Origin of the sequence: Ammoniphilus resinae (assembly GCF_017873965.1) — a bacterium.
In the GTDB taxonomy this organism is placed as follows: domain Bacteria; phylum Bacillota; class Bacilli; order Aneurinibacillales; family RAOX-1; genus Ammoniphilus_A; species Ammoniphilus_A resinae.
In genome coordinates this window covers 1-230686 of the sequence record NZ_JAGGKT010000004.1, presented here as the reverse complement: position 1 = coordinate 230686, position 230686 = coordinate 1, and the positions used below count along the sequence as shown (strand labels likewise).

General features: G+C 38.1%; 229 protein-coding genes, 7 pseudogenes and 1 riboswitch. Of the genes and pseudogenes, 114 read left to right on the top strand and 122 right to left on the bottom strand.

Features of this window, described 5'->3' with window-relative positions; all coding sequences use genetic code 11:
- Positions 1–23 precede the first annotated feature (23 nt).
- The 6 genes from J2Z37_RS09715 (at position 24) to J2Z37_RS09690 (ending at position 3891) form a co-directional block, all read left to right on the top strand.
- Positions 24–233: a hypothetical protein gene (locus J2Z37_RS09715; protein ID WP_209810055.1), complete on the top strand. Its 210-nt coding sequence runs from the start codon at positions 24–26 to the stop codon at positions 231–233.
- 37 nt (positions 234–270) lie between these two features.
- Entirely contained in the window at positions 271–792 is a 522-nt protein-coding gene (locus J2Z37_RS09710; protein WP_209810054.1) for a hypothetical protein, read from the top strand.
- A 579-nt stretch (positions 793–1371) separates the two neighbouring features.
- Entirely contained in the window at positions 1372–2031 is a 660-nt protein-coding gene (gene lepB, locus J2Z37_RS09705; protein WP_209810053.1) for a signal peptidase I, read from the top strand.
- A 363-nt stretch (positions 2032–2394) separates the two neighbouring features.
- Positions 2395–2772 (top strand): hypothetical protein, encoded by a 378-nt coding sequence (locus J2Z37_RS09700; protein WP_209810052.1) that lies wholly within the window; start codon positions 2395–2397, stop codon positions 2770–2772.
- A 143-nt stretch (positions 2773–2915) separates the two neighbouring features.
- Entirely contained in the window at positions 2916–3314 is a 399-nt protein-coding gene (locus tag J2Z37_RS09695) for a hypothetical protein (protein WP_245203694.1), read from the top strand.
- Between the two features lie 157 nt (positions 3315–3471).
- Positions 3472–3891, top strand: coding sequence for a hypothetical protein (locus J2Z37_RS09690; protein ID WP_209810051.1), 420 nt, complete (start codon positions 3472–3474; stop codon positions 3889–3891).
- 190 nt (positions 3892–4081) lie between these two features.
- On the opposite strand, the gene J2Z37_RS09685 is transcribed toward J2Z37_RS09690, so the two are convergent.
- The gene (locus tag J2Z37_RS09685; RefSeq protein ID WP_209810050.1) at positions 4082–4585 is read right to left on the bottom strand and encodes a YoqH family protein; all 504 of its coding nucleotides are present in this window, start codon (positions 4583–4585) and stop codon (positions 4082–4084) included.
- 224 nt (positions 4586–4809) lie between these two features.
- Between J2Z37_RS09685 and J2Z37_RS09680 the strand changes: the two genes are divergently transcribed.
- The 10 genes from J2Z37_RS09680 to J2Z37_RS09640 all read left to right on the top strand — a co-directional run bounded on the left by J2Z37_RS09680 (position 4810) and on the right by J2Z37_RS09640 (position 14422).
- Positions 4810–5148, top strand: a complete 339-nt coding sequence (locus J2Z37_RS09680; RefSeq protein WP_245203693.1) for a DUF3888 domain-containing protein — start codon at positions 4810–4812, stop codon at positions 5146–5148.
- A gap of 557 nt (positions 5149–5705) precedes the next feature.
- Entirely contained in the window at positions 5706–6374 is a 669-nt protein-coding gene (locus J2Z37_RS09675) for a TnsA endonuclease N-terminal domain-containing protein (protein WP_209810049.1), read from the top strand.
- Positions 6367–8349, top strand: a complete 1983-nt coding sequence (locus J2Z37_RS09670; RefSeq protein ID WP_209810048.1) for a hypothetical protein — start codon at positions 6367–6369, stop codon at positions 8347–8349. Before J2Z37_RS09675 ends, J2Z37_RS09670 begins: the two co-directional genes overlap by 8 nt.
- A 20-nt stretch (positions 8350–8369) precedes the next feature.
- Complete coding sequence (locus J2Z37_RS09665) at positions 8370–9389, top strand: ATP-binding protein (RefSeq protein ID WP_245203692.1); 1020 nt, start codon at positions 8370–8372, stop codon at positions 9387–9389.
- The gene (locus tag J2Z37_RS09660; protein ID WP_209810047.1) at positions 9386–10927 is read left to right on the top strand and encodes a hypothetical protein; all 1542 of its coding nucleotides are present in this window, start codon (positions 9386–9388) and stop codon (positions 10925–10927) included. Before J2Z37_RS09665 ends, J2Z37_RS09660 begins: the two co-directional genes overlap by 4 nt.
- A gap of 403 nt (positions 10928–11330) precedes the next feature.
- A complete protein-coding gene (locus tag J2Z37_RS09655) occupies positions 11331–12398 on the top strand; it encodes a tyrosine-type recombinase/integrase (protein ID WP_209810046.1) in 1068 nt (355 codons plus the stop codon).
- Between the two features lie 140 nt (positions 12399–12538).
- Positions 12539–12862, top strand: coding sequence for a DUF3895 domain-containing protein (locus J2Z37_RS09650; RefSeq protein ID WP_209810045.1), 324 nt, complete (start codon positions 12539–12541; stop codon positions 12860–12862).
- A gap of 98 nt (positions 12863–12960) precedes the next feature.
- Complete coding sequence (locus J2Z37_RS09645; RefSeq protein WP_209810044.1) at positions 12961–13155, top strand: DUF4083 domain-containing protein; 195 nt, start codon at positions 12961–12963, stop codon at positions 13153–13155.
- A 150-nt stretch (positions 13156–13305) separates the two neighbouring features.
- A complete protein-coding gene (locus tag J2Z37_RS26235; RefSeq protein WP_483413495.1) occupies positions 13306–13563 on the top strand; it encodes a YhjD family protein in 258 nt (85 codons plus the stop codon).
- A 61-nt stretch (positions 13564–13624) separates the two neighbouring features.
- The gene (locus J2Z37_RS09640) at positions 13625–14422 is read left to right on the top strand and encodes a hypothetical protein (protein WP_209810043.1); all 798 of its coding nucleotides are present in this window, start codon (positions 13625–13627) and stop codon (positions 14420–14422) included.
- A 137-nt stretch (positions 14423–14559) separates the two neighbouring features.
- Here J2Z37_RS09640 and J2Z37_RS09635 read toward each other — a convergent pair whose 3' ends face one another.
- Positions 14560–14835: an HU family DNA-binding protein gene (locus J2Z37_RS09635; protein ID WP_209810042.1), complete on the bottom strand. Its 276-nt coding sequence runs from the start codon at positions 14833–14835 to the stop codon at positions 14560–14562.
- Between the two features lie 167 nt (positions 14836–15002).
- On the opposite strand from J2Z37_RS09635, the gene J2Z37_RS09630 reads away from it, so the two are divergent.
- Entirely contained in the window at positions 15003–16178 is a 1176-nt protein-coding gene (locus tag J2Z37_RS09630) for a hypothetical protein (RefSeq protein WP_209810041.1), read from the top strand.
- A 194-nt stretch (positions 16179–16372) separates the two neighbouring features.
- On the opposite strand, the gene J2Z37_RS09625 is transcribed toward J2Z37_RS09630, so the two are convergent.
- A complete protein-coding gene (locus J2Z37_RS09625) occupies positions 16373–16720 on the bottom strand; it encodes an MreC domain-containing protein (protein ID WP_209810040.1) in 348 nt (115 codons plus the stop codon).
- Positions 16721–17083: 363 nt separating this feature from the next.
- On the opposite strand from J2Z37_RS09625, the gene J2Z37_RS09620 reads away from it, so the two are divergent.
- The 9 genes and pseudogenes from J2Z37_RS09620 to J2Z37_RS09585 all read left to right on the top strand — a co-directional run bounded on the left by J2Z37_RS09620 (position 17084) and on the right by J2Z37_RS09585 (position 27371).
- Positions 17084–17641 carry a helix-turn-helix domain-containing protein gene (locus tag J2Z37_RS09620; protein WP_245203691.1) on the top strand — a complete coding sequence of 186 codons (558 nt, stop codon included), beginning with the start codon at positions 17084–17086 and terminating at the stop codon, positions 17639–17641.
- Between the two features lie 28 nt (positions 17642–17669).
- Complete coding sequence (locus J2Z37_RS09615; RefSeq protein ID WP_209810038.1) at positions 17670–19193, top strand: class I SAM-dependent DNA methyltransferase; 1524 nt, start codon at positions 17670–17672, stop codon at positions 19191–19193.
- Positions 19183–20346 (top strand): restriction endonuclease subunit S, encoded by a 1164-nt coding sequence (locus J2Z37_RS09610; protein ID WP_209810037.1) that lies wholly within the window; start codon positions 19183–19185, stop codon positions 20344–20346. The genes J2Z37_RS09615 and J2Z37_RS09610 overlap by 11 nt, the downstream gene beginning before the upstream one ends.
- A gap of 31 nt (positions 20347–20377) precedes the next feature.
- Entirely contained in the window at positions 20378–23590 is a 3213-nt protein-coding gene (locus J2Z37_RS09605; RefSeq protein ID WP_209810036.1) for a type I restriction endonuclease subunit R, read from the top strand.
- Positions 23591–23893: 303 nt separating this feature from the next.
- Positions 23894–24475 (top strand): TIR domain-containing protein, encoded by a 582-nt coding sequence (locus J2Z37_RS09600; protein WP_209810035.1) that lies wholly within the window; start codon positions 23894–23896, stop codon positions 24473–24475.
- A gap of 111 nt (positions 24476–24586) precedes the next feature.
- Positions 24587–25333 carry a hypothetical protein gene (locus J2Z37_RS09595; RefSeq protein ID WP_209810034.1) on the top strand — a complete coding sequence of 249 codons (747 nt, stop codon included), beginning with the start codon at positions 24587–24589 and terminating at the stop codon, positions 25331–25333.
- 168 nt (positions 25334–25501) lie between these two features.
- A pseudogene (locus J2Z37_RS26230) lies at positions 25502–25690 on the top strand (YhjD family protein); the annotation flags it as partial.
- Between the two features lie 89 nt (positions 25691–25779).
- Complete coding sequence (locus J2Z37_RS09590; RefSeq protein WP_209810033.1) at positions 25780–26070, top strand: hypothetical protein; 291 nt, start codon at positions 25780–25782, stop codon at positions 26068–26070.
- The gene (locus J2Z37_RS09585) at positions 26070–27371 is read left to right on the top strand and encodes a hypothetical protein (RefSeq protein ID WP_209810032.1); all 1302 of its coding nucleotides are present in this window, start codon (positions 26070–26072) and stop codon (positions 27369–27371) included. Before J2Z37_RS09590 ends, J2Z37_RS09585 begins: the two co-directional genes overlap by 1 nt.
- A gap of 151 nt (positions 27372–27522) precedes the next feature.
- Here the strand turns inward: J2Z37_RS09585 and J2Z37_RS09580 are convergent, their stop codons facing one another.
- Complete coding sequence (locus J2Z37_RS09580; protein ID WP_209810031.1) at positions 27523–27666, bottom strand: hypothetical protein; 144 nt, start codon at positions 27664–27666, stop codon at positions 27523–27525.
- A gap of 150 nt (positions 27667–27816) precedes the next feature.
- Here J2Z37_RS09580 and J2Z37_RS25500 point away from each other — a divergent pair, with 150 nt between their 5' ends.
- The 5 genes from J2Z37_RS25500 to J2Z37_RS09555 all read left to right on the top strand — a co-directional run bounded on the left by J2Z37_RS25500 (position 27817) and on the right by J2Z37_RS09555 (position 31318).
- Positions 27817–29013 carry a restriction endonuclease gene (locus J2Z37_RS25500; RefSeq protein WP_245203690.1) on the top strand — a complete coding sequence of 399 codons (1197 nt, stop codon included), beginning with the start codon at positions 27817–27819 and terminating at the stop codon, positions 29011–29013.
- A 176-nt stretch (positions 29014–29189) separates the two neighbouring features.
- Positions 29190–29795, top strand: a complete 606-nt coding sequence (locus J2Z37_RS09570) for a hypothetical protein (protein WP_209810030.1) — start codon at positions 29190–29192, stop codon at positions 29793–29795.
- A gap of 14 nt (positions 29796–29809) precedes the next feature.
- Positions 29810–30388: a hypothetical protein gene (locus J2Z37_RS09565; protein WP_209810029.1), complete on the top strand. Its 579-nt coding sequence runs from the start codon at positions 29810–29812 to the stop codon at positions 30386–30388.
- A gap of 1 nt (position 30389) precedes the next feature.
- On the top strand, positions 30390–30695 hold the full coding sequence (locus J2Z37_RS09560; RefSeq protein WP_209810028.1) for a hypothetical protein: 306 nt from the start codon (positions 30390–30392) through the stop codon (positions 30693–30695).
- Complete coding sequence (locus J2Z37_RS09555) at positions 30692–31318, top strand: hypothetical protein (protein ID WP_209810027.1); 627 nt, start codon at positions 30692–30694, stop codon at positions 31316–31318. The genes J2Z37_RS09560 and J2Z37_RS09555 overlap by 4 nt, the downstream gene beginning before the upstream one ends.
- Before the next feature lie 326 nt (positions 31319–31644).
- On the opposite strand, the gene J2Z37_RS09550 is transcribed toward J2Z37_RS09555, so the two are convergent.
- Positions 31645–32241 (bottom strand): hypothetical protein, encoded by a 597-nt coding sequence (locus tag J2Z37_RS09550; RefSeq protein WP_209810026.1) that lies wholly within the window; start codon positions 32239–32241, stop codon positions 31645–31647.
- A 273-nt stretch (positions 32242–32514) separates the two neighbouring features.
- Between J2Z37_RS09550 and J2Z37_RS09545 the strand changes: the two genes are divergently transcribed.
- Entirely contained in the window at positions 32515–34146 is a 1632-nt protein-coding gene (locus J2Z37_RS09545; protein ID WP_209810025.1) for a hypothetical protein, read from the top strand.
- Between the two features lie 143 nt (positions 34147–34289).
- Here J2Z37_RS09545 and J2Z37_RS09540 read toward each other — a convergent pair whose 3' ends face one another.
- On the bottom strand, positions 34290–35144 hold the full coding sequence (locus J2Z37_RS09540) for a hypothetical protein (RefSeq protein ID WP_209810024.1): 855 nt from the start codon (positions 35142–35144) through the stop codon (positions 34290–34292).
- Positions 35145–35553: 409 nt separating this feature from the next.
- Here J2Z37_RS09540 and J2Z37_RS09535 point away from each other — a divergent pair, with 409 nt between their 5' ends.
- The 3 genes and pseudogenes from J2Z37_RS09535 (at position 35554) to J2Z37_RS09525 (ending at position 39394) form a co-directional block, all read left to right on the top strand.
- The gene (locus tag J2Z37_RS09535) at positions 35554–37281 is read left to right on the top strand and encodes a hypothetical protein (RefSeq protein ID WP_209810023.1); all 1728 of its coding nucleotides are present in this window, start codon (positions 35554–35556) and stop codon (positions 37279–37281) included.
- Positions 37278–37643, top strand: a complete 366-nt coding sequence (locus tag J2Z37_RS09530; RefSeq protein ID WP_209810022.1) for a PDDEXK family nuclease — start codon at positions 37278–37280, stop codon at positions 37641–37643. Before J2Z37_RS09535 ends, J2Z37_RS09530 begins: the two co-directional genes overlap by 4 nt.
- Before the next feature lie 187 nt (positions 37644–37830).
- Positions 37831–39394, top strand: a pseudogene (locus J2Z37_RS09525) (IS3 family transposase).
- A 174-nt stretch (positions 39395–39568) separates the two neighbouring features.
- Here J2Z37_RS09525 and J2Z37_RS09520 read toward each other — a convergent pair.
- The 8 genes from J2Z37_RS09520 to J2Z37_RS09485 all read right to left on the bottom strand — a co-directional run bounded on the left by J2Z37_RS09520 (position 39569) and on the right by J2Z37_RS09485 (position 47936).
- Positions 39569–40474, bottom strand: coding sequence for an AbaSI family restriction endonuclease (locus J2Z37_RS09520; RefSeq protein WP_209810021.1), 906 nt, complete (start codon positions 40472–40474; stop codon positions 39569–39571).
- Positions 40475–40570: 96 nt separating this feature from the next.
- Entirely contained in the window at positions 40571–41632 is a 1062-nt protein-coding gene (gene xerS, locus J2Z37_RS09515) for a tyrosine recombinase XerS (RefSeq protein WP_209810020.1), read from the bottom strand.
- A gap of 71 nt (positions 41633–41703) precedes the next feature.
- Entirely contained in the window at positions 41704–42369 is a 666-nt protein-coding gene (locus J2Z37_RS09510) for a M78 family metallopeptidase domain-containing protein (RefSeq protein WP_209810019.1), read from the bottom strand.
- 471 nt (positions 42370–42840) lie between these two features.
- The gene (locus tag J2Z37_RS09505; RefSeq protein WP_209810018.1) at positions 42841–44319 is read right to left on the bottom strand and encodes a TniQ family protein; all 1479 of its coding nucleotides are present in this window, start codon (positions 44317–44319) and stop codon (positions 42841–42843) included.
- Between the two features lies 1 nt (position 44320).
- The gene (locus tag J2Z37_RS09500; protein ID WP_209810017.1) at positions 44321–45301 is read right to left on the bottom strand and encodes an ATP-binding protein; all 981 of its coding nucleotides are present in this window, start codon (positions 45299–45301) and stop codon (positions 44321–44323) included.
- Between the two features lie 6 nt (positions 45302–45307).
- Complete coding sequence (locus J2Z37_RS09495; protein WP_209810016.1) at positions 45308–46693, bottom strand: hypothetical protein; 1386 nt, start codon at positions 46691–46693, stop codon at positions 45308–45310.
- 27 nt (positions 46694–46720) lie between these two features.
- On the bottom strand, positions 46721–47272 hold the full coding sequence (locus tag J2Z37_RS09490; protein ID WP_209810015.1) for a helix-turn-helix domain-containing protein: 552 nt from the start codon (positions 47270–47272) through the stop codon (positions 46721–46723).
- Positions 47244–47936, bottom strand: a complete 693-nt coding sequence (locus J2Z37_RS09485) for a TnsA endonuclease N-terminal domain-containing protein (RefSeq protein ID WP_209810014.1) — start codon at positions 47934–47936, stop codon at positions 47244–47246. The genes J2Z37_RS09490 and J2Z37_RS09485 overlap by 29 nt, the downstream gene beginning before the upstream one ends.
- A gap of 1422 nt (positions 47937–49358) precedes the next feature.
- On the opposite strand from J2Z37_RS09485, the gene J2Z37_RS09480 reads away from it, so the two are divergent.
- Complete coding sequence (locus J2Z37_RS09480; protein ID WP_209810013.1) at positions 49359–49637, top strand: molybdopterin-binding protein; 279 nt, start codon at positions 49359–49361, stop codon at positions 49635–49637.
- Between the two features lie 218 nt (positions 49638–49855).
- On the opposite strand, the gene J2Z37_RS09475 is transcribed toward J2Z37_RS09480, so the two are convergent.
- Together J2Z37_RS09475 and J2Z37_RS09470 are read right to left on the bottom strand one after the other, a co-directional pair.
- Positions 49856–51286 carry a YVTN family beta-propeller repeat protein gene (locus J2Z37_RS09475; protein ID WP_209810012.1) on the bottom strand — a complete coding sequence of 477 codons (1431 nt, stop codon included), beginning with the start codon at positions 51284–51286 and terminating at the stop codon, positions 49856–49858.
- Between the two features lie 307 nt (positions 51287–51593).
- Positions 51594–52478, bottom strand: a complete 885-nt coding sequence (locus J2Z37_RS09470; RefSeq protein ID WP_209810011.1) for a LysR family transcriptional regulator — start codon at positions 52476–52478, stop codon at positions 51594–51596.
- 168 nt (positions 52479–52646) lie between these two features.
- On the opposite strand from J2Z37_RS09470, the gene J2Z37_RS09465 reads away from it, so the two are divergent.
- Positions 52647–53681: a YeiH family protein gene (locus tag J2Z37_RS09465; protein WP_209810010.1), complete on the top strand. Its 1035-nt coding sequence runs from the start codon at positions 52647–52649 to the stop codon at positions 53679–53681.
- A 169-nt stretch (positions 53682–53850) separates the two neighbouring features.
- Here J2Z37_RS09465 and J2Z37_RS09460 read toward each other — a convergent pair whose 3' ends face one another.
- Positions 53851–55257 carry a stalk domain-containing protein gene (locus J2Z37_RS09460; RefSeq protein WP_209810009.1) on the bottom strand — a complete coding sequence of 469 codons (1407 nt, stop codon included), beginning with the start codon at positions 55255–55257 and terminating at the stop codon, positions 53851–53853.
- 165 nt (positions 55258–55422) lie between these two features.
- Here J2Z37_RS09460 and J2Z37_RS09455 point away from each other — a divergent pair, with 165 nt between their 5' ends.
- On the top strand, positions 55423–56685 hold the full coding sequence (locus J2Z37_RS09455) for a molybdopterin-dependent oxidoreductase (RefSeq protein ID WP_209810008.1): 1263 nt from the start codon (positions 55423–55425) through the stop codon (positions 56683–56685).
- Between the two features lie 20 nt (positions 56686–56705).
- Here J2Z37_RS09455 and J2Z37_RS09450 read toward each other — a convergent pair whose 3' ends face one another.
- The 3 genes from J2Z37_RS09450 to J2Z37_RS09440 all read right to left on the bottom strand — a co-directional run bounded on the left by J2Z37_RS09450 (position 56706) and on the right by J2Z37_RS09440 (position 58607).
- Entirely contained in the window at positions 56706–57443 is a 738-nt protein-coding gene (locus tag J2Z37_RS09450) for an anti-sigma factor (protein ID WP_209810007.1), read from the bottom strand.
- 2 nt (positions 57444–57445) lie between these two features.
- Complete coding sequence (locus J2Z37_RS09445; protein WP_209810006.1) at positions 57446–58012, bottom strand: sigma-70 family RNA polymerase sigma factor; 567 nt, start codon at positions 58010–58012, stop codon at positions 57446–57448.
- A gap of 88 nt (positions 58013–58100) precedes the next feature.
- Positions 58101–58607, bottom strand: coding sequence for a transposase (locus tag J2Z37_RS09440; RefSeq protein WP_245203714.1), 507 nt, complete (start codon positions 58605–58607; stop codon positions 58101–58103).
- 32 nt (positions 58608–58639) lie between these two features.
- On the opposite strand from J2Z37_RS09440, the gene J2Z37_RS09435 reads away from it, so the two are divergent.
- The 3 genes from J2Z37_RS09435 to J2Z37_RS09425 all read left to right on the top strand — a co-directional run bounded on the left by J2Z37_RS09435 (position 58640) and on the right by J2Z37_RS09425 (position 60320).
- The gene (locus J2Z37_RS09435; RefSeq protein WP_342453806.1) at positions 58640–59041 is read left to right on the top strand and encodes a molybdopterin cofactor-binding domain-containing protein; all 402 of its coding nucleotides are present in this window, start codon (positions 58640–58642) and stop codon (positions 59039–59041) included.
- A 107-nt stretch (positions 59042–59148) separates the two neighbouring features.
- Complete coding sequence (locus J2Z37_RS09430; RefSeq protein WP_209810005.1) at positions 59149–59571, top strand: transposase; 423 nt, start codon at positions 59149–59151, stop codon at positions 59569–59571.
- Positions 59568–60320 carry a transposase gene (locus tag J2Z37_RS09425; protein WP_209810004.1) on the top strand — a complete coding sequence of 251 codons (753 nt, stop codon included), beginning with the start codon at positions 59568–59570 and terminating at the stop codon, positions 60318–60320. The genes J2Z37_RS09430 and J2Z37_RS09425 overlap by 4 nt, the downstream gene beginning before the upstream one ends.
- Here J2Z37_RS09425 and J2Z37_RS09420 read toward each other — a convergent pair.
- Complete coding sequence (locus tag J2Z37_RS09420) at positions 60296–60667, bottom strand: xanthine dehydrogenase family protein molybdopterin-binding subunit (RefSeq protein ID WP_209810003.1); 372 nt, start codon at positions 60665–60667, stop codon at positions 60296–60298. The two genes, J2Z37_RS09425 and J2Z37_RS09420, sit on opposite strands and share 25 nt — an antisense overlap.
- A 202-nt stretch (positions 60668–60869) precedes the next feature.
- On the opposite strand from J2Z37_RS09420, the gene J2Z37_RS09415 reads away from it, so the two are divergent.
- Together J2Z37_RS09415 and J2Z37_RS09410 are read left to right on the top strand one after the other, a co-directional pair.
- A complete protein-coding gene (locus J2Z37_RS09415) occupies positions 60870–61118 on the top strand; it encodes a toprim domain-containing protein (RefSeq protein WP_209810002.1) in 249 nt (82 codons plus the stop codon).
- Positions 61115–62569: pseudogene (locus J2Z37_RS09410) on the top strand (DNA topoisomerase). The gene J2Z37_RS09415 and the pseudogene J2Z37_RS09410 overlap by 4 nt, the downstream one beginning before the upstream one ends.
- Before the next feature lie 176 nt (positions 62570–62745).
- Here the strand turns inward: J2Z37_RS09410 and J2Z37_RS09400 are convergent.
- The 11 genes from J2Z37_RS09400 to J2Z37_RS09350 form a co-directional block, all read right to left on the bottom strand.
- Positions 62746–63495 carry an RraA family protein gene (locus J2Z37_RS09400; protein ID WP_209809999.1) on the bottom strand — a complete coding sequence of 250 codons (750 nt, stop codon included), beginning with the start codon at positions 63493–63495 and terminating at the stop codon, positions 62746–62748.
- An 85-nt stretch (positions 63496–63580) separates the two neighbouring features.
- Entirely contained in the window at positions 63581–64351 is a 771-nt protein-coding gene (locus tag J2Z37_RS09395) for an HpcH/HpaI aldolase family protein (protein WP_209809998.1), read from the bottom strand.
- A gap of 28 nt (positions 64352–64379) precedes the next feature.
- Entirely contained in the window at positions 64380–65426 is a 1047-nt protein-coding gene (locus tag J2Z37_RS09390; protein WP_209809997.1) for a tripartite tricarboxylate transporter substrate binding protein, read from the bottom strand.
- Positions 65427–65456: 30 nt separating this feature from the next.
- Complete coding sequence (locus J2Z37_RS09385; RefSeq protein WP_209809996.1) at positions 65457–66512, bottom strand: Ldh family oxidoreductase; 1056 nt, start codon at positions 66510–66512, stop codon at positions 65457–65459.
- 30 nt (positions 66513–66542) lie between these two features.
- Positions 66543–68063: a tripartite tricarboxylate transporter permease gene (locus J2Z37_RS09380; RefSeq protein WP_209809995.1), complete on the bottom strand. Its 1521-nt coding sequence runs from the start codon at positions 68061–68063 to the stop codon at positions 66543–66545.
- Positions 68064–68074: 11 nt separating this feature from the next.
- Positions 68075–68563 carry a tripartite tricarboxylate transporter TctB family protein gene (locus J2Z37_RS09375; protein WP_209809994.1) on the bottom strand — a complete coding sequence of 163 codons (489 nt, stop codon included), beginning with the start codon at positions 68561–68563 and terminating at the stop codon, positions 68075–68077.
- 15 nt (positions 68564–68578) lie between these two features.
- Positions 68579–69538, bottom strand: coding sequence for a hydroxyacid dehydrogenase (locus J2Z37_RS09370; protein ID WP_209809993.1), 960 nt, complete (start codon positions 69536–69538; stop codon positions 68579–68581).
- A 77-nt stretch (positions 69539–69615) separates the two neighbouring features.
- The gene (locus tag J2Z37_RS09365; protein WP_209809992.1) at positions 69616–71034 is read right to left on the bottom strand and encodes an aldehyde dehydrogenase family protein; all 1419 of its coding nucleotides are present in this window, start codon (positions 71032–71034) and stop codon (positions 69616–69618) included.
- A 21-nt stretch (positions 71035–71055) separates the two neighbouring features.
- On the bottom strand, positions 71056–72228 hold the full coding sequence (locus J2Z37_RS09360) for an iron-containing alcohol dehydrogenase (RefSeq protein ID WP_209809991.1): 1173 nt from the start codon (positions 72226–72228) through the stop codon (positions 71056–71058).
- Positions 72229–72361: 133 nt separating this feature from the next.
- Complete coding sequence (locus J2Z37_RS09355; protein WP_342453805.1) at positions 72362–73138, bottom strand: SDR family NAD(P)-dependent oxidoreductase; 777 nt, start codon at positions 73136–73138, stop codon at positions 72362–72364.
- A gap of 32 nt (positions 73139–73170) precedes the next feature.
- Positions 73171–74232, bottom strand: a complete 1062-nt coding sequence (locus J2Z37_RS09350; protein WP_209809990.1) for a LacI family DNA-binding transcriptional regulator — start codon at positions 74230–74232, stop codon at positions 73171–73173.
- Between the two features lie 319 nt (positions 74233–74551).
- On the opposite strand from J2Z37_RS09350, the gene J2Z37_RS26125 reads away from it, so the two are divergent.
- Entirely contained in the window at positions 74552–74641 is a 90-nt protein-coding gene (locus J2Z37_RS26125) for a helix-turn-helix domain-containing protein (protein ID WP_209810110.1), read from the top strand.
- Positions 74642–74704: 63 nt separating this feature from the next.
- Here the strand turns inward: J2Z37_RS26125 and J2Z37_RS09340 are convergent, their stop codons facing one another.
- The 4 genes and pseudogenes from J2Z37_RS09340 to J2Z37_RS09325 form a co-directional block, all read right to left on the bottom strand.
- Positions 74705–75211: an enolase C-terminal domain-like protein gene (locus J2Z37_RS09340; RefSeq protein WP_209809989.1), complete on the bottom strand. Its 507-nt coding sequence runs from the start codon at positions 75209–75211 to the stop codon at positions 74705–74707.
- Positions 75212–75219: 8 nt separating this feature from the next.
- Positions 75220–78285, bottom strand: coding sequence for a Tn3 family transposase (locus J2Z37_RS09335; protein ID WP_209809988.1), 3066 nt, complete (start codon positions 78283–78285; stop codon positions 75220–75222).
- Between the two features lie 148 nt (positions 78286–78433).
- Positions 78434–79324, bottom strand: a pseudogene (locus tag J2Z37_RS09330) (transposase); the annotation flags it as partial.
- Between the two features lie 97 nt (positions 79325–79421).
- Complete coding sequence (locus tag J2Z37_RS09325) at positions 79422–82391, bottom strand: Tn3 family transposase (RefSeq protein WP_209809987.1); 2970 nt, start codon at positions 82389–82391, stop codon at positions 79422–79424.
- Between the two features lie 124 nt (positions 82392–82515).
- On the opposite strand from J2Z37_RS09325, the gene J2Z37_RS09320 reads away from it, so the two are divergent.
- From J2Z37_RS09320 to J2Z37_RS09310, 3 genes are all read left to right on the top strand, one after another.
- Positions 82516–83094 (top strand): recombinase family protein, encoded by a 579-nt coding sequence (locus J2Z37_RS09320; RefSeq protein WP_209809986.1) that lies wholly within the window; start codon positions 82516–82518, stop codon positions 83092–83094.
- A gap of 395 nt (positions 83095–83489) precedes the next feature.
- Positions 83490–84575, top strand: coding sequence for a PAS domain S-box protein (locus J2Z37_RS09315; protein WP_209809985.1), 1086 nt, complete (start codon positions 83490–83492; stop codon positions 84573–84575).
- A gap of 2 nt (positions 84576–84577) precedes the next feature.
- Positions 84578–84874, top strand: a complete 297-nt coding sequence (locus J2Z37_RS09310) for an ATP-binding protein (protein ID WP_209809984.1) — start codon at positions 84578–84580, stop codon at positions 84872–84874.
- 188 nt (positions 84875–85062) lie between these two features.
- Here J2Z37_RS09310 and J2Z37_RS09305 read toward each other — a convergent pair whose 3' ends face one another.
- The 3 genes from J2Z37_RS09305 to J2Z37_RS09295 all read right to left on the bottom strand — a co-directional run bounded on the left by J2Z37_RS09305 (position 85063) and on the right by J2Z37_RS09295 (position 89494).
- Complete coding sequence (locus J2Z37_RS09305) at positions 85063–85896, bottom strand: Ger(x)C family spore germination protein (RefSeq protein WP_209809983.1); 834 nt, start codon at positions 85894–85896, stop codon at positions 85063–85065.
- 66 nt (positions 85897–85962) lie between these two features.
- Positions 85963–88929, bottom strand: a complete 2967-nt coding sequence (locus J2Z37_RS09300) for a Tn3 family transposase (protein ID WP_209809982.1) — start codon at positions 88927–88929, stop codon at positions 85963–85965.
- 13 nt (positions 88930–88942) lie between these two features.
- Positions 88943–89494: a recombinase family protein gene (locus tag J2Z37_RS09295; protein ID WP_209809981.1), complete on the bottom strand. Its 552-nt coding sequence runs from the start codon at positions 89492–89494 to the stop codon at positions 88943–88945.
- Positions 89495–90066: 572 nt separating this feature from the next.
- On the opposite strand from J2Z37_RS09295, the gene J2Z37_RS09290 reads away from it, so the two are divergent.
- From J2Z37_RS09290 to J2Z37_RS09270, 6 genes are all read left to right on the top strand, one after another.
- Complete coding sequence (locus J2Z37_RS09290) at positions 90067–90231, top strand: AbrB/MazE/SpoVT family DNA-binding domain-containing protein (RefSeq protein WP_209809980.1); 165 nt, start codon at positions 90067–90069, stop codon at positions 90229–90231.
- Positions 90219–90386 carry a hypothetical protein gene (locus J2Z37_RS09285; protein ID WP_209809979.1) on the top strand — a complete coding sequence of 56 codons (168 nt, stop codon included), beginning with the start codon at positions 90219–90221 and terminating at the stop codon, positions 90384–90386. The genes J2Z37_RS09290 and J2Z37_RS09285 overlap by 13 nt, the downstream gene beginning before the upstream one ends.
- Positions 90386–90910, top strand: a complete 525-nt coding sequence (locus J2Z37_RS09280) for a hypothetical protein (protein WP_209809978.1) — start codon at positions 90386–90388, stop codon at positions 90908–90910. The genes J2Z37_RS09285 and J2Z37_RS09280 overlap by 1 nt, the downstream gene beginning before the upstream one ends.
- 73 nt (positions 90911–90983) lie before the next feature.
- Positions 90984–91148, top strand: a complete 165-nt coding sequence (locus J2Z37_RS26120) for an AbrB/MazE/SpoVT family DNA-binding domain-containing protein (protein WP_209809977.1) — start codon at positions 90984–90986, stop codon at positions 91146–91148.
- Between the two features lie 19 nt (positions 91149–91167).
- Positions 91168–91332, top strand: a complete 165-nt coding sequence (locus J2Z37_RS25495; protein ID WP_245203687.1) for a DUF3231 family protein — start codon at positions 91168–91170, stop codon at positions 91330–91332.
- Positions 91333–91345: 13 nt separating this feature from the next.
- Positions 91346–92218 carry a DUF3231 family protein gene (locus tag J2Z37_RS09270; RefSeq protein ID WP_342453804.1) on the top strand — a complete coding sequence of 291 codons (873 nt, stop codon included), beginning with the start codon at positions 91346–91348 and terminating at the stop codon, positions 92216–92218.
- A 425-nt stretch (positions 92219–92643) separates the two neighbouring features.
- Here the strand turns inward: J2Z37_RS09270 and J2Z37_RS09265 are convergent, their stop codons facing one another.
- The 3 genes from J2Z37_RS09265 to J2Z37_RS09255 all read right to left on the bottom strand — a co-directional run bounded on the left by J2Z37_RS09265 (position 92644) and on the right by J2Z37_RS09255 (position 96574).
- On the bottom strand, positions 92644–93459 hold the full coding sequence (locus tag J2Z37_RS09265; RefSeq protein ID WP_245203686.1) for an AAA family ATPase: 816 nt from the start codon (positions 93457–93459) through the stop codon (positions 92644–92646).
- Positions 93460–93963: 504 nt separating this feature from the next.
- The gene (locus J2Z37_RS09260; protein WP_209809975.1) at positions 93964–94965 is read right to left on the bottom strand and encodes a zinc-dependent alcohol dehydrogenase family protein; all 1002 of its coding nucleotides are present in this window, start codon (positions 94963–94965) and stop codon (positions 93964–93966) included.
- 652 nt (positions 94966–95617) lie between these two features.
- Positions 95618–96574, bottom strand: a complete 957-nt coding sequence (locus tag J2Z37_RS09255; RefSeq protein ID WP_209809974.1) for a proline dehydrogenase family protein — start codon at positions 96572–96574, stop codon at positions 95618–95620.
- 118 nt (positions 96575–96692) lie between these two features.
- Between J2Z37_RS09255 and pdxR the strand changes: the two genes are divergently transcribed.
- Positions 96693–98093 (top strand): MocR-like pyridoxine biosynthesis transcription factor PdxR, encoded by a 1401-nt coding sequence (pdxR, locus tag J2Z37_RS09250; protein WP_209809973.1) that lies wholly within the window; start codon positions 96693–96695, stop codon positions 98091–98093.
- A gap of 114 nt (positions 98094–98207) precedes the next feature.
- On the opposite strand, the gene J2Z37_RS09245 is transcribed toward pdxR, so the two are convergent.
- Positions 98208–99632, bottom strand: a complete 1425-nt coding sequence (locus tag J2Z37_RS09245) for an aminotransferase-like domain-containing protein (RefSeq protein ID WP_209809972.1) — start codon at positions 99630–99632, stop codon at positions 98208–98210.
- A gap of 103 nt (positions 99633–99735) precedes the next feature.
- Here J2Z37_RS09245 and J2Z37_RS09240 point away from each other — a divergent pair, with 103 nt between their 5' ends.
- Together J2Z37_RS09240 and J2Z37_RS09235 are read left to right on the top strand one after the other, a co-directional pair.
- Entirely contained in the window at positions 99736–100338 is a 603-nt protein-coding gene (locus J2Z37_RS09240; RefSeq protein WP_209809971.1) for a LysE/ArgO family amino acid transporter, read from the top strand.
- A 51-nt stretch (positions 100339–100389) separates the two neighbouring features.
- The gene (locus J2Z37_RS09235) at positions 100390–100569 is read left to right on the top strand and encodes a hypothetical protein (RefSeq protein WP_209809970.1); all 180 of its coding nucleotides are present in this window, start codon (positions 100390–100392) and stop codon (positions 100567–100569) included.
- A 64-nt stretch (positions 100570–100633) separates the two neighbouring features.
- On the opposite strand, the gene J2Z37_RS09230 is transcribed toward J2Z37_RS09235, so the two are convergent.
- From J2Z37_RS09230 to J2Z37_RS09215, 4 genes are all read right to left on the bottom strand, one after another.
- Complete coding sequence (locus J2Z37_RS09230) at positions 100634–102223, bottom strand: helix-turn-helix domain-containing protein (RefSeq protein ID WP_209809969.1); 1590 nt, start codon at positions 102221–102223, stop codon at positions 100634–100636.
- 174 nt (positions 102224–102397) lie between these two features.
- Positions 102398–102757, bottom strand: a complete 360-nt coding sequence (locus J2Z37_RS09225; protein WP_209809968.1) for a hypothetical protein — start codon at positions 102755–102757, stop codon at positions 102398–102400.
- 144 nt (positions 102758–102901) lie between these two features.
- Positions 102902–106294 (bottom strand): DNA topoisomerase 3, encoded by a 3393-nt coding sequence (locus tag J2Z37_RS09220; protein WP_209809967.1) that lies wholly within the window; start codon positions 106292–106294, stop codon positions 102902–102904.
- 161 nt (positions 106295–106455) lie between these two features.
- Positions 106456–106986, bottom strand: a complete 531-nt coding sequence (locus tag J2Z37_RS09215) for a hypothetical protein (RefSeq protein ID WP_209809966.1) — start codon at positions 106984–106986, stop codon at positions 106456–106458.
- 530 nt (positions 106987–107516) lie between these two features.
- Between J2Z37_RS09215 and J2Z37_RS09210 the strand changes: the two genes are divergently transcribed.
- Positions 107517–108509, top strand: coding sequence for an S-layer homology domain-containing protein (locus J2Z37_RS09210; RefSeq protein WP_209809965.1), 993 nt, complete (start codon positions 107517–107519; stop codon positions 108507–108509).
- Between the two features lie 26 nt (positions 108510–108535).
- Positions 108536–109288 (top strand): hypothetical protein, encoded by a 753-nt coding sequence (locus J2Z37_RS09205; RefSeq protein ID WP_209809964.1) that lies wholly within the window; start codon positions 108536–108538, stop codon positions 109286–109288.
- Between the two features lie 652 nt (positions 109289–109940).
- Here J2Z37_RS09205 and J2Z37_RS09200 read toward each other — a convergent pair.
- The 14 genes from J2Z37_RS09200 to J2Z37_RS09140 all read right to left on the bottom strand — a co-directional run bounded on the left by J2Z37_RS09200 (position 109941) and on the right by J2Z37_RS09140 (position 122420).
- Entirely contained in the window at positions 109941–110726 is a 786-nt protein-coding gene (locus tag J2Z37_RS09200; RefSeq protein ID WP_209809963.1) for a hypothetical protein, read from the bottom strand.
- A gap of 1134 nt (positions 110727–111860) precedes the next feature.
- On the bottom strand, positions 111861–112472 hold the full coding sequence (locus tag J2Z37_RS09195) for a hypothetical protein (RefSeq protein WP_209809962.1): 612 nt from the start codon (positions 112470–112472) through the stop codon (positions 111861–111863).
- A 261-nt stretch (positions 112473–112733) separates the two neighbouring features.
- On the bottom strand, positions 112734–112919 hold the full coding sequence (locus J2Z37_RS25805; protein WP_280922192.1) for a phospholipase D-like domain-containing protein: 186 nt from the start codon (positions 112917–112919) through the stop codon (positions 112734–112736).
- Positions 112920–112963: 44 nt separating this feature from the next.
- A complete protein-coding gene (locus tag J2Z37_RS25800) occupies positions 112964–113428 on the bottom strand; it encodes a phospholipase D-like domain-containing protein (RefSeq protein ID WP_280922189.1) in 465 nt (154 codons plus the stop codon).
- A 13-nt stretch (positions 113429–113441) separates the two neighbouring features.
- Positions 113442–113585, bottom strand: coding sequence for a hypothetical protein (locus J2Z37_RS09185; protein ID WP_209809961.1), 144 nt, complete (start codon positions 113583–113585; stop codon positions 113442–113444).
- A gap of 69 nt (positions 113586–113654) precedes the next feature.
- On the bottom strand, positions 113655–114047 hold the full coding sequence (locus tag J2Z37_RS09180) for a hypothetical protein (protein WP_209809960.1): 393 nt from the start codon (positions 114045–114047) through the stop codon (positions 113655–113657).
- Positions 114048–114275: 228 nt separating this feature from the next.
- Complete coding sequence (locus J2Z37_RS09175; RefSeq protein ID WP_209809959.1) at positions 114276–114437, bottom strand: hypothetical protein; 162 nt, start codon at positions 114435–114437, stop codon at positions 114276–114278.
- Positions 114438–114451: 14 nt separating this feature from the next.
- Positions 114452–114721, bottom strand: a complete 270-nt coding sequence (locus tag J2Z37_RS09170; RefSeq protein WP_209809958.1) for a hypothetical protein — start codon at positions 114719–114721, stop codon at positions 114452–114454.
- A gap of 205 nt (positions 114722–114926) precedes the next feature.
- A complete protein-coding gene (locus J2Z37_RS09165) occupies positions 114927–116993 on the bottom strand; it encodes an ATP-dependent helicase (RefSeq protein ID WP_209809957.1) in 2067 nt (688 codons plus the stop codon).
- A gap of 518 nt (positions 116994–117511) precedes the next feature.
- A complete protein-coding gene (locus tag J2Z37_RS26115) occupies positions 117512–117721 on the bottom strand; it encodes a glutaredoxin family protein (RefSeq protein ID WP_209809956.1) in 210 nt (69 codons plus the stop codon).
- Between the two features lie 288 nt (positions 117722–118009).
- Positions 118010–119644 (bottom strand): BCCT family transporter, encoded by a 1635-nt coding sequence (locus J2Z37_RS09155; protein ID WP_209809955.1) that lies wholly within the window; start codon positions 119642–119644, stop codon positions 118010–118012.
- Positions 119645–119762: 118 nt separating this feature from the next.
- Positions 119763–120872 carry an aromatic ring-hydroxylating oxygenase subunit alpha gene (locus J2Z37_RS09150; RefSeq protein WP_209809954.1) on the bottom strand — a complete coding sequence of 370 codons (1110 nt, stop codon included), beginning with the start codon at positions 120870–120872 and terminating at the stop codon, positions 119763–119765.
- Positions 120873–120956: 84 nt separating this feature from the next.
- Positions 120957–121487, bottom strand: coding sequence for a type 1 glutamine amidotransferase domain-containing protein (locus J2Z37_RS09145; protein WP_342453803.1), 531 nt, complete (start codon positions 121485–121487; stop codon positions 120957–120959).
- 153 nt (positions 121488–121640) lie between these two features.
- The gene (locus J2Z37_RS09140) at positions 121641–122420 is read right to left on the bottom strand and encodes an IclR family transcriptional regulator (RefSeq protein ID WP_209809953.1); all 780 of its coding nucleotides are present in this window, start codon (positions 122418–122420) and stop codon (positions 121641–121643) included.
- Positions 122421–122750: 330 nt separating this feature from the next.
- Between J2Z37_RS09140 and J2Z37_RS09135 the strand changes: the two genes are divergently transcribed.
- Both J2Z37_RS09135 and J2Z37_RS09130 read left to right on the top strand, forming a co-directional pair.
- Positions 122751–123455, top strand: coding sequence for a hypothetical protein (locus J2Z37_RS09135; RefSeq protein WP_209809952.1), 705 nt, complete (start codon positions 122751–122753; stop codon positions 123453–123455).
- On the top strand, positions 123452–123739 hold the full coding sequence (locus tag J2Z37_RS09130; RefSeq protein WP_209809951.1) for an ankyrin repeat domain-containing protein: 288 nt from the start codon (positions 123452–123454) through the stop codon (positions 123737–123739). Before J2Z37_RS09135 ends, J2Z37_RS09130 begins: the two co-directional genes overlap by 4 nt.
- Before the next feature lie 117 nt (positions 123740–123856).
- Here J2Z37_RS09130 and J2Z37_RS09125 read toward each other — a convergent pair whose 3' ends face one another.
- The 13 genes and pseudogenes from J2Z37_RS09125 to J2Z37_RS26110 all read right to left on the bottom strand — a co-directional run.
- Positions 123857–124291, bottom strand: coding sequence for a hypothetical protein (locus tag J2Z37_RS09125; protein WP_209809950.1), 435 nt, complete (start codon positions 124289–124291; stop codon positions 123857–123859).
- A gap of 33 nt (positions 124292–124324) precedes the next feature.
- Positions 124325–124486, bottom strand: coding sequence for an aspartyl-phosphate phosphatase Spo0E family protein (locus J2Z37_RS09120; protein ID WP_209809949.1), 162 nt, complete (start codon positions 124484–124486; stop codon positions 124325–124327).
- A complete protein-coding gene (locus J2Z37_RS09115; protein WP_209809948.1) occupies positions 124458–124970 on the bottom strand; it encodes a hypothetical protein in 513 nt (170 codons plus the stop codon). Before J2Z37_RS09115 ends, J2Z37_RS09120 begins: the two co-directional genes overlap by 29 nt.
- A gap of 137 nt (positions 124971–125107) precedes the next feature.
- The gene (locus J2Z37_RS09110; protein WP_209809947.1) at positions 125108–126358 is read right to left on the bottom strand and encodes a hypothetical protein; all 1251 of its coding nucleotides are present in this window, start codon (positions 126356–126358) and stop codon (positions 125108–125110) included.
- Positions 126359–126362: 4 nt separating this feature from the next.
- On the bottom strand, positions 126363–126587 hold the full coding sequence (locus J2Z37_RS09105) for a hypothetical protein (RefSeq protein WP_209809946.1): 225 nt from the start codon (positions 126585–126587) through the stop codon (positions 126363–126365).
- Positions 126588–126786: 199 nt separating this feature from the next.
- The gene (locus J2Z37_RS09100; protein WP_209809945.1) at positions 126787–127050 is read right to left on the bottom strand and encodes a hypothetical protein; all 264 of its coding nucleotides are present in this window, start codon (positions 127048–127050) and stop codon (positions 126787–126789) included.
- Positions 127051–127192: 142 nt separating this feature from the next.
- Positions 127193–127441, bottom strand: a complete 249-nt coding sequence (locus tag J2Z37_RS09095; RefSeq protein WP_209809944.1) for a hypothetical protein — start codon at positions 127439–127441, stop codon at positions 127193–127195.
- 120 nt (positions 127442–127561) lie between these two features.
- On the bottom strand, positions 127562–127750 hold the full coding sequence (locus tag J2Z37_RS09090; protein WP_209809943.1) for a hypothetical protein: 189 nt from the start codon (positions 127748–127750) through the stop codon (positions 127562–127564).
- A 131-nt stretch (positions 127751–127881) separates the two neighbouring features.
- Positions 127882–127963, bottom strand: a riboswitch (cyclic di-GMP riboswitch).
- Between the two features lie 203 nt (positions 127964–128166).
- Entirely contained in the window at positions 128167–128907 is a 741-nt protein-coding gene (locus J2Z37_RS09085; RefSeq protein WP_209809942.1) for a PadR family transcriptional regulator, read from the bottom strand.
- Positions 128908–128984: 77 nt separating this feature from the next.
- Positions 128985–129248, bottom strand: coding sequence for a hypothetical protein (locus tag J2Z37_RS09080; RefSeq protein ID WP_209809941.1), 264 nt, complete (start codon positions 129246–129248; stop codon positions 128985–128987).
- 65 nt (positions 129249–129313) lie between these two features.
- A complete protein-coding gene (locus tag J2Z37_RS09075; RefSeq protein WP_209809940.1) occupies positions 129314–129478 on the bottom strand; it encodes a hypothetical protein in 165 nt (54 codons plus the stop codon).
- 231 nt (positions 129479–129709) lie between these two features.
- Entirely contained in the window at positions 129710–130039 is a 330-nt protein-coding gene (locus J2Z37_RS25485) for a topoisomerase DNA-binding C4 zinc finger domain-containing protein (RefSeq protein WP_245203685.1), read from the bottom strand.
- Between the two features lie 72 nt (positions 130040–130111).
- Positions 130112–130210: pseudogene (locus tag J2Z37_RS26110) on the bottom strand (NERD domain-containing protein); the annotation flags it as partial.
- A gap of 561 nt (positions 130211–130771) precedes the next feature.
- Between J2Z37_RS26110 and J2Z37_RS09065 the strand changes: the two are divergent.
- Genes J2Z37_RS09065 through J2Z37_RS09055 form a run of 3 tightly spaced genes read left to right on the top strand, consistent with a single transcriptional unit; the run spans position 130772 to position 134416 of the window.
- Positions 130772–132208 (top strand): spore germination protein, encoded by a 1437-nt coding sequence (locus tag J2Z37_RS09065; protein WP_245203684.1) that lies wholly within the window; start codon positions 130772–130774, stop codon positions 132206–132208.
- The gene (locus J2Z37_RS09060; protein WP_209809938.1) at positions 132198–133292 is read left to right on the top strand and encodes a GerAB/ArcD/ProY family transporter; all 1095 of its coding nucleotides are present in this window, start codon (positions 132198–132200) and stop codon (positions 133290–133292) included. Before J2Z37_RS09065 ends, J2Z37_RS09060 begins: the two co-directional genes overlap by 11 nt.
- Complete coding sequence (locus tag J2Z37_RS09055; protein WP_209809937.1) at positions 133289–134416, top strand: Ger(x)C family spore germination protein; 1128 nt, start codon at positions 133289–133291, stop codon at positions 134414–134416. Before J2Z37_RS09060 ends, J2Z37_RS09055 begins: the two co-directional genes overlap by 4 nt.
- A gap of 219 nt (positions 134417–134635) precedes the next feature.
- Here the strand turns inward: J2Z37_RS09055 and J2Z37_RS09050 are convergent, their stop codons facing one another.
- Both J2Z37_RS09050 and tnpC read right to left on the bottom strand, forming a co-directional pair.
- On the bottom strand, positions 134636–134872 hold the full coding sequence (locus J2Z37_RS09050; RefSeq protein WP_209809936.1) for a hypothetical protein: 237 nt from the start codon (positions 134870–134872) through the stop codon (positions 134636–134638).
- A 515-nt stretch (positions 134873–135387) separates the two neighbouring features.
- A pseudogene (gene tnpC / locus J2Z37_RS09045) lies at positions 135388–136200 on the bottom strand (IS66 family transposase); the annotation flags it as partial.
- Between the two features lie 140 nt (positions 136201–136340).
- Here tnpC and J2Z37_RS09040 point away from each other — a divergent pair.
- The 3 genes from J2Z37_RS09040 to J2Z37_RS09030 are packed head-to-tail and all read left to right on the top strand — an operon-like array spanning position 136341 to position 139250.
- Complete coding sequence (locus J2Z37_RS09040; protein WP_209809935.1) at positions 136341–137273, top strand: site-specific integrase; 933 nt, start codon at positions 136341–136343, stop codon at positions 137271–137273.
- Positions 137260–138237, top strand: coding sequence for a tyrosine-type recombinase/integrase (locus J2Z37_RS09035; RefSeq protein WP_209809934.1), 978 nt, complete (start codon positions 137260–137262; stop codon positions 138235–138237). The genes J2Z37_RS09040 and J2Z37_RS09035 overlap by 14 nt, the downstream gene beginning before the upstream one ends.
- A gap of 2 nt (positions 138238–138239) precedes the next feature.
- Entirely contained in the window at positions 138240–139250 is a 1011-nt protein-coding gene (locus J2Z37_RS09030; protein ID WP_209809933.1) for a tyrosine-type recombinase/integrase, read from the top strand.
- Positions 139251–139341: 91 nt separating this feature from the next.
- Here J2Z37_RS09030 and J2Z37_RS09025 read toward each other — a convergent pair.
- The 12 genes and pseudogenes from J2Z37_RS09025 to J2Z37_RS08970 all read right to left on the bottom strand — a co-directional run.
- Positions 139342–140091: pseudogene (locus J2Z37_RS09025) on the bottom strand (transposase); the annotation flags it as partial.
- Positions 140092–140186: 95 nt separating this feature from the next.
- The gene (tnpB, locus tag J2Z37_RS09020; RefSeq protein WP_209809932.1) at positions 140187–140543 is read right to left on the bottom strand and encodes an IS66 family insertion sequence element accessory protein TnpB; all 357 of its coding nucleotides are present in this window, start codon (positions 140541–140543) and stop codon (positions 140187–140189) included.
- Positions 140533–140898 carry an IS66 family insertion sequence element accessory protein TnpA gene (gene tnpA, locus J2Z37_RS09015; RefSeq protein WP_209809931.1) on the bottom strand — a complete coding sequence of 122 codons (366 nt, stop codon included), beginning with the start codon at positions 140896–140898 and terminating at the stop codon, positions 140533–140535. The genes tnpB and tnpA overlap by 11 nt, the downstream gene beginning before the upstream one ends.
- Positions 140899–140997: 99 nt before the next feature.
- Positions 140998–141171: a hypothetical protein gene (locus tag J2Z37_RS09010; protein ID WP_209809930.1), complete on the bottom strand. Its 174-nt coding sequence runs from the start codon at positions 141169–141171 to the stop codon at positions 140998–141000.
- 159 nt (positions 141172–141330) lie between these two features.
- Positions 141331–141726 carry a hypothetical protein gene (locus tag J2Z37_RS09005; RefSeq protein WP_209809929.1) on the bottom strand — a complete coding sequence of 132 codons (396 nt, stop codon included), beginning with the start codon at positions 141724–141726 and terminating at the stop codon, positions 141331–141333.
- Between the two features lie 30 nt (positions 141727–141756).
- Complete coding sequence (locus J2Z37_RS09000) at positions 141757–142137, bottom strand: DUF6262 family protein (protein ID WP_209809928.1); 381 nt, start codon at positions 142135–142137, stop codon at positions 141757–141759.
- A complete protein-coding gene (locus tag J2Z37_RS08995) occupies positions 142130–144262 on the bottom strand; it encodes a tyrosine-type recombinase/integrase (RefSeq protein WP_209809927.1) in 2133 nt (710 codons plus the stop codon). Before J2Z37_RS08995 ends, J2Z37_RS09000 begins: the two co-directional genes overlap by 8 nt.
- Positions 144259–145383, bottom strand: a complete 1125-nt coding sequence (locus J2Z37_RS08990; protein WP_209809926.1) for a tyrosine-type recombinase/integrase — start codon at positions 145381–145383, stop codon at positions 144259–144261. The genes J2Z37_RS08995 and J2Z37_RS08990 overlap by 4 nt, the downstream gene beginning before the upstream one ends.
- Positions 145384–145920 carry a helix-turn-helix domain-containing protein gene (locus J2Z37_RS08985; protein WP_245203683.1) on the bottom strand — a complete coding sequence of 179 codons (537 nt, stop codon included), beginning with the start codon at positions 145918–145920 and terminating at the stop codon, positions 145384–145386.
- Between the two features lie 232 nt (positions 145921–146152).
- Positions 146153–146506 (bottom strand): nuclease-related domain-containing protein, encoded by a 354-nt coding sequence (locus tag J2Z37_RS08980; RefSeq protein ID WP_245203708.1) that lies wholly within the window; start codon positions 146504–146506, stop codon positions 146153–146155.
- Positions 146507–146622: 116 nt separating this feature from the next.
- Positions 146623–148179: a competence protein CoiA family protein gene (locus J2Z37_RS08975; protein ID WP_209809924.1), complete on the bottom strand. Its 1557-nt coding sequence runs from the start codon at positions 148177–148179 to the stop codon at positions 146623–146625.
- Positions 148180–148370: 191 nt separating this feature from the next.
- Positions 148371–148997 carry a TraX family protein gene (locus J2Z37_RS08970; RefSeq protein ID WP_209809923.1) on the bottom strand — a complete coding sequence of 209 codons (627 nt, stop codon included), beginning with the start codon at positions 148995–148997 and terminating at the stop codon, positions 148371–148373.
- A 361-nt stretch (positions 148998–149358) separates the two neighbouring features.
- Here J2Z37_RS08970 and J2Z37_RS08965 point away from each other — a divergent pair, with 361 nt between their 5' ends.
- Complete coding sequence (locus J2Z37_RS08965; protein WP_209809922.1) at positions 149359–151905, top strand: bifunctional diguanylate cyclase/phosphodiesterase; 2547 nt, start codon at positions 149359–149361, stop codon at positions 151903–151905.
- 427 nt (positions 151906–152332) lie between these two features.
- Here J2Z37_RS08965 and J2Z37_RS08960 read toward each other — a convergent pair whose 3' ends face one another.
- Together J2Z37_RS08960 and J2Z37_RS08955 are read right to left on the bottom strand one after the other, a co-directional pair.
- Entirely contained in the window at positions 152333–152641 is a 309-nt protein-coding gene (locus J2Z37_RS08960) for a hypothetical protein (RefSeq protein ID WP_209809921.1), read from the bottom strand.
- 13 nt (positions 152642–152654) lie between these two features.
- The gene (locus J2Z37_RS08955; RefSeq protein ID WP_245203707.1) at positions 152655–153989 is read right to left on the bottom strand and encodes a 5'-3' exonuclease; all 1335 of its coding nucleotides are present in this window, start codon (positions 153987–153989) and stop codon (positions 152655–152657) included.
- A gap of 716 nt (positions 153990–154705) precedes the next feature.
- On the opposite strand from J2Z37_RS08955, the gene J2Z37_RS08950 reads away from it, so the two are divergent.
- Together J2Z37_RS08950 and J2Z37_RS08945 are read left to right on the top strand one after the other, a co-directional pair.
- Positions 154706–154864 (top strand): hypothetical protein, encoded by a 159-nt coding sequence (locus J2Z37_RS08950; protein WP_209809919.1) that lies wholly within the window; start codon positions 154706–154708, stop codon positions 154862–154864.
- 230 nt (positions 154865–155094) lie between these two features.
- Positions 155095–155607 carry a GIY-YIG nuclease family protein gene (locus J2Z37_RS08945; protein ID WP_209809918.1) on the top strand — a complete coding sequence of 171 codons (513 nt, stop codon included), beginning with the start codon at positions 155095–155097 and terminating at the stop codon, positions 155605–155607.
- Between the two features lie 136 nt (positions 155608–155743).
- Here the strand turns inward: J2Z37_RS08945 and J2Z37_RS08940 are convergent, their stop codons facing one another.
- The 26 genes from J2Z37_RS08940 to J2Z37_RS08815 all read right to left on the bottom strand — a co-directional run bounded on the left by J2Z37_RS08940 (position 155744) and on the right by J2Z37_RS08815 (position 180076).
- Positions 155744–155998 (bottom strand): hypothetical protein, encoded by a 255-nt coding sequence (locus tag J2Z37_RS08940; protein WP_209809917.1) that lies wholly within the window; start codon positions 155996–155998, stop codon positions 155744–155746.
- A gap of 45 nt (positions 155999–156043) precedes the next feature.
- Entirely contained in the window at positions 156044–156292 is a 249-nt protein-coding gene (locus J2Z37_RS08935; protein WP_209809916.1) for a hypothetical protein, read from the bottom strand.
- Positions 156293–156380: 88 nt separating this feature from the next.
- A complete protein-coding gene (locus J2Z37_RS08930) occupies positions 156381–156530 on the bottom strand; it encodes a hypothetical protein (protein ID WP_209809915.1) in 150 nt (49 codons plus the stop codon).
- 497 nt (positions 156531–157027) lie between these two features.
- Entirely contained in the window at positions 157028–157288 is a 261-nt protein-coding gene (locus J2Z37_RS08925) for a hypothetical protein (protein ID WP_209809914.1), read from the bottom strand.
- Positions 157289–157347: 59 nt separating this feature from the next.
- Positions 157348–157560: a hypothetical protein gene (locus tag J2Z37_RS08920; RefSeq protein WP_209809913.1), complete on the bottom strand. Its 213-nt coding sequence runs from the start codon at positions 157558–157560 to the stop codon at positions 157348–157350.
- Complete coding sequence (locus tag J2Z37_RS08915; protein WP_209809912.1) at positions 157560–157856, bottom strand: hypothetical protein; 297 nt, start codon at positions 157854–157856, stop codon at positions 157560–157562. Before J2Z37_RS08915 ends, J2Z37_RS08920 begins: the two co-directional genes overlap by 1 nt.
- A 200-nt stretch (positions 157857–158056) precedes the next feature.
- Positions 158057–158911 (bottom strand): hypothetical protein, encoded by an 855-nt coding sequence (locus J2Z37_RS08910; protein WP_209809911.1) that lies wholly within the window; start codon positions 158909–158911, stop codon positions 158057–158059.
- Between the two features lie 530 nt (positions 158912–159441).
- Positions 159442–159774 (bottom strand): hypothetical protein, encoded by a 333-nt coding sequence (locus J2Z37_RS08905; protein ID WP_209809910.1) that lies wholly within the window; start codon positions 159772–159774, stop codon positions 159442–159444.
- Positions 159775–160026: 252 nt separating this feature from the next.
- Positions 160027–160260: a hypothetical protein gene (locus J2Z37_RS08900; RefSeq protein WP_209809909.1), complete on the bottom strand. Its 234-nt coding sequence runs from the start codon at positions 160258–160260 to the stop codon at positions 160027–160029.
- A gap of 19 nt (positions 160261–160279) precedes the next feature.
- On the bottom strand, positions 160280–161326 hold the full coding sequence (locus J2Z37_RS08895) for a hypothetical protein (protein WP_209809908.1): 1047 nt from the start codon (positions 161324–161326) through the stop codon (positions 160280–160282).
- Positions 161327–161500: 174 nt separating this feature from the next.
- Positions 161501–162190: an ankyrin repeat domain-containing protein gene (locus J2Z37_RS08890; protein ID WP_209809907.1), complete on the bottom strand. Its 690-nt coding sequence runs from the start codon at positions 162188–162190 to the stop codon at positions 161501–161503.
- Positions 162191–162243: 53 nt separating this feature from the next.
- A complete protein-coding gene (locus tag J2Z37_RS08885; RefSeq protein WP_209809906.1) occupies positions 162244–168159 on the bottom strand; it encodes a PKD domain-containing protein in 5916 nt (1971 codons plus the stop codon).
- A gap of 116 nt (positions 168160–168275) precedes the next feature.
- Complete coding sequence (locus J2Z37_RS08880) at positions 168276–169595, bottom strand: S-layer homology domain-containing protein (RefSeq protein ID WP_209809905.1); 1320 nt, start codon at positions 169593–169595, stop codon at positions 168276–168278.
- A gap of 28 nt (positions 169596–169623) precedes the next feature.
- A complete protein-coding gene (gene iscB / locus J2Z37_RS08875) occupies positions 169624–170940 on the bottom strand; it encodes an RNA-guided endonuclease IscB (protein ID WP_209809904.1) in 1317 nt (438 codons plus the stop codon).
- A gap of 392 nt (positions 170941–171332) precedes the next feature.
- On the bottom strand, positions 171333–171875 hold the full coding sequence (locus tag J2Z37_RS08870) for a hypothetical protein (RefSeq protein ID WP_209809903.1): 543 nt from the start codon (positions 171873–171875) through the stop codon (positions 171333–171335).
- Positions 171859–172293 carry a hypothetical protein gene (locus tag J2Z37_RS08865; protein ID WP_209809902.1) on the bottom strand — a complete coding sequence of 145 codons (435 nt, stop codon included), beginning with the start codon at positions 172291–172293 and terminating at the stop codon, positions 171859–171861. Before J2Z37_RS08865 ends, J2Z37_RS08870 begins: the two co-directional genes overlap by 17 nt.
- A gap of 7 nt (positions 172294–172300) precedes the next feature.
- Positions 172301–172726, bottom strand: a complete 426-nt coding sequence (locus J2Z37_RS08860) for an A24 family peptidase (protein WP_209809901.1) — start codon at positions 172724–172726, stop codon at positions 172301–172303.
- 71 nt (positions 172727–172797) lie between these two features.
- Positions 172798–172965, bottom strand: coding sequence for a hypothetical protein (locus J2Z37_RS08855; RefSeq protein ID WP_209809900.1), 168 nt, complete (start codon positions 172963–172965; stop codon positions 172798–172800).
- A 34-nt stretch (positions 172966–172999) separates the two neighbouring features.
- A complete protein-coding gene (locus J2Z37_RS08850; protein ID WP_209809900.1) occupies positions 173000–173167 on the bottom strand; it encodes a hypothetical protein in 168 nt (55 codons plus the stop codon).
- Positions 173168–173293: 126 nt separating this feature from the next.
- On the bottom strand, positions 173294–174142 hold the full coding sequence (locus J2Z37_RS08845; RefSeq protein WP_209809899.1) for a type II secretion system F family protein: 849 nt from the start codon (positions 174140–174142) through the stop codon (positions 173294–173296).
- Positions 174143–174156: 14 nt separating this feature from the next.
- On the bottom strand, positions 174157–175101 hold the full coding sequence (locus J2Z37_RS08840; protein ID WP_209809898.1) for a type II secretion system F family protein: 945 nt from the start codon (positions 175099–175101) through the stop codon (positions 174157–174159).
- Positions 175102–175110: 9 nt separating this feature from the next.
- The gene (locus J2Z37_RS08835) at positions 175111–176415 is read right to left on the bottom strand and encodes an ATPase, T2SS/T4P/T4SS family (protein ID WP_209809897.1); all 1305 of its coding nucleotides are present in this window, start codon (positions 176413–176415) and stop codon (positions 175111–175113) included.
- Positions 176396–177553 carry a CpaE/TadZ family protein gene (locus J2Z37_RS08830; RefSeq protein ID WP_209809896.1) on the bottom strand — a complete coding sequence of 386 codons (1158 nt, stop codon included), beginning with the start codon at positions 177551–177553 and terminating at the stop codon, positions 176396–176398. Before J2Z37_RS08830 ends, J2Z37_RS08835 begins: the two co-directional genes overlap by 20 nt.
- A 14-nt stretch (positions 177554–177567) precedes the next feature.
- A complete protein-coding gene (cpaB, locus tag J2Z37_RS08825) occupies positions 177568–178341 on the bottom strand; it encodes a Flp pilus assembly protein CpaB (protein ID WP_209809895.1) in 774 nt (257 codons plus the stop codon).
- A gap of 11 nt (positions 178342–178352) precedes the next feature.
- The gene (locus tag J2Z37_RS08820) at positions 178353–179876 is read right to left on the bottom strand and encodes a P-loop NTPase family protein (protein WP_209809894.1); all 1524 of its coding nucleotides are present in this window, start codon (positions 179874–179876) and stop codon (positions 178353–178355) included.
- Entirely contained in the window at positions 179864–180076 is a 213-nt protein-coding gene (locus tag J2Z37_RS08815) for a helix-turn-helix transcriptional regulator (protein WP_209809893.1), read from the bottom strand. Before J2Z37_RS08815 ends, J2Z37_RS08820 begins: the two co-directional genes overlap by 13 nt.
- Positions 180077–180813: 737 nt before the next feature.
- Here J2Z37_RS08815 and J2Z37_RS08810 point away from each other — a divergent pair.
- Positions 180814–182088, top strand: coding sequence for a hypothetical protein (locus J2Z37_RS08810; protein WP_209809892.1), 1275 nt, complete (start codon positions 180814–180816; stop codon positions 182086–182088).
- A 52-nt stretch (positions 182089–182140) separates the two neighbouring features.
- Here the strand turns inward: J2Z37_RS08810 and J2Z37_RS08805 are convergent, their stop codons facing one another.
- Both J2Z37_RS08805 and J2Z37_RS08800 read right to left on the bottom strand, forming a co-directional pair.
- Entirely contained in the window at positions 182141–183586 is a 1446-nt protein-coding gene (locus J2Z37_RS08805; RefSeq protein WP_209810106.1) for an FtsZ/tubulin family protein, read from the bottom strand.
- Positions 183561–183986, bottom strand: a complete 426-nt coding sequence (locus tag J2Z37_RS08800) for a hypothetical protein (RefSeq protein ID WP_209809891.1) — start codon at positions 183984–183986, stop codon at positions 183561–183563. Before J2Z37_RS08800 ends, J2Z37_RS08805 begins: the two co-directional genes overlap by 26 nt.
- A 959-nt stretch (positions 183987–184945) precedes the next feature.
- Here J2Z37_RS08800 and J2Z37_RS08795 point away from each other — a divergent pair.
- Positions 184946–186328, top strand: a complete 1383-nt coding sequence (locus J2Z37_RS08795) for a replication-relaxation family protein (protein WP_209809890.1) — start codon at positions 184946–184948, stop codon at positions 186326–186328.
- 109 nt (positions 186329–186437) lie between these two features.
- Here J2Z37_RS08795 and J2Z37_RS08790 read toward each other — a convergent pair whose 3' ends face one another.
- Positions 186438–186968: a hypothetical protein gene (locus tag J2Z37_RS08790; protein ID WP_209809889.1), complete on the bottom strand. Its 531-nt coding sequence runs from the start codon at positions 186966–186968 to the stop codon at positions 186438–186440.
- A 340-nt stretch (positions 186969–187308) separates the two neighbouring features.
- Positions 187309–187596, bottom strand: a complete 288-nt coding sequence (locus J2Z37_RS08785; protein ID WP_209809888.1) for a hypothetical protein — start codon at positions 187594–187596, stop codon at positions 187309–187311.
- Between the two features lie 382 nt (positions 187597–187978).
- On the opposite strand from J2Z37_RS08785, the gene J2Z37_RS08780 reads away from it, so the two are divergent.
- From J2Z37_RS08780 to J2Z37_RS08660, 26 genes are all read left to right on the top strand, one after another.
- Positions 187979–191095 carry a type IV secretory system conjugative DNA transfer family protein gene (locus J2Z37_RS08780; RefSeq protein ID WP_209809887.1) on the top strand — a complete coding sequence of 1039 codons (3117 nt, stop codon included), beginning with the start codon at positions 187979–187981 and terminating at the stop codon, positions 191093–191095.
- 161 nt (positions 191096–191256) lie between these two features.
- Positions 191257–192183 carry a hypothetical protein gene (locus J2Z37_RS08775; protein WP_209809886.1) on the top strand — a complete coding sequence of 309 codons (927 nt, stop codon included), beginning with the start codon at positions 191257–191259 and terminating at the stop codon, positions 192181–192183.
- A complete protein-coding gene (locus J2Z37_RS08770) occupies positions 192180–193349 on the top strand; it encodes a replication-relaxation family protein (protein WP_209809885.1) in 1170 nt (389 codons plus the stop codon). Before J2Z37_RS08775 ends, J2Z37_RS08770 begins: the two co-directional genes overlap by 4 nt.
- Positions 193339–193815 (top strand): hypothetical protein, encoded by a 477-nt coding sequence (locus J2Z37_RS08765; protein ID WP_209809884.1) that lies wholly within the window; start codon positions 193339–193341, stop codon positions 193813–193815. Before J2Z37_RS08770 ends, J2Z37_RS08765 begins: the two co-directional genes overlap by 11 nt.
- Complete coding sequence (locus tag J2Z37_RS08760; RefSeq protein ID WP_209809883.1) at positions 193812–194069, top strand: DUF1292 domain-containing protein; 258 nt, start codon at positions 193812–193814, stop codon at positions 194067–194069. The genes J2Z37_RS08765 and J2Z37_RS08760 overlap by 4 nt, the downstream gene beginning before the upstream one ends.
- Positions 194070–194431: 362 nt before the next feature.
- A complete protein-coding gene (locus tag J2Z37_RS08755; protein ID WP_209809882.1) occupies positions 194432–196873 on the top strand; it encodes a hypothetical protein in 2442 nt (813 codons plus the stop codon).
- 559 nt (positions 196874–197432) lie between these two features.
- A complete protein-coding gene (locus J2Z37_RS08750; protein WP_209809881.1) occupies positions 197433–197927 on the top strand; it encodes a hypothetical protein in 495 nt (164 codons plus the stop codon).
- Positions 197924–198514, top strand: a complete 591-nt coding sequence (locus J2Z37_RS08745) for an NYN domain-containing protein (RefSeq protein WP_209809880.1) — start codon at positions 197924–197926, stop codon at positions 198512–198514. Before J2Z37_RS08750 ends, J2Z37_RS08745 begins: the two co-directional genes overlap by 4 nt.
- The gene (locus J2Z37_RS08740; RefSeq protein WP_209809879.1) at positions 198501–199403 is read left to right on the top strand and encodes a Rad52/Rad22 family DNA repair protein; all 903 of its coding nucleotides are present in this window, start codon (positions 198501–198503) and stop codon (positions 199401–199403) included. Before J2Z37_RS08745 ends, J2Z37_RS08740 begins: the two co-directional genes overlap by 14 nt.
- A gap of 105 nt (positions 199404–199508) precedes the next feature.
- Complete coding sequence (locus J2Z37_RS08735) at positions 199509–200954, top strand: AAA family ATPase (RefSeq protein WP_209809878.1); 1446 nt, start codon at positions 199509–199511, stop codon at positions 200952–200954.
- A 70-nt stretch (positions 200955–201024) separates the two neighbouring features.
- Complete coding sequence (locus J2Z37_RS08730; protein WP_209809877.1) at positions 201025–202953, top strand: hypothetical protein; 1929 nt, start codon at positions 201025–201027, stop codon at positions 202951–202953.
- A gap of 140 nt (positions 202954–203093) precedes the next feature.
- A complete protein-coding gene (locus J2Z37_RS25795; protein WP_280922186.1) occupies positions 203094–203216 on the top strand; it encodes a hypothetical protein in 123 nt (40 codons plus the stop codon).
- 273 nt (positions 203217–203489) lie between these two features.
- Entirely contained in the window at positions 203490–204590 is a 1101-nt protein-coding gene (locus tag J2Z37_RS08725) for an RNA-guided endonuclease InsQ/TnpB family protein (RefSeq protein ID WP_209809876.1), read from the top strand.
- Between the two features lie 89 nt (positions 204591–204679).
- On the top strand, positions 204680–204925 hold the full coding sequence (locus J2Z37_RS08720; protein WP_209809875.1) for a hypothetical protein: 246 nt from the start codon (positions 204680–204682) through the stop codon (positions 204923–204925).
- Between the two features lie 105 nt (positions 204926–205030).
- Positions 205031–206398, top strand: a complete 1368-nt coding sequence (locus J2Z37_RS08715) for a replication initiation protein (RefSeq protein ID WP_209809874.1) — start codon at positions 205031–205033, stop codon at positions 206396–206398.
- Positions 206399–207181: 783 nt separating this feature from the next.
- On the top strand, positions 207182–208345 hold the full coding sequence (locus J2Z37_RS08710; RefSeq protein ID WP_209809873.1) for a hypothetical protein: 1164 nt from the start codon (positions 207182–207184) through the stop codon (positions 208343–208345).
- A 667-nt stretch (positions 208346–209012) separates the two neighbouring features.
- On the top strand, positions 209013–209366 hold the full coding sequence (locus J2Z37_RS08705; RefSeq protein WP_209810105.1) for a VOC family protein: 354 nt from the start codon (positions 209013–209015) through the stop codon (positions 209364–209366).
- Between the two features lie 101 nt (positions 209367–209467).
- Positions 209468–209992 carry an SMI1/KNR4 family protein gene (locus J2Z37_RS08700; RefSeq protein ID WP_209809872.1) on the top strand — a complete coding sequence of 175 codons (525 nt, stop codon included), beginning with the start codon at positions 209468–209470 and terminating at the stop codon, positions 209990–209992.
- 581 nt (positions 209993–210573) lie between these two features.
- Positions 210574–211911: a DUF3854 domain-containing protein gene (locus tag J2Z37_RS08695; protein ID WP_209809871.1), complete on the top strand. Its 1338-nt coding sequence runs from the start codon at positions 210574–210576 to the stop codon at positions 211909–211911.
- 82 nt (positions 211912–211993) lie between these two features.
- Positions 211994–212434, top strand: a complete 441-nt coding sequence (gene ssb, locus J2Z37_RS08690; RefSeq protein ID WP_209809870.1) for a single-stranded DNA-binding protein — start codon at positions 211994–211996, stop codon at positions 212432–212434.
- A gap of 104 nt (positions 212435–212538) precedes the next feature.
- Positions 212539–212901, top strand: coding sequence for a hypothetical protein (locus tag J2Z37_RS08685; protein ID WP_209809869.1), 363 nt, complete (start codon positions 212539–212541; stop codon positions 212899–212901).
- Positions 212867–213988: a PD-(D/E)XK nuclease family protein gene (locus J2Z37_RS08680; protein WP_209809868.1), complete on the top strand. Its 1122-nt coding sequence runs from the start codon at positions 212867–212869 to the stop codon at positions 213986–213988. Before J2Z37_RS08685 ends, J2Z37_RS08680 begins: the two co-directional genes overlap by 35 nt.
- A gap of 333 nt (positions 213989–214321) precedes the next feature.
- Positions 214322–214732, top strand: coding sequence for a hypothetical protein (locus tag J2Z37_RS08675; protein ID WP_209809867.1), 411 nt, complete (start codon positions 214322–214324; stop codon positions 214730–214732).
- Positions 214733–214951: 219 nt separating this feature from the next.
- Positions 214952–215800, top strand: coding sequence for a hypothetical protein (locus J2Z37_RS08670; protein ID WP_209809866.1), 849 nt, complete (start codon positions 214952–214954; stop codon positions 215798–215800).
- Positions 215727–216107, top strand: coding sequence for a hypothetical protein (locus J2Z37_RS08665; RefSeq protein WP_209809865.1), 381 nt, complete (start codon positions 215727–215729; stop codon positions 216105–216107). Before J2Z37_RS08670 ends, J2Z37_RS08665 begins: the two co-directional genes overlap by 74 nt.
- Before the next feature lie 25 nt (positions 216108–216132).
- Positions 216133–216300, top strand: a complete 168-nt coding sequence (locus J2Z37_RS08660; RefSeq protein WP_209809864.1) for a hypothetical protein — start codon at positions 216133–216135, stop codon at positions 216298–216300.
- Positions 216301–216516: 216 nt separating this feature from the next.
- On the opposite strand, the gene J2Z37_RS08655 is transcribed toward J2Z37_RS08660, so the two are convergent.
- A complete protein-coding gene (locus tag J2Z37_RS08655) occupies positions 216517–217575 on the bottom strand; it encodes a hypothetical protein (RefSeq protein ID WP_209809863.1) in 1059 nt (352 codons plus the stop codon).
- 349 nt (positions 217576–217924) lie between these two features.
- On the opposite strand from J2Z37_RS08655, the gene J2Z37_RS08650 reads away from it, so the two are divergent.
- From J2Z37_RS08650 to J2Z37_RS08625, 6 genes are all read left to right on the top strand, one after another.
- Positions 217925–218587: a hypothetical protein gene (locus J2Z37_RS08650; protein ID WP_209809862.1), complete on the top strand. Its 663-nt coding sequence runs from the start codon at positions 217925–217927 to the stop codon at positions 218585–218587.
- Positions 218588–218692: 105 nt separating this feature from the next.
- Positions 218693–218914, top strand: coding sequence for a hypothetical protein (locus J2Z37_RS08645; RefSeq protein ID WP_209809861.1), 222 nt, complete (start codon positions 218693–218695; stop codon positions 218912–218914).
- 24 nt (positions 218915–218938) lie between these two features.
- Positions 218939–219271: a hypothetical protein gene (locus J2Z37_RS08640; RefSeq protein ID WP_209809860.1), complete on the top strand. Its 333-nt coding sequence runs from the start codon at positions 218939–218941 to the stop codon at positions 219269–219271.
- A 13-nt stretch (positions 219272–219284) separates the two neighbouring features.
- Positions 219285–219467, top strand: coding sequence for a hypothetical protein (locus J2Z37_RS08635; protein ID WP_209809859.1), 183 nt, complete (start codon positions 219285–219287; stop codon positions 219465–219467).
- A 75-nt stretch (positions 219468–219542) separates the two neighbouring features.
- Complete coding sequence (locus tag J2Z37_RS08630; protein WP_209809858.1) at positions 219543–220193, top strand: hypothetical protein; 651 nt, start codon at positions 219543–219545, stop codon at positions 220191–220193.
- A 71-nt stretch (positions 220194–220264) separates the two neighbouring features.
- Positions 220265–221182 carry an HsdM family class I SAM-dependent methyltransferase gene (locus J2Z37_RS08625; protein ID WP_209809857.1) on the top strand — a complete coding sequence of 306 codons (918 nt, stop codon included), beginning with the start codon at positions 220265–220267 and terminating at the stop codon, positions 221180–221182.
- 278 nt (positions 221183–221460) lie between these two features.
- On the opposite strand, the gene J2Z37_RS25480 is transcribed toward J2Z37_RS08625, so the two are convergent.
- A complete protein-coding gene (locus J2Z37_RS25480) occupies positions 221461–221562 on the bottom strand; it encodes a putative holin-like toxin (protein ID WP_342453802.1) in 102 nt (33 codons plus the stop codon).
- 409 nt (positions 221563–221971) lie between these two features.
- Between J2Z37_RS25480 and J2Z37_RS08620 the strand changes: the two genes are divergently transcribed.
- The 11 genes from J2Z37_RS08620 (at position 221972) to J2Z37_RS08570 (ending at position 230574) form a co-directional block, all read left to right on the top strand.
- The gene (locus J2Z37_RS08620; RefSeq protein WP_209809856.1) at positions 221972–222115 is read left to right on the top strand and encodes a hypothetical protein; all 144 of its coding nucleotides are present in this window, start codon (positions 221972–221974) and stop codon (positions 222113–222115) included.
- A 76-nt stretch (positions 222116–222191) separates the two neighbouring features.
- A complete protein-coding gene (locus J2Z37_RS08615; protein ID WP_209809855.1) occupies positions 222192–222764 on the top strand; it encodes a hypothetical protein in 573 nt (190 codons plus the stop codon).
- A gap of 80 nt (positions 222765–222844) precedes the next feature.
- Positions 222845–223405, top strand: coding sequence for a hypothetical protein (locus J2Z37_RS08610; RefSeq protein WP_209809854.1), 561 nt, complete (start codon positions 222845–222847; stop codon positions 223403–223405).
- A 365-nt stretch (positions 223406–223770) separates the two neighbouring features.
- Complete coding sequence (locus tag J2Z37_RS08605) at positions 223771–224850, top strand: phosphoadenosine phosphosulfate reductase domain-containing protein (protein ID WP_245203681.1); 1080 nt, start codon at positions 223771–223773, stop codon at positions 224848–224850.
- 83 nt (positions 224851–224933) lie between these two features.
- Positions 224934–226448 carry a DNA cytosine methyltransferase gene (locus tag J2Z37_RS08600; RefSeq protein ID WP_209809853.1) on the top strand — a complete coding sequence of 505 codons (1515 nt, stop codon included), beginning with the start codon at positions 224934–224936 and terminating at the stop codon, positions 226446–226448.
- Between the two features lie 49 nt (positions 226449–226497).
- The gene (locus J2Z37_RS08595; protein ID WP_209809852.1) at positions 226498–226728 is read left to right on the top strand and encodes a hypothetical protein; all 231 of its coding nucleotides are present in this window, start codon (positions 226498–226500) and stop codon (positions 226726–226728) included.
- A 544-nt stretch (positions 226729–227272) separates the two neighbouring features.
- The gene (locus J2Z37_RS08590) at positions 227273–227599 is read left to right on the top strand and encodes a hypothetical protein (protein WP_209809851.1); all 327 of its coding nucleotides are present in this window, start codon (positions 227273–227275) and stop codon (positions 227597–227599) included.
- 10 nt (positions 227600–227609) lie between these two features.
- A complete protein-coding gene (locus J2Z37_RS08585) occupies positions 227610–228185 on the top strand; it encodes a hypothetical protein (protein ID WP_209809850.1) in 576 nt (191 codons plus the stop codon).
- The gene (locus J2Z37_RS08580; RefSeq protein WP_209809849.1) at positions 228121–229236 is read left to right on the top strand and encodes a hypothetical protein; all 1116 of its coding nucleotides are present in this window, start codon (positions 228121–228123) and stop codon (positions 229234–229236) included. Before J2Z37_RS08585 ends, J2Z37_RS08580 begins: the two co-directional genes overlap by 65 nt.
- Before the next feature lie 37 nt (positions 229237–229273).
- The gene (locus J2Z37_RS08575) at positions 229274–229915 is read left to right on the top strand and encodes a hypothetical protein (protein ID WP_209809848.1); all 642 of its coding nucleotides are present in this window, start codon (positions 229274–229276) and stop codon (positions 229913–229915) included.
- Entirely contained in the window at positions 229915–230574 is a 660-nt protein-coding gene (locus tag J2Z37_RS08570) for a Mov34/MPN/PAD-1 family protein (RefSeq protein ID WP_209809847.1), read from the top strand. Before J2Z37_RS08575 ends, J2Z37_RS08570 begins: the two co-directional genes overlap by 1 nt.
- The last annotated feature ends 112 nt before the right edge of the window (positions 230575–230686 follow it).

The window sequence follows — 230686 nt, the reverse complement described above, 5'->3', positions numbered from 1 at the left end:
AAACAATACGTTGGGAGGAAATTATGGAAGAGCAAAAATATAAATTTCAATTTCCAGGGGACAAACTTAGATTCACTTTAACAGGGGCAATAGTGTTTCTTGGTATTGCGATACTGTTAGGGTCTTGTCAAATATCTAATGCAATAAAATACCATGCGAATCATTCATCTAATTATCAACAGCAATTAGACCAACTTAATAATAATCTTGAATCGATAATCTTGAATCAATAATAAAATCAAAATAAAAAAGGTATTGAGGGGATTTTTTATGAGAAGATGGTTTTCTTTATATTTGGTTTTCTCTATAATTCTAATGTTCCCTGCTTGTGATTTTAAACGTGGAACAGGTACCCCACCGCCTAGTCCCCCCACTCCCTTTCCGATTGAACTAGAAACGCAGTTGAAAGAATATATTTTTCAAAACAATAGTGGAATTGTAACCCTACAAATGCGGTTTAAGACCAATGAAAAAACAGACAATAGGGTTGTAATATCTTCTGAGTTGTTTCAGGATGAAAATACCCAATGGATAAAGCAAAATCAGCAAAAATTATTAAATGAAAAGATAGAATTTAATGAAGAACGTTTGATTACCTATACACTTCCACCTTTAAAAGAAGGGCGATATCGATTGCTATTAACTGCGGAATATGGATCCTATGGAAAGCAAAATCATATTATATTTTTGATTTCTAGGCAAGGGAAATTAACTTTGGAGAGAGATTTAGAATATAGGAGAAAAAATGAAAAGGACTATAAAGCAATCATTGATTTTTTCATTTGTAGTTAATGTGCTGTATCTTGTATGTACAATTGGTTATGGATTCATTAAAACTATTTACTATGTTCCAGATGTAGTTGATGGTTATCAAGATGTAGAATATCTTCAAAATGAAATTTCATTTGGAGTAATAAGTTCTCCATTAACACCTATTCAATTTGGCATTGTATCATTTTTGATTATGAGCGTTTTGTTTATCTTGATTAAGATTGTCATAGTTAAAATACGATAGAAAAGCTAGGAACTTATTGAAAGAGCAAATTGATTCAAAATATAAGATACTCAAGGTAATGGTATCATCAACATTAAAATTGATTGGAGAAAGGAGAAATAGCTAGTGGAAAGCAAATTTCATCAATTCACACTTGATGAAGTTACATTTGGCGATTTCTTTATACTTGTTGCTGTGGGTATTTTCATAATTACTTTTAATTTGTACAGAAATAAAAAGAAGTAGATGTAAATAAAACATGGAATTTAAACAGACAATGAGAAGTAAAGCGAACTGAATATATTAACAATATAGCCACATTTAAAACAGGGATTATTTGTAAATTTCTGTATAATGATTGAAAGGGGGTTATATTGATGAAGAATTTCTCACTAATTATTTCGTTCTTATTCGTTTTATTTTTAGTGGGTTGCTCAGAACAATCTGTTGAAACCATCACTGATTCTGATACAAAGGAAGAAGTCCCAATAATCAACACGATAACATCTGACATGATTGTTATTCATCCGATGAATGATGCAATGGATAGAGGAAACCATGATTTTTTCAATAGAGATGTTGTAGTTGATACAATGCATTATAAAAAAAATGAATTGAAACGCGGAGATATTATTCATTTCGAATTGCCGAAAAAGGCAGATCAACAACAATCCAATGAAGGCAAAACAGATTCATTAACTAGAGTGATTGCACTTGCTGGCGAAAAAGTAAAAATTAAAAAAGGTCAATTTTATATCAATGGTAAAAAACTCGATACGTTTTATGGCAAAGCCCACCGATTAGGATTGGACTTGGAAGAACTTAAAAAAATGCTAGATGAAGGTAATTATGGGAACCTTCAACACAGGCGAAATGTTGAAAGTAATGTAAGTAGTTTTGAAAGTGCCAATTATAAAGAAGTAACTGTTCCTGAAAATCATGTGTATGTTATTGGTGATGATTGGTTTAGAACAACTTCCATGGGTCTGCTGCCCAAGGAAAACATTAAAGGGAAAGTATTGGGTTTTAAAAAGTGATTCTGAACAACTTTTTTATTTAACAAATGGTATTCGTCACCCCCATATGGCCGCTCTGGCAGCCATTTCATTTGTTTCACTCGTTGGAGGTAATGTTGGCAAAAAATATATTATAAGGGATTTAACACCAATATTTGTGAAACAAATTTCACTTTTTATAAGTGGAAAAATAGGGTAATAGGCAAAAGTGAGTGTAGTTATTTACCGCATAAAGACTACAGCGAAGAATGTTACGGTATTCATTACCTTCGTATGGCTGCTTCGGAAGCTGTTTTGATTTTTTCGCTCTATGGAAGTATTGTGTAATCACAACTTAGATAATGTTAGAAACCTCCGGAAATAATAAATTAAGGAGGTTTTTTGATGGTAAAAATTCTTATTTCAATCAACTTTTTCTTTATAATTGTTTTGAGTAGCTTTATTAATGTCTTTGTTGTTGATGATGCGTTGGCAGCAAGTCAAATTCTTACTTTTAAAGGAACTTCAGAAAATTGGAATGTCAAGTATATCTTTATTTTGAATGATGAAAAGTTTACCAAAACATATGCAATCACTCCTAATGATGCTGCCAATCTTGATCCTTCATCCTCACCCAAGTTTACATTTTCCTATAATAATGGACTTATGGATAATGATATTTCAAGTTTTGAGCAAGCAAGAAGCCAAATTAAATTTGTTAAGGTGGAAATAGAGTGGATTAGCGGAAATGAAAAGAGAAAAGATGTTATTATTGCCAAGTGACGAATGATAGTTTTATGCAACTAAAGGGATTCCATAGTTCAATAACGGTTGCTTGTACCGCAGCCGTTTTTTGTTACTAAACTATTGGGTAGGATACTGAAAACATATCGGTTTTGAAGGAAAATTACTATGAGGTGATTCCCTTGAAATTAGCAAGTTGTTTGATAGTGATGCTTTGTTTAATATTTGAGCCAGCACAAGCCCAAAAAGTGGAAGATTTACGGGCTAATATTTTAAATGTTTATACCGATTTACCCAACATATCAGGATGGTGGACTGCTCCGAAAGGAGTCCATAAGATGACCATTTATGTTGACGCAGAAAATACAGAAACAGTGATTTTTTGGTTGATTCCGACCGGAACTCAAACATGGGGTCAAAGGGAACTCATTGGCTATGATAAAGATGGAAGTGATGGCTGGTCTTTAACTTGGGACTTTGGCAACCGCTCACTCCATGACCATATTCATGTTCAGGCGTTAGGAAGCGATAGTGCCTCCCAATCAAATGCCAGCATAAATATAGCCACAGAAATACCGTAAAGATTATTGTGATAACGAGTATCTATAGTTCAAAAACAGTTGCCTTATACTCATTTAATAGCCTCCACCAAATTGGCATCACATTATTAAAAACCCTTGATGATTTGTTGAAGGGAAGTATAACGAAATAAGGATATAATTTGAAAGGGGGCTAACATTGAAAAAAACTCAAATTTTTATTTGCTTAGTTCTGTTATTTGGGATGGGATTTTCGGTACACGCTGAGGAAGACGATGGAAGTCGATGGTTTATCTATGAGCTTTTGAAATTCTATATACCCGTTGATGTTGAACAACAATACAAAGCAGAAAATCGAATATATTTCGCTTACATAACAGATGGAAAGGATCCAAAGCAATTCATGAAAGTGAGTGATATTTCGCTAGATGAACAAGGAAGACCTTATTTTCTAGTCAGCTTTAAAATAAAACCAACATGGACAGAAGGAACAGTCATAGACGTTCGTCCTAACTATTACGACCGTGTCACATATCAGGTTTACCCTGCCCTGTTACGACTATATGGAGAAAGTAAAGGTATTAAACGATTTAAATATGAGAAAAAAGTATCAAATTAGTTGCATGTGCAGCAACATTTTGGGGGAGATTACACCATCATATCGTTATCATGTAAAAGGTAAGGGCGGTAAATCAGCAGCGAGCATTCACCCCCAGTAAGTTCAGACCATAATAACAAAAGGGGCTGCCTTGGAGCAGCTTATTCACTATTGAATCCCGGTAGTGAAATATTATAAGATAGCACCTATCTTAATAATGACACCCTTGTAGGGTGTTTTGCAAAATTGCAGGTCCTAACTTATTAGTTTTTGAATTTGAAAGACGAACCTCCACCCGTGTACTAACGGGAAGTCCAAAAGAAATCTCGTCAATTTTCCCTACCCAAGGAGTTCCACCAAACCAGCTTGGATAGTCCTCTTTAACTGGATACATCTTAAATCGCCAACTGATTACACCAGTTACTTGGGCAAATCCTTCATATTGGTCATAGTCTCCAAATGACGAAGGCGCCGGAAGCCAATCAGCATAAACGCCTACAGCCTCCCGTTCCCTTAGAGAACTTGTTGGCGATTCAGTATATGGCTTCTTAACTTTCGTAATTAAAGCAGTACCTTGGGCATTAGGAAAATCCTTCACTGAGATAAGAACCACGCTACATGGATATGACACTTGTGGAGCTTGTACTTGGGCTATTACTGTGTAAGGCAATACAAGCATTAGCAATACTGTGATACTATTCACCATTTTAATCATCAAAACACCCCCATATTTTGAGGATAGTTTAACCATTTATTGCGTCTAGAAAACATATATAAATGCGGAGGATTACCCGATACCAGGGCAACGAAGAAAGGGGCGGGTGCTGATCCCGTCCCTGTACTATCGAATCCCGTCGTATTTAATTAGCTTATACCTTATTCAATAAAGGTTAATAATACTGTTGGATAGATAATCTTAAAAAAGGAGATTAAAAAATATTGAAGAAAACATTATATGCTTTCATACTATCCATTGTTTTCATTATATCACTTCCTATTGAAACAGAAGCAACAATACCAAAGCCAACTAAAGATTCTGAACAACTAAGACTACAAGATATGCTGATGATTATGCTAACCCCTTATATACAGGAAGTGCTAAATAACTATTATAATCCTAAAACATTTTCACCTTATATCGAACTTTGGAAAGTTCAAGTGTTAGAAACTAAAAGAATAAACGGCTTTCGTGGCTTTATATTGGAAATTACATTTGACATAGAACCCACCGAAGGAGGACATCATGTTTCAATAGGCAAAGACCGCTTAACTTATTAGATTTCATACGGACCTTCAGTAAAATTAATAAAACATACTCATTTAATTACATACGATTTGCCTTCTGAGGTTCATAACCCGTAATTATTCGATTAACATTTCCAATTGCGGAAAAGACAAAAAGAGGCTGCACGTAGCAACCGTTCGTGCGGAAATGCCTTCAAGGAAATTATGTAAGAAAACAATTGCTTAGAGCTGTTAATCGAATCCATATTTTTTCCTCCATATATTCGATTTTCGTTTTTTTATCTTTTATCTTAAATCACAAACAAAAAGGTTAAAAAAATCCAAACCAAAAAATAGTATTATAAAACAAGGATAAAAGAGAGTCGCTATATTAGAAAACTGATCCATTACACAGACACAACAAATTGAAGAAATCGCAACCTCCAACCAGAGCTTATTAGGAAATAGGAACAACCCATTTAACTATATTCATCTCGGCAGGGTAATCGTCCGAATGATTTAATGGTTAATAGCCTAAGTTTTAAAAAGGAAATAAATGTAATCATGTCGAAATTATTTTTGTAGTACTATAAATCAATTTGGGAGGTTCTATGTACTCACCAGTAGATATTAAACCCAGCAAATATTTCGGTAATAACTGGTTTGGTGACAGTCCTAAGATGAATCGCCAAGTTTATTTACATAGTGATCTTGAGTATGACCATTGGGTTCTTGTCGAGACCAATCCCAATATTGTAGCATTCTGTGAACAACCTCTACGTATTCAATCAATTGTTAATGAGGACTTGATTGAGTCAGTTTTTGATATGTGGGTTCAATATAAAGATAGCGAAGAACATTTTATAGAAGTAAAGTACTCCCATGAATTAAATCCGAATAATCCCTCCCCTAAGAGTCAGCGAGCTATTCGCCAAACAACAGCCCAAATGCTATGGTGTAAACAACATGGATTTCAATACTCAATTATGACAGAGGATTCAATCAGAGGTAACCCTATTTATCTATCTAATATGAAGGAAATAATTCCTTGCGTAAGAATGATGAAAGCTACTATTGAAACCGATGAATATTTATTGTTGCGCGTACTTAAAGGAAAAAACAGGATGACATTTTCAGAGTTGTTTCACCTACTCCATACAAAAATAACAGCACAACGCTTAAGAAACATTATTTATTGGTGCATTTACCACGGAAAGATTCTATCTAATGCAGATCAAATACCATTTAGCCCTCAAACGGAGGTCTGGACAGATGTCTAAAAGAAGAATTATTGAAACCACCCCACAATTTCAAGACAAGATTAACGTTTCGGAATGGCCCAAAGTTTTAATAGAGAATCTATCCCTTATTGATCAAGAAAAATTTAATCAAAGAAAATTAGCAATAGAAATGTATATCGAGGGAAAAACGCCGATAAATAAAATTACCGAGAAAACTCAGATCAACCGTGTAAACTTGAATAGACTTTTAAAACGATGTTTGGAACATGATGACCAAGGGATCATTTGGGGATACCGTGCTTTGATTCCTCGGAAAAGGATTACCTCATACCAAAGGACAAAAACAGTGCCTTCGCAAATACATGAAACATCCCTACCTGGGGCATTCAGTCAGTTACTCAGAAATTACCCTATTATAAAGGAAAAAATAGATGAAATTTACCTTAAAAGAAATAAAAATGTGATTCACGAACCACGATACAGTACCAAAGTGATTCATAGACAGTTTATTAAATTATGTCGTGAACAGGGTCTCACAATTAATGATTACCCGCTAAACACAAATACTCTTGCTTATAGATCATTATGCAGATATTTGAAAAATCTCCAGGACGAATATCTTTCAGAAGCGGCAAATCAGTATGGTGAAGATGCTAAACGGCTATTAAATACAACCGGTACTGGTAGTCAGAATCATCCAATGATTGTTCGTCCATTGAATCGTGTTCAATTCGACGGACACAGAATAGATGCAAAAATAGCTATTATTTTTCATACTCCTGAAGGAGATGAAATTGTTAGAGTTATGGAGCGGATATGGATACTGACGATTATCGATGTAGCTACCAGGGCTATACTTGGTTATTATATCAGCTTAAACAAAGAGTATTCTGCTGAAGATGTTTTGCAATGTATTAAAAACGCCATTGTCCCTTGGAAACCTAGGACCTTAACAATACCAAGCTTAAACTATCCAGCTTGTGGTGGTTTTCCATCCGGAGTTATTCCCGAAACTCAATGGGGATTATGGGATGAAATCTGGTTTGACAGAGGTAAAGCTAACTTAGCCAATATAGTAAAAGATCGTTTGGAGAAGATCGTTGGATGTAGTGTTAACATAGGACCTGTAAAGACACCCGAACGAAGAGCAATCATTGAACGATTCTTCGGTATATTAGAGGAAAATGGATACCATAGATTAATTAACACAACGGGTAGCAGTCCATTTGATCCACGTAGACAAAATGCAGAAGAAAAGGCTGAAAAGTATAGGATCTCAACTGATCATATTGAAGAAATTACGGAGATATTACTTGCTAACTATAACGGCACTTCACACGAAGGAGTGAATAATTTAACTCCTCTTGAAGTAATGGCTCAAAGAATAGAGAGACAAAAACCTTTACCGATCATTCGCCAGATGCCCGAAGAAGATAAAGTTGAGGTCATGTTTTTTTCTTTACAAGCTTATAGACAAGTGGTAGGCAATGTTAAAAAAGGTAAACGACCTCATATTAACTATGAAGGAGTTCTATATCGAAATGAAGTGCTGGCTCGTACCCCAGAATTAATTGGAACAACACTTACTCTAGTAGTTAACATCGAGGATATACGAACTGTTACAGCTTTTCTTCCTGACGGGAGTGAACTAGGAACACTTACAGCTCATGGAAAATGGGGGATCAGACCCCATTCGCTCAAAACAAGAAAGGAAATTAATAAACTACGAAATAGGAAAATATTACAATTTGCAACGATGGATGATCCTATCGAGGTATATCATCAATATTTATTAACATCAGCAAAAACAAATAAAAATGAACGAAATCGGCTTGCTCAAATGCAAAGAGAGGAAAAAAGGGCCGCCGAACAGAGCCACAATTTTGGGTTTCATGAAGAAAATAAAAGTTCTACACAGTATAAAGAGAATAAGGATAATGAAACCGAAATTTGGAAAAATGTTTCAGATACAAAGCCTTATAATCGAAAATTTAAGAGGACAATAGTATTCTAACCTTGCTGGGGAGGTTAAACATGGACACTAGTACAATACAAAATAATCATATGTCATCTTTAAATGATGTGAGACCCAATGTTCCTAAAGGCACGCACCCAGTTGAAACTGGAGAATACCTATTATCAACGAATGCTATAAATCGGTTGTTCGATGAGATTATAGATTGGCTGGAGAATAGAGTTACTGGTGGAATTGTGTATGGGAGACCCAGGCTTGGGAAAACACGTGCAATTGAATACATCCAAAGGTTTATCCCCGATCATTTTGGACAAGAGATCCCTATTTTTCATATGAGATGTAATGAGTACAAAACGGTTAATGAAAACACTTTTTTTGAAGACTTGTTGAAAGCTACGAAACATGGAATCGTCCATGAAGGTAAGGCGAACGTAAAGCGGGAGCGCTTATTGAAATATTTACATGAACTTGCAGTGGCATCTGGACAAAAAAGATTAGTTATGTTTATAGACGATGCACAACGGTTAACGAAGGTTCAATATAATTGGTTAATGGACATTTATAATGAGCTAGATATAGCAAGAGTTACTATGACTGTAATACTGGTAGGCCAAGAAGAACTGTTACATCAGAGATCGGCTTTTATAACTGCTAAACAAGCTCAAATCATTGGCAGATTTATGGTACATGAATATCCCTTCTCTGGTATAAAGTCGGTAGATGACCTTCAAGCTTGCCTTTCTGGGTATGATATAGATTCTGAATTTCCAATAAATAGTGGCTGGTCTTTTACGCGTTATTATTTTCCGGAAGCTTTTCAAAGAGGATTACGACTTGAGCATTATGCAACGGAACTTTATGAGTTGTATAAAGAAACCAGGCGAGAATATGGGATGAACAAGAATTTTGAGATACCTATGCAATATCTCACCCTAGCAATTGAATATGTTCTACGTAAGTATGGAGTCAATGGTTCTGGAGAAGAAGTGATAACTATGGCCCATTGGAAGCAAGCAATCGTTAAATCTGGTTACTTAACCGCAGAGCGTTATAATGGTCTCTTGGGGGGAGCCCAATGACAAAAATCATCGTTCTTGAACACGAAAGACTTGAAGTTCGTTATACATGGAAAAATCACTGGGTCGCAAAGTATGAGTCTGCGTGGAGTGTTTTGGAGAAGTTCAAGTATGCCAACGAACTTTTAAACAATGTACATTTAAATATACTGTTTGGTAAAGATGAAATTCTTCACAAATACAGTCAAAAGGGTAGACCCCGCAGACTAAAGAATTTAGTCGCATTTCGTGATTTAATTACTCTGGATGGTTTTTCCGATGATAAATTTTTTTCGATACTAGGTGTTCGATTAAAAACAGATTCGCAAAATATTATTAAATATTTCTCCTCCCTAAGTCATGCCAATAAAGGATTCAAAGACTTATTTCGTCCTAACTTAACTTATTGTCCTGAATGCATCAAATTCGGGTACCACAGCATTTTTCATCAGATACATTTAATTCAATGTTGTCCATTTCATGAGTTATCTTTACTTTTCCATTGTCCACTTTGTAATGGTGTTATACCTTATGAATTACCTTCTCGTAGATATATTTCCGCCTCAACGTGTAATTGCTTACATCCCTTTTATGCTAATTTACCAAAATATAATTTCTACAAAGAATGGGGTAACAACTTAGTTGAAATAAAAGACTCTAACCTTCAAAAATTCTTGTCTTTAGATGAACAACAGGTAAATGATTTGAATAAAAACATCGTCTTTTACGACAAAAATGTAACTAACAATTGGCCTAAACTTATTTCATACATCAACAGCCTGTTTTTAGATAATAATGAAAATACGATACATAAAGGACATTATATAATCCGATCAATTCCACATGTCCTAAAACTACAAGATAAGACAATTTCAACTTATCAAAAGCCAGATTGGTTTTATCGCGGAGATATTCCAAATATTGAGATTGAAAAAGCACATCAGCAAATTATGAAAGGAATTTGTTTAAAGGTAACATGGCAGTCATCATTAAAAACGTTTCGATCCATTGCTCGACATATTCGACACAGGATTCTCAGAAAGCATAAGTCCTGTATTAAGAAATTATTTCAATTGGATAAATATCAAGGGAAAGTGTGTCCGTATGCATTTTCCTATATTATGTGGAGAAAAAACATTGAAGGAGTAGATCATTACTCGAAATATCGACAATTGAATGTTCCAAATACGTATTTTTTCAATAAAGTGGCTGTGGCATCAAGTGAAGATTTTGAGCACATACATTCGCTTTTCTTATCACTTGATAAAATGTTTCAACTTTATCCAAATAGACTTGGTACAACACAATGGATTTTAAACCATGTATTTGGTCTGCTATTAATGCATCATTTCAAACAGTGGTTATTATTTTCAGAAGACAGCATAAAGCGAGGAGATTTTGAGAATGTGTCATATTTGAATGACTATCCATTATATATAATAAACCATCCAGAAAACATGAGTAAGCCAATTGAGTTTCATGTGTTTAATGAAAACTACCAAGCTGGTGCCATTTTACATTGCCCATTTAACCATGAAAATTGTAATAACAAAAACACATAGCCATATTTCACATTTAATAGCGCCAATTTATGTTGTACAAGCTTCTATAGGTTTCAGCAGCTAAGTACAATTAAAAGTTACTTATTCAAACCCGTTGATAATCAGTCATCGGGCTATTTAAATTGAGTCAAGCAATTTGTCAGATAATTTCGTACCTTGTTTACAAAAAAATGATTTATGTATTCATTTTGTTGTCACTAATGTATATATTGTGTTGTCCACGGAGTACTTTAAATTATTTTTTCAGAATTCGGCTTCTCATTCTAAAAAAACATGGTACTATTAAATGGTAAGTATATCCGAAAAGAAGAAATTTTCGGATAGATATGTAATAATTATAAATAAGACATCATCAGTTAACATAATGTTTTTTATAGAAATTCCGATGGAAGGGGGAGGAATTTTGGAATTAGAAATCCGAAACAAGAATGATTTATCAAATGTTAATGGAATTGATGAATTTATTTCCTTAGTAAAGAATGGACGTTGGAAAGAAATCGATTTCCTCAGACAAGAGTTATTATCAGAAGGGAAATACCTAACTTTTGAAAACTTGAAAGAGGATATTGTCTTTTTGTCTTTCTTCCTATATAACAACAAACAACGTGAGAAGGATTTAACAAAAGGAAGCGAACGGACCTATTTAAATGATCTGCGTCAATTTCTATCCTTCATTGAAAAGCCCTTGTCTGAAATTGGGTACGTGGAATTGGACGCTTATCAAAGATGGGTAGAGGAGAAGTATGCCAAGTCCACGGCCAAGAAAAAATTAACCCTGGTACGATCCCTACTCAAATTTGGTTTTGAACACCAATTTTTTGACCGCGACATGCGAAACTATATCCGGCTACCTAAAAAGGAACGGGCTCGTGTGGAGCGAAAATTAAACTATGAAGAAGTGCAGCGCATTTTAGATGAGGTAAGAGGTCATCCAGTAAAACATCCCATCATTGCTTTTCTTCTATTAACAGGAGTGCGAGTTTCAGAGCTATGCAAACTCAAGTGGGGAGATGTTCACCCCGGATTAAAGGGGCACTTATATGTTCGGATTATAGGAAAAGGAAACAAGGAACGAAAGGTAAGGCTGAGGCAGGACTTGTACGGAATTATACTGCATCACCGCAATTACTTCCGCTTGTCCTTAACCGTAGGTGATAAACCAGAAGAACCGTTACTCGTAAATTCCCAGGTGAACCCACTAAACGATAGGGTTGTCCGATATATGATTGAGAGAGTGGTTAAAAATGCTGGGATTAAAAAATATAAGGGGAATTTTGAAGAACAGAAGATTTCACCGCACTGGTTTCGGCATTCAGCTGCCACGTTTGCCTTGGATGGGGGAGCCAACATCCACGAAGTCCAGACCATGTTAGGGCATTCGGATATTTCAACCACACAGGTCTATCTTCACGATTTACAGGAAGAGAAGGCGAAGGTTGCTAATGATTATATTGGGGGAATACAAATATAATTGAAATCACTCTCTCCATGATAGCAAAGGGATTTAAATTTCCCTACTAATAAAAATGGCTATTCGCTATATGTGGTGGAGAGACGATAAAAACTCCCTCTTTATGCACGAATAGCAATAAAAATATAGGAGTGATCAATTTGGAGCAATTATCTTTATTTGGCATGAATGAAGAATCAACTAAAAAAGAGGAGAAAGCATTTGCTACAGTTCCTAATAAAATATTATCTTTAAACACTGTTTTTCGTATTGCTGTTGACCGTTATCTTTCAGAAGAAATACAAAGCGCGACCCAAATAGCGGAAAAACTTATAGCAGAAGAAGGGGCTCCTAAAGATCGTTTCATATCCGGTAAGCCTAAAATTTATATAGATGTATGTGAGTATTTAGACAGTCTGAATGATGTACAAATTATTGAAAATAAGATGGATAAGACGGATCGCATCTACCAATTAATTAAATAAGGGTGTTTTCGCAAAGTTTGTTGTTTATTGGTATGAAAGTTTTAAGCCTAATTATAATATGTTAGAATTGTTAAAAAGCAGGAGATAGGTGTTATGATATGGAAGGTTTTACTGTAGCTTCGATAGTTTATTTGGGCATAGTTATTGGTCTTATAGCTTTATTCGTAGTTTCCTTCACGCTTTTTATCCGTAGATTACTTATCAATTCTTCTGTTAAAAGTATTCAAACAGATGAGATTGAAAAGAAACTTGATAAAATCATAAGTTTACTTGAAAGGGATAAAAATTCCTAAAAAACGTAGCAAGACCTTATGGTACATATTACGACTTAACAATTAAGGGAGTGTTATCTCAGAAGCTATGCAATTCCCTCTAATGAAGAACTTGAATTTTTAAAACAATATGCATTACTTCCTTTTGTCATCCAGGTATTTTAACGCGATTTGAAGGTAATTAAGGATTCAACTCTTCCGTATATCCAATTAATAAATCAGGCCGTAAGAGGGATCGAGAAGGACTATATAAATGCCAAAAAATCATTAAAGAGAATTGGTATCAAAATATATGAAGAAACCAGATCCGACACGGGTGTTGAATGGAAATATATTTATCGCAGGTATCATCATACATTTGGCTTTCCGTCTCATGTTCTAAAGACAGAGGTTAAGCGATTGGTAGCTTTTTACCTTGGGTGTTCTTAGCATTTAAGACGCCAGTGACGTTAGAGGACATTCAGAAAATTATTTTGAAAGGTTAAGATTTATGGATAAAAAAGAACAAGTATGCTTAGAAGTATGGAATGACAAAATATCAATAAACATTATTGGGATGGAAAAACTAGCATTTGTAGACTATACTCCTGAAATGTACGATTTAATAAAAAATGCTAGATTTAGAATTCCTGAAACGGAAGAAGCTAAAGAGAAATACAAATATCCGTATTCAAATGAATATAATAAAACATTACATCAGATCTCATTTGATTATTATTTCGGGGAAGAATTTCGGAAAGAAGCATACAAGAAGGATTATATAATTGAGCACCTTGATAATGATGGATTTAATTGCTCAATATCAAACCTTTTTTTATTAAAGAAAATCAAAAACACATATAAAGGTTGGAATTTTGACAAGGTGTCAGAAGAAAGCAAACATATTGCAGCGCTTAAGATATATCACGTTTTGGAGAACAGAACATTTCAAATAACTATTGCGTTCAACGAGGAATACCGAAATGCTCACACCGGAAAGTCACTTGGAGAAGTTCGATTACTTTATCCATATAATTATGAAATTGTTTTACAGGATGCTGAACAGATAATCGAAGCTATATCAAATAGAGAAAACATTAACTTTGAAAGATGGAAAGACATCTACAGGTTTAAAGATATTCGTATTGAGTATGCACTTGAATTAGATTTAACTGAAGAAGAGAAGAAACAACCACCTGGTACTTTGGTTATGAAAGATGGTCGGTTCTATATACTTATTGGACAAACGGACACTTCGATTGGACTCATCACCTCAATTCCATATGATAAGAATTGGAGTATTAAATGAAATTAATATGTTCTGTGTCCTGGAGATCGAATCAAACGTAATGATGCCAGGGATCTCTTCTTAGTTAAGAATCAATAGTTTAAAAAAAATAAAAAGGTGACTACATAATATTTTGGGTAGTCACCTTTTGGATATTTTTACTGATTCACACTTTCCTTTAGGGCTTTTCCTGCTGAAAATGCAGGTAATTTGCTAGCTGCAATCTCAATTTCTTCACCAGTTTGAGGGTTACGGCCTTTACGGGCAGCACGTTCACGAACCTCAAAATTCCCAAATCCGATCAATTGTACTTTTTCCCCTTTTTTGAGCGAACTTTCAATAGCTTCAAAAACGGCATCTACAGCTTTTCCGGAGTCCTTCTTGGTCAATTCTGCTTTTTCAGCCACATATGCAACAAGATCTGTTTTGGTCATTATTAATTCCTCCAAAGATTCAAGTCTACATTAATATACATGAAATCATATACTAAGTTAACTATGTAGTGTATAGGTCTTCTATAGCAATAAAAATTGGCCTAACGTTTATTATATAATTCCTGTAAACTAAGAAGTGAAATCACAACTTTCTATTAGAGGTATTTATGCTAGAAAATGTAGTTAGTACGCTTTTATCTTCTCCTATGTTCAATCTTTCGTTATCTTCAAAGGAATTATTCCATAGTAATTTTTTATCCTGGGTATTTTCCCTTTATAAGGACGAATCGCTACCTTACTTGAGACAATTTATAGCTGATTTTGATCAGCGTTATTCTCTAGTACGTATAAAAAGAGAAAAAAAGAATAAGGACTTGACGCTTTATTTCGAAGACGATAGGGGTCGAAGCAAGGTCCTTTATATTGAGAATAAAGTCAAAAGCATTCCGGTGTTTGCCCAATTGAAGGAATATTCGCAGGGTAGTATGGCTCATGAATACTTTCTTTTGTTAAGTCTTTCTAGGCCCTCATTTTTTAATGAAGGCCAATTAAATATCGGCAATGTAACCTGGAAGTATCTAAGTTACGGAGAGTTAGCTGACAATCTACAGAATTTAAGTTTGGTTATACGAAAAAAAAATCTATACCATGCCAATATTCTAGAGGATTATATTTCTTTTATTGGGTGCCTCCATCAAATTGCTGTTGAAATTGATATCCAAAAGGATACATATAATTTATATACTAAGAATTCGATTCTTCCTCAACTAAAACAGCTAAGGCTGCATGACTTCTATATTAAGCATAAACATGCGATGTTAGCTAATGCATTTTTTCAAGCTATAGGCAATAGGATACCTGATATTAACCTCGTGCCTCCTAAAAAACATTGGGAAGAGGGAAAATACCAAGAAGTATTTGTAGGGACTGGTTACACAAATGGGAAAGGTCTTAGTGAAGTAAAGTATGTTATCGACATGGAAGATAATTATCCAGTAATTTTAGGTATCCAAGTACAAGGGGATCAATTTCGGTTATTTTTAGAAGCGAAAAAAAGAGCCGCTTTTTTAGCCAACGAACTTTTGGACAAAGGATTATGGTTTAATTTTTTGGAGGCAAAGCAAGTTAATACTTTTGGTTCCTTAGAATACCCTACCAATAAGGGGAAAAAGTTCAACACGTATTCAGGAACCTTCATGTATAGAGCTATTAAAATAGGGAATTGTCGATTCGACCATTTAGTTGATTTAATAGTTACGTACATTAGATACATACATAATCACCGAGAGCAGCTAGAAGACTTTATTAAAACTAGGCAGTTGGCCCAGCACTCTTCTTTTTAGAGTCCCAAAAGTTGAACGAAGGAATCCCCTTCAAAGGGATTTATACTTCCTATCAAACGAACCGAAATGATACAATCAAAAGTACATTAACCCCTGCTGTACTTTGCACAAGACGTATCTTTGATCTAGATACGTCTTTTTTATATCCTAGGACTTGCTTCTTTTATCCCCATGATAGGAAATCATCGTTATTGTTATAGGAAGATTTGAACCTCATTATGCACGATAGTCTTACATAAAGGGCACTGAAACCATCCTGCACCGTCACCGTGAAGTCTTACTAATTTAGAATCTGCGTCCCAGCATTTTGAGCAAAAAGGTTCATTAACTCCATTTTTAAAGTACATATTTCCCTTAAAAGTAAGGTTTTCGACAGTTTTCAACTTTTCCTTTAATATTCTGTTTTCTTCTTTAAGTTCATTCAATTGTTCAATAACATTCATAGCTTCATACTGTAAATCGAGAATTTTTCTATAAAGTTCAATGTTATCGGCCTTTTGAACTATTTCTCCAATAGACTTAATATCGCCGATTATACCCATTTATCCCACGTCCTTTTTTTACATTATTATACAATAAATACCCAGGAGTGGTTAAATGGCAATAGTATATTAACCTAATTTTATAAATAGCTCATTTTCCATTTAAAGTATTTGGAAACTTGCAGTTGAAGCAATATGACTCAGATGCAGCCAACCCACAAATTCAATTCGATTAAGTGATCACCGCCTAGAAGTATGGGGGAATATACATATGGTACTCGATGTAATGGAGATATTTTGAAGAAATGGTAATTGACCAAGACAATAAATGGTTTTATAATAGGTTTAATTGACTAAGACAATAAATATGTTTAGGGATGTGATTCGTTGTTTGGGCTGGAATATATTCTTAGCGTATATAACATGCAACATGTTGAACTTGCCGAAAAGCTAGGAATAAAGAAACAGAACATTAATCTTTGGATTAAAGGGAAACAAAACATTCCTAAAAAATATTTACCTATTTTAGAGGAGATTTTTGGTTTAAACCAAGATTATTTTGTTACGGAATTAACTGAGATCGATAAACTAGAAATTCAAAAAGAAAAGCTGAAACGTGATCTTAATCCAGTTATAAAAAAACATGAGATGCAGTTCATGATTGGAGAAATTAACGATCTTGTTGAGGTCCCTGTCTATGATAGAGAAGAAATCAATACATTAGAACGTCAGATTGAAAAGGCAAAGCTCGTTTCTAGATTTAAATCAGCCATAGAAATTGTGGATGCTCATCCATATATAGATACTTTCAAACTTATGGTGGAATTGCTAGAAAAAGCCCAACATGAAGGTATGCTTCATAAAACCATTGAAGCATTAGCCCATTATTTAGAGGTTTTGCCTGACTGGGTATCTTCAGGGCCAGAGCAAGAGGAGTTTGAAAGTGCAATATTTGAGGTCTTCGATGACCATAATTATTGATTTATACAAATAATGGGGGGAAATAAAAATGACAACTACGACAGCTAATGTTGGATTTGAAGAAACGTTATGGAAAGCAGCAGATAAATTGAGAGGCAGTATGGACTCTGCTGAATATAAGCATATTGTACTAGGTCTTATCTTTTTAAAGTACATCTCAGATAAATTTGAAACGAAATATAATGAGCTTTTAGAAGAAGGGGATGGCTTCGAAGAAGACCGTGACGAGTATGAATCTGAAAACATTTTCTGGGTTCCCGCTGAAGCTCGTTGGGAATACATAAAAGACCATGCCAAGGATACAAAGATTGGCCAAATTATTGATGATGCGATGATTTTAATTGAAAAAGAAAACCCTACATTAAAAGGGGTGTTAGACAAACGGTATGCCCGTCCGGAATTAGATAAACGCCGATTAGGAGAGTTAATTGACTTAATCTCTACTATTAAATTACATGCTAACGGTGAAAAAGATTTACTTGGACGAGTTTATGAATATTTCTTGGGCAAATTTGCGAGTGTAGAAGGAAAAGGCGGGGGCGAATTCTATACCCCAACCAGTGTAGTTAAAACTTTAGTAGAAATGATTGAACCCTATGAGGGGCGCATTTATGACCCTTGTTGTGGAAGCGGTGGAATGTTCATTCAAAGTGAAAAATTTGTTGAAGAACATCAAGGGAAAATCGGAAACTTGTCGATCTATGGACAGGAGTTAAACTCAACAACATGGAAACTGTGTCGCATGAACCTAGCCATTCGGGGATTGGATGCCAATTTAGGTACTGAACATGCGGACACTTTTCATAACGATTTACACCGCACATTAAAGGCAGATTATATCTTAGCCAATCCACCATTCAACATTAGTGATTGGGGCGGAAGCCAATTAGCGGATGATGTTCGATGGAAATATGGAACACCTCCAGAAGGGAATGCCAACTATGCCTGGTTACAACACATGGTTTATCATTTATCACCAAATGGCGTAGCAGGGATTGTTCTTGCAAACGGGTCTCTGAGCTCTAATACTTCCAATGAAGGAGAGATCCGGAAAAATTTAATTGAAGCAGATTTAGTGGATTGTATCGTAGCCTTACCTGATAAGTTATTTTACTCCACAGGGATCCCAGTATGTTTATGGATACTCAATCGAAACAAAAAGGAACATGCTACATTCCGCAATCGCGAGCATGAAATCTTATTCATTGATGCTCGGAACTTGGGAACCATGGTGGATCGACGCCACCGAGAATTGAGCAATGAAGAGATTCATAAAATTGCAGACACTTATCACAACTGGCGTAATGTAAATGGAAAATACGAAGATATTCAAGGATTCTGTAAAGCAGCCAAAATTGAACAGGTTCGGGAGCATGAATATGTAATAACTCCCGGCCGTTACGTGGGGATCGAGGAAACTGAGGATGATGGGATTCCATTTGATGAGAAGATGGAGAAATTGACAAGTGAGTTAGGAGAGCTATTTGCTTTGTCACGCCGCCTAGAAGAGGAGATTAGAAAAAATCTAGGGGGGATTGGATATGGGTTTTAAGGATTCATGGAAACAGTTAAAGTGGGGCGATATTGTTACGCTTGAATATGGAAAAGCATTAAGAGGCTATAAAGAGAAGACTAGTGGTTATCCAGTTTATGGAACCAATGGTCAAATAGGATTTCATAATGAGTTTCTTTCTAAGACACCGGGAGTAATAATTGGTAGGAAGGGTGCATATAGAGGAGTTCATTTTTCAAAAAAGCCCTTTTATGTAATTGACACTGCTTTCTATATTAAGCCTAGGAATTTGGACGAGCTAGACTTAAGATGGGCTTATTATGAATTGTTAACAAAGGACATCAATAGTATGGATAGTGGTTCGGCTATCCCATCTACCAGTCGAAATGATTTTTATGCGCTTCCAGTATTCCTCCCACCTCTAGAAGAGCAAAAATCCATAGCAAATATTCTTTCATCCCTCGATGAAAAAATCGAAACCAATAACCAAATTAACATAAAGCTAGAAGAAATTGCACAAGCGATATTCAAACAATGGTTTATTGATTTTGAATTTCCAAATGAAGATGGTAAGCCCTATAAGTCTAGTGGTGGAGAAATGGTCGAAAGTGAACTTGGGATGATACCTAGAGGGTGGAAGGTTGGAAAGTTACTAGAAATCGCTGAAATATTGATGGGACAATCACCTAAATCAGAATTCTACAATACTGAGGAAGATGGGCTACCTTTTCATCAGGGAGTAAGCAATTTTGGTTATCGATATCCAACTCATAGCACATTTTGTACCCAGGCGCTCCGTGTAGCAAAAGAAGGAAGTATCTTAATTAGCGTACGTGCCCCCGTTGGGAGATTAAATATTGCTGATTCTGAATTAATAATAGGTCGCGGTTTGGGAGCAATAAATTCAAAGAACAACTGTAATTCTTATTTATACTATCTATTACAAAAAACCTTTGAAGTGGAAGATAGATTTGGGTCAGGTACTATTTTTAATTCAATTACTAAAAAAGAACTCGAACATATTAAAATTTTAATTCCACGGGCTGAATTAATGGATTCATTTGATAATATCGTAAGAAATCTTGATGAACAAATACTTATTTATACTAAAGAGATTAGAGTTCTATCTAATCTCCGTGACACCCTTCTCCCCAAACTCTTGTCTGGAGAAATCAGAGTACCAGCGGATTAAGAAATTCCAAAACGCGAAAGGAGGCAAGCCAATGAGCCTATACGAAAATTTCACCGAAGACCTTCTAGAAGAGGCTGTTATCGAAATTCTCCAAGAAATGGGCTATGATTATGCGTTTGGCCCAGAAATCGGTCATGATGGAGAGAGACCCGAGCGATTGGATTATCGAGAAGTCATTTTAGAGCAACGGCTTCGTGATGCCCTTTTTAAGCTGAACCGAGAACTGCCCGATGAAGCGATAGAAGAGGCGTACCGAAGAATTATTTCAGCTAATAGTCCATCTTTAATCGAAAACAATCGACAGTTCCAATCCCTTCTGGTTGAAGGGATTGACGTCACTTTTCGCAAGAATGGTGAAATTAAGACGGAAAAGGCAATCATTGTAGATTTTGATCACCCGGAACGAAATGAGTTTCTAGCAGTGAATCAGTTTACGGTAATCGGAAGTGAAGAACGTAGACCCGATGTACTCATCTTTATTAATGGTATTCCATTTGTGGTCATTGAATTGAAATCTGCTTCTGATGAAAATGTCGGGTTAGAGAATGCCTACAATCAGATTCAAACCTATAAAGAGGACATCCCTTCATTATTTCATTACAATGCATTCTGTATATTATCTGATGGGATTAATGCGAAAGCCGGGACAATTACATCCAATGAAGAACGCTACATGAATTGGCGTAGCGTCGACGGGGTAAATATTGAACCACTTGAAATGCCGCAGTATGAAGTAATGATTCGTGGGATGCTAGATCAAAAAAGGTTGTTGGATACCATTCAAAATTTTATCTTATTCCAAGAATCAAATGATCCTGAGGTTGATGAGGAAGGAAAAAAAATCGGAGAAAAGAAAAGCATCATTAAGATTTTAGCAGCCTATCATCAATATTTTGCAGTAAAGAAAGCGGTAGAAAGTACGAAGCAAGCAACCGCTGAACAAGGAGATCGAAAGATCGGGGTGATTTGGCATACCCAAGGATCTGGTAAAAGTTACTCCATGGTCTTTTATACAGCAGCATTAGTAAGAGAATTAAACAATCCGACGATTGTCGTCATTACTGACCGCAACGACTTGGATGATCAACTTTATACCACTTTTGCCAAATCAGAAGATATTTTACGCCAAAAACCAAAACAAGCGCACGTTCGAAAATTAACGGAAGAACAGAAGAAACAACAAACCAAAGATAATGCGAAAGAGTTGAACGGATTGTTCGACCTTTTAAATGATCGTCAATCTGGAGGCATTATTTTCACTACCATCCAGAAGTTTAAACCTGAAGAAGGCGAAATGCCTGTTTTAACAGATCGGAAAAATGTCATTATTATCGCGGATGAAGCTCACCGCAGTCAGTATGGATTAGAAGCGAGAACAGATAGTAAGACAGGCGAGGTGAAGTATGGTTATGCAAAGTACTTACGTGATGCCCTGCCTAATGCTTCCTTTATTGGATTTACTGGGACGCCCATAGAGTTAGAAGACAAATCAACACCTGCTATATTTGGGAATTATATCGATATCTATGATATGACCAGAGCGGTTGAAGATGAAGCCACCGTTAAAATCTATTATGAAAATCGGATTATCAAATTAGAATCGGATGATGAAGAACTTAAGAAAATTGATGATGAATTTGAAGAAATCACAGAAGGTCAAGAAGACAATGATCGTGAAAAGTATAAATCAAAATGGTCTCGCCTAGAAGCCGTCGTAGGTTCCCCAAATCGGGTGAAAATGCTCGCCAAAGATATTGTGGAACACTATGAAGAAAAGTCTAACACTATTTCCGGAAAGGCTATGATTGTTTGTATGAGTCGGAGAATTTGTGTTGATTTGTATGATGAGATCGTTAAGCTTCGACCTGAATGGCATAGCGATGATCTTGATAAAGGCGTAATCAAAGTTGTCATGACGGGAAGTGCTGGTGATACTGACCGGTTACAAAAACATATTGGCGGGAAACAACGACGTGATACATTAGCCAGACGGATGAAAGATAATGGCGATGAACTGAAAATTGTAATCGTTCGAGATATGTGGCTAACAGGATTTGACGTCCCATCCATGCATACCATGTATATCGACAAGCCGATGCAAGGGCATAATTTAATGCAGGCGATTGCCAGGGTAAATCGTGTATTTAAGGATAAAGCGGGCGGTGTAGTTGTTGACTATATTGGTATTTTAGAGAGCTTAAAAAAAGCTTTAAAACAATATACAGATAGCGATAAGAAAAACACGGGGATCGATACCGATTCAGCCATCGCTGTCATGCAAGAAAAATTAGAAGTACTACATGGTATTTTTCATGGATATGACTATTCTGCCTATATGGGAGCTTCACAAGCTGCAAGAATACGAGCCATTACAGGCGGGATGAACTTTGTCCTTGGGTTAAAAGAGAAGCAACAAAAAGAGTTTAAACAATTAACTATTGAATTAGCCAAAGCGCATTCTCTATGTGCTGCAACTAAGGAAGGAAAAGACTCTGCTCTTGAAGTCAGTTATTTCAAAGCAGTGAAAGCGAGTCTTGCTAAACTAGAAAGTAAGAGTCCACAGAAGAAGTCAAAAAAAGAGATCGAAGCTAGAGTTAACCAAATGCTAGAGCGTTCCCTTATCTCTGAAGATGTTATCGATGTTTTCGATACACTCGGATTCAAACAACCTGAAGTCTCTATTCTATCAGAGGAGTTTCTGGAAGAAGTACGTCATCTTCAGCATAAGAACTTAGCAGTAGAAATGTTGAAAAAGCTGCTTGAAGGTAACTTAAAGGTAATGGAGAAAAGAAACCTTGTTAAATCAGAGAAGTTCTCTGAAAAACTAAAAAAGGCATTAAACAAATACCGCAATCAAGCGATTACTAATGCTGAAGTCATTGAAGAACTTATCCGAATGGCTAAAGAAATGAAGAAAATGAAGGATCAAGAAAATGATCTTGGGTTAAACGAAGACGAGATTGCTTTCTATGATGCTTTGACAGCCGATGTTGCCATTAAAGAATTTATGGACGATGAAACTTTAAAGAAAATAGCCCTTGAATTAACCAGTGCCATTAGGGGGAACCTCACCATTGATTGGAGTATTCGAAAGAGTGCTCAAGCAGGGATGAGGAAAATCATTAAGCGGTTGTTAAAGAAATACGACTATCCTCCAAACCAAGCCAAACACGCCCTTGAGGTTGTAATGAGGCAGGCTGAATTAATGTGTGGGAATAATACACCTTTTGATTTAGAATTCTAACATCAAGGTTTGAAGTAATTTGTGCTTTTTAATTCAATATTTACCAGCGTCTTGATTGTTCTGAATTAAATTAATATTGGTAAGGTAGTCTAGGTTCTTTTATCCAGACTTTGTTTTTTGCTAATGAAATGTAGGTGGAAGTGAATGAAAAAAGAATCCTTGATGATGAAAATCAGAATTGTGCTAGTTGGAGTTATTTTCATTAGCCTATTATGGTTGATCATCCAGATATTCATATTGGTTCTTGGGATATTTAATTAATAATTAATATTTTGTCAAAAATTAAGAGGGGAGGAAAGCGAATTGACTAAACGCGAAATTTCAATTCCAAATGTATTTATTTCATACAGTTGGACTACACCAGAACATGAAGAATGGGTTCTAGAATTGGCTTCAAGGCTTATGGAGGAAAATGGTGTATCGGTTACACTGGATAAATGGGATTTGGTAGAGGGACATGACACCTATAAATTCATGGAAAGCATGGTTAACTCTCCAGACATCGATAAGGTATTAATCATTTGCGATCGAGGGTACATGGAGAAGGCCAATGCTGGACGTGGAGGAGTTGGTACAGAGGCCGCTATTATTTCACCAGAAGTATACACTCATAACCAACAAGAAAAGTTTATTCCAATTGTATCGGAGCGGGATTCACAAGGAGGTACTTATATACCGACTTTTATCAAAACGAGGAAGTACATTGATCTTTCCTCTGAAGAAACGTATGAGAAAGGATTTGAGGAACTACTTCGTAATCTTTATAATCGACCGTTGTATCGTAAACCTTCATTAGGTTCAGCGCCTGCGTTCTTATTTGAAGATGCTCCGATTCGTTATAAAACTACCAATGTAATTAAACAATTGCGCGATGCTATCGTTTGAAATAATCCAGCGCGATTTCGCAGTTTAACAAGTGAGTTTATTCATGCGTATTTTGATAGTATGGATCAGCTCCAAATTGATACAATGGAAGACCCATATGATCAACTGATCATGGATAGAATTAATGATACCCTTCCGTTGAGGGATGATTATGTTGAATTTTTGGAGCTTCTTTGTTCAGCCCATGAGTACGTTGATATTGAACCATTGATTAACTTTTTTGAAGATATTCAAAGGTTTACCTATAGTTCTGAAAACCAACAAAACACCCACAGCTATCAATGGGATCACTATAAATTTCTAATTCAAGAGTTATTAATTTATACAATTGCAGTCTTAATCGAAAATGGTCGTTATAAAGAAGCTGGAGAATTCCTTGATACCGAATTTTATATTAAGGACCGGCATGGTCATGCAGAATACAGCAACCTTAAGGTGTTCTATGACTATTTATACTCCCTTGATGAATACAGAAAACGTCGTCTTGACTCTAATTTGTACAGTATTACGGCAGATACTATGGCACATAGATCAACGTTGAGAAAGTATCCGAAACAAAAAATAGTGGATGCTGACTTACTTTTGTATTATACAGCTGTCCTTAAGGGACATGATTGGCCCTGGTTTCCACGTTTATATGTCTATGGTGGAACCAGCAATAGAATCCAAGTGTTGCACAGATTAAAGTCATTACGACATTTCGAAAAGGTCAAATACCTATTCGGTGTAAATTCTGTAGAGGAATTAAAAGCCTTGTTTAAAAACTTCAAACATGAACGACAAGGATACAGTGGTTTGCACTCAATACCTAATTTGCCATGGCAAATAAATCCAGATGAAGTTGGTACATTAAGTTAAAACCCAGCCGAAAAGCTGGGTTTTCTTGTGCTTTTATTTTCTCTATAAGCTGCTTGTCTACAAATTTCATCCGGGTCTTTCAACGTGATTTAAAATAGAGGATTCTGATTTGCATTTTCAAGAACCGTATATCCAATAAATAAATCAGGCTTTTAGAGGGTCGAGAAGGACTATATAAATACCAAAAAATCACTAAAGAAAATTGGTATTAAAATATATGAAGAAACCAGATCCGACACGGGTGTTGAATGGAATTACATTTATTGCGGGTATCATCATACTTTTGCCTATTTGACCCATGTACTAAAAACAGAGGTTAAGCGATTGGTGACTTTTTACCTCGGATGTTCGCTTTAAGTGTCACCAACCCTAATTAGAGGCAAACTCTTACAAACGAAACTTTATTATAATTAGCAGAATATCCTTTCGAAAATTAGGAGGAAGAAGTGAAAACAGTAAACGACATAGAGTCCATTATAGATAGTGGGATGGAGAATTTAGAAATTTTCAAGCTAGACAGAGATACGGCTTTACTAAACTTATTCGAGTATCATGAAAAAACGTGTAAACAATTTGCTAGTGAATTAGCATCGGACGATATAAGAAAGAGACATTCCGCTAGAAAATCTTTACAGAACTTGCCGGCTGTTTTGGAAATTATAACGGAGAAAATACTGCAAAAAAACACATCTAATAAAAAAATAATGAAGATAAATCTATTAATCTTGAAGATTTAATGAGTGATGCCTACATAAAAGCCAGCCAGTATCGGATAGCGGTGGAACTTTTTAAACCGTATCGGCAAGGAATATTTAACGCCCAAGTATTGAATGAAAAACCTAATAAAGAACGCATTAAATTCCAGTATAAAACTGAAAAAATTGCGGTCTTTGAGGCAATTAACGAGTATTTATTGCACGATTATAATAGTATAAAAGAGAAGTTATTTAGCGAAGCTGAAGGTGAATTAGCAAGAAAGTTAAATAAAAATAACGGATCTATTGAAGATCTCTCTAGTGGAATGGCAGAAATAAATATTAATACTTATTTTGATTTACCTAACGAATTGAAAATAGGGAAGTACACTATAGAACAAATAGAAAAATTTTGGATTCAAGTTATGACCGCAGTCTACCGGTGTCGTTTATATAATGATTTTCTGAAGGAAGAATCAGAACCACTTCTTTCAATTGTAGTAATAGATGAACTGCCCTGGAGTAATTCCAATTTAGAAGATGATACTATCCAAGGTTTAATTAATGATTTAACGTATGTTCCCAATGCAAAAGGTAGATTTACAACGTTAAGGACAGAACCATTTGTTCAGTTACAAGACGGGAGAAGAGTTCTCAGCCCTAGCCTAGCTTATACATATAATGCCTGTAGAAATGTTGTATCAGCATTATACAGGAAATACGGTAATCAAAAAGGCGAAGAGGATAATTCATCATTAAAAGAAGACTTTTTTATTTTAGAGTTACAATCCAAAATCAAAAAATATACCAATTTACTTACTTCAGCAAAGGTTCCTTTAAAAGAACCTTTGCCCGATGTTGATTTTGTAATATATGATAAAAAAACAAAATCTCTGGTTGCTCTTGAACTAAAATGGTTTACCGAACCAGCAACCTATATCGAGGTAAAAAATAAGGACTTAGAAATAGAAAAAGGACTAAATCAAATTATTGGATACAAGTCAGGAATACTCTGCAATCAGCAAGAGTTTATGTTGAATGCATTCGGAGAAAAACTGCCGGTTAAAAACTTAAAATGCTTTGTATTAACACGAATTACAGTGGGGAGTGGGCTGATTGATTCGATTTCTCAGGAAGATGAAAGGGTTATAAGTATTAGGATATTTTTAAAAGCCTTAGCCAATGCCCATGGTAACTTAGAATCCGCTGTGAATGCTGTATGTAAATATTTCCCCAAAGAAGGTACTCATTTTAAAATCACAAATGAAAAAAAATCAATCGGAAATTCAACTGTTTATTATCCGGCAATTTCTTTAGGTAAGAGGAAATTTAGTTTAGAATAATTCAGTAATTTATTGGCGACATTGTATCGATAGAGGGGCAATCTTTAAGCCTTCCCCTCTATCCTGATGTCTACAATATCCCCACGCCTAGCCAACAATGATTCTACTATTCCTTTAGAATGATCTACATAATGTACCCTGCCAACTTGATCTATTGGCGCATAATTGCGGCCACATCGCTTCTAAACTTTCTTTCTCTTTCAATCTTCTGCAAATCTAGTTCCAGATAGGCATGATCCAAGTCCCGTAAGTTAAGTTCATGATTGTTGTTATGTTCTGAGGGTTGATCCTGCATCCTGATCTCCACCTTCCTTTCAAATACAAGACACTCAATTTATATTCCACTTTCCATGTGCGATAACCTTCCAATACAGTAGTTCTTAGGTCACATAATTAGTAATTAATGGTAAGATAAAAATACAGAAATTGAAGGAGGGTATTTTTTATGAGCGAGTATAGATTGATAATGATTAAGTGCCCTCAATGTACGCAAAAAAATCGAATGGATATGACGAGAATATCCAAAGCTAAGTGCGGGGAATGCGGATCTTCATTAGTAGGTGGATTCAGTATCGTGACACTTAATTGTAGTAAATGCTCTCGTGAAAACCATCTGTATACGGTGGAAGTCAACCAGAATAGACGCTGCCGCTACTGTAAAGAGCCATTAATATATGATTCAGTACATACTTCCTCTCCGCAGGTTCCTGTAAACAATCCGTCTACCTTCTATGACCAAGGATGTAATTTCTGTGGCAAATCAGTAAATGAAAAATACAGAATAACAAATGATAGTTTGTTTGATTTTCAGTACGAAAAATATAAACCTGATTTTTGCGATGACTGCTTTCTTGAAGGTACTGCCAACAAGTGGATAGAGGAAAGGATATTGCAAGAAAGGAAACCTTTAAACCTACTTGAGAATGCGTTGGGATCTTTGTTCGGTGGGGTTTGGGTTGTAGGTGGAATTGGATTCGCCACTTATCATTTAGGCTTTAAAGATTCTCACCCGGAATACTACCCAATGATTCTAACCACGACTATTTTTCTAATCATCGTCTATTCCGTTATCAGCTTTTTAAAGGAGTTTCGAGTTAAGCCTAATAACGAACCAGCCAAAAACTTCGCGGCTAATGAACTTCGAGCTGCGAATGAAGAGAATTCGAGAGTGATTAAATGGATTCAAGACACGGAAAGAAAGCGGAAGTATCGAGAAAAGGTGGAACGGAGCGGAATAGACAGCATTGACCAAATGAGTGGTTTGGAGTTCGAAGAACGTCTGTATCACCTCTTTATTAGTTTAGGTTACCGCGTAGAAAAGACCCCTGCTTCCGGTGATCAAGGGGCTGACCTCATTATTTCGAAAGGAAATAAAAAAGCCGCTGTCCAAGCCAAGTGTTACTCTTTAAAAAGAAAGGTTTCGAACAAAGCTGTTCAAGAAGCTATTGCAGGTAAACAGTTTTATAAGTGTACAGATGCGTGGGTTGTTACAAACACTTATTTTACAGATCCAGCGATAGATTTAGCCAAAAAAACAGACGTGACTCTAGTAGATCGAAGTAAATTAATTAATTTACTCGATAAACAAGCGATTAAGAGCAGCGACATTCAGGATGAGCAACAAGAAATGGACTTTTCTTAAAAAAATAGAGAAGGGCCAAGATCCAGTAAAAATATAAAAATATATATATGTTGGGTTTAACATCGCGAGCTACTCACGGTAGATAATAAGGTTCTACCATTTTTTTATTTCTCATATTGTATTTTTTGGTAACATAGTATAGAATAATTACAAAATTAGAAACTGAGGTGATGAAGATGTTATCGCCTGAAGATATGCAAAAGATTTATCGTGAGATACATAAAAAACTAACGGAACCGTTTCCTGAAGGAACATTGGAAGCCCAGGAAAGAGATCCCAATAGTAAATATATTCCTGTTCAACCCTACATCCATCGTTTAGAAGAGGCTGCAGGCGTTCATTGGTCTTGGCACCTTACTGGTCCACCGGTGATATATGAAACAGAAGACCTTGTTCAAGTGACGGGAGTGCTGAAGATCCTTGATGCGGAGCGGGAGGGGGTAGGGTTTTCTAACCTCCAAAGATACTCAGATACAAAAAAGATTCGCAATCTAAAAGAAGCGATCCGTTCTGCAGGTTCAGATGCCCTGCGCGATGCAGCTGATAAATTTGAAATGGGTTGGAAAGATCTAGCTCCATTTCGGAAATGGGCAAAAAATCCTGGGGCCGGATTGGTTTCAGCTACACAAAGATCGTCAAGAGAGGAAAAAACTCAACAATGTATGCGATGTAAAGTACCTTTAAATCAAGAGGATATCAGGATGTTGGAAGAATTAAGTATTACCATGTTGTATTGTCAGGAACATATTCCAGCCCATTTAATACGAAATGCAAGAAAATAAGGAGTGAAACGATTATGAAAAGAAGGTTGATATATACTTGTTCGATGTGTTCTCACTACGATTCTAACCGCTCAATTTGCGTCTTAAACAAGCAAAATCGAATCGCGTACTCAACTAACTACGCGAAAAAATGCGTTGAAGAAGGACAGTTCGTTCGGTATATGCATGTATTACCAGATTCATATAATTATTACTCGCTTGACGAGGAAATACCAACAAACTGGGACTATGATTACTCAAAAATCCCCAAAGACAGCGATGGTAATCCTTTAGTTGTTCAAACCAAAAGAGGAATGGAGAAAGCTCTTCCGGCAAACGAATCCGTCCGTTTAGATAAAGGAAATGCAATCTTTGGTGTGCCTCGAATTCTTACTTATCAGGGACAACGTGAGGCGATCTATGAATTGGGAGTTGAGTTAGCACGCCTGGAGGCCGAGAAACAAGGAGTTGAACTAACGGTTCTTCAAGAAGAGGGAGGATCGATAGGGGTGATGGAGGATATTCGGGAATATTATTTAGATAATCCCGACATGAGGCACCATCATAAAGAAGATCGGTCATTCTTAAGTGACAAGCCGATAGGAGGTTGGTAGGATGGACTCTCCATTGCAATACACACGAAAAGAGGAAATTAATGATATCCGATCCAACATTATTGATGTCCTGGTCCGTTTATTCAAAAATTTAGATGACGTTGGTGCAGAAGTTCATATCCCGTATGAGAGGTATTACTTGCATTATGTCCCAAGAAAAGGGATGTGGGTTGATGGTTGTTTAGATCGGGTATTTGTAAAAGATTATAGATATGCTTCTGTTTCGTTAGGGGATAAGATTACAGCCTATGGTCATGTACCCTTCACGTGGTTAAAAAGCTTAGTTAATGGACAGGGCACACCATGAATGGTGGTTTAAAAGCAGCGATCCCGTTTACTATACTTCGATCTTTATGGGAAAGTGTCGAATCCTTTGCTAAAGGTAATGAGCTATCGGTATCCGAGCTGTTTGAGAGGATGGCCGAAGAACTTATTATTGAACCCAAACCTCTGCCCCTGAGACCCGGCCGGAGGGTTACAAGATATGGGAAGGCAGAGGTATATAAGGAAGAATTCCCTCTCATTCGCACATCTTTATGGTTGGACCCTGTGCTGCTGTCACAATTAAGATCGGTGTATGATCCTCTGTGTAAGAATCAATTTGGCGATGAGGCCGTCTTAGATTACACGACTCTGGTCCATACTGTTTGTTATCATATTTGTCAGAAACATGGTATATCGTATAATCAGGATTTTTTTGATGACAGTTACTTCCTTATGAAGTACACCTATCAAGATACGTATGGAGAGACTTTAGAAGCAATTAAAAAATTAGCAGAACTACTTGGGAAATCACCTACGGCAAGAGAATGGAATAAACACCGTCATCTTGTTAGGGGACCGTCTATGACCATTATTTTAAATTTATTTGATTCTTTCAAAGAGGCAAAATCGCTGGCTATGAGGGATTTAGAGGAGAAAAACAAATAATTATAAAAAAATAATTCCTTTTTTTATGCGTTGTTTGGCATAAACATAAAATTCTTATATACTTTAGTCAATGGCATATTTTAAAAAAATCGGGAGTACCGTTATCTAAGTCTTTGTATGGCTTATTAACTGTGCTCCCTTTTTGATAACAAGGAGGCTTTTTATGTTTGAAATTAAGCGTTTTATGGCTGATGAACCTTCTCAATATAGAATTGTTGGATTATTAATGGTTAAGCCGGAAATTGACTCCTTTACCGGTTCTCCAAGTATCTCGATGTTTTGTAAACTAGGCGACTTTACGAATCCAGTTAAATTTATGGATTATTTTATAGAAGCTCAACCAAGTCTGACAACTTCATGTCTAAGAACCAATTGATGTCCTCTGTCATTTTTACCATTGGGATATCTTTTAAGCTAATCGTTTCTTTCTCATAGTGGATGGTTACGTCAAAAACAACTTTGTTATCGGATATTTGCTTTGGCTCAGATAAAGACACTTCGCGTATTGTATTATTTTTAGAAATTAAAAGGGCGTATTCTTCAAGTTTCTTATCAATATCTTCAATTTCGAAGGATGTAAAATCTTCATGTGCAATCATTGGATTGATAAACCCACTTATGTGTTGTGCATTCCCTAGCTGCGCCTGTGCAAAGAAGGACATTAATCTTTCGTTAGGTATAGTGGCTTCCACTTTTTCGAATCGATGTGATTTTTCATCTACATATGGAATCAGGTTGGGATCGGTTAACCAATGAGGAGGTTTGTAATTTCCTTGTTTTGTATCTCCTACGACCCATCTTAGGGGTTCTTCAGCTTCAATATTAAGTACTTCTGGGTTGTTAGATTGGGGTGATTGTTTTAATAATAGATAACCACCAATCATTAACCAGCATCCTATAAAAATGATCAATGTTTTTTTCATATGTTCCTCCTTCCGAAAATAAAAAACACCGAAATAAGCCAAGAAAGGCTCCTTCGGTGCTCCCATTTTGATTGTTATAAAATTATATTTCTATTATATCACGTCTAGCATAACTGATTCTACTGTTTGAAGACTCCCTTTTAAGGGGGTTTTTATTTTTAACAAAAGTTTTTCTGCAGGGTATTTATTCTAACTATTAGAATAAATATGTGTATTACACTCATAACTTGTCTATAATTAAAGTAACGATAAAGTAATGATTGGGATGAACATATGGAAACCTTATTAAATACGAGCCAAGTATTAAAACTTTTATCGAAAGCAGGGATTACATCGAGCCGACAACAAGTTCTTAAGTGGGTTCGAGCAGAGCTAATCAGAGTAGAAAAGCCGTCATCAAAGAAGGAAGGATATTTATTTAAAGCCTCAGAAGTACGCCGTTTTATTATGGAACGAAAACCCCTCATTCCTGATGACTTAATAGAATTAGCAGAAAAGGCCGGAACTGAATACCTTGAAGGAATAGATGAAAGTAAAGATAAGGTAAAGTTAAAGAACAAAGAAATCCGTGATTTAAAAGAGAAGATCCACCAACTAGAACTGGACCTTTCCTCTTTAAGAGAAATAGATGGTAATAGTAAAGCAAGGTTAAAAGAACTTGAAAGCATGATTATAGTACTGAGAGAACAGCTAAACAATAAAGAAGTAGGGAATTTAAAGGAAGTAGAAGACAACTATGAGGAAATGATAAAACAAAAGATAGGTGAAATTGAATCCTTAAATAAGCAGATCGACACATTAATGAAAAATGAAAATAACAATAGGGGAATTATAAAACAAAAACAAGATGAAATTATTTGTCTAAAAAGGGAATTAGAAAGTAAAGATAAAGAAAATAAAAGGTTAATTGAACAAAAAGTTGTTAGCAAAGTTCCTCCTGAATGGGAGAAAAATTTAAGATTGAAAATAGAAGCTGAATATAAAGATCTGATTAAGAATTTGGAAGATGATCTTAAGTACTATAAAGAAGATAATAAAAAGATGCTCCAGCAGCTGTGGTATAAGCCTTTGCCATCTCCAGAAGAATCAGGCGAAATTACTTTTGTCCAATTCCAGCATCTCTGGAACAACCGGATTAAGAAGCGAATAGAAAAAGGTTGGCATGAAAGAAGAGTATTTTGGGATTTCGTGAGCCTTTATAAGAAGCAAGATGATATTCTTTCTTTTGATACCCACCGTTCGAAATTTGTATGCCCTTTTTGCGAAAAGCCATTTGTAAAATTGGTCACGATGCTTACTCATGCTGCCAATGAATATGCGGAATTGAAGGATGATGAGTGGAGTTCGTTAGGGGGGCGACAGGAGGCCAGGTTATTACACCGTGATAAATCAATTGAGGAGTTAACAGAGAAGTACCAACAAGAAATGGCGAAATTGATGGCAAACCCGGAGATAAATTGGAATACTTTTTTATTGCCGGTTATTTGGGCGTTGCGAATGAAAGGTGTGAACCACGCAGTCATTCCGGTCCCTGTGGAATTGATAAAAGAAGCAGAAGAAAAACGCCCCATTAGAATAGATTGGGAACAAGATGGAACGATTGTAGTTACTCCTTGTGTGATCACTGAAATCGTTAGAGACATTTCTTATGAAGATGAAAGGAAAAATGAGCTCGATTTTTTAAAAAGATATCTTTTTTTTGAGTTCTATGATCGGAAAAAAGATACTTACAAACCCCATCCATTCAAGAAAATTAAATTTACGGATTTCCATTATGAATATAACGGGGAAAAAATCCCCTTTGGAAAAGGCCAAGAAGTTCCAGACCCATATGATTTTGTGGAGCGGCTGCGGTTTAGTGAAGGGTATAACGAATATAAGAAAAGGCAGAGGAACAGATCCTGAAGGTATGAGAGGAGGGCAAACGGCACACGGATAGTTGTGGTGGTTTTTAAATTCTTTTGCCATCCAAACACTCCTCGATCGTCGAAATTTGTCGATAAAATGCTATAAAACGGACATTATGAAATTTATTTACATAATTAAAATTATGTTTTTCTCCATAAGAGAAGAGTTTGAATATAACATTGACCCCAAGCGTTATCATAACTACAGTGACCAGTAAAAGAAGGGGGGTCTCCATTAATGAATCCTTCATTGGATAATTCAGGATAATGCTCCAAAATATAATTTGCTGTCCAAATTCTGCAATCAAGTGGTCCCTTGTTTGTTTCACTTCCCGGGAGAAACTCAATAATATTTTTAGAAGGTATTACTTTATAAATCTCATAAAGTCCTTTATCAATTCTCCTAAATTCGAAATGGGGATCTTTAGGTTTTTTAAAATTTGAGAAAGTCCCGTCACCTTTTCTAGACTTGTTAGTTACTTTATGAAGCCCCTCTAAAGTAAGATATTTTATGAATTCATCTACTAAAAAACTAACTAATAGTGAGTGACCTGGTTTAATTGTTTCTAGTAATTTCAGTATTTCTTTCCAAGTGATGATTATCTCATCTGTTATCACATCAAATTTATTGCGGTGATTTTGTATTTGGGATGGCTCAAGTGCACCAGCAATCTTAATTTCAATAAGTACGGTGAAATTATCACCATAAATCCATAAATCTGGACGTGACGTATCCGTTCCTTGGAATGGTTGTTGAGGTATTATGTTTTCCTCGGAAGGGGTAATCCCTATGATAAAATTAAGAGGAACATGTTTATTAGGATTTTTAGCTTGGTCCATTTTAATATTGATTTCTTTATATAAGAGATCTTTTGAAAAATTTCCTATGATACCAGGAAGAAATTTTTCCAGAAGAGATTTATCTAGTGATAAAATGTTCATTAAAATATTAGTTACATGATCTTCCTTTTTGTTTTTGTATAGAAAGAGGTTCATTTCTCTTAACATCCTTATTTTTCTGTCTAGTAGCGCAAATATATAACATTAAGATAGCATAAAATCAATATATTTAGCCACTCTTGTAAGCATGTTTGTGTCATGATAGAAAGATCTAAGGAGTTTTTACCAAGCTTTAGGTGAAACAAATATGTTACTTAAAAAGAATATAGAATTCATAGGTATATAGTTGATGTATTTCTAATGCGATTATTTTAAAATATAATTGATTAAAAATGTATGTTATTTGAGGAGCAGTGTGCAGTCGCTGTTCCTTTTTTATTGAAGTAAGGACAGAACACAATAAAACAACGGACGGGTTTAACTATTCTTTCTTTTTTCTTTAAATATATAGTTTACGATCAGATGTTTGCGTTTTAAACTACAATTAAGAGGAGTTGAAAAATAAATGGGAAGTGTTAAGAAGACTACTGATCAATTCAAGGATGAAGTAAAGTCCCTGGTAGGATCCGAATATACTGTTCTAGGTGAGTATACCTATGCCTTATCAAAAATAAAAATGAAGCACAATCTGTGCGGATTTGAATACTCGGTAACACCTGCTCATTTTCTAACAGGCAACCGCTGTCCAAAATGTGCAGGGAAAATGACACGCACAACTAACCAATATAAAAAGGAAATCTTTGACTTAGTGGGAAACGATTATGCGGTTCTAGGAGAATATGAAAAGGCAGCGAAAAAAATTCTTATATGCCATAATTCCTGCGGGCACATGTTTGATGTGTCACCTAACAGTTTCTTGCGTGGGTCTAGATGTCCAAAGTGCTGGAGACTGCCTAAAAAAACAACTGAAGAATTTAAAAAAGAGATTTTCTCTATTGTTGGTGACGAGTACTCCGTTTTAGGAGAGTATAAAGGAGAATCTAAAAAAGTAAAGATTCAGCACAATGTATGTGGAAGCGTTTATGAAAAAGAACCTTCTGCGTTTATTAACCGCGGGGAACGGTGCAGAAAATGCTTTAGAGCCAGTTCATTAGAGGATTTTAAAAATAAGGTCCGAGAATTGGTTCAAAATGAATATATCGTGCTTTTGGAAGACACTCCATATATCTTTTTAACCAAAAAGGTTGATATGTTTCATACAACCTGTGGACATCACTACAAGGTGACCCCGGCCAATTTTTTAAAAGGTAGCCGTTGCCCTAGATGTGTGTTTAAACCAGATAAAACAACTGAACAATTTAAACAAGAGGTGTTTGACCTTGTTGGAGTTGAATACCAAGTTCTTAGTGATTATGAGGGAGCAGGTAAGAAAATAAAAATTACACATTTCTGTGGATATGAATATGAAATACGTCCTATTGATTTTCTAAAGGGGAGAAGATGTTCGAAATGTCAAAGAAAAGTTGCTGCCGATAAGGCAAGACGAACTCACGAACAATTTTTAGAGGAAGTAAAACAATTAGTTGGAGATGAATATACCGTTATAGGTAAATATTCTTCAGTGAAAGAAAAGGTTTTCATGCAACACAATCAATGCGGGTATAAATATTCTGTAACTCCATCTCACTTTTTAGGGGGGACTCGTTGCCCTAATTGTTTTGGGAAGATCAAAAAATCAACTGAAACTTTTATTGAAGAAGTTTTTAATCTAGTAGGTGATGAATATTCCGTTCTGGGTGAGTATAAGACAGCTCGGAAGAAGATTGAAGTAATGCATAATGATTGTGGCTATAATTACAATGTGGTACCCGATGCTTTTTTAAGAGGCAGTCGTTGTCCCTCTTGTTCTGGAAGAATTTCTAAAACAGATGAAGAATTTAGAAAAGAATTTTATGAAATAGCTGGAGTTGAATACGATCTTCTTAGTACATATGTAAATACTAATACATCCATAAAAATTAAGCACAATGTTTGTGGATATGAGTATGAGGTGAAACCATATAATTTCCTAAATGGATACGGATGTGGTGCTTGTGCTGGTGTTCTAAAAAAAGATACAGATACATTTAAAAAAGAAGTATTTAAGCTTGTTGGTGATGAGTATCAGGTGATAGGCGAATATGTTGGAGCAAGATCAGTCGTAAAAATGAAGCACATGCCATGTGGTTTTGAATATGACGTTATACCTACAAATTTTCTAAGGGGTAAAAGATGCTTTTATGTTCAAGGATGAGTAAACCAGAGAAAGAAATTTACCACCTTTTACTACAAAACAATATCGATTTTGAGATGCAAAAACGGTTTGATGATTTGAAACATGAGGATTATCTAAGATTTGATTTTTGTATTTATTTAGATAAAAAAATGTATCTTATTGAATATGATGGTCAGAATCATTTTAAGCCTGTTTTCTCTGAGGAAAGTTTCCAGATCACACAATTAAGAGATCAACTAAAGAATGAGTATTGCTTAAAAAACAATATTCCATTACTACGGATTCCGTATTATAAAAACCATGTGAAAGCCTTAATAAATTATTTCAATAAACAAGGATATCAACTAAATGATGTTGGAGAAGCCGAATTAATATTTTAGAAAATCGCCAAATTTAACGTAGCTATGGTATATATGGAATTCCGGGTTTCTTATAAAATGTGGAGTTTCTCCCGGTCTAAATGCTGCATAAAATGCTATAAAAAATGGTTGCGAATAAGTGATATGCTCCCAATAAGGTAGACAGATGAAATAATTAAAATCTGTTTGCTTTATTGGGGGTTTTTTCATGGCTAAGAAGAAGGGCTTTTCTGCTGAGGAAAAATATGAACTTATTTTAGCTTTTGATTCTAGAGAGTTTCCTGAACGGGAATTTAAATCTTATTATGGTGTAACTGCTTATGCTGTTCGAAAATGGAAATATCTTTTTGCAAAGTATGGGATGGAAGGTCTTCGAAAATCCAAAGGATGGAAATATTACTCGGAAGAACTTAAGTTAGACGCTGTTCAAGATTATCGATCTGGTAATTACTCGATGATGGAGGTTATCCTTAAATATAAGATTTCGAGTACTCCCTGTTGGAACAATGGTTAAAGATTTATAATGGTCATAGAGAATTAAAAGGAACAAAGAAAAGGACGGAAAACTCTATGACACATCGTAGATCCACCAACCTAGAAGAAAGAATTGAGATCGTTAAGTACTGTCTTAAACATGGAAAAGACTATAATCAGACTGCCCAAGAGTTTGACGTGTCCTACCAACAAGTGTACCAGTGGGTAAAGAAGTATATGGAACATGGACAAGAAGGGCTTGAAGATAAACGTGGTCGTCGCAAGGAAGAAAAAGAACTTACTTCAGAAGAAAAAATCCAACGAGGCATGAGACAGTTAGAACAAGAGAATGAGCGTTAACGTGCGGAGATTGCGTTCTTAAAAAAGTTAGAGTATCTCGAAAGGAGGCGTCAACGCTAAATCAAGTACGATTAACAGAAACTTATACTGCTATTCAAGAACTTCATCAAAAAGAGAATTTCCCCATTTTATTATTATGTGAGATTGCTAGAGTTTCACGATCTGCATACTATAAATGGCTTCACCGCCTTTCTTCTGAAAACGAAAAGTTAAATGAAAAGATTTTGACAGAGATGAAACGACTACATGAGGAATTAAAAGGGATTCTTGGATACCGTCGTATGGCTATGCATATGAGACGGTTATTTGATATGCCCATCAACAGAAAACGTATATATCGACTGATGAAAATGGCCGGTATCGAATCGGTTATTCGACGTAAACGCAAAAAGTATGTACGCTCTTCCCCTCAGCATATAGCTGAAAACCTATTAAATCGTGAATTTAAAGCTGAAAATCCTAACGAGAAATGGGTTACCGATGTTACAGAAATGAAATACGGCACATCTCAGAAGGCTTATTTAAGTGCAATCTTAGATTTATATGATGGTTCCATTATAAGTTATGTGTTAGGAACATCAAACGATAATCCTTTGGTAATGAAAACATTAGATCAAGCAATAGAAAAAGCACATGGGGCAACCCCGTTAATTCATAGTGATCGAGGTTTTCAATATACATCACATGAATTTAGAAGGAAAACGAAGAAAGCGAAGTTGAAACAAAGCATGTCCAGAGTAGGAAAATGCATTGATAATGGTCCAATGGAGTCTTTCTGGGGAACGCTGAAGTGTGAGAAATATTATTTAGACAAGTACGAAACATTTGAGGAACTAAAAAAAGCCATAGAGGATTACATACATTTTTATAATCATGATCGATTACAACTACGACTAAACGGCCTTAGCCCCTTAGAATACAGGGCTGAAGCCGCTTAGATAGTTTTATTTATTTCCACTGTCTACTTGACAGGGGGCAGTTCAAAGTGCGCAACCATTTTGTCTTGTTGAACTACCGATTCCCTTTAATTTAATAAGTTTGTTGGCCGTTCATAAACGGGAATCTCCCAACGATCTGGATCCTCTTCTTCCTCCTATTTAATGGATCCCTGTTTAAAGCCCCTTCGGTTTCGGCATATAGGTTTGAACCCGGTCAGCAATACGTTTCCAAACTAAACAATTCTCTGTCCAGGATTGCTCCACATCTAATTGGAACTCTCCTTTAAACCGATACATTTTCTTCCCCAAATTATCTTTGACACTCGCAAAGACAATACGCTTATGTATGGGACCAAAAATATGCTGTTCCATATGCTTTTTCACTTCAAGAGGGTTCATGCTCTTCTCACGAATAATTAATTCATCTGTCGAAATGGAGTTATCCCAACCATCATTAGGATATAGTTTTGGAAACCATAGGGTAACATCTTCTCTATAAGGATGTTTTGTTCCAGCCTGTTGAAATCCTTTGTATTGGTGACCAAAACAATTACAGGCATCTGCCGTTGTTCGAAAAGCCACATTGTCATTTACCTGTATATAGCCTTTTTGGATATAAGTATTTGGAGACATCTCCTTTTCGATATCCCAAGGGATAAAAGTAGAACCCATCTGCTGAATTTTTTCATGAATACTCAAAACTATTCGATCGATTTGCTGATGAATATGCTGAATGCCTTTCGTGACATCTATGACGATGATTTCGTGATTAGTTACAGAAACAATATCACTTTCTCGTATTTTGTCCTCTTTTTGTTGTTTTTGATGATGAGCCTCATTAATTTCAATATGTAGACCCAATTGGGGGAAATACATATCGGTTAAGGCATATCCATGTTCTCTCCGGATATATTGTTGAGTGACGAACTTCACATTAAGATTATCAATCTTGTTCCAAATACGGGTAACGACGTAGTTCTCATCATTTTTTTTATTGGTTTTAGCAAGTTGAGACTTAATATATTGATACTTGTCCATGATTCCTCCCTGTGTTTCCCGTTTAATTTCATCCGTATCCAAAAAGTGGAGAATTTTTTAGTGGTACTATCTAAGGTAAATGGAAGTATTAATCATTTAGAAAGAAATATCTCTCAATAGTTAGTAGGAGGATTTATGTTAACGGTCCATCTTTCTCAGATTCTCCAGCATCTCCTCATCCGAAATAATATTGTAGATCTCTGTTGTAGAAGATGACTTGTGTCCAAGCTGCCTTTGAAGTGCAAGCACGTTTTGATTCTTTTGATGATAAACGGAAGCAAAAGAATGTCTTAGTTTATGCACAGACATCCGAGGCATATTAAAAGCTTTTGCGTATCGATCAACCATTTTTTGAATGGTGCTTTTATTCATTGGAGTACCAAAGTTTTCTAAATGTAGAGTCAAAAATAAGTGCTTTTCTTTCCCAGCATTATATCGATCAAGGCGTATTTCAAGATATTGTTCCAATGCTATCTTTGCCATATCGCTAAATCGAACAGGAACCTTTTGCTTACGTCCTTTACGAATTACAAGAACTATATTCTCTTTTAGAATAATATCATCGAGAGTTAGGGAGGCAACTTCAGATACTCGAAGACCAGATCCTAAAATAAGGCTAATAATAGCAAGATCCCGTTCCTTGTTCTTTTCATAAGCATTGCGCTGCTTGGTAGTAAGTTTAAGATTACCGTAGTCACTGGCAATGAAATCACGAAATTGATCGTGTTTTTCTTCATCCAACATTACTTTTCCTAAGAGGTCAGCTGCTCTTTCTTCTGGTCCTTTTTTGGTAGACTTAATCCTAACCATAGTAAATACATTGCGGGAGAGTAGAGTAGAACCATTATCTGATTCTTGGTGGTAAAGGTACTTAAATAGGGATTTTAAAGCACTTAATTTCCGGTTCACTGTGACTTCGGAGTTACTTTTAGCTATGATTAAATATTTCCGGTAATTTGAAATGTCCTCAGTCTTCAAATTTTCTAGTACGGATAGAGAGAGTTTTTTAAAACCTGGCCCATCATGAAATCCTTCCATTAGAAGCCATTGGAAAAACGCTTCAAAATCATTTACGTACCCTAAAAGAGAAGCAGGGGACCGATCTAATTCAAATTCATCTATATATTTGAGTACGTACCATGGGTGATAAGGGAGTTTTTCTTGTAATTTCTGTTTCTCATAAGATTGCAATTCAACCATTGTTTATACTCCTTAATTTGATTCTATTAAAAACTTTTTTAGAAGAATAGTTTACATAATATTTTTTTATACTACTTATTATGAACAATCCTAAATAGAGTAGGGGGATAACCTAATTCGGCCAATAAGTTATGAATTGCAATTTTCTGTTTGTCATAAGATGTTGTACTAACTCTGTAGGTTAGATGGGTCTTTGCTGCTTCGTAAGCACTCTTAATGCTCTTATCGCACCTTTGTAGGACAACTTGAACCTCGGGAGTAGAGTTAGGATATGTACGTTCATAATCAAATAAAGCAATCCCCATGCCATGCAACTGAAATGAGTCTAATCCTTCTATATCTTGTACATGCTGAATGATAGCTTTCCTTTGATTTAAGTGATAATCACTGGAGATTCCAAACCGATCTCGGAGAAGTTCAATTACCCATATATGGGAAATTGTATTATTGATCTCTAAAGCAAGATACTGTTCAGGTGTCCTAAATTCATAACTGAATGGATATCGAACTTCAATCAAACCCGAGTATTTCAGCCACATATGTCCCAGTTCATGAGCGATACATTGTTCCTTGACATCATCAAGCAAAGAATTTAAAACAATAATGTTATCATCGCTGTCAATAGCTGCAGGTTGAGTAGGATTAAGGCCGTAATCATTTTCATCACCAACAAATATGATGGACGCTGGTTCGCCACGTAATTGTTCAACCTCATAATGCAAATCATCTAGACTCATACCATACACCTCCATACCAACGCTTTTTCTATATCTTACCAAACATTTGTTTTCATTACAATCATTCCATAAAATCAGTATTTAGTGGAATGATATCACTCAAAAGTATTCCGATTGGCAACTAGAATTTATCCGTTCTTGTCCAATGACAAAATACTGTTATCATTAGTGACAAAAAACAATCATCATTAACTTACTTGACAAGAAAGTGTTATCATAAGTGAGATTATATGATAACACTTTTTTGCCAAATTAACTTTCTTTAGCTGCTTTCATGTTAAATGTTGGATCTAAACATCATGATACGAATGGTCATGCTTTGACTTCACCGATACGACTGATTTTGTTTGGTCTTTAATTCTAGATCTCACCCGTATCACCCTCCAAAATAGCCATACAAAACTATCTATATCATTCAAATCAAATTGAAAAATCCCTCCTGAATTGGAAAATTATCTCCGTTTTCAATCATCACTTGTGCTTCCTCCACCGAGATGAATAAGGACATATCAATTTCACTTTGTTTTTCAGGCTCTCATTCCACCAATGAAATTCAAGCGGTTTGTTTTTATTTTCAGGAATGATCAGGATGTAAAGCGGCAAGTCCTTCAAACCAAATGGTACCACTTTGTATTCTATTCTGTTTTCGGCAGCATCTTGAGAAATGGATAGCCAGTTGTTAAAATGATTCCATATTAAATGTCCTAAAACTCGGTTTAAAATCCAACTTAGTGCTGTGCGGCTTTCTTCAGTAAATTCATCCAATTCAAATTGCCAAGTTTTAAATAAATTTAATAAATATAAATGATCCTGTTTAGATCCAAATTCAATATTATTGGCATCATCCCTATAAGGGTAGGCTCTTCTAACCAACCATATGCTTTCATACCCCAAAATAAATTTCATCCAATGTGCATAAGCGAGTGCATACGGACATATCGGTTCATTGGTCCTGCTTGATTTCAATAGTCTGTTTATGCAAGACTTGTGATCCTTAAGGAGGGTTCCTCTTAAATGGGCTGCAATACTTTGAACCGTTTGTACAGAGGAATGATAAATGGCGTTATAAAATTTATTGACTTTTAAGGGATAGTATAGTTTTCTTTCTTCTTTTTCCTTATCACCAATCAATCGACGAATATAGGGTGATGACTTGACTACACGATGGTTTTCTATATTTGGGGTCGAGTATCTCGGCTGTAACACGGACAGAATGTAGTCCAAAGTGTCATATTCCTCTATTTTAATGTTTAAAGGAAAATAAAAACTTTTTAATCTTGAAATTTGATTTTCATCTAAGTTTAACCACGTAAGAATATTTTTTGATTTGATATCACCTATAGGAATTTGTTTCCATTTAAGGAAATAAGGTCTTTCTTTCTTCATCTCTAAAAATAAATGGCCACACAAACACCGAAAAGGTTCATTTGTAAATTCGTCCGTTAGTGCAAATGGGTGTGGTTTGTCGCAGTTTGGACACCCTTTATGTAGAGGGATTTGATGGTAAGGGCATTTATGTAGCAATTTAAATTGATGAAATAAACTGTGAAAACCAGATTTTATACATTCCGGGCAAAAGAAGAGTTCATTCCTGATAAAAGAATCACGTTTAAAAGGATGATTGGGCATTATACCAAATAGCTGGTCGATATTCTGTGAATTAATTTCAAGTAAGGGACAGCTAAATGCGGATTCCACTAAGTCGTTGTCTAATCCGGATAAACGGACACAATCTCGGTGGGGTCTGCCGATCGTCGATGATTTCAGATTTCTAACATATTCGGTACCAAATAAGTGATAAATGTCTTTTACTGTAGCTCGGTTGGCAAATTTAAATTTCTCGAATATTCCCCATAGGGACTCATAGGGTGAAATCCAAGCATGATTCCAAGTAATATTTCTCTCCTTCTCATTCGAAGGGTAGCTAACGCGTGGCCAATTTCCAGTCATATTAAACCACATCCTGATATGCCTCTGCTTTGATATAGCCGGAATTAATCAACGCCTGTTTCCAATGAGCCCGGTTTAGCCACTCGACATCCTCCCCATTTACTCCAAATCGTCTCATAGCATACTCAACCGTTAACGTAAAATATTGCATAGGGATTTCTGTCGACTTAGTTAGGCCAGCCTCAGCTTTAAGATTAGTTATGACGCTGAAAAGATCCTCCGCACAGCTTTCAATCCTTTGACCCTGTTTGAATGCCTCTGGGAAAAAATAGCGCGTAAAGGACCATCCACTTCCTTCTGGATATTCTGATATATTGTCGTAACCGGATAGGCAAGTTGCCATATCCGAAATGTTTTTAATCCCTATAAATTTGTATTCGTGAACCATGAAACGACCGATGATCTGTGCATTCTTCGACTGGATAAAAGAACTCCGCTGGTGTATAAGTTGTTCCTGCCCGACTAGAATAACCGTCATGCTCACGCCGTCATTGTCGAGCTCATTGTAAATGTCCATTAACCAGTCATAATGAATTTCATGTAATCGTTGGGCATCATCAATGAATAGAATAATTCTTTTTTGAGCAGCCCGCTCTGCTCTTTCCAAGAAAAAATTAAACAGCCGATCCCTCTTTAAATTCGCCTTTCCACTATAAGGAAGGGCGTGCCCCACATCATTCAATAAGTCTTCAAAAAAACTGTTTTCGCTCGGTTGCTTATATTTTCGGCAAGACATCTTATATATGGGTAAGTTTTCACCAAATTCAGAAGGAAGATCTAACATTAGATAATTGATTGCTCTTGATTTTCCAATCCGCGGTCTGCCATAGATCATTCCTCCTGGTGTACGGTTGTCAATCCATTGTGTAACCGTATCATGCATTCGAACGATTTCATTAGTTGGGAGCAAATATCTCCCTGTTTCGATCGGATGACTTCCTTTCGGGACGAATGGCCTTTCATCCGTATTCAATGATTTCACCCCCGATTAATATGTAAGTGTTTTGAACCGTTTTCGATTAACCATATTATTACGATCTTTTTCTGTCTCGAAATGTTTAAAATTTGAAATGGTTTCTTGTTGTGCTGTCATATCTCCTTCCTTTGATGGCAAAGTTTCCTTTTTAACAACTGATTTGCGGTTCATCGCTGCTAATCGATTACGGGCGGTTCGATTTGTCTTGGCTTGCTCCTGCAAATATCGGTGATAACATTCTATTGGATCATCCTGGGCTGTAAAATAAAGCAGTTTTAGTTTTCTTAATTTATTAATTTGCTTTCTTACTTGAAGTGAATGCGGAGTCACCCCCCACTGTCCATTTGCAGTCAATGTGCCAAATTCACTGCCGTCAGGTAGGAAAGCACGAATAATCCGAAGGTCATCAATATTTATGAGCAAGTCTAATTGTGTTCCAATTAGCCCTGGACTACGTGCTAGAACTTCATTGCGATATTCCACTCCTTCGTAATAAATATAGGGCCTTCTTCCCTTTTTAATATTTCCTTGGATCACTCTTCGAGCCGACAGGGAAAGGAAGACAACTTCCTGCCTGTTTTCTTCGGGCATTACTCGTGGAAACATACCGCGAGTAATGCGCTGTTCCAAGCACTGAAGGGGAGTCAAATTATTGATCCCTTCATGAGGAGTGCCATTATAATTTGAAATAAGTACATCCGTTATTTGCTCCAAATGCTCTGCACTAATCCTAAACTTCACGGCCGTTTCCTCCGGATTTTTCCGCCGTGGATCTTTGGGGTGGCTCCCGGTTGTATTTGTCATTCGATGATAACCATTCTCCTCAAGAGTTCCAAAAAAACGTTCAATATAACTTCTCCTTGTTGGTAAAGCCACAGGGCCGGCATTAACCGAACACCCCACAATTCGGTTCAAACGATCTTTAACCTGTTTTGCCAAGTTGGCCTTACCATTATCAAATAGGCACTCATCCCACAATGCCCATTCTAAATCTGAAAAACGCTCGGATGGAAAACCTCCATGAGGGTCATATTGTAAACTCGGAATGGTTAAATCCTTCGGTTCTTTCGGCATGATTGCATTCTTTATGCAATGTAATACGTCGCTGGCGGAGTATTCTTTGTTATAGCTAATGTAGTATCCAAGAACTACCCTAGTTGCTACATCAATTAGGGCTAATAACCATAGACGATCCATGATCACCACAATTTCGTCACCCTCAAGGGTTTTAAAAATAATTGCAATTGAGCAATCAATTCGATGTCCATCAAACTGTACTCGTTTCAAAGGTCTAATAATCGTCGGTTCGTTTTGCTCCCCTTTCCCCGTATGCCTTGCTTTTTGAGCAGCTTCCTCGCCATATCGTTTTGATGCTTCACCAAAGTGCTTCTGTTCCAATTCTTTTACATACCGGTATAGAGATCTTCATCCAAGATCATCCGTAATAAAGGGATATTGATGAGGTTTTATTCCTTCGGCAGTACATAATTCCAAGAATTTTTTATGAAGCTCTTTCACCTTTATGATTGGGCTTCTAACCTCTTTTTTGTTCCTGCCTAAAAAGATGTTATCGATGGCCTCTTGGATTGATGGATAATTCTTGAGAAGAAATGAAAAAGAACCAACAAAACTTGGGGAATCGTCGTGCTGTGAAAGTTCTGGAAGGGATTTTCGGTCGTATGCTTTTAAACGTTTTCTTGGGATGAGTGCACGGAACCCCCAAATCCCCCCTTGATTATCTGAAGATAAACATCGTTTCACAAGTTTACGTATAACATTTCGATCCAGGCCAGTAACTTCACTAATAGTATCGATGGACTGGTTATTTTTCATATAAAGCACAACTGCTTTTTTTCTTGTTAAATATACCTCCTTATCCTTCGAATTTAACTTATCCTCATGTACTATTGGCCATGTTGCAATATCCAAATAAATTGGGTCGATATTTTCATTTTCTATCCATCTCTGTTTGGTCATTAAACCACACCTCCGTGGTAGAATTGAACGGATCCTTATCAATATTTGAGCGAATTACACCAGTATAAATCATCCTGCAAATGGTTTCTCGAATCCTTTGCTTCGGGATTTCAGGAAATTGTTGTTCAACATGAAAGATCGTATTTGAGCGATTTTTTATGGCAGCCAGGATCCTATGCCAGTCAGTTTCTATGGGTGTTGCCCTTTGGCGTACATATGGTAATATCAGTTTCAAATTATCTAAATACACAAGATTTCCACGAATTTCTTTGTCCGTTCTTATTTCATATTTGAATCCATTTTGTTCGCACCACTTCCGTTGAGCACTTGTTTGTCTCAATGATCTTGGAGAGAAATTACTGTTTTTAGGGTCGAGTTCAGCAGCATATTTAATTTCGACGAAAATCTCTGCACCGTCTTTTCTTTGAATCCACATATCTAAAATCGATTCAACCATTTCCCCTTCCAGAAGGACATTAATTTTTATGGGTTGCTCGCAAAAGCACAAAATATCTGGATCACCCTCGATAAGCACCCAATGGTCGTACTCCAAATCACTAAACATGCGTATCGTTCGATTCATTTTCACACTCATGGCTTCCCAGTAGTTGTTACCATATCGGCTGCTTCCTTTTATTGAAAGAGGCGTATAGATACAAATCACCCCGCTTATGACAAATATCGATAAATCACCTTATAAAGCTTCTCTTTTCCTCTTGTCGAATCCTTTAGTGAAAAAACTCTAGTTTTGCCGAATTGTTCTTGTTGAGTTTTCAATTCAACAATGTAGAAATACCCAAAATTCTGCAAAAACTGCATAGCCTACTATTACTGGTGAAGATGAATTAATATTTTAGAAAATCGCCAATTTTTACCAATGCTGTTGGGATATAAGTGTTTCCAGGTCTCTAATGTATAAACGAAAATTTTCTGTCGGTCAAAATCCTGCATAAATTGTGCATACAAAATGGTTGCGCAACCATTTCCTTGTTAAACTATAGAATCCCGTCCCTCGGTATTATGGGTGTTTCTCACGTATGCTCGATCATTCGCAGGATTTCATCACTTTAAAATCAGATGAGAGATGGAAAGTAAGTCGGATCAATACGGTGGTGTTGAATATGGGCATATTTAAGCATATTTAAATAGAAGAAACGATGCCAATTCTCCTTTGGAAATCTTTTACTGCACGCATCCTCCACAAATATAACCTTGGAGGTTCACCCTCCCACGGCTCAACGGGTCATTGCCTTTACATTCCTTCGTTACACCTGTCCAAGGTGTGGAGACCGATTAAGGTTTAGCGAACGGGTCTGTGCCCTTCTGGGATTCGAACTCGGTCCTCCGTACTTTTTATGTAAAATCCTGCGAACGAGCCAATCTACGTAAGGTAAAATATCTTGAGATTAGAGGATGTAGCTCCGTAGAGCGAACCTGACCGAAGGGAAGGCGAGCTAGGAGAACATCTTTATTCTAAGCGGACTGATCATAGACAGGAGCAGCTCATTCAAACCTAAGTTTGCATTTTCCTATAATGATGGATTTGAAGAAAATGATATTTCAACTTTCGAGCAAGCAAAAAGTCATATTAAATTTGTTAAAATGGAAGCCGAATGGATTAGCGGAAATGAAACGAAAAAAGACATGATTATTGCTAAGTGATTACTGATACATTTTGTTAATCTATAGGAGATCGTTAGTGAAATAAATAACCCCCAATCTTCTTGAATTAGACCAAGAGATTTGAGTTTTTAGTGGTGTATTTGCTTAGCGTTGTAATTAACGTTTCCTGACGCTACCCCTTCTAGGATGGGCTGTATCTGGGGTTGTTCTCTGGCAAGAACACCACCTCCCAAAGGGGTGGAGTCAAACCGCGCTGATTTGGCATGATCTGTTCACATGGGTGGGAATACCCTATGTTCTATTCCATTCTATTAGCCGCAGCCGATTGACATATAGGAAGAAAAAGTCCGATAAGGGATTAACGACTCAGAACCAGGGAATAGAGAAGAGACTAGCCGTATTACCAGCATTCTTCCTTCCCTAAAACAACCGCTCCTTTCTAGACGATTAGTGATGCAGGATATTGGGATTACTATTTGTATTCTCACTGGGACCCGTTTTTTATCGATGGCTGAAAGGAGCGTTGGATGATGGCGGCTCAGCTGCCGAGGAAATCAGTAAGGATGATGAGAACCGCATGATACCAAATCCTATGCCTCAAACGGCTTCGAATCCTCCCATAGGCGGTGGGGCCCAAGGAAATTTCAGGGTGTATTCAGTGACGCCGATCCCATCGTTTACCTCCGAGGATTGGCAGTTTGAGATCGGTGGTCTCGTAGATGAATCGCGTCAATGGTCTTAGGAGCATTTTTTAAGCATTATCACTCTTGTTTCGCATGATATAGGAACTCCTCGTTTTTCCCTATACTTTTATTAACGCAATAAACGATTAATCGGTTTGATTCTATCCTACCTGAAATAGTTTTTCTATCCCAAATGATAGTCTGAAAAGAATGGACTTGAATTTTGTTGAAGAATAATGAAGACCCTCATCTGATGAGGGCCTTCTTCTCAGGATCATTACTTTTCAATTACAGCATTATGCTGGACCGTATCTTTATTGATCCACTTTACTGCTGTACCAGGTGTAATTTCAAGGGTCTCTGGCGTATAACTGTAGTCTTTTATTTCAACGGTTTGTTCCTCCATCTTTTTACCCTCTTTAACAATGACTGTCATTGTCATATAGGGGTGAGGATCGCAATGAATAGCATATTCCCCAGATTCATCAAATGTATACGCAAAGGTTTCATCCGTTTTTAAAAAAGGGGGATTCACGATAACTGTTTTTGAAGCTCCCTGTTGTGAATCATTTGAAGTTCCATTTGATTCGGAACCCTTTTCTGCTGAATGATGCTTTTCCGTCATCGATGCTTCAGTAAAGTATGCTGTACCACGGCTTCCTACTGTCGCCGTAAAAAATGGAAAGGCATCTGTTTCAATCGTTTGGCTTACTTCATTTGTTGTTGTATCAAGGACAACAAGTTTATTTTCCTCTGTAACGGGTATATAGACTTCTTTATTGTCAGGTGTAATGGCAATACCATGAGGACCTTTCCCCACTTTGATGGATTTCACTACTTCTTTTGATGCTATATCTACGACCGTAACGATATGATCCCCAATGTTTGCAACGTAGGCAAATTTACCATCATTTGTTAAATCTATGACATGATGCCCTTTTCCAACGGGGATGGTTTCAACCATTTTCTCTTTTTCCAAGTCAATAATTCCAATGGCATTCGATTTGGTTAGCGTCACCCACAGTGTTTTTCCATCTGGTGTAATCGTTAAATTATGTGGGAGATCTTTTACGCCTTCAATGGTGTTGATCACAGATTGACTTTCTGTATCAATAACGGATATCGAATTTGATGCTGTATTTGTAACATAAAATTTGCTGCTGTCTGGACTTGAGATTCCGTTATGGGGGAACTTACCAATTTTAACCACATGGCTTTCTTGCATTTTTGCTACATCAATGACCGTTACAGTGCCTTCACCTTCATTGATAACATAGGCCCATTTCCCGTCTGTTGTAAAGTTTACACCTTTTGGTGTTTTGCCAACTGGAACGGTTTTTAACACTTTATTTGATTTTGTGTCAATAATGGAAACATCCTCTGATTTGCTGTTAACCACGTACGCATATTTTCCATCAGGGGTTACTTGAACATATGTAGGTTTTTCTCCTACCTCTACAGTACTGATAACGCTGTAAGTTGTAGGATCAATGACTTGGACTGTATTGGCTTCTCGGTTGTTTACATAAAGCATCGGTTTTTTTACATTTTCTGCATTTGTATTCTCTTTCGTTGAGCCTGTAGTCTTTTCCTTGTTTTCACTTACAGGTTGAGCGTTCTGTTCACTACTGCATGCACTTACAACTAACAGTAGTAATGAAACAATAAGCAGCTTGAAATAAGATGATTTCAAAGAGTGTTGTATCATGAAAAGGTACCTCCTTTTTATTCTTTATCTAAGTAAACGAATAAAAGAAGATATCGGTTTGCTAAATAAATTAAATGAGGCAAAAGTCATGGTAAAGCCCTGATTGGTGAATAGGGAAACTATTTAATGAAGTTTTGAACATACAAAAAAACCAGTGAACTGAGTGTATCTGTGTTCTTTTTTATTGCCAGTAACGCTTATTCCGGTTTTATGTTCCATTGCTACATAGACCCCCATACTGCGAATCTCTTCTCCACCTAATCCACACATGTGATTCAGTGCGCTTGTCCCAATTAAAAACTCGCAATTAGGGACTACTATCCATTACTCTCTGTAAAAAGATTTCTGTTGCCTTCGTAATATACGGATCTTTCCTTAGAATGATTGAAAACTCCCTAGTGAAGGGAACACCCCCAACTTTTAGGCGTACTAATGAGTTATCTTTCAACTCTTTTTGGACCACCCATTTGGATAGACATCCAATTCCCAAACCAGCAGCGACCGCTTCCTTAACACCTTGACTGCTACTAAATACATAGGATTTTTTTACCCTTAATTGGTACTGATCGATGACGTGATTATTATAAGCTCTTGTTCCGGATCCATTTTCTCTTAATATCCATATTTGGTCATGTAAATCATCCATCCGAATCTTTTTTTTAAAAGCTAATGGATGATTAGGTGGTGCTATAAATATCATTTCGTCCTGTAAATAAGATTCCATAACGAATTCATTACTATCTATTTCTCCTTCTACAAAACCGGCGTCCAATTGTCTTAAGCGTACGAAATTGGCAACCTCTTCGGTGTTGTCTATCATCACCTCAATATCAACTTGAGGATATTGAAAAGAGAATTCTGCTAAAATGTTAGGTAAGATGTATTCTCCAATCGTATAGCTAGCCCCTATCTTTAGACTCCCTGAAACAGTGTTTTGTAGCAAATGTATCTCTTGTTTCGCATTTTCGTATAAATCCAAAATTTTTAAAGCGCGATCATACAGAATATGACCTGCTTGTGTCGGTTCGACTTGTTTTGAAGATCGATTTATTAATTTCATCCCGAATTCATTTTCAAGATTCTGGATATGCAGGCTTACTGCAGGTTGTGAAAGATGCAGAATTTCTGCAGCTTTTGTAAAACCTTTCTTCTGTATAACCGTGACAAATATTTTTAACAAATCGACAATCATAAAAACCCTCCACTACCCTTTTTAAATTTAAAGACCGCCTTCAGAAAAAGAGATCTATTAGTTTTTTTTATGCATTCTATTATGAATCGGTATTTCTCCTTTTTATTACCTCTACCGTATAGTAAAGCTAACTTATGATACAAATTCTAGCGAAAGGTGGAATGAAGCATGCAACTTCAGAAGACATACCCTAAGGCTATACATTCGCAAAATAATCATGGACAATGCGACAGATGGTGGAGAGGATTATCTGGTATTCTTTTTACTTTTGTAATGGCTTTGTTAGGTATTGGCTTAGCAAAAATCCCTCTAATTATTCATCTGGGCTCGATGATTACTGCAATCCTTCTGGCCATTATTTATCGACAGGTGTTTGGGTACCCTGAAGCGATTCGAGAAGGGGTTCAATATTCCGGAAAAAAACTATTAAGATATGCAATTATTCTTTTTGGATTTAGATTAAATGTTGACGTTATTCTTCAACAGGGACTAGGCCTTATTATTCAGGATGTGTTGAGTATCACCCTTGCAATTACCGCCACTATGTTAATAGCCAAATGGCTAAAAGCAAGTCAGTCATTGTCCTTATTACTCGCCGTTGGAACTGGTATCTGTGGTGCTGCAGCGATTGCAGCCGTTTCTCCGATCATAAAGGCTAAAGAAGAAGATACGGCAATAGGTGTAGGAATTATTGCTTTAATAGGGACAGTGTTTACCGTTATTTATACCTTATTGTATCCTATTATGCCTTTAACGGATATCCAATACGGAGTTTGGTCAGGTGCCAGTCTTCATGAGATCGCGCACGTGGCTGCTGCTTCCGCACCAGCTGGAGAAGATGCACTAGCCTTCGCACTCTTAGCAAAGTTAGGCAGGGTTTTGCTTCTTATTCCACTCTGTTTTCTTTTGGCTTACTGGATGGGGAAGGATAAAAATAAGGCGGCAAAAGTGGACTTCCCTTGGTTTCTTGTAGGGTTTGTTTTGGCTAGTTTAATTGGAACCTACGCAGCCATTCCAAAAGTATTACTGGACTACATCGCTACATTTAGTTCCTTTTTATTAACAGCGGCAATGGTTGGGCTAGGGCTCAACGTGAGCTCTCAAGCATTAAGAACTAGGGGTTTAAAACCATTGATCTCTATGTTTGTTTCTTCCATTATTCTTTCGATTATCTCTTTTATTTATACTATTGTCTTTTTATAATCCTAATCTATTAAAAAAGATTTCCTTAAATAAACCCTTAAGTAGGCAGTGTATTGTTGGTTTGGTTTAATTTTCCTATCTCCTAAATTCAAACGCCGGTCCATCCTTGTTTTAAGTCAGAATATAAGAGACGTTGAATGTCCCTCATATTCTAACCTACTATTCATATTTATTTCACTATTATCGTTCCAACCATGAAGTTATGCGGTTTGCAATAGATATTATATTCTCCTTCATTTTTGAAGATCATGGAATATGTTTTACCTTTGCCAATGTTGCCGCTGTCAAAAGATCCATCTTTGGCTGTCACCGTATGATCGACATCATCCAAGTTTTTAAAAGTGACTGTGGACCCGACTTCTACCGTCAATGAACCTGGCTTGAATGCGAACGATTCAATGTTAACCGTGTAGGTTTTCTCTGAATTGGTTTGCTTTGCAGTTGTTTTGCCAGTTGATTTCTGAGGTGGTTTGGCTGCTGTTTTAAAATGAACCACCTTCTTGACTACAGGAATAATAGGCTTATGATTGGCCCCCACCAGTTGAACAGTCAAGGTATGATCTCCAGGCTCTACATTTTCGAATGTTACAGGGTCCCCAGTGATTTGCTTATAGGCGAGCTTAGGGTTAGTCACATCCGTATCGAGCCAAAGGTGTAAATGGCCTTCTTCAGCGGTTACGTTACCCTTCTTGCGGAAATCAGAGAGTTTGAACCCGGTCAGTTCGGAGCTTACGGTTACCTTGTCTCCGTAAATGACTTCTCCCTCCTTAGGTCCATTGACTATTAAGGATGGAGTTGCTGCGGTAGTAAATGTGATAACTTGTTTGGCTTCAGGAGAAATTGCCTGATGATTGTTTCCAACCAATTGGACCGTCAAGGTATGTTGGCCGGGTTCAATATTATCAAACACGGCGGGTTCCCCATCGATCATTTTGTAGGCTAGCTTAGGGTTAGATGGATCCGTATCTAGCCAGAGATGGATGTGTCCTTGCCCATCTTTTGGCAACATTTGCTGTCGGAAGTCTGTTAATTCATGATTAAAAGCGGCAACTGACACCTTGACTTGATTGGTATATAGGATCTCGTTTTGGTTAGGAAACAGTACATTAAAAGAAGGAGAATCATTGGTTTTTAGAGCTACTGTGCGCGTTTCTTGGTTATGCTCAACTTCAACACCCATGTTTTCAGAAATAAAACGAATAGGCAAGTAGGGTACTTGGTTGATCAGTGCTGCAGGCGTTTCTAAATGAACAGTGGCTCCGTTAATCGTAACAGCTTTACTGCCGATGGGTAGTATATAAGTATTATGTTCTTTTGTTATCTTTATTGTCTTGCTTACATTATCATAGGTGATCGTTGCCCCCAGTACTTTTGAAAGTGATTCAGAAGGGACCAATAAATGGTTTTGAATAAGAACAGGTTTTTTGACAAAATCGATCAATTTCCCATCAAGAACTACTTCCAAATTAGCGGTGGGAGCACCAACAGATGTAGCGATTTGTGCATTGGAAACCCCTACTCCAATCATTCCATATAATAACAGGCCGGTTACAAAGGTAGACATCGTTTTCTTCATTTACTATTCCTCCTCAAATTGGTTTTGGGAATTCTTGCTTTTACTAAGGCAACGATGGAAAGATACAGTCGGTTTGATAAAAAGAAAAATATTTTTAGATCGAACCGAAAGCGGATTTGCTTCGTTCCTTTTTAAAAGGATGAATATTCCTAAAGGGGGAATCGGATGGAATGGCGTAAATGGCTAACAAAAGGGTTTGGAAAGAAACTGAAGCTGCTCCATGCGTGGAATGCTTGGACAATACTGCTCCTAGCAGTGACAGGGATCGTTTTGTATATCCCGTCCTTGCGCGGAACGATTGCGTTCGCGCGGGTAGTGTTAAAGGAGGTTCATATTGTCCTTGGTATAGGATCTATTCTTTTATTACTCCTGTACTTACCCATGATGGGGAAACATCTTAACCAATTGGCAGGAAAAAAGGCGCAGCATATGAACTTGTGGCTGGTTTTGTTTTTCATTGTCGGATGGACCATTTCCGGGTTGGTTCTTTGGCTTGAGCGACAGCTTCCAAAGGGTTGGAGTCAAACGGCACTATTTTGGCATGATCTGCTGACATGGGTCGGAATTCCCTATGTCTTATTTCATACGATTACCCGAAGTCGGTGGATTTCCAAGGAAAAAATGAGGTTTGAAAAAGAAAAGGACCCATTAGAGGATAATTCAAACAATCCTAGTATCCTATCTTCCTTAAAAAAGCCACTTGTTTCTAGGCGAACGGTGATGCAATGGGTAACCGGATTGATTTTGGTTTTCGCACTAGGTCCGACTTTTCATCGATGGTTAAAAAGAGCTTTGGATGGTGGCGGCTCAACAATCCAAGAAGTGATGAAAACCGATGGGAATCATATGTTCCCTCACCCCATCCCCCAAGCCAATTCGAATCCGCCTATTGGTGGAGGGGCACAAGGGAATTTTCGGGTATACACAGTAACCCCACCTCCATCGTTTACGTCGAATGATTGGAAGTTTGAAATCGGCGGATTAGTAGCCAAGCCACAGCACTGGTCATGGGAGCAATTCTCAAGCTTGCCGAGAAAAGTGCAAGTCAGTGATTTTCATTGTGTTACAGGCTGGTCGGTCTACAAAGTTACCTGGGAAGGGATTCCGCTGTCAGAACTTCTTGAAATGGCGAAAGAGGGTCCGAGTGCGAAATATGTAAAGTTTTACTCAGGTGACAAAGTGTACACAGATTCCCTCAGCCTGGAGCAATCCCGAATGGAGGATGTCATGGTTGCAGTCCTGATGGATGGAAAGCCTATCCCCCAGAAACTTGGCGGGCCTGTGAGATTAATCATTCCGAAGATGTATGCCTATAAGTCAGTGAAATGGCTGCAGGCGATAGAATTAATCGAAGAGGAGCATATCGGGTATTGGGAGGTCCGTGGCTATGATACGAATGCCTGGGTAAACGAAAAGAGGCTGTCTTAATCATTAAGACAGCCCTTTGATTACGTGCCTAACACCTTTTTTCCCCTTGGTTGAGTTCCCTCAGAATCTGGCTCCAAAGTTATACCAATAGCATCAAAGGGCAACTGTTCTTCCTTCATATCGTAGGTTAATATACCGGTTCCATTCTGATCTACGAGGAATACACCAGCACTTCTCCTCTTCCCCTCCTGAATCAGCCATACTTGATAAGCCTCACTTCCTTTAGTAGCTTCTAACCCCTGCAGATGAAAAACGAGTTTTTTTGCATTTCCTTTCTCAAAAAGCCAAACGTTCCCGTTAGCTGATCCCGGGTTTGCTGATTTTAAGGAATATACCTGAAGAATCTGGGCGGGATGCTCGGATTTCGATTCTAAGGCCACTAACTGTTGGCGGACGATCAGGTTGTTCCATACAGATGCAACCAGAGCAACAATCAAAATGGCTGTTACCCAGCCATGAGGTGAGAGTCCCGAGAATGAGAACCGCTTCAGCCATGTCCATTTCCTAACAGACTTAGGCACCTCTTCAGGAGGGAAAATTGCCAGCATAACTTCTTCTTTGAGATCAACGGGTACCTCTGTTTCCTCCAAATCATACGGAATCATATTCCAAGCCTCCCGTAATTCATTCACTTCCCGATGGCAAATGGAACACCTTAAAAGGTGTTTTTCAATGAAGTGTTTTTCTTCCTCTGTTGTGTCTCCAATAACATATGCAACCAATTCATTAGATAGTGAACAATTTCCGTAAGTTCCCATTTTCACTCCTCCATCTCTAATACCAAGTGGTTTCGTAGAATCTTAAGTGTTTGATGAAGACGGCTCTTGATAGTACCGATGGGTTCCTCTCTCATTTGGGCAATTTCACTCAGTGAATATCCTTCCCAATATAAGGATTGAATGAGTTCTACTTGGCTCCTTGACAAATACCGATAAGCCTTCTCAATCTGTTCACGGAGCAACTTCCGTGATACTACGTTCGCAGGATTATTTTCTGGATGGTCCGCAATCTGGTCCCAACGCTCAGGTTCAATGGGAACGAAGGAATGATTCCGTTTTTCTGCCCGGAGATGATCGATCGCCATATTGCGGGTGATGGTCAGGAGCCAATTCACAAACTGGCCCCTCTCCGGATCATAGCCTTTCTCGGTCGTCCATAAGCGGGTAAAGACAGCTTGAACGATGACCCTTGCCTTCTGTTCATCTTTAGTTGATTTTATAGCGAAAGAATAGACCAATTTAATATAGCGATCATATAATTCTTCTAATGCTGGGCGATTCTTTTCCATGACCAGTTGCATTAATTCTGTATCACTCTTGTTTCGCATGATAAAGGCACTCCTCGTATTTTCCTTACTTTATATTAACGCAAAATACTATCCATCGGTTTGATTCTATTCTAACTAAATAAGTTTTTTATTTTGTATTCTTTGGATTTTTCTCTGAAGTTAGCTGGCGGATACCTGCTACCTTCAGGATGTTGTGGGCTAATGCCACAATTCCAAATTCGACATGCACCTTGTCGAGTCCGCGAAGAGAAAATCTGCGGAACGACCGATTGCCCTTGATGTGTCCGAACACACTTTCTACCTCCACTTTGCGCAGAGCGTAGATCGTGGCTTTTTCTTCACATTCAAGGGCTGTTTTTGCCTTCGCTTTCATTTCTTCAAAGACGGTATTCCAGTGAACTTGACGATTTCCTTTTGCCTTCGTGCATTTTGCCCTCAATGGGCAATCTGTACAATCTTCACATTCGTATATTTTAAAGCTTTGCTCATAACCGGACGGATTCTTTTTGTTTTGGTATTTTTTAAACGTCACTTTTCTTCCATTCGGGCAAATAAAATAATCATCCTGCTCATGGTAGGTCCATTTTTTTGCGTTTTTGATGTCCTTTTTGTATTTTCGGGTCTGTTCTTGCAGATAGGATCCATAAGGAATGAGAAAATCAAATCGTGGTTCTTTCCTTAGAAGAAGCGATCAAACAAAAAGATCAAACCGGAGTATTTGCCCATCATGAATTTGGTGAAAGTCTGGACGTGATCCGATCTATCGAAACGAATGCCCATCAAGTGATTGAAGAAGAGTACGAGACCGGGTATCAAGAACATGTCTATTTGGAGCCCCAAGGCATGCTTGGGATTTATAAGGAAGATGAAATCCTTGTAGTAGGTTCGATGCAATGTCTTTATTATGTGAAGGATGCCTTGATTACCGCTTTGGCATGTGCTGATGACGGGGTCAGGGTGATCCAAAGTGCTACAGGCAGAGGATTTGGCGGGAAGGAAGATTTCCCTTCCATGATGGCTTGTCATGTGGCGGATACGGTCCAGCATAATGCTGTAATTGAAAAGTAATGATCATGAGAAGAAGTAGGGGCTGTCCAAAAAGTCAGGGTAACTGACTTTTTTTTCTAGTAAAATGAAAGTTACCACACCACCATTTTAAGAAAGGACGATTTTTTATGTGCAATCCGAAGATTACTACTGAAAATTATAACATGCAAATGGCTCTTCTTCCAGATGTAGATGAAAAGAAGCCCCTAAAAAGACAATTAGCCCCTACTTTCAAGCCGTATGATAACCGCCAAATCCAAGTTATTTTTGACATTGAAGCACTCATTCCAGAACATCACGTCGCACGTGTAGTTGACGAAATGGTGGAGGCAGTACCGGATGAACAATTGTTTTTTCATTATAAAGGTGGAGGACGAAGTTCCTTTCACCCTAAAATGATGCTTAAAATTATTCTGTTTGGTTATTCCCAAAAGGTCTATTCCTGCCGGGGCATCGAAAAACTAATAAGAGAAAACATCCCAGCCATGTGGTTGGCAGCCATGGAACAACCAGATTTTCGTACCAAAACGAGTTCCGTGGGGAACGAATGAAAGTATTGATGGATAAGTTGTTTGAAGCCATGATACTGAAATTGATGGAAGAAAAATACATAACGATGGAAAACTACTTTTTGGATGGCACCAAGATTGAAGCCAATGCCAATAAGTATTCTTTCGTATGGAAAAAGTCAACGGAGAAATTTGAGGCCAAATTAAAAGAAAAAATTCAAGAAACCCTACAGCACATCCATGAATTAACCCAATTGGAAGGAACGGGAGAAATGGAACTCGAGCAGAATGCAGAAATTGCTGAACAGGATCTAGAAACAGTCGCTAGGGAAATCGAAGAAAAGGTAGAAACGCTAACAGAGGAAATTGAAAAAGAAACGGATACAACCCTTCGTAAGGAGAAGCGCCGGGAACGTAGTCAATGGAAGAAACCTTTAAAGCTGATTCGAGAAAATTATATACCCCGACTAGCAAAATACAAGGAACAGAACGAAATCTTTGGAGACCGTAACAGCTATTCGAAAACGGACAAAGATGCAACCTTTATGCGTATGAAGGAAGATCATATGAAAAATGGTCAACTTAAGCCAGGGTATAACGTGCAAATGGGGACAGAGAACCAGTTTATCTTGTTTTATACGATCCATCAACGTCCAACAGATACACGTTGTTTTATACCGCACATGGAAAAACTAGCTTCCACTTCCCTACCCATGCCTGAAACAATCATTTCGGATGCGGGATATGGTAGTGAAGAAAACTATGTCTATGCGGTGGGTGATGATGTATAGATCGCTGGATGTTCTTCGATATCCACTTTCACTTCATCTATTAATTGATAAAGAATGGCTAACTCTGGCCCTACCAACATAAACATCGGTTCACCAATATACTGAACCCACTCATCGGCAAAAATGGGCTGATCCTTATGTAATAACTTTACAAAATTATTCCCAGGGATATGTTCTGCTCCAATCTTTTCATACCCTGCAGGTAATGCCGGCAACTGGATAGACCTTACTTTTCCGTACGCGACAGGCGAACGATACAAGACACCATAAAGCATCGAATTGACCTTCACATCGCTAATATACGCAAGTTGACCCGACACTTTCTCGTCGTGATCTTTTTTCTTCACACAGAGGTACTAATATCCTCAGCAGACACGTGAGCAACACCCCCTTATTTTAATAAAATATATGCTCCTAAATTTTATGTATAACTGAAAGGAGGTGTTTCTAGTATTTAGGGTCTACCGCAAAAAATTAGGACTAACCCTTGACATTAAAAGTGTGATTAAATAATGGAAACAAGGATTCTAGGTTAAGGAGGCTAGCATATTGGCCATTTTGATTATTGGAGAAAAACCCTCCGCCTCAAAAGCCATTGCACAAGCAATTTTAAAACAGACCACTTTCACCCCCACAAAGGAACATCCCAGGGTCGAGGGCAAAGGAATCGACGGAAAGGATTATGTTATTACCTGGTGTTTCGGACATCTGGTTGCTTTAGCCCACCCCGAACATTATGATCCCAAGTACAAGTCATGGAAGCTTGAACATCTCTCCCTATCTTGCCATCCAGAATGAAATTACTTCCCATCCCAGGAAAGCAGGCACAGCTTTCCTATATTAAAAAACTGGCTAAATCTAGCGAATGGATTATTAACGGATGTGATAGCGGAAGAGAAGGAGAAGCCATTTTTCAATTCGTTCTCGAATTTCTTCAGATTCAAAAGCCCGTGAAAAGACTTTGGACATCTAGTTTAACGGTGGAAGCGATTCGTAAGGCCTTCGCTGAAATGAAAGACGGGAGGGATTATTCCTCTCTGTATCAAGCAGCACGCTCTCGAGCTGAAGCAGATTGGATCATTGGCCTGAACGGAACCCGCGTTTTCACTTGCAAGCACCATGACAAGTTTACGGTCGGGAGGGTGCAAACGCCAACACTAGCCATCCTCGCTGATCGCCAACAAGAGATTGATCATTTTGTGGAAGAGGATTTCTATGAAGTAGAGGTTCTTTTCAGCCAGGTTGGACAAGACTTTAAAGGGATTTGGCAAGGCCCACAGATGAAGGATCGTTCCAAGGCAGAGACCATTGTTCAAATGGTATCCGGACAAATAGGTACAATAACTTCCTATGAAAAAAAGGAGGAAAAGAACAATCCGCCTAAACTCTATGATTTGAATTTACTGCAAAAAGAAGCCAATGCTAAATTCGGATTTACTGCGGATAAAACCCTAAAAACAGCCCAAAAATTGTATGAAAGAAAAAACATCAGTTATCCAAGAACCAATAGCAATTATGTGGATCAGACAAACATCCCTTTTATGTACCAGGCCTTCGATCTGCTCAAAAAGACGACCTATGCCCCGCTTACAGCAAAAGGAGATAAAAAATATGTTCATATCAACAATAAACACATCTGTCGTCCAGACAAAATTGAAGATCACCATGCCATCCTGCCAACGGAAAATATCCCCCGAACCTTCGGAACGAAAGACGATGAAAAATTATATGACCTTATCGTCAAACGATTTCTCGCTCACTTTTTTCCTCCAGCGGTGTATAGGGTTCATATTATTCTCGTAGATGTAAAAGGAGAACCCTTTAAGACGACGGTTAAAGCGTTGCTCCAATCGGGCTGGAAGGTGGTTAATGCCGAGGAATCTGATGAAGATCCCCTCGTCGAGAATTTTTCACTTGGTCCAAGCCAGTTTGTCGGGTTACTAAAATTCTAGAAAAAAACGACACCTCCCAAACTGTTTACTGAGGGGACATTGGTGGCAGCCATGCAACTGGCAGGACGGGAAGTCGAGGATGAAGAAGCCCGCGAAGCGATGAAAGAACATGGCATTGGCACGCCTGCGACAAGGGCTGGAATGATTGAAAAACTAAAAGCTACTGAGTACATAACCACGAAAGGGAAATATCTATATGTAACTCCGAAAGGGATGGCTTTAATTGCTCTCATCCGCAAATCAGGCATTGGATATTTAGCAAGTCCTACCCTTACGGACAATGGGAAAAACGGCTGAACGACATTACCAAAGGGGCTACTGTCGAGGGATTCATGAAAAATATCCATAAGTTTGTGATGGCGCTGATTGACTAGACAAAAAACATGGAGGTTCTCCAAAAGCAGGCCATCACGAGGAGGCTTGCGTCTTCGAATGGAAAAAAGGGTGACCTTGATTAGGTCGCCCCCTCCTAACTACCATTCTCCATCCTTTTGGAATTTACTACGCATAGCGGACCTGAATTTTTCACCGCCGCGTTCTATTTCTGCAAGGATCTCTTCTGTTGACTTGCCCGCTGTATTCCAAGCGGATGGGATGACTGTATTCATTTCGTTTTGATCCATAAACTCTGCTGCCTCGAGCAGTCTGCCCTCATCTTCCTGTGGAATGGTGAGAAAGCCATGCTGGTCTGCATGAATCAGCTCCCCGGGTTTAATCTTACAGCCAAACACCTCGACTTCACAATTCCAATCGATTGGCGTGACGTGAGCATGACCAACACATAGTCTTTTTGCAAGTGCCTTCAAACCCGCCTGAGCCATTTCATCTACATCCCGGACGGCCCCATCAACAATAGTGCCCACACATCCTAACGACCGGTGAATGGTCGCATTGACTTCTCCCCAGAAGGAACCCACATGAACTTTGTCCAGGTCTTTCACTACGACAATCTTTGGACCTGGGACACTTGCTATATATTTGCGATATTCTCTCAATCTTTCCACTTTATGCTTTTTATGTTCGATATTGCTAGGTTCAATCACGAGCGTGACCGCATAACCGACCATGGGACCTAACTGGGGCATAAAGTCTTTGACTTCATCAAGATTAAAGTTCCCTTTGGTCACATCTTGTTTCGTAATTTGCTCCCAACCATTGTAGATGGTCGGGCTATTGTATCGTCTTAGCTTTAGCAAAGTGTCTTTTGATAATCTTTCTGTCATGACATTTCACCCTCCTATGTAGTCCTAAAAAAGTACCCCAAGAACATAAGAAGTCCTGGGGTCGCCTTTTTATAGCTTCATCAGATTAGATTTTATGTTTTTCCCATTCCCCAACATAATTATCAAAGGTAGATAAGAAGATGGAGCTCCCTACCCCTACAACATAGCTGTTCCCTTGTTCGATCGCCCGGTTAATGTCTTTTTGAATAGGTGCGATGGTTCCTACAGGGAAATTCATCTTTTTGGCCTGATCGTAAATTTCTTGTATTGTTTTCTGAACATCCGGATGTTTTGAACCTTCCTTTTTATATCCCATATTGACAGATAAATCAGTCGGGCCGATGAATGCGACATCAATTCCAGGGACTTGAATAATTTCCTCGAAATTCCTTGCGGCCTCCGGTGTTTCAATATGAACGATGATCATCGTGTTTTCATCTTCATGATCTAAGAATTGTTCACCTGATATTCTTCCATATTTCGCGGGTCGAATGGAAAATGCCGCACCACGTGTACCGAAAGGCGGATACTTCGCCAATTTAACAATTCTCTCCGCGTCTTCCTTCGTATTGACCATCGGAACTTGAATTCCACGTGCACCGCGGTCCAAGGCTTTCTGAATACTGGAAGGATCATAAGCAATTCGAATAATGGGAACAATGTCCACACATTCAGCTGCACGGATTAGATTTTCCAGCTCACTATCTGAAAATCCGCCATGCTCGTTATCAATAACAATAAAATCAAATCCCGCATACCCCATCAGTTCCACCAAAGCAGGTGAATAAATATTAAGGAAGCACCCTAGAACCTTCTCTCCCTGCTTGATCTTCTCTTTTACCCTATTTTTAACCATCTGTAGAATTCTCCTTTTGTCTTCAATTTTAAGGATTTACTTTTTCTACTGGTTTTTCCATATCTGTTTTAAACTTTTCATATTCTTTCTGTACATTCTCTAAGTAGGTAACAGCATCGGCGGGAGGCATATACTTTGGTGTCACATATAGTTTTTTAAGATCATCTTGATATTCCTTGCTATTGCTTACCTTTTCCATGGCCTGGCTAAACTTCCCTATGATCTCCTTTGGTGTATCCTTTGGGAAGGAAAGGAAGAAGAACTTATCGTAAACTAAATTTACTCCCTGCTCTTTAAAGGTTGGAATATCAGGCAACTCAGGATTTCTCTCCTCACTCATGAAGCCTAATACTCTGAATTCACCTGAATCTACATGTGGTTTAACTAAAGAATAGGTTCCATAGATCAAATCGACACGGTCTGCAAGTAAAGCTGTTTTTTGGTCATTTCCTCCCCCGACATCGATAATATTAAATTCCGTCCCCGTTTCTTTTTGGAATGCCAAAAATGTTAATTGGCTAAAGTTGGCAATCGCTGAGGCTACATTCAGTTCATTCGGTCTTTTCTTAGCTTCGTCGATAAAATCTTGTAAGGTGTGATACTTGGATTTACTGCTCACCGTATAGGTGTTGGTTAGGTCCATCATTGCAATACCGGCACTTTCGAAATCTTTAAAGCTAAGCGGGCTTACCCCTAGGACATTATTCAAAAGCATGGTGTTATGATGGAACAAAACGGTATAGCCATCTGCTTTAGAGTCCTTTACCTTTTGTGTAGCTACAGATCCCCCTGCACCTGTTACATTGGAAACTACAACAGGCTGTCCTAACTCCTTCTCAAGATGTTTGGCCAACACCCGTGCATTCAAGTCAGTATCCCCGCCAGGAGCAAAAGGAATGACTAATTGAATAGGCTTTTTCGGATAATCGACTGGCTTGTCTACTGGTGTTTCCTTTTGCTGATTCTCACCATTCCCGCTAGGGGTTGCAGTTGGCTGTGGTTGTTGGGAACAACCGGTAGCGATTAAGGACACTGCTAATAAAGAACTAAACAACATGGACGTAAATTTTTTCATAGATTGACCCTCCCATTTTTATTTTTATGTTTAAAGGCCATATTGACCTTTATCCAACCCAAGTTCACTGCTTAATTCTAGTAACTCTGCATGTAATTTATCGGGAAGCGGTACACCTTGCTCAAGACGCTCCCTAATAATCTTTTCTTCCATTTGCCCGGGAAGATAAATTCGCTCAACATCCATCGCCTTTTTCGAATTCTCCACCATATGCAATAAATCTTCTAATCGATCTTCGAATATATCCATAGGAAGGAAGCTTTCAATATTTAAGACCATCATGGAATACCCGATTCCAGTCACTTTACTTGTGTCATACAATCGGTTGACATTTTTCCCGTAGTTCGAGCCTGAAAGCACACCTGTCAAGATATCCATGATTAGCGATAGACCATAGCCTTTGTGCCCCCCAATCGGCAACAACACCCCGCCATTTTCAAATCCCTCAAATGGATCTGTGGTCGGTCTGCCTTCCCGATCTAACGCCCATCCAAGAGGAATCGACTCGCCTTTCTTACTTGCCAACACTAATTTTCCGCCCGCAACATTACTGCAGGCCATATCCAAGACAACAGGTGGTTCATTTTTTCTTGGAACAGCAAAGGAAAGCGGGTTATTGCCAAGAACACGCTCCGCACCACCTGTAGGTGCCATTAATGGAGCTGTATTTGTTGTGATGAAACCAATCATCTTTTGTTTTGCCGCCATTTTGGTATAGGAAGCTAAGGCCCCAAAGTGATTTCCATTTTTAACCGTAATAAAACTAATCGTATGCTGCTTGGCTTTCTCTATCGCTTTTTGCATGGCCAAATGTGTAATATAATGTCCCATCCCGTTATCCGCATCAAGGACGGCAGAACTATTTGTTTCATTTGACCACTCCAGGTTCGGGGTTTTATTGATTAAACCTTCTTGAATACGCTTAATATAGATGGGAAGCCGCAAAATCCCATGGGTGTCTACCCCGTGTTGATCAGCAAAAATCAAATGTTGTCCCGTAATTTCGGCTTGTTCTTGGTCCAAACCGGCCGCCATAAAAGAATCAATGATCAATTGCTTTAACTTTTCCGCGTTATATCTTTTCATTTTTTCCTATCACCTTTCCGATCATAGTTTTTATCCAGCCATTGTCTCTTCGGTCATGTTTTTTTGTGCTTTTTTCTTCTTCCTATTTTTGCGAATGGTAAACACAACGGAAAGCACCGTGGCTAATAAGAAAGCTGCCGCGATGGGCTCTGTAACGAAAGGCATGAAACTTCCTTTGGAATACATTAACCCTCTTAATAAATTGGTTTCAGCGATCGGGCAAAGAATAAAACCTAAAATAATCGGAGTAAGCGGGAATTTATACTTTTGGAGGATATAGCCCATCACCCCGAAAAACAACATAGCTACAATATCAAAAACACGATTATTTAGACCGTAAGCCCCTACCGCACAAAGGACGACGATAATAGGAAGCAAAATATATTTGGGGACACTTAGAACACGAACAAACCATCGAATGCCCATATAGTAAAAGACCATCATAAACACATTAGCGATCAGCAATGAAGCAAAGATGGCATACACCACATCCCCACTTTGAGTGAATAAGGTAGGGCCGGGTGTTAATCCATGAAGGATCAATCCCCCGATCAGCAGCGCAGTCACCGTGTCTCCCGGAATCCCAAGGGTAACAAGGGGCACCAATGCACCACCAATGGATGCATTATTGGATGTTTCCGATGCAACGACCCCTGAAGGATCCCCTTTCCCGTAATTTTCTGGATTCTTGGATTGGTTTTTTGCCACAATATACGATATCAGATTGGAAGTCCCTCCACCGATTCCGGGAAGAATACCAATTCCTGTTCCTATCAGACTAGAACGAAGCAGGTTCCATTTTTGTGCGAGTAATTCTTTTAGAGAAAAACCGAAGCCTTTGATTTTAGGACCATCCACGTTTTGACTGTTGATTTGATTCTTTTCTTTTGTTGCGCTAATAATTTCGGATACGGCGAATAATCCGATCAGAAGCGCAAGGAGATTGAAGCCCCCGTCAAGGGATGTTATTCCAAAGGTAAACCGTGTATTGCCATCAATTGGTGATGCCCCGATTACCGCTAATGCCATGCCGAGTAACCCACTAAGTACACCTTTTGGCATGGAATCTCCAGAAAGACTGGAAATCATCGTTAAAGAAAAGATCGCAATGGCAAAGTATTCATAGGGTCCGAACTTCAAGGCAATAGATGCCAAAGGGGGTGAAATAAAGATCAATACCAAAATACTGAATAACCCACCTAGAAAAGAACTGACAATTCCTAGCCCTAAAGCCTTTCCCGCCTCACCCTTCTTGGTCATCGGATATCCATCAAAAGTGGTTGCGATAGAGGCCGGTGTTCCTGGTAAATTCATTAAGATGGCAGGCACCAACCCGCCGGATACCCCACCAATGTATAGACCCATTAACAATGCCATCCCATCAATCGGGGTCATCCCAAATGTCACTGGTAAGCAAAGGGCAATAGCCATCGTTGCCGAAAGACCGGGAATAGCCCCAAAAATCAAGCCCACACCCACACCCAAAGAAATTAATATAATGGATTTAATGTTTAAAATCTCCATAAATCCAGTTAACATCATATCTGTCATAAAAAACCCTCCTATCCTAAAATCCCTTCAGGCAGCATTAAATATAAGATATTTTTAAATAGATAATAGACTAGTAGGGTACATATTATGGATAAACCGGCAATAAGGAACTGGTTCTTCTTAGACGAACTTTTCAAAAGGTTCATTTGAATAAATAAATACAACATCGTCATGGGAACAAAACCTATTTTCTCTAGCAATGTCACATAAATAGTGAGAAGTCCAATCGTTCCATAAAAAGATACTTTCATGCCCTTATCTTCTTGTTGCTTCTCAGTTGCTTGAGCCTGTTTGGCTAATCCTTTTTTCCTTGCATTTTGAATCAGAAGTATAAGACTCATTCCCATAATACCGATCGCAATCAATTTGGGGACAAAATCGGATCCAATCTCAATCCCAAACGAAAGCTGTTTAATTTTATAAGATTCCGTAAACATAAGAACACCGAGTACAAGGAATATTAATGCAGCAAAAAAGTCTTTCGTGAATTTTGTAGTCATTTCGTTCACTCCCTTCTACCGGTTTAAAGGATGATTTACTGGCCATTCCGGTTGTTCCCCGGATAACACCCGATCGATCTCCATGGCGGCGTGGAAGGCCATTTTTCTTCTGCCTTGTTCTGTTAAAGCCGCATTATGGGGGGTTACTAGCACATTTTCTAAAGCAAACAATGGATTGTCATCTAACGGAGGTTCCACTTCAAATACATCAAGGCCGGCCCCTTTGATTTGTCCGCTTCTTAACGCCTCTACCAAATCTTCCTCACGAACGACTTCACCTCGGGAGGCATTAATAAACAAAGCGGACGGTTTCATCCAGGAGAATTCTTGCCATCCCACAATTCCTTTGGTTTCTTTGGAAAGAGGGAGGTGAAGACTGACAATATCAGAGGCCCTAAATAACTGCTCCCAATGGTCCACTTTTTCTACTTCAGATGGAAAGGATGATTTCATATAAGGATCATATCCTATCACCTTCATCCCGAATCCTGCAGAGGCTTTCTTTGCCACCAAGCGGCCAATTCGGCCAAGACCCGCTATACCGAGGATCTTCCCTTCAAGATCCATCCCTATTAATTGATTACGAATTTCAAAGTTTCCTTTTCTCAATTCTTGGTCCGTGGCTCGAAGATTTTTAGAAAGTCCTAGGATTAGCGCCATGACATGCTCTGCTACGGAATTGGCGTTGGCCAAGGGGGCATTTGTAACCGTGATCCCCCTTGCAGTGGCCGCTTGGACATCAATATTGTCCAAACCCACACCATGCTTGGCAATAATCTTCAATTGTTTTGCAGCTGTTATGACTTGTTCACTAATTTCTGCCGTTCTTACCAATATCGCGTCACATTCTTCGGCTTCTGCTATTAATGTAGCCTGATCCATCCCTGTCCCAAATTTCAATAGATAGCCACGTTGGATTAGAAAATCTTTTGCATCATCTATGATATCTTGGGGAATATAAATAACCTTTTTCACGTTACACCTTCTTTCATCCATTCAATCTTGTAAAATGAGCTTTCCATAATATAGATAATCCTTTAGACCGACTTCCTTTACAGTTTAAAAGACACCAATTTTAATTCTGTCATTTCCTCTACGGAATATTTCACACCCTCACGGCCGGTTCCGGAATTTTTCACCCCCCCATATGGCATCTGATCCACTCTAAATGACGGAATATCATTGATAATGACTCCGCCGACCTCAATTTTTCGAATGGCGTCAAAGGCTTGACCGATGGAAGTGGTGTATACCCCCGCTTGAAGGCCATAGTCTGAATCATTCACATATTCAATAGCCTGGTCAAAGGAATCATAAGGAACAATCGACACAATCGGGGCAAAAGCCTCTTTGCAGCTAATAGCCATGGTAGGCTTCACTTCCGTGATAACTGTCGGATGAAGAATTCCACCTTCTCTATTTCCCCCGTAGACAATGTTCGCGGTGGAATTTCGGGCTTCGTTCAACCAATTTTCTACACGCTCCGCTTCGGCAGGCGAGATCATTGCCGATAAATTCGTGCCTTCGTCTTGGGGATCACCGATGACAAGGGATTTTGTCTTCTCTATAAAATGTTCTAAGAAAGAATCATACAATTGGCGATTGACATAGATTCGCTGGACAGAGATACAGACTTGGCCAGAGAAGGCGAAGGATCCCTCCACACAACGCGCGGCTACCTCATCCAAATCATTCACACTGTCAACAATGACGGCTGAATTCGACCCTAACTCCAATGTCACCTTTTTCAGGCCCGCCTTTTCCCTAATCCCCAGTCCAACTTCAACACTTCCGGTGAAAGTAATCATCTTCACACGAGAGTCCCCAATTAATACATCGCCAATTTCGCTGCCTCTTCCGGTGACCACATTTAGTCCCCCTGCAGGAAGGCCTGCTTCCGCAAAAATCTCTGCCGTCATCAAAGCACTTAGCGGAGTTTGATTCGCTGGCTTTAGCACTACGGAATTCCCAACCGCAATGGCAGGCCCCAGTTTATGTGCAACCAGATTAAATGGGAAATTAAACGGGGTTATCGCTGCAATAATACCCAGAGGCTCACGAATCGTGAAGGCAAATCGGTCTTTTCCGTTGATCGCGGCATCCATCGGAATGGTTTCCCCATGAATTCGTTTCGCTTCTTCCGCTGCAAACTTGTAAGTTTCAATGGTTCGACTAATTTCCGTTCGAGCTGTTTTAATTGGCTTGGCATTTTCCTTTGCCAAAATTTGGGCACATTCCTCTAAACGGTCTTGAAAAAGTTGGGAAGCCTTCTCCAAAATCGTCGCCCGCTCGAGGGACGTCATCTGGCGAATCACTTGGAATGCTTTTTCCGCCTGGTCTAGGGCTGCTTTCACCTCACTTGTTGTAGCTAAAGGAATTTGTGCAAGAAGTTCTCCGTTATACGGTGATTTTAAATCATAGTAAGAACTACCCTCTACCCACTCACCGCCAATGAATAATCTCTTTTTCATCGTTACTCTCCTCCTACGTAATTAAAGTTCTCCCCGAAACGCCTTTTGATAAATCTGTAAAATCTTTCTTTCGTTTAAATAATAGGGGGTATTGTTTAAAAGCCGATCAATCTTGGATGCCTGATTTGCAAGAACCGGCAGTGATTGTTCATCTACTTCCAATTGAGCCAAGGAAGAAGGAAGATCTAATTGTTTAAGTAATTGGTAGAAATAGTCAACTACGGCATTTAGCGCTTCACTTGGTTTTTGGTGATAGTCTCCTAATTGCAAGAAAGCAGCTACATCGACCATCTCCTGGATGCAGGTCGTTCCAATAACCTGAAACACATAAGGCATCAAGAGTGCATTGGCGATCCCATGTTCAATATGAAACTTTCCACCCAACGGATAGGCAAGAGCATGTACAGCACCGACACCGGCATTTGCCAGGGTAACCCCAGCTAGCGTACTTACCCAACACATCCCCGTCCTCGCCTCTAGATTCGCGCCATGGTGAACAGCTTTAGTAATATGATGGGGAAACTGCTTCATGGCTTTCTCAGCATAAATTTTGGTTAATGGTGTGGCCCGGACTGAAATATAAGATTCGATCGCATGTGTAAAGGCATCGATCCCGGATGAAGCGGTCACCCGCGGCGGGCAGGATAACGTAAGTTCAGGATCAATAATCGCTAGATCAGGCAAAAGAACAGGACTCACAATCCCGCGCTTCAATTCTTGTTCTTCATCTCCAAAGATAGCATTCATCGTAACTTCAGACCCCGTCCCCGATGTGGTCGGGAGAAGTATACATGGGATCTTTCTGATTTCAATTTTCTCATTTCTTCTTAAATAGGGATCCAAGTCACTCTTATCTAATAAAGAGGCTGTCGTTTTGGCCACATCTAACGCACTGCCCCCGCCAATTCCAATAACCAAATCGCACTGCTCTCTTTTAAAGTGGTTTACAGCCTGCTCGACTAAACGGAAGGTCGGTTCACCTGCTATTTCTGTAAAGGTCACAATGGGGATGGAAAGCGACCCAAGCAATTCCACAACCCGGCCAACAAGCCCCGCCTTCTCCAAGCCCCGATCACTGACCAACCCAATTTTTGTAGCACCCCATTGTTTCACTTCTTCCGGTAATGTGGCCAACGCACCTACACCAAACCGAAGGTTACTGGGCATTCTAAAATCTTGAAATAAAGTCTGCATCCTCTTCTTCTCCCCTAATCTGTGACAGCTTTTGTCTGAAATCGTATTCCGTTGGTGTAATACGTATTCTGCTTTCTTCAAAAAAATATAGTTTAGAAATTCTTCAGTGATAGAACTCTACTAATCTACTAAATTACCAAACCGTCCAACCACCGTCTACGACAATGGTTTGTCCCGTTACCATATCCGATGTGCCAGAGGCAAGGAACAGAATCGCCCCAAATAAATCCTCAGGCTTGGCAAGCCTTCCCATCGGGATTCTGCTTAACACATCTCTTCGAAATTCTTCTTTTTCAAACATATTTTTTGTCATCTGTGTTTCGATGAATGTGGGAGCAATGGCGTTCACATTCACTTGATAGGGTGCCCACTCAATCGCTAAGGCCTTCATCATTTGAGTGAGCCCTCCTTTACTTGAACAGTAAGCAGCCCGATCATAATACCCCACAAAAGCCATCTGTGATGAAATATGGATGATTTTCCCCCGTTTTTGTTTGATCATTTGCCGGCCAACCGCTTGGCTGACGAAGAAAGCGCTTCTTAAATTAAGATCCATCACTCGATCCCAGTCAGATTCCGTTACCTCAACAGCTGGTTTGGGAATGTTAATACCGGCGTTATTGACAAGAATATCGATAGCACCATAATATTGAATTATTTGTTCGACGGCCAATTCAACATCTTCCGTTCGTGTAATGTCTAAGGGGATGATCAACACTCTTCGCCCTTTTTCCTTAATTTCTGCCGCGACCTCCTCAAGCTCTGTCCGATTTCTAGCAATGATCACTACGTCTACTCCAGCATCAGCCAGTAATAAGGAAATTTCTCTTCCGATCCCTTTACTAGCTCCAGTTATGACCGCGACCTTATCGCTAAGATTAAACATAGAATGAATATCCCTGGTGTTCACCGCAAGAACCTCCGATTTACATAATTTGATTACTATCCTTCAGAAAGACTGATTTCACCCCGAGGCGTTTCATAGTGAAACTGCTCATAATTGACCCCCACTGTTTTTCGGATAATCAATTTTGGTTCCAGCGTGATATGGATGGGCTGTTCAGGTATTTCACCTTCATCAATCAGAGCCAGAAGTTTCTCCAAGGCTAATTTAGCCATCTCTTTTTTATTTTGGGAAACCGTCGTTAAATTAATATGTGGGTTTGAAGAGATGTCAATATTATCAAACCCGATCACTGAAAAATCTAACGGAACATTAAAGCCCATTCTAGCTAACGCATCCATGACGTGAATGGCAAGTTGGTCGGTCGCAGCAAAGAATGCCGTTGGTTTCTCATCCTTATTTAATAATTCCTTCAAGTAATCGTTTATACTTTCATAGGAAGGATCCCCATCAAAGACAAACTCCTCAATGTACGGAATGTTGTGTTCCTGTATCGCGTTTTTATAACCCAAATACCTGTGATGAAAAGTCGAAAATTGTAACGGTCCCGAAATGAAGGATATTCTTCGATGACCTAACTGGACCAAGTGATTTACAGCCAATCTTGAGCCTTTCCCGTTATCCAATACAATGTAATTCACTAAGTCGCTATCTGGATGGCGGTTAAATAGTACAAGGGGATACCCTTTCTTATATAAATCAGTTGTAAATGTATCCTTTCGATCGACTGCAGAAATCAAAATTCCGTCCACTCTTCTCGCTAACATATTTTTTACAGCCATTTCCATCAGCTCAGACCGATAATCTGTGTCGCTTAGGATCACATCGATTCCGCTTTTTCTCGCTTCGGCAATAATGACCTTTGCTGTTTCAGAGAAGAATGGATTGGCAATATCACCGACGATAAGACCTATTGTCCCTGTTCTATTCATCACTAGGCTTCTTGCTACAAGATCCGGGACAAACCCAAGTTCTTCCACAGCCTTCAGCACTTTCTTTCTTGTTGATTCCTTTACTTGTGCATAATTATTGAGCACCTTGGAAACAGTTGACTGGGAAACTCCAGCCGTGCGAGCAATATCCTTAACAGTAACCTTCATACTTAACGATTCCTTTCTCACTAAAGTCAGTTGTACGACGCAATAGAAGCCAGATCTTACTCCAATTGATTATATAAAGAAATCTTGAAGATAGCACGTTTATCACTCGCACAGAATATGTTTTCCAGAATACGTTTTCATTTTATTTAATTTTTGAATTACTGTCAATTAATTTTTAGAAAAAATTTAAATGAATTTCTTTTCCTATTGTTCGGTAAAAACAGATGAAAAAGAGTCTCCTTTTCGGGTTCATAGTAATTACAGCGTCTCGAATAAGTTTTTTTTGTCGGAAGAACAAAAAATAGCAGTTGTTTAAAAAATCTGTAAATACAACTGCAGTGAAACAGCGAAATATCTAAATATGAACCGTTCTACTCTGTGTAGGAAAATGAAAGAATATGGACTATAAATTAGCCCTTTTCTAACCCTATTCGTCAAAGCGCAAAAGCGCTATGACGGTTCGATTAGTGCCCTAGTCTACCACAAGATGCGCGAGTGCCTGCTCCATCGCCTCATCAGTCAACTCCTGTCCGAGTCCGGGAAGATCAGGAACGGTTAAATACCCATTTTCAGGAAGATAGCGATATTTACAATAGGTCAGGTTATCCTCATAGGGTTGCATGTAATAAGATTCATGAATGAAGAAGTTCGGAATGGCGGCTTCGAGCTGCATCGCTGCAGCTTCAGCGATCGGTGTCCCAGCAACATGCGCCTGAACTCGGACATCATAGATCATCGCCAGATCACTGATTTTCTTCGCCTCCGAAAGGCCTCCACAATTGCATATATCAGGTTGAATAATAGACACGGCATCAAGCTTGAGCAGCTGCTCAAAGTCCCATCTCGTATGAAGCCTCTCCCCCGCCGATAGCGGTGTCTTGGTGCGTCCCGCTATTACGCGGAACAGATCGAGATTGGGTGTTTTTGCACATCCCCCGAAAAAGGGGAATAAGGAGTGCTTCCCTAAAATTTCTAACAAAGTACTCCTTATATATTGTTTATCCCTATTTCAGATATAAATTTTGAATGAGCCAATTCTTGAATGAGTGCATCCATGTCAACAGACTCTTGTTGTATATTAAACTCGTATCTTCCATAGAAGTTAATATGTTGCCATGCGACTGAAGATATTTGTTTCATAACGTCGGAATCCAGTCCCTTTGTTTCTTGGTAAGCCAACATATTAGATAAAATACTGGCATTGTAAAAAATAATGCAATTGGAGAGTAAGCGACTGCATTCACCCCAGATTTGTTGATCATTTTCATTTTTGAAACGTAATTTTCCAAAATTAGCAAAGGATACTGCTTTGCGTAATTTATGATAACTTTCCCCCCGATTTAATGCCCTTTGCACATTTCGGCGTAAAGGTGGAGAATCAATATAATCCAAAAAATATAGACTCCTTATGATGTTATCGTACTCCCATAAAGCACGTTTGGTTTTGTTCTTCCGTGCATAAGCACTTAGCTTACCAATTATAATGCTTTGTGTGGTTGTTTTAACTGCAAGGGATAGCATAATTCGTTGAATATTTTCCCATTCTTCTATAATGAGATTCGTATTAATCTTTCGAACTGGCTTGATCAGTATATCTCCATATTGGCTTGGATGTTTGAATCCGTAAAGAGATTTGCTAACTTTGTCGTGAATAACCTTGTAGCGAGGCGCAAACTGATAACCAAAAAATTTAAGGATAGCAAAATTCACTTCATTGGTTCCGTGTGTGTCCGTGGAATGCACATCAGGCTGAATATCAGATGTGTTGTTGAATAGAATATCAAACACATAATGACTTTCATGCTCATTAGCCCCAATAATTCGAGCATTAACAGGGATATGGTTGGCTACCATTGTATAGGAAACAATCCCTTTACCAAGACCGAAGTATTTAGGTGAATGACGAGAATTAATGGTATTGATTCGGGTCTCAATTTTCTGCCCGTCACTACTAGAATGAATCGTCTCACCAATGTCATAATGTTTAAAAATTGGGAGTTTGGCTATGGCATTACTGATACAATCATTCGCTTCTTTTAAAGTCTCCAGACGAATAAAATTATCAGATGTGGCAGCCAGTAACGGATAGCTAATATCTGAAATTTCCCCCATCCTACCTAACCCCATGTTGGTTCCCCAAGCGATTAGACAGGCAACAAGAATTCGATTGTCTTTATTCTGTTTGGCATAACGCCCCAGAATGTGCTCAAATGAGTCAAGAAATTGACAGTGTTGTTGAACAAAATGCAAGACACTTCTAATGTCTATTTGCCTTAATGTATCATAGAATGAGTGATTAATGGACTCTGTATCCCGAGTATAAGGTAATGTCCATCGGGTATGTGAACCCCGTTTTTTTATTTGAAGATGTTCATTTTCGCCAGATGCAATGCTTTGGTTAACCTCCGTAATTCGATCTTCTAATCTTCTCTCAAGTTCCACTAAATGACTATGAATGGGTTGGTTAAAAATTGTCAGACCAGTATCGGCTATCAATGTTTCTTTTTGTTGCCATTGATGATCATTGATCAGGTCATCCTCAAAACTGCGAAATCGGATACTATCACGACAAAATATATCCCCTGCTTCCAAACGGTTGCGCAGGATGCGATAGACCAAAAATTCATAACGATCAGCTAAGATTGTTTTTTGTTCATAGATATAACGCTTCGCACCATCGGGTATGAAACCATTTGGCAAATGATCCGAGTGATACTGTCCTAACGCTTTATTCTTATTAAAGGCGGTCTTCATAAAATCGATTGCTTTAATTAATGGATCATTCGGTGAAGGAGCAACGAAATCAACCTGCAAAAATATGGGTCTTAAATAACGTTTAAATCGACGTGTCTGCTGATCAATCTGTTCCCATTGGAAGGCAGTTTCATCATATTTTATATTTGTAGTGATCTGAGTCGCTATGGATTCCAGTTTCTGACGTTCTAGAATCGTAAATGCACGACTTTGAATATCCTTAAAGGGAGTATCGGCAGGGATATGATCATCAGTAAATATTTTGAGTAGTTCCCCTGCTTTTTTCATGTCTTGATTGCTCTCTGTATAGCACTCGTAAACACGTTCTTTTGCTGTTAATTTTGAATCATCGATATAACCTCTCACGCTATATATGAAAGTGTTAATCAGATTGTCATGCATCCGTTGATAACGATGAAACACGAAACATAATAAATATATATAAACAATCCATTCATTCAGTCGTTTCAGTCTAAAGACTGAGTAATAGCTTATTAAGGAAGCGTAATACTTGATGCTTTCGTTCGAAATATTTAGCTTTGGCAACAATTCTTGGGCCAAATGATACAACTGTTGTATTTGTTTACCCCGTTCCATCTCTCGCTTTATCTCAGTAGCACTGAAATCTTTCGGCTCATGCTTCAGTAATGTAATTTCATACAATCCAGACGAGTCTTCCAGTAACCGATCTAAAGCTTCGATATCCATTTGTTTAAGATGGTTTTGTATCAGTGTGATCAATCGATTTTGTTCATGGGTTATTACCTGTCCTATCATATCTTGCATAAGACTATAAACAGGAACAACAATACGATGCTCAGACAAATAATTCATGATTTCGCGGAAGATATAAATGGGTTTACCGCAAAATGTTGCAGCCTTACGAGCCTTTTCCTCCATGGTATGCCGTTCTGCAATGCCACAACTGCGGTAGTTAAATAAATTAAGAATCAATTGCTGTTGTTTTAAACGAGTAGATTTATCAACGGGACCCCAATCATTAAGGTCACTATTGTTGAAATACTCCTTTAAAACATACTGTAGATCCTCTCCTACCTCATGGAGGTCAAATGTAAAAAATAGTTGTTTGGCTTTGAAGTAACCCAATTGTAGAATGAAATAAGCTTTAGATTTGATGGAACGCAATGTATGTAGCAACTCTTTCTCAGACTGTGAGAGAGAAAAGTAAGAACAACGATCTTCATATGTGAAATTTGGTTTTTCATAAATAGTCTTTATTTCCTCCTCATTAAGAATCCTTAAACGGTTTTGGTTACTTTTGTTCTTTTCAATATCCATATTTATCCCTTCCGAATAGACCATTCAATTCCCACTTTTTTTAACTTTCTTTCTCCCTTTGCATCTTTCTATACAGGGGTTCAGCCGAGATACGTGTAAAAATGGGTCATAGCGTGGATATTATTTCCAGTTTGTGACCCTGTTTGATTTATACCGGAATTTCTCCTTCTATCGGTGGGGGCATATTATCTAAATCAAGTACATATTCACCAAATCGTTTAATATGTCTGGTAAGATAGGGACTGAGCATGAATAGATCTTCTCGTGAGAACGTATATCCTTCGTTTATCAATCCCCACAAGATCATCGTCATATCAACCACATTTTGGAAAATTACCGCGTTAGCTACGAGATCATTGTATTTAATACGCTTTTCCTGTTCTTCCGGGTCATTTTCGGAAATAACGCCATCTCCACCAAAGAAAAACCATTTAGAGAACCCGTTATATGCCTCCACTTTGTTTGTACTTGCGTTTATTTGTTTTCTTAATTTTATGTCAGAGATATATCTGAGCAAAAACACAGTTCTTACCACTCGACCAAGCTCTCTAAATGCTTGATATAAGCGATTTTTCTTACTGTCATTACTCAGTTTCCTAAGTAGAGTGGAAGGGAGGACTTTACCGGCTTTAATCGACAAGACCACCTGCATGAGATCCTGCCAGTGTGTCTCAAGCAGATCCCAGTCAATCACGTCACTAAATAGCGGATCAATATGTTCATAACGAGCATCTTTATGAGGACGAAAGAACTTCAGATCCTTCCAGTTGCGAATCCTAGGCATCAGATTGATTCCAAGGAGATGAGTTAGAGCGAAAACGGGTGTGGATTGACCTTGTGTATCGGCATGTAAGGTGTCTGGTTGTATATCAGATTGATTTTTGAGTAGTCCATCAATAATGTACACGGCTTCCCAAACCCCACAGGGTATGAAGTGGCTAAATAATGCAATGTAATTATCCGAAACATGGTGATATGCAATGCCGCCATAACCACCATAACGAATATGGTATTCAGATAATAAATTTTCTTCGTATAAGGGGTCCCGCCGACAAAACGCGAAAATCGTACGCTAAGACAGTTTTTGGAAGTGTAAAACCCGAAATTCCAACGCTAAGGAAAATCGGGTCTTATTTCTATATTCTAAGAGGACGTAATGAGTCTAACGAATTTAAATGGTTAACTTTAAAAGAGTATTCACCCAAGAAATTAACATGCCCCCATCCAAGCGGTGATAAATGTCCAAGAAATTCTTCTTTATAATCTCCCTCTTCCTTCTTGTATTTTAATGCTTTGGAGAGATAAACCGTGTTCCAAATACTGATGGCATTAATAAGGATATTTAATGCACTCGCTCTTTGTAATTGATCTTGAAGTGCACGTTCCCGAAATTCACCGTGTTTGCCAAAAAAGATAGCTCTAGCTAGAGCGTTCATATGCTCTCCTTTATTCAAACCACGTTGGATTCTCCTTCTTAATGATTCATTCGAAATATAATCTAACAGGAAAATAGTCTTTTCAATACGTCCCATCTCTCGTAGAGCTGTTGCCAAGCTATTTTGTCTAGAATAGGAACCTAATTTCTCCATGATTAAAGATGCCGATACCGTTCCTTCCCGGATAGAATGAGCAAGGCGCAGTACATCATCATAATTTTCTCGAATAACCTTTGAATTGATTTTCCCTCGAAATAACTTTTCGATGTTTGGAAACTCCTTTGCTTTATCAAATACGTACAGTTTAGAATCCGCTAACTCCCTTAATCTCGGTGCAAACCGAAATCCTAGTAAGTGAGTTAGCCCAAAGACTTGATCCGTATAACCAGCCGTGTCCGTGTAATGTTCCTCTATTTTTAAATCTGTCTCGTGATGCAGTAATCCATCTATGACATGAACGGCATCTCTTGCATTGGTGTTTATCACTTTGGTGTAGAAACTTGAGAACTGATCACTAACAAAGCGATAGATGGTAGCTCCTTTTCCCGTTCCGTAATGAGGGTTAGCATCTGCGTGTAAAGATGATACACCGATTTGAACACGCATCCCATCAGAGGATGAGGTAGTTCCATTCCCCCAATAAGACGAGAGTGCTAATTGATGATGGAAGTTAACTAGCACGGCTTGAGCTTTATTCATGGCATCCTCATAAAGTCTCCATTCAACGGCATTCGCCATCTGTCGGTAAGAAATACCCGGAGTTGCATCCGCCATTTTCGTCAGACCAATGTTGGTCCCCATTGCCATAATACTTGCCATAAGAATCGGCTTTTCTTCTTCATTTGGTGGTTTATTAGTAGATGCGTGAATCAATTCTTGATCAAATCCAGTCCAACTAGCTACTTCCATTAAAAGATCGTTTAATTTAATACGAGGTAATAACTGATAGAGCGATAAACTGTACTCTTTGGCATCCTCTGGAACATCCTTCTCTAAGCGACTAACATGAATTTTCCCGTCTTCAAGATCTACACCTTCTAGTTGAGTGATGTTATCAGAAACCCAATGGAGGCGTGTTGACAACGCATCCATTCTTTCCCTTAAATAATCCTCGGCAGATAAACCCACAGAAAGTTTTATTCTGGATTTATCTTGCTTCCATTTCTCTGTAGGTACTAAATATTCTTCAAAATCCTTAAATTGTCTGCTTCCGACAATCGATACATTACCTGAGCGTACTAAATTCCGTAATTCTGTTAAAACTGCCATTTCATAATAATGGCGGTTAATACTACCATCTTCATCATATACATGCTTCTGCCAACGATTAGGAACAAAATCTAATGGAGCACCTTCAGGTACTTTTCTCTTTCCGTTATCATTCATGTCTTTAATGGTATGAATGGCTTTCAATAAGGGGTCGGCTGATCTGGTTGATTTAAATTCCAATGCATTCAATAGGGTCGGAGTATATTTACGTAAATGCGTAAAGCGATTTTCAAGTAAATCCAGATAGTCATAATCAATGGGTCGAGATAACTGTTTGGCTTCTTCAATCGAACTCACTAATTTCTCCCATGACATGACAGACTCTAATGCTTCAAAGGGGTCAATACCTTCTTGCTTTGCCCGGATGAGAGCAGCACCCAAATCTGCAAAATGAACCACTTTTTCATTGAGTGCTTTTCCATTCATTTTTTGCATTTCCTCTTGCGCTTTTCTTCCCTTGGATAACAATAAAAGGATTTGTCGATCATGAATTTCAAAGGCTTGATCAATTAAATCCTGACTTAAATTTAAAAGGTAAAGGGATAGAATGGCATACTTCTTGTCCTGATTAAATCTGCGGAATGATCGTGGTTCGTACTTCGATCCTAAACGAGACAATTGTAAAAGTCGGTTTGGATGAATCCTCTCAAAATCAATTTGTAATTTCATGTCCCGTATATATTCTAGACGTTGAACGACCTTTAAAAATGCCTCTGGGGAAGATTGACCGGGGACTTCCCTCAACCAAGCCAGTGGCGTTTTTTTATATTCATCACTTACATCTAACGTTTCGTCTAACTGCTGACTTTGCACTTCAGAGATGGAAGAAGTAATGCTTTTAAAGATCCTTTCTTCTGCTCTACGACGAGATTCCCATACGAACCTTTCAATGGTTGTCATGGCTGGCAATATAATCTTTTGCTTACGTAGCTCGTTGATAGCTAGATGAATAAGGTAATCAGTTTTTCCATTCTCCATAGCCGCTTCAAGTATAAATTGAGATAAAGCCCGGTATCCGCGAATGCTAAAGTTGCGATACCCATACAACTGGCGGATCTCCTCTAAATGCTCTTTACGAGTTGCCTCACGTTGCGCATAAAGAGTAAATTCTTCCGGGCGCACCTGAATTTGTTTTGCGATGTAGCCAAGCACTTGTTTTGGTACTTCTCTGATGTTAGATAACGACCATCCCGGATAACGAAGGACAGACAGTTGTACGGCTACTCCTAATCGATTATGACCTCGGCGATGTTGCTTTATAAAATCCACATCCGTATCTGTTAGCGTATAGTAGATTCCAATTTCTTTGTCACTAATGTCCGAATGAATAGACATAAGTGCTATCCTTTCTTCTTCTGTAAGCAGTTCTTTTCCCCTCAAGTTGAGTTCCCCCAGATGCATCCAAAATTAAAAACTACCATAATCATATCAATAGAGTATACTCTATTGGAATAACTATTAAATACTGGTAGAATGCTACTTAAGAGTGTCCCATAAGACTTGTTTCAAAAATAGAGGTGAGAATATGCGGAAAATCGGTTATATTCGGGTCAGTTCGTTGGATCAGAACCCAGCTAGACAGCTTCAGCAGCTAAATGAAGTTGGAATGGATGTTATTTTTGAAGAAAAAGAATCTGGAGCAACACAGGATAGACCTGAATTGCAGAAAATGTTAAAGGAGTTACGAGAAGATGACATCATCTATGTATCTGACCTTACTCGCATTACCAGAAGTACAAGAGATTTATTCGAACTGGTCGATTACATAAAGCAGAAAAAAGCCAATCTAAAATCTTTAAAAGACTCGTGGCTTGATCTATCCGAAGAGAATCCTTATAGTCAATTTCTTATGACCGTAATGGGTGGAGTAAATCAACTGGAACGAGATCTCATTCGTATGCGTCAACGTGAGGGAATTGACCTTGCTAAGAAGGAAGGGAAATATCGAGGAAGAGTCAAGAAGTATCACCATAAACATGCCGGGATTAACTATGCAGTAAAGCTTTATCGTGAAGGCAAAATGACTGTAAAGCAAATTTGTGAAATAACGAATGTCTCAAGATCAGCTTTGTATAGGCGATTATCAGAACTGGAAAATAATTAAATTTTATTAAGCTAAATGGCAGTTATCCTCAATAAATGGTGCTTATGATGGGACATAAAATTGGTATTATTTGATACATATCGGAATCATATGATAAATTGTCTTATTTAGTGTACATTCTTTTTAAAATTATTATACTATTAGTATTGTTTGGTCACTATCTTACAAAGAGGTTATTATAAATGATTCGCGAACTATTCATCAATATCACCATTCTTGTTTGTGCGTATTTTGTTATCCATCAACTTTTTAAGGATATAAACCTCTCGATTTATTCCAGCATAAAGGAACGTATCTATTATGGTATTGCAAACGGTATTGTAGGTCTGTTATTACTATAATTTCATTTTCCAATTTCTACTGGGATCTACATAGATTTACGTTATTTACCCATTGTGTTTGCAGTCTTATATGGTGGTTGGGCTTCTGCGTTAATTGCTACTATTATCGTATATCTCGGAAGATTGCTGATATATGATGAATTTCATATACAATTATTACTTGTTCAGTTGACCCTTTTTGTTACTGCTGGATTTTGTGCTTTTATTACAATATTTAAACTCAGAAATTGGATTAAGATGTTGTTGATGTTAACAGTAGTAAGCATAACAAATCTCTATATTGCTTATGTCATCACTATTCAGGACAAGTCCGTCAACATTTTATCCCTGTATAGAGATTATATCCTAGCTATTTGGATAGGCGGAGGAATAGGTTTTTATCTACTATCATATCTTCGTCGAGTAAGCTTATTTGAATCAAAGTATCGTATGATTGCAGAAAACACTTCGGATTTCATACTTGTCCTAAATGAACAAATGAGGGTTACTTATTGTTCACCATCCTGCGAAAAGTACTTAGGATATAGGTTAAATGACCTAAATGGTGAGGGCCAACTAATCAAAACGGTTCATCCGGATAACCAATTAATGGTGGTTGATGCGTTGGAAAGAAAACAAGCTGCCAAAGTCGAATGTCGAGTTCGGAACAAAATAGGAGATTGGGTATATGTAGAGGCAAACATTATGCCAATATATAAAAGAAATTCTTCTATTGAAGGTTTAGTAATTATTAGTCGTGATATTTCAGAACGAAAACAAGAAGAGAAACTTTTGATCAAATCGGAAAAACTATCAATAGTGGGGGAACTTGCGTCAGGAGTTGCCCACGAAATAAGGAATCCATTAACCACGCTAAAAGGTTTCTTGCAGTTTTTGAAGGCTGATTTTCCAAATCCCATGTATGCGGACCTCATGTATTCGGAACTGGAGCGAATCGAGTTGATCACAAACGAGTTTCTTATGTTGGCCAAGCCTCATTTGGTGCATTTTCAACACAATGACCTGAAGTCGCTGCTGGAACAAGTTTTACCACTTATTAATTCTCAAGCTATTATGAACGATATTGAAATCATCACGGAAATCGAGCCTGATTTGCCCTATTGTTTTGTGAAGCAAATCAAATTAAACAAGTATTTATAAACTTGTTAAAAAACGCGATAGAGGCTATGCCGAACGGGGGCATAGTTAGAATTAGTATTTACCGTCAAAATTCTAATGAAATAAATATCTCTATCACGGATCAAGGGGAAGGAATAGAGCCAGAAAGAATTCCTTATCTAGGTCAACCGTTCTATTCTCTAAAAGAAAAGGGTACCGGTTTAGGATTAATGGTTTGTTCTAAAATTGTCAAGGAACATAGGGGAGAAATGGAATTTCATAGTGAGTTAGGAAAGGGGACTAGCGTCGATATCACTTTCCCATTAACTACAGCAGAGTGAAGAAAAGGGCACCCATTTACTCCTATTTAGTTATCTTCAGCCTATACTCATTTCTAGTGTCATTCAAAGGCTTCGTTATTGAAATATATCAGGTCAAATAAAAAGTTGTTCTACGACGGTGAACGATAGTTAAGGAGCCACATGCTTATGACTCCTTTTGGGCAGTTATGCGCAATTAGTGGACTAACTCATCCTATTACTTTTGTCAATGGTTGGATGTCAAGCTCATAAACTACTTTAATCTGCATTTTTTCCCAATGTTGAAACCATTCTTGTTCACTCATTGGTCTTGAAAAAGGGGTAAGGGTTAGTGTCCCAATTTGTAAGGGATCCACTTTCGATTTCTGAAGATTCTTTAACAAGTCCCTCGACTGAGCTTCTAAGTACGATATGATATCTTTCTTGAGATCAGCTAATTGATTGTAATCCAGTATATTTTTTTCTCCGATATATTCCTCAATCCTGCCTTCTAGTTTGACTGTCATCGTAAGGGTGGAATAGTCATGATTCATTGCCATTTCAACCTTTGACCGGACTTTACCCAGAGATACGGATAAGGATGGAATCTCCAGGGTTTTAAGATAGTAGTTGTTACTGATTAACTGGAATATCTCGTCTTTCCTTTTCTGAATGGAACTGATGAGTCGATCATCTTTAAATAATGCTGTACCTTCATAGGAAAAATTATCATGGTTTGCTTTAAATATGGGCAAGACGGGATCAGCGTAGGGAGAGTATAGCTTTTTCATAAATTGATGGAGATTTACGATATTGATATCACCTTGCTTTTCATAGTGCTTGAACATGAGATAAAGAAAGTAATCCAAATCTGGTTGCTTCGTTAGCTGATTATTGATGTAATCATTAACATCTCCAGTCACGATAACCAGATAAAGACGTTGAGAAATAGCAGGGTCTGTCAGCAAGGTGTTGACGAGTTGACGGATGCCTTTTTTGGAAATTTTCTCGTCCAAGAGCAGCATTCGAAGTTGTCCATTTTTCAACTCACGAAAATAATTCAAATTAAATTCCTTACCGCCCTGCTTTAGCAGATGTAGGGGTTCAGCCGAGATACGTGTAAAAATGGGTCACAGCGTGGATATTATTTCCAACCTGTGACCCTCTTCTATTGGTGGGGGTACATTTTCCAAATCAAGTACATATTCACCAAATCGCTTAATATGTCTGGTAAGATAGGGACTGAGCATGACTAGATCTTCTCGTGAGAAGTTATATCCTTCGTTTATCAATTCCCACAAGATCATCGTCATATCAACTACGTTTTGGAAAATCACAGCGTTAGCTACGAGATCATTGTATTTAATACGCTTTTCCTGTTCTTCCGGATCATTTTCAGAAATAACGCCATCTCCACCAAAGAAAAACCATTTGGAGAACCCGTTATAGGCTTCCACTTTGTTTGTACTTGCGGTTATTTGCTCTCTTAATTTAATGTCAGAGATATATCTTAGCAAAAACACGGTTCTGACCACTCGACCCAGCTCTCTAAATGCTTGATATAAGCGATTTTTTTTACTTTCATTACTCAACTTCCTGAGTAGAGTTGAAGGGAGGACTTTACCGGCTTTGATCGATAAGACGACCTGCATCAGATCCTGCCAGTGTGTCTCAAGTAGATCCCAGTCAATCACGTCACTAAATAGCGGATCAATATGTTTATAACGAGCATTTTTATAAGGACGAAAGAACTTCAGGTCCTTCCAGTTGCGAATCCGAGGCATCAGGTTGATTCCAAGGAGATAAGATAGAGCGAAAACAGGTGTTGATTGACCTTGTGTATCGGCATGTAAGGTATCTGGCTGTATATCAGATTGATTTTTGAGTAGTCCATCAATAATGTACACGGCTTCCCAAACCCCACAGGGTATGAAATGACTAAATAATGCAATATAATTATCCGAAACATGGTGATAAGCAATTCCGCCATAACCACCATAACGAATATGGTATTCAGATATTAAATTTTCCTCATATAAGTCATACTTTGTACCGTCAGCGGCAGCAGTGGTACCATCTCCCCAAAGTTTGGGCAGACTGAATTGGTTGTAATGATTTAAAATATCCCGAATAGCTTGATCGATCTTTTGGGCGGAAATATGGCGACGATTAACAAAAGAAATCATATGCGGCGTTACGGCATTCTTCATATGTTTAGAGGTCTGTGCGGGACCCAGGTTGCACCCATATCCAAAAGAAGTAATGACATATCGTTCTGTTGCCTGTTCGAGTTTAGGATCTGATCCCGATAACGGACCAAAGTGCCTTGTCCATCGAGTCCAGTGTTCCACATTACCTAATACGTCGATAATGTTTCGTTCCGGTAACCGTTGAACAATAGTAGACTCTAACTCCTTACTTGATGAAGAAGAATCCCTCCGTACTAGTCGCTTTAGAACTGGTTCCCCAGCTTCGTTAATCAATACCTGTCCGTTATCTGGGTAATTCAAATTCACCGTTTCTGCCGTCTCAGTTAACCAGTGTTTTAGTTGGTGAACAAAATCTGTAGATGATGATGGAAAACCCAGCTCTTCGCAATAATCAATCACCATCGGTTCGCATTCTTTCCATGAAAGTAGTTGATCCCGATAATCTGCATAGTTCTCTGAGCCTTTTACACAAAGATCACCTGTTTTAAATTCGGAAGCAAGATAGGAAAAGATACAGATTTCGAGATGTTTTCGATGGATCAAACCCGTGTCTTTCCCTACATAAACGGTATTTCTCCATTGTTCGTTAACAAAAGAAAGATCCAAATCTGATTGAAAATACTCGATCTTACGGTTTTCATGATCCTGAAGAAACTGTAAAGCAAGGACAAGAGAACGATCTTGAGTGGTAGAATCGATTTCAATCATTTTTACTAAGCGGTACAGAGATTTTCTATGGCTCTTATAAAACTTCCATAATAACGGAAAATAATTATTCCCGTTATAAGTGGAAACAGATTCACAATCGCTCTTCAATGCATCAATACCGCCCTTGGCCATAATTAATTCCTTTACCTTTTTACCAGCTGAAGCATCATCATCATGGATGTTTGTTGCTTCTAGGACTTCGGTTAAAATGGAAATAAGATTTTCAGTCTTTGATCGGTGCTGTTCCCTAATCAGCTCCAATTCTTCTTTACCTTTCTTGTGGATGGTTCTGATCCTTTTAATAAACATCTCTACCAAATTGTCTATGGTAGTGACCTGTGATCGGTGAATCATGCATAATAACAACATGTAACGCTTTGGAGGAGAAAAATCCTTTATTTCTGAAGCATCTAATGCCTTAGCTTCTGAAGAAAAATGTTTGATCTTTGAATTTGGGATATCTTCCAATAAACGCTGCAGGTCTACGATGAAGGACGTTAACCAAGATAATCTGGTTTGAAGGTCTTTCATATGAGAAAGAGATGGGCTTTTGGGCAAATCTTTAAGGTAATGATAATCAGATTTTCGTTTTTGATCAGAGGTTTCCAATAATTCATCCAGTTTATGTTTTTCCTCATTAGATAAACGAGCGAGAACCGTGTGAAATAATTGATAGTTGACGAGTGTTCTCACCCGGCGGGCCAGTCGATCCAGTGTACTAAAGGCCGGCAGTTCATATTGTTCTTTGATCAATTCAGCAATAGCAACGTTAATAAGGTCAGCAGGATTGTCCATTACTTGTGCAGCTTTATAGATCGCGGATGTCGCTATATGCAAAGCCTCTTTGCCGTACGGAGTAACATTTAAATACTCACGTATGGCCTTTTGATGACGATATAGTGTTTTACTCTGAAAATTCGGCTCTATTTCCAAAGGCAAATTTAAGCAGCTACGTATATGGTTAATAACTGCTACCGGAATATCTTTTGGACGAGGAAAGTATCCTAGACGTTGGAAAGACTTCAACAAGACCAAAAGACTAAGTACGGGCACAGATCCACGAGCTACACGATGCGCGAATTGATTCTCACCCGGAGTTACCGAGTAAATATCACGAAGTTCTTTGACGGTTGGATTTCTCTTAAATCTTGGATAGGCTGTTCGTTCAATGGATGCCAATTCAACTGTCTCCTTAGTTTCCTTTCTTTAGGTACTTATAAAGTGTCGACGGTGAAATTCCGGTCATATCCTTAATTTCACGCAGTGTAACTGTTTTCGACTCGTATAGTTTCACAGCCTTTTCAATTTGTTTCGAACCAACTGTGGGACGGCCGCCCTTTCTTCCCCTTGCACGTGCCGAAGCCAATCCAGCTAACGTTCTTTCCCGTATAATATCCGCCTCTAACTCTGCGATAACAGCCAACATTTTAAACATGGCCTTTCCAATTGCCGTACTTGTATCAATGTGGTCCTGTAAGCTGCCCAGCTCTACCTTTCGTTGTTCTAAGGTCTCAGAAATCTCGATTAATTTTTTAGTAGATCTAGCAATTCGATCTAATTTGTAACAAACAAATAGATCACCAGACCTTAAGGTCTTCAGTGCTATTCCCAATTGTGGCCGATCGTCCTTTGTACCGGACACCTTTTCTGTAAAAATCTCCTCACACCCGAATTGTTTCAAAGCGTCAATCTGCATTTCCAAATTCTGTTCATGGGTAGAAACCCGAGCATAACCAATTTTCAAAATCTATCATCCTTACTTACTCGTTTTTATATCAATATCATACTAAAAACGGATGTTTTTTGAATATAGATTTTCATATAAGTTTTCGCATTGAAATTCAACAAAAAAAGACCACAAAATATGTTTGGGATTAGCAATGCGAAAAACGGTTGTTTTTCGTATAATGATTATTTAATTCTCCGGAAGTAATGTGCTATCTTTTAATGATTGCGTTTAGAATCTGATGACGCATATAATAGATACTAGGTGTTCAAAATTTCCTTTTAGTAGGGATATAGTATAGTGGTGGATCATGAAGCTATTAAGTATGTCGTGAACTTAATGTTAAAAGCAGGAGTGGAACAGGAGAAGATTCTAGAAATTACTCGTCAATTGAGTAAATCTATTCGTTCGAGTTCTGAACAACTAGCAAAAGAAATAATTAGAAAATATAAATAAAAGGATTACAATTCATGATTAAATCAACACAGCTTCGTAACTGAAGCTGTTTTTTTAATTTATAAAAATGTCAGGGGAAGTAAAGAATAAAAAAGACTAGGAAAGAAAATTAAAGATTTATTGGGGTGAAACCATTGCAAGTTTCCAAAATCAGCTCTAAAGGACAAATTACCGTACCTAAGCTCATTCGTGATATTTTGAACCTTCAAGAAGGGGACAGTGTAGCGTTTAAAATTGAAAATGGTCATATCCAAGTCTATAAGGTGGATTTAGAAAAGGTGAAACAATGTATCATCTAGATTGGTCTCCATGGGAAAATGTTGATGATGAGTTGTTGATGAAGGTGTATCAAAAGGCAAAAGGGATGGAAGAAAAACATTTAATTAAAATCGTCTTAGCAGAGACAAGAAGAAGACGTTTAATATGGAACAGTGAGGATGAGGAGGTTACCTAGTGTTCAATAAAATTATCATGTGGTCATCCCTCATCCTTCCTTGGCTATCGTTGTTTTTTATGAAAAAGGAATCCATCAAACGGTATATGCCAGTTGCCATTTTTGTTTCTTTGTTACTGACGATTCTTTTCGAAATGGCTTATACGTTCCAATGGTGGATCATGTTAGATAAGATTGCTCCTTGGGGATATATCACCAATGTTGCCTTTGCCTATGGAGCATTTTTAGTTGGAACGATGTGGATTTTCTATTTCACATACCAAAAATTTTGGGTGTATATGGTTACCAATATCGTAATTGACGGGTTATTCATGTTTGGTTTAAGTCATTTCTTCGAAGGAAGGCTTTATAACTTAGTGAATATGGGGAGGTTTGGAGTTTTCTTACTGATGCTTTTCCTCGCGGTAATCATCTATGGGTATCAGGTATGGCAAGAAGGAGTAATTAAAAATCCAGAACGGCAACCCACAGAAAAGGAAAATACTCAACGTCAATGGATACGCAAAAGGGAAAAAGCTAAATAAACCGTAAAAAACTATTCAACTCGGAATTCTATAGTTTAATGTAAAGAATAATAAAGAAAATCAAGGATATGGAGTGAATTCATCTGTATGTAGGGTTTCAAAAATCAGCTCAAAAGGGCAAATCATCATTCCAAAGGTAGTTCGAGAAGTCATAAATCTTCATAAAGGTGACCGAATAGCTTTTAACTTTGAAAATGTCAAATTCGAATCAATAAGGCTGATCTTGAAAAATTTATAAGCTCATAAGAGGTGTTAAAGTGACCATTGATCATCTAGATACAACCAAACAAAAGGAACACGATATAGAACACAATCCGAAACTCACTGCAGCCGAAATGGGAAGTCTTTGGGCTCAATACATGAGCGATAGTATGGGGATATGGCGTTTTAAGCTACTTTCTGGAAAAAACAGAGGACCATGAAACTAAAAATATTGTGGCATATGCGTTGCATTTATGCCAAAAACACATCCAAACCTTAACAGAAATTTTAAATAAAGGGAATTTTCCTATTCCGTATGACTTCACACAAGAGGATGTAAAATTAGATGCTCCTCGTTTATATTCCGATTCCTTCATCCTTCAGTATATAAAGAACATGGCGATCCTTGGGATTGCGGCGACCGGTGTAGCCACAGGACTTACAACACGATCCGATGTAAATGAATTTTTTACAGAATGCATTGCATCTGCTACCGAATTAAACAATCGAGCAAAAAACCTTTTATTGTCGCAAGGGTTATATGTTCGACCTCCCTACATTCCTAATCCGGACCATGTTGATTTTGTGGAAAAACAAAATTTTCTAACCGGTTTTTTTGGCGACCGAAGACCACTAAATGCCGTTGAAATTACCCATCTGTTCAACAATACGCAAACCAACATTATTGGAAGAGCATTATTGATTGGATTTACTCAAGTCGCCCAATCTAAAGAGGTTCGTGAAATCTTGATGAGGGGCGTGGAAATGGCAAAAAAGCATGTAAATATATTCAGTTCCGTTCTGATTGATGAAAATATCCCTGCCGCTATGACTTGGGATTATGGGGCAACGGATACAACGGTTCCTCCTTTTTCCGATAAGCTTATGATGTTTCATACCACCGCTTTAATTGCCGCAGGCATTGGAAATTATGGAACTGCCGTAGCTGCAAGTCCCAGGCGTGATTTAGGAAGCTATTATTATCGACTTTTTATGGAAGTAGCTCAATATGCTGAAGATTGTGCTAATCTTATGATCAAAAATGGGTGGCTAGAACAACCTCCATTGGCTCCCAATTATAAGGCATTGGCAAATCGGGGGCAGTGATACGATGTGCCAAAGTCCAATGCAGTATGTAACGGTCTTTTTATCTCGCAAACAATCATAAACTAAACTCCTTCTTTAAAAGGATGGTTTATGAAACTATCGGGATTCGAGAGTTGAAAAGAAAATTCATCTACACCTATAAACACGGGTCATAACTGGAAGTGAATTCCAGACTATGACCCATTTTTACACGTATCTCGGCTGAACCCCCTTTACTTGTCCAAGGAGTGTTTTGTTATTAAAACCTTTACTATTTCATATCAATCGATAGCGGTGGTTGTTTCATCCCTACTTTTTTTGGGGGTTTCCTATTATTAAATACGCATGTGCAGATCACTTTCAAATTCTTAACCATGCCGAGGGCCGGTTTTTTACGAGGTAACTACTATTTTTCTAGAAGTATTATTCAAAGTTCTTCAACATCCTTAAAACTTGTTTTCATGTCTTTTGAAAAATTCATAGTATGTACGGACATTTTCTAATTCCGTCCAGCGTCTAACCTTAACAGGGTTTTCATCAAGATTATAAATTTTTGCCTCCCCCATGGATAGTAGAAATGGAGAATGTGTTGATATGATAAATTGACAGCCAAAAAACCGGGTAGAGTCTTCAATAAATTTTACCAATTCCAGCTGGCGTTTTGGGGAAAGACTGTTTTCCGGCTCATCCAAAATATAAAGTCCATTTTCACCAATTTTTTCAGTGAAATACAGGAATGCACTTTCCCCATTCGAATATTCCCTCACATTATCCATTAATTCATTTCTCACAAAACGGGACTGTGTTCTACTTCTAGCTGTGTTAACTTTTTTTAACTGCTCGTAATCTACCATAGATTTCATCTGAAAGTGGGAATACTTCGCATCCAAATATTCTTCAAAAAGTTTTTCCCGTTTTTGGTCTATTCCCTCATTGAGATTTCGGATATTCAACATATAATCAAATACATCATCACTAGTAATAATCCTGCTATTTTCAGGAATGTCCGCCTTAAGCTGCATCTCACACATATTGACAAAATTAGGATAGAAATTAGATTTATTATAGATGGAATCACGTTTGATTCCTGTTTTTTCTGCTATCACATTTAATGCTGTAGATTTTCCTGAACCATTTCCGCCATATAAAATCGTCACTGGCTCGAAAACAATCGTTTCAAAGCCATTTCTTGATAAAATTTTAAATGGATAAAACGAGTCATAGCACGTTCTTTTTATGTTCATGAAAAAATCAAATTCCATATCCTCATTTGGAAATGAAAAAGTATGTAAATAAACCATAATTTTCTCCCCTAAACAATATGCTTATCGCCGTAAATGCGGTTTCCCAACGGTACCCCATACATAATATATTTTTTTGATGAATTCTAAAGTTATCTCCGTATACTTGATTTCCATCTCGTTTAGCTTTACTTCGACTTCTCCATTACCTTTGCTGTTCCCTTGAGTACATCCTCCCCTGTTCCCCCACGAACAAACTGCTATTGCTTTTCCAATTTTTATCAAAGATTGCACCGTATCATCTGAACTATGTGTTCGTTATACCTTCCCTTAGAACCGCAGCTAAGCACGAACTTACCAAGATCGTAATTTCAACACAACCTGTTTCTTGGCTCTTTTAACATTAACAATAGCCGATTATTTGATAAAGCTTTGTTAAGATTTCCCGACAAAATTTGACTGCACTGTTTCCTTAAGTCTGAGGGAAAGGATTCAATTCTACTGTTTAAAATCACCTTACTGTGTTTACACCGGGTAGCTTGTTAAAAGAACTTTGCCTTTGTTTTCTTTAGAAGATTCAACAACATCAACAGCCTTTTTTACATCCGATAAGTCATATGTAGAATCGACCTTCATCAAACTTAATTCTTTATCTTCTATTAGTCTTATCAACCGATGAAAGGTTTCTTGCCATTTATTAGCGGTGACATTTTGATTCCAATTCCGTAAATGAAACAGATTAGCATTCACTTTTGCACGGTTTACAATATCCGTCCAATTTACTTGCACCCCAGATAAAAGGCCGATGGTTAAGAAATTTCCTCCAGGATGCACACAAAAAGCCAAGTCGTTCCCAGCTGAACCTCCAACGAGGTCAATAGCAGCATCCGCCCCCATTCCATTTGTTAATTCCATAACCGTTTCATTTAAGGGAGTTTTAGAGGTATCTATAACATAAGAAGCACCAACTTTAAGCAAATCCTCTGTATATTTATTATTTCTAGTTACTGCAATTAACTTAAAACCTAAAATCTTTGATAATTGAGCATAAATATGTCCGATTGAAGAACCGCAGGCATTTACCAACAGTACATCATTCGCTCTTATCTTTAAGATTTCCGTACAAGTCACCCAGGCAGTAATAGGGTTTATATACATTTGAGATGCCGTAAAGTCGTCAATAGTATCCGGAATAGAAACGGCTAATTCCGCTGTTGTTTTAACAAGTTCCTGCCAAGTACCTTCCCCACGCAAGGGTAAGACACGTTTTCCGATAAGATTTTGAGAAACAAAAGGTCCTACATCTTCAACAATTCCAACTCCTTCATAACCAGGAATATGAGGTAGGGAAATACGGTGAGAATAAGAACCTTTTATTGGTATTATGTCAGAAGGATTGATAGGGCGCGCTAACACTCGAACAAGGATTTCATTATCCTTTGGTGGTTCGATGGTTTTAAATTCAACATTTAATACATCCTTCGGGCTACCGAATTGGTAGAGCTTTATACTCTTTTGAATCCACATTTAAGGCTCCTTAATATAAATTAACCTGTGAGACAGATAAAAAGGTTTATTACTAAATGATTAGTCTTACGAAATGGTCTGATTATTCCAAAACCTAAAAGAGATGCTAAATTAACTTACACATGTATACTGATCTAGAGGATCGTCTACCTACGTTCTACAAGTGCAATAAATTCCTATAATCTTCTGTTGTTGTATGTGCTTTATCAAGTGTTAAGTAATATGTTAAGCGATTTTCCTCTATTATATTTACTGGAGGAACCCATCTTAGAAAGGTCTGCGCAGTTCTTTACTCTACATCATCAATTATATCACTTTCTTCGGTACTCTATTTGTATCCTGCAAAATCCTGACCTTTTTTAAATCCTCTTTGCCTACAAAGATTTCAAACAATTATAAGAAATTTAATGTAAGAGATGATGGTGCATTATGTAATCACTATTTTCGCAAGGTTAAAATATAGCGCCTGCGGTAGGGTTCAATGAGCAAACGAATAATCTTTCGGTGAAAGAGGAATGGGGGTGAGGGAATTCCAAAAGATGAAGGTGGAGGTGGGACGCGGTATAGTTGACCCCCACCCCACCCATAACTGGAACTTATATTCAAATGGGTATCTTCACCCAACCACACAAGAAATTACAGAGCAGAATTTTTAATAAGAACTGCTTCCCTCTAATAAGGGTGGATCTATCATATTAGCTACCGCAATATACAGGTTTTCTGGATATTCAGCGATTCGGTGGCATAAATACAAGAACCACTCTTGTCCATAGGTTAAGTAAACTTTACAATTATACCCTTTACCTCTTAAATCCTTCAATAAATCCGGACGTATTCCGTAGAGCATTTCGATCTCTGCATTATGTGTCAAATATTGGCGCTGCCTCATTTCCTGAATAAGAATTTCATCATGCGTCGCAATAGATGTCGGATGGTTCACTTCTATTAGCTGTTCTATAAAATCAAGGTAACGGTTATTTAATTCCTTTGATCTGGACATGGCAATGTCAGAGGATTCCTGGTAAGCACCTTTGACCATCCGTATTTTACCCGGATAATGAATGAGTTCCTGAATATCATGACTGGATCGGTGCAAGTTTGCCTGGATTGTAATCCCAACATTAGGGTAATGCTTGGATGTTTTTTTATAGACATCCAAAATATCATCCGTTTTTGCCGATTCCTCCATACTGATCATCAGAGTTATTCCGTGCTGGTATGCTTTTTGTGCCAATTCAAGCAGATGACTGGAGGCTGTGCCTGGATTGACAGATAATCCAATATGTGAAAGGTCAAGTGATACAGTCTGGTTCATAGATAGCGAACCCATCTTTTCTATAAGACCTAAAAACTGGTCTTTGGCCTTTATACATTCCTTGAGATCGGTTGTGTTTTCCCAAATGTATTCCAGTGAAATAAAATAGCCTTTGGAAATCAATTCATTGGCTATCTTGATCCCATCTATTCTGCTCTCCCCTGTAATAAACCGTTTGGCAGCTTTTAATAATAGTGGATAGAGCTCATTTGATTGCTGAATATAGGATTTTATATGCTGATTTCGTGCAATGGATTTAAGTGCTTCAGAGACCTGGGCTTCAGGTTTTTTCATGATTATTACCTCTCCTCTTCATTATTTAAATCCACTTTATCATGGTAAAATGGTTTATATCAGTACCACCTTTTATGATTTTTGATGGTACCACTTTTATGAAGGAGAAAATGTAACGATGCTTTGGATCCCCATTGATCGCTCGCTAGATGTGCCTTTAAATAGGCAGGTTTATCAGCAAATAAGAGAAAAGATATTAAACGGACAACTAAAAGCAGATGTTAAACTTCCATCCACTCGCGAATTATCTTCTCAATTAAACGTATCCAGAAATGTGATCTTGGATGCCTATGATCAACTGCTAGCTGAGGGTTTTGTTGTGTCACGAGGAGGGTCAGGGACCTACGTTGCCCCCGGGGCTTTCTTGGAACCACATAAAAAGGTGGGTTTATTACGTGCTTTCGATTCAGATGAAAAAAGAAAAAAGGATGATGCCATCATTAACTTTCGTTCAGGGATCCCCGCATTGGATCTATTCCCACGTAAAACTTGGGCCCGGCTGACTTCTACCATTTGGAACGATACGCCGCCTTCTACATTCGGATATGATATTCCTGAAGGGCGCCCAGAGTTAAGGCGGGTTTTATCGCAGTATTTACTAAAAACGAGAGGCGTTGACTGCCATCCAGATCAAATTGTGATTACCTCGGGTGCAACACAGGCGATGACGCTTGTTTCCAAATTACTTTTATCACCGAATGACACAGTGATTATGGAAGATCCGATCACCATTGATATTCAAATAATATTTGAATCGACCGGTGCACAGCTTTATCCTGTACCCGCGGATAAATATGGACTGGATACATCCTTGCTTCCGTTGGAGAAAAGCCCCAAATTCGTCTATGTGACTCCCTCCCACCAGTTTCCGTTGGGAGGGACGCTGCCAATTCAACGGCGTATTCAATTGATTCAGTACTCGAGAAAAACAAATTGTTATCTTATTGAGGATGATTACGACAGTGAATTTCGCTATGAAGGACCGCCTGTCAGTTCATTACAAGGGTTAGAGCCGGAGCGTGTGTTGTATATTGGTTCCTTCAGCAAAATTCTGTCACCAGCTATTAGAATGGGCTATTTAATCCTCCCTACACAACTGATTGAACAAAGCCGGAAGTTAAAATGGTTTACGGATCTCCACACCCCTTCTATAGATCAGCTTGTCCTTGCACAATTTATAGAGGAAGGCCATTTGGAAAGGCATATTGTTAAGATGAGGAAAATTTATAGAAACCGAAGAGATTTCCTGATCTGTTGTTTAAAAAGCACTTTTTCAAATCAAGTTGATATTTTCGGTCATTCCACTGGCTTGCATCTTATAGCAGAATTTAAAGAACAGGAGTTTTCAAAAGAATTACTTGAGAAAACTGATCGGCTTGGAGTTAAAATCTACCCAGTGGAAGACCATACCATGCAAAAAGGAAAACATCCTAACCAAATAATTTTGGGTTATGGACATCTAAACAAGAAGGAAATAGAAGAAGGTATGGCTAGACTACGGCAAGCCATTCTTTCATAAGAAAAAAGTCGATTGGTTCCTAGGGTTAGGGGAATCGACTTTTTTATTTGAGCCGTAGCATATATCTTATTTTTGCCCTAACCTACATGTCAGCAAAGTTCTTTCTTTAAAAGTTTAGGTTATCTCTGTGAGCAGATCCAGTAAAACATTTAATCCTCTGTTTAATTCCTCTATGGAAGCATAGGCATAGGAAAGGCGGATATGATGTAAATCGTTTGTATCATAAATATAACCCGGATTGATCAAGACATTTTGTTTTAATAAATTTAAAAATAACGCCTTATTTACAATAGGTTCATGGAACCTTAGCCAAATATAAAAACCACCCTCAGATTTCTTCCATGAAGCAATTTCCTTAAACTGTCGTTCTAATATATCTTCTACAAATGCAGCCCTTCTTTTTAATTGTTCTCGGAGCTGAATTAAATGCTTCTCATATAGTCCAGAAGAAAACCAATAGGCCACGATCTCTTGAGAAAAAGCGCTTGAACCATAATCTGTTTGCATCTTAATATCGGCCAATCGCTCAATAACAGGTGTAGGCGCTACAACCCAACCAATCCGCAACCCCGGGCTTAACGTTTTGGATACACTGCCGATATAAAGCACTTGCCCGGATTTTTCAAACGTTTTGATGGCAGGTAAAGGGGATTCAAATAACAATTCATGGTACACGTCATCCTCAATGATCGGAATTTGAAGTTCTTTGCAGACATTATACAAGCCAATCCTTTCGTCCAATGACCAATTATCCCCTGTTGGATTGTGCAAGGTTGGCACACAGTAAAACAAGGATTGTCTTTTTCCTTTGAGTTTTCGCAGCTTGTCTGTTAATTCTGCATCCCTTGATACGGAAATCATACGCATTCCTGCAGATTGAAAAGGATGAACAGAGTTTAGATAAGAGGGATACTCTTGAAAGATGATGGATCCCTCTTCTAATAGTCCCATTGCAATTAATTGGAGTGCCTGCAGTGCCCCTGAAACAATTAAAATGTTTTCCGGTGTGGTTTCAATCCCCCGCTTTTTTAAATACTGACATAAAATTTGACGAAGCTTCTCGCTTCCTTGTGGTGATGAATAGCCTATCGCCTTTGATTCAAGCGAAATGGATCTTAACGACAGTTCAATTTGTTTTGTTGGAAGCAATTCCGGTGATAATTCACCTGTTCCAAGTCGTATGATATCATCCAATTGCTCATATTTATTAATCAGTTTAATTGTATGGTAATTTGGTTTATGAATACTTGATTCAATGTGTTGATGCCAATTCGGTTGGGCCCTGTCCAAAAGCATATTCCACGAATTATTGGCTACAAATACCCCTGAACCGACTTTGGATTCAAGCAAACCATCTGCCTTTAATTCATCCAGAGCGAGTTGTATGGTACTCCGGTTCACATCAAATTGTACTGCAAGTTGGCGTTGTGTCGGGAGCTTCGTGCCAACAGACCAATCCCCCTGTCCAATTCGAGTTTTAATCCAGTCTACAATCTGCTCATGAATGGTCAAATGAGAATATCGGTATGGCTTCCACATCTTTCAACCCCTCCTAAAATTGGGTGGATAAAAAATCAACCAATTGGCTGTTTTCTTTTAGTTTTAACATAGTATCATAGGATTGAAAAAGGGGTTGATTTATTTGGAAAGCATTTTACATGGTATTATCCTGGCCTTTGGCCTTATTTTGCCTTTAGGGGTGCAAAATGTATTTGTATTTTCCCAAGGGGCCACGCAGCCCCATTTGTTTCAAGCCCTTCCAGCAACCATAACAGCTTCGCTGTGCGATACGTTGTTGATCCTTCTAGCTGTCTTTGGGGTATCCGCGATCGTTTTACAATTTGAATGGCTGCGGCTTATCCTAATGACGATAGGTATTTTCTTTTTACTTTTTATGGGATACACAATTTGGAAGGCTGAACCAACAAAATCGGAAACGAATAAAGCATTAACCATCCGTCAACAAATTCTTTTTGCTTTATCCGTTTCCTTATTAAATCCTCATGCTATTTTAGATACAGTTGGCGTTATTGGGACAAGTGCATTGAAATATGCAGGAACAGAACAAGTTTTTTTCACAATTGCTTGTATTACGGTATCCTGGATTTGGTTTTTTGGATTAACGCTGGCTGGTATGGGTATGAAAAAGCTGGATGGTAAAGGTGGGGTAATAAACATATTCAACAAATGCTCTGCCCTTTTTATTTGGGGAACTGCTATTCACCTGATGGACGGGTTATTGTAAAAACCGATTTTTAAAGAAAAATCTTCAAAAACACAGTAAATGGTATAACGAATGAAAAATACAAATATGATAGGAGATATAGTAATTAGACCTGCCAAAGTGTATCAATCTTCTAGAAGTATTAAAGAGGCGCTTGAACAATTAAAGATGGGCTGCAATACTCATTTTTCTGCTGAGGTTGTTAATGCATTTCAAAGAGTTCTCCTAAAAGATGAGATACTTTCATCTTGACCGAAGAAAAAATAAAAAGCCCTGTCTATTAAATTTAAGTAATTGATCAGGGTTTTTACTTTTTCTAATATCTTGGCTTAGGAATGATGTGTTTAATCATTTCTAAATCACCGAAATCCATAGCATAATGTTGAAAGATTAAATTACTAGCTTCAACTAATAATGGGTTGTTATTATACTCATCAATTGATAATAAAGCCAATTCGTACATAATCAAGGCTTTCGCAGTGCTTTTGTCATCGCCCAATAATTTATTTGCTTTTTCTAAAAACTCCCTTTGTTTTGGTGCATTTTGATCTCTTTTCTTTTCAAATTGGGCGGCTAAGTAATAAGTTTTATAATTAGTCTTCAAACCGGGATCTTGCCCTTCTAACTCGAAACACTTTTCTAAGAATTTCTCTGCTAAAGAATTATCATTCTCAGAAATAGCGATTTGGATAATTAATTGATACAACTCCAGCTGATCGTTAAGGTTTCTGGCATTTTGGATGTGAATATCATTAGGTATCTCTTTTTCAATGTGATGAATAGCCTTAATATGCTCGGGATGTGAAAAATTTTTAAGGAGATAATATTGAAATTGAAGCGCTTTTATAAAGCCGTTTATATCATGTGCCTTCCTAAAAAGCTCCAGACATTCTATTGTTAAGTCAAGTGCCGCTTCATACTCATTTTTTAATGCAAAAATAATAGACTTCAGCAATACGATTTGATGTTTTAGAATCCCTTCTGATAAACTCAATGCTGTTTGGGCATATTGTAAGCTAGAATCAAAATGACCAAGGCAACAAGAAGATACCGCTAGATTGAAATAAGCAAAAGATTTATCATCGTTATCTAACTTAAATGGTGATTTATTAATAAATTGGATGGCTTTTTCTCCAATTTCCTTAGCTTTATTCATCTTACCTTGTTCAAATGATATATACATTAAAGTGTTTTGAATCTGAAGTTTTACACCATCAATGTCTTTATCCGATTGGTTGTCGTAATTTAAGGCCTGAATTAAACAGCTCTCGGCATCGTTATATTGTTCAATTCCAACATAGTATAATCCCCATACAAAATTAAGATGAAATTCCAGTTCTAAAAACTTCTCTTCTTTTATTTCATTAGTAGTTTCGTCTAAAATCTTTTTAGCTGAGTCAAATAGTTGTAAAAAGATATACGTTTTAGCTCGATAGATATCAAGCCTAAGACTATTCATCTTTTGAACTCTATTCGGGTCCACTACATGTTCAATTGGAATACCAAGAAAATCACATATTGTTTTAATGTCGTTTAAATTAACGGGAACAAGACCATTCTCAATATTACTCAATTTCCCTAGAGAAAAGATATCTTGATTAGCAAGATCTCGTAAGCTTAATTTTTTCTTATTTCGATAATAGCGAATTCGTTCTCCAATTTCTTTTGGATTAAGTTTGCTTTCAAAAAGAATTAAATCAAAGTTTTGCTCCATTACTGAATCTAATGATACATTAAAATAATCGCATATCTTTTCAATGTCATCCACACTAACCGGGTGCTTCCCTTTCTCGATGTTTCTTAGCATTCCAATAGGAATCTTTAGATCGTGGGCTACCTGTCGAGGGGAGGTATTTTTCTCTTTTCGTAACTTTTTTACAAATTGACCAAATTGAGCCCGTTCCACTTTAACCCTCCCACTACTTTAATATTTTTAATTTTACCATATCCTACATGTCCACGCATGGGAATATCAAGTGGCAAAAAAAGGAACCACTCCATATGGTTCCTTTTCAGATTAAGTTTCGCAGGGGAAGGATTCAATTATTGCTAAAATACTGCTGCTTTGGTTAGGGATCCTTTACGGATTTTCGATTTGAAGCTGTTCATATTTGGCTCTCCCAAAAATAGATTTGTGTCTGAAGAGAATCTCTGTTTCGTCATTTGAAAGACCAAGTTCTGTCCAGGCTTGAATTTTAGCAAAGACATGTAAAGATTTTGCGATTTCGTAATAGCAATTAGCTGCAATCTTAGAACGGTTCCTAAGCGAGATGCTATCAGATAATCCAGCCTTAGCCATTAGATGCATTTCCGCCAAAAATTCAGCAACCTCCTCCTTGGAATATCGCAACCAAATAATGCGATCCTCCTTTCCTTTCAATCCGCTATCCTCTACCAACCCCTTAGATATTTGAAATTTACTTAAATCGATGCCAGACATTATTTTTTCCCCTTTCTATTTCAAGTTCCAATAAAGTGGTTCGTGGTAAGTTTATACACTTAGTATGGTGGGTATTGAACTTATTTGCAAAAATTGCACGACTCTTATTGAATCTGATTCAAGTAGAAAGGGATACGGGCTCTTTTACTGTTGACTGTATTTATCCTTCAGATATCTAACTACTCGTTCAATCTCTTGGTCAGAAACATAAGCACTTTGAAGTCTGATTTTCCCGCTGTCTTTTGGCTGGTAAAACATATCTCCTTTACCCAACAATTCTTCAGCTCCCGGCTCATCGAGAATGGTCATGGAGTCCGCGGTGGATGCTACGGAGAATGCTACACGCACAGGAAGATTAGATTTAATGGTTGGTGATAACACCTTCTTTGTAGGTCTTTGCGTTGCAATAACCATATGGATCCCGGCAGCGCGGGCCAATTGAGCTAAACGAAGGATTAGATCTTCTACAATATCACTAGTTGTCATTAACAAATCGGCCAATTCATCAATGACAAGAACAATGTATGGCATTTTTTTATCAGGATGCTTTTGATTATATGAAATGATATTTCGCACCCCACTTTTTTGAAAAATATAGTATCGATTATTCATTTCTTTAACCAGATGTTCTAGTGCCGGCCCCGCTTTCTGCACCTGGGTTACAATCGGACTAAACAAATGAGGTAGGTCTGCATAGACACTTAGTTCTACCTGCTTGGGGTCTATAAACATAAATTTAAGTCGATCTGGAGAAGACCCATATAACAAACTAATGATGAGTGAGTTTAGAAAAACACTCTTTCCGCTACCTGTAGTACCGGCAACTAGTAAGTGAGGCATATCAGCTAGATCCCCGAAGATAGGTACGCCCTGTAAATTCATTCCCAACGGGAAGGAAAGATCTTTTTTCTTTACTAAGTATTCTTGGTTCTCTAATAAACCTCGAATTTGGACCGGATAAGGATTTTTGTTTGGTACCTCGATCCCAATAAGATTCGTACCTGGAATAGGAATGTACATGGACAATTTTTTCGCTTTAAGGGCAGCCATAAAGTTCGCTTTAAAGCGTTTATATCCTGTGATATTAATCCCCCGATTGGGTAGGAGTTCATAGCGTGAAACTCTTGGACCATGCGTAACCCCGATGACACGGGCAGGGTGTTTGAGTGCCTCTGCTTCCTTTTGGATTGAATAAAATTCTCTTTTTGTATCTTCCTCTGAAGGGGAGATGATTTCTAAGGGTTCTAGAAGGTAAAGTGGAACCACTAACCTATTGGTATTTGGGAAACGAAAAGTAAGTTTACCATTCTCCAATCCCAATACTGCACTAAAGGTTTTTTGATCACTTTTTCTAGTAAAACCTTCAATCAGGTTGGTTTCTCCCTTCTCAAGAAGTAATTTGATCTGATCTGGTGGAATCTGGACTCCAAGTATCTGCTTACTAATTGTGAATCCGCACCCATGTACTGAATAGGAGCTGCACCCGTAGAATTTCCCTCGATCAACCATTTCTTTCCCACAGATCTTGCAGGGCCCACCCCCCTCCTTCTGTTCCTTCCTCTCTTCAAAATCGTTATTCTTTATCCTGGTCTGTTCATCAGCATGGGTTTCCGTTCCAATATTATTAGGATCAACATTTCCCTTATCCGATGCATCATGCTCTACACCGGTCTGAGTTGAATCACCCTTGTGAGTCACAATTTTTCGAGTTGATTCCGTGGCTTCTTGTACTAATTTTTGCGTTAGTCGTTTTGCTTGTTCTATGAAACTTCGATGATCCGCTTTTCCTTGACCAATTTCCTGTAACTTTTGCTCCCATTTTCCCGTCAGAACTGCACTTTTTAAAACAGATGTGTCCCCTATTGACTGTATTAAGACTTTTCCTTTGTCAGAAGGATAAACCAAGTTCTTTTTTATGGTAATGTATTCTCTTGTTTTTAAAGTTTCAATAATCGATGCTCGTGTTGCCTCTGTACCAAGCCCTTCAGTAGCTTCGAGAATTTTTTCTATTTCTGCATCTTTATCATCTATCGATTTTCCGGCCCCTTTCATGAGGGCAATAAGATCCCCTTCTGTATACCGTTTCGGTGGAGATGTTTTTCCTTCTCTCATTTCAGTGTTAGTGACTAGGCCGGATTCCCCTATTTTAACGTTGGGGAGGATTGTATTTTCTTCATCGTCTTCTTCCCCGGCAGAAAATAAAACTTTTCTCCAACCTTCAGCCATCATTTGTTTACCTTTGCTTATGAAGGAGAATTTTTCGTCCACGAGTGTAACGATTTTAGTGTAATTAAATATCGCTTCTGGGTAATGTGCAGCAATTAAGGACTTCGCGATAAGATCGTATATGTTCCACTCATCTTGTGTCAGTTCTTCCAGCTTAGGAATTTTCTCCGTTGGAATAATAGCATAGTGATCAGAAACTTTATCCGAGTTAACATATCTCTTATTTCCAATTAGGTTCGAAATGGGAACAGGAATGAATTCACGATAGGGATCCAGAGCACCTAATTGGCCCAAAATTATTGGAAAATCCTTTGCTTCTTCTTCTGTTACATGCTGCGAGTCAGATCGCGGATAGGAGATATGCTCTTTCAAGTATAATTCTTGGCATATCTTCAGGACTGTATCTGGTGACATTTTGTATAAACGATTGGCTGCTAACTGTAACGTAGAAAGGCTATGAAGCTGAGGCGGATGGTATTCTTTCCGGTCGGTTGAAATGTCCGTAATGACGGCCCCCTTACCCTTACAATACTCCTCTAAGGCCCTTGCTTGTTCCTCATTAACCAATCGGTCCATGTCATTCTTAAACCATTTACCTTGAAGAACAGTGCTATTTAAATGGAAATCAGCAAATACCTTCCAAAATGGGCTCGATATAAAAGATTCTATTTCTTCTTCCCGTTTTAGAATTAAAGCAAGCAAAGGTGTTTGGACCCTTCCAGTAGAAAACGTTTCTTTCTCTCCTTTTTGTCGCAATAGAATGGTGTATGCCCTCGATGTATTCATACCCACTAACCAATCAGCATAGGCTCGCGCTTGAGCTTCATAAAATAATGGGCGTTTATCTTTTTCAGGGAGAAGATTTTCAAATGCCTTGGTCACGGCATTGGGTGTCAAAGAGGTTGTCCATAACCTTTTCATCGGCTTTTTTACACCACTCATTTGAATGATGATACGGGCTATTACCTCTCCCTCACGCCCAGGATCAGACCCTATAACGATCTCAGTAATCTGATCTTTTTTCGCTAAATCCCTGATGATGTTAAATTGTTTACCCTTGGTTTTAATTAAAGTATATTTGAATTCTTCCGGCATGATCGGTAGATCTTCAAGTACCCATTTTTTGAATTTAGGATCGTATTCTTCTGGATCAGCCAATGAGAAAAGATGCCCCATCGCCCAGGTAATATATGCCCCTTTTGGGAAAATTGTATTGGGATGGATTTCGATGAAGCCGTTCCCTGGTTTATTCTCAAATGGAGCAGCCAATTTCTCTGCCTGTTGTTTTTTCTCTGCCAAGATGAGTTTCATAACGAACCTCCGTGTGAAGTTATAAAAAAAAGAGAGCACAATAAACCTAAGGTTAGGTTTAAGGTACTCCCTTGTCTGACATTGCATTAAGTTACTTTAATTATACCCTATCTATGATAAGCGGAAAACACTTCTTTTATAATGAATGACCGGGTGGTCGTTTATAAAAAGTTTAAGTAATCATTATTGAATGCTAAAGCAGATACATCGTGAATAGGTAGTACAAAGCCTGCATGTTTTGAGATAAAGTTTGAGAATGAATGTAGATCGTCCAATACGATCATGCCTGTTGTAAGGGGATTGATTAATAGAACGGACTTATTTCTGACAATCCAATCTAAAAGCGGTTTATTTTCCTTGCAAATCTTGATTTTGAATGATCCCTGAAAATTTGTTTTCTGAAATTCATCGAATGAATAATTATATCTGCAGCAAAAATGTGAACCAGTTTCCCCGCTTAATACGAAGATGTCTACCTTGTAATCAACCTCTAATTGGTTCCTCTTTTTCGGTTTGACTAAACGTTTCTGCGGTACTAAATAAAGCATACTAAACGGATCACTATCAAATGGATCCCCTAAAAAGCCCCAAGTTTGGAATTCCTCAAATGCAGATAATAAATGCTCCATTTCTTCATGCCCTACTTCATATTGACTATTACCTCGTTTGGCTGTCGCTTCATTCTTGACCATGATATCCTCTGACCTCCCATTTAAGTGTTTGTACGAGATTCATTTCTTGTATATAGGGTATTAAATGTAGAAGTATCGGTCAAAAAATGAGAGGTTAAAATGATAGCTTCAAACCAGAATAGGTATGTGATTTTCACTTGAAATATGCTCTAGACACAAAATATAGTATTAGATTTTGAAAATATAGTTGAATACTAGAAAATAAAGATTTAGACTTACCTGAGTTTTAAGCAGGATTGTGAGTTAGGGAGCAAATCCTTCATAGATCAAATTTTGATCCGTATGTTGTGGTCGTTCAAAGTGGTAGCCGGAAAAACTTCTCTATAAACGCGCCATTTCCACAATCATTCTATCCATACTTTGCTATCTTTAAATAAATATTAATAGGATTTGAAATTTGGATCGTAGTATTAATTTGAAGGTTGGTTGTATGGACAAAAATATAGAATATTAATTAACTAAGAATAGGATAATGTGCTATGATTTCCATTAGAATAAATCTTATGATAACTATACTTAGGAGGATTCATATGGATAAACTTAAAAAGCCTATAGCTATTGCCTTAATTGCGGTAAGCTTATGGAGTGTAAATGCTATGGACCAACGAGCAGACGCCCATTGGGCTGACGACAACCTTGAATGGGCCAAACAAATGAAAATCATTAAAGGTTACCCTGATGGAACCATCCGCCCTGATAATGAAGTAACTGAAGCCGAGTTTCTTACCATGTATACCAATGCTTTCAATCCTAAAGCTTTAATTTCTGTGGAATACCCAGAACATTGGTCAGATGCTGTTTACAACTACGCTGCACAACAAAATTACCCTACCGTTGGATTTAGGGACATCGATAAACGTAATGTACCTATTAACCGTACTAAAGTAGCAGAAATTGTTGCAGGTTCTACTGGTGTAAACTACACAGGAAATAATGCTATTCATTACTTGTTGGCTCAAGGATTGGCTAATGGTAAAGTTCCAGGCGAAGTAAGTGTTGCTGCTTACAAAGGAAATGACCTTCTTACTCGAGCTGAAGCTGTAACTTTCATTAGGAATGTTATGTCAAAAGGACTACGTGAACTGAAAGATCGTCCTTTTACACCTAGTGATGTTTCCCAATTGCCACCTTTGCCAAAGGCTGAAACACCAAACGCAAATGATAATGACCCTGTTGAAAAAGATGGTCGAATCAAAGTAGACTACTCCAAAGCAATTAATAAACAAGTAGTTGATTCTTTTGACTTTTCTAACGGCAAATTTGCATTTTCATTGCCTGAATTGCCTGAAGGATTCACTTACCGCTTGGCACTTGGCTTAGACTACAAAGATGGTACTTGGGAATATTTAAACTACAACCGAGAATTTGTACCAGGTAAATCTTACAGCATTCCTGTAGATTGGTCCAAAGTGAAGAAAGGTAGCTTTTCAGTGGGTGTAGATAATATCAAAACTAATTCTACACGGGTTATTACTGTAGTAAGCTACCCATCTATGGAAGTAAGAACCGATGTAGGGTATTAATTTTCAATCTAATTATAAAACTGGGCGTGGGAAAAGTAGATTTTAAATATTTAAAACATAGAATAGCTACTATTAGATTTGAACTAAAACTGTTATTTATAATATCTGTTGCTTCAATCCTAGTAATCGATTTATGGCTAATTAATATTCCTGAAAGATTTTCAGGTGGAGCAGCATTAGGGGGAATCTATTATCAATTTTGTTTAGCCTATATAACATCTTTTCTTTTTTATTTCATAAATGTTCACCTGGAATCCGAGAGACAAAAGGTAAAATTGATTAAGTACATAAATAACAAATCCGCAAAAATAAATCGTCTTTGTGATACAGTTATTACCTCTATAAGAGAAGCTGCTGGGATCCCATCTACTATTAAAATAAATAAAGAATATGAAATAAATATAATATGTGATTATGTTGATCCTCGTCGCCCTTTTACTATTGGAGGGTGGTATGGTAGAACATTTCATCATTGGCAAGCCGCTGCTGAATTTATAGCATTTGAAACCAAGGATTATATCAGGGATCTTTTATTTGTTAGAGATTCTCTTGATTCAGATGTTGTTGAAATTCTCTTGGACATAGATGATATATTACATATCATAAATATTAGTCATGGTAGTCCTAGTAGAAATTCGGATATGGAATTTTATTCCCATTCATTAATCGAATATCAGAAACTATGCCAAGATTTAATAAAAATGATTAGAGTAAAATACAAGTTTCATCAAGATGAGTATCGCGAGCTATTTAGGAAAAATAACGGGAATAGATATTAATTCGGTAATTAAAATGTGGTAAGAAAAAAAGCGGCAGACTAGGCCCCTTCCTAGTCCGTCGCTATTCGCAATTTGTGGTGGAATAGAAGATCCCCAACTGTTTTTTAAAAGAAACTTCTAAGTTAACGTTGCGTGAATTGTCGAAAAAATGGTACAATCTGTATGGAAAATACGTTGAAAGGGGATAATTCAATGTCAAACAAGATTAATGCTATTGATAAGATGTGTGATTCCTACAGAATACTCTACGAACTGGAGACGAAACTGCGAACCATGATAGACGATACTCTAACACGAGAGTTTGGATATACATGGCACCTTAGTCAAAAATATATCTCCTTCGATTTCCACACAGCCCATTACTACCAATTGCTTCAAATCATTCGCAAATTCCCCACACTTAAAGAAAAATTCACCCAAAAGCAAATAGAGAAGTTAACCAATTTGAATGCAATTAGAAATAAAATATGCCACATGAGGGATATATCTATTCCAGAGTATAAGAAATTAGTAACTTGCCATAAAATTGTAATTTCAAAAATAGAAAAGCGAAAAGTCTCATAGACCAGTGAAAAAGCATACGAGGACAATTTTAAAGGCGGAGTTTTACCACCACCTGATTTTGGAAATCATAAGTTTTTACTCTATTGTATCAACGAAAAAATGCATCGTAGGCTCTTGCTGCTGATTTCAGAATCTCCGATAAACCTTCTACTTGCTGCTTCGTTAAGGGAGGCGCTTCGGTATCATTGCTTGGTCTATCAATCTGTAACCAAACGGGATAGTCAGGAGGATAGTCCGCGAACTCGCTACCTGAAATAATAAAAGCTAAGTCTTCGGCAAAAACTTCCTCGATATTCTGATTCCATTTGTCCGAGTTCTCAAAGGTACTTCCTAGGTTACGAAAAGTATAGTACTCTTCCTCGAATTTTGTACCTTTAAAATACTTGTACCAGATAAGATGCGAGATCTCATGGTATGTAGTCCCTGAGTAGTAGGAGTCCCTGGAAACGAAAATGTTGCTTAGGCTTAATTTAGGGGCAACGTATGCACTTGCCTTAATACCTTGCACGGGGTCTTCCTTGAATTCGGCAGGAATAAGGAAAACCTTTAATTTTTCGAGTGATAAACCAAAGTTGTCAAGGGAAGTAGCGAGGTCGTCAAAATATTTTTGATGATAGGTTTTTACGTAATCCTTAACTTGATAATCGGAGACGATCGTATCAGGGTCGACAAGATAAAACTTCGGGACGAGTTCGAGGTTGGTAATTTGATAGAGATCCGCTAATTCGTGACTTGCCAATAAAGTAGAATTAGCCTTTAGTTTATCATCATTACCCTCTAGCGGACGAAGAAAGAAGTATGCAATCAATATCGCGACGATTACCCCGAAAAGGCAAGAAACGATAGCTGGTAATACCTTTTTAAGTTGTTTCATCCTACCTATCTCCTTAGCTTAGCTTAATCTTAATTACCGGTTTTTAGTTCGTTGCAAGGTTAGCGAGTACGCAAAAAAAACTTAAAATCTGTAGTTAACGTGTAGATAGACTACGCTTAAATCGCCTTTTGTACGTGTTTTTGTATGTTTTAGTGAACGGGAGAGTCTAAAAATATTACCTTTTGTATTAGGTTTGTATAAGCTAAAACCTACTTTAGGAAATACTAGGACAGGATATTTTTATTGGATAAACCTATAAATTAGTTCGTAGTTGAAAGAAAATAAGGTAGGGTATAACCTACCTTATTTAACTCATTATAAGTGATACTATCTTATGCGTTGATTCACTCGGAAACAGTGATACTATGGTACGTAATGATTCACTCAAATAAAGTGATACTATCATAAGGCTTGATTCACTCACCTTAAGTGTTACTTACATGTATATTGATTCACTCACCTTAAGTGTTACTTACATGTATATTGATTCACTCATTTCAACTGTTACATTCATTGTACTTGATTCACTCGTTTCAACTGTTACTATCCTTGAACGTGATTCACTCGTAGGTTGAACCCATAGGTTCTATGATTTACTTCTCCGCATCAGGAATTTCTAGCATATGAGCGTGGTTTAAGATCGCAATAGCAAATGGCTTAGGTGGGTCGCGATCATAATGATAACGATAATAAACCTCGAAAAAGTGTGATAAAAAATCTTAACGGCATAACGTTTCGATCTTTCGTTAATATGAGCGGGTGGTAGTTTCCCCACGCTATACCATTGATAGGCTTCGGTAGTCTTTCTGATTTTATACTTTTCAAGCTTTTGTCGAGCTTGTTCCGCAAATAAACCTTCCTCGTTTTTTCGGGTTTCAAGTTCCTTTCGTTCTCTGTTTTACGATAAGTTAGTTTTTTACATAAAAAAAGCCAGGGCTCCAGCACGCTTAGAAAGGAATATCCGGCTTTGCTTAATTGCACTCTCGATCCCCGTCAATATCACGACCCTAATGAGGTGTACGTATTTGGATTACAAAAACTTGGCGTAACTCGAACTTTGTTTTCTTTATGCACGCCTATCCCTGCGTTCGGTACTACATGACGGTGATCAATCACATTATTCGACTAAACAAACTAAAAATAAACGACTTCACTTGATGTTTCATCTACAATCCTTTTTATAGCATGTGTTGCTCCACAACCCCAAAATTTAGTAGACGGTATTATTTCATTATATCCTATTTTTCGATAATAATTCATCCATAATTCTTTGGCTTCAGAAGCGCTATATGCCTTTACTACCATGCTATGTTCGTATACATCCGATCCGCATTCTCTATCAAAGTCAGTAGACTCAGTATAATAGATTCTGAAGGTACGTAATTGGAACGCTTCCTGATAAAGCATAAGACCTTTCTTCTTTTCTTCTAATGCTATTTCCATTCGTGCAATCTCTATTCGCATTAGTTCCAGTATTTTTGTGAAATAATCCGTTTCATCATCCTTTATGTACCAAACCCTAAAAACTATTTCCTTTTCATATATACTATGCATTAGCATTGGTCTAGAAATTAAGGGCAAGATGATTCCTAAATTTTTTTTCATAACTTTATTTATTGATGTTTTCACTTCAACACTCTTCACTTCATAGTACTCGGTGGTTTCCCCAGAAATTACATAGGTTATGTAATTTCTTACAATTCCTCGTCCCAACGTTGCCGTGAAGCAAATTAGTTTTTTATCCATTTGTGTTCTCTGCCTTTCCGTTTTGTGAAATTACCCTTACTTATTACGAAAAATTCGTTTCTTTAATTTAAATTATATATCTTATTTCGCACTACCGTTAGATGAATTCAACTGTCTAATGACCGTTTGTGAGTTGATTTTGTTTCACTTGTTCTGGATAGTCGGATTGGTATATTTAGGTTCAAGAATCATTGCAAAAATAAAGTCTCAAACTATTCTTAGATTAAGACTTTTGTGACAAAATTCCCATCCATAATACCCTCAATAATTAATAAATTGTTTCGTATTTCCCCACATGTTTTCGAATTCACTTGTAAATGACTTGGCAACTTCAGGATCACGAATAACCATAATGACTTCATCATTTTTTTGACTGGTCGCTTTCGAGTAGTTAAAGGAACCGTTGGTCACAATCTTTTTATCTACGATGGTCATTTTTAAGTGCATCAGTCCAGAATGACTATTTATCTTAATGGGGATTCCTGCATTCTTTAACATTTTAACGCTTGTTTCTGAGCAACCCCACCCGATTGCTGTTTATCGGATATGATCCGTATGTCCACATTTCGTTTTTTTGCATTTAGGATCGCTTTGACAATATCGGGATGGGTTATACTATAGATCGCGATATCTAAGGTGGATTTCGCTTCTCCAATGGTACCTATGAGGAGTTGCTCGGGTTTTTGACCCGACTTTGTAAACGCCCATTCGAGTTTGGCTGGTGAAGAACTAGAAGAAGGTTCTTTTGATGTCATAGATTCTTTGGCTTTATCAACAACGGTAGTTACTGCTTTGTCTAATGCATTGTCAACGATATCCTTTGCTACATTAGCTGCTGCTACATTACTTCCTACTTCAATAGCCTTATTTAGTAGGTTGGCTGTGTTATCTGTATTTTGGCTTGAACAACCAAGTAATAACAAAAGAGTAAGACAAGAAACGATTGTTATTTTCATTCGAACCTCCTCATTAATTTTTGTTTGTACAGATCACCTTTTCGTTTATTCTTCTTTTTTCATACCAATCTATGATTTTTCTCTCAGCCCTAGTGAGATAACGATCACTAATCGATCTTCCTTTTGTACGGCGTTTTTTTGTTTTTTGTGCAAACATAAGGTCCCTCCACTATGTATTTTGATCTTTTAACTTAAATCATGACGATATATCTGAGAATTTTTATCTTTATAGTATCGAACGAGATAGTAAGTCTCTCTTAATAGGTAAAACGAACATAGGATGGCACTTGGCACCTCTTACTAAGAAAAGGATAAGGAGGAAAAAGAGGATCCCTAAAAAAAATGGAGAAGCATATTCCGCGTTTCTTTGACCTGTGAAGTAATCCCATAAAGAGAGTGCTAAAAAACCAGATGCAACCGTTCCGGCCATACCTAAAGGTTTAAAGGCACTGTAACGAATGGATAAAATTATGATCATCCAAACAATAAATTCACCAATTTTATCTGTATGTGGACCGTATTTTACTAACCAATTAAGTAGATTAAATAGAATTACGCCCCAGCCAAAAACAACTGAAAGGTGTAATTTGGCAATTGGAGTTGAGAGTTTTTCAAACATAAAGCACCAACCTCCTGCATAGAATATTTAATAGTAGTTTAGTATAATGACTACATTTCGGCCAAAAACGAAGGGGTTATTTTTTTAGGAACCACTTAAACAAGCTTTTTTTCTTTTTTGAGGCACGTGGATGTAAGATATCAATATCAAGTAGATCTGTATAAAAAAACTCACAACCTTTAGGACAAGTTATATCGTCTGTAAAAAAGGATAATTTATCATTGATAATTAGGGTTTTCTGGGTGACCTTAAACCATTCTCCTTACATTTCGGACATTGATCTTTAAAATAGATAGTTTGGTAGGATTCAGGTACTATATTTTGATCTTTATTAGGTATTACCAGCTCAGCTTTTAATCTTTTCATGGCGACAATGGTTTGTTGACTCATATTTTTACTCTCCCTTATCTTTTCTTTCGATTTCGCGCATATTTTTGTTTGTTTTCCCTTCGGACCTCGATCCTACAACGCGGACAGAGATGTGAGTATCCTTGGCTCGATCGCATACGATGATCTTGAGTATTAGAAAAAAATACTTCCTTACATTTGTCATTTTGACAAGTGATAGAAAAGATAATAGGTTTATGTGGATCTCTTCCACCGGCTTGATTAACGATATCAGCTAGTTGATCTGCTGTGAGATGATGCATCTGCAATATCTTTTTAACGTCCAAGTGTCCCCCTCCAGCTAAACATGGTTTCATTTGACTTTCTAATAGTAACTTTTGTTGACAAAAGAAAAAGCACGCTAAACCTAATGTTTAGGGTGCTTCCCATTTTTGGCGGAACTTCAATTAACACTATTATACAAAAGTGGTTCATAATTTCAAGGGATGCTTCCCAGATGCAGGGTTAGTCCCCATTATTTTCAGGTCTTTACTAGGAAAAAGGTGAATTAAATACGTCCATAAGAAATCTGGAAACCTCCACGGTTTTATTACGATAAATGGAAGGTGAACTAATATATAATTCTTCTTTTGCTCTTGTTACAGCAACATACATTAATCTGCATTCTTCCTCAATGGCAGCAAAGACTTTCTCAGTACCCTTTTTGTCTGATATCATGTCATTCAGTTGATCGGCCTCTAAAGCAGCTGCATGTGGTAAGATCCTCTCGGATGCTCCAATAAGATAGACAACTTCGAATTCCAATCCCTTCGATTTATGAATTGTCATTAAGGATACCGCATCGGCATTTGGATTCTTACGAAGCTCCTCCATTGTTTTGTTTTTCTCGATAATCTCCTCAATAAAAGATAAATAATTTTGTATCGTTGTAAAACGCTTTGCGGAGGATTCCAATTCATCTAATGTTTCGGCCATCATCTCTTTATGAAGAGTGAGATTCTTACGGTTGTCCATCTGAAGATATTTATCATAAAAGTCTATTCTCATCTTTTGGATAGCCTCTTCTGGTGACATCTTGTTCATATTGAGAATAAAGCGGATCCTTTCAACCATCTGTTGTCTTTGATAAGGCTTAATCCCCGGCATGTTTAAAAGATGCAATACCAAATGATCTTTCGGGTTAATGAGGTTTTGATTTTGAATATAATCCAGCGTTTGATCACGATTTAGGTAGAGAGTAGGCAAAATCCCAGCTAGAGCATGAATATCTTTCGGATTTACCGAGAATCGTAAATGATCCAATAACGGCTTAACCAATGATTGTTCATAGAAAGTATCTCCGTTATTGAAACAAACAAAAGGGATGTCTTGTAAGACCAGTTGATCGTAAATACTCCGACTACTATTTCCTGTGCGATGAAGAATGGCAAAATCCCGAAAGTTCCGAACCCCATTTTTAACATCACTCACAATATTTCTAATGACATATTCAGCTTCATCATCCGTCGTATTGGGGCGAATATACAATGGAACTTTATTTCCTGTCACAGTGGCACTGAGTTTTTTGGGATACCGATTCTGATTATGCTTAATGATTTCATTTCCGAGTCCTAGAATAGATGTATTTGAACGGTAATTGGTATCAAGTGTAATATGTTTGGCATTGAACTCTTTTTGAAATCCAAGGATGATGTTTTGATCTGCACCATTGAATGAGTAAATGGTCTGGTCATCATCCCCGACCACTACTAGGTTATTCCGTGGTTGAGCAACCATTTTTATAAGTGCATACTGAAGCAAATTCGTATCTTGGAACTCATCCACCATAATATATTTAAATCGTTCCTGGATCGTTTTTAGCACGGATTCATTCCGTTTAAAAAGTTGATAGGTTTCCATTAGAATGTCATCAAAATCAAGATAATGATTTTGCATTTTCCATTCCTCAAATCGTTGAAATACTCGTTTCAGCTCTTTCTCATTAGGTGTTTTAGCTACCATCTCTTCCAATGGAATAATTTGATTTTTATAAGAAGATAGAAGGGAAAGGATGGTTTCCGGTTCATAGGAATCCTGAAGATCCATATTCTTTAAAATGATTTTGATGACCATTTCTTTTTGTTTATCATTACTTAAAATTTTCTGTTGGTATCCTTGGTCTCTTAAAACTCTTAAAAAAATGGAATGAAATGTACCAGCAGTAATATCTTTTGCCATTCGATTGGACAAACCGGGCAATTGTGCAATTCTTTCTTTCATTTCATCGGCAGCTTTTCTGGTAAATGTAATAAGCAGGATTTCTTTGGGGTCCACTTCTTTTACGGTTACTAGATATCCGGTGCGGGAAACGAGCACTCTTGTCTTCCCGCTTCCAGCCCCTGCAAGGATTAGTAATGAATGATCGACATGTTTAACTGCTTCGATTTGGGGTTCATTTAAAAAAGTTCCTTGTTCCTCCAAGGAACGAAAATAGAAGGCATCATGAAGGTTATCTGGGATTAACTCAGCGCTTGTCTTTGAATCTGCTAGAAAAGATTCAGGAATATGACTGGTTTTGGCACCAACAGGCGTTGGATAAAAAGCTTGATTTCTGGCCATTAATATCAACTCCGATTAATTTCACTCGTTATTTTAAGTTTATTTCATGTTAAAAACCTTTTCAAATTTCATTTACTAGATTATTGTGGGTTTACAATTTATAGATTAAGATGAAAATAAGGATCGACTTTTCGGAAACCTATTATAATTCATCTTATCAATAGTAAGAATAATGCTAGTTTTTACTTAATGACAGGGAAAAGTGATGTTAGGGGTTTGTGTAGCAATGGAACAAAAAACAGGAATAAGCGTTACTGGCAATATGAGTTAAAGTAGCGTAGGGTTGAATGATGAGGAAAACTACCTCATTGGAGAAAACTACATCAGATCGTTTCAAGATTATTATTGATAGTAAAAATAGGGTAGTACAAAAAAATTATGTGATTGTCCATATATCGTTTGTATTACCCCTCTTTTGTAAGTAACAGCACTCTTTTATAACCATTATTTATTTCAAAATTCAAATTCAGTTGTTGGGTAAATTAACGTTTTTAACTGATTAAGATTGAATCCCGATACTACATGTTGTTCTTTATCCTTATGAACAATTGTAAAAGGAGTTCCACGCCCTCCGAGTAATTTAGCTCTTTTAGGTAACTTTCATTCTTACTAATGTCTTTTTCTTTGAAGGGAATTGAATGATTTTCCATCCAATCAATTTGTCTATGACAATGGACACAGTGAGGGTTCGTATAAACAGTTATCTCTAAATTAGGTTCTATTTGCACCTTCTCTCATTTAGAAAAATAGTTTTTCTCCTGGGGAATATTATTTTCATGTGTTCTGATAACATTAAAAAAGAAGTAGTTCCCCTGCGAAAGGTACTACTTCTTTTCTTTGAAGTAAATCCCGATTACTGTCATGATTGATATTATTTTATCTCACCTTTTACCAGTTGGGGGAAAGCCTTAAGACATAAAGGGACTATATAGATATATCCAAATCTCATATCGTTTTATGTTGTCAACTGTCTTCTCAAATTACCAAGGCTCTACGCGTTATCCGAGCTAAAAAAATTAAAAATCCTTTGTAACGACTTGTTCTAGTGTGGGCGAACTTTGCGGACTGCTCGCCGTAAGGATGGGTTCTGCTGTTGTTCTATCTACAGAAAATCCGGGTTGTATGCTTGGTAATCGTTCTTCCCGTAAGGCTTTGCTTAAACTGATGCACATAAAAACCAACACTATAACGAATGGGAAGCCAGAAGCGACGGCAGCCGGTTGTAGTGCACTGAGAGGGTCACTTCCGATAATGGAACCAACGCCCACCAGTACTGCGGCCACGATGCCTATGAGCAGTGCCCAGCTCGTTCTCTGTACCCATCCTGAACTTGGATTGCCACCAGTCATGAGTGTATCGATCACTAGAGACGCTGAGTCCGCAGAAGTGATGAAAAAGATTACCACTACTAAGATCCCAATCCCAGAAGCGAATGCGCTTACAAAAGAAGGTGCTGGTAATTGATGGAGTAGCATGAAGAGAGCTGTGCTGGTATCTCCATTGGCAAGTTCTCCACCGTTACCGTTTAAGATGTAGTAGATTGCTGATCCACCGAAGATGACAAACCACGCCCCTGAGAACCCAACTGGAGCCAACAGTACGCCTGCAATAAACTGACGTAACGTACGCCCATATGATATCCTAGCTATGAACATCCCTACGAATGATGCCCATGAGACCCACCAAGCCCAATAGAACAGTGTCCATCCTGCCTGCCAATCGGCTGCGGCTTTATCCATGGTGAATGTGTTGAAACTGGTTCCTATCAGGTTCTGAAAATAGTATCCGAAGCTACTTATTATCGAATTAAGGATAAAGAGCGTCGGTCCGAATATGATTACGAACAAAGCCAGAGCAACCGCAAGATACATATTGATCAAGGAAGTGTTACGGATTCCTTTGTATAGACCCAGCCGCACAGACACTGTGGTTATCAGAGTGATTGATACTATTAGGAGTATCTGTATGCCCACCGTGCTCGGAATTCCAAAAAGATAGTTGAGCCCAGAGTTGATTTGTTTCGAGCCAAAGCCCAAAGAGGTCGCTAGCCCGAACACAGTGCCGAATATCGCTATAATATCAATTGTGTTTCCTATCCAGCCGTAAATCCTGTCCCCAATCAGAGGATAAAAAGTTGAGGCGGGTCTTAACGGCAATCCTTTCCTAAATGAGAAGTATGCCAACGAGAGTGCAAACACGATGTAGGGAGCCCACCCATGGAGCAACCAGTGGTAGAAAGTATAGTTTATTGCTTCTTGTGCAGCCGCAGGAGTACCACCTTCACCCACTGGTGGGTTAATGAAATGTTGTACTGGCTCGGCCACTCCGAAGTATACGAGCCCAATTCCCATACCTGCTGTAAAGAGCATAGCGAACCACGCTGGTGTGCTGAACTCTGGTTTGGAATCGTCAGGTCCCATCTTGATTAGTCCGTATCGTGTCAATGAGAGCCCCACTACAAAGATTAAAAAAAGGTTAAAAGACAAGATTAAGAACCAGCCAAAATACTTATAAATAAAATTCAATGTTCCTTGTGCAATGATGGCAAAAGATTCAGCAAATACAATGCCGACTATTACAAAGAGCGTGATCACAACCGTGGATCCAATGAATACTGGCGGGTTAGTATTTTCTCTTATATATCGCCACATAAAAAGCTCTCCTTTTTAGCTGATTAAATTTTAATATTATAAATCTTCCAAAAATTTTTAATTTATCCATACCTTTTTTTTATTAATGAGTCTATTATCCAACCTAAGACAGCAATTTTTACTTTTCCAAAGTATTAACAATTAGGCGCTGGAAATGACGCAACAACTGCTCATTGTCTGGCATCAGAAGCCCGTGAGCCAGCATCCCAGAACGTAATCCGACTTGTACTTTCTCGAATACATCCCAGTCCTCACGCATAATTTGCTCAATATGACCAATCGCTTCTTCAACCTCACTGTCGCTGTAGGATTCAGGGAAGAAAAAGTCATTATACTGGATTGTAGTATGGGCATCCACGGGTACATAAGAGTATGTGTAAAAATAGTCATTCCCCCTAGCCGAGAGCATGAAGTTTGGCCACAAGTAATAGAGGTGAAAGTCATTCCAGGGTCCATCATAGTTCTTATCTTTTAAGGGCGATAAATGTGAGAATGATCGATCAAAAGCGAAAACACTATAATTGTCAGCATCGACATGATAGTTTTTGCTGAAGCCTGGATGGACGGTATTGCAATGATAACATTCAGTGTTGTTGTCGAGCGTAACCTTCCAGTTACATTTGATTTCATGCTGGCGAGATGCACGTAAATGGTGACGATACAGATCAAATCCGCGTTCCTTTATTAGCGTGGCAATTCCGCCAAGAGTGTTCGATAACGGAGCAGCATTCAAATCAGGGTTGACAAAGATCAATGGTCCCCAAGTATCCAGCCGCATCGGTCTTAAGCTAATATCACTTGTGTCAAACTTACTTTCACGATCTGACCGTGGTGCTACTCGAAGACTACCATCCAAGTTAAAGGTCCAGCCATGGTAGCGACACTGTAGAACACTGCGGCAACCTGATCCTGTAGCAACTAGGCTTCCCCGATGCGGGCAAACGTTTACATAAGCAGCCAGCTCTCCATCCTGCTGGCGGATTACAACGATTGGTAACTGGCCGACCATCGCCGTAAAATAGGATCCTGGTTTGTCGGACAGCTGCGAGGTATGCCCAACATACTGCCACTCACGTTTGAAGATTCTCTCCTGCTCAAGTTCAAAGATCCGCGCATCCGTATACCATTCCGTCGGAAACGTCCATGCACGCTCCATAGCCTCAGCTGGCTCAACACTCGTGAATTGTTCTGGTAGATTTTTAAGTTTTTTCGGAGACAAATTGCTCATTTACTTCCCCTCCTATTTTAATCCTTCTATAATTGTGATTTCCGAAACTATTTAGTTTCGGAAATCACTCATTTCTATCTCACTCTATCTTTCAATAAAAGCTTTGATAATAGCTTTCATCCAAGGTCCCATATCTGCTGGAACGCGTGATGTGATGAGATTAGAATCAACGACAACTGGTTCATCAAGGAAGTTGACACCAGCGTTCACCATGTCATCACGAATTGCCGATACACTGGTAGCTTTTCGTCCATTGACAATTCCAGCTGAAATTAGTACCCATCCTCCGTGGCAGACTGCTGCAATCGGCTTCTCCTGCTCATTGAACTCACGCACAAGATCGAGAACTCTCCCAGATCTACGCAACAGATCAGGAGCAAATCCGCCAGGGATTACGACACCGTCGAAGGATTCAGAACTAATGTTGTCGACGCTGGCGTCGACTGGAAATGGGTGCATATGATTCTTCCCTGTAAGGGGGCTTTTCCCTGGTGCAGCTACGACAACCTCGGCTTCCTCCTCGCGTAATCGGTAGATAGTGTAGATTACTTCAGACTCTTCAAAGTAGTTATCGGTCAAGACCAGAATTCGCTTGCCATTTAGGTTCATGTTCATATTACTATCTCTTCTCCTTTCATCGTCCAAGCTTTATCCTTATTTTTTGACTTTCAGGAAACTCTTATATTCCCTATAGTAACTTTAGCGTGTGTATTAACCCAAACGTCGTGAAATTGTGAAATGTAATCCGCACGACAAACGATGACTTTTTCAATCGGTATTTTCCTTCTCTAGATATTTGATGTAAGCGATGCCATTTTCGGCCGTTTTTCTCACCATATCAATCAATTCTTTTTTCCTTTTCATATATCGTTCTTTAGGCATTACAATTGAAAAGGATGCTATTGCTTTTTTATTGAAATTGAAAACAGGGGCTGCTATACAACATACTCCATGGCTTTTTTCTTCTTCATCAAGGCAATAGCCTTGATTTCGAATAACCTCAAAATTCAGCTTTAATTCTTCCAAATTCTTGGGCGTTTTTTCAGTAAATTGTTCAAACGAATAATCTTTGAAATGGTCATTAACTTCCTCATCTGTCCAATAAGCCATTATTACTTGGCAGGATGCGCGAGCATGTTCATTGCCAGAGTATCCTTCATGAAGAGCACTAACATGCAAATCATGTCTACTCTCTAAAATTGAATGAACTAAAAGTTTTCTATGGTTTAAACGGACAAATACAGTAGTTTCACCAGATTCCTCATTTAGTTTGTTCATGTGTTTAAGTATGATGTTTTCTAGTGCACTAGACTTTTGAAAAGTGTGATTTAAATAGGGTATTTTAGGGCCTAAAATATAAACTCCTTCACTATTTTTCAACACATATTCCTCATCAAGCAATGTGTTCAGAATGTGATAGCAGGTGCTTATATTCATATTTTTACTGTAGGCAATTTCTTTTACACCATATCCCTTTGGACTTGTAGCTAAAAAGTCAAGAATACTAAGTGCGCGCTGTAGAGATGAAATTCTAGTTAAGGTTGTCAAATAAATAGAATACCCCCCATATTCATTATGTGAAATGCATTTCATTGATTTTATAATAATCTGTTTTTAATTTTCATTCAATAAAAAATATTTCATATTGTGAATTAGGTAATATAGGGTAAACCTTGGCTATCCATTTGATTAGCTGTTGATACCTATTGTCGATAGCACTATGGTAAATGTACGACATCTTCGGTTGTAAGCAGGTTCTAATTCTTTTAATAGATTGCTTTTCCCTTTCTCTTATTGCTTTAAAGATTGTTAATGTATGATGTTTACATTTGTAAATATAAATAGAACAGTGATATTAGCTCATTACTGTTCTTTTTTTTGCCAGTAACACTTATTCCGGTTTTTTGTTCCATTGCTACACAAACCCCTGTTATGTTACTAGGAAATCGAATGGCCCGGGAGTTTATAAAAGATTTAAGCCGGAAGGAACGGGATTTATTACTTGAAATGATGCTTGATCGCATTGATCCGTGTCCTGTTATTCATTATCAGATTGACCATGCTCATTTACTCCATAGGGGGATGTTTAAGAGCTATCCCCAAAATTCTCCTCAAATCCGTGAATGGGGCCAACACTTTCATGAAATAGTGAGTTCATTGACTACAATTCACCTGAAGTATAACGATTCTGAACTTGAAGCTTACCATGAAGAAGAAGAGGAAGACGATGAATTCTTTGATGATGACGAAGAGGATTATGTTGAAGATGACTACGAACTCTTTGGCGATGAGGAAGAGGTAAACGAGATTGCTATGGAAGTGTATCATAAGCTTGTTGAGAAGCACGGGATAGACTTGTTTCCTACAGAAGCACAGCCCCATGGTAATGTTATCGACTTTTCTCAAAAGAAAAAAGAACAACCGAAGAATAAGGTTTTCGAGAAATTGCCGACGACCCTACAAGATAATCCTATACCTTTAAATTTGGTAACAGCTGCGGCAATTGGAGACTTAAGTGCATTGAAGGCTCTCCTCCCAATTGAGGACAAAAACATGCAAGATGAGGATGGAAGACCCCCTTGATCGCCGCTGTTGCAGCCGGTCAATTCGAAACTGCCTTATACCTTATTGAGCAAGAAGTGGATGTCAATGTGACAAGTAAGACTGGCGTAACTGCCCTCCTCTATGCCGTGGGTCACGATAATCAGGAATGCATTGAAAAGTTATTGGAAGCTGGGGCTGATCCCAATATTCACTCCGGCCAAAATGATTCTGCCCTCATGGTTGCGACTCGGAGGGTAACGTACAGGTCGTCCGTTTGCTTCTTGATTATGGAGCTGAACCTTCACCAAAGTATAAGCGAATGACCTCCTTGAAAATCGCACGGGAAAAGAAATACAATGAGATTGAAGAGATTCTTCTTAAAGCCGGTGCCACTCGGTGATCAAGGTTTTCATGGATTAAAATGCCTCTAACCCGCTTTTTTAAAGTGGAGCTAGAGGCTTTATTTTTACAATTAATTTACTATGTTTTAAATACTCTACACTTATAGGAATTCCCCTTTTAAAGTGAAACTGTTTTTTCGAAACAAATACTTCTTTTCTACCAATACTCGGTTCAATAACCACATAGTATAGGGTAACAAATAAGTAGTTGTTTTTGGGTGCTTTATAGCTATCGATAAAAACTCCATTCTTCGTTTTTATTCGTTTTTTTGTAATATCTAAAAGCAATAAAACGAGCTTTTGAGGAACCTTTATAAAAAGATAGCAATATAAAATGGTTAATATAATTAAAAAAAGGAAAGGTAAATTGAACTGAAAATCTGATGCGACTAAATTAAGGGTGATACATGCGATCCCTAAAATGATTATCAAGAAATACTCAGAAATTAATTTAAGCATTTCACTTTTTTTCAATCCACCTTTCTAAGATTTGGGGTCCATCCTATTTTAACTTCGTTCGGAAAACCGCTTTTGGAATGTATTGATCAGTTTATCTAACTCAACCGATTTTCTGATTAAGGCCGGATCTTGAAAATCTCTTTTTACGTGGTACAAATTCAATAGATCTGTTCTCAACTTTTCAATTCTTTGCTTTATATTCCGATCCATGATTCACCTCCACTGACATCTGACTTGGCACTAATGCGATGGCAGCTGAAATTGGGTTTAATCCAGGGATTGCTATTCCACTGTTATTGGTTCGATATAACCCTTTAATTTCTAAAGACAAAAGGGTCCCTTCAGCCCTTGGAAACTTAATTGTTGTTGTTAAGGCCTCATCAGGTTTGAGTATTTTACGAGGGAATAATGCCTGGTAACTGCCAATGTCTGTAGTCAAAATCGCAATTGTGCTATCCATTGTATTTAAGCCGATTGAATCCCCCATGGTATTTTCTAACTTTAAATAAAGGTGTAATCCATCTTCTTTTTTATCCGCAAAAATATCACTGATTTTAATTTCATCCGTTTCATATGGGGGAATCACATTTTTGTCAAAAACGGTTTCTTCTACCAATCCTGTTGTTGGTTTTTGACCCTGCGAACAGCCAACAAGCAAGAAGATTCCTAAACATAGCACCATAACCTTCAGCAACGTAAATCACTCCTTCTCCATTTGATTCCGTAATAGAACTCGAATAGATAATCCTCCAAATACGCTTAGCAATAATAAACACAATAATATGGTGGTGGAGATAATAATGGGGTTTTGAGGATCCATAAAACCACTCCTTAGCTATCTATTTGCTGCACAATCAGTTCAACCTCGATATTCATAGTGTTTAATTTTAAGGTAGGGTCTATTTCGAGTAACTTGTTTTTCAGACCTTGGAAATTATCAACGATATCACTTTTTTCAAGTGAGATAAATTTATAATGAGGTAGTGATGAATAGTATTGTATTTTCCTTAGTTTTTTCTCCAAGTATTCTTCAGTGTAAAAGCCAAAGTATTCCACGATAATGATTGTACCCGTATAAAGAATCCAGTCCGGCACATAAAAATGGTCTTCCCCAGCACAAACAGAGAATAGGTCTTTACCATTATTTATCGTAGGAATATAATGGCGTATCCCTTGATGGTTGAAGTAATTATCAATATGCATCTCTTCGAGAGAGTCCACAAAGTCCCCGTCAATCGCAGATATCTTACCAAACTCGAAGTCTTCCGGTTTATTCACGAAGGCAATAATTTCACGTTTTTCATTAATGGATGGTTTTCCATAAAACATAATGAATCGATTCTTTCGAAAATCCGTTTCATCCAGGGCTAATTTTTGGATCACATCCTTTTTAATAATGATTTTAGGGTTGACGAAGGAACCAGACATTTTTTCACCCTTTAACGTGACTTGGATGGTTCCTGTACCAAATATGCGAACATCAAGAATTCTCCCTACTAAAAACCGGTTCATTTCATGGAGTTTATTGTTAGCATGTAAATCTAAGATGTCGGAGAACTTCGGAAGTAGTTCCTCCCCTTTGATTTTTTTCCCTTTGACAATAAACGTACAATTCAATACTTGATCCCGTTCGTTTGCACGGATGAAATCATAAATGTCGTGGATAAATTTAAAATTAGTTTTTAGCTTAGTTGTTGAAATACTGGATTGCTTCAATCCTTGAATCACGGATGGCAGCACCTCTTGGCCATCCAACTTTGTCTTTACATCGCGTTCCCCTTTAGAATTTTTCTTTATTTTGGTTTCTCCCTCAAATTCTAAATTGAAAATAGGAGAACCATCGCTTCCTCTTCTAAGATCAACGGTATTGCGCGGAAATTGATAGCATAGGCGATTGAGATAATTTGAGAAGTATTGGCAGGTGTGAGTTTTTCTTTCGGCAACCATAAAATGAGGAGTCTTGCCTCTTCTCCACGTCATTTTTCCATCACAAAAGGGACAAATAGCATCGCCATGAACTTCTTTTGAATAATCCGTAGATTTAACTTTGAGCTTGTTTTCTCCATATCTTGCATAAAGCATCATCTCACCTCACCTTTTTATCAGTATTTTTTTGACGAAGAGTTGCCTCTGCAATGGTAGATCTTGCTTTCATGATGGCTTTGAAACGTTTTGGACCGATCCCGGGAACTTCACGTAGAGCTTGAATCCATCCTTTGTGGGCATCATCAGAACCTTTGATGTATCCGAGCTCCTCACCTTCCTGAAGGCCCTTTTGATACATCCTTTCCAACTTTTTTTCCAAACTCATGGTTTACTCTCCCCACTATTTGGTAATTTAGTAATTGGTAATTTAGTAATCTAGCAAAAAAAAGAGCACCACGAATGATGCCATAAGGCATATCGCGGTACTCCCGACAAATAGATGCAAACCTATAAAGTTTCATGCAAAGTAACACTTTATAAACCATTATAATTTGGAATAAGCACCAAGTAAAGACTGATTATTGTTATTGCTCCGCGCATTCCCACACTTCTTTTAAATCATGTTGAGAAAGCTTTTTAAATGGCCTCGGATCGAGACCCTGTTTTAGTATGATTTCATCTTGGATAAAAAATCGATTAAACTTCTTATAAATGACGGAACGATTTGTTTTCACCAGTCGAAATAACTGATTTTTAACAGGCGCCGTTTTGACCAAATGATGATATCCAGCTAAAAGGTAAGAGGCTGCAAAAAAGGAGAAAATACTGGCTATACAATATACTTTCATAAGCTTGCTAGGCAGCAGCTCGCTAGTAAATAGGTTCAAACCGGTATAAATCAAGGAAGCAAAGGATATCCCGAAAAAAGAATAAAGGAAAATCATCCATTTACTAGAGGGTCGTACAAACAGATCCGAAGGATATCTTTCATTATACTTTTTGGATGAATTCAAGGTCTTCTTCCGATAAATTGAGTTTTCTTTCTGCAGATCCAAACGCAACTCCGTCTACATGCTGGTGAATGATTGTATCTAATTGGACCAATTCTTTTCTAGCTATAGTCTTTTGCTCAGGGGTTCCATAATTGATCATCCCTAAGATCATTACGTACTTTTCCATAAGAACAGCAGCTTCCAATTGGTTCAGGCCTGTAAGAGCAGGAGAAAAATTGTTTTCCATCTAAAAACCCTCCTTAAAATATAGAATACATAATCAGTGATTTAAGGATACTCTGAGAGAAGGGCATTGGCAAATTATTCAATAGTGAAAATTAAAAAGACAAGGGTTATGGATATTCAATTATCGAGCAGTGTAACCGTTTTCTATACAGTCTTTTAAGATACTTGGTTCAATTTCACTTGCCGCGACCTCTTTTTCAAATTGATATGTGTAAGTTACGGTATTGTCATCCTTAAGTTGTTGAATTGCATTAAAAATATGCACAGTATTATCATCGTGAAGTACATATGTCTTATAATTGGTTTCCATGTTTATCCCTCCGATTAATGCATCTTCAAAATTTCCTTACTAGGTTCTATTCGCTAAAATATTCATGAGAATGAGTAATTATAGATAGGTGGACATAAAAAAACGACCACGATTTGTAAAAGGTATCCCCTTTTATTTGCGGCCGGTTGCACTACTCGCTCCAAATCACCCAAGTGCCCATATATAGATGATTATTCATAGCATCCTATTAATCTATTTATTATTTTACATGTATTTGAAGATAATTCAAGAGATTTTTTCCTGTTTTTGTAAAACTTTTACTCCCTTTAGAAACCTTTATAATGTAATCCTTAATTAAAGAAGGAACACCAGGACAAATGCCTATGAAGGCAATAGAGGTGTTCCTATCGAATCAAACTTAATATATTATTACATAGAAATGTTAAGTAAAATACTTAGGACAATAGATTAATGACGGATAGGACAAATGACCGAACAGTTCGAGTAGAATGGAGAACGGCAGCCTCGATTTCTGAAAAGATCTCCTGGCCCTTTGGCTCTAACCGGTATAGTCGGTTTGTTCTCCGCTCCCCTTCCCATTCGCCAGATACCCAAAGCTTTTTCTCCATATCCCAAAGAACCTCATAAAAATAAGTTTTGGCCGGTTGCCATCCATATTGGTATAAACTTTGGTCCAAGATTTTGGAAGGAATGATGACATCTTGTCGGATTAACTTTTTTAGCAATATGTACTCAACCAATCTTCGCACATAAATGATTTTACTAAAGAACTTTTGATGTTCAAGGGTCAGCTCAATCACCTTCGGCTTCGTTCCGGTCCGAGTAATATCATGGAGAAAAATATCTGCTAGATGTGCTATGGCAGAAAATTGTTCGAGAAAGCTGTCCCGATACCATTCCCTTTTTTTACGACCTTCTTCCGTAATGGCAAAAACTTTTTTCCGTTTGTCTGCAGAAGGGGCTTCCTGGATCAGCCCTTGCTTGATCATTTCTTCCAGGGTCGCATAAAAGTGCGATCGACTGACACGCTTCCCGTCTAACCCTTCTTGAATCTTCCTGAAGATATTGATCCCATATTCAACTTGTTGATCAAGTATTTGAAGAACAGACAACGTGAAAATTTCTTTATGGCTTAAACCAAGGTGAATGATCTTCGATTCTTTTTCTTCTATCAAAATGAATCCCTCCCATTCAGAATCAATCGAAAAACCCTGGATTTACACTGATCCTAGTTTGTACCCGGTGCCTCTTTTTAACGAACACCGGATAGATGACTAAACCCGCAGCTCCCACAAGATCCCTGCATGGTCATGGAATAGGTTGGATGATTCGGCGTCAATAAGCGTCTTGATATTGCTTCTCCCCCACAAATTGGACAGGAGAAGGAAACTTTCCCAAAAGCGATCCCTGCTTTATCAAATGCATTGAGCTCTGCTTCATAAAAATAGGCAAGCTGCCGCTTCTTATTATGTTCATTGGCCATAACATTGAATTTCTTCACTTCTTGTACGTTCATAAGAATCCCTCTCAATGGATCGATGGGTCAGTGGGTGTAGGGTCCATTTGTCCATTTATAGTATACTACGGACAGTTCGCCAACGGAATACCCTTCCCTTCCCCCATCGGAATCGTTTTCGTTTCTTTTCCTTCTACCCACCTCTGAGATCCGTTTGGTGAAATTAAGTACGGACTTACCTCATCCGGTGCACCGGAATCGTTTAATACGTACCAATATTGACGACGCACGATGGGGTGCTCGTCGCGCGCGTGTGCAGCGGAGGGGGGAGGCGCAGCCGGATAAAACTTTTCCGATGGACCAGATTAGATAAGTACGGTTAGTAAGCAGACGAACGACAAACGCACGGGCGAAAAAAATGAGGATGTCGGCCAGGTATAGGGAGAGAAGGAGAAGCGAGTCCGATGTGATAACAAAAGGGTATTCCGTTAGCGAACTGTACGGGGTTTTGATTATACGGACTATCTAGGTGTTTCTCCCTTGATCTTAAACCTGCACGTTGGAAAATTGCTGCACCCTTTAAAATTCCCATACTTTCCTTTTCGGTCTACTAATAGACTCGAACATTTCGGGCATATGCCGTTAAGAACGGATTGATTTCGTTCTGCAATGCCCTTCTTGATTTGGTGTATATGTAGTTTCCTTGCTTCCGGGTCAAGTATATTGTTATTTTGGATTTGCTCAAAACTCATTCTCATTTGTTGATTAGTCAATTGGATATCTCTGTGAGATTGAATAACCGAAACCAACTTTGTAAAATCTGTTACGAGTGATTGAACCTCAATTTTCAAACTGGAACGGGGGTGAAAGGCGACAATTGAAATGAAGGATGAACTCGGAAGATCCAAATGTTCCTGTAGAGCCTTTATATGCCCTTTATTTTGCAGGATCGGGTTCAGAAATTTCTCTTTTCTTTTGTAGAGCGTTTGGCTCCAATATGGACTTTTCTCTTCCCCAAAGATCCATCCTCTATCATTATCAAGACCTAATTCAAAATAAATTTAGAAAGTTAAAGGTGATCACATGTTAGACATATCTAATATGTGGTTACCTTGTTTTTTATTGTTTTATTCAACTATAGATCTCCGTTAGTGAAATAACTTGTATCAGTATGATAACGTTCAACCTTCTACAATATTTTTGATACGCAGGTTATTGATGGAACAAGCGTTCTCGGGACATTATAAGGGTTAACCAACATTTATTGATGCCCACCAGTTCCTACGCCTTACTAAATTATAAGAGTTTTTGGGAAATGACTGAGAATTCATCGCTTTTTCTCCATAAGTAACGGGAAAAATACTTCCACTAAACATCCTTCTAGTCTTTGCTTTATTTTCTCTAAATGCTATTGGGTACACTTAAGTATAACAAGTAAAATATTAAGGGAGAATATCCAATTATAGGTATCTTTAACAAAGTAGAGGTAAATAACCATGTGGGGTTTATTTAGCAAAAAAAATCAAAATAACAGACCATCGTATCAAGTACAATCCTTACCCGCGATTGAGGTTTCAAATAACATGAATCAAAATATATCGTTGATTCAAGAGTTGTTACATCATACGGAAGATCTTAAAGTGAAAGTATTTCAGTCTGGTCAAAAAGAGTGCAGCTTACTCTACTTAGACTCCATGGTAGATCATGAAACCATGGAATCGAAAGTGATCAATCCATTACTTCAGTCACCAGATGGAAACCCTTTAACTGTCATTAACGTAACTGAATTAGAAATCGTTCACTTATTGAATAAAGCAGTTCTTGGCCTTATTGAAGGAAACGCAATACTTCTACGGGAGCATGATTCCCTCATATATCTCATCATGTGTCCTTTCTCTTCCCCCAGGTCCATCAAAGAACCGATCAGTGAGCAAGTCATACGTGGTTCTCATGAAGGATTCATTGAGGATCTAAATACTAACATTTTCCTTGTTCGAAAACAAATTAAGAATCCAAACCTCACCGTTCAATATATGACAATTGGAGAATCAACCAAAACAAAAGTAGCCATTTTGCATATTGAAAATTTGGCTAACGAGGAGATAGTGAAAGAAGTAAAAAAAAGAATCTCATACATACATAGTGACTATATTCAGGCACCGGGTCATCTTGAAGAATTCATTGAGGATAATCCGTTCTCTCCGTTTCCTCAATTACTTAATACAGAAAGACCTGACCGCGTTGCATCTCAGTTGATGGATGGAAGAGTAGCAGTCCTTGTAGATGGAAGTCCGTCCGTATTAGTCATGCCGGTTAGTTTCTTCTCTTTTTATCAGACACCCGATGACTATAATACCCGTTGGTATATTGGTTCATTTTTTCGTTTTCTTCGATTCATAAGCTTCATCATTACGATCAGTTTACCAGCCGTGTACATTGCAGTGGTTTCATTTCATTACGAGATCATACCGATTGACCTCCTTTTTTCGCTCAAAAGTTCATTGGAGTATGTTCCTTTTCCACCCATCATTGAAGCCATGATGATGCAAGTAACACTGGAATTGTTAAGAGAAGCATCAATCAGATTGCCTAGTCCTATTGCACAGACAATCGGTGTGGTTGGGGGTTTAGTTATCGGCACGGCAGTGGTGGAGGCCAATCTAGTTTCGAATACCATGATTATTGTCGTTGCTGTTACGGCCATTTCTTCCTTTGTCGTGCCGGTTAGTGAGATGGGAACATCGGTGAGGCTGTTGGGTTTTCCCTTGATGATTGCCTCAGCCACATTTGGCTTTATCGGTATTTCTTTCGTCTTTATGGTAATCCTCATCCATCTCTGTAAGTTAGAAACTTTCGGATCACCTTATTTTGCTCCTTTTGCCCCATTGCGGATCAGAGATCTTCAGGATACGATAGTTCGTCTGCCTTTATGGTTAATGAATAAACGATCAAGGGAACCTAAGCCAAAGAAATTACAAAAAGAATATGATTCTAGAGGATGGAAAAAGGATGAAGAGTGAATTTCGATCCATTACACAAAGACAATTTGTATTTCTCATTTTGCAGAGTCAGATTGGAGTTGGAATTCTATCCTTACCTCACGACGTGCAAGCTTATGCAAAAGGGGATGGATGGATATCTACCTTGTTAGCGGGAATCGCTGTTCAACTTCTCTTCTGGGTAATGTGGTTATTAGGTCGGAAATATCCTGATCTAACCTTGTTTGAAATAACAAAAAAGGTGCTTGGAAATTGGGTAGGGTGGACTGTCAATCTCCTATATACTGCTTATTTCCTTCTAGTAGCTGGATTGTCGGCCGTTCTATTCAGTGAATTAATCAATAGCTGGATTTTAACGAATACTCCAAGGTGGGCCATCTTATGTCTCTTTATTGGCACTGCCTATCTACTTGCTCGTGAGAACATACGAATCATGGCTCGATTTTATGTGTTAACTTCTATTTTCATCATTCTTTTAGTGCTTCTGGTGTTGATGGCTTATACAAATGTGGAAATTCGTTATGTTTTTCCGATCGGGCAATCTGGAATCAAGAATATTTTCCTAGGATCTCAGCATGCGATCATAGCCATGATTGGATTTGAAATGATACTCGTCATCTATCCTTTTGTTCAGAATAATACAAAGGGAATGTTACAAAAAACCATCATAGTGAATACATTGGTCACCCTCCTTTATACTTTTTTTGTGTTTACCAGTCTCATTGTATTCAGCCCTGAAGAAATCCCTCTGGTTTCAGAACCAATATTATATATGCTGAAATCATTTAGAGTCACAATTGCAGGAAGACTTGATTTATTATTCATTTCCATTTGGTTAATTCCAATGACAACTTTCTTAGTTAGCTATCTATATTTAGCTAGCAAAGGTGCTGCTTCTTTAACAAACAAGAAACATCAGTCCGTTATCCCTTTTATCGTGATATTGACTTTCATCATTGCCATGATTCCTCAAGATGAGCTCAGTGTTCAGATGTTTAGTGAATGGGTATCAAAAGGAAGTTACTTGTTTATTGCTGTATTTCCCTGTTTATTACTACTTTTTGCGGTGATTTTTAAGGAAAAGGAAGAAATAGTAAAGAGATGAAAAAAAGATCTAGTTTCTCTTGCCTACTTTTATCTTTGATATTAACGGGTTGTTGGGATCAGCAGTTATTAAAAGATAGTCGACTAGTTTATGGTTCGTCTTTCGATGTGACCAAAGAGGGAGAGATTGAAACAACCTCAGCGATACGAGTCATTCAATTGGGCAGTAAGGGTGGGGGGCAACCTGTAGCCGTAAATGAGATTATATCAGGAACGGGTAATACCTTACGTGAGTCCAGACTCGAAATTGATCGGATCCTTTCTGGAGAATATTCACCCAACAAGACTAGGGTTTTTGTGTTAGGAGAGGAATTAGCAAAGAAAGACATTTATCCGATCTTTGATATTCTTTATCGTGACCCGAGAAGTTCATTAGGATCCAAAGTGGTTGTTGTAAAAGGAAAGGGATCTGAGATCATTAAAATGAACCAGATTGGGCAAACCCTTATATCAGAAGATATCGTAGAATTGGTTAAAGATGCTGAAAAGTATACTTTGGTTCCAAATGAAACGGTCCAATCCATATGTACCCTCATGTTCGATCCCGGGAAGGATTTTTATCTTCCTTATATTGAGAAAACGGGAGAAAAGAGTATTAAAGTCATGGGAGTTGCCCTATTTAATGAACAACAATATACTGGAAAAACTTTATCTGTAAAAGATTCACCGATGTTGTTACTCCTCCATGATCGAAAAGCGAAGTTAACTCGGCTCACTCTAATGGTTAACCCAGAAGAAGAGAATCGAATCAAGAAATACATAACCATTGATATTGCTGGTAATAAAAGAGATTTGAAAGTCAGCGTGGATAATAAGAATAAGATTCATGTAAACATTGATCTTCATTTAAAAGTAAATATTCTGGAGTATGCAAAGAATGAACTTAGCCAACCAAAGGAGATTGAGAAATTAACTAAGAAGCTCGCTGAGATCCTGACTAGCAAGTCAACCTATGTTATTGATCAATTACAAGATGCAAATTGCGATGCCTTAGGAATTGGAAGAGAGTTAATGGCCTATTACCCTGAGAGCATCAAGGGAGAAAATTGGGAAAAGATGTATCCAATGATTGATTTTCAAACGAATGTTTATGTAGACATCATTGGAACAGGAATTATTAAATGAGAGGTATTCTATAGATGATACTATGTTTAATAAAGGGAGATTTTTTATCTTATATGGCAATTATAGAAAGCATACCCAAAGGGCGCGATATTTATCTGCGCCCAATTATATTTAATTGCCAATATTGAGCATAACTGCCCAATAGTCAAGTAAAGAAAAAACGGATGCCGAAATATCCGTAAATCGTACTATCGATCCCCATTAGCGGAACAATAACTTTCACTTTTTCTTTAGTAATGTGTGTGTTTTCCGCTTATCTTCCGCAAAATGTTCTGAAAACCAATCATCCGTATGCCATAAACCACCCTTAGAACCTGCAATATAATGCTTGTCATTTTTTTCATCGATAGCAAATAGGGAATTTTCTTCGACTTGACCAGTATAATAATTATCTTTTAGAAAATACTTCTCTCCTGTATCTTCGTTGATAACATCCTTAATACACAGTAAAACCAATTCAATCTTTTTTAAAAGTGATTACCCTCCAGAAACTCAATGAACTAAAGTATATCAAATAGTTACCGCAGCAACGAAGCAAGGGATGGATGCCGTGATCCCGCTCCCCCCCGCTATCGATCTCCTCTACTTCAATAAAGGAACAGAAATCATACATACTGTTCCTTAACAATAGAAATCCATTATTAGTTTAGTAAATACTAATCTTTTTTCTTCTCCTTTAAATAACTCTCCAAAATACTCTTAAACAGCATAATCAAGAACTGGGGTATTAACCAAAGAATTGATTCAATAACTATTAACATATTTGATGAAAATGGTTTGAAATAATAATTGGTACCTTGTAAATATAATAAGTTGAATGTATAGGAACTGAGACAGGAGATGAGATTGAGAAAAAGCATTTGTTTAAATGAGCTATGGAATAATGAAACAATTAAAAGAGTAAGCGTCTAATAAGTCGGTGGATAGAAAAAGAGCAAAATCTCAAGTAAACTGAGGTTTTGCTCTTTTCTCTATTTGCAGGCCTCTTGGACTTCTGGGCTCCATGGAAGGTAATCTTCAAGAAATTCCGGGTACTGGCCAAACTGTACTCCTGGCAATTCACTAAAAATGAAATGAAGATATTTATATGGATTAAGACCATTTACCTTAGCACTTTCGATGATGCTGTAAACGGCAGCACTCGCCGAAGCTCCTTTCGGACTTCCACTAAAAAGCCAGTTTTTGCGTCCGATGGTAAAAGGACGAATGCTATTTTCTGCAAGGTTGTTGGAAATGGAGCAGTTGCCATCCTTAAGATAATTCATAAACTCTTCCTTATGGTTCAATGCATAATTCAAAGCTTCACTTAGTTTGGATTTGGGTAGTATCTTACCTTTGGTAGAATCGATCCATGCCCAAAAGGCCTCTAAAACAGGTTTTTCTTGTTTCAGACGCTCCGATTTACGCTGTTCGCTCGAGAGGTTCTCCAGCGTCTTTTCTATTTCGAAGAGTTTATTGCAGAATGTAATGCCTTGGCTAGGAAGGGTGGCTTCCGGACTATGGATATCTTTCGGAAGAGCATCTACGAATTTTCTTCGAAGATGCGTCCAACATAGACACCTTGTGATCGCTGGAATCTTTTTGTACCCTGCGTAGGCATCTGAATGAAGGTATCCTTTGAACCCTTTTAGGAATTCCTGAGGGTATTTTCCGCTTCTGCCAGGCTGATACTCAAAGATTCGGATGGGGTGTTTGCTATGCTGACCGCTGCTATAAACCCACATGTAGGAATCAGTGGTATTTTTCCGTCCCTCTTCATTCATCACTTGAATGGTCGTTTCGTCTTATGCAGAGTCATATATTATGTAGAGACAATCTTATCAGGATGTAAGTGTTACTATATTCCTGGTAATAGTGTACCTTTTATGGAAATACAACTTTACATAATGTTTTGGTGTTATCCTTATAAGAGGGGTGCATCAAAATGCATAACAAAACTTCAAGGATTCTCCTTAAGTATGAAATCTATTCAAATATTTTGGAAGAATATTTGAATCTAGAAGAATTCAAAAACCTGTCACCATTAACTATTGCATCTAAAAGAGTGACGATTACTTCATTTTTCAATTATCTTGGTGACAACAAAGTGAAAGATTTTCATCACTGCAAGCAAAGTCATGTTACTGGCTATTTATCCTCTCTCGATTTATCTAATTCTACCATTAGTGGGCGTAGATTCATTTTACGCCACTTCTTCAATTACCTAAACAGTAGAAATCTAACACTGTTTTCAGGTAATGAGCTTTTCCCAGTCATCTTCTCTAACAAACGGGAACGAATCCTTTCTTTTTATTCTATCGAGGAGATCAAACGAATCGTCTCCGTTATAGACCGTAGAAATTCTTATGGAATAAGAGACTTCGTCATAGTACTACTAGCTGCAGAACTTGGTATCCGTTCTGGTGATATCATCCGACTCAAAATATCGGACATACATTGGGAACGCAATACTATTGAGTTTGTTCAATACAAGACTAAAATTTTTAATCAATTACCTTTGCTAGAAAATATCAAATATGCAATCATTGACTATCTAAAGAATGCACGTCCGGCAAGTAACTCCGAGTACCTCTTTATAGGTATAAAAAATGGCGGAAAGCCGTTAACAAATACTTCTATACACTACACAATTTCCAAATACTTTAAAAAGGCAGGCATCGACATTTCGGAACGAAAACATGGTCCGCATGCGATGCGTCATTCTCTAGCAAGCAACATGCTCCATAACAACACCCCTATGCATGTGATTAAGGAGGTATTGGGGCATTCGAATATCAATACCACCAGAATGTATCTTAACATTGATGTTGATGCCCTTAGAGAATTGGCTTTGGAGGTGCCGTATGAAACAGTATGACACCTTTAACTTTCCTGAGACTTACCGTGGCATTGCTATGGAGTACGTTGATTATAAACATTCCCTCGGATTTAAGTTTCCCTATGCCGAACAATCAAAAGTAAACAGTATGCTCAATTTTATATACACTAATTCGAAATCAGCTCCAGTACTGGAGCTACAGCCAGAACTGGTTAATGCGTATGCATCTAAAAGGGACAATGAAAGTGCTCGAAGCCTTCATACAAAACAATCTCACATAAGACAGTTTGCTCTTTTCCTAAATTTAAGAGGCATTTCAGCTTATGTTTACCCAGAGGAACTTGTTAAAACTACGGAAGACTTCGTTCCGTATATCTTTACCAAAGATGAGATCAAACGGATTCTTCGAGAAGCTGATGCTATCGGGCCTAACAAGAATAAGTTCGTAAACACCCCTTATATATATCCTGCTATAATCCGTGTTCTGTTTGGGTGCGGATTACGGATAAGCGAAGCTCTTGCCCTTAAATGTGAACATGTCGATCTAGAAAATGGGATCCTTGTCATTATGAATGGTAAAAATAATGTATCTCGTTTGGTTCCAGTATCCGAATCCCTACGCCAGTATTTATCTAACTATGATTCAAAAGTTGAAAGAGCCGAAAATCTATACTTTTTCCCGGCGCTACGCAATGAAAGATATTCCCCAACAACCATCCGGAATCAGTTTATAAAGCTAGAGGAGAAAGCAGGCATATCACGATTAAGTAATGGACGGTATCCGCGTGTGCATGACCTAAGGCATACCTTTAGTGTCCATGCATTGGAGCAAATGATCAGTAAAGGAATGGATCCTTATTGCTCGCTTCCCATCCTTAGTACCTACCTTGGTCACAAAGGTATTGAATCGACTGAAAAATATCTCCGTCTAACAAAACAATACTTCATCGACATTCTGAATTTCAGCCATGAAGATGCTGAAAAGATTTTTCCGGAGGTGTAACCATGCGTAGTAAGGAAATATCTTATTATGTAACCAGCTTCTTTACGCAGTACCTTAATAATGAGGCAGGTTTGTCAATCAACACTATAAAGTCATATCGGGATGCATTCATACTGTTTTATAAATACCTTGAGGAATCAGGTATTTGCAAGATTAGCAAACTTAAAATGGATACGTTGAATATCGACAACGTAACTGGATTTCTAGACTGGCTGGAACAGGTTAGAGACTGTAGCATAAGTTCAAGAAATCAGCGTCTGGCGGCATTAAAAGCATTCTGTGTTTATGTGATTCGTAAAAACCCGGAGGAAAGTGCTCTGTGTCAGGGCATCTTAAAAATCCGTATTAAGAAGGCCCCACAGAAATCGGTTGAATATCTAACTGTAAACGCCATTGAATACCTACACAAAATGCCTGATAAGCATTCTATGCAAGGTATCCGTGAACTTGCAATGATCGCACTAATGTATGAATCTGGTTGTAGGGTTCAGGAACTTATTTATTTGAGGGTGGGTGACATTGCCTTCAGTAGTCCAAACACGCTTACCCTTACCGGAAAAGGGAACAAGGCCAGAGTAATCCCTATAAGCAGCAACGCTGCAGATATTATAAAAGCGTATCTAAACTCTAATGGCATATGTGACATGGCCCATCCAGTATTTGTAAACCGATATGATAAGCCCTTGTCAAGGTCGGGAGTGTCTTATGTTCTTAATAAATATGGGCAATTGGCTCGTAAAGCTAGACCGGATTTATTTCCAACTAAACTACATCCTCATATATTAAGACATTCAAAAGCTATGCATCTGCTTGAAAACGGAGTGAACTTAATATATATCAGGGATTTCCTTGGACATTCATCTGTCACCACAACAGAGATCTACGCAAGGTGCAACCCTGAACTGAAAAGGAAGTATATTGAACAGGCAGGCAGTCTGATTACCGAAACCGTTGAGGAATATAGTGAAGGAGAAAAAGAGGCTTTGATTGATTGGCTCAGAAAAAACATCTAATAATTATGTAGAGTAGTTATGCCGCAAATCTTAAGTCTATGCGGCATAATTGCCCACGATTAAACATAATAATTGACTCTGCATAAGACGAATTATGTACAGCTCCACATAATTCATCCGCATGCAAGTGGTTTTCTTGCAAGAGCTTCTGGTGCATGAGTTTTACCAATGGCATCAACCAGTCCCGGGACGCGGCTAGAATCCAGTTAGCCATGGTCGCACGACTAAGGGTTACGCCCAGTGTCTGCCACTCCTTTTCCTGACGGTAAAGGGGAAGGGAGTTGACGAATTTCTGATGCATGACCCATGCCACGGTGGAAGGAGATGCCATGGAGTGCTGAATCACCGGATCAGGCATGGGTGATTTCTCCATATAGGGTTTCCCATTCTTCCGACAGGTGCGGCACTCATAGGTTCTGCGGTAATAATCGATGGCTCTTACTCTGGCAGGAATGAACTCGATTTCGGTTCGGACGAATTCTTCCCCTACCGATACAAGAGTCGTGTTGCATGCTTCGCAAAAGCAGTCTTGTTCATCAAGCGTGCAAAGGCGTTTGTCGTGAGGGATGTCCTTCAAGAGTTCCATCCGTTGACCTTTAAATTTCTTTCGACGGTAACTTTGTACCTCCTTGAGGTCAGGCTCTGGCGCCTTGGGGTCCGCTTCCGTTTCTGCTTCATCAAAAAGAGACATCTGCCCCAAAGAAAGGGACGATGTCTTCTCGGTACTTCTACCGAAGAGCTTGCGCGTCAGATACTCAACCGATTCATGGAGCCGTTTGTTTTCCAACTCCAGTTCACCTATGCGTTTTTCAAGTGCTTTTACCTGATCTGCAGCGCCCATACATACCGTTCCTTTTCGTTTTATACTATGATTTAGTATAGCATAAAAATGTTGAAAAGCCCAGTATTTATGCGGGTTTAAGGGGCTTTTTGCTATTAAATACAGGCGGTAATATTGACCTTTTTGACAGCCTTTGGTTGATCGATGGAGAGACCTTCTAAGAGCCACCTAAATTCTTGATATGTAATGGAGCGAACGGCTTCAGCATTCATGGGCCATTGAAATTTTCCATTTTCCAATCGCTTATAAAGAAGAACAAACCCATCTCCTTCCCAACAAAGTGCTTTCATCCGATCGCGCCGTCGACCACAAAAGAGAAACAGACTATTTTGGAAAGGGTTCAACTGAAAGTTCTGCTGGACTATGGCTACAAGTCCATCAATGGACTTGCGCATGTCAGTATAACCACAGGCGATATAGATTTTTTCTGTTTTCGAAATATCACCGAACATGTTGTAATGCCCTCAGGGTGTTTTCGATCAACGTTGCGGATGCAGTGTTTCGAATTTCCAGATTTACATCCCCAAAACGCAGCACAATATCCGATGATGATTCTCGATCTGAAGAATCCATATTAATCGTATCGTCCGGAATGTTTAGCGGAACAATGGGATTGTTTCCACTAAGTGATGGAAGTGCTTCGCAAGCAGCTTTACGGATCCTTCTTAACCAATAGTAATAACTTGTTTTTTTGATGTTATTCTCGGCACACCACACATCGACAGTCTGACCACTGCTGCGGCATTGACGGACGATCTCAGTCCACTGGTTAAAACGATATTGGCTAGTAATTTCCCTCGTATCCAAAACTCTAAACCCCCTTTAAAGTTTTTCAACTTTACTGTAAAAACTTTAAATACTTTAATTTAGAGGATTGTCCCACAGTTCTAGGGAAGTTTCTATACACTATCTTATTGGACGCTTACTTAAAAGACATACAAATATGTATTTGTAACCAAGTAAACCTTCTCTTCCTTTTAAAGAAAAGTCTACATACATACCTAAAAATGTAAATGGCACTAAAAATAAAAATAATAACAGTAACCATTTAAAGTATGATAAACCTTCACGTCTTCTCATCAACTCCACTCCTTAAATACAATTTCACAGGATATAGCCTTTAATGACAGTTTAACGTTTTAGATAAATTGAAAAAAGTACCAATCAAACTTGGTACTTTACTCAAGAGTTATTACGCATAACTGCCCGTTCGTAACAGAGAAGCGAACTAAAGTCAAACTACCCCGCTAACCCTTTCATTGCTTCTCTAATCTGTGCAAATGCCTGTTCCATAATTTCATCTAGATAGGACTTTGGAAAGTACCAATCACCCGAAAACTTCTTGGCTGTTATGTAATAACCTGTTTCACAACGCTGTAAGATTTCAGCCAGTTCCACACCTTCGATATTGGCGACATACTGAATCGTAATAGCTTGACTTCGTTGCATCAAATCCGACCTGTTCCGCCAAAAGCTACCACTTGAATACTCAATATAGAGTGAGTCAAAATATTTAGCCCATTCCAGCTCCATAACATCGATCTTTAACTCACTGCCTTGGTCAACCAACATATAGAAACCTTCTCTTGATTCCATGTAAGCTTCAAAAGCATCATATTTTTCTAATAGGGACATCCCGATCCCTCCAGAGGACTCTTTTCAAGATTATATCTTTTTATATACATCTGCATAGGCTACTTTTAGTTGCTCACGTAATTGCTTATTTTCATCCTCCAACTTCTTGATTCGACGCTTTAACGATGCAATCACAGCATCCTTGTTGTTTTCATCCATCTCTCGTTTAAGTTGTTTAGGAGTAGGGACTTGTGCTTGCTGCTGACGGAGGGTATCAATTCTTTCTCGAATCTCTGCATTGTTATACAGCGTTGCCTTGCTTACCCCAGATTCACTAGACACACTGTTGAAATTAATGCTCATACGAGCCTTTAGAAGTCGTTTAATGGCCTCATCCACCTTATGGTTCGTAGTAGCTTTTCTTGCTTCATGAAGTTGCCGTAGTTGTTCCCGGCGATCCATTTTACCCATGTAAGACACCCTGCTTTCGCTTTAAACGATCCAGACGACCAAAAATGATGTTCCCTTCACGGATCGTGGTTAGAATATGTTCATATCGCTCTAAATTCTTTTTATTCTTCTCAGCGATATCTACTCGACCACGCTGTTCTAAGGATTCAATGGTTCTTGTTGTAGTTCTCACTAAGAGTTCATACTTTTGGGTGTCCAACTCAGAAAAACCAATGGCTAAGTCCTTACATGGGCTTCCTCCGTTACACGTAAGGCATGGCGGTTCTTCCGCATGAGGACAATTCCCATTGATTCGAGCATGGCAAGTTCCATATGGATTGTCGATGGCATTTAATTTGTGATCTTGCCATAGTGTTTCTAAAATGTCAGGAGGAATATCCTCATTCGGTTTAATTTCTTGGATTTCGCCATTCAGATCAAAGCTGAAAACCCCCTGTTTTATGGCTTCCTCGAATGCTTTGCGTTTCGTATTGTCTAATAATTTCGCATATCGCATCGTCATTTCAGGAGAGGCGTGAGCTAACAATTCTTGAACCGTTAAGATATCAGCTCCTCCGTTTAGCATTTTGACAGCATATGTATGACGGAACTGATGAGTCTTAAAGTGAAATAGTTCTCCATTTTCGTCTTTAATCTTTTTTTCCTTTGATAATTTATTTAAAGTCCTTTGGACCCAACCTTGTACAAATGGATTCCCTTTCCTTGATCCGCGGTATCGAACAAATATATACTTTTCAGGATTATTATCATTGTTACTATTATTTTCAGAATTGTTGATTAAAACAGCAACTATATCTGCTAATTGCTCATCAATAGGAATACGATGACCTTCAACATAAGTTTTTTCTATATCAGTCTCAATATAATACTTACCATTCAGTTTCACTAAGCAGTTTTGTGTTAAACCTAATACATCAGAAATTCGTAAACCCGTTTTAAAAGCTACCCATAAGACTGGTTGCACTTCTTTATGAAGATCATTAATATGAGAAAATAACTGCTCTAATACGTAATCAGGAATGTAATCGATTTGATCAATGGATTTCTTCTTTTCTTTCGGTTTATCTTCCGGAAGAATTAACCGTCTTACAGGGGTTTCGGGAGCAGTATCATAGTCATATCGTTGTATGTCTTCTAAAAATTTACTAACACATTTCAACGAGGTAGAAATATATAGTTCAGGATGTGCATCTTTACGTTTAATATTATTGTGTGCATACTCATGTAACCATTCGATGTATCGTTCTATATGGGAACGTCTTAAAGCCTTTAAATCTCTCCATGTTGGTTCGATTGATAGAATAAAAGAAATAAACATTGGAATATAGAGAATGTAGTGTTTAGCTGCTCCCCATGAAAAGTTATTCCTACTTAGTAGGCGCTGCTTTATATACTTTTTTAATATTTCTCTCATATTTAAGAGGTCAATCTTTCCAAAATCAAGATGGAACTGATCATGACTTTTATTGTATTTTATCCCATATTTCTTATTGAGGATTCGAACATCCCATCGATCTTTGTCCCATTCTTCTCTACTATCAGTTATATTATATAAATAGGAATAGATAGAACGTAAAAAAGTAGCATTGGCTGAGTTTACATTATATGACCTACCATCAGTATTATACTTTCTAGAAGACTTCGTTTTAAACCCATTTTCCTCCAACCATATAATCCATTCTTGATGAACCTTTTCAATATCTAAATCAAGTAAAGAGAAGAGGTCAGTATACTCTTCATTTAGAAATCTAGTTAATTTATTAAGGCTATCATTATAACTGTTAAAAGCAGTGTTAATAGTCCATTTATCTCCAAACAATTTATGATACCAAATATATTTGATTTCTAATTTTATTGATGGGCTTTTCACCCGAAAATTCAACTTGTTATGATCCCCCCTGTGGTTTGAAAATTGTTTTTGAAATTGAAGAATGTTACCAACCTCTTCAAAGTTCCATACATCGTTAACTAAGAAGTAAGGATTCTCTACAATCTTTGTAGTTACAGTCCCATCATCATTAAACATTTTTTCTTGATAACTGGATAACTCTTGCTGTAACCGTTCATGAAAACTCATTTCTTTTGCCTGTATTCGAAGACTATTCAAACCATTCACCCCTCTCATACATGTTTCTTACTCATATCGAAAGCATGTTGAGCTTTCTCCCAATTCTCACGGATTTCTTCATCGGATGGATGAAGGTAAAGATTCATCGTAGTTTGAATTTGGGAATGTCCTAATCGTTCTTGCACTTGTTTTATATCCTTCGTTTGTTTGTAGAACATGGTAGCATGGGTATGTCGTAGGAGGTGAGGATGTACATCAATGTTGGTTTTCTTTCTTAGACGCTTAAATAGGGCTTCAACATCTTGGTAATTCATGGCTTTCCCTATGTTTTCACCACGGAGTTTGACAAACACGAAATTTGAATCCAACTCCAATTCATCAAGTACCTCATATAAGTAGTCATCAAAAAGGTCTATTAAGGTTTGAGAAACGTAGATAGAGCGTTCCCCGGTTTTTAACTTGGCTCCATTCTCTAATTCTCCACGATCCACAAGTTGAATCCGATGTCCATTCCTATGATCCAATTTGAAATCTACAATGTAGAGGGATAGCACTTCACCAATACGCAATCCTGTTTCAAAGAGGGTTTGAATAAGTAGCCGGTCTCGGATATTCGTAGTAGCTTCAAACAACTTCTGAACCTCTTCCTTACTTAACACTTGGATTTTTTTTCGAGGCTCTTTGACCTTTAGGATGTTGCGGTTCGTAGGCTTTCCCTTGTTTACGTGATACAAAAAATCTTTATATCTTCTTCGACCACCCATAAACACTTGCTTCATCAACTTATCGACCATATCATTTTGTAGCTCTTCATTGCGGTATAGGAAATCATAAAAATTCGTTACGGCGGTAATGGTCAGATTTACTGTTGTTTCTCTTTTCTTGGATTTGACAGGATGCAAGGGGGTAACCTTTACGTTCTCAAAGGGGTTTTGTAACCATGCCACAAAATCTACTAATTCTTCTAAACGAATGGTCTCGTAATCTAGTTTTCTCTCTACTAGATAGATAAAGAATTGTTTCAAGGCATAACAATAAGTCTTTTGTGTATTCGGGCTTTTGTTGGTCGTATCAAGAAATTTTAAGTATTTCATAACAGGTATAACGGGTATCCCGTTTTCATCCAGTAAGATATAACGCTTTTGATTTTTCTCAAACAGGACTTCTTGGACTCTCATCTAGTTTGAATCCCCCTCTAGCCAGTTGTAGAATGGGAAAGGTTGTGATTGGTTATTGGATTGGTATCCAAGACGTTCTTCAAGGTTTTGCCTATGTCGATTCACACGCTCTGGTAATGTGCTTGGAGTCCAATTTTCTTTAATAGCTCTCTTGAAGAATCCAAGGGGGTTCTTCACCTTTGTAGGTGATTGCTGCATGACCAAAAGTAATTCTAGTGTGCGTTTTATCCCTATGGAAGTGAATAGTTCTAGAAGTTCATCTGTGGGGGTAGTAAGGGTCACTGCTTGATAGGCAAGTATGATTAGGTCATTATCATCGGAGTGAGATCGTTGCTGAGGGGTGAATAGTGAGGTTTGTTCTGGTTGTGGTGGACTGATGGCTTGTCCATTCAAAAAATCTGATTCAGGAATACGCCATCCTTCCTTATCGCTAACCTTATATGCGTTCGGAAACTTCCCGGATCGCAGCCATCGTTTAATAGTTTCTTCACTTTTAGACATCCGTTCGGCTACATCACGAACCGAAAGATACATCATGTTTCGCCTCCTTATTTACTACGACAACAACACGGAAATTTTTTGGGAGCCCATGTTGTTGTAATAGAGGTCTATGTAGTGGTCTTATATAAGAACGTATGATCTTATATATTTCCATTATATACTAATTATACTTATTTGTGTATCTCTTTTTAATAAATCCTTTATGTTATAAAGAAGAGGATAAATAGGTACATAACGAACTATCTATCCTCTAATAATTATAGTCTATTTAACCATAATTTTTAGTTTCAATTACAAAAATGCCGTACATTGATACAACCACATGATCTATTTGACTGGTCTTTTCGTCGGTTAAACGAAGCATTACATCATGAACAACCATATACTCTGTAGGGTCTAATTGCTCAAGGCGTTTTCTTACCTGTTTTTCTCCAACGTAACCAATGATCTTTGGAAGTTGGCGTTTTAAATAAACTAGAAATGCAAGCGGAATAAGAAAATACCAAATGGATAAGAAGACACCTAACATTGTTTTAAACGATTCAAGAAAAATATCAATGTTCATTCCAGATCCCTTTCCTCTCTGTAAAATATAAAAAGAGGGGAGCACCCTAGTACGCATCACAGCGTTAGGGTGCTCCCCTCTTTTGCAAAGTATATTGGATTTAGTTTATCATGTTTCTAAGAAAAAGGGTATACAGTTCACTTATTACTTCACAACCCAAAACCATATAAAATCTATTTAAGCACCAACTCATGTTTTAACATTTTAGCTATAACCTGCAACAATTCAGTTACAGGATAGCTCATTAATTTCTTATTTTGGTTTATTTCAATCCCTTCGCTTAACATGAGGTCACATAGCTGATCTACTGTTATTTCCTTTTTGTGAACCTTATTGTAGTGCCGAATGACAGCATTTCTCCATTCCTCTCTGGAAGAAATAAAGAAACTCTCGCCATTGATTCGTTTCTTCATAACCTCTTCGCGCATTTCCTTCTTTGTTTTTTCTTCTTTAATTTGTTCTGCCTGAGCCTGGTTGCGTTCTCTTCTGGCTTTCTCTACAACCCATTTCGGTTGGTGTCTATCAGGATTAAGCCCTAGATCGATTAATTCCATTCTATATTTCAAATCACTATCCTGTTCAAATTTTGATCTGATATCTTCAGGGGAGTCCTTTTCTTTTGAGTAGTCAATTACCTCTGCTCTACCCCGATACGGATTAGGGTCCTGATATTGACTTCTGCGTTCATCCTCTTGCTTTCTTCTATCCTCCTCTTGTTTCCTTAGTTCTTCTCGCCTAATTCTTTCTTGTTCAATCTCTACCTTCCTAGTTTTGATAAAATTAAGGAAGTTTCTGTGCATATCCATGATCATTTGTTCTTCGTTAGGGTGTTCAAATACAAAATCGGATTGATCCTCGTTTAATGTAAACATTTTTTCCATTGATAAATGAAGCGTCTCTCCGAGCTGATACCCCCAGGTATCCGTGCCGGTAGTTGTAAACGGGATTACTCTTGTAATTAAAGCTTGGGTATTAGGAACATCTAAATACATAATGCTTCTTACATCGTAAGGTTCTAAGTTACCCCTTAAAAACTCAGGCAAGAAGTGACCGTCCTCTTTAGACCTCCAACTATTTAAATGAGCTTTCCAAACCTCATCAAAAGCTGTCTTCCTCACCATCTTCAACTCACTTTTACAGAGAGATAAAGAGGTCTTTTCTTTCTTAAGCCAGTCTTTACTTATAAAGAAATAAGGCTTGAATCCCTGAGCAACGTAATCGCCTACTCTGGAGTTAACAGAATTCAGGTATGACTCGTTGGCTTTTAATCCAGTAATATAATCGATGCACCATTCCTCACCGTTTGGAAAAGTAAGAATGAAATCAGGTATTTTATTCAGCACCTTTGTGTAGGCGAACCCCTCTTTGACTATTACACCAAAAGGTTTCAACTGACCCTCTAAGTAGGTTCTAATTATTCGTTTCCCCACTATATGATTAGGGAGATCCTCTTTTCCCTCGCCTTTTTGTACCTTATAGCGTTTATAATTCTCGGTACCAGCACAATCCTCGATGTCCTCATGACGGAAATGACAAGTACGATCCTCAGCAAGAACCATGATGACTGGACTATTACAACACTGGCAAATAAAATTTTTCTTATCTGAATTAACACGATACCTATCGTTAAGGTACTTTTTTACGGAATTCCAATTATATCCTGATTCAACAAGTTGTTGACGTTCCTCTTCTAAGTTGACTACTTGATCTAGTAACTTGGCAGAATACATTCAAATCACCAACCTATCATTCTTTATGTATATTGTATCAAATAGCCCATATTATCTGACGATTTATTTGATCCAAAAGTAAAAGCCGACATACCTCGCTGGATATCGGCTTTTAACTATTTACACACTCCGGATTTATTGAAAGACTTCCATATATATTTAGGACAAGGTTTTTGGCCACAACCTCCCTATTACTTCACAAACAAAACCATATAAAACAATAACCCCACCAAGTGAGCTGGATAAAATGACCGATATAGCCAATTGGGTATCCTGAAATCCCTCGGATCTCTGTAATAAACAAGAAAAACGGTAAAAACGATACTATACAGCTGCAACACCCATTGATGACTGATTAAGAAGATAATATTTAAAGCCAGATGATAAAGGAAAAGCTGTTTTCCTTTCGCGTATCTATAAATCAGAATGAGAAGGATCCCGTATATCCCATAGTCCATTGGAATGAAAAATGCTGATAAAATACTAAATAAAATAATAAAGACAGGATAATTTCTTTGCCCTTCCCCCATTCGGTCCATTCCATAGAGAACAAGAAGGCCCAACAACAGGGTGAAAACCACATTGAGGTCAAGAGTTAAAAATAAAATACTATACGGCAGCTGGGAGATCACAGCGATTCCCAATAAACGAGTCATATATCGTTTCACATTTTTTGTCCGATTGTACCCTTCTACCAGCAAAAAACAATAAGTTGGGAAAGCGATTCGGCCAATGACGCGAAAGATTTCATGGTCCTGGTAAAATAATAGCCCTATATGGTCGATGAGCATGGTGATCATTGCAAGAAGTTGTAACATAAATCCCCCGATAAAAAGAAAAAGCACTCTAAAAAAACAATGTTAGGTACTCTGCGTTCATTAATTTATCCTATTATACCATAGCAGAAATGAGTAACTTACAATTTTCTTCCAATCAGCTCATATTGAGATTTAATTCCCTCGACAACGGAATGATAATTTTAAGACAGCATTCCACCGTAACTTTCTAAAAATTGCTCACCCTCAATTGTATCTAAATAATTTTAATAATACGCCAATAAGTTTTTGGCTTTTACAGTATGGTAAAATTTTCATAGGTAAATTAGTCATTTTTTACTAAAACTATTGTTCCAACATAGTAAAATAGTTTTAGAAAATTTAGTTAAGATGGTGAAAAGTTATGAGTTTAATTGATAGGATTTTAAATAAAAATAAAAAGTCAATGATTATTGAATCTGTTCAAGGAAAAATGGTTACTTCTGATTTATTTTATCGGTCATTGTTCCATCATCATCCAGATATTGTATTTTCTCTGGATTTACGTGGAAACCTCCTTGAAGCGAATCATGCTTTTTCTAATATCCTTGGATATTCAAAAGATGAAATATATGGTTCGTTTCACCGATTCTTTCCAACTGAAGAGATCCCTCATGTTGAGAACTTATACAACAAAGCGACCCATGGCGAGGCTCAAAACTATGAAACGTTGTTAATTCACAAAGATGGACATATCATTGAATTTAATATCACGATCATCCCAATGGCTGTGAATGAGCAAATTACAGGGATCTATGGAATCGCGAAGGAAATCGGTGAAGAAAAAAGGTTGAAAAGATTGCTTCAAGAAAGAAAACAACTATATGAGTCTCTTTTTGAACACCATCCAGATGGTGTCAGTTATTTTGATGTCAATGGAATTTTCATTGATTGTAATACGTCCTTTGAAAAGCTATTTGGCTATTCAAAAACCAGGTTAATCCAATCCTCCTTTGACTTTTTAGTACATAAGGATTACTTAAAAGACACATGGAATGGTTTTTTCAAAGCACTTAGAGGGAATCCTCAAAGGTATGAAATCGTTTGTGTTCACTCTCAAGGGCATGAAGTTTGTTTGGATGTAACGAATTTACCCATTATGATTGATGGGCAAATTGCGGGTGTTTTTGCCATTGTAAAAGAAAAAATGAAGGATTTAAATAAACACTTAGCCTACCACGATGCATTAACCAACCTGCCAAACAGACGTCTATTCGAGGAAAGACTAGAACAAGCAATTGTTATAGGGAACACCTTACAACAGAAAATGGCAGTCATGTACTTAGATATGGACCGCTTTAAATATATTAATGATACCCTAGGACATTCCATTGGGGATAAGTTGTTAACCGAGATTGCAAAAAGATTGCAGGAATGTATCAAGGATCATGATGTTCTTGCCCGCATGGGTGGAGATGAATTTACCGTGATCTTGTCAAACATCAAGGATACCAACCAAGTGGTTACGATTGCTAAATCCATGATTACCTCGTTAGAAAAGCCATTCTTGATCGAGGATTATGAGCTATATATTACAACAAGTATCGGAATGAGCCTGTATCCCAATGATGGGGAAGATTCACAAACCTTGATGAAAAATGCAGACTCTGCCCTTCATCGAGCAAAAGAACAGGGTAAGAACACGTATCACATCTATACTCCATCTTTAAATGTGCAAACGTACAAGATCTTTACCTTGGAAAGGGACCTGCGTAAAGCAATTGAAAATAAGGAGTTAGAATTATACTATCAACCTATGGTCCATGCCATATCAGGTGACATTGTTGGTGTGGAGGCTTTGATTCGTTGGAACCATCCCGAATGGGGAATGGTATCCCCTGACGAATTTATCCCGTTAGCGGAAGAAACAGGATTAATTCTTAAACTGAGCAGATGGGTCAAAGAAGCAACTTTTTACCAAAACAAAGCATGGCAAAAGGCAGGATTACCAGCCATTCCTATTTCCATTAATCTTTCTGCCCATCGATTCTTGCATAAAGATATCCTAAAAAACGTGAGTGACTTTCTCAATGAATCGAATCTAGACCCACAATATTTGCAGTTTGAAATTACAGAAACCATTCTGATGGAAAATCAAGAGACTGTTTTGTCTATTTTATCCGAATTAAAAAAGATGGGCGTGAAGATTGCCTTGGATGATTTTGGTACGGGTTATTCCTCTCTCGCTTACTTAAAGCAATTTAAAGAAATAATAGACACCATAAAAATTGATCGTTCCTTTATACATGATCTGCAGGATGAGGATACGCAATATATTCTCAGTTCGATCGTCGATTTAGCCCATCATTTAAACATGTCTGTTGTGGCAGAGGGTGTGGAAAATCAGGAGCAGTTGAATATATCAAGAAAATTCAAATGTGATATCATCCAAGGATTTATTTTTTCCGAAGCGGTCCCAGCCGACCGTTTTGAAACGCTCTTAAAAATGGAAAGATTAGAGCCCATCGAAACTATGAGCGAAAAAACGGATAAGACCTTCGAAAATCAGAGGGAATTTTTCAGAGTTCAGCTTGATTTTCCATTGAGTGCATCCATGACTGTAACCCATGTAAAAGGAAAAAAAGTTGAGCTTGGCAGCACAGAAGTCTTAATTGAAGATATTGGAATAGGCGGGTTGCGTTTTCTCTCCCAAATTAAGCTGGCCGTTCATAAAGACATCATTCTCGAATTTGAAACCAGAATTCTTGATAAATGGATTCAGATGCACGGTGCGATTGTTTGGCAAAGGCAAGCCCAAAGCGATATCTATCAGTACGGACTAGAATTTATGATCTCCGAAAATGAGCGGACAAGTTTAACCCGAACACTAAATGACTTTCCTTGCAACTACGAAAAAGTCCACTTGTCCCGAACTGCAATTTTATTACGGTTGATAAATATAATTACCTAAGGCATAAAGAAGAAATGAATGAGAATAGAATTACAGACTAACGTATTCCCTCATTATTCATATTTGAACCAATTTAAAGTACCAACCTTAATCCTTGTATCTTTGTTCCAAGGTTTAGTTGGTGTTTTTTATTTGAATTCCTACACTCTTTCTTGGCAACCAAGGTAGTTTCCTTTACCACAACTCCTAAAAAAGTGGCATCATACAGACTTAATAATAATAATTTAACAGGATCTAATTGAAGTTCAAGAAAACAATCGGATGAGCCACAGTTAGTCATATCTAATATGTGGCATCTGAAGGTTTTTTAATATTTATTATGTTTGATTCAGGAGGTTTTGTTCCCTACTGCACTGGAATGATTTTACCAGTGCAGCGGGTTACTAGTACTCCTTCTATTACTTCTTTACTCTAGCAAATGAAGACATCAGAACAATTGCCCTTGGCCATTCATATCAAAGAAAATGTCCCTTTGTTCCTCCGATTGTAGTTCATCAAGGGATGTTGGCTGTATCTCCGTTTGTACCTTCACAGGATCCTTATGGACGTTTTCTTCCAGCTCATTTTTCAAGTACCGACGGTAACAGGCGCATAACTTCGAATAATCAGGGTCATTTTCTTGATAAACACAAGGTTTTTTCCCCATCTCACAAATCGCCCAATGCGAGCAGCAATCAAAAGGTTCGGTTGATATGGTCGATAATTTCACACTTGGTTTCCTTACTAACCCATTCATATCTACTACCTCCCTATGCAATTAAAGATCTTTTCTCTAAAAGTGACTGGAATTCAAGTTTTTCAAACCCTTGACGCATGCCTTTTTCGTTAATCGATACCCTAAAATCATCAAGTTCTATATTCTCTAGGTCCAAGACATCTACAATGATGGCTAACTCTTTAGTCAGCAATGCATCTTCTTTACCTTCTTGGAGCTTTTTTACATATCTCTTAAAGTTTGTACTCCCTAGATGTTCCAAGTTCTCAAAAACCCTCTCAAGGGAGCCGAATTGTCGGATAAGAGGTGCTGCAGCTACCTTCCCTACACCTTTACACCCAGGAAGATTATCCCCCTCATCCCCCAGTAATCCTTTCACACACGGCCATTGAGAGGGAAGGATTCCAAAATCCTTTTGAAAATCCATAAGCGAGTATTCCCTTTCACCGGATTTACCCTTGATGAGCTGAACCGTTTGCTCATCTAACAATTGAAGCAGATCCCGATCATTACTGGCTAGCAAACACTTCCCTTTCTTTTCCTTTGACCATTTTCGAGATAGGGTGCCAATAATATCATCTGCTTCATACCCCTCCACTTGAATCTGGGACACATTCATCAATTCCAAAAGTTCCTTCATCGTGGAAAACTGTTCTTTTAAAACCGGATCAGTTTCGGAACGTGTGTTCTTGTATTCTGGGAATATACTGCGGCGGAATGTCGTATCACGGCTTACATCCCAAGCTATCGCTAAATGAGTGGGTCTGTACTGCTTTAGAAAGCGAGATAGCATTTCTACAAACCCATAGACAGCATTGGTGTAAAGTCCTTCACTCGTTTTCATGAGATTCTCTGTCCCATGGTAAGCTGTGGCATAAAAAGCACGATTCAGGATATTACTTCCATCCAAGATTAAGAATCTTTCTTCCTGGTCCTGAGTAACGGTTGGTAAAGTCCTTAATGGTGCCTCTTCCTTTACTCGAATAGTAAACGTCCCTTGTTCTACTTGAACACTTTCAACGGTAGCTTCCTGCTGCCGTTTTTTAATTTGCATCAGGAGCGATTCCACCTCTTTAAAAGTACAAATGGCTTCCGAAATTCCCAATCCATGTTCCATTGTGAACTGGATCGACCTTTTGTTATGGGATACTGAGTGTTTTTCAACTTGACTTAAGGATTGATCTAACAATTTCACTTTGATCCACCCTTTATCAGTCAACTCTACAGTCTCGACACCAAAGGATTCACTTTTCTTTTTTAGTTGATTAATTAAGCTTTTAATACTAATTGCCAAAGGATAAATCCCCTTGCTTTTAGAAAGTAAGACTTTACAGGCCCCTTCTTCTAAATAGGTTCTTTGTGACTCCATTTTCAAAAATCTCCTCCTTCAAAGTTAATTTGGTTATGGGTTTTTAAAGGCAAATAAAAAAACGCCCATAAGGAGTTTGAGTCTAAAAATCAAGACTTCAATCACCTTATCGGCGTTTTTGAGCATAGCAAAAAAACTCATCAATATAGCATGTAACACTTTCGTGCCATTAATCTCATCGTCCGCATGGACAATGATTGGTCTTAGAAATCACTAAATAATAGTCTTATTATACTATATATATTTACTATTTTCACCATACCTTTCCGCGTTTTTGTCAGACGAATGAACACTTTGTATGGCTCTCCATCGAACGGAACAAACACTGGTTGGTTACAGAAAAAAAACGGAAATCCTCTTACCGCATCTGATCATCCTATTCATCATTTTAAAATATGGTCTTCACTACATACATACCTTATCATTATCATTGCACTTATTATAGCGGGATTAATTTCATCTTCACTTAATCTTGTCACCAATTCTCCAGGTTTTTTCATCACTCTAAGAACAAACATTTTTATCGGTTGCCTGTATTTAATACTTGGTTGAACACACGATAAATAAATTTCTTGTAAAATTTTTTCAAAGTTCCGTAATAAAATTCACACTATTTCGTATAGTAGTATTAGAAAAGATAAGAAAAGGAATTAAAAAGAGCGAGAAACCATTAACCTCCGCGGTAATTAAATAAAAAATCAAATGGAGGTTTAATGATGTTAAGATTGGATGAACTGAAATTGGAATTAAAGTCAGCTGATCGGGATTTTAGTGGAAGTTGTAAAGAGCCTGAACACATGGGGGAGTACCTTGATTTACATGAGCGTTCGGTTTTAAACAGGCGGAGGAAATTTAAGTCGGTAAAAATGATGTAATGTAGAAAGGGAAAGTTTCGGTGGAATCGACCTTGATGGTCCGACCACCAATACATAATGCAATCTTTTAATCGGCATCAGAAATTTTGAATCTGGAATCGATTAAAAGATTGGATAAATATAATGATTGAATAATTAAATCCACTTGGTCAAAAAAAGATGGGACAAAATGGGAAAGGAGAGAGGAGCCGTCACCGCTAAAAAAGGACGGAGAAAAGGGGTCCCAAATGATGAACACAAACAATCTAAAGAAACTTATCGAAGATTTCACAACACAATTTGTTTTGGAGATTACAAACTCTATTGGAGCTAATCAAGTTAATTTAAGTCCTCAAGTACAAGATGTGTTAATCGATAAAAACGAAAAGGACTGGAAGGAATTCTTGAACGCAGTTAAAGACCGATACGGCGTCTATGCTGCAGTAAACACTGTGAACCATAAAGCTTATGTTGGAAAAGGATGTATTTACTCTCGGGCAAGTACACACAGGAGTTTACTCAGATATGGAAAGCATCAGAATACGCAATGGCAGAACGATTGGACTCAGTTTGGTGAGGATAAATTCATTTGGATTCCCTTGTTTTTTGCTCGCTATAAAGGGGACTCTACAATGGATATTGTCGAGAATCTCTTCATTGATATTATGCGGCTAACTGATGAGCGTTATGGCTATAACCAAAACCAACAACCTAAAAAACATCGGTTGGGTGATTTTGTTCTAAGAATTACACCTAGCAATTAATCTGAACCCCCTGTTTACTTCAGGGGGTTTTCTCTGTCTTTGTATGGCCCCATCCTTCGGAGCGGAATTTCCATAAAACCCCTCCATTAATGAAATAATTTCCTTCCGAAAAGGTACTCCTATTTATTCAGTACTTTTAATCAATTATTTCTTTAAGGTCATTGCAAACAGATTTTAGCGCTTTTACCCCACTTTCCTTTTCAATGATTATTAATTTGTTTGCCACTCGATCCAAATCGGGATATGTTAGATATGCTTCACTTTCAAGGGCGATATCAGAATATTTTTTGTGAAGTGTTTTTATCTGGTTCCTTATCATCCATACTCTAATTTGGCCTAGTAAATAAGCAACAAAAAATCCAATACCGATATAAATTATTCTTTCTACCATAAACACCAAACCTCTCTAAGATCACTCGGTTTAATAGTAACTATTTTAATGACGATTACCTTTTACTTCCTTAATCATTTTATGTATCAACCACCACATTAAAGGAAAATTGATAAAAAAAGTCATCGCAACAAATGCAGCCATAGCAATAATTTGATTATTAGATTCATTCCCATCTTGGTAGGAACAAAAAACAAAAAATAAGGTGTACAGGGATAAAGTAACTAAAAAAGATAATAACCCGTCAGGCATTGATTCTTTCCCTTCATTAAGTTTAAATTCGAATAGAATCATAAGTAGTATAAAGAAAATGCAAACTAATACTGTAGCAACCAAATTGATGGTTGATTTCATATATAAGACGCGCCCTCATTATGGTTGATTATTTAAACAAACGATTCATCCATTTTGACGTTACTTTCCCGGCTGCTCTCCTGGCGATCCGCTTGCCGATCTTTCCTTTTTGAACCGCGTTTATATCTCCTAAAATCTTTGCAACAAAGTACAGCAGGATTCTAATTTTGTTTATCATCGGACACCCCATCTTCCTTTGTAATTCATTAATTTTTGTAAAACAAACGTACATTTAAGGGCGTACCATCCTATGATAACGGCTAAAACTAAACCGATAAATTCCATGTGTACCCCTTCATTATGGTTGATTTAATCTTTAAACATTCTCGCGACACTTTCTAAGGCTTTCTTCCCTTCAATCAAAGCCATAAAAGATAAGGGTATTAGTAAAATCCAAATTATATTTTCTAGCATAAGACACCCCAACGTTATGTTTGATAGATATTTAAAACCTTTCAGAAAGGTTTGCCGTAACAATAAATAAAGCAATTAACACAAAAAAATTCTACTAAGCGTTCCTTTTTACTCATTCGACACCCCAACAATTAGTTTGATTTGTTTTTCTCTACCTTCTCACACAACCAAATATAGGGTAACAGCATGTGACAAATATGAAAGAAGCACAGACAAAAGCCATCCATTGAATTTGATTACAATTCTTTCCATAGATTGATCTTACTTTTTAGGCTGATCCAAAATCATCCCTATGATAAAGGCTACCCCTGTAAAAGGAATATAGAGAAACGCCATGCCCGTACCGTATTCCGTCACGTCGGATGTCTGGGATAGATAATAAAGATAAGCAAAAAAAAGGACATTGGCACACAATACGATAGTTAAACATACCCAACGTTTCAATAGGATAGGTACCCATATTGGCGAGGCAAAAAAGAGAAAGGCTCCTAAATACCCTGGCAAAACCATTAAAAAATCCATAAAACCCCCAATATAATAAAAACTTAAGGCTTTCTGATATACCAGATAAAACCAATTGGTTAATGTTTTCTTTTAAACATCTCAAAATAATGTATCTGTTCGTATACTAGTAAATCCGTAGAACCACATACTAGACATTGGTTTGGTGGTTCACTTCGCTCAACGGCTCCATCATCCTGCTCATCTTCTATACAATTATTACAAAATATATACCACAGCGCCATTTTTGCACCGTCCGCCTTTCCGTTTTGGATTTCATCTATTCTGATCATTATTTAAAGATCATTTTAGAAAGCCTTAATTTATAGCGTTGGTAAGTGGGTAGGATATTATTGTTATAAGATCCCTTTCTTTCTTTTCGAAGATAAATTAACATGGGTAACCAAATAATAGCGCCTAATACATGAAGGTAAATAAACCCACCAAACGAATTTATAACAATATCCCATTCTTCGTAAACATCATCTAAACCCGTTACCTTCCCCCACATAAACAATAGAAAATTAAATAGGATTCCAGAAAAGAGATAAGTCACGATGATAATAAAAGGTATTTTCCACCAAAACACTATTTTCCTCCCACATAATAATTTTACGCGAAATCCTTCATCTAACTAAAGCGCAAAAAAAGCACACGTCTCCCGTAATTAGGAACGTGTACTTCACGATTTTAATGATAATATAATTAAGTTAAATTAATGCTATCACAGCTTTACCGAGTGAACAAGAATAAGATTTCTCAAGGTCCAGCATCAAAGATGCCTAAATTTTACATTGGATTGAATACAGCAGATATTTTTATTAAGGTTTTTTTAAACTCCTTATAATCTGTAGATACGTTTAATTTTAATGCATTACCCAGATCTTTTATTAATTTTCCATTAATACCGAAGTCATTCGATAATTCTACTTCCATTTCGATGGATTCCATACCGTACCGAAGACGACCCTCTGCGATATTTTTCCACTGTAATTCGTTATGATACCAAACTAACCCTTCCGGTATAGAAGGTTTATGCCTTGGATTATGCCTAGTATGGTAATAGGTACGACTTTGGTGATCACTATGAACCTCCCCATTTCCGGCAGTAAAATCAACCGCACCCCTTGTTCCGTAATTCTCCACCTTTATAGCTGTAATTTCTGTTGCCCCCAATGCTTGTAATAGATTAATAGCTTCAGAAAATTTATGGTCTTCCATTTCCTCGTGAAAAGTAGGGGCTTTGTGGTAAAAAGTGGGATCCATTGGATTAATGACATATATCATATTTTCTATAGGCTTTACGTCTTTAAATTTTATATTTCTTGCTTCTTCAAACGTAATAAGTTTTAACCTTTCATTTAATTTCAAGCTACTTAATATCATATCTAACCCAATACCAGTAGTTGCCGTAGCCAAAGATGCTAATCCAAACCTTTTCATTCCCGAAAAGCCTTTATTTCTAGTGAATAATAACGATGCGCCACCCAATAGACTAGCGCTGATTAAAGCAAGTATACCTTTCCCAGACTGAATATCGTTATCTTGTTTTACTATACGTTCTCTTTCTTCGGCGTTCTTTACAATATATAAATACTGTCTTTCTTCGTATGGGCTATCTAGAATATCTTTGTACTCAGCCATGTCTGCCTCCAGCTTATTTCAAAATTTATCAAAATAATAGCGAATTGATTACGAAATTAATTTTATTTTACCAATTTTTCCAGATTCGGTATAGGAATATACTAGTGACACCTTCAACGGGTGCGGAAAATAGAAAGGGAGCTGCCTATCAAGTTACAAGAGTGGCTTCGAATTACACAAAATGGAATGGTTCAAGGATTTAACAGTCTTGAATTAATAAGAAAAATGAACCAGTCCTTTTTAAGAAACAAAAATTACAAAGTGAGTTAAAAAAATAGGCCCGCAGGGTTAGAGATTCGGCTCAATTTGAGTTCGAACCTTCACCCAGCGGGCTTTTTTATTTTTTCCAATGCGAGGTGAGTTATCTTTATGCCAGGGAGATAATAAAATCGGAGATCGGTGGCAATATTGCTGTTGACTTCGAAGAGATCAAAAAGGTCTTTCAAGATAAAAAATCTTGAGGACGAACTGTTTAAATAGAAATACAGTCCAAGTCTAGGGTTTACGACTTGGGCTGTATTTTTTTTATTCTAGTGTACGATAGCGTGTTTATTTCCCACTAGATCGCTTACTCTTATTTCTAAGGGAAAAGGTTGCGGCGCTGAACTCAATTGAATATTAACCACGTAAACTTCCTCCGTAAGGTTAACAATTTTTTTAATCTCTCCCCAATGATTGCCGGTTATTTTTTTTAGATTTCCGGTAGTGATTAATCGATTGAGAAGCATCTCTACGATACAGAATACACGGAAATTAAATACGTCACTAACTAACGGGGGCAGCGAGAGGCTAACTGAACATCTAGCCTCGTCCATCCCCATACTATCGGCAATATCTTTAAATGTAATCGGTTGTACTTGCATACTCCATCTCTCCTTTATTGGTATGGGTTACACGTCCTTTGAAAAAGACCCACAAAACAACAAAACCCCTAAAAGAGTGGGGAATGAGTCCATAGCAAAATAAGGACTTCAAAACCACCTTTTAGGGGTGTAACGTTCATTCTGCGAATCAATCTTCTCGTCCGCCTGGACAAGAATAGTCTAAAAAATCACATCAAATATATATTCCCATTATATCAGAATTATATATTTCATGCACACACTTCTCTCACTTTATGCAATTTTACTTTTCTTCGTTCCATATTCAAATTGATACTCTGGGTGAATATTATAAAGCAAGTCAATCTTCAAAAATGCCTCCTTCCAATCACGTTGGTCTTGCCCTTTCACCACAAGATATCGATCATAAATTTCTGTTACAATGACCTGAATACGGATATTTTGCTTTTTATTAAAACACGTTATGATGTCGCCTATTTCCAGTTGTAATTTACTCCATTCTCTCAACTCTAAATTACTCCTATCTTTACTCTTGATCCTGTCTGATACCATCCTCATAATCATCCCAAAACGAAACATCCTCACCTGAAAAACTCAATACAAATCTTTCACCGGTATGATTATCCTCCCATAATCCCTTATCATCATTTCCCATCTCCCAGGCATTATAGAGAGAAGGCATTTGAATCGCTTTTTTATTTTCAGGAGTGGACAAATCAATGTCAGAGTCTTTCGTCTGAAAAATTACCCGATACCGATAGTTATGGAAAGGAATAGGATTAAATGTTTCGGACGATAAAATGACTGTAGTCGTGGTGGTAACGGATAGATTGTTCAAGATCCTTAATGCTTCAACTATAATCTCTTGGATCATAGGGTCTGTATGAGCCATTAAAAATTCCTTAGGCGGTTCAATAATCAGTAGCATCTGTTGAGCCTCTTCTAATTCGCAAGTATAAGCCCAGAATGACCAAGCAGCTACAAGGAAAGACAGTGCTTTTTGATACTCTCCTTCACTGTTTAAATAAAACTTTCTTCCGCCATCTTTCGTTTTGTACCAGTAAACATTTTCTAGATCCATGATTTCGTTCATTAACCATGTCTTTTTGTCTTCATCCTCTAGGGTCTGAATAGCTCTTATATAACCACCCATTGGACCTTCTATATGCCCCTGATAGGAGGTTGGTGGGAACAAATCCTTTCTTAAAATCCCCTTCTTTTGTGCGAGAAGGGAAAAAAATGAGGATGAAAAAAATTTTCTATTGGCAATAAAAATATCCCTATCCACGATCTCCTTCGGTGGATCGGGGAATTGTTCAACCCATGGAATTGATTGAATTGGATAAACCTCAGATAGTGATGACTTCGGATCGTCGGTTATCCAAAAAACGGCATTTGAATCGCGCCCGTGAATTAACCCTGCTATCGACTTTATCATCTCTTTTCTTGGAGAAAGTTGGCTATCACCCACTATGGCCAAACGAGCATGATGCTCATGCCACCAAGCCCATGCCATTTCAGCTTGATTATGATTCTTGCCAATAATAATTGGTTTTTCAATGGATAGTTTCAATTGGTCATCTCCTTTTCGAAACGCAAAAAAGGAACAACAATACACAATCAAGACATAGCTGTCCTGTTTGTATCGGTGCTCCCGAAATTTTGAATATTAAACTTCTTTTATTATAAGTTAAGTAGTAATCTTTAACAACAAAGATACACTATTCCATTTTAAAACTTATCACCTTTATTTTTTTATTGGATTATGAACAAGCTTAATCTTTGAATCTTTTGGGACAACCGCGCCATGTTCTTTTAACAATTCGATCATTTCGGTATTCTTATCTTCCATGGCGTGAAGCAAAGGTGTCTGCCCATAATTATTCGCTCGGTTTACGTCTGCTCCCAATTCGATTAATTTTTGAACAATTTCAGGTGAAGGAAAACCATGTAAATATCTCGACACGGCATGCTGGAGAGCGTCGTTCGCATCGTTATCTTGAATATGAATGTTTGCCCCTCCGTTTAACAGGAGGTTAGCAATATCCGCTTTGTTCTCTAAAATAGCAATCATTAATGGAGTAAAGCCATCATGTCTTACAATATCCGGGTTCGCTCCTGCTTCCAATAATGTTTTAACTACCTCAGGCTGATTCCATGATACAGCGTGCGACAACGCAGTTTGATTATACTTATCTGTTGCATGAGGATTCGCATCTCTCTTTAAAGCTTCTTTAACCCTTACCAAATCCCCTTCTTGGGCCATTTTCATGAGATAGGTCGTACCATGAATGTCCAGTGAGTGATTTAACTCCATTTGATCTTCTATCACTTCCTCGCTTTTATTCTGGTCATAGGAAAAATAGGCAATGACAATGAATACAACAATAAAAATTAAAGAAATTATCGTTGAATAACGTTTGGTCAATAAAGACATAACCTCATCTCCTTTCTTAAAACAAAACCATGGGTGAAACACCCATGGCATGACTATTTATAGTACTCCATAAAGTAATCTTGGAAAATATCCCCAACAATGGTGATAGTCTTGTAATCCGTTACACTCTTGGGTGGTCCACTCGGAGATGGCTTAATCGCTTCATACTCAATTGAATAAACCCCATCTGCTGTCGGCAAAGGAATAATTACCCATTCCTCCCACTCATTCGCTTTACTTGTTGTTGGGTATTTTTCTTTTAACGATATGGTTTCGCCTTCATCGTTAAAGTCGCCATCGCGATTCCAGTCTATTCTAGTAACTACCTGTTGTGCTTTACCCTCTGTATTAGCGGTTAATTTAATAGCTTGTCCACTTCGAGCTACCGGAGGTTCAACACCACCAATAATCCTTAATGCATCCTCCACCACGAATGTTTGGACTTGCCAATCCGACCACAATTGAGGCGATCCCAGATTGTTAGGTGCTTGATCTCGGACTCGGTATTCAATTCGATAGGTTCCCACACCATCATTAGGAAAGCTCGACGTTTCAAATATTTGTATAAAACGACTACTCATATCCATCGCTGCACCTGATGGTTTAGAGTAATTATTAGAGAAGAATTGAGAAACTCCACTATCTAGCTGAGTAATTCTCATTTCATAAGCATCCAGATTTTTTCCTTCTGGATCCGTCGATCTATCAATCCAAGTTACCTGTTCATCTGCAGGCGATGGATTAGGTGAAACACTGAGATTGGCCACTGGCTTTTGGTTTTTAGGTGAAATCGTAACGATTCTCTCGAACCAGTTAGACCATAGTGGTGTTAATTGACTTAATGCCGGTTGATCCTTCACCCTTAGTTGAATTTGATAGCTGCCAGGCGCGTAGCCAGACAAATCACTTGGCGGTTCTGAAATGGTTGTCCAATTCGTATCCGTTGTTTTTTTCATGCGCCACTCCCAGGCAACAAGCGGATCAGGTGGAGTATCCTGATCATATGAACGGTCTCTATAAGACATTGGCACATCTTGTGGGATCGAATAGCCCGGCAATAAATCAAATAATGCAATCGGCGGCTTATTCTCTGCAATTACCTTTATTACCTGATAATATGGCTCAGACCATGCCCCTTTGTTATCTTGGACAGTCAATTCAATTCGATATTCGCCTATCTTTCCAAACTTCTTAGGAGCTGTATTAGCAAAGGAAGTGCCTCCTGGACTAATTCCATGATCAGTCCACGCCCCGCCTGCTGCAGGCTGTGATCTCCATCGATATCCCACGATCGGATCACCGTTCGGATCATAACTTAAATCCTCATACGATAAGGATTGGGAAAGCGGCAATGGGTTTGGTTTCGGAGTAAATACCGCAACAGGCGGAATATTACCGCTAGTTGTCACAACCTTTACGTCCGGATCAGACCATACCCCCTCGGGGTCTTTGACCCGAAGATAAATAAGGATCGTTTTTCCCGCATTAAGTGTTGAAGGTGGCATGCCCGCTGTCCAAGTTGTTGCGGTATCTTCTTTCCATTTCCATTCCCTTTGTACAATCCCCTTATTCGCTTCGTATTCATGGTCAATATCATACGAATAATCACGAATGGATAGGCCGTAAGATAGGGGATCAACCCCTTCATAATAAACGCTTAAGTTATCTATATACCCAGCATCGTCCCCAACACTTCCCGACCCATCTTTACGATACGTAAATTGTAAGTTGTAGGTAGTTCCAGGAATTAACGCCTGTTTATAATTCACCCATCCCTGATTACCTGATACGTTTACGATGTTATTTCCATTTAAAGAGATTGTTAAGTAGTCGTAGTTTGTTTCTGAACTAACATACCAATCAAATGAAAGTCTCGCATTTTTTGCTTGGGCCGGAATAGTAAATGTTGTCGATCCTGTTGACGATGAACTATGTCCAGTGCTACCACTTTTATAGGAATAATTACCACCTGATTTTCTTGTTGTATTTCTTCCCCAAGAACCACTGAAGCTGAAATTATAGTTCGTGTCTTCGAAATCTTCCAATATGCTAGTTGGCTTCGTTGATGAACTTGGGCTTAAAACAGGTGAAAAGTTAGCGATTGATTTCCGATGCACAAATAGTTTCAGTGTTTTTTCAGGTTCCCAAGACCACAAACGATAGTTATCGAATCGGTTATCAAATGTTCCATTGTTATATCGAGGTTCATCTTTCGCCTGAAAGGTGATATCAAATTCCCCTACATGAGAAAATTTATTTACCGAATTAGGCAGCCATTGATCATGATAAGGGGCTCTTCCTAAACTGTTCTGAAAGTAATTTGGATTTGTATGGTCGAATTTCCATCTCCTAGCGATTTCTGGATCCCTTTCGACATCTTCATAGAACGTCTCAAAATTAATTTCTTGATCTAACAAAATGTAATTAGATAAACCACTGTTCGCATTAATCTTAGCTATAATATAATCTGCATAGTTGCTTATGGCTTGGTCCATTCTCGTATTATTAATGAATGTACCGTTCCCGTTATTAATACCAATGATCCTTCTAATTTGCGATTGATTAGCATTTGTCCCTAAACCCGAAAAATCAAGCACATTATTTAACATACGGGAATAGATAACAGACTGCTTCTGAGGATCGTTAAACTCAGGAATCTCCACATCACTAATATTCGCAACAAATCGGAAGGCACCGTCTCTCCAAGTTGGCTCCTTTAATACTTCATCGAATGATCTACCAGATATGGTTTCCATCTCAATATTTTTAAACGTAATATAAGACAGTGAGCTACAACCATGTGAAACATAGCTAGCCATAGGTCCGAATCCATTTCCATATTGTTCCGGTAGAGCTTTACCATCGATCAGTTTAACACCGTTATCCCATAGATCTATTTTGTCTGGAGTAACCTCAATTACGAAATCGTGCTGATTGCTTGTCTTGGGATAACTTCCGATTTCCATTCCAGCAGATGCTACCGAATAAACAACACCTTCATGAAACTGGTTAACATTGACAGCAGGTATTTGATAAAGTTTAATCCCTGTTTGCGCAAGAAGGATCGCATAACCACTTAATGTATCCCCTACGATTTGAGTATTAAAGAGATACCCGGCCCCTTCCAATGTATGCCAGTCCGTTTGATTCTCATTAACTTGAAATCGAAACGTCTTTTTAGATTTAACGTTATTCGGCATAAATAAAAAGTCCTTGTATCCAGGCGCATCATACCCATAAAACGTTAGGTCTTTTCCGTTCTTTACAATATGATTTGTCGTTGGAACACCGTTAGATGTGGAACCGCTATAAGCAGAATCCGTATAAGAATGACTGTACTCTACCCATGCAAAATTATTTTCAACAGCCAATTGCGTTGTTTCAATTGAAGTGATCTCTGCATCAATGCCAGTAGATGCAAATTTCGACTTCATGTAAGTCGCGATCATTCCATTCAAATCGGCTACTTTAGATTGTTCTACTTGTCCCACAGTAAAAACAATATCCGCTTTTTTCTTGAAAATGGGGGCAAAAGATACCATTGGGCGAAGATTAATCACTTCCGATTTCTTTTCGCTCATTGGTTTTGCCGTTGTATCCCCTTTTCGTTTGTCCTCTGCGGTTATAAATTGGGGAATAGTCGGCTGGCCGAACTCCTCTTCGACTTCAAGCTCGAATAAATAATTCCCAACTTTGTCCGTATATAGGATTGGGTTCGGATTGTTACCGTTATCAAGTATAATCCAATTTTCATCAAGAAAATCCCCGTCATTATCGGAATCAAATTTATACTTCCATACCCGCTTGGATATGATATCCTGATCATCTGACTGTGTTAGATCAGTTAAGCTGATCGCAGCTTTACGAGTATCCGAATCCCTTATAATTGCCGAGGCAACGTAGAAATCTACATGAGGAGGCGTATCTCTCATAATCTCAATGGACCGTTCATACCAAGGAGATGTGTTGCCTGCCGTATTCGTTACCCTTAGTCGTATTTTATAAATACCAGCTTTTTTAAATAAGGTTTGATGTATACTTAAATCGCCATCATCGACCCATTTTACTTGATCTAAAGATACCCCTGTCGGTGGAACGAATTCCCACTCTGTTTTTGACCAAACAATGGGATAACGCTTAGATGTAGTACTCTGTGTTGCATCTAACTCCATTTTCCGATTTTCTTTCGGGTAACTTCCTGGTGCTATTACATAATAGGCCGTAGGAATAGCAGGTTTTACGGTTATTTTTTCAGTAACTTCATCCGGCTTTCCCCATTCATCTTCCACATATAACTTAAATTCATATTCGCCGGGAGTATCAAAATACACCTTGGTCTTGTCATCATTTAAAGTGGTGACCGGCTGATCCGTAATAGGGTCTTTCATATTTGCATCAGGCGGGATTGTCCACTTAATCACAGTTATTTGATCACCATTAGGGTCATAGGAGCGATTCTCAATGGTAATCTCATCCCCTTGAATAACTGTACTTGGCATATCAATGATCGCCCTTGGAGGTTTATTTTCAACCTCTATTTCTCGTTCGTCAGTATCCGAGTCCTCCCCATCGTCTACTGTTAATTTAATGACATAGGTCCCTTCTTCATTAAAAGTAAGTGTTCCACCTGTATATTCTAAATCCCCATCAAAGCCATTTTTCGGGCTTATTTTCCACGAATAATCTAAAGGACTTGGACCAAAATCCGGGTCATAAGATCCCGAGCCATCAATAGTTACAGGTTTCCCAATATTGACCGAGGATGGCGCTCTGACTTTAGCCACCGGTGGAATGTTTTCGGGTTGTGGTGGAGGTGGAGGGTCCACTGGTGTAGAGCCGATGGTGATTGTCTTAGTTTTTGTCCCTTCATTTCCACAATTATCCTTCGCCCAAAGAGTAACGGTATAGGTTCCGGCACTATAAAAAGACACTTTGTTATTCCATCCGGGCCATGAGCCTGTCGATGGCATAAAACCACTGGATGGAGATACGGTCCACTTGTATTCCTTTATAAGTCCGTTACTATAACCGCACTTGGCAGGTACAGATATTTGCGTAATCGGAATGGTTGTATTTGTTTCTCCGCTAGGTGGCATATCAAAATCTACATATATGTTCCCTGAAGGTACCGGTGGTTTCGTTGGTTCTGGTGCTGGTGGTGGTGGACCATCTTTATACTCAGCTACTATATATGTTCCGCCAATACCTACCGTAAAGTTTCTTGTTTGTACGTTGGGGTCTGTTTTTTCTAGAATAAACTTTTTGTCTTTTGTAAAAGGGTTCTCAATGTAGGTTCGTTGCAACTGCATTCCACTGTATGTTTGTTCAAATGTATGAGAGACTGCCGTGGCTGACTTATATTGCCCTTTGACGAAGCTACTAAGTGTTATAGGCGATGATCCGTTTTCTTTTTTATAAACAACTCTAACGGGATATTGACCACTATTCCAGGATACTGGAATATCGTAAAACTGATCGAAATCACTAGGATTTGCCCAACTTCTAGCACCTACGATGGCAGATTTACTATAATATTTTTGAGGGAGTAATTTCCCATTTTCAATAATTTGAAATATGGAACTAAGATAGATTGTATCCCTATCTTTCGTACTTTCCATTCCAGCATCATTCATGGCTTTTGAAACGACATCTATTAGAATAAGGAAGTCTGTTATAACAGTTCCGCTAGGCCCATCACTTTCCGATACTTGCTGCATGTTTTCCATTTTCCCATGAGCTGTGGATGTGGGGTTGCCATTTGCCCTGGCTTTATGGACTATCCAGCCAGTTGTCCGGTATCTGATCCCAGATGAAGCTTTTTTGGATTGTGTTGAGAAGAAAATTTGACCATTATTTACCTGCACATTAACAGAGGCTGATATAGGTAAAGGGATTATAATCTGTCCCATAAGAAAAATTGCTGTCATGAAAACAGCAATTACTTTTCTTATTTTTATGATTCCTGGCATTTTTTCTACCTCCCCCCCTTTTTATATTAAAAATTAACCCCAACATATTAAACGATCCTCATTTAACGTGATTTTTACCACTAAATGAGAGATCGATAATAACAATTTACAGCCTATTATTTCGGTAAATTACTTTTATTGTTAAGAAACACACTTGCGAGATTACTGATCCTTAATGATTGTCCCCAATCTCCCATCATATGAGCTGATATTTCAATATCTGCATACCCTTTATAAGTAACACCTTTGTTTAGAGTCATCCCGTCAGCAAATGGATCATACAACAGATTTTTATTTTGTTTAAAGGAAACGATTTTAAATTCGAACTCGGATCGAACGTTATAACCACCAAAACTGGAATAAACCATTGTTGGTTCTGGTTTCAGCCATCCTTCAATAACAATTTGGTTTTTCTGTACCCATTCTCTGTACTCTTTCAATTGTTTTTTCAGGTAATCCTCATTAGCTCCTTTATGGATGTACTCATAAGCTTTCTTTTCCCAATTCCCATCAATCGTCCGATAGTCTACATTAAATATGAGATCATAGTATTTTGAGATCCTTTCCATCCAAACATCTACATTCTCATCCGTAAACTCCGGAACATTTTTATATAGTTGTGCTGATGTCATTCGACTAGGAAGACCTCTTTTTGAATAGGGCATCTCATACATTTCATTTGGAATAGAAGCAACAATATAGGGATAATCTTTATAATTTTTTGGTAGATTGGTTGTTCGAATGGTTCTACCAAAGCGATCTTTATCAACGCTTGGTTGCTCCGGTTTAATAGTCCGAACAGGTGGATTCGGTAACTTCTCCAGTGTTCGGATAACCATTACAACAGCTTCTGCACGGGTTGCTGTTTTATTTGGACCAAAAGATCCGTCTGCATACCCTTTTACGATCCCTAAATCATTTGCGATCTTCACGTACCCTCTAAATTGTTCATCTACATTGGTCAAATCCGTCAACTTGGAGAGAATAGAATTCCAAAATCCTTGATCCTCAGCATCTTTCGCCTTATCCAAAGCCCGCACCGTCATTACAGCAATTTCTTGCCTTGTGATTTTTCTTGATGGATCAAACCTCAAATCCTTATACTCATTTGCATGAATCAGTTTGTTTTCGATAGCTGTTTGAATATAGGTTTCAGCCCAATTGTTATCGTCAACAAAGACTGACGGATTGGTAGATAGTTTCAAATTAAGTGCCTGAACAAGTGCAGTAGTAAATTCAGCCCTCGTAATGGGATTGTCGGGTTTGAATGTTCCATCCCCGTAACCTTTAATAAATCCCCATTCTACCGACTGTCTCACATCTGTTTTAGCCCAATGCGTTGAAATATCCGTTATCTGTGAGTTCGCGAACGCTTGATCATTGAATAAAGAAATCAGTAATGCCGACGCTATTAAAAGACTTAATTGTTTTTTCATAAAAATACGTAGTCCTTTCGTAGGTTGTTTAAGATACAAAACAAAATCCTTTCCCCGATTTAATCAGTTTTACCTTCGATACGGCTGGTACTTTTCGACAATCTCGTAAAACTACGGTTTTCCCTTTGTTATTGGTTCCCGAAACGGTATAAAGGTTTCCATCAAACCACACTAAATCCATCGGTTGCAGAGAATACCGTTGTTTTCGTACCACCCGTTTTCCCTTTGATACCTTCTCTCCACGGTAAACTCGTAAATTTTCCAACGTCAATTCTCGATTCCGTACCCTCCTTCCACAAAACACTTCTTGACCTTTGACAACCCGACCAGTACGAATATCTGTAACTTTAGCATCGTAAAATTTCTCCAAACTCCGGTTGTTTCTCCGCACTTGTCGGATAAGAAAGGATTGGATCCGGGATTGGTTGGAACCCCCAGCAATCACAAAGGCATCTGTTGCATGGGATTTTTCTAGACCCTGCAAGATCCGTTTTGACTTCGTAAGAAACCCATAGGTCGGCTTGGCATTTAGTAAAGCGATCAGTTTCCAGCGCACCATTGACATGAAGGTTTCGGGTCGAAATGACTTTTCCTTAGGTTCCCATCCGTATAGAAACCCGGTGGATAAATGATTTTGAGGCGTATGGCACCAATCACACAAAGCAATAAGATTTCTTGGTCGATTCGACCGATCCCCTTTCCAAAAACCTACATGATGAACTTGCAAGATGGGATGAGGATTCTTGTTCCGACATTTAGGATACTGGCATTGGTGGTGATCTCGATGCAAGATGTACTCCCTAAGGTTGAAAAATCCAAATTGCTCACCCATCTGATAAATTATTCCTTCAATTTCGGGGTTTCGGATTGCCTGAATATCAAAATTCGCCACTTCCAAGATGGTTTGATTGATTGGGAGAATTCGTTTTACTTTTTCAACTAAACGTAAATGGGAATCGAGCTTATGTTGAATACTAGGAGCCAACCATCCTCCGGAACGTCTTCGATTGTCAAAACGAGGTTTACGGTATCGCAATCGACTTCTTCGCTGACGACGATACATAGCACGCCCCTTCAATCGTTCACTCATTCCTGTCAGAAGTTTGCACTCCGCGGCAAACACCTCCGTTTTCTCCGACACTACAGAGACCCCCACATTCTCATAGCCACTATCTATACCTAAAGTTAAGGATTGGGTATAGGATGTGGTCGGATAAAGCAATTGAATGGTGAAAGGCTTTCGCCCTTTCACTTTGGCCTTTCCTGATTGGATTAATCGGCGGACCTTTCCATACCGAGTGGTTGGCATCAAAGGTCGTCCATGTTCATTAAGTACATACACCATTTCAAAAACATCTCCTATGCGAAGATAAGCCTGCCAGATGGCAGTTGGTCCACATCGCCCAGTTCGATGGGGTTTTTAACCGCAGCACGTCGCCTACCCATTAGCAATTGTTAACCACGATCCGCAGAGTCCGGAACTTGTGGAGCATCCCGGAGTGCCTATTTCCTCTCCAACATGAGAGATTCCCGTCGAACGTCTCCTAATACAGGGAGCTAATCAATAGGGCCTGAACGATTCTTCCCAGGCCCACCTTTTTTAAAGGCGGGTATTGACTTTCCTACCTCCTGAACTTATTACTTTTATAATAGATTAGTAGAAAGAGATAGGCAAAAATTGACATACTAATCTTTTTATGTATAAATCTTTGGGTGGTTATTTAATTAGTTAAACGGTTAAAATGCATCTTCCAAATTAGTTACTCGTATTATCGGTAAATTATAAGTATCTCCGAACATTTTAAATAGTAATTTAACAGGAACAGTTATTTTCGAATAGACACTTACCTTGTCAATATAAATTCCTTCGGAATTGGTTAAAGGCAAATAAGGTTGTAAGTATACCTCAAATCTTTCTAGTGTAACCGGCCCCGCAATAACGCCATCTGGATTATTCGGTTGGAATGAAGGGGATAAATTCATATTCTCGCAAAGGTATTCACTAAATTTATTTTGGGCCCTTACTACTCCATCTGCTTCCGTTTCACTAGATTTATGAAATTGAATCTCTCGATAAGCCAACCGTTCCTGATCGACAACCGCCCAAACAGAGGCATTGGCAAAGTCTAAATCATTTTTAAATGATTCCGCAATTACATAAAGCCGACCTATCTCAATTAATAGCATAATAAACAACATACTAAGGAAGAGAATGACGACTCCAATAATTGCATTTGCTCCGCCTTTCTTATCTCGAAAAAACCTATTTAAAATACTCACGGCTGACGGAGCTCCTTGTTATACTTATGGTCTCATCTTCGGTATCTTCGTCTAATGAAAACCTATCAAAGTAGTATTGCGTATAGGGAGTAACGTATTCAATTGTTAATTCGAGATTATCCCCCCATTGAATAGGATACCGTGTTGGACTATAAATACTAATTTTACTTTCATCAAAACCAAACACCTTTAAACGATCAACTATATTGGTTTCAATATTTGAAGTTAAGCCGCCTTCTTGTTCCATTTCCATCAAGGCTACTCGATGAACATTTTCCATTATGAATGTTTCAAATACATACTTAATTGGCGCACTTAAATTTATTAACACTAACATTAGCAAAAGGATGGTAGCCGCAAACCCAATATACTCCGCTCCTCCATGTTCATCCCGCAAAAATCGTTTAAGGAGCTTCATTTCTTTATCACCCCTTTATCATTGGATCAATGTGCTGCCAAATGATGCCAACGAATATCGCAACCGCATAAGGAACACTTGGCTTCCACATTCTTTCTTTGATGATATAAATTAAAAACAATGGCAACGCAGCTATTAAACTATAAAAAAACACTCCAAAACTCCAGCCTAATCCGCTAAATACAGCTAGGGCAATAAAAAATTTAAGATCCCCACCACCATAAATACCCAACTTATATAAAAAGAGTGCCGGAATAAAGGAAATACTGAAAGATATGAACAAACCTGACCATGTACCGTAAATCAAATTTACTCCGATGCCAGTTATAAGGAACGAACCAGTTAATCTATTGCTAATGTTTCGTGTTTTAATGTCCGTGATGGCAGCCCACGTTACAAAGAAGTAAACGACACACATCTGCCATATCTCCACGTAGATTCCTCCATTTCAGGAGGCTACTCTTTTATGAAGTGAAAGTGTAGCCTCTTAAACTATATAACCCACTACTTAATTTTTTCTGTTAACGAGGTATTTACCTTATCAAACACGCCACCAATTGCTGATCCCATATTTCCGAGATTTAAGAATATTGCCAATGCTACGAAAGCAATTATGGCGACCGTTTCTATTGAGGGCGAACCTTTGGTATCTTTAAAAAGTCTTTTTAACATTTCTATTCCTCCATAAATTAATATTAAAAAACCGTTACTTAATTTTTTCTGTTAGCGAGGTATTCACCTTATCAAATACGCCACCAATTGCTGATCCCATATTTCCGAGATTTAAGAATATTGCCAATGCTACGAAAGCAATTATGGCGACCGTTTCTATTGAGGGCGAACCCTTGGTATCTTTAAAAAGTCTTTTTAACATTTCTATTCCTCCCTATTCTTTAATCAGATAATGATTTTTTTGTTGATCATTTCATGTGCTTTGAAAGTGTCATCCCCCCTTTGATCCTCAAAAACTCATAGGATCAAAAAAGATGTAAAAATTATCTTATCTAAACAACCCATCAGTTGCGATAAGCAAGAACATGGGAACCGCCACGAGAAGAAAAATACATATGACCATTCCGACAGTTGTTAGCGGTAAGAAGTTGGAGCGATTCTTAGTGCTTTTAAATGCCTTGAAACTCTCTCTTCTTTTTAAAATTTCAGCCTGTTTTTCTAAAATCGCTCTCATTTTTCCTGATTGTTCGGCTTGAATAATGGCCATTGCCATATTATCAACATCTTCCATGCCAATACGCTTACTAAATACAGGTAGGCATCGCGAGAGATTCCCATCGATATTGTAGTGAGCTGATAACCTGCTTACTTCTTCACCCAATGGACCTTGTAACCTTGAGGATAAAACCATCAGAACTTCACGAATAGGCACCCCATTTGCTGTAGATCTTGCAATTTTTGTTATCATATAGGGCAACTCTTTTAAAATTTCTTCTTCTCTTTTTTTCGCTTTCGACCAAATTAAGATGTCTATCGCAAAAAAGCCAAATAGGCTGCTTATGGTCTGCATTAAGGGTGAACTGTTACGTGCCAACCAAATTGTGAAAATAGTAAGTCCTATCTTTACGACTACATATCTTTTAAAAGTTAAGTCATATGGACTCCCTCCCCGGATAATAAAAGATTCAATCTTATCCTTCCTAGGAATTTTTTTGATAATGGGCATTAACAAATCGCCTAAACGATCTAAGATATGTTCATTCTTTCTCAATTCCTTTTGAAATGACTTGAGCCTTTGATACTCGGGGCTTTTTTTTCTTTGGTAAAACGTTACTATCTCATAAATAAGGAAATAGCAACTGCCCCAAAGCATGATTGTTCCGATGGCTAAACTCAATCCGATCCCCCCTTCTAATCATCCTCACTTGCTGTCATTTCCTTCGTGACATATAAAACGAACAAAATAATCGCAATCATAGCGACGACCACAATTTTTCCGACGAAATGGGTAACAAGTAAATGCATGGCTTCGGGCTGCGTCTTGTTCAACATAATCACAAGGAAAATATAAATTCCTAATAGGAAATAGGTAACTAGGGATGCACCAGCAGTTTCACTTTCTCGTTCCAATATTCGTACTTCTTTCTCTGTTGAGTCATTTATATAATTTTGGAGAGTCTGTGAAAAGTTACCACCAAATCGAATTTGCAATTCCAAATCATCAAGAAAATCTCGGAGTAACTTGTTGTCCAATTTTTCTTTGGCTTCTACGATCGTTTCTCGTAAGGTAATATCCCCATTTTGTAGTTGAACGACTAGATATTGCATATCTGTCTTAATCGGTTTTTTTATTCTATCGCCAGTGTCCTTTAAGGCCAAAAGAATATCTTGATGTACTTCATAAAAATTAAGCAAAGTTAAGAAGAAGTTGGGCGTTTGTTTCCGCATTGTTCTCTTACGATGCTTCGCATCCCAGGCTAACAGATGAAAATATAAATATCCCACAATTCCACCTATTAAAATCCCTGCTACTGGATTGTTAAGTTTATTCGATGAAAAAACGAATGCAACAATAGAAGTAACCAACATTACAATAAGAAAAATATATTTATTTAATGGGCGACCACCGATACGAATCCTTGATTTTTTAAGCAGATCATCTGCGTTTTGAATAATGTTATAAGCTTTCTTGTTTTTAGCTGCTACCCATTCGTCCAAATGTTTTTCAACATTTTTTCTCTCAATCCATTTCAGTGCTCTTTGAGTATCTTGTGTATTGGATGTTTGTAATAATTCGTAAATAAACAAAGCTAGGCTACCCGTTAAAGCAAATCCCCATATCATGCTATATCCCATGAGACCGCCTCACTTCCTTAAGGCTCGTCTTAACGCCATTTTCTTCAGCAATTCTGGACTTTCCTCATCTTTCCGATAAAATCCCTCATCTGTTTTCGGATCCACATCGTAATACCAAATCGGCTTAACCATTACCACCTGTTTTTCCGCATCATATCCGGTTACTTCTGCTATCTCTACTACTTTATGACGGACAACGTGTACGACTATATCGACGGTATCTGCTATCATGCTAAGAAGATGCTCATACTTTAAGGGAGTATCCGCATAAAGCATTAAGAACGCCAATTGTTTTAATGCTTCTTTAACCCCGTTTGCATGAATGCTTGTCATTCCACCATCATGTCCTGTTCCAAAAGCACGAACTAATTCCAGGGCTTCTTTATGACGGAGTTCCCCAAGAATAATTCTTCTTGCAGACATCCTCATCCCATTCTTGACCAACAAATCCATCTCGATGGGTTTATCATCCTCCCCCTTCTTTTTCTTGGTCTCCATCGCAACGATATTATTATGATCAATAGATAATTCTTCTTCCTCTTCCAGAACAGCCAGACGTTCCAGATCATCAATAAAGGTGGTAGCTAAGCACCGCATGAATGTTGTTTTACCTGAACCCGTTGGCCCTGAAACAAGGATGTTCATCCACGACCCGACATATTTTCCTAAATCATCGGCCATCTCCTGAGTTAATGTACCCCCGCTAATTAAAGCATTGATATGATTAAACGAGTCAGCTTGATGCTTTCGTATGGTAAAATAGGGAACTTTAACAACTGGTGGTACTGCACCATTTAATCGCAAATGCCTTTCTTGATCCCGTGTATCTACAATTGGGTCCAATTTATCAGCCCTGGCACCGAGCCTACTCAAAATTTTCCTGAAGTATTCTTCCAGATGACCGACACTTTCAAATGATAGATTAAGGGGAATGTCCTTTCCTTTTTGACGAATTAGGATGTCTTTGTGGCTATTGACAAAGATATCTGTTACTGTTGGATCTTCAATATAAGGGTGTAGGAACCCGTACCCAAATAATTCATCCATCGTCAATTTCTTAATCTGCTTTTTTGGAATATCACTATGCACAATTCCCATTGCCAATCGCTCATCAATCTTTTCTTCCAGGACCGATCGAGGGACTTTCCCTTGATATACAGCGTTAATCAATTCAGTTTCGTTCGTATTCAAATCCCTAATCACTTCATTGACAACCTGCTGCTGATTATTGATAAGTTGTTTTTCTTCCAATGAGATCGAGAGTGTGTTCTTTCTTCTTAAAAGATCTAATTGATCATATTGAACTACTGCCAAGGTCTGTTTCACCTCGCTTATCCTTTTTGAAAATCCTGTTTAATAAACTTATTTCACCTTTTGTCGCCTCTTCTTCTTTTGAACGGAAGCCAATATTTTCGACAAAAGAATTAAGTGCTGATACTTTTTCAATCAGGGATTTAGGCAACCTCTCTTGCATTAATTCACCCGATAGAAACAAACCTAATGCGTTAGGAATTTCCGGAATAATATTTATCATTTTTTGGTCCAGGGTTTTTTCAATTTGACTGATTCCCATGGCTATTTCCTCTTTGTAACGATTTATAACAAAGTGAACATTAGGCATATCCGATTCACGATGAGTCTTAATCCAATTTATAAGTTGTATCGAATTGAAGATGGAATTTTGCTCCGGTAGCAGAGTGATCACAATGTCTGTTGCCCTCATTAATGCTACAGAAGCTGTAACTGAAAATGGATAATTGGGCACTTCATAAATCACCACATCATATTTACCCTGTTCGTATTGATCCCAAAGATAAGCAAACTCCTCTACTCCCCATTTCGTTGATTCTAAATAATCGAGATACATTGGAGTTACTGTTAAGTTTTTATCAACTGAAAAATCGTAATCTGTTAAATTAATTGGTAGATCGTTGCGTAACAACTTAATCCCTTTCACGATAGATTCTAACGGTGGTACATTAAAAAAATGGTGAAGAGACGGTGTTTCAAAATTCCAATCCACTAACCGAACCCTATTGTTTCTTGATGCCTTTTTCGCAGCAAAAGAACTTAGAAAGGATTTTCCTGAGCCACCCGCTGGACCAATGAAAACAAAAGATTTTTTTAGTTTTGTCGGTTTCCCAACAAAATGGTATAATCTTTCGTTCGGATCAACTCCATTTATGATAAATGGAATACCCTGCTTCTTTAAAACTTCACAAAACCTTGTTTCATTTGGTGGATGAATGACTGCAAGAATCTCTTTCTGCTGCTTCTTTAAGGTTTGTATCATGGAGTGTATATCGTCTTCGGGAAAGGAATAAAGGATAAATAGGATTTTTTTCTCCTCTATATCGGAATCGTCATTGTAAGTTTTCAATGATAGCCCTGGTAGAACCACTTGTACTAAACTACCGATTGTATCGTTTGCACATAAGATTGCGACGTCCACTTTAATCCTCCTTTCTAATTGGATGAAACCGCGACTTGTCCATCAGAAATCTTGATGTCTTTTCTTAGGAATTCGACGTTTGGCGATTGAACAGATAAATTTTTACTTTTATCATTTCTTAGTACAGCACGTAATTTTACTGTTTCGTTGGATTGGAACGTGTTGAGGATCAATGAATCCTCAACAGTTGCCTTAATCGTCACAGTCGCTGGAACGAAGGCCCCTTTTTGATTTTGTTCCTTTTCTTTTGCCAGTTCTTCCTCATTCATAATTGGTTTTATTTTTTCCCAGTCCTTTGTATTGATTTGCGTGATTAGAGCATTTTGCAATACAAGCTCAGAATGCCCTAACCCCATCCCTTTTTCAGGCGGAGGAAAATAAGCTAAAATATCAACGTAGTTCCCAGCAACCGGCAATCCACCAACTTGACTTAACTCAAGGGCAAGATTTATTTCACGATCTTGAGCAGAGAACTCTACCTGTTTAACCTCAGCTAGACGGTCCTCGCTTAGTTTTTCACCTGCTAACAAATCAACTTTCGATATCTTTCCATTGACTTTCTCTAGGCTATTAACCATCCATGGTTTTACTTCCGTTTTCGGTATTTTTGTCAAAACGATTTTGTCCGTGGTTATCTGACTATTTTTAGGAATGTTAGCTTTGACCTCTACAACGGAAGCTAAATCTTCTTCTGTTATCTCCTTAGGGCTCAAACCTTTATAAATCATTGAAGTAGATAATCCTGCTACAACAAGAGCCAATAGGATTCTTTTGTTTTTTTTATTCAACCTTAGTCCTCCTATCGTTTAAATAAGTGAAATAATCCCTGTTTAGGTTTAAATCCCTTTGTGACCTCGCTGGGTAATAACCGTTCAGCTAAAGTAAAAAATGGTTTTTCTATTAACTCTCCCCCTTTCATCTCCATCAGCCTTTTCCCTGACCACATAGCTGGTATTGTGATTTCTGTTAAATCAGGAATCGTTGTAAACAAATTTAGTCCTGTTCTTTCGTGGATGATTTCAGGCGATAAATACTCGTTTAGTTGATTGCTCCATTTGTTTCCGATAACAATAAGATTTTTATCCGCACCAATTAATTTCAGGAAATTCATTAGCCTTTCCAACCTTAAATTAATCTGTATTGGATCCCCGGATATAACTACCCAAATTTCATCTGACTGCTGCAAGGCTACTTCTGACATTGGATTTCCCAAGTTATCCGAGATATCGACGAACAAAATTGGGATTTGCTTGGTTAAATACAGAAGTTTTAGTGCCTCATCTTTGGAGAACTCATCCACCTCTTCTCCACCAAATGGAATGTAATAAACATTGTTTTCCACCCATTCCGAACCCTTGGAAACAAATCCTTTATCCTTAATTTGCTTTATCCAAGAAACCCATCCTTCAGGTCTTTTGTTATCACCATCCAGTAATTCGTACCAAACAGATTGATGAGAAGGAGGCTCAATTACTCCCACAGGGATTTTTTTTTCAGCCAGATAGAATGTAAAATTGTCTATCAAGAAAGTGGACCCTACCTGCGGGTATAGGCTTACTACTGAAATCGTTTTGGACGGAATAGCTAAATATTTAGAAATAGTGATTTCCACTACTTTTTCTTTCCACTTTTCCTTTTCGATTACAACCGTTTCAATTTTTCTGGATTCCTTGACGACCTCTTTTCCAGATTCATTAACAGCAGTGCCTTTACCATCAATAACGCGGGCTACCGGCGGAACATCTTTCAATTGAGATTCCGCCTGCATGTCTCCCGGTTCTTGATCCTCTCCCCCTCTATGAAGATATACATTTATAGCTGATCCACCTTTATAAAATCTCCTCCACGGAATGGTTGAATCAACATCTCTAAAAATAGAAACCTCAGAGAATGGAATTGGATTTTCCAAAGCGTTTAAAATAGCTGGGAGATCGAGGGTGTTTTTTCCTTGTTCTTTAATAAAAATGTTGTAAATCCCTATATTCAATAATTCTGCTAAAAAAGGATGTCCGGGCCGCTGATTAGATAGAATAGCAAAATGAATATGGCTATATCTTTCACGAATCGTTAAAAGAGTGTCGGATAGAAGCTCTAATCTCTTATCATCGAGCTTTTTCGAAATATCTGTTGAGAGGAAAATGGCATCTATTCTTTTTCCTTCTTCATTTAACATTTCAAGCTGCTCAACTAAGTGTTCGAGAACGACTACCATCTCAACTACTTTGTATTGACCCAGCCTCTCAATATGCTTCTTCACCCCTTCTGCAAACGAAGCATTAGGGATGGCAATAATCATATTTTTCTTGGGAGTTACATCCGACATTGATCCTCCCTCCTTATCCCCCAAATTTCTACCCCAAACAGATTTTCAATCTTCTTTTTAACATCTTCCGCGGGTTCCGTTCCTCGCTCATAGCGACTAACTTGCATTTGGCTGCACTCTAATAACAGCGCCATACCATCTTGTGTTAGGCCTTTCCTTAGACGAAGGATTCTAATAAGTTCATGAGGTTTAAAATGCACCCTCTCACCCCCTTGTAAACAGAAAAAAAAGGAGCACTTCCGAATCTTTTGGACATAGTAATCCTAAAGATTTGGAGGTGCTCCCTCTACTAAAGCGTATTTATTTGGATAATTTAGTAAACGTCTGATCGATTAAGAAAAGCATAAATCATTTACATTTCCATGTCAACGTTCAATTCTAAACAAAATCCCTACTGATGTACCTGAAATTTCCTTCAAATTGCCTTTTAATTCAGACCCAATTTCAAATTAACAACATAAATCAGAAATTAATTCTTATAAATCTAAAACAGTAATTTAAATTAAAAATTAATTCAAATTACATCTGGATTATTCATTATGTATAAATTATTGATTCTCATTAATTTTATCCACTATAAATAATAGTAATTTATTTTCATTCATTGTAAAAATTAAGTTTTGATTCATCTGTAATCTCTTTTTTACAGCTAATCTTAGATTTTAATACATGTTGGTTTTAAATAATTTTAATAAATTTACATGTAATTTATACACGGATCAACATTCGGTTTGAATTGAAATTTGATTTAGCATCTATTTTAATATACTCATGTAAATAAACGAATGATTTTCAATTCTAAAGGAAAAATCTACTTGAATTGTGTTAAAATAGGTTTAAATAAACATAAATAAAAATAACTTTATAATTTAATTCAGAAATGCCAAATCCATGGTGAATTAATTTTTTATTTTCTTATGAAATTAGGTGGTAGAAAATGTCTGATGACATCAAAACATTGAGCGACCAAGTGTTTACGCCATCTCTGCTAAACAAAAGAGAACGGATGAAGGAACTGCTTGTCAGCGAATTTGAAGGGAAATCCATCTTGTATCAAATTATTCAGGATAGGGGAGAACTCCATAATATTTTTACGGAGCCCATCCTCGATATGGATCCCCGAATCTTGTATTCCACACAGGAAGTTGCTGAAATATGCGAAACACCTACGTATAACATCAATAATAAGCGGAAAGAGTTTACTGAATATGTAAACCCACAAATAATCGGTGGCCCAAATTCGCGTAACTGGAAGCATGATTATATAGCTGTCTTTAAGCTGAAAATGATCGACTATTTAACAGGTCAAGACGGTTTATATACACTAAAGCAGATAAAACAATTACTCTACGGGCACTATCAAGATGACACCGAAGCAGCCCCATTAGAAACCATGTACCAAATGATTAATCAACTTGGACAAGCCTTTAATGGATTGTCACCTGAGGAAATACAAAGAGTATTTAAAGTCATGGCAAGTGATCAATTTCAAAACCTTATATCAAATGATAAGGCTAAAAACCCCATCCTGATCCAAAATTATAAGCTTGAAGAATTAGAACAAAGACTCGCCTTAATACCGGGGGAAACAGAATTTGAGAATCGAGTCAAAGCAATCGAAAATCAGTTAAGTGATTTTCAATCAAGGCAAATGGAAGAAATCGATCAAAAATTATCTAGTATTCAGTCTGGAGGAGATTTTAAGGAACGTCTTTTAAAAATTGAAGAGCAAATGGCAAAGACGCAAGTCGATCAGGAACTTGTAATTCAAAAATGTACCAAACTCCTGGATCAGATTAAATCATCGGATCTAACCTTCGATGAGAAAGAAAGACTATTGTCTCAGTTTGATGAAATTGAAACAAATCATAATGATTTTCTGGATATAGTCCGTATTTATAAGGATTCAGCTAACGAACGGTTACGTTTTTTGGCACAGGAGAAACGTGAATTAGACGTGATTGCCATTAAAGAGAAAGCCTTCTCACTTTATGAAAAGACACTTGATGATGAACTTTCTGCTGAGGAACGCGAAACAGCTCTTTCAGAACTAACCCGTCTTAAAGATGAACATCGCGATATTCGAGCGGATATCATGATTTATGTTATGCAAGCAAGAAAGATTAGAAAAATAGAAGATCAAGCTAAAAATCAAAGTGAGAAAAAAGAAGGGTTCTTTGCAAGAATCTTTTCAGGGTTAAAAAGCAAATAAACATAAGAAAAGACCAATAGGGTAGGATAACACCTTATTGGTCTTTTGTATATTATTCTATGTCTATATCAGATAAATCAAGATTATCAATATCGATGTCATCAATTTCCATATCATCTAGATTTTTATCTTCCTCTAATTGAATACCCAAATCTTCCAAGTCAATATCAATGTCCAGGTCGTCATTAGAAGTCGCTGCTATTTGCTGAATGGTTTCAGATTTGTATGAAATAGATCGTTGTTTGGCCTTGAATTCCTCATATTCTTCTACTAATCCCTTTGAAAGCCGGGTAGGGAGAGCTTGGGTTTTAAAGAACGTATAAACAGTGCAATTAAACTTGTTTTTCTCCTCTAAATACCCAGAAAACACTGTACCTTCCAAGGGGAGATTCTCTATGATTTCATCTTTTGCCTGATCCAGGAAAGCACTACCCAATGAGGACAATTTAGGGTCAATTACAGAAAGTAATCCAACATGATGGACCCGAGAATAGGTTACTTCACCTGTTTCATTATCCTTTTCTTCGATTGCAATAGGGTCATGAACTCGACTTGTGGCGATAGATTGCTTAAACATGCTAACCAAGTCGCGATTGTTGGTTATCTGGTTAACATCACGTTCAACCTTTCCAATAACTAAACTTCCAGTTCCCTCCATAATAATTCTTCTAAAGTCACGTGGGTCAAAAGTGACTGATGTTCCACCACCGTTTGTACCAGTGTTTATCTCGTGAAGGATACTACAAATCTCAGCATTTGCAAAATCACGATAGTTCTCAGATCCAGAGTTTGAACCAAGCTTTTTCCACTGATCATAGAAGTATTGGTTATCCGCGAAAATGACAAAGGCAATTCCTTTTGCAGGATTTTTGGCCGTTTCCCAAATTCGTGAAGCGAAGTCGTTCACTTGTCTTAAAACGTCCGGCCCGTCAGAACGAACGGGGAGAGTAACTACTACACCAATTTTAACGAAGCTTTCCTGAGCCTTTTTGAAGGCAGCCACTTTGTATTTCTGCAAATTACTTTTAAAATCTTCAGGAGTAGTATTAGACTGGATTTTCTTTAACTCTTTAGCAATTTTAGGTTTATTATAATGGTCATAGAACTCTTCAATAGATTTAACCAAGGTAGATGTTCCCGTCCCGCCACCTAAGCCAGCAAAAAAGAGCACCAACTCATCTTCTGGTCTTATTCTCTGGGTTATAAATTCCTTTAGTGTTTCTTTTGCCCCTTCATTTTCTTCTAATACAGAAATAGCCTTTTCTGGGTTCTTTCCCAATCCGCCAAGTTTCAAAGATACTTGATTTTCAATAGGGACATACTTTAATTCTCTTAAGTCACCATCATTCGAATTCAAAGCCAGGGTATTATAGACTGCTTTACCTTCTTTATTTGTAATGGCAGCAAAGCGATCTACCATTCTTGTTCCTGCTTGTCCGAAGCCAACCAGCGTCATATTTATTGAAGGGGGGTTATTCGTGAACAACGTTTTGTTCATCTCCTTTGTTTTTGGTTTCTTCAATCCGTTTTTTAATTTCTGCAGTGACTTCTTTCCCACGTGTAGTTAAATTAATAACCTTAGAAGGGGGGATCGAACGATAATAACAAATACTCATCGCTAGTAATTTATCAACAATACGTTCAACATGCTTTCGGTCGATGTTTGTATGTACAGTATTGAATGTGCCGTCTCTATTTTGGACTTTTCGATTGATCTTAACCGTGTCAGCAATTTGTTTGATGGTAATACCAAAACTATCCGTATTTAATGTGTTTTTGCCAATTGTTAAGAACGTTTTTCTAGTTGCTTCATCTGCCATAATCAAATCAGCAAATAAAATTCGTAAATCTACCGGAAGCGAAACTTCCTCATATTTTTTGTGAAGGTCATAATCCATAAGATCACCCCCTTTTAAAAATACATATAGTTACCATAATAGATTCCAGTCCTTGCATTTATTAAGTATCTATATCTATAGTATAATCAAAGGAAAATTTATGCAACAAGAAAAAACGTTATTAAATCAATACTTTTTATAGTTACCACATCGAACACTAAACTTGTGTAAATAGCGGATACTATTGGTTTAAGATCGAGCAATAATCACTATGGATGAGTTTAATAATGAAATAAAAGAATCATTCCCTTACAAAATTACCCAATTCAAGAAGGCTAGACCTAATTGATAAAAAGAATTGATCCGAAAACGATCATTCACTCTGTAATCAACCTTAATGGTTACCCTAATCCTAACCGTATTCGTTTCTAATATAGTAACTATATTTAACCCTTATTTTTCCGATTATTTTTAGTATGTTATTTTATTTTTGATTTATAGTAACTATTCTTGTGAACAGTATAGTTTCTATAAGATTAACCAGAACCGTAGCTTTGGTCGTTCTGACTTTAAGCACAATCGTTTGAATCTGAGACAAGGAAATGTAATGAAATAAATTCAGATTGCTCATATAAGTTGATCTCTAACTTAATCAACTTCACCCCGATTGAAAAGAACATCCTTTCTTCCTCAAATATCAATAATTTCCAATTCCGAACGCAATTTCATCTAACAAAATACTGCTGTTCCAGACACATTAGTTATTACAGATTAATACAGTTTGACTCACGCAATTCATATACGCTTTTTTATACGTCTGTGGTATACGTCTGTAGTATACGCTTAGACGTACATCACAGACGTATACTACAGACGTATAATGAGACGTATACATCAAACGATTCAAACCCTTAAAAATATTGGTTTTATTTTCCTCATGGAGATATAATGAAAATACTAAATTAGTAACCCCGATTTATTTACTCCTTGTTCGGGTTACATTGTAGGAGGTTTCAACAATGTTTAAAAGTGATATTGAAAAAGATTTATCCCCCTTCAAAAAAATGATTTTAGAAGCACTCTACAAATACCGTGGTGTAACAGCTATCCAACTTTTAGAAATCCTATACAAGGATCGATTTAAAGTTAAGCCCGATCCCAAATTTAACAAAAGGTCCATAAATCTAGAAGTCAAAACCGGTGAACGATCTACTGCTCAAAAAAACCTTGCTAAATATCTTAGTGAACTATTTCGTGAAGGGTTTATTTCTAGTGATTTAATAGACCAAAAAAGAAAAGTTTACTACTTAAGCCGTGAAGGGTTCATTTATATTAAAGGCCAGCTACAAATTAAATGGAATCACATCGGAACAGGCTACAATGGTGATATAGGGGATTTCCCATATGAAATTGTAAAACCCCCTCTAAAAAATATTTTCCACCATCTCTTACTAGTAGACTTTTTCGTTAAAGTAATTGATTTCTCCCAACGGTTTTTGCAGCAGAATAATTTTACGATCGATTTCAGAGACAATCGATATTGTGCCGAAGATTTTAAAGTTAATTCTAGGTCTCATAAACATCGTCCTGATGCCGAAATGAGAGTGACTAACACTGACTCTAACTCCCAATTTTTTTATTGGATAGAATTCGATAGATCTACAGAGTATTCAGGTACCATCTTTCAAAAGTTCGAAAAGTATAATCTGTATCTTGACTATCTTGCAAAAACGAACCGCAAATTACCAGAGGCCATTCTCTTTATTACCGATGAAAAAGATCACGATAGAGGAACGAGAATGAGATGGGAAACCATTACCGAAGCTTTTTTTAGTTGTATGTCTAAATGGGCTTCCAAAGTTAATCTCATTTATGGGACACTGACGGAAGTGGAAGATATTCTTAGTAATGAGATTGCACACACGCAAATCTACGAAAAATTCGTAAAGGGAAAACTAAGGTATTATTTTCAAAACCCTGCTTATAAGGGGACTGAGTTTTTCGAATTAGGGGAAAATGAGAATCTAGATTGGGAACTAGCCCTTCTTAGTGTCAGTCACCACGAAAACTACCACCAAGTTTTCTTATACGAAAGAAACCATAGGTTTGAGACAAGGGGATATGCCCGGGCCATTTCATTCGCCAATTTCTTGAAGGAAGCCAAAAAACATATTAAATCACTACAGTATTGTAGAGATGTTATCCCTGTTTTTTATCATTTTGATCCCGATAATAAGATCATACCCGTCCCTTATAAATCGATTGCAGAACCGAAAAAATTTGCAAATCTCCAGCAACCGATTTGGGTTAATGTTCTAAAAGACCCTATTTGGACCGATGCTGAGGGCATTGTAATTAAGAGGAACCCCCTAATCCCAGATCCAACTCTCCATACCAAATAACTTGCCCTGTCCTAACGGGCAGTCTTTTTCTAGACACCTTAACGTGTCTACATCACACATCAGTTAGAGCCCGCCCTCACATCTTTGAATTACAGACACCTTAAGCTGTCTAATCATCTATAAAATCACGAATTTTTTGTTTTAATGTTTTTCCTTGCTCAAAACATTGTTTCAAAATATAAGTAAGAAGCATAGGAAGAGTAACATATTCACCGGGAGTATTGGAATCAACATATCTGCATAACAGGCGTAATTGTTTTAATCGTTGATCATCAAGATCTTTTCGAATGTGATGAGAGAGAAAAGGGAACAGAATTTCTTTAGATGATATTATTGTCTTTATTAGTAGGCCTGTGGCAGGCGCTACATCCATGTCAAGAGCAAAGGCTAAAGAAGAAAGTTTCTCATGTTCTTCAAACCTAAAACGCATATACACCCTCTTTTTTTCACCATCTATTTTTACCCGATAAGGTTTCAATTCTGCGTTTCCCATATATAGGGTATACTCACTCCTAAATTCCCTCTTAAAGTACTGAGAAATTTTATCAATAGTTTCTTTTGATTGGACCCCCTCTAAGACAAGCAGCTCCCCAATTTCCTTTAACGGTACATCTAGGATGTATGCAAGTCTAACAATCATTTCATAGGATTCTAGGTCCAGCCATGTAGCCACCGTTCTTTTTTTATCACTTCTCTCCTTCCTTCTAACCGTCATCTCTATACCTCTTTTCTACTAAAATCTTTGCAACTCAGTTGTTGAGTTGCAGACTTAATTTATCCTATGCAGGTGAGGGGAGAGGTATAACTGCGAATTTTTATGGTAATGATGTGGCTAGGAGGCGATATTATGAAGGTAAAAATTTCACCTAAAGAAGCCCAAGAATTGGGTAGGAAATGTGTTGAAACTGCGAAGGAATATGGAATGAAAGTAAGGAAAAAACCAAACAAATAAAAATAGGCCGTGTTATACACGACCAGGATTAATAGATAACTTGTCCATTTTCTATTTTAGGCTGAACATATAACGGGTCATCGGGGTCCACCAGGTGTTTCCTTTGTATATATTTTACCCACTCAGGATGATTTAAAAAGACTTCCGCAATTTCTAGCAAAGTTTCAGGTGGACTTTTATCGATAGCCTTAGATATACGTTTAAGTTTCTTTAACAATGGTTTTTCAAAATAGGGGCAAACTCTTGTTTTCCTATTATCTCCTAAAGGTTTTTTGTCATGTTTGGTTACCTTCATTCCGTGACCTTCAATTTTCAACTCTTCCACCCCTTCTCATTGATTTATCACTAGATCAACAAATCACTAGATCAACTTATCACTAACATTATGTGCGGTAGCACAATAATATTCTTAAATACTAGTTATCTTTCCTCATAAAACGGCGGAGCTATTTTTTCTTAACCTTGCGGACCATTTTCATCCTAATGTATAATAAAAACCAATTATATATTGGTCCAAAAAGCTGGGAGTACCAGATAAATCCTGTGGGATTCGTCTGTCTGCTCCCAGTTTTTTTTGTTGAAGGGGGATGTTATGAAGAAAAACTCTAATCAAGCCGTTTCATTTCCACTGTTTATCATTGTCATCACTTTACTGACTATCATTTTTATTACGAAAGGACTTTATTAGGAGGGATTTAATGTCTAAACCGAATATAGCGGGATCACCACCTCCAATCAAGGCATTCTACCAAAAGTGGAAGGTAGATAACCGAGAACGAATAGCAGAGTGGTATCGAAGGTATTTCCATACTGGTGCAGTCAGCATATTGATGATTTTCAACTTGATGTTCGCCTATTCTGCTGTAATCATCTACTTTTCCCGATGGAAACATCAGGCAGGGGATCCCAGGGTTTTTCTATCTTTTTTTATGGATGATCCATCATTCTGGCTCATTTTTGTAACAGATCTATTTTTCTTTAGAATAGATACTTACCATCCCTTTTGGATGTTGGTTATCTTTTTCTTACCCCTTTTCAATTGGTTTTATTCCACAATCACGCAGCCAATAAAAAAAGGCTATAAGACCATAATTAGCTGGACCTCCGAAAAGGGAAGAAAATGGGCGTGTATCTTATCAGCAATCCCATGGATGTTTCTTTTTTGTGCAATTAACGCATGGTACACAGATGTATATCTTTTCTCCTATTTTGATGGCGTAAGGGTTGATAAAGATTTTCTAGTGGTTAAGTCTATGACTAGCCTTGGTTACATTTTGATGTTACTGCCCGTCTTTTTATGCCTCATTGGAGTCTATCAGGTACTACGACAATTCTATATATTTGAGGATCTTCGGAAGCAATTTTACACATGGGAGTTTTCATTACTCGCCAAACAGTCCTTTTCGTTAAAAGATGATAAGTGTGATGTCATCTTAGGTTGGGATAAGAAAACCAATAAACCAATGATTCTTAACGAAAGTTCACGTATGTTGCACGAACTAGTCACTGGCCCGACAGGTTCTGGAAAGACTTCAACAACGATCCTCATTCGTATAGTTCAAGACCTTGTTCGGATTGCTCGCGGGGTAAGAACAGGTGTTTGTCTTTTAGAACCGAAAGGTGATGCTGTAAGGGATGTACTGAAACTAGCTAAAAAATTAGGGATACCCGATGAGAAAATTATCGTTATCGATCCTACTGACTTGGTAAAGTCAACAAAGTTCAATCCATTTGCGGGTCCATTAGAAGCTGCAGCGGAAACCTTTAGAGGCGTTCTGGATGCTTTGACAGGTGACCAAGATGAATTTTTCAAAGGTCAGCAAAATGAAACAGCTGCCGCTTATACCATGCTAGGGAAGTTAAGATATGGAAACCTGTTTAATATCACACACATGCAAAGGATGTATACCGATCCCCGATATTTGGCAACGATGACTGAGGAAGTCCGGAATTGGATTGACACCAACTTGAATAATCCAAATTTAACGCCGGAAGATCGCCAAAATATTGATCGTTACGACAGAGTATGTAAGTATTTTGAAGATGAGGTTCTTGAATACAAAACCTATAAAAATAAAGAAGGAGATACCGTACCCGCCACTTATAGTGAAAATCACCGTTATGCAGGGCAGCAAATTGTAGAGAACAAGAAAGATAAATTCATTACTGGTGCTAAGAAATATTTGAATGATATTGCCATGAATGCCATGCTATCCAATTTGATGGTTGCTAATGATGGTGAAAAAACTCTCAATATTGATCAGTTTCTTGAAGAGGGCGGTCTCCTTCTCGTCAATAGCGCTTTAGGAGAGCTTGAGGAACTCTCGCTCATGCTAGGCCAATTCTTTATTCGTCAATTCCAATCCAGTGTATTTCGTCGTCCTCCGGAGGAAGGTGAATACAAACGGATTCCCATCTTCTTTTACGTAGATGAATATCCGTTATACGGAAATGAATCCTTTGAACGGATGCTTACTCTAGGTCGTTCATACAAGGTTGGCACCTTGATTGCTATTCAATCCCTCGGTCAGCTTACCAAAGTTATGCCAGGTCACGATCAAGTTATCATGTCCAACGCTAGAAATCGGACCGTGTTTGGTGGCGGCGTATATGAGGACAATAAGGCCTTCTCGGACCAATTTGGCGAAGAGTATGAAATTGAGGAAAGTATGAATGAATCAACAACACCTGTCACGATGCCAAATCAGACATGGGGTTATCGTTACAATACTGCTCGCACACTTATGGCCAGATTTTCACCTACCGACATCATGGAACTGCCATTCAAGCATTTTATTGTTCAGCTCGTTAATGAAGATGGAAGTATTAATCCGCCTGTTCTTTGTTATGGTAAATTTGTCAATGAAACCAAGTTCTTAAAAAATTTCTTAAACATTGGGAAGATCACCTTGGAAACTAGAGAATATAAACCCCTAGGAATCCAATCCTACTTAAACTTTTATAAGACCTTGATTAGCAAGTCCTTAGAGGAAAAGGGTATTGAAGCCAAGGTTGAGGACATCAATAAAGCGATTCCAACAAACAATCAAGAAGTAGAAATTCTCCCGCCGGCAAATCCTAACATTGATGCCAATTTGGAACGAACCGATGGTAGTGGGGCCGAAACCTTGGATAACCAGAAAAGATCCCAAAACAACAAGGCATCTTCTACTAAAGAAGATACGATAGTTGACGAGGGTGACTCTCAAGAACCAACCATAAACCCTACCACCAACACAGTTGAGCCTAAGGTTAACAACGGTCTAGAAGAGAAGGAGGATGACCCACTTAATTTTGATGACGCTTTTCTTGGTGATAACGAACCTTCTGATGTCGAAATAGTTGATCCTGTAGAGGTACAGCCAAATCCACATGCGGCAACCAGCACAAAACATGACAAATTACATCTTCTCATGGATTTAGTTGCTACAAACCCAACTATAACGAATATAGAAAATCCATCAGAACCAATTCACCAAATAAAAGAGAATGTTGAGAGCGAGAAGGAAGAGATTCAGGAATCGACGAATGATGAAAAATATACAACTCCAACTAATACTCATTCAATCCCGAACCCTGAAATCGTGGCAAGTGTAGATGAATTAATCAAAACGATTGAGACTGACCAATCCTTAATCTCAACATTGCCAGAAAGGGCTAAAGAAGAATCATCGTCGGATCCCGATCTTCATACTGCGGTGGATGCGAACCCTCTAGAAAATTCATCATTGGACCGGAGTAAAGAAAGTAGCCATAAGCGATATGCGGCGGAAGCGATTAAGAAGTTCAATGAGATCGAAGAGGAAGATATTTAGCTTTATAAGTATGGGGAAAAACGTTGACATTGTTTCCCAATCGTTTTAAGATAATAGTAATTTAAAAGTACGGACACGGGAGCACCGTTAGTTTTAGGGATATCTATGCCTAACTAACGGTGCTTCTTTTATTGTCCGCCAAAAAAATGGGGGTAGTGATTATGGTATTTGATCCAAACCACGACGACAAAGTTGAAGTTTCTCGCGAAATGATTGCTTGGGCTGAGATAAAAGATTCTCAAAAAACCAAAAAGGTATTATATGCTCAGGCTATTGGTGTCGAGACCATTCCTGTAAACGGAAATCCCCAGGAGTGCCTCAAATTGAATTATGACGGTATTTACGGTTATTTACCGAAAAAGCTGATTGATGATTATGATTTCAAAGGAATTCAGCATTTTTTAGGGAAAGTTTTCGAATTTGTTGTTGAACATGTGGATCTTGAAACCCATTTGTTTGTTGCAAACCGAATCCAAGCCCTTGAGATTCTTGCCAAAAAGTTTTGGAAAACTGCGAAAACAGGGCAGGTGTACAACGCTTTTGTCCGTGGTGTTAGCCCATTCAATTTATATCTGATTATCGAAGGTGTGGAAACCACCTTATTCCGGGATGAATTTAGCTACTCGTATATCGATGATCTGAGAGAGGAAATTGAGATTGGGGATGTTCTTGATGTACAAATTACAAAACTAGTGAAACCTGGTCAAAGCTATAAAAAGAAAACCGACAATGGTGAGATCGATGCCATTGCTGGAGAAAACGGCTATTTGGAAGTAAGCCATCGAATTCTTAAAGAAGATCCGTGGAAAAACATTACTAATTACCGGGAAAAGGCAACCTATCTCGGCACTATTCGTAAGGTCCATCTTGATCACGGTCTATTTATTGATCTTGAACCCGGTCTAACCGTTCGTACCAATTTCCCTCCCAATTCGAATGGGATTATGTTCAAAAAGGGTGAACAGGTTAGTGTGAAACTCATCACAATTGACGTACAAAACCGTCGAATCAAAGCCTTGGTGTTCACACCAAAGCAAACGAAAAGAAGCAATCAAAGGCCCGTCCATATGAGAGGATTGGTACGATGAGTCAGAGCAGCTCCATATTGAGCTTTGATCAAGTTGCAAAGGAGATAAAAAGTACTCCAGCTCCACCAACCCATTTTTTAGATGAGTTGGTGGGGCCGGTATCTGCGGAATTGAATCCATATAAGCAAGCTCATCTACCGCCTGATCTTTTGGATCTGCTCCCGCCAGACGGAAGTACCTTTGGACTCTTTTCCGATCCTTATGCCACACTACGTTACATAAACCCTTTTGACACAGGGGCCAGGAATGGAAAGTACTGGTTGGAAGCGCGACTAGAGGACCATAGTTTCTCAACACGAGAAATTAAATTATTGGAGTTTTTATCTCAACATCGGTTAGCCACGCGGTATCAAATTCAACGGATTATTTTTTCCGATGATGCGAGGAAAGATACCATTTCCAAGTTTCTAAAAGTATGCATTCAGCGGGGGATTATCTGTAATTTTAGTTGGGTTAGCCCTTTGGATGACGGAAGAAAGAAGCCACGAGTTTATGCCCTTACCAAGCATGGTGCTAAGGCTGCAGAATCCCTTTTCCATCGAGTGGTACCCGATGAATTCCGCTTTCATCCGGTTGATTTTAGTATTGCGGTTCCACCAAATATGTATAATTTTTTTATTGATCTGTCTGCAAACGAATTGTATACGGAATTACACCGGATCGATCGAGTGATTTCATGGAAACGATCTTCACCTATTCGCTGCGAGGATGGGTCCATGTTTTTCCCAGGTGCAGAATTCACTGTAATTAAGGATGCGAATGAGTTTCGTAATTTCTGGTTAGAAGTTTGCCGTACTGGAAGGGATTGGATCAATAAAACAAAGTCTAGATTTCGTCGTACTCAAGATGCTTATACGAAAATCCCGTTTCATATGCGACCGGTGCGATTAATCATCATAGCAGATGCAGATAGTCGGATTCCGTTATTGGGAGAAATGGCGAACCACTATATGCCAGATATCAACGTTCTTTTCACTACGGATGAACGATTACTTAAAGGTATAGACGATGACACATTTTTAAGTTGGCGTCACGATACCCAATCGATCAAGGTTTCAAGAATTTCCTTTTTGAAAGAAGATTACGAGGGAATGAAGGCATCAGAATATTTTGCTAGTCAGCAGCTTTTAATTGAGGATGATGATGACTTTTATGATGAAGAATAGCGTAGAGGACCCCCACCTATTGTTAGGTAAAGAGTTTTGGGGAATTCTTTTCTTTGAAATGAATCTTCCCTCCTTACACGAGTTTTTACAAGTAAATAAAAAGGGCATAGGACTCAAACGTTTTGGTGATTGGGTTCTATTCCCAGATAAAATCCCGGTAGAGTTTCAAAAGCAGTTTCTCCACCAATTAGAGAATCGGTATCAAAGTTCAGATTATCCATCCATTTATGACCGAAAAATGATTGAAAACGAGGAAAAATTTCATCTTTTAATTCAAGAATTACTCCAAATTAAATACGCCGGTTCCAGCATTTGCCCCCAATCTCTGCCATCAGTTTTGGGGTTATCAACCGATGCCTTCATGGCTATTTTTTTTCAATTTGTTGAAAGGGGTTACCTTACCGCAAATGATGTATTACACCAATGGTACCCGCACTTTAAAAGAGATAGGGAGGTGCCATATTGAATCATGCCGTAAAAGTGGAAGTTAAATTTGATGATAAAAAAATGGATGAAGAGGTTAAGCCGAGTATCGGGGCCACGTTTTACCAAATGTTCCAGGTTGGGCCATCACGCTATGCTGCATTTGAAAGAGAGAATACCATCTATTTACTTAAAATCGTCGAAGTGAACGGAACCGATGAATTTCATGATATTGAGTCCCAACACGAATTTGATTCGATACTTGAGGTATTTAAGGATTTAAATAAAAAGATTTAATTGGCTATCCCTATGTCTTTTGGGCGATTGGTACTTTCCAAAATCCTACCTTGATGAAATTACTGAGCAAACCTTTGCACAGATCAGAGAAGCTATGAAAATGTCCGGCGATTTGATTAACAATAACCAAATCACCATTTATTTCCTAGACAATTAGAGCCCTTGCCTAACTTGAAAAAGGTTATCAAGGGCTTTTCTTATACGTCACTTCATTCTTCATTCGCGGCGTTCCCGCTCACTTCCCTTCTCCCCTCATTTTCAGTTTTTAAAACAAAGAAATATTTAATCCTTTTGATTTGGTGGAGGGAAATTCTTCCTGATATGGAATAAGTAGATTGAACTATATTAGGAGGTGACTATATTTGCAAGTAGATAATATGTACCAGCAGGATTTGCTATATCCCCTTGTTCGTGAGGATGTGGATCAGGAGTTTTACCGTTATATCCAATTACATTCTCAACCCAAAATTAATATCAGCCAAGAACATATCGAAAAGATTGGCCACTTATGGAGCCAAAGCGAAATCGAAGCCGTTGTCCAAGAGATTTATATTTACCTAAAAAAGTACTATGAGAGGAATAAAGAGAACCCTCTCCTTTGGACTTCTTACTACCATGATGTTCTAATAAAATTCCCTGAACTGTATGGAGTAGATGAAGCTAATTCCATAAACCTTTCAAGAAGAGAGTTCAAGCCTAGACATTTGAAAAAGATTCTTTTGTTATGCGAGTCTCTTCATAGAAAAGGAATAGATCGCTCTGCCGATTCCATAACACATTGGTTATCCCTTGACCCGATGTTAGGAATAAACAAGTTTGAAGCATACCTTAGCCATATAACTCAAGAACAAATCTTCAAAGAAAAAGCTCTCCCCGGCCAAGATGAGGAAAAAAAGACGATGTTTAACGAGCTTGAGCTACTATTTTATGAAGTTTTGGAATCCCTTGACCAAGTGACGATCACCCATCGAGAAGAACATAAAAATTGGATACTTGGGTTAGTTGAAAAAATGAAGCACGTATTTTTCAACTCTCCTGACCATGTTCATACTCTATCGGGTTGGTTAAATCGGCTTATCTCACACTTAATAGATAATGGATTCTTTCACGAGGCCTATGATCTGCTCAATAATAACAGTTATGGCTTTCAAACTATGCCGGATGTTTTCCAAAACCTCCTTGCAATTGCCCGACATCCGAATAGCGATTATAAAATGGTGATTGCTGCCCTCAGCAAATATGAAAGCTACGCCTACGGCCAGCGAGATGTTATCAAGTATGCCAAGCCGGACATTATCCTCTTTCTGATGGCAGTAAAAGATTTGATCATCAGAGAAAGAAAAACACTTGTTTCGAGGTTGGGAATTACCTGCATTGATTATTACGAAGAACGACTTCGAGACGAATTTAATATTCCATCAAACCAAGACGTTGCTGAGTTCCTTCACAAAAAGAATCCCCTTTCCAACCAAGATCGAGATCGAGAGCAGCTTGAGTTCTACTTAGAGCAAATTGGAAAGATTACCATAAATGACCAAAATATCTGGTCCAAGATTATTATGGATCATATTAACCTGAAGAACGGAAATCGGTTTTACAACTCACCTGAATATATAGCCAATTATGATGAATTAATCTCTTGGTTGTCTGAAGAACACCAGACGCTGCTCGCCCAATATCGCGATTTTGAAGAGACTATACGCAACAAGCACAATGTCCCATACACAAGCAATCTTAGTGATTTTATTAACGAAAAGGCTGGATTTACCAAAGTTCAGTCCACCATGGCTTTCATGTACCTGTCAGAACGGAAGAAGAATGAAAAAGACCCTCTAAACCCAAAATATCTTTACCTTAAAGGTTTTATAAAATGGCTGGACCATCTGGAGGAAAAAACGACAAAAGAACTGATTCGATCTATCCAATATTTTATACAAATTCAAAAAGCCGCTTCTAAACAAGAGTGGGATCCCATTACTAAAAAAGCCTTGGTATTAGTCCATATGAACGAGAGGAAGGTATGGTTTGATGCTGAAGAAGTGGAAGAATTGAAAAAGGAAATAGAAAAAGACTTAATGGAGAAGATTCTTGTTGAGGGACAGAATCGGGAACATTTGATGGTATTAGATGATAAGAATACAAAAACTAAAGCCATAGCGGAAATGGAAAAACAACTCACATCATCTATTTATAGGGACTTATTAAACTTTGACTCAGCCACTGACGATCATCTTAAACGCACCTATTCTTCCGATAAAATAAAGAAAATCGGAACAATCAATCACTATCTCTATACTGCTGAATACCTATACCAAAAATACTCCAGTATTCTAGGGTATATGGTCGATATCGATTTCACTTTTGTAGTAGCCTGCTATATTAAATCCATAGAATTGTTGTTATGCAAGAAGCTTGGGGTTATCCACACCAATTTCCCAGTTATGAAGGGCAATAGTAAACCAATCTGTACGGGAGATGAAGAATATTACCTGAATACGGATTTTGGTAGCTATACAGACTATCTTTCCTTGTATGGTAAAAATCGGGAAAAACGAATAAATTACCAAGATAAATATGTCACTGATGATTTCCAAATTAATAAAGCCAACCCCTTCTCCCATCATGATCAAGACAGGATTACTAAATTCATTTCTGATTTAAATAAGTACAGAAGAGAAAATAGGAATGGACTATTTCATAAAAGTATGCTGAAAGAATCCAGCCATGTAGAGAACATTAGAAACAAAACCTATAAAATCATAAAAGAAACAGTAATAAATTTAAAGGATACGATTCCTAAGTAAGGAAATCAACCTTCAACCAAAAACGGCATAAAAGTCTTTTATACCAATTGTATTTCTTATGGTTTTAAAAAAGTATTAAGGGTCAGACTTAACTAATCAAAGAATCAACATAAAATTATTCCGCGAGGATCGATAGTTCAACAAAACGATAAAAACAGGGTGACTACATATTAGATATGATTAGGTAGTCACCTTTAATTTAACGAATTTCTTTAAATTAGGTCTTGAAAAGGGTAAGTATTTTCTATTTATCACGGGTGAATTTGTTTTAAATGTCTTTTATCTTATCTTTATTTATGGTATATTTTAACTAACCTTTATTTTGATTTTTTTGTTTCCACCTAGCCATGCGGCCTATGGTGCATTGAGAGATTACTCCATTTCCAACAATGTTTATTTGTTGTTGAATTTATATTGAATACAAACGTCCTTTCGAGGATGCCAAATAATCGGTTACATATTCATCCGATTACATGACCCATTGGCATCTTGGAAAGGGCGTTTTTTTTATGCCCTTTTAACCCAAACCAAAATTAAGCCAAAAGGAGAGATGATTACCATGTTTAAGTTACACCGCTTTGAATCTGTCTGGGATCGTGTTCCGAGTGTTTCGAAACTAGATCTTCCATCACTTCATGAAGGTGTGGAAAAAGCCTTTGTACGTCCCAATCGTTTTGAACCAAGTATTGTCCATACAGATTTCATCGGATTAGAAATGGATGTGTTATCACGGAAATTTCATCAACTGATGATGATGTTAAAGGGTCGATGCAAATCTCTGAAGTTATTCTTCGATACGGACGAAAAAGAGATGGTAGCACACGCTAGACTTAAATCCATAGGATTTAATCAAGAAAATCCAAATGTTTGGGTTTATGATCACCCAGATTTTAATGTATCCGCTCTTTGGTTACAGTCCTATTTCGGTAATGAATGGGTTTTGTTAATCGAAAAGAGAAAAGGAGCTGGACTTCCTTTAACTGCTTGTGATTTGGCCAAGCTTTTTGATACACAACTAAGCCTATCGTTGGATCACGAGGTGATTGCTTCGTGAGAGCCGCGATTCTGGTTGATGAAATTAATGCGATGTCACAATTTCATGGTTTAGGGATTGAAGGAATTCGCCCGTGGAAGGTGTTCTTTCAAGCTCTTCATTCTGTCCTCACAGGCCACTATGGAAATTGTGAAGTATCCTATCACTTCTACGGGGCTATACCACCCAAACACGTAGATAAGGAGAGATTTTATAATCGAACACGATTCTTTTCCGCTTTACAGAAAGATGACATTGCCGTTCATACCGGTTACTGTCATGTTTCGGAAAATGGAGAGATGTTTGAGAAAGGAGTAGACATGGCACTAGGTCTGGATCTTTATGATTTGAGCCTGGATAAACATGATCTACTTTTTATTTTTTCAGGGGACGCTGATCTTGGTCCAGCGATTGAAAGAGCTCAAAAGAGGGGTTCTAAGGTCGTTGCGATTCTAAGTGAAAGGCAGCCTGCAAAACTGATCAAAAAGCTTGTAGATGGTGTCGTGCCATTGGAAGCTGTAATCGATTTGATTGATGCCAACTATATTGTGCATCGTTCAAATACCCAATTTACCAAAAAGGGAGAGATGAGTTATGTCAAATCTTAATGTAGACTTGTTCGATCAACTAAACCTGCCATTCCGTTATGAGGAATATGGTGTGAACTATGAAGGTCAGGTTTATATCGGACAGCAGAGTGTGGCCGATCGCCTCAATCAAATTCTTGGGATTTTCAATTGGGAATTGGATTTATTGGAGATCAACGTCAATATGGAACACTACAGTGTAAGTGTCCTGGGTTGTTTGAGAGTTTTCAACCCCGAAACACAACAATGGATCACAAGGAAGCAGTATGGGAACGACACTATGACTATTCATAGGGATGAGACAGTACCACGTCCACAAGCCATCGAGGATGCCAAGAAAAGTGCGGTCTCCGATGCCTTGAAAAAAACAGCAAGCTGGATTGGTGTGGCAGCGGATGTTTATCAAGGGAAATTAAAGGCGGTCAATGCGAAGGATCGTCGTTACCATTCCATTTTAGCGAAATTCGGGCTTAACGGTCATGAATTTCAATATAAGAACGGAGTGGTCTTTCTTCCTGACTCTTATAGGAGTTATTTTGACGAAAAAGGTTGGAATGGTCTTTTCGAATCTGATTTAGCCAACCTTGATGATAGACAGGGAGGTTCCACAGATCAACCTAACACTACTAGCCAAGGCGGAGGTAACAAAAAACCCCAGGAGTTTAGAGTAAAAACGTTGAGTGCAACCGAAACCAATCAGGATGGCACCAGTCGATTTAAAGCCATGCTTGAATCACGAGTGGAAGTAACCATCCTTGTACCAAGTGAATTGACTCCAGCTGCTTCGAACACTGTTGCACCTAACCTTATTCTAAAAATTAAGGGATGGTACAACGAAAACAAGCATACGGTTACCCTTGCGAAGAACAGCCAAGTCAAAGTTGAATCGTCGCAATCTAAAGCTTCATAATTTGGATATTTTGCGAATGTAAGGTTGCCAAAGAGGATCCCTAAGGGGTCTCTTTGGCTTTTTTAATTTCATGGACCCAATACCAAATCAAGGGAGAGATAATCAATGAGCCAAAAAATTACGTTTAAAAGTCTAAATGTACCGATGATGACCGTAGAAGCATGGAAGGAAAAGATTCCTGCTTACGTCCAACAGGTAGAGAAAAATCCCTCCGGTAATTATAAGATTACATTCCGTAAAACGGATCATCCCGGATATATCATCGCCAAAGATGATAAAGTACGGTTTATTCATTATTGTGAAGCCAATTCCAAGGGACAAAGCTGTGCTCATACAGCTATAGCCCTTGCGACAGCAAGTATTCTTGAATTTAAAATTGACCTAAACGGGTTCCCGACCGCACCAATCACCCTTCCAGAAATGGAAAAGGATCTGGAAGACGTAAGTGAATTAGTTGGTGTCGTTCCACCTGTAAAACCATCCAAGCCTGCTGCTACTTCGTCTGTATCTGGGACTTCAACGACTGCTGCGGCCCCAGCCAAAACATCCACGGCGGTAAGCAAAAGAGATTGGAAAGATGGTTGGAACGAGATTCAAGATTATTTACAGGATCAGGGAGTCACTCCAAGGATGATCTTGGAAATTCGTCAACGTCGCGAACAAATTTGCGATACCGTTGAAATGACAACCATGGCCGTTTTCCCTAAGAAACCGAAAACTCCTTACATAGGTGAAATGTTAGGACGTTCTTTAAGGCACATCTTAATGGGAAAAGATCTATTATTGGTGGGAGACAAAGGTTCTGGTAAGGATACATTAATCGCTACCCTCTCATGGATTTTTTCTTTACCCTTGTATCTGCAAATTGGGAACGGGGATGAAACCAAAGAGAGTGTTGTTGGTGAGAATACATTAGTTCAAGGCGCGCGTGGCATGGAGGTCCAATTTAAGAAATCTCCCTTTGCCACCAGCGTCGAGAAAGGCGGTATTTCAAGTTATCCTGAATTAAACATGCTAAGCGGAGATGTGACTTCTATCTTCCATAGTGTTCTGGATGAAAATCGCCAACTGTCTACGCCTGAAGGTGTCATCGAGCGACATGCAGACCACATCTTTATTGGATCCATTAATGTCGGGGACCAGTATTCGGGGGTGAAAAAATTGAATGGGGCTTTCAAAGACCGTTTATCGATCTTGAAATTGCCTTATGTTCAAGATTTCCGAACCATGTTGATTGAAAAAACCGGCTTAAAGGATGCCCATGCCTTGGACTTTTTGGAAAAGACCAAGAAAGCCATTGATGATCTGGTTGCAACCGAACAGCAAGGGGAGGAAAGCAAAACGATTCGTGGCTATATTGATGCTGCTGTTTATCTCCAAGCCTACGGGATCACCATGGAAACCAAAACGGAGGCACTCGAAGATTTTATCATTCACAAGAGTGAGGATTTCGAGGAGCAAATGGCCCTTCGGGACATGATCAGGCAGAAGGTCTGGTCTGATTTCCCGATGACGATAGAAGAAGAGCAATACATCAACGGGATGAAGTAAGAGGTAGAGAAGGTTGAATAACCTTCTCTTTTTTATTTACCTAATACCAACAATTTGGGAGGAATTTTATATGTCGATCGCAACAGCCTTACAAACGAAAGAGGAGATTATTAAGAACCGTGAAGGAGAGCGTCTAGCGCGGTATCTACGTATTCTTTTTGGTAATCAGAAATTCGGGTTCAAGTGGTCTTATCGGGAAACATCTTACACGGATGGAAAAGATGTGTATATCCTGTATGAGCTCCAGCGTCCGGATTGTCGTACTTTTACCCCCTCTGAACTTCGTGCCTTAAGAAAATGGCATTCGCTCCATGAAAGAGGACACATTGAATACGATATTATCTCGGATTATGCCAATTGGCAAAGAGAATGGGTGTCTAATCATCGAGCGGATTGGGTAGCTAATGAAAAATATCCGCTGCCCTGGCTCCAGTTCTTTGGAAATGTCATGATGGACGGCCGGATGGAAAATTTTACAGCCATTGATCATCCAACTACTAAAGAATACATTGAATTCGGGAATTACGAATGGAGATTTGGGATCCGGGGGGACCATGCTGGCGTAGATCCAATCTATGATTTTCGCGAGTGTTTTATGTCCCGGGCCCTTGCCATGACCGATATCGATTTATGGACCCCCGAAGCTGTAGACCTCGTTGATTCGGTCCAAGATTTAATTGAAAAGGGACGTTTTGATGATTCAACGCAGGCAGTTTTAGAAACCACTACAGAGATCATCAAAAAGGTATGGCCTACTTTAGTGGAATGGATGGATCTCCAGAGTAAAGAACCAGATGATTTTGACTATAGTGACGACCATTCCGATTCTCAATGGGGTGATCCACAGGAGGTAGAAGAGAATATCAAGCGGGTTCTACGTGCACTTCTCAAAGCATCTGCTGCCTCTCAAAGTGGAGGCGATCAGGAAGCGGATGAAAGTTCCACTGGATCTTTTTCCGATCAGCCTAATGAGGAAAGTGAAGCCATTGAACCAAACCAAACTGAGGATCCTGCATCTGATAATCAGCCCTCTAAACCTGATTTTTCTTCGATGCTACGGTTGGAAGAAAAACAGTTAGAAAAAGATGAGGAAGAAGCGGAGAGAGAGTTGGCTCCTTATCGTACAAAGACGGAAGAAGTCACGGTCCATGAGCATAGGAAAGATCGAGCAGCCTATTCAAGCTCGATAACAATAAAACCTTATCCTCAAATGGATAAAGGAGTATACGATCATCTTTATGGTGAGATTAAGAGGCATGTCCTTCCGACCGCTAAGGCTTTATCGGGACTTTTGGAAGGAATACCTGATGAGTCCCGAAAGAATCAGCGCTCAGGGCGTATCCTAGCCAGCAGAGCTTGGAGAGCAGATAAATTAGGAGATGCCAACGTTTTCGAAAAGCGAGCGAAAGGCACCCCAGGTAAGAACGCACGGGTTTTAATTCTCAATGACTGTTCAGGGAGTACGGGAAGCCGTTTTCAAGGTTCCTCTTCTCGCATAATTGATGAAATGAAAAAGGCACAAGTTCTTATGGTCGAGGCCTGTGATAAAGCGAATCTTCCCGTTGCCTCTTACGGATTTACAGAGGACTACCGAGAGGAAAGCATTATCTATCCGCTTAAACCTTACGGCCGATTTTCTTCAACCGAAAAGGGGTTTATCGGGGGAGTGGATGCTATGTACGGGAATCGAGATACCCTTGCACTCCAATGGGCAGTTGATGAACTTGCGAGATATCCTGAAGATGTCCGCGTTTTAATTATGCTATCCGATGGGGAACCGTGTTTTGCTGATCATGAAGATTATGACACGATGAGAAGTATTGTTCTTCAGGCAGAAAAACGAGGGATTGAAGTTCTTTGCCTGTATGTGGGACCTCAAGAACCACGCATCCTTGAAGTAGTCAGGCAAATGTATCCAGGTCGTTCGATTATTGTTTCGAATAACCTTGCCAAATCCCTTACAACCCATGTGAAACGCATTATTCGAAAGAGGAGATAAAAATACGTTTGTCCTAAAAATTTATTATATACATTGGTGAGCGAAGTCTAATTAAGGGCATCGTCTAAACCGTGAAGTTAGAAGAAGGGGAGGTTGGCACATTATGCCGCCTTCTCTTTTTCATTTAAAGGAGGATGTCTATGGACCCCTTTCAAGAAAAAATGATATGCCAGGTTTGTCCTGATAAAAGGAAAACCGTATTGGCAACTGACATTACAGGGATTCTCGAATGGCTAACCGTTCGCAGTCCATTTCTGTTTTGAACAGCCTTCAAGATTGGGCTGTGCCATTAGCCCTCCCATGACAGATCATATAGATTCATGGGCTACGGTACTCTTCGGGGGCATTATTCACAGACCTTTGAGACAAGGAAGCCAATTGCCTTTAGGCATGGGAGGAATTGTCGCCAAAACAAGCCTATCCTTAGATAGGTTATTTGTTTTGGATTCGTTTAAATTTAGGCTTTCTCCCTTCTAAGTTTAATTGAACAAATCATTCAATGCGTTTTAAAATACAGATGAAGGAGGTGATACTAAATGCTGCTAACATCCAAAATTAAATTAATGCCAAATCATGAACAATATCAATCATTAAAAGAAACCATGCATTTGTTTAACATAGCTTGTAACGAAATTAGCGAGGTCGCTTTTCGTGAAAAGTGCTTCGCAAAAGTGAAGCTTCAAAAGGTTTGCTATTATGACATCCGAGAAAAATATGAAAGACTATCTTCTCAATTAGTCATTCGTGCGATTGCGAAAGTCTGTGAAGCATATAAAGTAAACAGGAAGGTTCAATGTCAATTCCGTTTAGATGGCGCGATCATCTACGACCAACGAATTCTTTCTTTCAAAGGTTTAGAGTGTGCTTCAATCTCAACAATTAACGGAAGAATGGATATTCCCATGGTGATTAGTTCCTACCATCAAGCTGTACTGGAAGGCAAACGTGTTCGTGGTCAAGCTGACCTTGTTTTTGTTGACGGAGTGTTCTACCTACTGTTAGTGGTTGAATTCCCAGAAGGTACGCCCATCGAAACAACGGAATGCATTGGCATTGATTTAGGTATCGTCAATATTGCCACGGATAGTACCGGGCAAATCTATAGCGGTGGAAAAATCAATGGCCTACGAAAACGATACGCCCGGATTCGTGCAAAACTGCAAGCTAAGAAAACCAAATCTGCCAAACGTTTACTAAAGAAACGTAGACGAAAAGAACAACGCATGGCAAAAGACATCAATCATTGTATTTCCAAACAAATCGCTGAAAAGGCTTCAAGGCACTGTTCTTCTCTTGTTTTAGAAAATCTATATGGAATGTCTAAAACAAGAGAGAAAAAGAACAGCAAAACGGTCAGTAAGTCGCAACGAGGGAAAATATCCCGATGGGCCTTTTATCAATTGCAACAATTCATTATCTATAAGGCACAACAGTCAGGTATTGAGGTCTTATTTGTTGACCCTAAATATACAAGCCAAACATGTTCTTGTTGTGGTCATGTTGCAAAAGAAAATCGGAAATCCCAATCCAAATTTCAATGTATGTCGTGTGGATACGTTGCCCATGCCGACTACAACGCTTCTCTTAATATTAAAGAGAAGGGCTATCGTCAATTAGCCGAACGTAGGAGTGCGTAAGCACTACTTACAAGCCCATCGGCTTTAGCCGTGGGTAATTGACGTTTATACAGCAAGACGGAATTTTAGTACCGAGGGAGCGGGACGTATTGAGTTGGATCCTGCGGGACAATGAGGCGATCTGCTTTTGTGCTATTATCCAATCAGATGAAGGAGGGCGCGAGATCGATCTAGTTGAAGATTATGACCAGGACAGTACCCATATGGCTGAATGTGGTGTGATGGTACATCGATACATATCGAACGATCATTTTATTTCCATATATGAAGATACTAACACTGGTGGGATCGAGATGTCTTATGAATTAATCAATTGCATCCGCAGGGAATATTAACATTTTCCGCCGGTAATAGTTTAATTGAGTTGGTCGCACAGTCAGTATGACGGCGGCCCTCTTTTCTAAACATTCCCACAAAAGATTCCGATAGAAGTAATATAAATGCAGAAAAATCTATTTGGATTGACAAATTTTTCAATTTTGATCATAATTAAAGATAATAAAATACAATTAGACGCGGGAGAACCGGATAAATCCTTAGGGGAAAGTATGCCTTTTGGATCGTATCCGGTTCTTTTTTTTAAGGAGTTTATAAAAATGGTCACAATCTATAATCCTTCTTTAAAGAAACATGATAAAATAGAATCTAAAGAGGTATTGAAAGATAGGTGGTCCACATTGTCTAAGAAGGTAATAGGGATACTTGAAGGTTCCACAATGGAATCTGAAGAACTTCTTAGTGAAGAAACGTCCAAAAAAAAATTTAACGAGTTACAATTTATAAAAAGAAAGATAGCAAATCAATTAAAAAATGAGAACTCTGCAAATCTAAAGGAGACGCTTCTCTACATAAATGAAGAGCTACTAAAAATGAGCGAGAACATTATGTCTGAGCTCGATTCATCCACTATGCATTCAAGGAAGAAATTATTTCAATTCCGTAAAGAAATAGTCGAGGAAGCTCTAAAGAAAAGACAGGAATCATCTAAAAAAAGAACGGATCCGATTGAGAAAAACTATGGTTTAGCTCCTATTTTCTCCAGTACATCCCCAAATGAGAAAACACTGGTCTCTTTGAGGAACGAACATGGACATATTGTTGAAACTAGGTCAGGTTACCGAACTGTTGAATATTCGGCTAATCACGGGGGTTATCTAACTACATTTGATTTTAAGGTCTTTGTTGGTTTACAAAAGCTCTGGGAGATAAAAGGCAATAAAAAGGAATTTGAATTCCATATTGGTGAACTAAGTGATATTATTGAAGGCCAAAAAGATGGTGGAACCTATGAAATTATTACTACAAGTCTAAACAAATTAGCAACAACATCTATTATTATGCATGATTATAGGTCCGGAGACGTTTCAAAACCTTATCGGACAAGAATCCATAATGTTATTCAATTTGCCGATTTTGATTTGGACGAAAAACGGGTATTTATTACATTTAATGAGTATCTTCACAATGGATTAACAGCTGGAAACATCGCAAGAATTAGTCTCTCAGCCTATCAGGATTTAAGTTCCAAAACATCAAAGTTACTTTATCCCCTCATTGCTAGTATAATTGACGATACAAATCAGCTCAAAATAGATGAACTTATAGCTACATTAAACCTAACAGAATTGCCAAGGCATAAGTCTCTTGATCGAATAAAAAAATCTCTCAACGAACTAGTCGATAATGAAATTATTTCTGGATATGAACTTGTTCGGGAAGGGAGATCATACAAATATATTTTTATTACACCTTCAGATGATATTCTAGAAAATCTAGATGAAAGCAGACAAGAGTATATTCTTAGTTGATAATAGATATTAAAAATAGGAGCGATAGCTCCTATTTTTAATATCCCTCTGTACTCCGTTCAAATATCCCTCTGTACTGCGTTCAAATATCCCTCTGTACTCCGTTCAAATATCCCTCTGTACTCCGTTTAAATATCCTTCTGTACTCCGTTCAAATATCCCTCTGTACTCCGTTCAAATATCCCTCTGTACTCCGTTTAAATATCCTTCTGTACTCCGTTTAAATATCCTTCTGTACTCCGTTTAAATATCCTTCTGTACTCCGTTTAAATATCCTTCTGTACTCCGTTTAAATATCCTTCTGTACTCCGTAGACACCATTATGAATTTTTTGTCGAAAAATATTTATTTTCCAGTTTTAAGTTTTATTAACCCTGTTTTATCCTTCTGTACTCCGTTTAAATATCCCTCTGTACTCCGTTTTTTTCTAAATATCCTTCTGTACTCCGTTAAATATCCTTCTGTACTCCGTTATTTATTGAGTTTTCTGTTTATGCCAACTACTAAAACTTGGAAATTGATTTTATCCCTCTGTACTCCGTCGCTTTTCAAAATATCCTTCTGTACTCCCTTAAATATCCTTCTGTACTCCGTTAAATATCCCTCTGTACTCCGTTTTTTTCTAAATATCCCTCTGTACTCCGTTAAATATCCTTCTGTACTCCGTTTAAATATCCCTCTGTACTCTGTTTGGCGGAATTGGTAAGGTTTGCTATATTATTTCTATCATATTTCGACAAGATGTTTTTAGTAGAGTACAGGCAAAAAAAGGAGGTGAGTGGAATGATCCATCGTGACCTATGTGATCCGAACTATACAAAAAATTATAGTCCCCTTCGTATGCAATTTCATTTTGTTTTATCTCGATTTGTGTGCGTAAATGGACTTGTTCCACTCACCAAAGAAGAACTGGCTCAAGAAATGAAGTGCGATATTCAAACAATCTATAAGTTTATAGACGCAGCTGAAAAAGAAAACATTATTCGTTTGGAATGTAATCAAATTTATTTATTAAAGCATGTGCCATCAAACGATTTTAAAGAAGGTTATGTTCGTCATTATCCTTTCCTAGAATCTAAAAAATTCAGGGATCTAAGCGTGCAAACACAACGCTTTATTCTGTATGCTCTTTGGAGAGGGGTTTATAACCCCGGTATGAAAATGGAAATGGCTATTTCCAGTCTATATCACAAATCCGCCAATGAACGCGATGGAAGATTGAACCTTTATAGTAAAAAGCCTGCTTTAGATGTTCTTGAAGAAGCAAAGGCATTCTTAAAGTTTGAGACTGCAAAGAATGGCCTTGAATGGTTTAAAGTAACCGGTCTGAACGAGGAGTTTGATGTAGACCCACTCCATAATCAAGGAGAAATGAAATGGTTAGATAACCATTTAGTTACTGCCACTTGTGATTTACTTTCCGATGTAACCAAGGGGAAGATTATTGAACTTAAAAAGCGTTATTTCGATAACCTCGGGTCCATTGGACTGGAGTTAGTTCAGTCTGCCTTGGACAAGGTATTGCTTTCCTTCAAACTCTATCAACTGGAGACGAAAAACGAAGTCATTCCCTATCTTCGTGCCGTTTTAAAAGATTTGGAAGAAAAGATCCTTCCTACCATACAAAAAACGATTATAAATACAAAACAAGCCTTACGTACCACCAAAGATTTACTAATTTCTGGTGTTCAAACTTTGGTGGACCGTTTTAGCAACCAATTAGAACAACTGGAAAAGGTTCGAGATTGCTTAATTTTAACCTTAAAAAGAGAAGAAAAATCTCAGGAAGAAAAACAACAGAAAATTACAGAGCCCTTTCCTTTTTATAACTGGTTAGAAGATGACGATAACATCCATTCCCCTAACCAGCAACAAGATCCTTCACTTGAGGGAATTTCTAATGAAGAATCCTATAGAAGACTCCTTTCGAGTTATTCCTTTTCATGATATACCGGCGATCCTATTTTTTTAAAATGAATGGGTGGCCGGCTATTGTCGTGCCCTTTCTTTCTTATTAAGTAGAAGCTACCTAAAAAAGCGAAGTGAAATGAGAGATGCGTCCCATTTCCTTCGCTTTTTTTTATTTTGTATTTACCTTTTATTTACTTTTATTTACATTTATTTGCATACAGCATCTTTATTTTCTGTGGATTTTAGATTTTAAATTGAGGATTTTTAAGTGAAAACTGTTGATATTTATAACTGTATTGTGAAATTTATTTTATTCATTGTGGGATTTATTTTTTCCTTTCTTAATTCTATTTGTTCAACTCTCGAAACCCTTGGTATTCCTGCAATAGGGAAGGATTAGAAAGGACCGTAATGGGTATTTAAAAAGAGGTATTTAAAAAGGGGTATTTAAAAAAGTATATTATTGACGTGACTTTATTATTCTAATCATTCTCCATTAATCTAACGCTATTATTATACTATGTTATTGGTTAAATATGAGGGATACTAGGATATAATGAAAAGTAATTTTTTGTTTACTTCGCTAAAGGGCAGAATAACGGAATAAACGGGGATTTGTGTTAATATCAAAGAAGAATTAACTGTTATATGTCGAATGTATTTTATATTGAAGGACAATCTGCTTATGTCTGGGAGGTTTGAAATGAAGGTCAAACGAATCGTCGCCAATATAAATACGAAGGATATCACGGCAGCTAAATGCTTCTACCAGGATGTGCTCGGCCTTGATTTAATGATGGATCATGGTTGGATTAGAACTTATGGTTTAAACGAGGAGATGAACATTCAAATTAGTTTCGCCTCACAGGGTGGCTCAGAAACGCCTACGCCTGATCTATCGATTGAAGTTGATGATGTCGATGCTACATTAGAAGGCATGAAGAGAGCTGGATTTCCGATAGAATATGGGCCTGTTAATGAGCCTTGGGGTGTTCGACGATTCTATGTCCGTGACCCGTTTGGTAAGCTTATCAATATTCTTGCTCATAAACATTGATACACTAACGGCCAATCGTAAAGGGACGCTAGTTTGTTCAACTAACGATGATCGATAGTTTAATAACACATAGGTTAAGGATATATGAATGAGGTGATAACTTGGAGTTCTATAAAGGTAAATGTGAATTTTGGGATGAAGGCGAAAAACCTATATCGGATTTAGAGATTAGTATTGCTGAAGAAAAATTAGGTGTTAAACTTCCTCAATCATATATAGAATTACTGAAAGAACATAACGGTGGTATTTTAAAATATCCAAACATTTTTCTTGAGGAAAACGCTAAGGAACGATTTACAATTCCAGAGATATACGGAATTGATTTTGAAGGCGAACAAAATGGTGTAGGTATCCTTGCTTCGAAGTATTGGATTAATGAGGTTGGTTTACCTGAATCTATAATAATTCTATGGGGTGATTATCATAGTTGGATTACTTTAAACTATGAGGAAAACACTGAAAATCCCTCAGTAGTTTACTTTTACGAGGATTACTTATCAGATAATGAAAAATGGAAACAAATAAAAATAGCAAATGATTTTGATGCTTTTTTAAGAAAACTATCTCGTGGCTCTATTTTAGACCCTAAAAAATTAAAACCAAGTTACGGGAGAAAGAAACAGTGAATGAATTTCATTCAACGAGGAGAGTCGATAGCGGGGGAACAGTATCGAGATCCATCCCCTGCTTGGTTGCTGCGGTAACGGGCAGTTTTGAATAAGAAATTTCATTTGAAAAGGGAGTTAATATGAGATTTTTATATTGGTTGGTTAAATTAAGTTGGTATTTCGTGATGACCGTTATAGCAACAACTTACTGGAAAGGTTTGGGTTGGTGGTTTTTAATCATTTGCTCAATCGTACTGCTTTTAGGTGATGAATTTATAAGAAAATCACTTAAAAAATGACATTCTTATTGAGCTAACGGGATCTTTAGTTCAGTAACTTAATCTGTGCACGAAGTTATAAGAAAAGATTTTGGTTATTAACAAATCTCTTCTTCTTTGCTATAATTACCATAATTATTATGTTGATTTCTTTTTCTGCTCCTGTTCACGCGAACGGAGAGTTTTAAACGGCTTTTGCCTAAGAATACCCATCTATGGGGATTGATCTGTCTATTTTTCAAGACAACATCGATTCCATAGATGGGTATTTTTTTATATCAAAATACTCACATACCAAATAATCTTAAAGGGAGGTACTTCATGCGTATTATTCAACATACCATTGACAGCGTAAAAAGTGTGAGCACATTGGAGTTAGCAACTAGGATGGGCGATAATCCGAAACAGATCGGTTCGTCTTTTCAAGTCTATTGCCCGAATCCAGCACACCACGAAAAAACACCGGATACATACATTCAATCGAACATGAATGGATGGAAGTGTTTTGGCGGAGGAGGGTGCGGAGCTCAAGGTTCTGATGCGATCAAGTATTATGCTTGGAGAGTATTTGGAAGCTGGGATCCAAAACAGCATTTTGTTGATTCGGTGGTAGGAATTGCGAACCTGATGGGTATTTCTATCACAGAAGAAGGGTCAAAACGTAATTCCAGACGAGCTGCAGCTCAATCTCAGAGGGTTCAAACTTCCTTTAAAGCTCACAAATTTGAGGAAGTAGAGGCCAGGGATGCGGATACCTGTGATCGAATTTACCGGAAGTTTTTACAGATGTGTCCAATTTATCGTGACCATGCAGAAGAGTGGCTCGGCCCAAAGCGGCAATACACAAAGGAACATGTGTTAAAACTCGGTTTGCGGTCGGTTCCTGCCACCTCCGATGAAATTTCATCCATCATCCAAAAGTTACAGGAGGATGGTGAATCATTAGAAAGAATCCCTGGGTTTACGCAGCGTCTAAAACAAGATGGCGATCCATCCAATGAAAAAGATTGGTACTGGACCCTAAGTGTAAATAGAGGGTATTTTATCCCAGTCCGAGATGAATTGGGGCGAATTGTTCGTATGCGAGTAGCCACAAATGGAAAACCCAAGTATATTTGGTTTAGCTCTGCGCCGAACATCCAAATGGAAACGGACCCGGAAAGAATGAGAAAAGGTGGAGCTCCATCTGGTGCACCTCTGAATATCGTAGTGCCAGCCCAACAACTAGCTTTATGGACACCCGGCACTGATATTACGGATATTTTCCGTATGGATGTAGTCATCGGCACAGAAGGAGAGCATAAAAGCGCCATTGCAAGCAATCGTCTTCAAATGCCTGTCATTGGTGTTCCAGGGGTTGGTAATTTCAAGGAAGTCATTCCAACCATCCAAAGATGGGGAACTAAAAAATTCATTATTGCCTATGATACCGATAGCCTTTACAAGGAAGAGGAGATAAATGGCAGGAATGAAGAGGTCTTTAAACAGTTAGTTCGCTTTTCCCAAGAACTACTGAAGCTAGGAATCGAGGTAGTCATTTGGACATGGAATGCATCCGATGGTAAGGGTCTTGATGATCTCTTGATACACTCCTCAAAATTACCTGTGGAGATTGATCTTCGGACAGGCCAAAGGCAGCCCGTTGTGCTAAGTGCATAGAATCCTTTTTTAATTGTACCAACGATTTAAATGCTGGTACACCAATACCAAATTATTATATAATTTTAGGGAGAGATGAAAAATGATTAATCGAGTTGTCTTAGTTGGAAGATTAGTAAAAGATCCCGAATTACGGTACACACCGTCTGGGGTGGCTGTTGCAACTTTTACGCTTGCAGTAAATCGTACATTTACCAATGGAGAAGGTGAGCGCGAGGCTGACTTTATAAATATTGTCGCCTGGCGGCAGTTAGCAGAGTTATGCGCTAATTACCTGAAGAAAGGCTCACAGGCCGGTTTGGAAGGACGTTTACAAACTCGCTCTTACGACAATAAAGAGGGAAAACGTGTGTATGTGACTGAAGTCGTGGCAGATAATGTTCAATTTCTTTCACCTACAGGAGAGAGAAGGGAAAATTCATCAGCATCTTCAAATGACCGAGGATATGATTTTGGTTACAATAATCCTCCTCAAAACGATAGAAGAGCAATAGACATCCAAGATGATGATTTACCATTTTAAAGTAGATCTGTAATAATTTTAAGTCAAATAGTGTGAAAAATAAAGTCATTTTCCCCTTTGGGGAGATGACTTTTTTAATTTTAATGTGAGAGGGAGAAATCATTGTGGGGATTCAAAAGAGAAATAAGAACGGTCTTTCTGAATATCGTTTTTTTCATAACAAGAATATGGAAGGAAGCCTTCTAATTGGTTTCAGCAATTACTTTGATATTGATCCTAGCTCTGAATGGGGATTGATCCCTACCATTTATCGTATTGAGGGAACGGTTGTCGCTCAAGAAGAGCTGCTTCGGTATTTGTTTTGGCATGTAAAATCTCCTGTTCTAGCCAAAGTGAAACCATTTGAATGCCAGCAGTTAGAAAAGTTCGGCTTCTCTCCTATTGATCCATCTCATTATGTTTGGGATCCGACTAGAAAGGAGGATGTTGAAAGTGAGTCTTTTAACCATGACAAAACCGGTATATAGTTACAGCCGATTATCCATGTTTAGCGAAACATGTGAACGTCAGTTTTACCATAAGTACATCGAGGGTAGACCTTATCCACCAAATGGACCCATGACTATCGGGAAAATCTTTCATGCAGCAATGGAAATGGTGATTGGACAAGGTTACAGCCCCGAAGAAGCAGCGTTTTTTGCCATCCATGAAGCAAATGGGCTTCCGGAAGGCGAACGAGATTTTTATATTACTTCGATGGTGAAAAAGGCGTATGCTCGGTTAAAAGCGTTTGAGAATGATTACTCTGATATGGTTTCGGAACTTCATCTTACGGTGGAAACAGATGCCGGATTGATTCAACTCTATTTAGATATCGTTATAGATAACCCGATTGAGGATGAAGTGTTAATCTGTGATTTTAAGACCAGCTGGTATCCCTATGAAGCAAAAGATTCTAAACAACTAGCTCTTTACGCCTATCTATTTAAGAAAATGCGTGGAGAGATGGTTGGTAGCCATTTTAAGGGAAGGCTGATATTCCCCCGATGCCCGGAGGATTCTGATACCGAGGTCATCTTCACAGATCATGTTCTAAAGGAAGCAAAGGATTGGGCTTGCAACACCATCCAGGAAATCGAAAGACGAGATCCCTTTAATATAAACGATTGGGCCATGACAACGGATCGAGGAAAATGTGAGCATTGTCCTTATTCAACGTTATGTGCGGGTGGGATGGTGAATGGTTTACCAGGTGATGGTATCGCGAAGAATGACGAAGAAGCTGCCAAAATCGGTGAATTTATTCTCATTCAGGAAAAGGCACTAAAACGAATGAAAGAGGGATTGAAAAAACATGTGAAGAATCATAAAAATCCTATTTCTATTAAGGGTGGTAAATGGGATTTCGTTGCAGGGGATCCTAGTCCCAAAATTTCAATTCCAATTTTAAAGCAATTTGCGGAGGATCACGGGCTTGATGTCAACGATGTTCTTACTCAAGATGGCAAGGCATTGAAAAAGTGGATTGAAGGCGATGAGAGTGGTTTCTTAAAGGCACAAGCCACATGGACGAACCCACGAAACACTTTTAAATTCATAGAGGACCAAAAATGATGATAATAACATTAAAACGATGGACTGCCAGGAAAAACAAAAATTAAGATAGTCGAATGATGAGTTAAAGGATACCCTTAGTAGGGTATCTTTCAACTTAATAACCATTATGTTATAATTAACCATATATTAATTTTGACTTTCTTTTACTCTTAGCCATGCGGCAAATGGAGCATTGATCCTTACGGACATACACCTAAACAAGGGTGCATCAATTCTATCTAATTAAGATAGAACATTCCTTATGATGAGGAACGATTGGTGAACGCTTGTGTGGGTGTATTTTTTTGCCCTCAATACCAAATAACTACCATTTTTTAGAGGAGAGATGACATGAAAAATCAAGACCAAATGCAATTGGAAGTTGAAAGAGAAACCATTAATGGGATTCAAGATGTACATGAAGAGGAAGAGATGAGGATGCAACCTTTAGAGGTGAAACGGCTCCTAGAGAGAGGAATGAAGGATCCTTGCCTCGTCTTAATGGTAATTGATGATGGCCTTCTTCGAAGGGGTGTTGCACGTAAAAATAACCAAGAACTTATGCAAGAATTCCAAACGGTTATTGAAAATTACCTTCAGGAAAATGGAGATGATCACGGTATAACGGAGGATGGTTATGCTGTTGTTTGTCAGGTTGATCCCTTTGGTGACGAAGAAGAGTTTATTTGGACATATCCTTTTGATGGGGATGAGAGTATTAGCGAAGCAATACAGCGTTTGCAGAAGAATTTGTTTCAATAAAAAATCGTTAATTACACAGAAAAAAGGAGAAGGTAATTCGTTACTTTCTCCCTTTTCATTTCCCTCAATTTATAGAAAAAAGGGTTTTTGATTCGCATTAAACATTCCAAATCGGTAATGAGTAAATAAAAATCATTCATTAAACCGTGAAGATCAAAGATTGACTCTCCACGGCTTTTGTCCTAATTGACTAATTTTCCTACTGGAGAGTGTGAGAACATGGACCATTTTGATATTCAGGCTCAGAAAAAAGAACGCTGGTTTTTTAACCGCTTGAAAAAGAGTGTACATGCTGGCAGCCGTTACGAATTTCCCACTGGTAAGGGATGCTTAAATGACATTATTGAAGTGAAATCCGATGCACTTTTCTTCCGGTCCAAAAAAGGAAAGAAAATAAATCCGATTAGTCGGAAGAAGTTAAGGGAAGCGATTCGATTTATCTACCACAAGCGTACTACCACACGGAAGGAATTGGAGCCATATAGCCGTTTTAATAGTGCTTTGATGGGTCTTTTAAGGATCATCTTCTTTGATATCGCTAAGCTCGTAAAAACGGCTTCTGGCCTGCTTAGAATTAGCCTAAAAGGTACGAGATACTTTCCCTCATCGGCAGAGAGGAGTCCTCGGGATTTAGAACTAGCCAAAGAACAGGGATTTAATGTTGTTCTGATGAGTTATTTTTCCATGAGAGACGATCCGAATGAAAATTGGAAGTATCATTGTAGAAGGTTAGGTTTACAAGTACTGGTAGATAGTGGCGCCTTTAGTGCATGGAGAGCAGCTGAAGAAGGAAAAGACGTGGAGCCGATTGAAGTAGAGGCTTATGCACAATTCCTTCTTAAGCATCAAGACGACATCTTATTCGGGTATTTCACCTTAGATGTGGTGGGGGATCCCGATGCTACAAAGGAAAATACAGACTATCTAAAATCCATGGGGTTAAAACCCATCGAAATTTGGCATGTTCAAAGTCCTTGGGAGTTGCTCGATCTAGATGATAACGGAACAAGATCATCCAGTCATCGGGATCGGCGGCAGCGTCAACCTTTCCGAAGAAAAAAGGTATGAGATCTTTAAAGAACTCTTTTCCCGTCATTCACTAACAAACTTCCACTTCTTAGGGGGGAGTTCGAGACTGCTTTATCAGTTTCCTTGGTTTTCGAGTGATTCTAAAGCCTGGGCTTTTTGTGGAAGGATGGGGGAACTTATTACACCGGCTGGCCACATGAAAGCACCAGATCACTGGTCTGCAGAAGAGTGTATTTCATTTAACGCTAGGGGACTAAGGGATCTTGAAGAAAACTATGATCGAGTATTTCAAATCCCTATGTTGATCCCTCCGTTAATAACCAAACAGCAATTGGCGTTATTTTAAATTATTCTGAAAGGGAGAGGAAAAGATGGATTTTTCGAATCTTGATTTCACATATATCTTTATCGCAATCGGATTGATTGGAGTATGGTTTTTGGTTAAGAAGGTCAAGAAGATCATTCGTAAAATAGTAGCTTTGGCATTTGGGTTATTATCATTGTATAAGATGGTTACCTGGTTTTCTTTGCTAAATTAACCTAAATCACCTTTATCAAAAGGGAGAGATTACATTAGAACAGAAAAAAGTCCTGATAGGAGGTGCGTTCCATCCTTCAGGACTTTTTCTTGTTGCTGGTTTACCAGGCCAGCAACGTCTTAACCCAATACCAAATAATACTTTAAAGGAGAGATGTGAAGGGTCACATCCCTTATTGTTATAGTAAATCCATTTAAATATCGTGTCAAATGCTATCTACTTTGTTTTCCTCTTCTTTTCAAAGGGGACAATTCTTCCTTTGGATTTATAGATCGCTTTTTGTGCTAGATCATGCTTTTCTTCTCGCCAACGATCAATCTCTTGATAAATATATTCCTCCATTTCCCCGGCCCATTCTGGAATAGACTGCGATGGAAACGGATAAGGAGCTAAAGATGGACAATCCATAATTAATTCATTGTTGGCTGGAAGAGGGCGACACTGGAATTCATAGTAATTTCTTTGTTGTCTTTCACTCGCGGCGCTCCATGCCTTCAGTATAATTTCCCCATAATGTCGATCAGGAAAAGCATCTCTCCATGAAATTCGTGGCTCTACTTGCTGAAAGCATTCAAACAAGGCTTGTTCTACCAACTTTCCTTTTCCAATTACCATGATGGCATAAAGCTGTTGGCCGATCCATGAACCAAGCAGAACAAGTAGCGGGATCGCGAATCGTTCCCACCCTAAAAACCATTCATTCATAGGTTTTGTTTGAAAGAGTTGGTAGAAAAAAGTCAAAATGAGAAGCCCACCTAAGAGTGGAGGTATCCATTTGGATAGTCCTACGACCTTCAACCAATGGGATTTATGTTGAGGATCTGCATCTGTAAATCCTAAATCCATATAAGCACGATTTCGGAAACTATTCACTACAGTTTTATAAAAGGTATTGGTTACTGAATCACGAAGATATGGTGAATACGAAACAGGCGGAGCCATCAGATAATACAACATAAGAGGAGGGATATACGGAGTACGTTCCCACCGTTGTACCTCTTGAATGAAACGACGCATTCGGATTTCTTCTGCTACCTTATAGTAGGTGGATAAGGAAGTTGCAAACTTATAGGACAACAAGACGATAATAAACCAATCTCCCCATACCAATATGTAATTCTCCCATAAGAAACCTAGAAACTCCATATATGTACTAAACGGTTTTATATGATCTGGAGTTAACCATTGGACGATAGCGAGTATAGGTACAGCAAGTATAGATAATCCAATCAATTTAATAAGGGACGAAAATAGAGGCTGGAACACATTTTTCATCTGATCACCTCAACCATACGTATTATACTTATTTTAAACTATGTCACCAAAATAAACAAAAATCAGAAGGTTCAAAAACGTAGAAGGATCTTCCAGGTTATGCTATAATTAGCATATATTTTTATTGATGATTTTTCTATCCTATTTCGAACCATGCGGATCGAAAGTTTAAGTTGTCTCTATCAGACACCATTTCATATTGACTCAAAGAATCGCGTTCTACTGGAACGACCAGAATCTATCCTTTTTAAACGGGATAGTCATGTCTTTTTGGTCTTTGCAGTAGGAGGCGATTTTTTTGCGTTTCCAATACCAAATACCAATTTAAGAAAAGAAGGAGAGATGTATGATGTTAGACCTAATGCAGCAAAGGACTGAAGTGGAAACGATTATGGAGAAAGTGGAGTCTTATCTCCGCGAGCATTACCTGGATGAGGATGTCGATTCCTCTAACGGAGTGTGGGGGGAATTTAATTCGGTGCATGTTACCCATCTGTCTACCTTTTTTGATGATTTGAAAGGGGAAGGGATTTTGCCGAATAATTCTTTATTCGTCCATTACACGGCAAGTGACGATGAAAATACTTTTGACTGTATGGCTACACGTTTCGTTTTATTTGACGGGACCCTTCCTCTTTTCTCTATTGCCTTTGATGAGGTCATCGGAAGTCGTGGAAGACGTTTAGAAGGATTATTAAAAGAAGGGTTCCAACAAATCATTGAAGCTGTAGTCGGGTATACCTATCAACCAGCGAAGAGTTTGGTTGTTGACTACACGATTATTGCTGGAGAAACCCAAGTCACCAAAACTCATCTCTTAGAGTCCGATGATAACTGTATCGATCCTAAAGAGTTAATTCAAGCATATTTTAGTGATTTTTGGGGAGAGAACACGGACTGTAAGGTTCATGCTAGCTCCTTTAACCGTAAGGACGGATGCGAGGCAGTTAAGATTAACAGCTATCGTGAGGTATCTGCAATGGAAGCAAATGTGCTGAGAAAGTATATCTAAAACTGTTAAACAGCTTTTGGAAAATAACCTAAAAATATGAGGGAGAGAAGTTCGATAATGATTCATTATTGAACTTCTCTTTTTTTATTAAGGAGAGTGTAAACCATGGAAAATTTACAAAATAGCGGGTTTGAGAAAGCAGTTCATATCGGGACGATAGAACTTGATTTTCCGCAAGAGATTTTTGAATTTGGAAATGAACTAGAGAGAAAACGTATGGCGAAAAGATGGGGTGAGATTGACATCATTCTTTTCGAAAATGAAAAGGTAGTAAATATCAATCAACTACGTCAACTTCACTCAAAAAATCGTCAACGTAGTGTGTAAGGTCCATTAAGGGAGGATAAAAAATTGAAAGATGCCATTGAGTTACGTATACGTGGAATTAAATGTGACAGCTGTGATTACAACAATATGAAATATACCGCTGAAATAGCTCCATTATACCGTTATCAATTTGTCTACGATCTATGTGAAAAGATCGATAAGACGGCTGAAACGAATGTGTCTGACTGCGAAATGTTTAAAATTACTTTGCTTTCGGCAATGTGTAATATATACGGAGGTAACACAGGAGATCAAGGTTCGAAGGTATATCTGGATGCGATCCAAAGCGTCAGAGAAGATACTATTGCCAAATCCCCAAATCCGGAGTTGTTAATCGGTTATTATCCTTTCGTATAAAGGAGGACCCAAAATGGGAATCCATGCGGTTGATTTTATGCCATATCATGAAAAAATGATGTGCATAATGGAAAATGAGATCCTTTCCTTGGATCGAGAGGAAAGAACATTATTAGAGCGATTAGCCCAAGTTCGGGAAGAAAAATATGTAAAGCAACAAACACTTCAGGATATGAAAATTTTTTTCACGAAATGAAGCGTTTCTGAGTGGAATAGAGGGACTCCGAGTCTCTCTATTTGTTTATCACATTACTTGAGAAAAGGTGATTTGATGAGTAAATTGTTGGGATCCGTTTATATCGATACTGCGAGAGTGGCAATTCTAAGAGAATCCAGCCAAAAATTATGGACAGCTGGAAGTGGTAAACCTTTGGGTTTAAAAATATGGGGACGCAATGCAAAAAAAGCAATGCAGATGGTAGCTGAAGCCTATAAACTAAAATTTCGCCCCTCCCATCATCAATTCTCAGCCTTCGTTAAACAGGATGTGGTGGAAATCGATGCTTTTTTGGAAAGTATCCGAAATGAGAATTGTTGGTTTATGTGGTCTATAATCCAGGATAACTCTTATGATCGCTTAGGGTGGACAAATGAGAGAAAGTTTCAGATCGATACCAAAGAACCGGATGTTGCTTATATCGTCTCCACTTGGGGCGCCGATGGCATGTACCCCGTTTTTCGGTTAAATGACGGTGGGATCATGATTTTTTTTGGAGAAAAAATCAATCTAACCGATCTGAAAATGGAAGTGTTGGATACCTTTACCTTGGTTGAGAAGACGGATTGGATAGCAGCAGATCCTTGCTATATACAGGATGATACGTTAGGTGTCCATTTCACATTGAAACCGGGTAATTATCGAGTGGAGCATATGTTAGTAGATAACGAATCCCTTGGGATACGTATAGTCATTGATAAATAAAAATCAATTTGAGTGATTCGGAGGCAGCTAGCTGCCTCTTTTTTACTTCATACAGAATGGGAGAGAATGACATGGGAAGAAAAGAGCGGAAGAGGATTACACAAAACGAACAGGTAAGAGAATTACTTGAGAAAGAATCGTTAACGGATGAAGAAATCCAATTTATTAAACAATCTTACAGTGGTATTGGAGGCCTGGTGAGAACCGGCTGGGACAATGGACAGTTCTTTACCCCGGAAAATGTAACCGAGTTTGTTATCAAAATGTTAGGCATTGAGGGAGGACGTATTTTAGAACCCAGTTGCGGGTCTGGTGGATTTTTTGAACATCTCCCTTCAACGTGTGATGTTGTTGGAATTGAAATTATGTCTGAGGCTTCAAAAGTCGCCCAGATCTGTTATCCTAAGGCTAACATCCTGCAGGAGGATGCATTACAGGTTACCTTTGACGAACCATTTGATTACTGCATTGGCAATCCTCCGTTCGGATTAAAAGTTGATTTTGACTTTGCTAGTGGAGGGAAATTTAAGAGTGAAGTGGCCTTTGTTGAATACGGGTTACGTAATCTCAAGGATGGCGGGATTCTTGGCATGGTGGTCCCTGACAGCATGTTAGCCAATAAAAAGGAAACCCCCTTCCGCAAATGGGCTATAGAAAACAATCGTTTATTAGGAGTCATAGGATTTCCTACTCAGACTTTTTTTCATAGTGGAACGTCGGTGAAAACGTCGCTTCTCATGATTCAGAAAGGGAGAGAAAATCCGAATGAAGATTATGATGTTTTTTTCGCGGTAGCCGAAAAAATTGGGTGGTGTACACGTGGAAATCCAACGGATAGTGACTTGGATGCGATTTATCACGAATATGCATCCTGGCCACAAAGTCATCTAAATCGAAGGAAAAGAGGAGTTGATCCTATTGTTGTTCCGTTCCAAAATCCTCTCGATATCATAGAAATGCCAGAAGGTCAGTACGCTTTGGCTTTATAATATTTCTAGGGAGTGATATTGTAGGGAAAAATCCTTGTACTATATGGACCTCTGTCTATATTACCAAAAATACAAGGTCCATAGATAGGAGAATAAACAATGAGAATTGGATTTTCTCTTTTTTTGGTGTATAATGGGAGATAATAAATAGCAAAATAAAAGCCGGAAGATGCTGCTAACATCTACCGGCAGGCATAATAGTTCACCTCACGGTGATCAGCTCAAAATAGTCTAAAATGAAATAGACCTTCCACCTAGCTTGCGGCTCAAGGGGAGGTCTATTTTCTTTTGTCTCGGTTATTGTTTGCGATCGCTAATGTAATCATTGCCACTAGTGAGCCAAAACTAATCATCAAACTTATTCCTTCGTAAACCGACACTATATCTCACCCCCTTTCATATCGGGGTGAGCTGACCTTCCCTTGAGGAGCTGCTATTATCCTTGTTTATATTATACCATGATTTGCTAGATTTGCTGAAATTACCAGGTATTTTGTTTTCATTTCAAAGATGCCATGGTAAAATAATAATATATTTCAGATGATTTCCTTCATTCCCCACTCCCAATCACGCGATTAGGAGGCTTAATCCTTTAAGGACATACGCTCTTGCAGAGTGACTGACGCTACTTTATTTGTAGTGCATTCCGTATGGAATTGAATCGGTTGCTGTGCAAGGGCGTTTTTTTCTTTTCGCCCCATACCAAATACCAATCAAACTTAAAAGGAGAGATGTACAAATGGCTGATACTTCAGAGGAGAGAATTGAAAAGTAGAGGAGGCATTTACGATGAGCGTATCGTCTTATCTAGAGTTAAAAGAACATGTAGGCCATCAGATTGAATGTGTGATGTACGGTGGAGTTAATGTATCTGTCGTATGTGATACCTGCCATGTTGTTCTTTTGGACTTTGATGATGAATCAGAGCAGTAAGTTGGAGATGAAGAGATCCCGGATTATTATCGGATCTCTTCTTTTCTTTTTAAGAACCAGATAAGGGGAGAGAAAGATGAGTTATAGCATTGAGTATAATCGTGCCATCTATAAAGATGATGAGGGTTTCATGATGTTGTTTATTAAGCAAGGCGATAACAACGTATGGGAATCAGATAATAAGCAGCGGGCAAGGGATTGGTCCCTCGTGGAACATGGCTCTGAAAAAGAACTATGGAAGTACTTGGGTTCACGCGCCGGTTATACCATGGGTGGTGGCTTACAACGAGCAGCTGGTTGGACGGATACTAAATCCATGGAAATTGAAGAGTATATCAAAATTTACCGTTCGAAGATTAAAAATGCGAAACCACTAGAACGAGTGTTAGAGGATTTTTCCATAAGCCTGGTTATTTATAAGAGGGATGTAATCGCTGACTCGGAGTTAGAGACCAAGATCCTGACTGTTATAGATCATTACGGTCTAACCAGCTATGGGAGTCATTATTACGACCGGGAGAAAAAGAAGTACAGATACAGTATTTCTTCAGTGGGAGAATTACGTAACCTTTTACAGCAACTTCCACCCTCCTGGACCGATGATGCAACGGTGAGATATGAAATATCCGCACGGAAATCAAGGATTTAACGGAGAGAGGGGAACAGAGATGGTGAATGGATTCATGAGCACTCATTTACAACTTATCCAATGGGAAGGGGTGCAGTAATTTGATGATAGGAATGCCGATCATTGAACATAACCGCCGGATTTATGCTTTTGATAAGAATCAATACGGGAGTCAGGATCTTCTTCTCTTAGTTCAGCAAGGGGTGGAAGGGCATCCTGATCCGAACTGGACTCCTCTCAGCTTAGGTTGGGAGTATCAACTCTGGTCCATAATTGGTGAGCGTGGTGGCCTGGCAGAAGCCCAAGAACTTCAATTATTAAACGGAGAACTAACGATAGAAGAGTATGTCCAGCTTTATCGAGAGGAATTAAAAAACATTCATCCCATACAGGAAATTTTTGATGCTTTCGAGTTGCTAATTCGGTTTTCCTTAAATGAAAAGGAAACATGTGAGTATTCGCTTCAAAAGTATCAAACCCTCATTAAGGAAAATGACTTTGTATTGGTGGATGCCGATCAAAGGATCTATGAGAAGGTCTTAATGTCTGGAGAGGTGGAAATTTTGAAAAGGGTTGGTTATGAAGAGATGATTTTCTTGCCTAGAAAAACGATCGTCGTACCTAATCCTGGTAAAGAACTGGAGCAATTAAGCCTTTTCTGATGGAAGGAAAAACAGCCATAGGTGAGTGTGAAGGCATCTTAGACTGCCTTTTTTTATTTTCCTTTTAAAAAGGAGTGAAACGAAATGGTCAATGAACCCCCTAGAAAAGGGCTTGTAATACTTGCGGAAGAGAGTGTTCCTACCAAAATGACTTTGCGTTGATTTCCGTTAAAGGTGATGCAGTATGGTATTGCCTTTGCCGATATTGTAGAGCAGCTGACACCAAACGGCGCAAAAGATATCGTTGGGTAAAATCAGCTGTCTCATTTTAAGTTCTGATAGAGGATATATCAATGTGGCTTAAAGCCAAAGTGATGAGAAGGGGATACTCCTTCTCTTTTTTACTTTTAAAGGAGAGATGAATCATGAGTCAATTGATGTTTACTTTTGAAGAGGCGGCCGAGGAGGTCATTGTTGAACAAAAGGAGCATAAGGGAACACCCGTAGATCTTTTGCCTTTAGAGGATTACGACCACATTTTAATTAGTGAAAGTGCGGGAAAGGACAGTATGGCTTGCCTTTTTCACCTACAAGACATAGGAGTGGATATGAGGAAAGTGGAACTTTATCACCAGTCTGTCGATGGTGGACCTGACGACCCCATTTTTATGGATTGGCCGTGTACGGAGAGTTATTTAGAAGCTGTCGGTCAATTTTTTGGCATCCCTGTACGCTATCAATGGAGAGATCGAGGATTTAAAGGGGAGCTCTTGAGGAAAGATTCAATCACAGGTGACGTTTATTATTATGATGACAGTGGGAATAAAATATGGTTACCAAGCCAAGACAAAGAGAAATATCGAAATACAAGATTAAAATGGCCAGCTTTAAGTTCGGACTTACGTACCCGATGGTGTTCGGCTGCTATCAAGATTGATGTATTTCGTCGTGTATTAAGTAATCATCCCAAATTCAAAGGGACGAAAGAAAATCCGAAGAAGGTTCTAGTTGTTACAGGGGAAAGGCGCGAGGAGAGTTTTCAAAGATCACGCTACCTAGAATGTGAACTGCACTCATCTAATTGCCAAACCCGTCTCGTACACGCATGGAGACCGGTCATCGATTGGAAGGAAAGGGATGTTTGGGATGCCTACGAGAAACGAAGATTCCTACCTCTTGTCAGTTACCAATTAGGTTGGAATCGAACCTCATGTTTCTCATGTATCTTTTCTACCCCTGATTTATGGGCCATGCTTAGAGAAATTGCTCCTGAACGATTTCAGATGTTAGTGGAGGTAGAAAAAGAAATAGGTCATACCATTGATCCTAAAATGTCTCTTACAGAAAAGGCCAATTTAGGCTCGATCGATCGATTGCCTAAAGGTGAAGAATTCAATCTATATATCGAAAGGGCATTTCATCGATCTTATAGAGTAGAAGACTTGATCATGGAGAAATGGCATTTACCTGCGGGGGCTTTTAGGCGTGGTGGAGGACCAAATTAGAATATCGAAATGGAGTGTAGAGGAAAGGTGCGTACTGCCCTTTTCTCTTTTTTTACTTTCTTATAAGAAAAGGAGATCATGTTATGTTAAAAAAACGTCCTGCTAAAGTATCCCACCGAGGAATCTATCTGAAGGATAAGGAGTTAGTCGATACGGATTTTAAAATAGGATCTCATTTCAAATATATATGGGATGTAAAAGAAAAGCGGTTGGTTATTGTACCCACTGAAGAAAAGACGCGTAATACGGTTTCTCATCTTGCTGATGGTGTTACGCCGGTCATTGATATTCGTACCAAGGAGGCAAGAGAGGCATTCCAAGGGTGTGACCTACTGGAAGTGGAGATTTATCAGAACCAAATCGTGGTGATAGGGTCAGTCAAATCTTCTGATTTCGCGGAAGGAGCATCCTTAACGTCCCTTTTGTCTTCCAAACAAAAAAAGGGACAGCTAATTGAGCTTACCAGCTACCTCAAAGCCAAGCCTAAAGCAGTAGCTATTCTTTCTCAGGAGGAATTGAAGCAAGCTGTAGGTGGATATCCCACTCATATTACCATCGAGGAAGAATCGACCACTTCTAGCAACTCGCTCTTCGACCTATTATCCTGGCTCAAGATCCCATTAGCGGCAGCATCAATTTTTTCAGGTGCTGGCCTAATGGACATAGGGTTTATACAGGCTAAATTCGATGTAATCTTTGCTTTGGAAATGGACCCACAAGCCGTGAAAACCTATCGGCATAACATCGGGGATCATATTGTGGAGGCGAATATTTGTGATTACATGAAATCGCTAATCCCGAAAGTTCCTTTGCTCTTTGGTGGCAGCCCTTGTAAGGGGTTTAGTAATGCGAATCGTCACTCGAATTTTTTGGATAATCCCAATAATTTACTTGTTCGGGAGTATATAGATACCGTCCAGACGGTTCAACCTCTTGTTTTTTGTCTGGAGAATGTTCCTCAGCTTCTTTCTTGCGGAGGAGGAAAGTTTAAAAAGGAAATTGAACACGCCCTATCCGATTACGAAATTACATCGGGGGTGGTTTCCGCTACATCGGTGGGTGGAGCACCTCAAGTTCGGGATCGCGCCATTTTTATTGGCTCAAAAATTGGGAGGATCTCTTTACCAGAGCCCACGTTAAAATCGGAGGAATATCCAACAGTTCGAGATGCCTTTGAAGGACTGCATGATGGAATCGCTAATCAAAAAGATATTAGTGTTTCTTCTTCTCTTACGAAAGAACGGATACACGCCGTACCTCCTGGAGGAAATGTTCATGATATTCCTACTGAAATTCGTCCCAAGGGCGTTCATTCCAACCAATATAAACGGTTGAAGTGGGATGAACCAAGTGTGACCGTAGTGAATCCACGGAAGGCCATGCTGCTGCATCCCTCGGAAGATCGTATTTTAAGTGTTCGAGAGTGTGCTAGATTGCAACAAGTCCCAGATGACTTTGAATTTTTGGGAACGCTCGATGCTCTTCAGCAACAAGTCGCCAATGCAGTTCCAGTCGGGCTTGCTTATCGAGTAGCGATGAAGATTAAGGAGGCTTTTTTGCAATTTGGACTGAGAAATCGACCAGCAACAGCTTGGTAGGTGAGATTTTTAAAATTCCCATTTTATTCAAATTAAAGGAGGAAAAATAATGTATATTGGTATCGATGGATACAAGGTATCACTAATCAAGAAGGTCAATGAGGATTTGTATTACAATCTTAGTGAAAAAGCATTTACTAACGACAAAAACAATTGCTCACATATAAGTGGTGATGAATGTGCAGAAATGATAATTGAACAATTAGGATTATTAGACTGTATTCCTTGTGAAATTGAATTATCTTTTGATAAATACACAGGAAAATATTCTGCAAAATAATCCTTTAAAAAGGAAAAATAAAGCCGCCTAGACCACCTGGTATTAGGAAGTGAGTTTTACATTTGATTAAATGAAGAGGAACCTTTTCTGCGATTAGAAGAAGGGTTCCTTTTCTCGTTAATTTACTACTATCTCTTTCCAATTATTTTTGATAATGGTAGAATAATATTATATTTATATTGATTTCTCGATTCCACTCTTGTTCAAGCGAACTTGAGGCTAAATCCAAAACGGACATGTCTTTTTAATCATGCGATTAAAGAATAATCTTTTTATGAAACACTGATTTCAGTGACCAATCTCTGTCATGTAGGCAGAACATTCTTCCTAGGGAGTAGTGTGTATTGGTCCATGAAATGAGTGTTTTTTTTTGCATAAAAACATCTCAACCCAATACCATTTCAATTTAAAGGAGTGATCGTGTATGAATTTTTATCATTGATGGAAAATCGAAGTAAATAAAAACAGCGATACAAGCTGGAGAGTGAAGGAATAGGCTAAGAATTGCCTATTCCTTTTTTATTTTCTTGAAGGAGACATGGAGATGAGACTAAACCTTCATACTTTTATGGAAAAAGTAGATCAATCATGCGTGTCTGGACACGATGTTGAGGAATGTGAAATGACTATGCAGCTAATCGAATTAGTCTGCTATAGCCCGAAAACTCATTTTGGAGAAGTGAATTTTAATTCCTTCCCTCTTGAAGCTGCAAAAAGAGCCTTCGAAGAGTTAGTGGCTTATTGCCCTGATGATTGCGGGGGAGAGGAAAACGAAAATAGCGGAAATCTTCTGTTGGAAGTTAATCGAATTGCCCATTTCAAGCAAAGTGTTCTTAAATTGAGACCACCGAGAAAAAGGCGATTTTTTTGAGGAGGAATCCATGAGCAAAAGTCTTTTTGTCCCTCATCAAACGTTATCGGAATATCAGATGACGATGGACAATATGGTGATGGCTAAGTTATTACACGACAATCAAATCCCTGTCCCAGACATTCCTTTTGCATGCAATTACAGGGAAGATAGCTTTTTTTATCAGGCGATGTCTTTGTTATTTCAGACAGTGCTCTGTCATGAAGAAGAGCATGATTATGGTCAAACGGTGGTTTTTAGCCTCCGTTCATCCCTTATTGAGGAATGGATGGATTTGGCGCACACGTTTCCTGACGAAGAATGGAAACAAAGGTTGGAGAGTGTCTTCGATCCGGTTCAGGAATATTTGGATGACTATTTTGAACTGTGTACCAGGACCGAAATTACCTCTTTCGGGTTGCGTATTACGATATCAGGTTCTTTTGGTTTTTTTCATCCGATCCTTGAATCGTTTATTGAGTGTAAACAATGCCTAGAGCAGGAGCTAGAGGAAATGAAGGCCCAAAAAGGAGAGGACAAAGATGATCGAAACATTGATCACGATGCGAGAGGAAACGGAATTCGTCCATATCGCACAGCGGTCTAATGGACTTATTGTACAAGAGAGAAAAATTCAAGTCGATCAATTACTGGCTGCCATGATGGAAACCATGGAACCAATTGATCTGTTAAACCTTTTGCTGGATAACGATGAAATGATCAACGAAGCATTGGGTGAATGGATGGAAGAACAAGAAGCGGAAAAGTTGAATAAGTTCTTCACGTTACTTTTGAGCCGAGTCGAGGTTGATTATGAATTCAAGCAACTGGTGGAACTATTCCAAGAGATTTCCAAACGCTTTGATTTGTCTCAACTAGATGAAGGAAGCCTTAACAACCTATTAAAACTTCTATTGGACCGGACAAAAAAGTTAGAGAATGCAGAGGTGTTTAATGCGTTATTTATTACCCTTTTGCAAAAACTTTCTATTTCTGATCCAACATCCCAAGGAAGATTTATTACCAAGATTTTAGAGGAAACACTCTCTCGGGTAAAAAAGGAAGAGGATATTCCTTTAATCGAAGCGATGTTTTTTGAATTAGCCAAGAAATCTCGCAAAGATTGGGTTCGAAAAGTATTAGCCCCTTATACCCGAAAGAAAAAAGTGTATCAAACACCGATTCTTCCCAAAAATTGTGTTCTCTTTCAAGAGGAATTGGACGAAAAAAAAATCGTGGTGATTGAGGTAGAAAGACAGCAAATTAACGTGGATTATCATCGTTCGTCCTTTGAAAACGTTGGACATCCCAAATTGTGGTTTGAATTTGAAGTCATGTCAGACAGGATTGTTAGCTGTCGAGTGTTTGCTTTGAAAGATCCAGTGGTCAAGCCAACATCTAAGATTTATCATTATCCTTTTTCGAATGTTTTTCAGGATTTTAGAACCTGTTGGCCTGAGTTAGGGAGTTTAGAGATTCAAGATATCTATCAATTAAGTACGTTGCCTATGCTATTTCTTCGTAGTCCCTCTAATGATCATCTGTTCCGAGGGAAGAATTTGCGCGAGCTTTTTGCAAGTCTTCAAAATCGGGATTTTGATGATTCATTATTAGAAGACTCAGGGAAAACGGTAGCTACTATTTTTGGATTGAAATAATCAAAAACCAAATTAGTTGGTGAGAGGAGAAAGTAAGATGGGAAATAATTCAAAAGAGAATGTTATTCATATGTTTTTTGGTGAAGAAGAAACCAAGGATCAAGTCATGGAAAACAAGAGCACTGCTTGTGATAAATGCGGCGAAGAAAAGGTTACGACGAATGGACGTTGCGACGACTGTTTCGAGAAGTATGGGGATTCTCTTGAGGAGAAGGAAGTAGAATCCTCCGCAACTGTACCGACAGCCGCGGAACCTGTGATGCAAAATGATGGTCAATTTTCCCTATTTGATTTCGGTGCAGTAGTGGAGGAATCCAAAAAAGAGGAAACGACCAAGCCTTCAAGCTGCGATGAAGATAAACCATCCAAAAAGGCAACGAGTGCAAAGGAATCAAAAAAGACAGCTCCTCAGCCAAAATCTAGTCCAACATCATCCGTTAAAAAGCAGGATATAGAGGTGGAAGGGGATTTTACCATACATTACGCTACTCAGCATTTTCTTGTCAGCGACTTTTTTGAAGAAATGCCTGAGTCTGGAAAAGTGACTCTGGAAGAACTTCGTTCTGCTATGGCGCAAGAGTTTTTCGAAATGACGAAGCAAAGGGTTAAATGGGATTACGATCTAGAACAGAAAAGATTATACCCAGATGTCATCGGAACCTCTAAGGGGGGATTCTAATGGCAATAAAAGGGTTCTTTTGGAGGGTTAAGGAGTTTTTACAAACTCCTAACCCAAAATCCATCAACATTATAGCCGGCCAGGATGGACGGTTATACGAGATCCGTGATCATTTGTTAGGACGATTGGTGGTCCAAAAGGATTTTGTGCGTGAACTAGATCCGATTCAACCAGGATTTCAGTTTCAATTATCAAAAATTCCTGGGACGTTGCTCCAAACGGCTCTCTCTTTTTTTCGTGCCTATTGTAACGAGTGGGTCCAGAATGAAGTAATGGTTCAAATCTATTATGACCGGCTAACTAAGGAGTATTTTATGGAATGTCCTTATCAAACGGTGAGTAAAGCTCGAATTGATGCGAAAATTGATCATGTACTGCTGCATAACCAACAATATGTTCAAGTTATGCACTTACACTCCCATAATACCATGTCTGCGTTTTTCTCCGAGACGGATAATAACGATGAGAAAGGGTTTATGCTTTATGGAGTTATAGGAAGGCTCGATTTTCATGAACCCGATATGCGATTAAGGGTTGGATGTAACGGTCATTTTTTTAAATTGCCGATCGATTATATTTTCGATCATCCAGTCCTTACACCCACTTCTATTGGTTATCCTAAAGAATGGGATGAACGGGTTCTTATCCAGGGTTCATAAAAAGGGAAGGAGTTTTCTAAACTGGCACCTATGTCAAGGACACTATAAAAAAAGAGATTAAGCCACTAAAAGATGATTCCTGTATTGAATAGGGGTCATCTTTTTTAAGTTC

What these genes read in the sequence shown, in the direction of transcription:
- J2Z37_RS09715 (WP_209810055.1), top strand. Translation starts at nt 24, where the DNA reads ATGGAAGAGCAAAAATATAAATTTCAATTTCCAGGGGACAAACTTAGA.
- J2Z37_RS09710 (WP_209810054.1), top strand. Translation starts at nt 271, where the DNA reads ATGAGAAGATGGTTTTCTTTATATTTGGTTTTCTCTATAATTCTAATG.
- lepB (WP_209810053.1), top strand. Translation starts at nt 1,372, where the DNA reads ATGAAGAATTTCTCACTAATTATTTCGTTCTTATTCGTTTTATTTTTA.
- J2Z37_RS09700 (WP_209810052.1), top strand. Translation starts at nt 2,395, where the DNA reads ATGGTAAAAATTCTTATTTCAATCAACTTTTTCTTTATAATTGTTTTG.
- J2Z37_RS09685 (WP_209810050.1), bottom strand. Translation starts at nt 4,585, where the DNA reads ATGATTAAAATGGTGAATAGTATCACAGTATTGCTAATGCTTGTATTG.
- J2Z37_RS09675 (WP_209810049.1), top strand. Translation starts at nt 5,706, where the DNA reads ATGTACTCACCAGTAGATATTAAACCCAGCAAATATTTCGGTAATAAC.
- J2Z37_RS09670 (WP_209810048.1), top strand. Translation starts at nt 6,367, where the DNA reads ATGTCTAAAAGAAGAATTATTGAAACCACCCCACAATTTCAAGACAAG.
- J2Z37_RS09665 (WP_245203692.1), top strand. Translation starts at nt 8,370, where the DNA reads ATGGACACTAGTACAATACAAAATAATCATATGTCATCTTTAAATGAT.
- J2Z37_RS09660 (WP_209810047.1), top strand. Translation starts at nt 9,386, where the DNA reads ATGACAAAAATCATCGTTCTTGAACACGAAAGACTTGAAGTTCGTTAT.
- J2Z37_RS09645 (WP_209810044.1), top strand. Translation starts at nt 12,961, where the DNA reads ATGGAAGGTTTTACTGTAGCTTCGATAGTTTATTTGGGCATAGTTATT.
- J2Z37_RS09640 (WP_209810043.1), top strand. Translation starts at nt 13,625, where the DNA reads ATGGATAAAAAAGAACAAGTATGCTTAGAAGTATGGAATGACAAAATA.
- J2Z37_RS09635 (WP_209810042.1), bottom strand. Translation starts at nt 14,835, where the DNA reads ATGACCAAAACAGATCTTGTTGCATATGTGGCTGAAAAAGCAGAATTG.
- J2Z37_RS09630 (WP_209810041.1), top strand. Translation starts at nt 15,003, where the DNA reads ATGCTAGAAAATGTAGTTAGTACGCTTTTATCTTCTCCTATGTTCAAT.
- J2Z37_RS09625 (WP_209810040.1), bottom strand. Translation starts at nt 16,720, where the DNA reads ATGGGTATAATCGGCGATATTAAGTCTATTGGAGAAATAGTTCAAAAG.
- J2Z37_RS09620 (WP_245203691.1), top strand. Translation starts at nt 17,084, where the DNA reads ATGCAACATGTTGAACTTGCCGAAAAGCTAGGAATAAAGAAACAGAAC.
- J2Z37_RS09615 (WP_209810038.1), top strand. Translation starts at nt 17,670, where the DNA reads ATGACAACTACGACAGCTAATGTTGGATTTGAAGAAACGTTATGGAAA.
- J2Z37_RS09610 (WP_209810037.1), top strand. Translation starts at nt 19,183, where the DNA reads ATGGGTTTTAAGGATTCATGGAAACAGTTAAAGTGGGGCGATATTGTT.
- J2Z37_RS09605 (WP_209810036.1), top strand. Translation starts at nt 20,378, where the DNA reads ATGAGCCTATACGAAAATTTCACCGAAGACCTTCTAGAAGAGGCTGTT.
- J2Z37_RS09595 (WP_209810034.1), top strand. Translation starts at nt 24,587, where the DNA reads ATGGATAGAATTAATGATACCCTTCCGTTGAGGGATGATTATGTTGAA.
- J2Z37_RS09585 (WP_209810032.1), top strand. Translation starts at nt 26,070, where the DNA reads ATGAGTGATGCCTACATAAAAGCCAGCCAGTATCGGATAGCGGTGGAA.
- J2Z37_RS09580 (WP_209810031.1), bottom strand. Translation starts at nt 27,666, where the DNA reads ATGCAGGATCAACCCTCAGAACATAACAACAATCATGAACTTAACTTA.
- J2Z37_RS25500 (WP_245203690.1), top strand. Translation starts at nt 27,817, where the DNA reads ATGAGCGAGTATAGATTGATAATGATTAAGTGCCCTCAATGTACGCAA.
- J2Z37_RS09570 (WP_209810030.1), top strand. Translation starts at nt 29,190, where the DNA reads ATGTTATCGCCTGAAGATATGCAAAAGATTTATCGTGAGATACATAAA.
- J2Z37_RS09565 (WP_209810029.1), top strand. Translation starts at nt 29,810, where the DNA reads ATGAAAAGAAGGTTGATATATACTTGTTCGATGTGTTCTCACTACGAT.
- J2Z37_RS09560 (WP_209810028.1), top strand. Translation starts at nt 30,390, where the DNA reads ATGGACTCTCCATTGCAATACACACGAAAAGAGGAAATTAATGATATC.
- J2Z37_RS09555 (WP_209810027.1), top strand. Translation starts at nt 30,692, where the DNA reads ATGAATGGTGGTTTAAAAGCAGCGATCCCGTTTACTATACTTCGATCT.
- J2Z37_RS09550 (WP_209810026.1), bottom strand. Translation starts at nt 32,241, where the DNA reads ATGAAAAAAACATTGATCATTTTTATAGGATGCTGGTTAATGATTGGT.
- J2Z37_RS09545 (WP_209810025.1), top strand. Translation starts at nt 32,515, where the DNA reads ATGGAAACCTTATTAAATACGAGCCAAGTATTAAAACTTTTATCGAAA.
- J2Z37_RS09540 (WP_209810024.1), bottom strand. Translation starts at nt 35,144, where the DNA reads ATGAACCTCTTTCTATACAAAAACAAAAAGGAAGATCATGTAACTAAT.
- J2Z37_RS09535 (WP_209810023.1), top strand. Translation starts at nt 35,554, where the DNA reads ATGGGAAGTGTTAAGAAGACTACTGATCAATTCAAGGATGAAGTAAAG.
- J2Z37_RS09530 (WP_209810022.1), top strand. Translation starts at nt 37,278, where the DNA reads ATGAGTAAACCAGAGAAAGAAATTTACCACCTTTTACTACAAAACAAT.
- xerS (WP_209810020.1), bottom strand. Translation starts at nt 41,632, where the DNA reads ATGGTTGAATTGCAATCTTATGAGAAACAGAAATTACAAGAAAAACTC.
- J2Z37_RS09510 (WP_209810019.1), bottom strand. Translation starts at nt 42,369, where the DNA reads ATGAGTCTAGATGATTTGCATTATGAGGTTGAACAATTACGTGGCGAA.
- J2Z37_RS09505 (WP_209810018.1), bottom strand. Translation starts at nt 44,319, where the DNA reads ATGACTGGAAATTGGCCACGCGTTAGCTACCCTTCGAATGAGAAGGAG.
- J2Z37_RS09490 (WP_209810015.1), bottom strand. Translation starts at nt 47,272, where the DNA reads ATGACCAAACAGAGATGGATAGAAAATGAAAATATCGACCCAATTTAT.
- J2Z37_RS09475 (WP_209810012.1), bottom strand. Translation starts at nt 51,286, where the DNA reads ATGATACAACACTCTTTGAAATCATCTTATTTCAAGCTGCTTATTGTT.
- J2Z37_RS09470 (WP_209810011.1), bottom strand. Translation starts at nt 52,478, where the DNA reads ATGATTGTCGATTTGTTAAAAATATTTGTCACGGTTATACAGAAGAAA.
- J2Z37_RS09465 (WP_209810010.1), top strand. Translation starts at nt 52,647, where the DNA reads ATGCAACTTCAGAAGACATACCCTAAGGCTATACATTCGCAAAATAAT.
- J2Z37_RS09460 (WP_209810009.1), bottom strand. Translation starts at nt 55,257, where the DNA reads ATGAAGAAAACGATGTCTACCTTTGTAACCGGCCTGTTATTATATGGA.
- J2Z37_RS09455 (WP_209810008.1), top strand. Translation starts at nt 55,423, where the DNA reads ATGGAATGGCGTAAATGGCTAACAAAAGGGTTTGGAAAGAAACTGAAG.
- J2Z37_RS09450 (WP_209810007.1), bottom strand. Translation starts at nt 57,443, where the DNA reads ATGGGAACTTACGGAAATTGTTCACTATCTAATGAATTGGTTGCATAT.
- J2Z37_RS09445 (WP_209810006.1), bottom strand. Translation starts at nt 58,012, where the DNA reads ATGCGAAACAAGAGTGATACAGAATTAATGCAACTGGTCATGGAAAAG.
- J2Z37_RS09430 (WP_209810005.1), top strand. Translation starts at nt 59,149, where the DNA reads ATGTGCAATCCGAAGATTACTACTGAAAATTATAACATGCAAATGGCT.
- J2Z37_RS09425 (WP_209810004.1), top strand. Translation starts at nt 59,568, where the DNA reads ATGAAAGTATTGATGGATAAGTTGTTTGAAGCCATGATACTGAAATTG.
- J2Z37_RS09400 (WP_209809999.1), bottom strand. Translation starts at nt 63,495, where the DNA reads ATGACAGAAAGATTATCAAAAGACACTTTGCTAAAGCTAAGACGATAC.
- J2Z37_RS09395 (WP_209809998.1), bottom strand. Translation starts at nt 64,351, where the DNA reads ATGGTTAAAAATAGGGTAAAAGAGAAGATCAAGCAGGGAGAGAAGGTT.
- J2Z37_RS09390 (WP_209809997.1), bottom strand. Translation starts at nt 65,426, where the DNA reads ATGAAAAAATTTACGTCCATGTTGTTTAGTTCTTTATTAGCAGTGTCC.
- J2Z37_RS09385 (WP_209809996.1), bottom strand. Translation starts at nt 66,512, where the DNA reads ATGAAAAGATATAACGCGGAAAAGTTAAAGCAATTGATCATTGATTCT.
- J2Z37_RS09380 (WP_209809995.1), bottom strand. Translation starts at nt 68,063, where the DNA reads ATGACAGATATGATGTTAACTGGATTTATGGAGATTTTAAACATTAAA.
- J2Z37_RS09375 (WP_209809994.1), bottom strand. Translation starts at nt 68,563, where the DNA reads ATGACTACAAAATTCACGAAAGACTTTTTTGCTGCATTAATATTCCTT.
- J2Z37_RS09365 (WP_209809992.1), bottom strand. Translation starts at nt 71,034, where the DNA reads ATGAAAAAGAGATTATTCATTGGCGGTGAGTGGGTAGAGGGTAGTTCT.
- J2Z37_RS09360 (WP_209809991.1), bottom strand. Translation starts at nt 72,228, where the DNA reads ATGCAGACTTTATTTCAAGATTTTAGAATGCCCAGTAACCTTCGGTTT.
- J2Z37_RS09350 (WP_209809990.1), bottom strand. Translation starts at nt 74,232, where the DNA reads ATGAAGGTTACTGTTAAGGATATTGCTCGCACGGCTGGAGTTTCCCAG.
- J2Z37_RS09335 (WP_209809988.1), bottom strand. Translation starts at nt 78,285, where the DNA reads ATGGATATTGAAAAGAACAAAAGTAACCAAAACCGTTTAAGGATTCTT.
- J2Z37_RS09325 (WP_209809987.1), bottom strand. Translation starts at nt 82,391, where the DNA reads ATGCATCTGGGGGAACTCAACTTGAGGGGAAAAGAACTGCTTACAGAA.
- J2Z37_RS09320 (WP_209809986.1), top strand. Translation starts at nt 82,516, where the DNA reads ATGCGGAAAATCGGTTATATTCGGGTCAGTTCGTTGGATCAGAACCCA.
- J2Z37_RS09285 (WP_209809979.1), top strand. Translation starts at nt 90,219, where the DNA reads ATGTATCATCTAGATTGGTCTCCATGGGAAAATGTTGATGATGAGTTG.
- J2Z37_RS09265 (WP_245203686.1), bottom strand. Translation starts at nt 93,459, where the DNA reads ATGGAATTTGATTTTTTCATGAACATAAAAAGAACGTGCTATGACTCG.
- J2Z37_RS09260 (WP_209809975.1), bottom strand. Translation starts at nt 94,965, where the DNA reads ATGTGGATTCAAAAGAGTATAAAGCTCTACCAATTCGGTAGCCCGAAG.
- J2Z37_RS09255 (WP_209809974.1), bottom strand. Translation starts at nt 96,574, where the DNA reads ATGAAAAAACCTGAAGCCCAGGTCTCTGAAGCACTTAAATCCATTGCA.
- pdxR (WP_209809973.1), top strand. Translation starts at nt 96,693, where the DNA reads ATGCTTTGGATCCCCATTGATCGCTCGCTAGATGTGCCTTTAAATAGG.
- J2Z37_RS09245 (WP_209809972.1), bottom strand. Translation starts at nt 99,632, where the DNA reads ATGTGGAAGCCATACCGATATTCTCATTTGACCATTCATGAGCAGATT.
- J2Z37_RS09235 (WP_209809970.1), top strand. Translation starts at nt 100,390, where the DNA reads ATGAAAAATACAAATATGATAGGAGATATAGTAATTAGACCTGCCAAA.
- J2Z37_RS09225 (WP_209809968.1), bottom strand. Translation starts at nt 102,757, where the DNA reads ATGTCTGGCATCGATTTAAGTAAATTTCAAATATCTAAGGGGTTGGTA.
- J2Z37_RS09220 (WP_209809967.1), bottom strand. Translation starts at nt 106,294, where the DNA reads ATGAAACTCATCTTGGCAGAGAAAAAACAACAGGCAGAGAAATTGGCT.
- J2Z37_RS09215 (WP_209809966.1), bottom strand. Translation starts at nt 106,986, where the DNA reads ATGGTCAAGAATGAAGCGACAGCCAAACGAGGTAATAGTCAATATGAA.
- J2Z37_RS09210 (WP_209809965.1), top strand. Translation starts at nt 107,517, where the DNA reads ATGGATAAACTTAAAAAGCCTATAGCTATTGCCTTAATTGCGGTAAGC.
- J2Z37_RS09200 (WP_209809963.1), bottom strand. Translation starts at nt 110,726, where the DNA reads ATGAAACAACTTAAAAAGGTATTACCAGCTATCGTTTCTTGCCTTTTC.
- J2Z37_RS09195 (WP_209809962.1), bottom strand. Translation starts at nt 112,472, where the DNA reads ATGGATAAAAAACTAATTTGCTTCACGGCAACGTTGGGACGAGGAATT.
- J2Z37_RS25805 (WP_280922192.1), bottom strand. Translation starts at nt 112,919, where the DNA reads ATGCACTTAAAAATGACCATCGTAGATAAAAAGATTGTGACCAACGGT.
- J2Z37_RS25800 (WP_280922189.1), bottom strand. Translation starts at nt 113,428, where the DNA reads ATGAAAATAACAATCGTTTCTTGTCTTACTCTTTTGTTATTACTTGGT.
- J2Z37_RS09185 (WP_209809961.1), bottom strand. Translation starts at nt 113,585, where the DNA reads ATGTTTGCACAAAAAACAAAAAAACGCCGTACAAAAGGAAGATCGATT.
- J2Z37_RS09180 (WP_209809960.1), bottom strand. Translation starts at nt 114,047, where the DNA reads ATGTTTGAAAAACTCTCAACTCCAATTGCCAAATTACACCTTTCAGTT.
- J2Z37_RS09175 (WP_209809959.1), bottom strand. Translation starts at nt 114,437, where the DNA reads ATGAGTCAACAAACCATTGTCGCCATGAAAAGATTAAAAGCTGAGCTG.
- J2Z37_RS09165 (WP_209809957.1), bottom strand. Translation starts at nt 116,993, where the DNA reads ATGGCCAGAAATCAAGCTTTTTATCCAACGCCTGTTGGTGCCAAAACC.
- J2Z37_RS09155 (WP_209809955.1), bottom strand. Translation starts at nt 119,644, where the DNA reads ATGTGGCGATATATAAGAGAAAATACTAACCCGCCAGTATTCATTGGA.
- J2Z37_RS09150 (WP_209809954.1), bottom strand. Translation starts at nt 120,872, where the DNA reads ATGAGCAATTTGTCTCCGAAAAAACTTAAAAATCTACCAGAACAATTC.
- J2Z37_RS09145 (WP_342453803.1), bottom strand. Translation starts at nt 121,487, where the DNA reads ATGAACATGAACCTAAATGGCAAGCGAATTCTGGTCTTGACCGATAAC.
- J2Z37_RS09120 (WP_209809949.1), bottom strand. Translation starts at nt 124,486, where the DNA reads ATGGATCGGAATATAAAGCAAAGAATTGAAAAGTTGAGAACAGATCTA.
- J2Z37_RS09110 (WP_209809947.1), bottom strand. Translation starts at nt 126,358, where the DNA reads ATGCTTTATGCAAGATATGGAGAAAACAAGCTCAAAGTTAAATCTACG.
- J2Z37_RS09105 (WP_209809946.1), bottom strand. Translation starts at nt 126,587, where the DNA reads ATGAGTTTGGAAAAAAAGTTGGAAAGGATGTATCAAAAGGGCCTTCAG.
- J2Z37_RS09100 (WP_209809945.1), bottom strand. Translation starts at nt 127,050, where the DNA reads ATGAAAGTATATTGTATAGCCAGTATTTTCTCCTTTTTTGCAGCCTCT.
- J2Z37_RS09095 (WP_209809944.1), bottom strand. Translation starts at nt 127,441, where the DNA reads ATGGAAAACAATTTTTCTCCTGCTCTTACAGGCCTGAACCAATTGGAA.
- J2Z37_RS09090 (WP_209809943.1), bottom strand. Translation starts at nt 127,750, where the DNA reads ATGGAAACCAATTATAAGACATATGTACTTCACGATGATAATACTGTG.
- J2Z37_RS09080 (WP_209809941.1), bottom strand. Translation starts at nt 129,248, where the DNA reads ATGAACGTACAAGAAGTGAAGAAATTCAATGTTATGGCCAATGAACAT.
- J2Z37_RS09065 (WP_245203684.1), top strand. Translation starts at nt 130,772, where the DNA reads ATGAATCAAAATATATCGTTGATTCAAGAGTTGTTACATCATACGGAA.
- J2Z37_RS09060 (WP_209809938.1), top strand. Translation starts at nt 132,198, where the DNA reads ATGAAGAGTGAATTTCGATCCATTACACAAAGACAATTTGTATTTCTC.
- J2Z37_RS09055 (WP_209809937.1), top strand. Translation starts at nt 133,289, where the DNA reads ATGAAAAAAAGATCTAGTTTCTCTTGCCTACTTTTATCTTTGATATTA.
- J2Z37_RS09040 (WP_209809935.1), top strand. Translation starts at nt 136,341, where the DNA reads ATGCATAACAAAACTTCAAGGATTCTCCTTAAGTATGAAATCTATTCA.
- J2Z37_RS09035 (WP_209809934.1), top strand. Translation starts at nt 137,260, where the DNA reads ATGAAACAGTATGACACCTTTAACTTTCCTGAGACTTACCGTGGCATT.
- J2Z37_RS09030 (WP_209809933.1), top strand. Translation starts at nt 138,240, where the DNA reads ATGCGTAGTAAGGAAATATCTTATTATGTAACCAGCTTCTTTACGCAG.
- tnpB (WP_209809932.1), bottom strand. Translation starts at nt 140,543, where the DNA reads ATGTTCGGTGATATTTCGAAAACAGAAAAAATCTATATCGCCTGTGGT.
- J2Z37_RS09010 (WP_209809930.1), bottom strand. Translation starts at nt 141,171, where the DNA reads ATGAGAAGACGTGAAGGTTTATCATACTTTAAATGGTTACTGTTATTA.
- J2Z37_RS09005 (WP_209809929.1), bottom strand. Translation starts at nt 141,726, where the DNA reads ATGTCCCTATTAGAAAAATATGATGCTTTTGAAGCTTACATGGAATCA.
- J2Z37_RS09000 (WP_209809928.1), bottom strand. Translation starts at nt 142,137, where the DNA reads ATGGGTAAAATGGATCGCCGGGAACAACTACGGCAACTTCATGAAGCA.
- J2Z37_RS08995 (WP_209809927.1), bottom strand. Translation starts at nt 144,262, where the DNA reads ATGAGAGGGGTGAATGGTTTGAATAGTCTTCGAATACAGGCAAAAGAA.
- J2Z37_RS08990 (WP_209809926.1), bottom strand. Translation starts at nt 145,383, where the DNA reads ATGAGAGTCCAAGAAGTCCTGTTTGAGAAAAATCAAAAGCGTTATATC.
- J2Z37_RS08985 (WP_245203683.1), bottom strand. Translation starts at nt 145,920, where the DNA reads ATGATGTATCTTTCGGTTCGTGATGTAGCCGAACGGATGTCTAAAAGT.
- J2Z37_RS08980 (WP_245203708.1), bottom strand. Translation starts at nt 146,506, where the DNA reads ATGCGTACTAGGGTGCTCCCCTCTTTTTATATTTTACAGAGAGGAAAG.
- J2Z37_RS08975 (WP_209809924.1), bottom strand. Translation starts at nt 148,179, where the DNA reads ATGTATTCTGCCAAGTTACTAGATCAAGTAGTCAACTTAGAAGAGGAA.
- J2Z37_RS08970 (WP_209809923.1), bottom strand. Translation starts at nt 148,997, where the DNA reads ATGTTACAACTTCTTGCAATGATCACCATGCTCATCGACCATATAGGG.
- J2Z37_RS08965 (WP_209809922.1), top strand. Translation starts at nt 149,359, where the DNA reads ATGAGTTTAATTGATAGGATTTTAAATAAAAATAAAAAGTCAATGATT.
- J2Z37_RS08960 (WP_209809921.1), bottom strand. Translation starts at nt 152,641, where the DNA reads ATGAATGGGTTAGTAAGGAAACCAAGTGTGAAATTATCGACCATATCA.
- J2Z37_RS08955 (WP_245203707.1), bottom strand. Translation starts at nt 153,989, where the DNA reads ATGGAGTCACAAAGAACCTATTTAGAAGAAGGGGCCTGTAAAGTCTTA.
- J2Z37_RS08950 (WP_209809919.1), top strand. Translation starts at nt 154,706, where the DNA reads ATGTTAAGATTGGATGAACTGAAATTGGAATTAAAGTCAGCTGATCGG.
- J2Z37_RS08945 (WP_209809918.1), top strand. Translation starts at nt 155,095, where the DNA reads ATGAACACAAACAATCTAAAGAAACTTATCGAAGATTTCACAACACAA.
- J2Z37_RS08940 (WP_209809917.1), bottom strand. Translation starts at nt 155,998, where the DNA reads ATGGTAGAAAGAATAATTTATATCGGTATTGGATTTTTTGTTGCTTAT.
- J2Z37_RS08935 (WP_209809916.1), bottom strand. Translation starts at nt 156,292, where the DNA reads ATGATTCTATTCGAATTTAAACTTAATGAAGGGAAAGAATCAATGCCT.
- J2Z37_RS08930 (WP_209809915.1), bottom strand. Translation starts at nt 156,530, where the DNA reads ATGATAAACAAAATTAGAATCCTGCTGTACTTTGTTGCAAAGATTTTA.
- J2Z37_RS08925 (WP_209809914.1), bottom strand. Translation starts at nt 157,288, where the DNA reads ATGGATTTTTTAATGGTTTTGCCAGGGTATTTAGGAGCCTTTCTCTTT.
- J2Z37_RS08920 (WP_209809913.1), bottom strand. Translation starts at nt 157,560, where the DNA reads ATGATCAGAATAGATGAAATCCAAAACGGAAAGGCGGACGGTGCAAAA.
- J2Z37_RS08910 (WP_209809911.1), bottom strand. Translation starts at nt 158,911, where the DNA reads ATGGCTGAGTACAAAGATATTCTAGATAGCCCATACGAAGAAAGACAG.
- J2Z37_RS08905 (WP_209809910.1), bottom strand. Translation starts at nt 159,774, where the DNA reads ATGCAAGTACAACCGATTACATTTAAAGATATTGCCGATAGTATGGGG.
- J2Z37_RS08890 (WP_209809907.1), bottom strand. Translation starts at nt 162,190, where the DNA reads ATGTCTTTATTGACCAAACGTTATTCAACGATAATTTCTTTAATTTTT.
- J2Z37_RS08885 (WP_209809906.1), bottom strand. Translation starts at nt 168,159, where the DNA reads ATGCCAGGAATCATAAAAATAAGAAAAGTAATTGCTGTTTTCATGACA.
- J2Z37_RS08880 (WP_209809905.1), bottom strand. Translation starts at nt 169,595, where the DNA reads ATGAAAAAACAATTAAGTCTTTTAATAGCGTCGGCATTACTGATTTCT.
- iscB (WP_209809904.1), bottom strand. Translation starts at nt 170,940, where the DNA reads ATGGTGTATGTACTTAATGAACATGGACGACCTTTGATGCCAACCACT.
- J2Z37_RS08865 (WP_209809902.1), bottom strand. Translation starts at nt 172,293, where the DNA reads ATGAAGCTCCTTAAACGATTTTTGCGGGATGAACATGGAGGAGCGGAG.
- J2Z37_RS08855 (WP_209809900.1), bottom strand. Translation starts at nt 172,965, where the DNA reads ATGTTAAAAAGACTTTTTAAAGATACCAAAGGTTCGCCCTCAATAGAA.
- J2Z37_RS08850 (WP_209809900.1), bottom strand. Translation starts at nt 173,167, where the DNA reads ATGTTAAAAAGACTTTTTAAAGATACCAAGGGTTCGCCCTCAATAGAA.
- J2Z37_RS08840 (WP_209809898.1), bottom strand. Translation starts at nt 175,101, where the DNA reads ATGGGATATAGCATGATATGGGGATTTGCTTTAACGGGTAGCCTAGCT.
- J2Z37_RS08820 (WP_209809894.1), bottom strand. Translation starts at nt 179,876, where the DNA reads ATGTCGGATGTAACTCCCAAGAAAAATATGATTATTGCCATCCCTAAT.
- J2Z37_RS08810 (WP_209809892.1), top strand. Translation starts at nt 180,814, where the DNA reads ATGTCTGATGACATCAAAACATTGAGCGACCAAGTGTTTACGCCATCT.
- J2Z37_RS08805 (WP_209810106.1), bottom strand. Translation starts at nt 183,586, where the DNA reads ATGAACAAAACGTTGTTCACGAATAACCCCCCTTCAATAAATATGACG.
- J2Z37_RS08800 (WP_209809891.1), bottom strand. Translation starts at nt 183,986, where the DNA reads ATGGATTATGACCTTCACAAAAAATATGAGGAAGTTTCGCTTCCGGTA.
- J2Z37_RS08795 (WP_209809890.1), top strand. Translation starts at nt 184,946, where the DNA reads ATGTTTAAAAGTGATATTGAAAAAGATTTATCCCCCTTCAAAAAAATG.
- J2Z37_RS08790 (WP_209809889.1), bottom strand. Translation starts at nt 186,968, where the DNA reads ATGATTGTTAGACTTGCATACATCCTAGATGTACCGTTAAAGGAAATT.
- J2Z37_RS08780 (WP_209809887.1), top strand. Translation starts at nt 187,979, where the DNA reads ATGTCTAAACCGAATATAGCGGGATCACCACCTCCAATCAAGGCATTC.
- J2Z37_RS08775 (WP_209809886.1), top strand. Translation starts at nt 191,257, where the DNA reads ATGGTATTTGATCCAAACCACGACGACAAAGTTGAAGTTTCTCGCGAA.
- J2Z37_RS08770 (WP_209809885.1), top strand. Translation starts at nt 192,180, where the DNA reads ATGAGTCAGAGCAGCTCCATATTGAGCTTTGATCAAGTTGCAAAGGAG.
- J2Z37_RS08765 (WP_209809884.1), top strand. Translation starts at nt 193,339, where the DNA reads ATGAAGAATAGCGTAGAGGACCCCCACCTATTGTTAGGTAAAGAGTTT.
- J2Z37_RS08750 (WP_209809881.1), top strand. Translation starts at nt 197,433, where the DNA reads ATGTTTAAGTTACACCGCTTTGAATCTGTCTGGGATCGTGTTCCGAGT.
- J2Z37_RS08740 (WP_209809879.1), top strand. Translation starts at nt 198,501, where the DNA reads ATGTCAAATCTTAATGTAGACTTGTTCGATCAACTAAACCTGCCATTC.
- J2Z37_RS08735 (WP_209809878.1), top strand. Translation starts at nt 199,509, where the DNA reads ATGAGCCAAAAAATTACGTTTAAAAGTCTAAATGTACCGATGATGACC.
- J2Z37_RS08730 (WP_209809877.1), top strand. Translation starts at nt 201,025, where the DNA reads ATGTCGATCGCAACAGCCTTACAAACGAAAGAGGAGATTATTAAGAAC.
- J2Z37_RS25795 (WP_280922186.1), top strand. Translation starts at nt 203,094, where the DNA reads ATGGACCCCTTTCAAGAAAAAATGATATGCCAGGTTTGTCCTGATAAA.
- J2Z37_RS08725 (WP_209809876.1), top strand. Translation starts at nt 203,490, where the DNA reads ATGCTGCTAACATCCAAAATTAAATTAATGCCAAATCATGAACAATAT.
- J2Z37_RS08715 (WP_209809874.1), top strand. Translation starts at nt 205,031, where the DNA reads ATGCAGAAAAATCTATTTGGATTGACAAATTTTTCAATTTTGATCATA.
- J2Z37_RS08710 (WP_209809873.1), top strand. Translation starts at nt 207,182, where the DNA reads ATGATCCATCGTGACCTATGTGATCCGAACTATACAAAAAATTATAGT.
- J2Z37_RS08705 (WP_209810105.1), top strand. Translation starts at nt 209,013, where the DNA reads ATGAAGGTCAAACGAATCGTCGCCAATATAAATACGAAGGATATCACG.
- J2Z37_RS08695 (WP_209809871.1), top strand. Translation starts at nt 210,574, where the DNA reads ATGCGTATTATTCAACATACCATTGACAGCGTAAAAAGTGTGAGCACA.
- ssb (WP_209809870.1), top strand. Translation starts at nt 211,994, where the DNA reads ATGATTAATCGAGTTGTCTTAGTTGGAAGATTAGTAAAAGATCCCGAA.
- J2Z37_RS08675 (WP_209809867.1), top strand. Translation starts at nt 214,322, where the DNA reads ATGAAAAATCAAGACCAAATGCAATTGGAAGTTGAAAGAGAAACCATT.
- J2Z37_RS08670 (WP_209809866.1), top strand. Translation starts at nt 214,952, where the DNA reads ATGGACCATTTTGATATTCAGGCTCAGAAAAAAGAACGCTGGTTTTTT.
- J2Z37_RS08665 (WP_209809865.1), top strand. Translation starts at nt 215,727, where the DNA reads ATGATAACGGAACAAGATCATCCAGTCATCGGGATCGGCGGCAGCGTC.
- J2Z37_RS08660 (WP_209809864.1), top strand. Translation starts at nt 216,133, where the DNA reads ATGGATTTTTCGAATCTTGATTTCACATATATCTTTATCGCAATCGGA.
- J2Z37_RS08655 (WP_209809863.1), bottom strand. Translation starts at nt 217,575, where the DNA reads ATGAAAAATGTGTTCCAGCCTCTATTTTCGTCCCTTATTAAATTGATT.
- J2Z37_RS08650 (WP_209809862.1), top strand. Translation starts at nt 217,925, where the DNA reads ATGTTAGACCTAATGCAGCAAAGGACTGAAGTGGAAACGATTATGGAG.
- J2Z37_RS08645 (WP_209809861.1), top strand. Translation starts at nt 218,693, where the DNA reads ATGGAAAATTTACAAAATAGCGGGTTTGAGAAAGCAGTTCATATCGGG.
- J2Z37_RS08635 (WP_209809859.1), top strand. Translation starts at nt 219,285, where the DNA reads ATGGGAATCCATGCGGTTGATTTTATGCCATATCATGAAAAAATGATG.
- J2Z37_RS08630 (WP_209809858.1), top strand. Translation starts at nt 219,543, where the DNA reads ATGAGTAAATTGTTGGGATCCGTTTATATCGATACTGCGAGAGTGGCA.
- J2Z37_RS08625 (WP_209809857.1), top strand. Translation starts at nt 220,265, where the DNA reads ATGGGAAGAAAAGAGCGGAAGAGGATTACACAAAACGAACAGGTAAGA.
- J2Z37_RS08620 (WP_209809856.1), top strand. Translation starts at nt 221,972, where the DNA reads ATGAGCGTATCGTCTTATCTAGAGTTAAAAGAACATGTAGGCCATCAG.
- J2Z37_RS08615 (WP_209809855.1), top strand. Translation starts at nt 222,192, where the DNA reads ATGAGTTATAGCATTGAGTATAATCGTGCCATCTATAAAGATGATGAG.
- J2Z37_RS08605 (WP_245203681.1), top strand. Translation starts at nt 223,771, where the DNA reads ATGAGTCAATTGATGTTTACTTTTGAAGAGGCGGCCGAGGAGGTCATT.
- J2Z37_RS08600 (WP_209809853.1), top strand. Translation starts at nt 224,934, where the DNA reads ATGTTAAAAAAACGTCCTGCTAAAGTATCCCACCGAGGAATCTATCTG.
- J2Z37_RS08595 (WP_209809852.1), top strand. Translation starts at nt 226,498, where the DNA reads ATGTATATTGGTATCGATGGATACAAGGTATCACTAATCAAGAAGGTC.
- J2Z37_RS08590 (WP_209809851.1), top strand. Translation starts at nt 227,273, where the DNA reads ATGAGACTAAACCTTCATACTTTTATGGAAAAAGTAGATCAATCATGC.
- J2Z37_RS08585 (WP_209809850.1), top strand. Translation starts at nt 227,610, where the DNA reads ATGAGCAAAAGTCTTTTTGTCCCTCATCAAACGTTATCGGAATATCAG.
- J2Z37_RS08580 (WP_209809849.1), top strand. Translation starts at nt 228,121, where the DNA reads ATGATCGAAACATTGATCACGATGCGAGAGGAAACGGAATTCGTCCAT.
- J2Z37_RS08575 (WP_209809848.1), top strand. Translation starts at nt 229,274, where the DNA reads ATGGGAAATAATTCAAAAGAGAATGTTATTCATATGTTTTTTGGTGAA.
- J2Z37_RS08570 (WP_209809847.1), top strand. Translation starts at nt 229,915, where the DNA reads ATGGCAATAAAAGGGTTCTTTTGGAGGGTTAAGGAGTTTTTACAAACT.